The 224,545-nt window shown below is 67.0% G+C and carries 231 protein-coding genes and 1 pseudogene (2 of these 232 only partly in view); 116 read left to right on the top strand and 116 right to left on the bottom strand.

Annotated features, from left to right (window positions below; translation table 11 throughout):
• Positions 1-99, bottom strand: the 5' end (the start) of a protein-coding gene (gene flgB / locus K8P63_RS08155) for a flagellar basal body rod protein FlgB (protein ID WP_223799312.1). 255 nt of this gene lie to the left of the window's left edge; the window shows 99 of its 354 coding nt (coding positions 1-99); it begins with the start codon at positions 97-99; its stop codon lies off the left edge, out of view.
• A gap of 228 nt (positions 100-327) precedes the next feature.
• Here flgB and K8P63_RS08150 point away from each other — a divergent pair, with 228 nt between their 5' ends.
• From K8P63_RS08150 to K8P63_RS08115, 8 genes are all read left to right on the top strand, one after another.
• Positions 328-996, top strand: a complete 669-nt coding sequence (locus K8P63_RS08150; RefSeq protein ID WP_223799311.1) for a motility protein A — start codon at positions 328-330, stop codon at positions 994-996.
• Positions 993-1,433: a flagellar motor protein MotB gene (locus K8P63_RS08145; RefSeq protein WP_223799310.1), complete on the top strand. Its 441-nt coding sequence runs from the start codon at positions 993-995 to the stop codon at positions 1,431-1,433. Before K8P63_RS08150 ends, K8P63_RS08145 begins: the two co-directional genes overlap by 4 nt.
• Before the next feature lie 29 nt (positions 1,434-1,462).
• Positions 1,463-1,981, top strand: coding sequence for a flagella basal body P-ring formation protein FlgA (locus tag K8P63_RS08140; protein ID WP_223799309.1), 519 nt, complete (start codon positions 1,463-1,465; stop codon positions 1,979-1,981).
• Positions 1,982-2,052: 71 nt separating this feature from the next.
• On the top strand, positions 2,053-2,328 hold the full coding sequence (flgM, locus tag K8P63_RS08135; protein WP_223799308.1) for a flagellar biosynthesis anti-sigma factor FlgM: 276 nt from the start codon (positions 2,053-2,055) through the stop codon (positions 2,326-2,328).
• Positions 2,325-2,642, top strand: a complete 318-nt coding sequence (locus K8P63_RS08130) for a hypothetical protein (RefSeq protein WP_223799307.1) — start codon at positions 2,325-2,327, stop codon at positions 2,640-2,642. Before flgM ends, K8P63_RS08130 begins: the two co-directional genes overlap by 4 nt.
• A 275-nt stretch (positions 2,643-2,917) precedes the next feature.
• Entirely contained in the window at positions 2,918-5,053 is a 2,136-nt protein-coding gene (gene flhA / locus K8P63_RS08125) for a flagellar biosynthesis protein FlhA (protein WP_223799306.1), read from the top strand.
• Positions 5,050-5,793: a sigma-70 family RNA polymerase sigma factor gene (locus K8P63_RS08120; protein WP_223799305.1), complete on the top strand. Its 744-nt coding sequence runs from the start codon at positions 5,050-5,052 to the stop codon at positions 5,791-5,793. Before flhA ends, K8P63_RS08120 begins: the two co-directional genes overlap by 4 nt.
• Positions 5,794-5,851: 58 nt before the next feature.
• Positions 5,852-6,265, top strand: a complete 414-nt coding sequence (locus K8P63_RS08115; protein WP_223799304.1) for a GFA family protein — start codon at positions 5,852-5,854, stop codon at positions 6,263-6,265.
• A gap of 10 nt (positions 6,266-6,275) precedes the next feature.
• Here the strand turns inward: K8P63_RS08115 and K8P63_RS08110 are convergent, their stop codons facing one another.
• The 12 genes from K8P63_RS08110 to K8P63_RS08055 all read right to left on the bottom strand — a co-directional run bounded on the left by K8P63_RS08110 (position 6,276) and on the right by K8P63_RS08055 (position 18,380).
• The gene (locus K8P63_RS08110; RefSeq protein ID WP_223799303.1) at positions 6,276-6,632 is read right to left on the bottom strand and encodes a hypothetical protein; all 357 of its coding nucleotides are present in this window, start codon (positions 6,630-6,632) and stop codon (positions 6,276-6,278) included.
• On the bottom strand, positions 6,629-7,642 hold the full coding sequence (locus K8P63_RS08105) for a chemotaxis protein CheB (RefSeq protein WP_223799302.1): 1,014 nt from the start codon (positions 7,640-7,642) through the stop codon (positions 6,629-6,631). The genes K8P63_RS08110 and K8P63_RS08105 overlap by 4 nt, the downstream gene beginning before the upstream one ends.
• Before the next feature lie 30 nt (positions 7,643-7,672).
• Positions 7,673-8,116, bottom strand: coding sequence for a chemotaxis protein CheW (locus K8P63_RS08100; RefSeq protein WP_223799301.1), 444 nt, complete (start codon positions 8,114-8,116; stop codon positions 7,673-7,675).
• 22 nt (positions 8,117-8,138) lie between these two features.
• The gene (locus K8P63_RS08095) at positions 8,139-8,504 is read right to left on the bottom strand and encodes a response regulator (protein ID WP_223799777.1); all 366 of its coding nucleotides are present in this window, start codon (positions 8,502-8,504) and stop codon (positions 8,139-8,141) included.
• A gap of 72 nt (positions 8,505-8,576) precedes the next feature.
• Positions 8,577-9,131 (bottom strand): chemotaxis protein CheD, encoded by a 555-nt coding sequence (locus K8P63_RS08090; protein ID WP_223799300.1) that lies wholly within the window; start codon positions 9,129-9,131, stop codon positions 8,577-8,579.
• The gene (locus tag K8P63_RS08085; protein WP_223799299.1) at positions 9,128-10,150 is read right to left on the bottom strand and encodes a protein-glutamate methylesterase/protein-glutamine glutaminase; all 1,023 of its coding nucleotides are present in this window, start codon (positions 10,148-10,150) and stop codon (positions 9,128-9,130) included. Before K8P63_RS08085 ends, K8P63_RS08090 begins: the two co-directional genes overlap by 4 nt.
• Positions 10,147-11,007: a CheR family methyltransferase gene (locus tag K8P63_RS08080; RefSeq protein ID WP_223799298.1), complete on the bottom strand. Its 861-nt coding sequence runs from the start codon at positions 11,005-11,007 to the stop codon at positions 10,147-10,149. The genes K8P63_RS08085 and K8P63_RS08080 overlap by 4 nt, the downstream gene beginning before the upstream one ends.
• The gene (locus K8P63_RS08075) at positions 11,004-13,181 is read right to left on the bottom strand and encodes a chemotaxis protein CheA (RefSeq protein ID WP_223799297.1); all 2,178 of its coding nucleotides are present in this window, start codon (positions 13,179-13,181) and stop codon (positions 11,004-11,006) included. The genes K8P63_RS08080 and K8P63_RS08075 overlap by 4 nt, the downstream gene beginning before the upstream one ends.
• Before the next feature lie 16 nt (positions 13,182-13,197).
• Entirely contained in the window at positions 13,198-13,404 is a 207-nt protein-coding gene (locus K8P63_RS08070) for an STAS domain-containing protein (protein WP_263282704.1), read from the bottom strand.
• Positions 13,405-13,493: 89 nt separating this feature from the next.
• Positions 13,494-15,338, bottom strand: a complete 1,845-nt coding sequence (locus tag K8P63_RS08065; protein ID WP_223799295.1) for a methyl-accepting chemotaxis protein — start codon at positions 15,336-15,338, stop codon at positions 13,494-13,496.
• 179 nt (positions 15,339-15,517) lie between these two features.
• Entirely contained in the window at positions 15,518-16,489 is a 972-nt protein-coding gene (locus K8P63_RS08060) for a cation diffusion facilitator family transporter (RefSeq protein WP_223799294.1), read from the bottom strand.
• Between the two features lie 244 nt (positions 16,490-16,733).
• A complete protein-coding gene (locus K8P63_RS08055; protein WP_223799293.1) occupies positions 16,734-18,380 on the bottom strand; it encodes a flagellin N-terminal helical domain-containing protein in 1,647 nt (548 codons plus the stop codon).
• Positions 18,381-18,651: 271 nt separating this feature from the next.
• Between K8P63_RS08055 and K8P63_RS08050 the strand changes: the two genes are divergently transcribed.
• The 15 genes from K8P63_RS08050 to fliR all read left to right on the top strand — a co-directional run bounded on the left by K8P63_RS08050 (position 18,652) and on the right by fliR (position 31,519).
• Entirely contained in the window at positions 18,652-19,920 is a 1,269-nt protein-coding gene (locus K8P63_RS08050) for a sigma-54 interaction domain-containing protein (protein ID WP_223799292.1), read from the top strand.
• A 13-nt stretch (positions 19,921-19,933) separates the two neighbouring features.
• A complete protein-coding gene (gene fliE / locus K8P63_RS08045; RefSeq protein WP_223799291.1) occupies positions 19,934-20,287 on the top strand; it encodes a flagellar hook-basal body complex protein FliE in 354 nt (117 codons plus the stop codon).
• Position 20,288: 1 nt separating this feature from the next.
• Complete coding sequence (gene fliF, locus K8P63_RS08040; RefSeq protein WP_223799290.1) at positions 20,289-22,013, top strand: flagellar basal-body MS-ring/collar protein FliF; 1,725 nt, start codon at positions 20,289-20,291, stop codon at positions 22,011-22,013.
• A gap of 1 nt (position 22,014) precedes the next feature.
• On the top strand, positions 22,015-23,049 hold the full coding sequence (fliG, locus tag K8P63_RS08035; RefSeq protein ID WP_223799289.1) for a flagellar motor switch protein FliG: 1,035 nt from the start codon (positions 22,015-22,017) through the stop codon (positions 23,047-23,049).
• On the top strand, positions 23,042-23,695 hold the full coding sequence (locus tag K8P63_RS08030) for a FliH/SctL family protein (RefSeq protein ID WP_223799288.1): 654 nt from the start codon (positions 23,042-23,044) through the stop codon (positions 23,693-23,695). The genes fliG and K8P63_RS08030 overlap by 8 nt, the downstream gene beginning before the upstream one ends.
• A gap of 26 nt (positions 23,696-23,721) precedes the next feature.
• Entirely contained in the window at positions 23,722-25,017 is a 1,296-nt protein-coding gene (locus K8P63_RS08025) for a FliI/YscN family ATPase (RefSeq protein WP_223799776.1), read from the top strand.
• The gene (locus K8P63_RS08020; protein WP_223799287.1) at positions 25,014-25,439 is read left to right on the top strand and encodes a hypothetical protein; all 426 of its coding nucleotides are present in this window, start codon (positions 25,014-25,016) and stop codon (positions 25,437-25,439) included. The genes K8P63_RS08025 and K8P63_RS08020 overlap by 4 nt, the downstream gene beginning before the upstream one ends.
• Positions 25,432-27,378 (top strand): flagellar hook-length control protein FliK, encoded by a 1,947-nt coding sequence (locus K8P63_RS08015; protein ID WP_223799286.1) that lies wholly within the window; start codon positions 25,432-25,434, stop codon positions 27,376-27,378. The genes K8P63_RS08020 and K8P63_RS08015 overlap by 8 nt, the downstream gene beginning before the upstream one ends.
• A gap of 12 nt (positions 27,379-27,390) precedes the next feature.
• A complete protein-coding gene (locus tag K8P63_RS08010) occupies positions 27,391-27,975 on the top strand; it encodes a flagellar basal body-associated FliL family protein (RefSeq protein WP_223799285.1) in 585 nt (194 codons plus the stop codon).
• A complete protein-coding gene (locus tag K8P63_RS08005; protein WP_223799284.1) occupies positions 27,972-28,955 on the top strand; it encodes a flagellar motor switch protein FliM in 984 nt (327 codons plus the stop codon). The genes K8P63_RS08010 and K8P63_RS08005 overlap by 4 nt, the downstream gene beginning before the upstream one ends.
• Positions 28,952-29,266 carry a flagellar motor switch protein FliN gene (fliN, locus tag K8P63_RS08000; protein ID WP_223799283.1) on the top strand — a complete coding sequence of 105 codons (315 nt, stop codon included), beginning with the start codon at positions 28,952-28,954 and terminating at the stop codon, positions 29,264-29,266. The genes K8P63_RS08005 and fliN overlap by 4 nt, the downstream gene beginning before the upstream one ends.
• Before the next feature lie 2 nt (positions 29,267-29,268).
• Entirely contained in the window at positions 29,269-29,544 is a 276-nt protein-coding gene (locus K8P63_RS07995) for a FliO/MopB family protein (protein WP_223799282.1), read from the top strand.
• A 127-nt stretch (positions 29,545-29,671) separates the two neighbouring features.
• Positions 29,672-30,439 (top strand): flagellar type III secretion system pore protein FliP, encoded by a 768-nt coding sequence (fliP, locus tag K8P63_RS07990; protein WP_223799281.1) that lies wholly within the window; start codon positions 29,672-29,674, stop codon positions 30,437-30,439.
• 10 nt (positions 30,440-30,449) lie between these two features.
• Positions 30,450-30,737, top strand: a complete 288-nt coding sequence (gene fliQ, locus K8P63_RS07985) for a flagellar biosynthesis protein FliQ (protein ID WP_223799280.1) — start codon at positions 30,450-30,452, stop codon at positions 30,735-30,737.
• Positions 30,738-30,784: 47 nt separating this feature from the next.
• Positions 30,785-31,519, top strand: coding sequence for a flagellar biosynthetic protein FliR (fliR, locus tag K8P63_RS07980; RefSeq protein ID WP_223799775.1), 735 nt, complete (start codon positions 30,785-30,787; stop codon positions 31,517-31,519).
• A gap of 2 nt (positions 31,520-31,521) precedes the next feature.
• On the opposite strand, the gene K8P63_RS07975 is transcribed toward fliR, so the two are convergent.
• Entirely contained in the window at positions 31,522-32,445 is a 924-nt protein-coding gene (locus K8P63_RS07975; protein WP_223799279.1) for a diguanylate cyclase domain-containing protein, read from the bottom strand.
• Between the two features lie 127 nt (positions 32,446-32,572).
• Here K8P63_RS07975 and K8P63_RS07970 point away from each other — a divergent pair, with 127 nt between their 5' ends.
• Genes K8P63_RS07970 through K8P63_RS07945 form a run of 6 tightly spaced genes read left to right on the top strand, consistent with a single transcriptional unit; the run spans position 32,573 to position 36,860 of the window.
• Positions 32,573-33,280: a response regulator transcription factor gene (locus K8P63_RS07970; RefSeq protein WP_223799278.1), complete on the top strand. Its 708-nt coding sequence runs from the start codon at positions 32,573-32,575 to the stop codon at positions 33,278-33,280.
• Positions 33,249-34,817 carry a sensor histidine kinase gene (locus tag K8P63_RS07965; RefSeq protein WP_223799277.1) on the top strand — a complete coding sequence of 523 codons (1,569 nt, stop codon included), beginning with the start codon at positions 33,249-33,251 and terminating at the stop codon, positions 34,815-34,817. The genes K8P63_RS07970 and K8P63_RS07965 overlap by 32 nt, the downstream gene beginning before the upstream one ends.
• A gap of 10 nt (positions 34,818-34,827) precedes the next feature.
• On the top strand, positions 34,828-35,265 hold the full coding sequence (locus tag K8P63_RS07960; protein WP_223799276.1) for an HPr kinase/phosphorylase: 438 nt from the start codon (positions 34,828-34,830) through the stop codon (positions 35,263-35,265).
• Positions 35,252-36,190, top strand: coding sequence for an RNase adapter RapZ (rapZ, locus tag K8P63_RS07955; RefSeq protein WP_223799275.1), 939 nt, complete (start codon positions 35,252-35,254; stop codon positions 36,188-36,190). The genes K8P63_RS07960 and rapZ overlap by 14 nt, the downstream gene beginning before the upstream one ends.
• Positions 36,187-36,594, top strand: coding sequence for a PTS sugar transporter subunit IIA (locus K8P63_RS07950; protein ID WP_223799274.1), 408 nt, complete (start codon positions 36,187-36,189; stop codon positions 36,592-36,594). The genes rapZ and K8P63_RS07950 overlap by 4 nt, the downstream gene beginning before the upstream one ends.
• Positions 36,591-36,860: an HPr family phosphocarrier protein gene (locus K8P63_RS07945; protein WP_223799273.1), complete on the top strand. Its 270-nt coding sequence runs from the start codon at positions 36,591-36,593 to the stop codon at positions 36,858-36,860. Before K8P63_RS07950 ends, K8P63_RS07945 begins: the two co-directional genes overlap by 4 nt.
• 36 nt (positions 36,861-36,896) lie before the next feature.
• Here the strand turns inward: K8P63_RS07945 and pspF are convergent, their stop codons facing one another.
• Entirely contained in the window at positions 36,897-37,919 is a 1,023-nt protein-coding gene (pspF, locus tag K8P63_RS07940; protein ID WP_223799272.1) for a phage shock protein operon transcriptional activator, read from the bottom strand.
• A 173-nt stretch (positions 37,920-38,092) separates the two neighbouring features.
• Between pspF and K8P63_RS07935 the strand changes: the two genes are divergently transcribed.
• The 7 genes from K8P63_RS07935 (at position 38,093) to K8P63_RS07905 (ending at position 40,892) form a co-directional block, all read left to right on the top strand.
• Positions 38,093-38,584: an energy transducer TonB family protein gene (locus K8P63_RS07935; protein ID WP_223799271.1), complete on the top strand. Its 492-nt coding sequence runs from the start codon at positions 38,093-38,095 to the stop codon at positions 38,582-38,584.
• Positions 38,585-38,676: 92 nt separating this feature from the next.
• Positions 38,677-39,345, top strand: coding sequence for a phage shock protein PspA (pspA, locus tag K8P63_RS07930; protein ID WP_223799270.1), 669 nt, complete (start codon positions 38,677-38,679; stop codon positions 39,343-39,345).
• 4 nt (positions 39,346-39,349) lie between these two features.
• Complete coding sequence (pspB, locus tag K8P63_RS07925; protein ID WP_223799269.1) at positions 39,350-39,652, top strand: envelope stress response membrane protein PspB; 303 nt, start codon at positions 39,350-39,352, stop codon at positions 39,650-39,652.
• A 31-nt stretch (positions 39,653-39,683) separates the two neighbouring features.
• Complete coding sequence (pspC, locus tag K8P63_RS07920) at positions 39,684-40,073, top strand: envelope stress response membrane protein PspC (protein WP_223799268.1); 390 nt, start codon at positions 39,684-39,686, stop codon at positions 40,071-40,073.
• 27 nt (positions 40,074-40,100) lie between these two features.
• Positions 40,101-40,364 (top strand): hypothetical protein, encoded by a 264-nt coding sequence (locus K8P63_RS07915; RefSeq protein ID WP_223799267.1) that lies wholly within the window; start codon positions 40,101-40,103, stop codon positions 40,362-40,364.
• Between the two features lie 25 nt (positions 40,365-40,389).
• Complete coding sequence (locus K8P63_RS07910) at positions 40,390-40,647, top strand: hypothetical protein (RefSeq protein WP_223799266.1); 258 nt, start codon at positions 40,390-40,392, stop codon at positions 40,645-40,647.
• A 5-nt stretch (positions 40,648-40,652) separates the two neighbouring features.
• Positions 40,653-40,892 (top strand): hypothetical protein, encoded by a 240-nt coding sequence (locus K8P63_RS07905; protein ID WP_223799265.1) that lies wholly within the window; start codon positions 40,653-40,655, stop codon positions 40,890-40,892.
• Between the two features lie 127 nt (positions 40,893-41,019).
• On the opposite strand, the gene K8P63_RS07900 is transcribed toward K8P63_RS07905, so the two are convergent.
• The 3 genes from K8P63_RS07900 to K8P63_RS07890 are packed head-to-tail and all read right to left on the bottom strand — an operon-like array spanning position 41,020 to position 42,271.
• Complete coding sequence (locus K8P63_RS07900) at positions 41,020-41,580, bottom strand: YdeI/OmpD-associated family protein (protein ID WP_223799264.1); 561 nt, start codon at positions 41,578-41,580, stop codon at positions 41,020-41,022.
• Positions 41,581-41,630: 50 nt separating this feature from the next.
• Positions 41,631-42,050, bottom strand: coding sequence for a hypothetical protein (locus tag K8P63_RS07895; protein ID WP_223799263.1), 420 nt, complete (start codon positions 42,048-42,050; stop codon positions 41,631-41,633).
• Positions 42,050-42,271, bottom strand: coding sequence for a hypothetical protein (locus K8P63_RS07890; RefSeq protein ID WP_223799262.1), 222 nt, complete (start codon positions 42,269-42,271; stop codon positions 42,050-42,052). The genes K8P63_RS07895 and K8P63_RS07890 overlap by 1 nt, the downstream gene beginning before the upstream one ends.
• 143 nt (positions 42,272-42,414) lie before the next feature.
• Between K8P63_RS07890 and K8P63_RS07885 the strand changes: the two genes are divergently transcribed.
• The 7 genes from K8P63_RS07885 to K8P63_RS07855 are packed head-to-tail and all read left to right on the top strand — an operon-like array spanning position 42,415 to position 47,418.
• The gene (locus tag K8P63_RS07885) at positions 42,415-42,810 is read left to right on the top strand and encodes an MAPEG family protein (RefSeq protein WP_223799261.1); all 396 of its coding nucleotides are present in this window, start codon (positions 42,415-42,417) and stop codon (positions 42,808-42,810) included.
• Positions 42,811-42,852: 42 nt separating this feature from the next.
• Complete coding sequence (gene crcB, locus K8P63_RS07880; protein WP_223799260.1) at positions 42,853-43,233, top strand: fluoride efflux transporter CrcB; 381 nt, start codon at positions 42,853-42,855, stop codon at positions 43,231-43,233.
• Positions 43,230-44,327 carry an RluA family pseudouridine synthase gene (locus K8P63_RS07875; RefSeq protein WP_223799259.1) on the top strand — a complete coding sequence of 366 codons (1,098 nt, stop codon included), beginning with the start codon at positions 43,230-43,232 and terminating at the stop codon, positions 44,325-44,327. Before crcB ends, K8P63_RS07875 begins: the two co-directional genes overlap by 4 nt.
• Positions 44,324-44,926 carry an FMN-binding negative transcriptional regulator gene (locus tag K8P63_RS07870; protein ID WP_223799258.1) on the top strand — a complete coding sequence of 201 codons (603 nt, stop codon included), beginning with the start codon at positions 44,324-44,326 and terminating at the stop codon, positions 44,924-44,926. The genes K8P63_RS07875 and K8P63_RS07870 overlap by 4 nt, the downstream gene beginning before the upstream one ends.
• Entirely contained in the window at positions 44,923-45,582 is a 660-nt protein-coding gene (locus tag K8P63_RS07865; protein ID WP_223799257.1) for an HAD-IA family hydrolase, read from the top strand. Before K8P63_RS07870 ends, K8P63_RS07865 begins: the two co-directional genes overlap by 4 nt.
• Complete coding sequence (locus tag K8P63_RS07860; RefSeq protein ID WP_223799256.1) at positions 45,579-46,259, top strand: ATP12 family chaperone protein; 681 nt, start codon at positions 45,579-45,581, stop codon at positions 46,257-46,259. The genes K8P63_RS07865 and K8P63_RS07860 overlap by 4 nt, the downstream gene beginning before the upstream one ends.
• Before the next feature lie 49 nt (positions 46,260-46,308).
• A complete protein-coding gene (locus K8P63_RS07855; protein ID WP_223799255.1) occupies positions 46,309-47,418 on the top strand; it encodes an AI-2E family transporter in 1,110 nt (369 codons plus the stop codon).
• Positions 47,419-47,533: 115 nt separating this feature from the next.
• Here K8P63_RS07855 and K8P63_RS07850 read toward each other — a convergent pair whose 3' ends face one another.
• From K8P63_RS07850 to K8P63_RS07830, 5 genes are all read right to left on the bottom strand, one after another.
• Positions 47,534-47,995, bottom strand: coding sequence for a hypothetical protein (locus tag K8P63_RS07850; protein WP_223799254.1), 462 nt, complete (start codon positions 47,993-47,995; stop codon positions 47,534-47,536).
• The gene (locus tag K8P63_RS07845) at positions 47,992-48,942 is read right to left on the bottom strand and encodes an isopenicillin N synthase family dioxygenase (protein WP_223799253.1); all 951 of its coding nucleotides are present in this window, start codon (positions 48,940-48,942) and stop codon (positions 47,992-47,994) included. Before K8P63_RS07845 ends, K8P63_RS07850 begins: the two co-directional genes overlap by 4 nt.
• Positions 48,943-49,032: 90 nt before the next feature.
• Positions 49,033-49,938 carry a glucokinase gene (locus K8P63_RS07840; protein ID WP_223799252.1) on the bottom strand — a complete coding sequence of 302 codons (906 nt, stop codon included), beginning with the start codon at positions 49,936-49,938 and terminating at the stop codon, positions 49,033-49,035.
• A 106-nt stretch (positions 49,939-50,044) separates the two neighbouring features.
• Positions 50,045-51,679 carry a helicase HerA-like domain-containing protein gene (locus tag K8P63_RS07835; RefSeq protein WP_223799251.1) on the bottom strand — a complete coding sequence of 545 codons (1,635 nt, stop codon included), beginning with the start codon at positions 51,677-51,679 and terminating at the stop codon, positions 50,045-50,047.
• 10 nt (positions 51,680-51,689) lie between these two features.
• Positions 51,690-52,931: a PQQ-dependent sugar dehydrogenase gene (locus K8P63_RS07830; RefSeq protein ID WP_449618976.1), complete on the bottom strand. Its 1,242-nt coding sequence runs from the start codon at positions 52,929-52,931 to the stop codon at positions 51,690-51,692.
• A gap of 136 nt (positions 52,932-53,067) precedes the next feature.
• On the opposite strand from K8P63_RS07830, the gene rimP reads away from it, so the two are divergent.
• The 11 genes from rimP to pnp all read left to right on the top strand — a co-directional run bounded on the left by rimP (position 53,068) and on the right by pnp (position 64,924).
• Positions 53,068-53,592, top strand: coding sequence for a ribosome maturation protein RimP (gene rimP, locus K8P63_RS07825; protein WP_223799249.1), 525 nt, complete (start codon positions 53,068-53,070; stop codon positions 53,590-53,592).
• 7 nt (positions 53,593-53,599) lie between these two features.
• Positions 53,600-55,219, top strand: a complete 1,620-nt coding sequence (nusA, locus tag K8P63_RS07820) for a transcription termination factor NusA (RefSeq protein ID WP_223799248.1) — start codon at positions 53,600-53,602, stop codon at positions 55,217-55,219.
• Positions 55,219-55,449, top strand: a complete 231-nt coding sequence (locus tag K8P63_RS07815) for a tautomerase family protein (protein WP_223799247.1) — start codon at positions 55,219-55,221, stop codon at positions 55,447-55,449. Before nusA ends, K8P63_RS07815 begins: the two co-directional genes overlap by 1 nt.
• Positions 55,436-56,113, top strand: coding sequence for an RNA-binding protein (locus K8P63_RS07810; protein WP_223799246.1), 678 nt, complete (start codon positions 55,436-55,438; stop codon positions 56,111-56,113). Before K8P63_RS07815 ends, K8P63_RS07810 begins: the two co-directional genes overlap by 14 nt.
• A 65-nt stretch (positions 56,114-56,178) precedes the next feature.
• The gene (infB, locus tag K8P63_RS07805) at positions 56,179-58,758 is read left to right on the top strand and encodes a translation initiation factor IF-2 (RefSeq protein WP_223799245.1); all 2,580 of its coding nucleotides are present in this window, start codon (positions 56,179-56,181) and stop codon (positions 58,756-58,758) included.
• Positions 58,759-58,869: 111 nt separating this feature from the next.
• The gene (gene rbfA / locus K8P63_RS07800; protein WP_223799244.1) at positions 58,870-59,271 is read left to right on the top strand and encodes a 30S ribosome-binding factor RbfA; all 402 of its coding nucleotides are present in this window, start codon (positions 58,870-58,872) and stop codon (positions 59,269-59,271) included.
• On the top strand, positions 59,261-59,794 hold the full coding sequence (locus tag K8P63_RS07795; RefSeq protein WP_223799243.1) for a GNAT family N-acetyltransferase: 534 nt from the start codon (positions 59,261-59,263) through the stop codon (positions 59,792-59,794). Before rbfA ends, K8P63_RS07795 begins: the two co-directional genes overlap by 11 nt.
• The gene (locus K8P63_RS07790; protein WP_223799242.1) at positions 59,791-61,131 is read left to right on the top strand and encodes an alpha/beta fold hydrolase; all 1,341 of its coding nucleotides are present in this window, start codon (positions 59,791-59,793) and stop codon (positions 61,129-61,131) included. The genes K8P63_RS07795 and K8P63_RS07790 overlap by 4 nt, the downstream gene beginning before the upstream one ends.
• A gap of 20 nt (positions 61,132-61,151) precedes the next feature.
• On the top strand, positions 61,152-62,135 hold the full coding sequence (gene truB, locus K8P63_RS07785) for a tRNA pseudouridine(55) synthase TruB (RefSeq protein WP_223799774.1): 984 nt from the start codon (positions 61,152-61,154) through the stop codon (positions 62,133-62,135).
• Positions 62,136-62,139: 4 nt separating this feature from the next.
• The gene (gene rpsO / locus K8P63_RS07780) at positions 62,140-62,409 is read left to right on the top strand and encodes a 30S ribosomal protein S15 (protein ID WP_223799241.1); all 270 of its coding nucleotides are present in this window, start codon (positions 62,140-62,142) and stop codon (positions 62,407-62,409) included.
• Between the two features lie 193 nt (positions 62,410-62,602).
• A complete protein-coding gene (gene pnp / locus K8P63_RS07775; protein WP_223799240.1) occupies positions 62,603-64,924 on the top strand; it encodes a polyribonucleotide nucleotidyltransferase in 2,322 nt (773 codons plus the stop codon).
• Between the two features lie 77 nt (positions 64,925-65,001).
• On the opposite strand, the gene K8P63_RS07770 is transcribed toward pnp, so the two are convergent.
• On the bottom strand, positions 65,002-66,060 hold the full coding sequence (locus K8P63_RS07770) for a winged helix-turn-helix domain-containing protein (protein WP_263282703.1): 1,059 nt from the start codon (positions 66,058-66,060) through the stop codon (positions 65,002-65,004).
• A 341-nt stretch (positions 66,061-66,401) separates the two neighbouring features.
• On the opposite strand from K8P63_RS07770, the gene K8P63_RS07765 reads away from it, so the two are divergent.
• Complete coding sequence (locus K8P63_RS07765) at positions 66,402-67,130, top strand: DUF4136 domain-containing protein (RefSeq protein WP_223799239.1); 729 nt, start codon at positions 66,402-66,404, stop codon at positions 67,128-67,130.
• Positions 67,131-67,206: 76 nt separating this feature from the next.
• Positions 67,207-68,007, top strand: coding sequence for a TrmH family RNA methyltransferase (locus tag K8P63_RS07760; protein WP_223799238.1), 801 nt, complete (start codon positions 67,207-67,209; stop codon positions 68,005-68,007).
• A 107-nt stretch (positions 68,008-68,114) separates the two neighbouring features.
• Here the strand turns inward: K8P63_RS07760 and K8P63_RS07755 are convergent, their stop codons facing one another.
• From K8P63_RS07755 to sdhC, 17 genes and pseudogenes are all read right to left on the bottom strand, one after another.
• Positions 68,115-68,765, bottom strand: a complete 651-nt coding sequence (locus K8P63_RS07755) for a hypothetical protein (RefSeq protein WP_223799237.1) — start codon at positions 68,763-68,765, stop codon at positions 68,115-68,117.
• A 37-nt stretch (positions 68,766-68,802) separates the two neighbouring features.
• A complete protein-coding gene (gene lpdA, locus K8P63_RS07750) occupies positions 68,803-70,197 on the bottom strand; it encodes a dihydrolipoyl dehydrogenase (protein WP_223799236.1) in 1,395 nt (464 codons plus the stop codon).
• A gap of 99 nt (positions 70,198-70,296) precedes the next feature.
• Positions 70,297-70,560: pseudogene (locus tag K8P63_RS07745) on the bottom strand (GIY-YIG nuclease family protein).
• Positions 70,561-70,688: 128 nt separating this feature from the next.
• The gene (gene odhB / locus K8P63_RS07740; RefSeq protein ID WP_223799235.1) at positions 70,689-71,990 is read right to left on the bottom strand and encodes a 2-oxoglutarate dehydrogenase complex dihydrolipoyllysine-residue succinyltransferase; all 1,302 of its coding nucleotides are present in this window, start codon (positions 71,988-71,990) and stop codon (positions 70,689-70,691) included.
• 12 nt (positions 71,991-72,002) lie between these two features.
• Complete coding sequence (locus tag K8P63_RS07735; protein ID WP_223799234.1) at positions 72,003-74,906, bottom strand: 2-oxoglutarate dehydrogenase E1 component; 2,904 nt, start codon at positions 74,904-74,906, stop codon at positions 72,003-72,005.
• 88 nt (positions 74,907-74,994) lie between these two features.
• Positions 74,995-75,879: a succinate--CoA ligase subunit alpha gene (sucD, locus tag K8P63_RS07730; protein WP_223799233.1), complete on the bottom strand. Its 885-nt coding sequence runs from the start codon at positions 75,877-75,879 to the stop codon at positions 74,995-74,997.
• A 53-nt stretch (positions 75,880-75,932) separates the two neighbouring features.
• Complete coding sequence (locus tag K8P63_RS07725; protein ID WP_223799232.1) at positions 75,933-76,223, bottom strand: GIY-YIG nuclease family protein; 291 nt, start codon at positions 76,221-76,223, stop codon at positions 75,933-75,935.
• An 87-nt stretch (positions 76,224-76,310) separates the two neighbouring features.
• Positions 76,311-77,273: a malate dehydrogenase gene (mdh, locus tag K8P63_RS07720; RefSeq protein WP_223799231.1), complete on the bottom strand. Its 963-nt coding sequence runs from the start codon at positions 77,271-77,273 to the stop codon at positions 76,311-76,313.
• 148 nt (positions 77,274-77,421) lie between these two features.
• Complete coding sequence (locus tag K8P63_RS07715) at positions 77,422-78,549, bottom strand: glycosyltransferase family 2 protein (protein WP_223799772.1); 1,128 nt, start codon at positions 78,547-78,549, stop codon at positions 77,422-77,424.
• Between the two features lie 117 nt (positions 78,550-78,666).
• On the bottom strand, positions 78,667-79,782 hold the full coding sequence (locus K8P63_RS07710) for an acyltransferase family protein (protein ID WP_223799771.1): 1,116 nt from the start codon (positions 79,780-79,782) through the stop codon (positions 78,667-78,669).
• Positions 79,783-79,816: 34 nt separating this feature from the next.
• Positions 79,817-80,959, bottom strand: coding sequence for a cell division protein ZapE (zapE, locus tag K8P63_RS07705; protein ID WP_223799230.1), 1,143 nt, complete (start codon positions 80,957-80,959; stop codon positions 79,817-79,819).
• A gap of 10 nt (positions 80,960-80,969) precedes the next feature.
• Complete coding sequence (locus tag K8P63_RS20860; RefSeq protein ID WP_317629363.1) at positions 80,970-81,446, bottom strand: serine O-acetyltransferase; 477 nt, start codon at positions 81,444-81,446, stop codon at positions 80,970-80,972.
• Positions 81,447-81,493: 47 nt separating this feature from the next.
• On the bottom strand, positions 81,494-82,282 hold the full coding sequence (locus K8P63_RS07695) for a succinate dehydrogenase iron-sulfur subunit (protein ID WP_223799229.1): 789 nt from the start codon (positions 82,280-82,282) through the stop codon (positions 81,494-81,496).
• Between the two features lie 164 nt (positions 82,283-82,446).
• On the bottom strand, positions 82,447-83,775 hold the full coding sequence (locus tag K8P63_RS07690; RefSeq protein WP_223799228.1) for a M24 family metallopeptidase: 1,329 nt from the start codon (positions 83,773-83,775) through the stop codon (positions 82,447-82,449).
• 178 nt (positions 83,776-83,953) lie between these two features.
• Positions 83,954-85,741 (bottom strand): succinate dehydrogenase flavoprotein subunit, encoded by a 1,788-nt coding sequence (sdhA, locus tag K8P63_RS07685; RefSeq protein ID WP_223799227.1) that lies wholly within the window; start codon positions 85,739-85,741, stop codon positions 83,954-83,956.
• A complete protein-coding gene (gene sdhD, locus K8P63_RS07680; protein WP_223799226.1) occupies positions 85,741-86,127 on the bottom strand; it encodes a succinate dehydrogenase, hydrophobic membrane anchor protein in 387 nt (128 codons plus the stop codon). The genes sdhA and sdhD overlap by 1 nt, the downstream gene beginning before the upstream one ends.
• Positions 86,127-86,546 (bottom strand): succinate dehydrogenase, cytochrome b556 subunit, encoded by a 420-nt coding sequence (gene sdhC, locus K8P63_RS07675; protein ID WP_223799225.1) that lies wholly within the window; start codon positions 86,544-86,546, stop codon positions 86,127-86,129. Before sdhC ends, sdhD begins: the two co-directional genes overlap by 1 nt.
• A 155-nt stretch (positions 86,547-86,701) precedes the next feature.
• On the opposite strand from sdhC, the gene K8P63_RS07670 reads away from it, so the two are divergent.
• The 6 genes from K8P63_RS07670 to K8P63_RS07645 all read left to right on the top strand — a co-directional run bounded on the left by K8P63_RS07670 (position 86,702) and on the right by K8P63_RS07645 (position 95,423).
• Positions 86,702-88,084, top strand: coding sequence for a methyl-accepting chemotaxis protein (locus tag K8P63_RS07670; protein WP_223799224.1), 1,383 nt, complete (start codon positions 86,702-86,704; stop codon positions 88,082-88,084).
• A 47-nt stretch (positions 88,085-88,131) separates the two neighbouring features.
• Positions 88,132-88,827: an SDR family NAD(P)-dependent oxidoreductase gene (locus K8P63_RS07665; RefSeq protein ID WP_223799223.1), complete on the top strand. Its 696-nt coding sequence runs from the start codon at positions 88,132-88,134 to the stop codon at positions 88,825-88,827.
• Positions 88,817-89,737 (top strand): 50S ribosomal protein L11 methyltransferase, encoded by a 921-nt coding sequence (locus K8P63_RS07660; protein ID WP_223799222.1) that lies wholly within the window; start codon positions 88,817-88,819, stop codon positions 89,735-89,737. Before K8P63_RS07665 ends, K8P63_RS07660 begins: the two co-directional genes overlap by 11 nt.
• 85 nt (positions 89,738-89,822) lie before the next feature.
• Complete coding sequence (locus tag K8P63_RS07655; RefSeq protein WP_223799221.1) at positions 89,823-90,992, top strand: efflux RND transporter periplasmic adaptor subunit; 1,170 nt, start codon at positions 89,823-89,825, stop codon at positions 90,990-90,992.
• Between the two features lie 10 nt (positions 90,993-91,002).
• Positions 91,003-94,122, top strand: a complete 3,120-nt coding sequence (locus tag K8P63_RS07650) for an efflux RND transporter permease subunit (RefSeq protein ID WP_223799220.1) — start codon at positions 91,003-91,005, stop codon at positions 94,120-94,122.
• A 56-nt stretch (positions 94,123-94,178) separates the two neighbouring features.
• Positions 94,179-95,423: a DUF445 domain-containing protein gene (locus K8P63_RS07645; protein ID WP_398288644.1), complete on the top strand. Its 1,245-nt coding sequence runs from the start codon at positions 94,179-94,181 to the stop codon at positions 95,421-95,423.
• A gap of 12 nt (positions 95,424-95,435) precedes the next feature.
• Here the strand turns inward: K8P63_RS07645 and hemN are convergent, their stop codons facing one another.
• Positions 95,436-96,824: an oxygen-independent coproporphyrinogen III oxidase gene (gene hemN / locus K8P63_RS07640; RefSeq protein ID WP_317629362.1), complete on the bottom strand. Its 1,389-nt coding sequence runs from the start codon at positions 96,822-96,824 to the stop codon at positions 95,436-95,438.
• 57 nt (positions 96,825-96,881) lie between these two features.
• Between hemN and K8P63_RS07635 the strand changes: the two genes are divergently transcribed.
• Both K8P63_RS07635 and K8P63_RS07630 read left to right on the top strand, forming a co-directional pair.
• Positions 96,882-97,535 (top strand): OmpW/AlkL family protein, encoded by a 654-nt coding sequence (locus K8P63_RS07635; RefSeq protein WP_223799219.1) that lies wholly within the window; start codon positions 96,882-96,884, stop codon positions 97,533-97,535.
• Between the two features lie 76 nt (positions 97,536-97,611).
• Complete coding sequence (locus tag K8P63_RS07630; RefSeq protein WP_223799218.1) at positions 97,612-98,157, top strand: hemerythrin domain-containing protein; 546 nt, start codon at positions 97,612-97,614, stop codon at positions 98,155-98,157.
• Positions 98,158-98,161: 4 nt separating this feature from the next.
• Here K8P63_RS07630 and K8P63_RS07625 read toward each other — a convergent pair whose 3' ends face one another.
• Positions 98,162-99,085 carry a Crp/Fnr family transcriptional regulator gene (locus K8P63_RS07625; RefSeq protein WP_317629361.1) on the bottom strand — a complete coding sequence of 308 codons (924 nt, stop codon included), beginning with the start codon at positions 99,083-99,085 and terminating at the stop codon, positions 98,162-98,164.
• The gene (locus K8P63_RS07620; protein ID WP_223799217.1) at positions 98,980-99,795 is read right to left on the bottom strand and encodes a deoxynucleoside kinase; all 816 of its coding nucleotides are present in this window, start codon (positions 99,793-99,795) and stop codon (positions 98,980-98,982) included. The genes K8P63_RS07625 and K8P63_RS07620 overlap by 106 nt, the downstream gene beginning before the upstream one ends.
• On the opposite strand from K8P63_RS07620, the gene K8P63_RS07615 reads away from it, so the two are divergent.
• The 3 genes from K8P63_RS07615 (at position 99,715) to K8P63_RS07605 (ending at position 103,263) form a co-directional block, all read left to right on the top strand.
• Positions 99,715-100,656 (top strand): NADP-dependent oxidoreductase, encoded by a 942-nt coding sequence (locus K8P63_RS07615; protein ID WP_223799216.1) that lies wholly within the window; start codon positions 99,715-99,717, stop codon positions 100,654-100,656. The two genes, K8P63_RS07620 and K8P63_RS07615, sit on opposite strands and share 81 nt — an antisense overlap.
• 46 nt (positions 100,657-100,702) lie before the next feature.
• Positions 100,703-102,331 (top strand): alpha-D-glucose phosphate-specific phosphoglucomutase, encoded by a 1,629-nt coding sequence (locus tag K8P63_RS07610; RefSeq protein ID WP_223799215.1) that lies wholly within the window; start codon positions 100,703-100,705, stop codon positions 102,329-102,331.
• Between the two features lie 182 nt (positions 102,332-102,513).
• The gene (locus K8P63_RS07605) at positions 102,514-103,263 is read left to right on the top strand and encodes a Crp/Fnr family transcriptional regulator (RefSeq protein ID WP_223799214.1); all 750 of its coding nucleotides are present in this window, start codon (positions 102,514-102,516) and stop codon (positions 103,261-103,263) included.
• Positions 103,264-103,295: 32 nt separating this feature from the next.
• Here the strand turns inward: K8P63_RS07605 and K8P63_RS07600 are convergent, their stop codons facing one another.
• A complete protein-coding gene (locus tag K8P63_RS07600; RefSeq protein WP_223799213.1) occupies positions 103,296-103,823 on the bottom strand; it encodes a hypothetical protein in 528 nt (175 codons plus the stop codon).
• A 220-nt stretch (positions 103,824-104,043) separates the two neighbouring features.
• Here K8P63_RS07600 and K8P63_RS07595 point away from each other — a divergent pair, with 220 nt between their 5' ends.
• Positions 104,044-105,072 (top strand): trans-3-hydroxy-L-proline dehydratase, encoded by a 1,029-nt coding sequence (locus K8P63_RS07595; RefSeq protein WP_223799212.1) that lies wholly within the window; start codon positions 104,044-104,046, stop codon positions 105,070-105,072.
• Between the two features lie 15 nt (positions 105,073-105,087).
• Here K8P63_RS07595 and K8P63_RS07590 read toward each other — a convergent pair whose 3' ends face one another.
• A complete protein-coding gene (locus K8P63_RS07590; protein WP_223799211.1) occupies positions 105,088-105,549 on the bottom strand; it encodes a hypothetical protein in 462 nt (153 codons plus the stop codon).
• 123 nt (positions 105,550-105,672) lie between these two features.
• Here K8P63_RS07590 and K8P63_RS07585 point away from each other — a divergent pair, with 123 nt between their 5' ends.
• Together K8P63_RS07585 and K8P63_RS07580 are read left to right on the top strand one after the other, a co-directional pair.
• Positions 105,673-106,338, top strand: coding sequence for a response regulator (locus K8P63_RS07585; RefSeq protein ID WP_223799767.1), 666 nt, complete (start codon positions 105,673-105,675; stop codon positions 106,336-106,338).
• Positions 106,335-107,687, top strand: a complete 1,353-nt coding sequence (locus K8P63_RS07580) for a sensor histidine kinase (protein WP_223799210.1) — start codon at positions 106,335-106,337, stop codon at positions 107,685-107,687. The genes K8P63_RS07585 and K8P63_RS07580 overlap by 4 nt, the downstream gene beginning before the upstream one ends.
• A gap of 7 nt (positions 107,688-107,694) precedes the next feature.
• On the opposite strand, the gene K8P63_RS07575 is transcribed toward K8P63_RS07580, so the two are convergent.
• Genes K8P63_RS07575 through K8P63_RS07555 form a run of 5 tightly spaced genes read right to left on the bottom strand, consistent with a single transcriptional unit; the run spans position 107,695 to position 115,550 of the window.
• A complete protein-coding gene (locus tag K8P63_RS07575; protein WP_223799209.1) occupies positions 107,695-109,116 on the bottom strand; it encodes an efflux transporter outer membrane subunit in 1,422 nt (473 codons plus the stop codon).
• A 1-nt stretch (position 109,117) separates the two neighbouring features.
• Positions 109,118-110,275 (bottom strand): efflux RND transporter periplasmic adaptor subunit, encoded by a 1,158-nt coding sequence (locus tag K8P63_RS07570; protein WP_223799208.1) that lies wholly within the window; start codon positions 110,273-110,275, stop codon positions 109,118-109,120.
• Positions 110,265-113,492 carry an efflux RND transporter permease subunit gene (locus K8P63_RS07565; RefSeq protein WP_223799207.1) on the bottom strand — a complete coding sequence of 1,076 codons (3,228 nt, stop codon included), beginning with the start codon at positions 113,490-113,492 and terminating at the stop codon, positions 110,265-110,267. Before K8P63_RS07565 ends, K8P63_RS07570 begins: the two co-directional genes overlap by 11 nt.
• Positions 113,493-113,551: 59 nt before the next feature.
• Positions 113,552-114,889: a sensor histidine kinase gene (locus K8P63_RS07560; RefSeq protein ID WP_223799206.1), complete on the bottom strand. Its 1,338-nt coding sequence runs from the start codon at positions 114,887-114,889 to the stop codon at positions 113,552-113,554.
• Positions 114,879-115,550, bottom strand: a complete 672-nt coding sequence (locus K8P63_RS07555) for a response regulator transcription factor (protein ID WP_223799205.1) — start codon at positions 115,548-115,550, stop codon at positions 114,879-114,881. Before K8P63_RS07555 ends, K8P63_RS07560 begins: the two co-directional genes overlap by 11 nt.
• 283 nt (positions 115,551-115,833) lie before the next feature.
• Between K8P63_RS07555 and K8P63_RS07550 the strand changes: the two genes are divergently transcribed.
• Positions 115,834-115,998, top strand: a complete 165-nt coding sequence (locus tag K8P63_RS07550; protein ID WP_223799204.1) for a hypothetical protein — start codon at positions 115,834-115,836, stop codon at positions 115,996-115,998.
• 6 nt (positions 115,999-116,004) lie between these two features.
• Here K8P63_RS07550 and K8P63_RS07545 read toward each other — a convergent pair whose 3' ends face one another.
• Positions 116,005-116,310 carry a winged helix DNA-binding protein gene (locus tag K8P63_RS07545; protein ID WP_223799203.1) on the bottom strand — a complete coding sequence of 102 codons (306 nt, stop codon included), beginning with the start codon at positions 116,308-116,310 and terminating at the stop codon, positions 116,005-116,007.
• Positions 116,311-116,484: 174 nt separating this feature from the next.
• Positions 116,485-118,092, bottom strand: coding sequence for an alpha,alpha-trehalase TreF (treF, locus tag K8P63_RS07540; protein WP_223799202.1), 1,608 nt, complete (start codon positions 118,090-118,092; stop codon positions 116,485-116,487).
• Between the two features lie 338 nt (positions 118,093-118,430).
• Here treF and K8P63_RS07535 point away from each other — a divergent pair, with 338 nt between their 5' ends.
• Genes K8P63_RS07535 through K8P63_RS07525 form a run of 3 tightly spaced genes read left to right on the top strand, consistent with a single transcriptional unit; the run spans position 118,431 to position 122,303 of the window.
• The gene (locus K8P63_RS07535) at positions 118,431-119,870 is read left to right on the top strand and encodes a hypothetical protein (protein WP_223799201.1); all 1,440 of its coding nucleotides are present in this window, start codon (positions 118,431-118,433) and stop codon (positions 119,868-119,870) included.
• Positions 119,852-121,459 (top strand): Dyp-type peroxidase, encoded by a 1,608-nt coding sequence (locus tag K8P63_RS07530; protein ID WP_223799200.1) that lies wholly within the window; start codon positions 119,852-119,854, stop codon positions 121,457-121,459. The genes K8P63_RS07535 and K8P63_RS07530 overlap by 19 nt, the downstream gene beginning before the upstream one ends.
• A gap of 16 nt (positions 121,460-121,475) precedes the next feature.
• Positions 121,476-122,303 (top strand): alpha/beta fold hydrolase, encoded by an 828-nt coding sequence (locus K8P63_RS07525; protein ID WP_223799199.1) that lies wholly within the window; start codon positions 121,476-121,478, stop codon positions 122,301-122,303.
• Positions 122,304-122,327: 24 nt separating this feature from the next.
• On the opposite strand, the gene K8P63_RS07520 is transcribed toward K8P63_RS07525, so the two are convergent.
• The 3 genes from K8P63_RS07520 to K8P63_RS07510 all read right to left on the bottom strand — a co-directional run bounded on the left by K8P63_RS07520 (position 122,328) and on the right by K8P63_RS07510 (position 124,407).
• Positions 122,328-122,519 (bottom strand): hypothetical protein, encoded by a 192-nt coding sequence (locus K8P63_RS07520; RefSeq protein ID WP_223799198.1) that lies wholly within the window; start codon positions 122,517-122,519, stop codon positions 122,328-122,330.
• Positions 122,512-123,279 (bottom strand): Crp/Fnr family transcriptional regulator, encoded by a 768-nt coding sequence (locus K8P63_RS07515; RefSeq protein WP_317629359.1) that lies wholly within the window; start codon positions 123,277-123,279, stop codon positions 122,512-122,514. The genes K8P63_RS07520 and K8P63_RS07515 overlap by 8 nt, the downstream gene beginning before the upstream one ends.
• Positions 123,280-123,342: 63 nt before the next feature.
• Positions 123,343-124,407 carry an SDR family oxidoreductase gene (locus K8P63_RS07510; RefSeq protein ID WP_223799197.1) on the bottom strand — a complete coding sequence of 355 codons (1,065 nt, stop codon included), beginning with the start codon at positions 124,405-124,407 and terminating at the stop codon, positions 123,343-123,345.
• Positions 124,408-124,506: 99 nt separating this feature from the next.
• On the opposite strand from K8P63_RS07510, the gene K8P63_RS07505 reads away from it, so the two are divergent.
• Positions 124,507-124,905, top strand: a complete 399-nt coding sequence (locus K8P63_RS07505; RefSeq protein WP_223799196.1) for a winged helix-turn-helix transcriptional regulator — start codon at positions 124,507-124,509, stop codon at positions 124,903-124,905.
• On the opposite strand, the gene K8P63_RS07500 is transcribed toward K8P63_RS07505, so the two are convergent.
• On the bottom strand, positions 124,886-125,449 hold the full coding sequence (locus K8P63_RS07500; RefSeq protein ID WP_223799195.1) for a TetR/AcrR family transcriptional regulator: 564 nt from the start codon (positions 125,447-125,449) through the stop codon (positions 124,886-124,888). The genes K8P63_RS07505 and K8P63_RS07500 overlap by 20 nt on opposite strands.
• Before the next feature lie 58 nt (positions 125,450-125,507).
• Between K8P63_RS07500 and K8P63_RS07495 the strand changes: the two genes are divergently transcribed.
• On the top strand, positions 125,508-125,981 hold the full coding sequence (locus K8P63_RS07495; RefSeq protein ID WP_223799194.1) for a monooxygenase family protein: 474 nt from the start codon (positions 125,508-125,510) through the stop codon (positions 125,979-125,981).
• A 22-nt stretch (positions 125,982-126,003) separates the two neighbouring features.
• Here the strand turns inward: K8P63_RS07495 and K8P63_RS07490 are convergent, their stop codons facing one another.
• Positions 126,004-126,426: a winged helix-turn-helix transcriptional regulator gene (locus tag K8P63_RS07490; protein WP_223799193.1), complete on the bottom strand. Its 423-nt coding sequence runs from the start codon at positions 126,424-126,426 to the stop codon at positions 126,004-126,006.
• A gap of 101 nt (positions 126,427-126,527) precedes the next feature.
• Here K8P63_RS07490 and K8P63_RS07485 point away from each other — a divergent pair, with 101 nt between their 5' ends.
• From K8P63_RS07485 to K8P63_RS07450, 8 genes are all read left to right on the top strand, one after another.
• Complete coding sequence (locus K8P63_RS07485; protein ID WP_223799192.1) at positions 126,528-127,292, top strand: SDR family oxidoreductase; 765 nt, start codon at positions 126,528-126,530, stop codon at positions 127,290-127,292.
• A 98-nt stretch (positions 127,293-127,390) separates the two neighbouring features.
• Complete coding sequence (locus K8P63_RS07480) at positions 127,391-129,841, top strand: CehA/McbA family metallohydrolase (protein ID WP_223799191.1); 2,451 nt, start codon at positions 127,391-127,393, stop codon at positions 129,839-129,841.
• A gap of 35 nt (positions 129,842-129,876) precedes the next feature.
• On the top strand, positions 129,877-131,211 hold the full coding sequence (locus K8P63_RS07475) for an amidohydrolase family protein (protein WP_223799765.1): 1,335 nt from the start codon (positions 129,877-129,879) through the stop codon (positions 131,209-131,211).
• Positions 131,198-132,328 (top strand): dipeptidase, encoded by a 1,131-nt coding sequence (locus K8P63_RS07470; RefSeq protein WP_223799190.1) that lies wholly within the window; start codon positions 131,198-131,200, stop codon positions 132,326-132,328. Before K8P63_RS07475 ends, K8P63_RS07470 begins: the two co-directional genes overlap by 14 nt.
• A 4-nt stretch (positions 132,329-132,332) precedes the next feature.
• Positions 132,333-133,277: an ornithine cyclodeaminase family protein gene (locus K8P63_RS07465; protein ID WP_223799189.1), complete on the top strand. Its 945-nt coding sequence runs from the start codon at positions 132,333-132,335 to the stop codon at positions 133,275-133,277.
• Between the two features lie 126 nt (positions 133,278-133,403).
• Complete coding sequence (locus K8P63_RS07460; protein WP_223799188.1) at positions 133,404-136,124, top strand: PAS domain-containing protein; 2,721 nt, start codon at positions 133,404-133,406, stop codon at positions 136,122-136,124.
• Positions 136,102-136,317 carry a hypothetical protein gene (locus K8P63_RS07455; RefSeq protein ID WP_223799187.1) on the top strand — a complete coding sequence of 72 codons (216 nt, stop codon included), beginning with the start codon at positions 136,102-136,104 and terminating at the stop codon, positions 136,315-136,317. Before K8P63_RS07460 ends, K8P63_RS07455 begins: the two co-directional genes overlap by 23 nt.
• A gap of 12 nt (positions 136,318-136,329) precedes the next feature.
• Positions 136,330-137,133 (top strand): hypothetical protein, encoded by an 804-nt coding sequence (locus K8P63_RS07450; protein WP_223799186.1) that lies wholly within the window; start codon positions 136,330-136,332, stop codon positions 137,131-137,133.
• Positions 137,134-137,202: 69 nt separating this feature from the next.
• On the opposite strand, the gene K8P63_RS07445 is transcribed toward K8P63_RS07450, so the two are convergent.
• Positions 137,203-137,955, bottom strand: a complete 753-nt coding sequence (locus K8P63_RS07445) for an SDR family NAD(P)-dependent oxidoreductase (RefSeq protein ID WP_223799185.1) — start codon at positions 137,953-137,955, stop codon at positions 137,203-137,205.
• Between the two features lie 107 nt (positions 137,956-138,062).
• Between K8P63_RS07445 and K8P63_RS07440 the strand changes: the two genes are divergently transcribed.
• Positions 138,063-138,968 (top strand): LysR family transcriptional regulator, encoded by a 906-nt coding sequence (locus K8P63_RS07440; protein WP_223799184.1) that lies wholly within the window; start codon positions 138,063-138,065, stop codon positions 138,966-138,968.
• A gap of 16 nt (positions 138,969-138,984) precedes the next feature.
• Here K8P63_RS07440 and K8P63_RS07435 read toward each other — a convergent pair whose 3' ends face one another.
• The 5 genes from K8P63_RS07435 to K8P63_RS07415 all read right to left on the bottom strand — a co-directional run bounded on the left by K8P63_RS07435 (position 138,985) and on the right by K8P63_RS07415 (position 141,353).
• Entirely contained in the window at positions 138,985-139,401 is a 417-nt protein-coding gene (locus tag K8P63_RS07435) for a CopD family protein (protein ID WP_223799183.1), read from the bottom strand.
• A 26-nt stretch (positions 139,402-139,427) separates the two neighbouring features.
• Positions 139,428-140,162 (bottom strand): spermidine synthase family protein, encoded by a 735-nt coding sequence (locus tag K8P63_RS07430; protein WP_223799182.1) that lies wholly within the window; start codon positions 140,160-140,162, stop codon positions 139,428-139,430.
• A 144-nt stretch (positions 140,163-140,306) separates the two neighbouring features.
• Complete coding sequence (locus tag K8P63_RS07425) at positions 140,307-140,708, bottom strand: DUF6481 family protein (protein WP_223799181.1); 402 nt, start codon at positions 140,706-140,708, stop codon at positions 140,307-140,309.
• Positions 140,709-140,728: 20 nt separating this feature from the next.
• Positions 140,729-140,947, bottom strand: a complete 219-nt coding sequence (locus tag K8P63_RS07420) for a hypothetical protein (protein WP_223799180.1) — start codon at positions 140,945-140,947, stop codon at positions 140,729-140,731.
• A gap of 199 nt (positions 140,948-141,146) precedes the next feature.
• A complete protein-coding gene (locus K8P63_RS07415) occupies positions 141,147-141,353 on the bottom strand; it encodes a cold-shock protein (protein WP_223799179.1) in 207 nt (68 codons plus the stop codon).
• Between the two features lie 267 nt (positions 141,354-141,620).
• Between K8P63_RS07415 and K8P63_RS07410 the strand changes: the two genes are divergently transcribed.
• Positions 141,621-143,048 (top strand): M20/M25/M40 family metallo-hydrolase, encoded by a 1,428-nt coding sequence (locus K8P63_RS07410; protein ID WP_223799178.1) that lies wholly within the window; start codon positions 141,621-141,623, stop codon positions 143,046-143,048.
• Positions 143,049-143,091: 43 nt separating this feature from the next.
• Here the strand turns inward: K8P63_RS07410 and K8P63_RS07405 are convergent, their stop codons facing one another.
• The 5 genes from K8P63_RS07405 to K8P63_RS07385 are packed head-to-tail and all read right to left on the bottom strand — an operon-like array spanning position 143,092 to position 150,459.
• A complete protein-coding gene (locus tag K8P63_RS07405) occupies positions 143,092-146,121 on the bottom strand; it encodes an efflux RND transporter permease subunit (protein WP_223799177.1) in 3,030 nt (1,009 codons plus the stop codon).
• Positions 146,121-147,134: an efflux RND transporter periplasmic adaptor subunit gene (locus K8P63_RS07400; protein ID WP_223799176.1), complete on the bottom strand. Its 1,014-nt coding sequence runs from the start codon at positions 147,132-147,134 to the stop codon at positions 146,121-146,123. Before K8P63_RS07400 ends, K8P63_RS07405 begins: the two co-directional genes overlap by 1 nt.
• A complete protein-coding gene (locus tag K8P63_RS07395) occupies positions 147,131-148,459 on the bottom strand; it encodes a TolC family protein (RefSeq protein WP_223799175.1) in 1,329 nt (442 codons plus the stop codon). The genes K8P63_RS07400 and K8P63_RS07395 overlap by 4 nt, the downstream gene beginning before the upstream one ends.
• A complete protein-coding gene (locus tag K8P63_RS07390) occupies positions 148,456-149,778 on the bottom strand; it encodes a HAMP domain-containing sensor histidine kinase (RefSeq protein WP_223799174.1) in 1,323 nt (440 codons plus the stop codon). The genes K8P63_RS07395 and K8P63_RS07390 overlap by 4 nt, the downstream gene beginning before the upstream one ends.
• Positions 149,779-150,459 carry a response regulator transcription factor gene (locus tag K8P63_RS07385; RefSeq protein WP_223799173.1) on the bottom strand — a complete coding sequence of 227 codons (681 nt, stop codon included), beginning with the start codon at positions 150,457-150,459 and terminating at the stop codon, positions 149,779-149,781.
• Positions 150,460-150,672: 213 nt separating this feature from the next.
• Here K8P63_RS07385 and K8P63_RS07380 point away from each other — a divergent pair, with 213 nt between their 5' ends.
• The 10 genes from K8P63_RS07380 (at position 150,673) to K8P63_RS07335 (ending at position 163,194) form a co-directional block, all read left to right on the top strand.
• Positions 150,673-151,215 carry a hypothetical protein gene (locus tag K8P63_RS07380; RefSeq protein WP_223799172.1) on the top strand — a complete coding sequence of 181 codons (543 nt, stop codon included), beginning with the start codon at positions 150,673-150,675 and terminating at the stop codon, positions 151,213-151,215.
• Between the two features lie 64 nt (positions 151,216-151,279).
• Entirely contained in the window at positions 151,280-152,281 is a 1,002-nt protein-coding gene (locus K8P63_RS07375) for a YncE family protein (RefSeq protein ID WP_223799171.1), read from the top strand.
• Between the two features lie 90 nt (positions 152,282-152,371).
• Entirely contained in the window at positions 152,372-152,611 is a 240-nt protein-coding gene (locus K8P63_RS07370) for an acyl carrier protein (protein ID WP_223799170.1), read from the top strand.
• Positions 152,608-153,828: a beta-ketoacyl-[acyl-carrier-protein] synthase family protein gene (locus K8P63_RS07365; protein WP_223799169.1), complete on the top strand. Its 1,221-nt coding sequence runs from the start codon at positions 152,608-152,610 to the stop codon at positions 153,826-153,828. Before K8P63_RS07370 ends, K8P63_RS07365 begins: the two co-directional genes overlap by 4 nt.
• Positions 153,825-154,925 (top strand): type III polyketide synthase, encoded by a 1,101-nt coding sequence (locus K8P63_RS07360; RefSeq protein ID WP_223799168.1) that lies wholly within the window; start codon positions 153,825-153,827, stop codon positions 154,923-154,925. The genes K8P63_RS07365 and K8P63_RS07360 overlap by 4 nt, the downstream gene beginning before the upstream one ends.
• The gene (locus K8P63_RS07355; protein WP_223799167.1) at positions 154,922-155,629 is read left to right on the top strand and encodes a methyltransferase domain-containing protein; all 708 of its coding nucleotides are present in this window, start codon (positions 154,922-154,924) and stop codon (positions 155,627-155,629) included. Before K8P63_RS07360 ends, K8P63_RS07355 begins: the two co-directional genes overlap by 4 nt.
• Positions 155,626-156,750, top strand: a complete 1,125-nt coding sequence (locus K8P63_RS07350) for an NAD(P)/FAD-dependent oxidoreductase (protein WP_223799166.1) — start codon at positions 155,626-155,628, stop codon at positions 156,748-156,750. Before K8P63_RS07355 ends, K8P63_RS07350 begins: the two co-directional genes overlap by 4 nt.
• Positions 156,751-157,020: 270 nt before the next feature.
• Entirely contained in the window at positions 157,021-159,609 is a 2,589-nt protein-coding gene (locus K8P63_RS07345) for a TonB-dependent receptor (protein WP_223799165.1), read from the top strand.
• 55 nt (positions 159,610-159,664) lie between these two features.
• The gene (locus K8P63_RS07340) at positions 159,665-161,698 is read left to right on the top strand and encodes a glucosidase family protein (protein WP_223799164.1); all 2,034 of its coding nucleotides are present in this window, start codon (positions 159,665-159,667) and stop codon (positions 161,696-161,698) included.
• Entirely contained in the window at positions 161,695-163,194 is a 1,500-nt protein-coding gene (locus K8P63_RS07335) for a tryptophan halogenase family protein (RefSeq protein ID WP_223799163.1), read from the top strand. The genes K8P63_RS07340 and K8P63_RS07335 overlap by 4 nt, the downstream gene beginning before the upstream one ends.
• 57 nt (positions 163,195-163,251) lie before the next feature.
• On the opposite strand, the gene K8P63_RS07330 is transcribed toward K8P63_RS07335, so the two are convergent.
• From K8P63_RS07330 to K8P63_RS07320, 3 genes are all read right to left on the bottom strand, one after another.
• Entirely contained in the window at positions 163,252-165,351 is a 2,100-nt protein-coding gene (locus tag K8P63_RS07330; RefSeq protein WP_223799162.1) for an alpha-amylase family protein, read from the bottom strand.
• Positions 165,352-165,442: 91 nt separating this feature from the next.
• On the bottom strand, positions 165,443-168,298 hold the full coding sequence (locus tag K8P63_RS07325; RefSeq protein ID WP_223799161.1) for a TonB-dependent receptor plug domain-containing protein: 2,856 nt from the start codon (positions 168,296-168,298) through the stop codon (positions 165,443-165,445).
• A gap of 299 nt (positions 168,299-168,597) precedes the next feature.
• Positions 168,598-169,389 (bottom strand): IclR family transcriptional regulator, encoded by a 792-nt coding sequence (locus K8P63_RS07320; protein ID WP_223799160.1) that lies wholly within the window; start codon positions 169,387-169,389, stop codon positions 168,598-168,600.
• Positions 169,390-169,556: 167 nt separating this feature from the next.
• Here K8P63_RS07320 and K8P63_RS07315 point away from each other — a divergent pair, with 167 nt between their 5' ends.
• On the top strand, positions 169,557-170,639 hold the full coding sequence (locus K8P63_RS07315) for an NHL repeat-containing protein (protein WP_223799159.1): 1,083 nt from the start codon (positions 169,557-169,559) through the stop codon (positions 170,637-170,639).
• Between the two features lie 14 nt (positions 170,640-170,653).
• Here the strand turns inward: K8P63_RS07315 and K8P63_RS07310 are convergent, their stop codons facing one another.
• Positions 170,654-172,270, bottom strand: a complete 1,617-nt coding sequence (locus tag K8P63_RS07310; protein ID WP_223799158.1) for an L-lactate permease — start codon at positions 172,268-172,270, stop codon at positions 170,654-170,656.
• 115 nt (positions 172,271-172,385) lie between these two features.
• Positions 172,386-173,177: an FCD domain-containing protein gene (locus K8P63_RS07305; RefSeq protein WP_223799157.1), complete on the bottom strand. Its 792-nt coding sequence runs from the start codon at positions 173,175-173,177 to the stop codon at positions 172,386-172,388.
• Between K8P63_RS07305 and K8P63_RS07300 the strand changes: the two genes are divergently transcribed.
• The 6 genes from K8P63_RS07300 (at position 173,158) to K8P63_RS07275 (ending at position 179,743) form a co-directional block, all read left to right on the top strand.
• The gene (locus K8P63_RS07300; protein ID WP_223799156.1) at positions 173,158-173,442 is read left to right on the top strand and encodes a hypothetical protein; all 285 of its coding nucleotides are present in this window, start codon (positions 173,158-173,160) and stop codon (positions 173,440-173,442) included. The genes K8P63_RS07305 and K8P63_RS07300 overlap by 20 nt on opposite strands.
• A gap of 46 nt (positions 173,443-173,488) precedes the next feature.
• Positions 173,489-175,717 carry a ThuA domain-containing protein gene (locus tag K8P63_RS07295; protein ID WP_223799155.1) on the top strand — a complete coding sequence of 743 codons (2,229 nt, stop codon included), beginning with the start codon at positions 173,489-173,491 and terminating at the stop codon, positions 175,715-175,717.
• Entirely contained in the window at positions 175,714-177,003 is a 1,290-nt protein-coding gene (locus K8P63_RS07290; RefSeq protein WP_223799154.1) for a glycerate kinase type-2 family protein, read from the top strand. The genes K8P63_RS07295 and K8P63_RS07290 overlap by 4 nt, the downstream gene beginning before the upstream one ends.
• On the top strand, positions 177,000-177,806 hold the full coding sequence (otnI, locus tag K8P63_RS07285) for a 2-oxo-tetronate isomerase (protein ID WP_223799153.1): 807 nt from the start codon (positions 177,000-177,002) through the stop codon (positions 177,804-177,806). The genes K8P63_RS07290 and otnI overlap by 4 nt, the downstream gene beginning before the upstream one ends.
• Positions 177,803-178,702: a 2-hydroxy-3-oxopropionate reductase gene (locus K8P63_RS07280; RefSeq protein ID WP_223799152.1), complete on the top strand. Its 900-nt coding sequence runs from the start codon at positions 177,803-177,805 to the stop codon at positions 178,700-178,702. The genes otnI and K8P63_RS07280 overlap by 4 nt, the downstream gene beginning before the upstream one ends.
• Positions 178,703-178,777: 75 nt before the next feature.
• The gene (locus K8P63_RS07275) at positions 178,778-179,743 is read left to right on the top strand and encodes a cupin domain-containing protein (RefSeq protein WP_223799151.1); all 966 of its coding nucleotides are present in this window, start codon (positions 178,778-178,780) and stop codon (positions 179,741-179,743) included.
• 20 nt (positions 179,744-179,763) lie between these two features.
• Here K8P63_RS07275 and K8P63_RS07270 read toward each other — a convergent pair whose 3' ends face one another.
• Together K8P63_RS07270 and K8P63_RS07265 are read right to left on the bottom strand one after the other, a co-directional pair.
• Entirely contained in the window at positions 179,764-181,911 is a 2,148-nt protein-coding gene (locus tag K8P63_RS07270) for a malate synthase G (protein WP_223799150.1), read from the bottom strand.
• Between the two features lie 341 nt (positions 181,912-182,252).
• Positions 182,253-182,429 carry a hypothetical protein gene (locus K8P63_RS07265; RefSeq protein WP_223799149.1) on the bottom strand — a complete coding sequence of 59 codons (177 nt, stop codon included), beginning with the start codon at positions 182,427-182,429 and terminating at the stop codon, positions 182,253-182,255.
• 250 nt (positions 182,430-182,679) lie between these two features.
• Here K8P63_RS07265 and K8P63_RS07260 point away from each other — a divergent pair, with 250 nt between their 5' ends.
• On the top strand, positions 182,680-184,002 hold the full coding sequence (locus K8P63_RS07260) for a hypothetical protein (RefSeq protein WP_223799148.1): 1,323 nt from the start codon (positions 182,680-182,682) through the stop codon (positions 184,000-184,002).
• Positions 184,003-184,018: 16 nt separating this feature from the next.
• On the opposite strand, the gene K8P63_RS07255 is transcribed toward K8P63_RS07260, so the two are convergent.
• The 5 genes from K8P63_RS07255 to K8P63_RS07235 form a co-directional block, all read right to left on the bottom strand.
• Entirely contained in the window at positions 184,019-184,267 is a 249-nt protein-coding gene (locus K8P63_RS07255) for a hypothetical protein (protein WP_223799147.1), read from the bottom strand.
• A gap of 146 nt (positions 184,268-184,413) precedes the next feature.
• Positions 184,414-186,726, bottom strand: a complete 2,313-nt coding sequence (locus K8P63_RS07250; protein ID WP_223799146.1) for an FdhF/YdeP family oxidoreductase — start codon at positions 186,724-186,726, stop codon at positions 184,414-184,416.
• A gap of 102 nt (positions 186,727-186,828) precedes the next feature.
• Complete coding sequence (locus K8P63_RS07245; RefSeq protein WP_223799145.1) at positions 186,829-187,734, bottom strand: LysR family transcriptional regulator; 906 nt, start codon at positions 187,732-187,734, stop codon at positions 186,829-186,831.
• Between the two features lie 57 nt (positions 187,735-187,791).
• Positions 187,792-188,586 carry a formate/nitrite transporter family protein gene (locus K8P63_RS07240; RefSeq protein ID WP_223799144.1) on the bottom strand — a complete coding sequence of 265 codons (795 nt, stop codon included), beginning with the start codon at positions 188,584-188,586 and terminating at the stop codon, positions 187,792-187,794.
• 358 nt (positions 188,587-188,944) lie between these two features.
• Positions 188,945-189,487: a GNAT family N-acetyltransferase gene (locus K8P63_RS07235; protein ID WP_223799143.1), complete on the bottom strand. Its 543-nt coding sequence runs from the start codon at positions 189,485-189,487 to the stop codon at positions 188,945-188,947.
• Between the two features lie 150 nt (positions 189,488-189,637).
• Between K8P63_RS07235 and K8P63_RS07230 the strand changes: the two genes are divergently transcribed.
• From K8P63_RS07230 to K8P63_RS07175, 12 genes are all read left to right on the top strand, one after another.
• Positions 189,638-190,147: a MucR family transcriptional regulator gene (locus K8P63_RS07230; protein WP_223799142.1), complete on the top strand. Its 510-nt coding sequence runs from the start codon at positions 189,638-189,640 to the stop codon at positions 190,145-190,147.
• A gap of 56 nt (positions 190,148-190,203) precedes the next feature.
• Positions 190,204-190,353, top strand: a complete 150-nt coding sequence (locus K8P63_RS07225) for a lmo0937 family membrane protein (protein ID WP_223799141.1) — start codon at positions 190,204-190,206, stop codon at positions 190,351-190,353.
• A 441-nt stretch (positions 190,354-190,794) separates the two neighbouring features.
• Positions 190,795-191,016: a hypothetical protein gene (locus K8P63_RS07220; protein WP_223799140.1), complete on the top strand. Its 222-nt coding sequence runs from the start codon at positions 190,795-190,797 to the stop codon at positions 191,014-191,016.
• Positions 191,013-191,282, top strand: a complete 270-nt coding sequence (locus K8P63_RS07215) for a hypothetical protein (protein ID WP_223799139.1) — start codon at positions 191,013-191,015, stop codon at positions 191,280-191,282. Before K8P63_RS07220 ends, K8P63_RS07215 begins: the two co-directional genes overlap by 4 nt.
• Entirely contained in the window at positions 191,279-191,461 is a 183-nt protein-coding gene (locus K8P63_RS07210) for a hypothetical protein (protein ID WP_223799138.1), read from the top strand. The genes K8P63_RS07215 and K8P63_RS07210 overlap by 4 nt, the downstream gene beginning before the upstream one ends.
• Positions 191,462-191,616: 155 nt before the next feature.
• Positions 191,617-191,922: a hypothetical protein gene (locus tag K8P63_RS07205; protein ID WP_223799137.1), complete on the top strand. Its 306-nt coding sequence runs from the start codon at positions 191,617-191,619 to the stop codon at positions 191,920-191,922.
• A gap of 48 nt (positions 191,923-191,970) precedes the next feature.
• Entirely contained in the window at positions 191,971-192,597 is a 627-nt protein-coding gene (locus tag K8P63_RS07200; RefSeq protein ID WP_223799136.1) for a helix-turn-helix domain-containing protein, read from the top strand.
• Between the two features lie 710 nt (positions 192,598-193,307).
• Positions 193,308-193,811: a PEPxxWA-CTERM sorting domain-containing protein gene (locus tag K8P63_RS07195; protein ID WP_223799135.1), complete on the top strand. Its 504-nt coding sequence runs from the start codon at positions 193,308-193,310 to the stop codon at positions 193,809-193,811.
• Between the two features lie 119 nt (positions 193,812-193,930).
• The gene (locus tag K8P63_RS07190) at positions 193,931-194,176 is read left to right on the top strand and encodes a hypothetical protein (protein WP_223799134.1); all 246 of its coding nucleotides are present in this window, start codon (positions 193,931-193,933) and stop codon (positions 194,174-194,176) included.
• 210 nt (positions 194,177-194,386) lie between these two features.
• Entirely contained in the window at positions 194,387-194,572 is a 186-nt protein-coding gene (locus K8P63_RS07185; protein WP_223799133.1) for a type II toxin-antitoxin system HicA family toxin, read from the top strand.
• 63 nt (positions 194,573-194,635) lie between these two features.
• Positions 194,636-195,163, top strand: a complete 528-nt coding sequence (locus K8P63_RS07180) for a type II toxin-antitoxin system HicB family antitoxin (protein ID WP_223799132.1) — start codon at positions 194,636-194,638, stop codon at positions 195,161-195,163.
• A complete protein-coding gene (locus K8P63_RS07175; RefSeq protein WP_223799131.1) occupies positions 195,160-195,462 on the top strand; it encodes a hypothetical protein in 303 nt (100 codons plus the stop codon). The genes K8P63_RS07180 and K8P63_RS07175 overlap by 4 nt, the downstream gene beginning before the upstream one ends.
• Before the next feature lie 18 nt (positions 195,463-195,480).
• Here the strand turns inward: K8P63_RS07175 and K8P63_RS07170 are convergent, their stop codons facing one another.
• The 35 genes from K8P63_RS07170 to K8P63_RS07000 form a co-directional block, all read right to left on the bottom strand.
• The gene (locus K8P63_RS07170) at positions 195,481-195,837 is read right to left on the bottom strand and encodes a hypothetical protein (RefSeq protein ID WP_223799130.1); all 357 of its coding nucleotides are present in this window, start codon (positions 195,835-195,837) and stop codon (positions 195,481-195,483) included.
• A gap of 19 nt (positions 195,838-195,856) precedes the next feature.
• Positions 195,857-196,177 (bottom strand): Pam3-gp28 family putative phage holin, encoded by a 321-nt coding sequence (locus K8P63_RS07165; protein ID WP_223799129.1) that lies wholly within the window; start codon positions 196,175-196,177, stop codon positions 195,857-195,859.
• A gap of 11 nt (positions 196,178-196,188) precedes the next feature.
• On the bottom strand, positions 196,189-196,701 hold the full coding sequence (locus tag K8P63_RS07160) for a TIGR02594 family protein (RefSeq protein ID WP_223799128.1): 513 nt from the start codon (positions 196,699-196,701) through the stop codon (positions 196,189-196,191).
• Between the two features lie 189 nt (positions 196,702-196,890).
• Positions 196,891-197,397, bottom strand: a complete 507-nt coding sequence (locus tag K8P63_RS07155) for a hypothetical protein (protein WP_223799127.1) — start codon at positions 197,395-197,397, stop codon at positions 196,891-196,893.
• On the bottom strand, positions 197,387-197,647 hold the full coding sequence (locus K8P63_RS07150; protein WP_223799126.1) for a hypothetical protein: 261 nt from the start codon (positions 197,645-197,647) through the stop codon (positions 197,387-197,389). The genes K8P63_RS07155 and K8P63_RS07150 overlap by 11 nt, the downstream gene beginning before the upstream one ends.
• Before the next feature lie 266 nt (positions 197,648-197,913).
• Positions 197,914-199,590 (bottom strand): putative Ig domain-containing protein, encoded by a 1,677-nt coding sequence (locus K8P63_RS07145; protein WP_223799125.1) that lies wholly within the window; start codon positions 199,588-199,590, stop codon positions 197,914-197,916.
• A 35-nt stretch (positions 199,591-199,625) separates the two neighbouring features.
• Entirely contained in the window at positions 199,626-200,405 is a 780-nt protein-coding gene (locus K8P63_RS07140) for a hypothetical protein (RefSeq protein WP_223799124.1), read from the bottom strand.
• A gap of 13 nt (positions 200,406-200,418) precedes the next feature.
• The gene (locus K8P63_RS07135) at positions 200,419-200,835 is read right to left on the bottom strand and encodes a putative Ig domain-containing protein (protein ID WP_223799123.1); all 417 of its coding nucleotides are present in this window, start codon (positions 200,833-200,835) and stop codon (positions 200,419-200,421) included.
• A 41-nt stretch (positions 200,836-200,876) separates the two neighbouring features.
• Positions 200,877-201,140, bottom strand: a complete 264-nt coding sequence (locus K8P63_RS07130; RefSeq protein ID WP_223799122.1) for a hypothetical protein — start codon at positions 201,138-201,140, stop codon at positions 200,877-200,879.
• On the bottom strand, positions 201,133-201,648 hold the full coding sequence (locus K8P63_RS07125; RefSeq protein WP_223799121.1) for a hypothetical protein: 516 nt from the start codon (positions 201,646-201,648) through the stop codon (positions 201,133-201,135). Before K8P63_RS07125 ends, K8P63_RS07130 begins: the two co-directional genes overlap by 8 nt.
• On the bottom strand, positions 201,645-202,355 hold the full coding sequence (locus tag K8P63_RS07120; protein WP_223799120.1) for a hypothetical protein: 711 nt from the start codon (positions 202,353-202,355) through the stop codon (positions 201,645-201,647). Before K8P63_RS07120 ends, K8P63_RS07125 begins: the two co-directional genes overlap by 4 nt.
• Positions 202,355-202,660 (bottom strand): hypothetical protein, encoded by a 306-nt coding sequence (locus K8P63_RS07115; protein ID WP_223799119.1) that lies wholly within the window; start codon positions 202,658-202,660, stop codon positions 202,355-202,357. Before K8P63_RS07115 ends, K8P63_RS07120 begins: the two co-directional genes overlap by 1 nt.
• Positions 202,660-206,796, bottom strand: coding sequence for a fibronectin type III domain-containing protein (locus K8P63_RS07110; RefSeq protein ID WP_223799118.1), 4,137 nt, complete (start codon positions 206,794-206,796; stop codon positions 202,660-202,662). Before K8P63_RS07110 ends, K8P63_RS07115 begins: the two co-directional genes overlap by 1 nt.
• Positions 206,793-211,406, bottom strand: coding sequence for a coiled-coil domain-containing protein (locus K8P63_RS07105; protein ID WP_223799117.1), 4,614 nt, complete (start codon positions 211,404-211,406; stop codon positions 206,793-206,795). The genes K8P63_RS07110 and K8P63_RS07105 overlap by 4 nt, the downstream gene beginning before the upstream one ends.
• Positions 211,407-211,912: 506 nt before the next feature.
• Positions 211,913-212,326 carry a hypothetical protein gene (locus K8P63_RS07100; protein ID WP_223799116.1) on the bottom strand — a complete coding sequence of 138 codons (414 nt, stop codon included), beginning with the start codon at positions 212,324-212,326 and terminating at the stop codon, positions 211,913-211,915.
• Between the two features lie 17 nt (positions 212,327-212,343).
• On the bottom strand, positions 212,344-212,760 hold the full coding sequence (locus K8P63_RS07095; RefSeq protein ID WP_223799115.1) for a hypothetical protein: 417 nt from the start codon (positions 212,758-212,760) through the stop codon (positions 212,344-212,346).
• Positions 212,761-212,868: 108 nt separating this feature from the next.
• On the bottom strand, positions 212,869-213,309 hold the full coding sequence (locus K8P63_RS07090; RefSeq protein ID WP_223799114.1) for a hypothetical protein: 441 nt from the start codon (positions 213,307-213,309) through the stop codon (positions 212,869-212,871).
• A gap of 94 nt (positions 213,310-213,403) precedes the next feature.
• Complete coding sequence (locus K8P63_RS07085; RefSeq protein ID WP_223799113.1) at positions 213,404-213,625, bottom strand: hypothetical protein; 222 nt, start codon at positions 213,623-213,625, stop codon at positions 213,404-213,406.
• Between the two features lie 19 nt (positions 213,626-213,644).
• Entirely contained in the window at positions 213,645-214,046 is a 402-nt protein-coding gene (gp17, locus tag K8P63_RS07080) for a tail completion protein gp17 (RefSeq protein WP_223799112.1), read from the bottom strand.
• Positions 214,043-214,570 (bottom strand): HK97 gp10 family phage protein, encoded by a 528-nt coding sequence (locus tag K8P63_RS07075; RefSeq protein WP_223799111.1) that lies wholly within the window; start codon positions 214,568-214,570, stop codon positions 214,043-214,045. The genes gp17 and K8P63_RS07075 overlap by 4 nt, the downstream gene beginning before the upstream one ends.
• Positions 214,570-214,959 (bottom strand): phage head completion protein, encoded by a 390-nt coding sequence (locus K8P63_RS07070; protein WP_223799110.1) that lies wholly within the window; start codon positions 214,957-214,959, stop codon positions 214,570-214,572. The genes K8P63_RS07075 and K8P63_RS07070 overlap by 1 nt, the downstream gene beginning before the upstream one ends.
• Complete coding sequence (locus K8P63_RS07065) at positions 214,959-215,531, bottom strand: head-tail connector protein (RefSeq protein ID WP_223799109.1); 573 nt, start codon at positions 215,529-215,531, stop codon at positions 214,959-214,961. Before K8P63_RS07065 ends, K8P63_RS07070 begins: the two co-directional genes overlap by 1 nt.
• 2 nt (positions 215,532-215,533) lie before the next feature.
• Positions 215,534-215,797, bottom strand: a complete 264-nt coding sequence (locus K8P63_RS07060; protein ID WP_223799108.1) for a hypothetical protein — start codon at positions 215,795-215,797, stop codon at positions 215,534-215,536.
• A gap of 12 nt (positions 215,798-215,809) precedes the next feature.
• Positions 215,810-217,009: a phage major capsid protein gene (locus K8P63_RS07055; protein ID WP_223799107.1), complete on the bottom strand. Its 1,200-nt coding sequence runs from the start codon at positions 217,007-217,009 to the stop codon at positions 215,810-215,812.
• 29 nt (positions 217,010-217,038) lie between these two features.
• On the bottom strand, positions 217,039-217,695 hold the full coding sequence (locus tag K8P63_RS07050) for an HK97 family phage prohead protease (protein WP_223799106.1): 657 nt from the start codon (positions 217,693-217,695) through the stop codon (positions 217,039-217,041).
• Position 217,696: 1 nt separating this feature from the next.
• A complete protein-coding gene (locus K8P63_RS07045; protein ID WP_223799105.1) occupies positions 217,697-219,061 on the bottom strand; it encodes a phage portal protein in 1,365 nt (454 codons plus the stop codon).
• The gene (locus K8P63_RS07040) at positions 219,058-220,761 is read right to left on the bottom strand and encodes a terminase TerL endonuclease subunit (protein ID WP_223799104.1); all 1,704 of its coding nucleotides are present in this window, start codon (positions 220,759-220,761) and stop codon (positions 219,058-219,060) included. Before K8P63_RS07040 ends, K8P63_RS07045 begins: the two co-directional genes overlap by 4 nt.
• Complete coding sequence (locus K8P63_RS07035; RefSeq protein WP_223799103.1) at positions 220,761-221,315, bottom strand: hypothetical protein; 555 nt, start codon at positions 221,313-221,315, stop codon at positions 220,761-220,763. Before K8P63_RS07035 ends, K8P63_RS07040 begins: the two co-directional genes overlap by 1 nt.
• 223 nt (positions 221,316-221,538) lie before the next feature.
• A complete protein-coding gene (locus K8P63_RS07030) occupies positions 221,539-221,799 on the bottom strand; it encodes an HNH endonuclease (protein ID WP_223799102.1) in 261 nt (86 codons plus the stop codon).
• Between the two features lie 110 nt (positions 221,800-221,909).
• On the bottom strand, positions 221,910-222,059 hold the full coding sequence (locus K8P63_RS07025) for a hypothetical protein (RefSeq protein WP_223799101.1): 150 nt from the start codon (positions 222,057-222,059) through the stop codon (positions 221,910-221,912).
• Positions 222,056-222,199, bottom strand: coding sequence for a hypothetical protein (locus K8P63_RS07020; RefSeq protein ID WP_223799100.1), 144 nt, complete (start codon positions 222,197-222,199; stop codon positions 222,056-222,058). The genes K8P63_RS07025 and K8P63_RS07020 overlap by 4 nt, the downstream gene beginning before the upstream one ends.
• 91 nt (positions 222,200-222,290) lie before the next feature.
• Entirely contained in the window at positions 222,291-223,253 is a 963-nt protein-coding gene (locus tag K8P63_RS07015) for a hypothetical protein (protein ID WP_223799099.1), read from the bottom strand.
• Positions 223,250-223,510: a hypothetical protein gene (locus K8P63_RS07010; RefSeq protein ID WP_223799098.1), complete on the bottom strand. Its 261-nt coding sequence runs from the start codon at positions 223,508-223,510 to the stop codon at positions 223,250-223,252. Before K8P63_RS07010 ends, K8P63_RS07015 begins: the two co-directional genes overlap by 4 nt.
• Positions 223,507-223,842, bottom strand: coding sequence for a hypothetical protein (locus K8P63_RS07005; protein WP_223799097.1), 336 nt, complete (start codon positions 223,840-223,842; stop codon positions 223,507-223,509). The genes K8P63_RS07010 and K8P63_RS07005 overlap by 4 nt, the downstream gene beginning before the upstream one ends.
• Positions 223,826-224,545: the 3' portion of a toprim domain-containing protein gene (locus K8P63_RS07000; protein WP_223799096.1), read on the bottom strand. 1,044 nt of this gene lie beyond the right edge of the window; the window shows 720 of its 1,764 coding nt (coding positions 1,045-1,764); its start codon lies off the right edge, out of view; its stop codon occupies positions 223,826-223,828. Before K8P63_RS07000 ends, K8P63_RS07005 begins: the two co-directional genes overlap by 17 nt.

Genomic DNA, 224,545 nt, shown 5'->3' with positions numbered 1-224,545 from the left:
GGCGGCGTTGGCGATGTTCGACGCCAGCAACGCCATGCGCTGCGAACGCAGCGCCAGCGCATTGCCGTCGATCCCGAAGAGCGGATCGGTGCCTGCCATGTTCGCTCCTCCTTTCGTGCCTAAAGCTCGGGTCGTGCCGGCCGTTACTGGGATCGGACGGCGGTTCGGGATCATGTTCTGCAAGGGGTGTGCCAAACTGGCGCGAGACGGCATTTGCCGCCCGCTGCCGGCGGCATGCGGAGGCGACCGGCAATGCTTTGCCGGGAGCGGCAATTTCTTGCCGGTGCGGCAAACGGGGTAAGCGTAAGAGTGGAGAGCATCGCTCAGATGGCGCGGTTGTTCGATCCGCTCGCGCTCGCAATCGTCTTCGGCGGCGCGGCACTGGCGGCGCTGCTGCGCGGCGGCTTCTCCACCCTGTCGGCCGCGCTGGCGAGCCTCAAGCCACTCGTCGCCGCCGATCCCGAGGCGGACGCGCTCGCCGCGATCGTCGCCGTCGGCCAGGTCGAAGCGGTCGCCGCGGCGCGTAGCGTCGTCTGCGCCGATCGTGTCGCCACCGCCGGCCGCTTCATGCGCGAAGCGCTCCGGCATCTCGCCGACGCGCCCTCCTCCGAAGTCTTCATGCGCTGGGCCGAGGACAGCCTTGGCGCGCGACGGCTGCGCCACGCCGCCGTGACGGCCTTCTGGCGCGACGCGGCCGATGCCGCGCCCGCCATGGGCATGGTCGCCACCGTGCTGGGCCTGATCGCGATGTTCGCCAACATGGAGGATCCGGCCAAGCTGGGCCCGCCAATGGCGTCCGCGCTCGTCGCCACCCTGTGGGGCATCCTTGTCGCCAACCTGATCGCCGGGCCGATCGCCGACCGGCTGGAGCGCCTCTCGACCGCGGAATTGGCGTGGCAGGAGCGGACGCTGGCGCAGCTCGCCGCGCTCGCCCGCGCCGAACTCGATCAGGCGCATGGCCTGCAGCGCCATCTCGCGCGCCGGTTCGGGACATGAAGGCGCGCAGCAACGCCCGCTGGGCACTGAGTTTCGCAGACCTATGCCTGCTGCTGCTCGGCTTCTTCGTCCTGCTCCAGGCCCATCCCGATCCGCAGGCGCTGACGCAAAGCGTACGCGCCGCGCTCGGCACACCGACCGCAGCGCCGCTGACCGTGCCCGCCCGCCTCTGGTTCGATCCGGGGGAGGCCGTGCTGCGGTCGCAGGCGCGTGCATCCCTGCTGGCTTATGCGCGTGGCGGCGGGGCGATAACGATCTCCAGTCGCGGCACCGAGCCGAACGCAGCGCGCTTCGACGGGTGGGAACTCGCCGCTGCGCGGAGTGCAGCCGTAGCGCGCGCGCTGGTGGCGTCGGGCATGCCCGCGGGCCAGATCGCGCTGGCCATCGACCCGGCCACGGGTGGCGGCCAGGTCATCCGCGTCAGCCGTCGTCGCTAGACTGGCATGGCTTTTGCAGAAATGCGGGCATGAAAATGATTCTCAGCCTCGCCGCCCTCGCTGCCACGCCGGCAGCGGCCGAGCCGTTCCAGAATATTCCAGCGCTCGAGGCGCGCCTGATCGGCGCGCTCGGCGCCGGGATCGGCGAGACGGGCGGCCCGATGGCGCAGATCGACCGGCGACTGAAGCTCGCCCCCTGCCCGACGACGGTGCAGATCGATCCGCCGGTGATGGGCGCGATCGCGCTGCGTTGCCCCGCCGCCAACTGGCGGATCCGCGTGCCGCTCACCCGCCTCGGCGGCGCTGCAACGCCCGCGACGGCTGGGGGTGCGATGCTCGTGCCTGTGAAGCAGGAGATGGTGATCCGCCGCGGCGACCCGATCGATCTGGTCGCGGAGTCGGATGGCTTCAGCGTGTCGGTCGCCGGCATCGCGCAGGAAGATGGCGCGGCGGGCAACCGCATCCGGGTGAAGGCCGATGGCAAAAATGCGCCGATTTTCGCCGAAGTGATCGAAGCTGGGCGCGCCAGATTAGCAGGATTTAAATAATTTCGGCACGGGTCGTTAATCTGGATGTGCAGCAGGTACATTCGGATCAGGCAATGCGAAGGGCAGCTCGGATGATTACGGGAATTGGATCGGTCGGCACCACGCGTGCCGTCGACTTACAGGGCGCCACTCCGCGCAGCAGCGAGGCGGTTCAGGCCGCTGCATCGCAGGCCGAAGCGGTCGAAACCCCGCGCAGCCCGGCAGCGGCGCTCGCCGCGCAGGGCGCGCCGGTGGATACCGACAAGGTCGCGGCGATCCGTGCCAGCATCGCCGCCGGCACCTACAAGATCGACCCGAAGGCGATCGCAGGCGCGATGGTCGCGCAGGACCTGGCCGTCCGCGCATGAGCGAGAGCGCGCTCCTTCGTGTCGTCAACGCGCAGGCCGCGCTGATCGCGGCGCTCGACGCGCACGACCTGGAGACGCTCGACGCCGCCAATGTCGAACTCGCCGAGGCGCTCGGCGAACTGCAGGCGCATGGCGCATGGCGCGAGCGGCCGGAGCTTCGCGATACCCTGATCCACGCGCTCAAGAGCGCCGACGCCGCTCGCGGCCGCATCAACTTCCTCGCCGACAGCAACCAGCGTCGGCTCGAGCGGCTGGTGTCGCTCACCCGCGGCCAGACGCCGCAGGCCTATCGGCGCAACGGCCGCTTCGGCTGAGGCCGGAGCCTAGTCACCACCGGCGCACAGCGCCTGACCCGTGCGCCTCCCTCCCTTGGCCCTGTGGCCGAGCATGGGAATACCCCTCCGAAGACAAATGATCGTCATTCCCGCACAGGCGGGAATCTATCGCGGCGACGTAGCTGCCCATCGAGCCGCCGCTCGGCTTATGGATCCCGGCCTGCGCCGGGATGACGACTTCCCGAAGCGACCCTCCAAACACCTCATTCTGGCACGCCTCTTGCTTATTTCCCTGTCGTAAGACGAGGATACGCATGGCGACCAAGGCGATAAATCGGAAGCTCTGGATCGGATCGACCAAAGGCGCGATCCTTCCGATGGCGACATTGATGCTGGTCGGCCTGATGATCGTGCCGGTGCCCAGCATCGTGCTCGATATCGGCTTCATCACGAACATCATGATCTCGCTCGCCGTGTTGATGGTTTCGCTCAACGCCGAGAAGCCGCTCGACTTTTCCGCCTTCCCGACAGTGCTGCTGTTCGCGACCCTGCTGCGCCTCGCGCTCAACGTCGCCTCGACCCGCGTCGTGCTGGTCAACGGCCATAATGGCGCCGCGGCGGCCGGGCATGTGATCGAGGCGTTCGGCCACTTCCTGATCGGCGGCGACTATGCCGTCGGCCTGTTCGTGTTCGGCATCCTGATGATCATCAACATGGTGGTCATCACCAAGGGCGCGGGCCGCGTCTCGGAAGTGTCCGCCCGCTTCACCCTCGACGCGATGCCCGGCAAGCAGATGGCGATCGATGCCGACCTCAACGCCGGCCTCGTCACCCCGGAAGAAGCCAAGCAGCGCCGCCAGGACGTCGCGACCGAGGCCGATTTCTACGGCTCGATGGACGGTGCGTCCAAGTTCGTGAAGGGCGACGCCACCGCCGGCGTGCTGATCCTCGCGATCAACATCCTCGGCGGCCTCGTCCTCGGCGTCGTCAACCACAAGCTTTCCGTCGGCGAGGCGGCATCGACCTATATCCAGCTGGCGATCGGCGACGCGCTGGTCGCGCAGGTGCCGGCGCTCCTGCTGTCGATCGCGGCGGCAGCGATCGTCACGCGCGTGTCGAGCCCGCTCGACCTTTCCAACCAGATCACCAGCCAGTTCGGCTCGGCCAAGGCATGGACCCCGGTCGCCGGCATCCTCGGCTTCCTCGGCTTTCTGCCGGGCATGCCGCATTTCATCATCCTGCCCGCCGCCGGCCTGGCCGGCACGGTAGCGTGGAAGCTGCGCGGCGCGAAAGCCAAGGCAATCGAAGCCGCCAAGGCGGTAGAGGCCGCGCCGCCCCCGCCCCCCAACCCCACCCAGATCGGCTGGGACGAGGTTTCGGGCACCGCCGCCCTGTCGCTGGAGCTGGGCTACGGGCTGATCCAGCTGGTCGACGAGCGCAAGGGCGCGCCGCTTATGGCACGCATCACCGGCATCCGCCGCCAGCTCTCGCGCGAACTCGGCTTCGTCGTGCCGCTGGTGCGCGTGCGCGACAATCTCGCGCTCGGCCCCAACAGTTATCGCATCTCGGTCGCCGGCGTTGTCGTCGGCGAGGACGAATGCTGGCCGGAAGATCTGCTCGCGCTGGATTCGGGCGAACTGATCGGCAAGGTCGAAGGCCGCCAGGTGAAGGATCCGAGCTTCGGCCTCGATGCCGTATGGATCCGTCCCGAAAAGCGCGGTGACGCGGTCGTCGCCGGTTACACGGTGGTGGATGGTGCGACCGTGGTCGCGACCCACCTCAACCAGCTCGTCGCCCAGTCCGCCGCCGATTTGTTCGGCATGGACGAGATGCAGAAGCTGCTCGACGCGCTCAAGGACGGCGCACCGCAGCTGGTGGCCGGCCTCACGCCGGCACCGTTCAGCCTGTCCCAGCTGTCGGCAGCCTGCCGCGCCCTGCTGTCCGAGGGCATCCCGCTCAAGGATTTCCGCCGCATCGCCGAGGCACTGATCGACAGCTCGCGCGAGACGCAGGATCCCAACGCGCTGATCGAGGCGGTGCGCTCGCGCATCGGTGCGCTGATCGTGCAGACGGTCGTGCCGGTGAAGATGCCGCTGCCAGTCATCACCTTCGATGCCGAGTTGGAGGGAATGCTCTCCCAGGCGGTTCGCGTCGGGCCGACCGCGCAGCACCCGTTCGAGCCCGCGCTGGCGCAGCGCATCATCACCGCCGTCACCCAGGCGTCGGCACCCTTGGTCAACAACGCGACCCGCTTCGCGCTCGTCACCTCGCCGCTCGCGCGGCGCGCGGTGGCGCGACTGCTGAAGCCCCATCTGCCCGAGACGCCGATCCTGTCCTTCCTCGAAATCCCCGACGGCAAGGGGATCGAGGTCATGGCGATCGTCGGCTCCAATAGTCAGCCGGCCCCCGCGCCGGCTCTGTCCAACCGCGTACCGGAGATGGCGCGATGAGTTTCGCCGCCCCAAACATGGCTTACGACGACGTGCCCGCCACCTATGGCCGCAAGCCGGCGCGCAGCGATCCCGCCGCGCTTGCGCGACAACATATGGGGCTGGTGCGCAAGATTGCGTGGCACGTCCACGGCCGCGTCTCGTCCGCGATCGATATCGAGGATCTGGTGCAGATCGGCATGGTCGCGCTGGTCGAGGCGGCGAACGGCTACGAGGATCGCGGCCATGCTTTCTCCACCTATGCGTCGATGCGCATCCGCGGCCACATGATCGACCATCTGCGCCGCCATGCGACACTCTGTCGTTCGGCGATGACGAAGCGCAAGGCGATGGGCGAGATCGCGGCGAAGCTGCAATCGCGGCTGGGTCGCGCGCCATCCGAGTCAGAAATGGCACGCGAGATGGAGATGGAGCCCGCCGCCTTCCGCGAACTGGCCGATGCAACGATGTCGGTCCGGCAGGAGTCGCTCGACGAGGTCTATTCGGATCAGTCGATGTGGTTCGCCGACGTCGAGGAACGGATCGACACCGCGCTGGAGCGCGAGCAGCTCGTCGGCGCCCTGTCCGCGCATATCTCGGAATTGCCCGAACGCGAGGCGATGGTGCTGCAGCTCTATTTCGTCGAGGAGATGAACCTCGACGAGATCGGGCAGGTGCTCGGCGTCGGCGCCGCGCGCATCTGCCAGATCAAGAAGGCCGCGCTCGATCGCCTGCGCAAGAGCCTCGCCGATTGGAGCTGACCGCTCGGTCGCGCGCTTTTCGGTTGCAGCCCGGCGCCCGTCGCGGCACCCTTCGGCCATGACCGACGTCACGCCTGCCATCACCGGCGGCTGCCTGTGCGGCGCATTGCGCTACGAAGCGACGACCGCGCCCGACTTTTCGGGTTATTGCCTGTGCGTGGATTGCCGCCGGGCGTCTGGATCGGGCTTCATCCCCTTCATGGGGTTCGCCGCAGCGGCGCTGACCGTCACCGGCGCCGCGCACGCCTTCCATTCGCCGTGCCTGCGCGGGACGGCGGTGCGCAATTTCTGCCCGACCTGCGGGGCATTGGTGTTCGGAGGAGAGTTGGGCGTGGACGACAGCCACACCATCTATGCCGGCACGCTCGACGACCCGGCGCACTTCCGGCCGCGCGCGGCGATCTTCGTCCGCGACAAGCCCGATTGGGTGCTGCTGCCGCCGGGCCTGCGCCTGTTCGAGGCAATGCCCTGAGCGCGGTTCTCTATTCGAAGGGAAGGTAGGCTTCGGCCACCGACGCCTGGTCATAGTCCGCCGGCAGCCCGGCGAGGCGGGCGCGCAGACGCGCGGCGAGCGCTTCCACGCCCACGCCCGCGACGCGCTTCTCCATCGGCTCGTCCGAGCGCAGGATATCGGCCAGCGACATCTGGATCTGCGTGATCAGGTCGATCGCCTGCAGGCTGGCCATATGCTTGCGCAGCGTATCGGGATCGTCGCCCAGATCGTAGGCGAGATTGGACAGGATCGCGGTCAGTTCGACCAGTTCGTCGGCGATCGCATTCGCGGCGATCGGATCGAGGCCGGCATCGGCGGCCGAGGTGACCACGGACAGCGCGCTCACTTGGCGCACAGCTTGAGCACGCGCGCGGCGACGTCGCCCCAGGCGAGCGGCTCGCGCGCATTGCCCTTCATCAGCATATAATCGGACGTGCCGCCTTCGCCCAGCGCTGCCGGCGGCGCCACGACGTAGCCGCCGATCTTCTGCACTGCCTTGAGGCCCATGCCGCCGTCCTCGCCGGCATCGGTCAGCAGCAAGGCCACCGTCTGATCCGACGCTGCCTTCGCCTGCGCGGCGAACAGCAGCGAGATAGAGGGGCGCTCGCCGCCGATCGGATCGCGCGGCATCTGGCGGATGCGGCCGCCCGGCCATTGATCGACCCCGACATGGGCGGCACCGGGGCGGGTGATGTAGACCTTGCCCTGCTCCGGCACGGTCAGGTCGTCGGCCTTCGTCACGGTCGGCGCGACATGCCTGTCGAGCTCGACGATCAGGCCGTCGATCAGCTCCGGCGCCAGATGCGCAACGATCAGGGTCGGCGGGCAATTGGCCGGGAACCTGCCCAGCAGATCGAACAGTTTCTGCGTGCCGCTGGCATCGGTTCCCATCACCAGCATGCGCCCGTTCCAGACGAAGCTCGCCACCGGGGCACTGGCCTTGACGGGCTTGATCGCCGTGACCTTGGCGCCGCGTATCCGCGTGCCGAGCTTGCCGAGGATCTCGTCGAACTCGCTCTGCGACGCGACCTTGGGCTTCGGAAAGCAGTCGATCGCGCCGAGACGCAGCGCCTCGATCGACGAGGACGCCCCGGCCTCGGTACGGGTCGAGAACATCACGACCGGCATGGGCTTCTTTTCCATCAGCTCGGCGAGATATTCGATCCCGCTCATACCGGGCATCTCGACGTCGAGCGTCATCACGTCGGGCTTCAGCCGATCGACTTCGACGCGTGCTTCCTCAGCACCGTTGGCGCTGCCGACGACACGGATGCCGGGCTGCGCATCGAGCACGCGCGTGATGAGCGCGCGCATCGTCAGCGAATCGTCGACGACGAGAACCTTGGTGTCGGCCATGGGCGGGTGTCCGAGCGAAAAAGAGTGAGATCAGGCGGCGATGGCGGCTGGCGTGGCGGCGAGATCGACCAGCCGGTCGAGCGACACCACGGTGATCATGCGATCCTCGACCGTGACGATCCCCTCCAGGAACGAGGCACCGCCGTCGCCGATGTCGGGCAACGGCTGGATCTCGTCGGGATTGATCGCGACGATGTCGTTGACCGCGTCGACGATCAGGCCCTGCAGCTGCTCCGCCGCGCGCACGACGATGATGACGTGGCGGCTGGTCGGATCGGTCGCGCCCCAGCCGATGCGGTGGCGCAGGTCGAGCACCGGCAGCACCACGCCGCGCAGATTGACGACGCCGCGCACGTAGGGCGGCACGTTCGGCAGCGGCGTCGCCGGCGACCATGCACGGATCTCGCGAATCGCCATGATATCGATGCCGAGCACCTGCTCGCCGAGTTGGAAGGTAATCAGTTGACGGTGCATGGGTCCGCCCTCCTGGCCGGGATCAGTGCAGCACGCGGCGAATGGCCGCCGCGAGCTTTTCGGGATTGAACGGCTTGACGATCCAGCCGGTTGCGCCAGCCGCCCGCGCGCGCTGCTTCTTCTCGTCCGAACTTTCGGTGGTCAGCACCAGGATCGGCATCGACTGCAGGTGCGTGCGTCCGCGCAGCGCCTCGATCAGCCCGAAACCGTCCATGCGCGGCATGTTGATGTCGGTGATGAGCAGGTCGGGCATTTCGCGCTCGAACTTCTCGAGCGCGGCCTGCCCGTCCTCGGCCTCCGACACGGTATAGCCAAGGTCGGTCAGCGCGGCACGCAGCAGCATGCGCATGCTGGGTGAATCATCGACCATCATGATCGTCTTGTTTATGTCCGTGCTCAAGGTCTGCCCCCAATGATCTGAAATGGATAAGCCAAGAAGTTGAACAGTCGGTAAGCGTCCTCAGAAGAACTCGACATCGCCGTCATCCTGCGGTGCGGGTGGCCGCACCACCTCCTGCGGCGGCGGCACGTGCGTATCGGTGACGCTGCGCGAGCGGGAGAGGCCCAGCCCGGCGCGGAACTCGACGCGGCGCGCGCAAAAGCCGCCGACATCCTCCGCCACCAGCATGATATTCTCGTCGCGCAGGAATTGGCGTGCGAACCGCGCATTGCTGCCGCCGATGTCGCGGAAGGTGCGATGCATGGTGGCACCGCCATAGAGGCGCGCGCGCAGGCGATGCCGTTGCGCGCCCTTCGCCAGCATCGCGTTGATCAGCACTTCCATCGCGTAGACGCCGTAGCGTTGCATGCTGCGCGCGTCGGGCTCCATGCCGCCCGGTTCGGCCAGCAGAAAATGATTGATCCCGCCGACCTTCGCTTCCGGATCGAAGAGGCATGCAGCGATGCAGCTGCCCAGAACGGTGGTGAACACCACCTGCGGGTCGCCGGTAACGCGGCTTTCGCCCTGGATCACATTGATGCGACGGAACTGATCCCTCGGCGCCGGAGCGTTCATGCCTGGCACTCCTGGAGCAAACGAGGTCCGATCGCTCGAAGCGGCAATTGAGTCGTCACCGCACCCGCCGCGAAGGCAGCCTGCGGCATGCCGTAGACGACGCAGCTCTGCTCGTCCTGGCCGATGGTGAAGGCGCCCGCGTCGCGCATCGCCTTCATGCCGACGGCGCCGTCGCGACCCATGCCGGTCAGGATCGCGCCGACCGCCGAACCGCCCATCGCCTTGGCGACCGAATGGAACAGCCGGTCGACCGACGGCCGATGCCCGCTGGTGAGTTCGTCCACCACCAGCCGGCACCGCGGCGCCGAGCCGCCCTGCACCTCAAGATGCGCCTCGCCGCCCGGGGCAAGGTAGACGTGCCCCGGCGTCAACGGCGCGCCGGAACGCGCCTCCTGAACGGTGGCGGCGCACAATCGATCGAGCCGCGCGGCAAAGCTCTTGGTGAAGAGCGCGGGCATATGCTGCGTGATCACCGTCGGCGGGCAATTGGCCGGCCAGCAGGCGAGCAATTGCACCAGTGCCTCGACCCCGCCGGTCGACGAGCCGATCGCGATCAGCGCGTCGGGGCGCGGCGTATAATCCTCGACCGCGCGCGCCACCGAGGTCGTCCTCGGCTGGACGCGAATGCCGGCGGCCTGCTTGACCAGCGACACCAGCCGGCCGCCATCCGCCAGTGCGGCCGAAGCGAGACTGCCCGAAGGCTTGGCATAGCAATCGAACGCGCCGATCTCCAGCGCGCGCACCGTCGCGTCGGCTCCACGCTCGGTGAGGGTCGATACCATCACCACCGGCATCGGCCGAAGGCGCATGATCTTGTCGAGAAAGTCGAGCCCGTTCATGCCCGGCATCTCGACATCGAGAGTGATGACGTCGGGCGAGAGATCCTTGATCTTCTGGCGCGCCGCCGCCGGGCAATCGGCGGTGCCCACCACCTCGATATCCGGATCGGCATCGAGCAGGCGCGCGATCATGACGCGCATCGTCGGCGAGTCATCGACTACCATCGCACGCACGGTCATGGCGCCACCTTCCGGTACATAGTGTGGCCGACGGGTGTCAGCATCTTCTCCGCAGCGCCCAGCAGCCGCTCCGAATGACCGATGTAGAGGAAGCCGCCGGGGGCAAGCGCCGCCGCCAGCCGCTCCTGCAGCCGCGCCTTCGTGGGATCGTCGAAATAGATCATCACGTTGCGACAGAAGATCGCGTCGAACCGGCCGCGGATCGGCCAGTCGCCGAGCAGGTTGAGCTGGCGGAAGGCGATCAAGGCGCGCAGGTCCGGATCGATCTCGCCCGTATCGCCGCGGCGCTGCACCCAGGTCGAGCGCAAGTCGCCCGGTACGCTGGCGAGCGTGTCGACCGGATAACGGCCCTCGCGCGCGATCTTCAGCACGTCCAGCGACAGATCGGTCGCGAGGATGCGCAGGTCGCGGCGCAGCAGGCTGGCGGCGACGTCGCGCCGCGCGCCCATGGCGACCATCGCCAGCGTATAGGGCTCCTCGCCACTGGAACAGGCTGCAGACCACAAACGGACCTTGCCACCGTCGTTCAGCCGCGCCGCCAGCGGCGGCCACGTCTCGCGCACGAAATGATCGAAATGATGATCTTCGCGGAAGAATTTGGTGTGGTTGGTGGTCAGGCCATAGACCGCCGCCGCCCGTTCCTCACTGTCGGTCTCGATCAGTTTGCGATAGGCAGCGAAACTGGCGCAGCCGCTAGCTCGCAGCCGCTTGGCCCAACGCGAATAGACGAGCTGGGCCTTGCCCTCGCCCAGGACGATGCCGGCCTCGCGATAGATGAATTCGCTGATCCAGCGAAAATCGTCGGGCGAAAAGGCGAACTCGCGCCCGGGAGCGCGTTCGACTGCAAGCGCACTCATGCCGCGAGCGCCTCGGGTGCGCGCCCCTCCTGCCGCCAACGCGATACCAAGGTATCGACGTCGAGGATCAGCGCCACGCGCCCGTCGCCGAGGATGGTCGCGCCGGCAAGGCCGGGCACCGCGCAATAATTGGCCTCAAGGCTCTTCACGACGACCTGGCGCTGGTCCTGGATCGCGTCGACCATCAGGACGGCCTGGCCTGCATCGGATTCGACCACGATCAGCACCGCCTCGCTCGGCTTGTGGCCGGAGCCGTTGACGCCGAGCTGGCGACCCACATTCTGGATCGGCACGTAGCTTCCGCGCACGTTGATGAGCGAGGCCGTACCGATCTGGCGGACCTCCGTCTCAGCCGGACGCAGGCTTTCGACGATGTGCGCAAGCGGAACGACGAAGGTTTCGTCACCCACGCGCACGATCATGCCGTCGAGCACCGCGAGCGTCAGCGGCAGGCTGAGGCTGAAGGTGGAGCCCTGGCCGGGTGTCGAGACGATGCCGATGCGGCCACCGAGCGCCTGCACATTCTTGCGCACGACGTCCATGCCGACGCCGCGGCCGGAAATGTTGGACACCTGCTCGGCGGTCGAGAAGCCGGGAGCGAAGATCAGATTGTCGATCTCCTCGGTCGTCAGCACCGCGTCGGCGGGGATGATGCCGCGCTCGATCGCCTTGGAGCGCACGCGCTCGCGATTGATGCCGCGCCCGTCGTCGGTGATCGAGATGACGATCCGGCCCGAGCGATGCTCGGCCGACAGACACACCACGCCCTCGGCGGGCTTGCCCACCGCCTCGCGCTCCGCTGGCGTCTCGATGCCATGATCGACCGCATTGCGGATCAGGTGGGTCAGCGGCTCGCCGATGCGCTCGACGACCGTCTTGTCGATCTCGGTCATCTCGCCTTCCATCTCGAGGCGGACGCGCTTGCCGGTATGCGCTTCCAGCTCGCGGATGATGCGCGGCACGCGGCTGAACACGGTCTTCACCGGCTGCGCGCGGATCGACATCGCGCTGTCCTGCAGCTCGCGCGTCAGATGATCGAGATCGGTGAGCTCGGTCACGTTGGACATGCCGTGGACCGACAGGCGCTGCGCCAGCATCGCCTGCGTGATGACGAGCTCGCCCACCAGATTGACCAGCCGGTCGAGCTTGTCGAGATCGACGCGGATCGTCTGGTTGGCGGCCGCTGCGGCACCGCGCGCGGGACCATCGCCGGCCGGAGCCGATGCCTCGATCGGTTCGGGCGCAGCGACGACCGCCGCTGCCGCCGGCACGACAGCGAGAGCTGGCGGCTCTGGAGCCGCCACTGCCGCCACCGATGAAGGCGCCTCTGGCGGCTGGGTATCGATGACGGGGGCCCAGTCCGCCTCCGCAGTCGAAATCGGCTCGATCGCGGCAGCGGGCGCCTGGGCAACGATCAGGTCGACGGCGCAACTGCCGCCGATGAAGTCGAAGATGCCGCGAATCTCGTCCTCGGCGACCGTCTCGGGCAGCGTGATCGTCCAGGCGAGGCACGGCTGGGTGGGGTCGAGCGCGTCGAGCAAGGGCAGCGCGTCGAGGTCACCCTCCGCGACGGTGCCGCCCAGGCGCTGAAGCTCGCGCAGCAGCAGCAACGGCTCGCCGCCATGGTCGAACGCGCCGGCGCCGGGACGATACTTCACCCACCAGCAGCGCGTGGGTGCGGCATCGCCGCCATCGAGCATGCCGAAGATGTCGTCAAAATCGTCCGGCGCCTCCGCCGGAGCGGTCGGCTCGACCGTTGCCGCCGAAGCCTCGGCCGCGGGTGCCTCGACGGCAGCGCCGCCCTCCCCCGCCTTCGCCAGCATGACGAGAACATGGGCATCGGCCGGAACCGCACCATCGCCGCGCGCCGCCGCGATATGATCGGTCAAGACGTCGAACGCCGCCAGCAGCGTGTCGAGCAAGGCCGGCGTCAGCGCCACCTCGTCATTGCGCAGCTTGTCGAGCAGCGTCTCGTAATGATGGGTGAAGCCCTGCAGCGCGTCGTGGCCGAAGGCGCCTGCCCCGCCCTTGATCGAGTGCACGCCGCGGAAGATCGTGTTGATCGTTTCCCGATCATAGTCGCCGCTGCGGCAGAGCCCGAAGCTGCTCTCGATCGCCAGCAATGCCTCTTCGCATTCCTGAAAGAAGATCTGCTGGATCTCGTCGAGGTCCATTCGCTCGTTCCCTTGATCAGGCGGCCGCCAGCAGGCGATCGAAGCCCACGAGCGTGCACATTTCGGAGAGCGCGTGGCTTGGGCCGCGCACGACAAACGTCAGCCCGCGCGCCTCGGCCGTGCGGCAGGCGCTCGCCAGCACCTGCAGGCAGGCTTGGCCGAGCATTTCGACCGCGCTGCCATCGAGCGCGATCGGCTCGCCGGCAGCAATGCGCGCGGACAAGACTGTAGCCAGTGCGGGGGCAGCTGCCGTATCCAGGCGCGCGGGTAGCGGGTGCGGAGTCATCGCGACCTTCTCTCCGTCATTATTGGTTAAAAATTCGACCAGTCGTCGTCCGCAATCGCAACCGCTGCATTGCCACGCGCGGGCTTGGCCGGCCGACGGATTGCCTGATCGGCCCGCTGTTGCAGTGCGTGGACCGGCGAGCGCGCGACTGCGGCAGAGGCCCCGTCGCCGAGATTGAAGCGCGCCACCTGGCGGGTGAACTCGGCCGCCTCGCCCGCAAGGCTGCGCGCCGCGGCGGTGGCCTGCTCGACCATCGCTGCATTCTGCTGGGTGACGCTGTCCATCTCGCCCACCGCGGTGTTGACCTCGTGCAGCCCGGTCGACTGCTGTTGCGCGGCCCCGGCGATTTCCGACACCAGCTGACTGATGTCGCCCACGCGCACGATAATGCGCTCGAGCGATCGGCCCGTCTCGCTGACGAGCTGGACGCCGGTGTTCACCTGGTCGCTACTCGACAGGACGCGGGCCTTCACGTCCTTCGCCGCGTCGGCGGAGCGCTGTGCCAGCGCACGTACCTCCGAGGCGACCACGGCGAAGCCCCGTCCCGCATCGCCCGCGCGCGCCGCCTCGACGCCTGCATTCAGCGCGAGCAGGTTGGTCTGGAAGGCGATACCGTCGATGACGCTGATGATCTCGGAAATCTCGTTCGATCCGCGCTCGATCCCGCTCATCGCCTCGATCGCGCGACGCACCACCTGACCGCCTTGTTCGGCATCGGCGCGCGCTTCGCCGACCAGCGCGTTGGCGCGGTCCGCGCCTTCCGCGGTCTGGCGCACGGCGGCAGTGAGCTGGTCGATCGCCGCAGCGGTCTCCTCAAGACTGGCAGCCTGCTGTTCGGTACGATGCGACAGGTCGTCCGACGCCTGCCGGATCTCGCCGGCACCGGTGTTGATGCCGCCCGCGCCCTCGGCGATGGAGCGCATCGTCGCCTGCAGCGTGCCGACCGCGTGGTTGAAATTCTCCTTCAGCTTCGCGAACGGTCCGGTCAGATCGGCGTCGATGCGGGTCGTCAGATTGCCGTCGGCAAGTTGGCCGAGCCCGGTGCCGACGCTCGACACCAGCATGTCGGTCTGGCGCTGCTTCGAGCGCTCGGCTTCGGCCAGCTGATCGCGGAACATCGCCATCGCCTTGGCGAGATCGCCGACCTCGTCGGCGCGCGGATCGACCGGAACCTCGGCGCTCATATTGCCCGCGGCCAGCTCACCCATCGCCTTGGTCATGCCGACCAGCGGCTTGGCGATGGCGCGGATCAGCAGGACGAGGATGCCGGCGATCAGGCCGAACGCCACCGCCAGCGCCGCCATCGCCACCTTGAGCGTGTTCTTATAGACTTCGTTGGCATCGGTGCCGGCGCCCTTCGCCAGGCCGACCTCGAACTCGGACAGCTTCGCCATCTCGGTCTGCAGATCATCGAAGCGCGCGTCCGCGCTACGTAGTTCCGCCAGCGCTTCATCGTTCTTGGCGTCGCGGGACAGCTGCCGAACCTGAATGGCTTTCGCTTCATAATCGCGCCACGCCGCCTGGCCGGCGGACAGGTGCGCGCGCGCGGCCGGCACGGCGATGATCGCGTCGAGCGTTTTGAGGTGATCGTGGATGACCGCGCCCAGCTGCTGCAGGCGTTCTTCCAGCATCGCCCGTCGGGCCGGCTCCGGCGAAAGGATGTGGGCGCGTTGGAACGTGCCGTAATTCGCCACCGCGATGCCCAGTTCGTCCGCCAGGACGACCTTGGGCAAACGATTGGAAATCACCGTGTCGCTTAAGGTGTTCATCCGCGACATATCGAACATCAACATGCCGGCAAGCGCCGCCAGAACGATTGCCACTCCGCCGAAGCAGACAAGCAGCTTCGTCGCGATCCGCATATTCTTCATGAAGTCCCCCCGAACGATCGGTAAGAGCGCGCTCAGTCCAATGGACGAGCCCACCCTGTCGCCCGACGACCTCAACGAGGTCATACAAGGGACGTCTATGCCAACCGGATACTAAAAAAGACTGAGCGAACTGCAGATTTTACATAGTTTTATGCCGGGTCCAACCGGCCGCGTCGCGTCTAACGATGCGGCCGCGCATCCGCCGCGCAGGGCTGACGCTCGACCTGGATGGTCGCGTGCCCGATCGCGAAACGCCGTTCCAGCAGGTCGGCGACGGCGAGCCGGACATCCTCGCCATCGGCGTCGTCCTCGACCGCGATATGAACCGAACCGTTAATGTCGCTGGTCGACATCGACCAGACATGCAGATCGTGCACGTCGCGAACGCCCGGCTCATCGCCGATCGCCCGGCGGATATCGGCGAGATCGATGCCGCGCGGCGTGCCTTCGAGCAGGATGTTGACCGTATCGCGCAACAGCGACCATGTGCGCGGCAGAATCCAGAGCGAGAGCCCGATCGCGACGATCGGATCGATCCAGGTCGCGCCCGTCAGCCGGATCGCCAGCGCCGCGATAATGACGCCAAGTGCCCCGACCGCATCGGCCCACACCTCCAGATAGGCGCCCCTCACCGCCATGCTCTCGCCGCGGCCAGCCATCAGGACGCGCATCGAAATAAGATTGGCGACCAGCGCGATGCCGGCCACGATCATCATCCCGGTTGCGGCGACGGGCTCGGGCTCACGAAAGCGGCCGATCGCCTCGACGAGCACGTAAGCGGCGGCGGCGAACAGCAGCAGGGCGTTGAACGCCGCGGCGAGGATCTCGAGCCGCTTGTAGCCGAAGCTGCGCTTGTCGTCGGGCGCCTTCTCGCCGATCCGGACCGCGAGAAGCGCGATCGCCAGCGCGGCGACGTCGGTCATCATGTGCGCCGCGTCGGAGAGCAGGGCGAGGCTGTTGAAGGCGAAGGCTCCGACCAACTCGACCGCCAGCACGCTGCCGCTCAGGCCAAGCGCGATCAACAGCGAGCGCGCGGTCGCGCCGGACGTGTGATCATGATGGCCTGATCCATGATCGTGACCGTGGCCATGATGATGGTGGTGGTCATGATCGTGATGATCGTGGTGATGGCTGTGCACGGCGTTGGTCATTGTCGGTGTCCGGGCGGCACGCGCCGCAGGGGTCGCTTACCGAAGATGGCCGCGCTTTTGAACGCCGGATCCGATATTTGCCATGACTATACGGTAGATAAGCAGCCACCGTGGCCGGATGGACGCGGCGGGCGCCTGAGCGCCGCCTCAAGGCATCGACCGATACGCCTGAAAAGAAAGGCCCCCGGCGCGAAGGGGAAGAGCGCCGGGGGCCTAGATCGCCCGAAGTTTGAGCGGGATGCTCTTACTTGAGCAGGCTCAGGACGGACTGCTTGCTCTGGTTGGCCTGCGCCAGCATGGCGTTCGCCGCCTGGCTCAGGATCTGCGCCTTGGCGAGGTTGGTCGTCTCGGCCGAGAAATCGGCGTCCTCGATCCGCGACTTCGCGTCGGTCAGGTTGTTGGAGGTGGTCGTCAGGTTGTTGACGGTCACCTGCAGGCGGTTCTCGACCGCACCCAGCGTGCCGCGCTGCGACGACACCTTGTCGAGCGCCTTGTCGATGATCGACAGCGAGTTGCTCGCGGCGTTCTGGGTCGAGATGTCGAGCGTCTGCTGGATCTTGTCCGAACCACCCTGATCGTTGAAGCCGATGCCCGAAGCACCGGTGCCGTCGACCCGCACCGCGCCGCCGTTCGTCGACGACAGCGAGATCTTGCCGGTGGCATCAGCCGTCGCCTGCACGCCGGTCTGCGCCGAGTAGCTGTTGAGCTTCAACGCGATCGCGGCTGCCGTATCGGCGGCCGAGGCCGAGGCCGGCACGCCCGTGGCGCCCGAGACATCGACACCATTGATGGTGATGTTGCTCAGCGTCACGGCCGTTGCCGAACCGGTGACCGCCGCGCCGGTGAAGGACACGCCGTTGGACGCGTTCAGCTTGGCGTTGCTCAGGCCGCTGGTCGTACCGCCGACCGTGGTATAGCCATCGGTGTTGCTGGTCATCGTGACGTAGCCGGAGACCGACGACGCCGAGGTGACGACGTTGGTGGAGTCCGAGCCGGTCAGATCGATGTTCGCGCCATCCTGGTTGGCGAGGGTGATCGTGTTGTCGCTGTTCAGCGTCGCGGTCACACCACCATAGGTGCTGCTGTTGTTGTTGATGTTGTTGACGAGGTCGGTCGCGGAGGCCGCGGCGGCGACGCCCTTGCCGTTGATCGTCAGGGCCGAAGCGGCGACGGCGCCGGTGATCGCCTTGGTCGTGACCGTGTTGACGGCGGTCGCGGTGATCCCGGTGGCGGAGCTGTTCGCGTTGAGGGCAGCAGCCAGATCCTTGGCGCTGGCGACGACCGTCGAGGCGGCGAGTGCGTTGACGCCGTTGATGGTCAGGTCGCTTGCGGCATAGGTGCCGGCGGTGACGCGGCCGGTCGAGACGCCATTGGCGCCGGTCAGGCCGAGTGCGCTGGTCTTCACCGACTGCGTGCTGATCGAGACGGTGTCGCCCGCGGTGACGCCGGTCTGCAGCGTCAGCGTCTTGTTGGAGCCGTCCAGCAGCTTGATGCCGTTGAAATCGGTGTTCTTGGCGATGTCGTTGATCTGCGAGACCAGCTGGCTGGTCTCGTTCTGCAGGCTGCTACGGTCGCTGTCGCTGAGCGTGCCGTTGGCCGACTGAACCGCCAGCTCCTTCATGCGCTGCAGCATGCTGGTCACCTGGCCCAGCGCGCCTTCGGCGGTCTGCGCGAGGCTGACGCCGTCGTTGGCGTTGCGGATGGCGACTGCCAGACCGTTGACCGTGCTGGTCATGCGGCTGGAGATGGCGAGGCCGGCGGCGTCGTCCTTCGCCGAGTTGATGCGCTTGCCGGTCGACAGGCGCTGCATGGCCGTCTGCATGTCCGACGAAGCCGCGTTCGAACCGTTCTGGGCGATCAGCGCCGAGATATTGGTGTTGATGACAGTCACGAGGTGTTCCTTTCCCGCTCAAATCAGGCAGCCCGGACACCGTCCTGTTCCCGCCTCGTCAGGGATAACGGCAGACGGGAGCCCGGCTTTAACCAGGAAAAATCACGGCTGCCGAAACGGACCAATTTTACCGTCGGGCCAAGGGGCTGGCCTACGCGTGCCCTCGCGTAGCCCCCGCATACGGGGGCGATGCGCGCGCGTTCCATTAATACTTTTTAAGTTAATGGCCGGGTAAGAACGTCCTCGACGAAGGGCGAATGGAGACGTGGCGATGGGTCAGGTTGGCATCAGCGAGAAGGCGGCAGCAGCCAATCCCGCGCTTGCCGCCTGGCTGGCCGGCGTCGGCCTGCCCACCATCCGCATCGCCGCCGAGACCCCCGCCCCGCGCGACCTGATCCGCATCATCGACGAGAGCGAGCGCGCGCATGCCCGCCACACCGACATCCTGCTCGCGCTGCGCGACGGTGCGCCGAGCCTGGTGCGCGCTGCGAAGGGCCAGCCGGCCGCGATCGCCTTCGGCTTCTCCGACATGGCATTCGGCCACGCGCTGATCGCCGAACTGATCCGCCCTGCAAGCCGCCCCGCCTGCGGCGAGCCGGAGAGCGCGGGCTTCCTCACGCTGGCCGGTCGCATCGCCAAGGCGGACGCGACCGTGCTGGTGCTGGGCGAGACCGGCACCGGCAAGGAAGGCCTCGCCCGCTTCATCCACGCCGCCAGCAGCCGCGCCGGCGGCCCGTTCGTCGCGGTCAATTGCGCCGCGCTGCCCGAGACGATGCTGGAAGCGATGCTGTTCGGCCACCAGAAGGGCGCGTTCACCGGCGCCGCCGGTTCGGGCGAGGGCCTGTTCCGCGCAGCCGACGGCGGCACGCTCCTGCTGGACGAGATCGCCGAGCTGCCGCTCGCGCTCCAGTCGAAGCTGCTGCGCGCCATCCAGGAACGCGAGGTTCTGCCGATCGGCGCGACCAAGCCCGTGCCGATCAACGTCCGCATCGTCGCTGCGGCCAACCGCGATCTGGCGACCGAAGTCGCCGAAGGCCGGTTCCGCGCCGATCTCTACTGGCGGCTCAACGTGATGCCGCTGATGCTCAAGCCGCTCGCCGAGCGTCGGCTGGACGTGCGTGCGATCACCGCGACGCTGATGCTGCGCCATCTCGGCGCGGACGAGAGCTTCCCCTGGCCGACCGGCGCCGCGATCGACCGGCTGATGAGCCACGGCTGGCCCGGCAACGTGCGCGAGCTGGAGAATGTGCTTCAGCGCGCGCTGCTGCTTCGCGCCGGCGACCGGATCGACGCCGAGGACATCACGCTCGAAGCCGGCACGCTCGCCGCGGCGCAAAGCGTGCGTTACGCCCCCACCCCTGCTCAGCCGGCGGCCGTTAGCCCGCTGCGCCTGTCCGACGCCGCGCGCTCGTCAGAGATGCGCGCGATCGAGGAGGCGCTGGAGGCAACCGGCGGCCATCGTCTGCGCGCCGCCCAGCGGCTCGGCATCAGCGAGCGCACGTTGCGCTATCGCCTCGCCGACATGCGCGCGGCGGCTTGAGGAAGCCTGAGCCATGACCTCGATCACCCCCGCCAGCCTGCTGCAGATGCGCACCGCCATCCTGCAGCAGAACAGCGCGCTGCAGAAGGCCGCGCAGGACGCCGCCCAGCCGATCGCCGGCGTGGCGGGCACCGCGGGCGCGGGCGATGCAAGCTTCACCGGCGCGATGAAGAACGCGCTGCAGTCGGTCAATTCGCTGCAGTCGAATGCCGAGACCCAAACGAAGGCCTACGAAACCGGCCAGACGACCGACATCGCCGCGGTGATGTTGTCGCGCGAGCAGGCCTCGGTCGGCTTCCAGGCGACCCTGCAAGTCCGCAACAAACTCCTGTCCGCCTACAAGGACATCATGAGCATGCCGGTCTGATATGAGCGACACGACCCTCCCCGTCCCCGTGGCCGCTACGGCCGGCGCCACCCCCAATGCGATGCTGGAGCGCGTGAGGGGCTTCGCCCGCCAGCCGGCGGTGGCGAAGAGCCTGCCGTTCGTCGGCATCGCCGGCGCGATCTTGATCGCGCTGCTCGCGTGGACGTCCTTCGCCAAGGGGCCGCAGCGCGACCTGTTCGCCGGCCTGTCGGACCAAGACAAGGCTTCGGTCGCCGACACGCTCAAGTCGTCGGGCGTCGCCTACACGCTCGACCGCGACAGCGGCACGCTGACGGTCAACGAAAACGACTATTACCGCGCCAAGATGGTGCTGGCCCAGGCCGGGCTGCCCAAGAGCGCGCCCGACGGCGACGCGATGATCTCGTCGCTGCCGATGGGCGCGTCGCGTGCGGTCGAGGGCGAGCGGCTGCGCGGTGCGCGCGAACTCGACCTCGCCCGCACGATCGAGCAGATCGATGCCGTCGCCGCCGCCAAGGTCCACCTCGCCGCCGAGCAGCCGAGCGTGTTCGTGCGCGATCAGGCACCGGCCTCGGCATCGGTGATGCTCACGCTGCGCCAGGGCCGGGCGCTGTCCGACGGACAGGTTTCCGCGATCGTCAATCTCGTCGGCTCGTCGGTGCCGGGCCTTTCGCCCGACAACGTCTCCGTCGTCGATCAGGCCGGCCATCTGCTCAGCCGCAAGGGCGGCGACAGCACCACCGATCGCCAGATCGATCTGCAGTCGCAGACCGAGCAGCGCTACATGGACGCGATCGCCAAGCTGCTGACCCCGCTGGTCGGCGCCGACGGCTTCACCACCGAGGTCCATGCCGATCTCGACTTCGCCGAGACCCAGGCGACCCGCGAGAGCTTCCCGAAGGACTCGGGCGTGGTCGCTGCGGAAAAGGGCGGTTGGGAGAATAACGGCGCGAACGGCAATCCCGCCCCCGGCGGCATCCCCGGCGCCATCGCCAACTCCCCGCCGACCGCCGCGCAGGTTTCGACCATGCCGAACCAGACGACCACCCCGGCCGTCCCCGGCGCGACCGCTCCTGCCACCGCTCAGGCCGGCACAACCGCCGCGGCGGCCCAGGGCAAGACCAGCGAGCAATATGACCGCACCTTCCAGCTCGGCCACGAAGTATCGGTGACCAAGAACCCGGTCGGCTCGCTCAAGCGCCTGTCGGTCGCGGTCGCACTGAAGCAGGGCGCGAAGCCGCGCGGCGTCGCCGAGATGCAGCAGATCGAGCAGTTGCTGAAGGGCGCGGTCGGCTTCGACCAGCAGCGCGGCGACCAGTTCGCGCTTTCCTCGCGCGCCTTCGCCGATGCCGCACCCGAGCTGAAGGCGAAATGGTACGAGGCGTCGTGGACGCCGGTCGCGGCGCGCAACGGCACGGCGCTCATCATCGCCTCGCTCGCCTTTTTCGGCATCGCCCGGCCGCTGCTGACGCGCAAGGCGAAGGCCGATGCTTCGGCCGCAGCGGCGCCCGCCGCGATCGAGAATGCGCCGGCCAAGGCGTTCCTCGGCAACCAGATCGCCGCGGCACTGGCTGACGAGGCGGTCAACAATCCCGAAAAGCGCGTCACGCTCGACATGATCGAGGCCGCGCCCGGCTATGCCGACCGCGCCGCCCTGATCCGCAACTTCGTGCGCCAGGATCCCGACCGTGCCGCTCTGGTGGTGCGCGACCTGATCCGCGCCGACATGCCGGGCGGAGCCGAATAGAATGGCCGAGGCCGATCCTGAAATCGTCGCCGGCGAAAGCGCCTCCGAGCCGCTTGGCAGCGAGGCCGCCGCGATCCTGCTGATGCTCCTGGGCGAGGACGAGGCGGCGCAGCTCCTCGGCCGGCTGGACCCGCAGGAAGTACAGCATCTGGGCGGCGCGATGTTCAACGTCGCCGACGTGTCGGAAGTCCAGGTCAACAAGGTGCTCGACCAGTTCGTCGATCGCGCCAAGAAGCGCACGACGCTGGGCTTCAGTTCGGATCGCCAGATCCGCGGCATGATGGAAAAGGCACTCGGCAGCGAGCGCGCCGAAAACATGCTCCAGCGCATCACCCCGCCGGCGCGCGCCGCCAACCTCGACGCGCTCAAGTGGATGGACACGCGCACCATCGCCGCTTTGGTCGAGCATGAGCATCCGCAGATCATCGCGCTGGTGCTCGCCCATCTCGATCCGGCGGTCGCGGCCGACGTGCTGCAGCTCCTGCCCGAAGAGATCCAGGCCGACCTGATCCAGCGCGTCGCGACGATGGGCCCGGTCACCGCCGAGGCGCTGGAGGATCTGGAGGCACTGCTGATGCGCCCGATCGCACCCGCCAAATCGGGCGGCGCCACGCGGCGCGGCGGGACCGGCGAAGCGGCGCAGATCGTCAACAACACGCGCAAGACGGCCGAGCAGCGCATCATCAAGGCGCTGCAGAAGCTCGACAAGAACCTCGCCCGTTCGATCGAGGACGAGATGTTCGTGTTCGACAACCTGATGGCGCTCGACGACAAGAGCATGGGCACGCTGATGCGCTCGGTCGACAGCGAGATCCTGGTCGTGGCGCTGAAGGGCGTCGACGAGCGGATGACGACCAAGATCTACGGCTGCATGTCCAGCCGAGCGGCGCAGTCGATCCAGGACGCGATCATCGAGAAGGGCCCGATGCGCCTCGCCGAGGTGCAGGAGGCGCAGAAGGAAGTCCTCTCCATCGCCCGCCGCTTGGCGGCCGAAGGCACGATCAACCTCGGCGGCAAGGGCGACGATTATGTTTGAGCCGAACCATGAAGCGTTCAGCACGGCCGAGCGCGTACCGGCGTGGACCCGCCCGTCCGAGCGCCGCTTCACCGCGGCGCCGGCGAGCACTATCGGCGGTTTCTCGGCCTGGACCTCGCCGCGCGGCCCCGAGCCGGAACCTGCGCCGGTCGAGGAGATCGTGCCGGTTGCAGAAGCCGAGACGCTGATCGCGCAAGGATTTGCCCAGGGGCTGGAAGAAGGCCGCCGCATCGCCGAAGCCGAGCTGGACGAAGATCGTCGCGCGCTCGCACACCTCGCCCAATCGCTCGACGTGTTGCAGCCCGAGCCACCGGCAGCGCTCGCCGCATTGCTGGCGGAGACGGTGCGCCGCTTGGTCGCGCAGGTGGTCGGCGAAGTCGAGATCTGCGCCGCCACGCTCGAAGCGCGCACGACTGCCATTGCCGCGCTGATCGTCGAGGAAACCGGCCCGTCGCGGCTGCGCCTCAACCCGGACGATGCGGCGCAGCTCGCAGGCGCGCAGCTCGACGTCGCGATCATCGCCGATCCGGCGCTGGCGCGCGGCGCGATCCTGCTGGAGACGGGCGCGGGCTGGGTCGAGGACGGCCCCGCCGTACGGCTCGACAAATTGCGTACCGCGCTCGACCGCATGGGCGCCCCGCGTTGAGCCTGATCGCGGATCGCGCTGCCGCGATGCTCGAGGAAATCACGATCGGCGGCGCGGGTCCGCGTCGGATCGGTCGCCTCGCGTCCTACGACGGGCTGATGCTGGAGGCGACGGGCTTTCGCGAGCCCGTCGGCTCGAACGCGCGCGTGATCGACGCCGACGGGCATGCGGCGCTGGCCGAGGTAGTCGGCTTCCGTGGCGATCGCACCCTCTTGATGGCGCTCGACGCCGATGCCCCCCATGCGTGCGGCGCGCGGGTCGAGCCCGACCGGCGCGGCACCACCGTCGATGTGGGCGAAGCACTGCTCGGCCGCGTGGTCGACGCGCTGGGCAATCCGATCGACGGCCAGGGCCCGATCGCCACGCGCGCGCGCTGGCCCCTCGCCGGCCGCCGCTCCAACCCGCTCGACCGCGACCGGGTGACCGAACCGTTCGACTTCGGCGTGCGCGCGATCAACGCGCTGCTGACCGCGGGCGTCGGCCAGCGCATCGCCATCGCCGCCGGCTCGGGCGTCGGCAAGTCGGTGCTGATGGGGCAGATGCTGCAGGGCGCCAAGGCCGACGTGATCGTTGTCGGCCTGGTCGGCGAGCGCAGCCGCGAAGTCTCCGATTTTCTCGCCACCAAGCTCGACGGCGTGCGCCACAAGACCGCCGTGGTCGCGGTGCCGGCGGATCACCCGCCGATCCTGCGCCTGCGCGCGGCGATGCGTGCCACCGCGATCGCCGAATATTTTCGCGATCAGGGCAAACGCGTGCTGCTGCTGATCGACTCGCTCACCCGCGTCGCGCACGCCCAGCGTGAGATCGGCCTTTCGCTCGGCGAGCCGCCGACGATGAAGGGCTATCCCCCCTCCGCGCTCGGCCTGATCCCGCGCCTGTGCGAACGCGCCGGCGTCGACGTGCGCACCGGCGGCTCGATCACCGCGCTCTACACCGTGCTGGCCGACGGCGACGACAATTCCGACCCGATCGTCGACACCGCACGCGCGATCGTCGACGGGCACATCATTCTCTCGCGCGCACTCGCCGAGCAGGGCGTGTTCCCCGCGATCGACGTGGGTAAATCGCTCAGCCGCGTGATGACCGACATCGTCTCGCCCGAACACGCCGTCGCCGCGCGCACGCTGCGCCGCCTGTGGTCGACCTACGAAGAGAATCGCGATCTCATCCTGATGGGCGCCTACAAGGAAGGCAGCGATCCGATGACCGATGCCGCGATCGCCCATCATCCGCTGATCCTGGAATTTTTGCGCCAGGATCAGAAGGAATTGTTCGACCTTAACGCCTCGATAACTGTGTTGGTCGATAACTTCGGGGCATGAAAGCCCTTGCCGATCGCCGCGCCCGCATTGCCCGTGTCCGTCAGGTCCAGCACCTGCACGCGGTAAGTGCGGCGGCGCAGGCGGAAGGCAAGGTCGTCCAGCTCGAGGGCAATGCCGAACGGTTGCGCGGCCTGCGCGACAGCCTGTCTGCCACGGCCGGACCGATCAGCGCGGCTTCGCTGGCAAGTTCCGCCGAACTCGGCTCCCGGCTCGACCAGGTGCGCAGCGGCCTGAGCGACTCGATCGTCAGCGCGCGCCTCATCGCCGCCGCCAAGGCCGGCGAGCGGCGCGACGCCCATATCGCGCGCGAAAGCGCCGAACGGCTGGAGGGTCGCGCGGTGGCGCAGCTCCAGCAGATGATCGAGGATCGCATGCTGGCAGGACTGCGCCCGCGCAACGATAAAGGATCGCGCCGTGGCTGAACTCGCCCTCGCACTCGGCGCGTCGAGCGCGATCAAGACCGGTAAGGTCGAGAAGGCCGGGAAGACCGACCCGACCGCCGGGACGACCACATTTCCGACCGATGGCAGCGCCGCCAACCCCTTCGCCGACCTGATGGCCAAGGCCGCCCCGCCCCAGCCGGATCGCACGGCCGCCACCAACCCCACCCTCATGCCCGCAATTGCCGCCGGCAAGACGAAGACGACCGAAGACGGCGCGTCGAACGACGACGATGCCACCAAGGCGTCGGAGTCGCAGGATCCGCTCGGCGATGCGATCAGCGCGGGCCTGTCGGCGATCCTCGCGCTGGCGCCGACTGTCGCCAGTCAGGCGGCGGGCGCCGCGTCGGTCGCGACGGCCAAGCCGCAGGCGAAGCTGTCGACCGCCTCCACCAGCATGATGGCGATGGCCCGCGCGGCAGTGACCCCATCGGCCATCGGCCAGTCGACGCTCCCGACCGCCGCCACGCCCGGCCAGCCATCCGGAACCGCCGACACGACCACACCGGCAGCCGATCCGGCGAGTACGCCGGCGGGGCCGCTGGGCGACCTGATCCGGACGATGCAGAATGCGGGCAATATGGCATCCGCCGCGGCGCCGACCGTTTCGCCATCGACCGCGCTGCCTATTCCTGTTCCCATGCAGAAACCCGGCGCCGCCACCAACGTCGCCCTGCCCTCGCCCGGCTCCGCACTGGCATCCGCTCCGACCGATACGACCATCCAGGCCCGCTCCGACGACGCGCCCAAGGCCATCGTGGTGCCGCTCGCAGCGCCTTCGACCGGAACGCCCTCGGCGCCGACCGCCGCCATGGCAACGTCGACCGCCGCGACGACCGTCCCGGCCCAGACCGACAGTGCTGCCGCGACGGTGCCGACGCCTTCGCCGGTAACGGCTACAAATGCGGCTCCGGCAGCGGCGACCGTCGCTGTGACTCCACCCTCCGACACCTCGGCTGCATTGCAGCCGTCAGCAGACGGAACGGGGGCGCCCACCGCACCGACCGCCGCGGGACAGACACCTGCCCAGGCCCCCGCCGCCGACACCGGCGCAGCATCGGTCGCTCCTCCATCCCCACCCAGCGACCTGACGGGGATTGCAGGGATCGCGTCCGCCGCGACATCGCCCGCGACCGGCACCGCCGCTCCAAGTCCCGTTGCCGCCAAGGGTCCGCAGCCGGCGCGCGTCGATCAGCGAACCGCCTCGCCCGCCGCAATCCGCGACGCCGGCTCCGGCACGCCTGCCGCCGCCCCGAACCGCGCCGACGCGCGCTCTGCGAACGATCGCTCCAAGGATCGTGACGACCGGGCCGGTACGCAGCGCGACACGTCGGGCGGCACTGCAGCCGCGCCGGTCGCCGCAGCTGCAGCCACCGGCACCGATCGCCGAACCGATATCGCCGCCTCCAACGCCAATGGCACGCCGAGCGTCGCCGACGTGGCGCTGCAGCAGCAGCTCAACGTCGCGCACGATGGCCAGTGGCTCGACCAGCTGACCAAGGACATCGTGGGCAGCGCCGGCACCGGCAAGGATCTCAATTTCAAGCTCTCGCCCGCCCATCTCGGCGCGCTCGCGGTGACGATCTCGCAAGGGTCTGACGGCGCGGCGGTGCGGATGACGACCGACAGCGCCGATACACGCAACCTGCTGGTCGACGCGCAGCCAAAATTGGTCGCCGAGGCGCGCGCGCAGGGCCTGAAGATCAGCGAGACACATGTCGATCTCAACCGCCCACAGCAGCAGCAGAGCGGTTCGTCCAACTCCTCCTGGAATGGCAGCGGCGGCGCCTCGCCCCAGCAGCAGCAAGCGAGCGGACAGCAGCGCCAGCCCTTACCGGATCGTCAACCATTTTCCCGTAACACCGGCACAGCCGACAACGAGACCGGATCGACCAGCGATTCGGACGCGCTTTACGCTTGATGGTGATCGACGATGAGTGACGACAAGAAAGCAGACTCCGCGCCCAAGAAGAAGGGCGGCCTGATCAAGAAGCTCGTCATGTTCGCCGTGCTGCCGCTCGTGCTGATCGGCGGCGGCATCGGTGCCGGCGTATTCGCGGCCGGCAAAGGGCTGGTGGGCGGCGGCGACAAGGCCAAGACCCATCGCCACGTCGATCCCAATGCCCCCAAGCTGGTGTTGAAAGAGGGCGAGGATGCCCCGATCGACCTGCCCGAGACCGTCAAGGTCGATCCGGAGGTCTACAAATCGAGCTATTACACCGTCGAGCAGCCGTTCACCTCGAACCTGTCCGACACGGAGGGATTCCTCCAGCTCGGCATCGGCGTATCGACCTATTACGACGCCAAGGTGATCGACCACCTGAAGGACAGCGAGATGCCGGTGCGCTCCGCCGTGCTGGAGGTGCTGGCTCAGCAGACCGCCGACAAGCTCAACACCCCCGAGGGCAAGCTGGCCTTGCGTCGCCAGCTCAAGGGCGTCATCAACGGCGTGCTGCGCGAACGCGAAGGCTTCGGCGGCATCGACGATGTCTATTTCACGAGCTTCATCATTCAATGAGCGGTGTCGGCCTGTCGGACTTCGATGCTTCGGGCATCCTCGACGAACTGGCCGAGGCTGCGCCGGAGGTGTCGTTCGCGCCGGTGACCGAGGCGCTCCCCTACCGGCTCGGCGAAGACAAGAGCCGCCCGGTCGAGCGCGTGACCTGCCTGGAACGGATGGCCGACAAGCTCGCACGCGGCTTCCGCGCGGTCATCGAGCCGTTCGCGCGCACCTATGTGGGCGTGACCGCGGCCAAGCCGCTGCTCACAACCTATGGCGAATGGCAGGCGGAACTGCCCTTCTTCGCGCAGCATTCGTTCGGGCTCTATCGTGTGCGACCGCTCAAGGGCGGCATGATGCTGGCGATCGAGGCCGACATGATCGTGGCTTTGGTCGAGAGCTTCTACGGCGGTACGCCCGGCGCCACGGCCAAGCCGAAGAGCGGCGATTTCACCACCAGCGAAGAGATGTTGCTGAAGCGGCTGGTCGACCGCCTGCTGACCCACATCGCCGATCAGTGGCGCGAGCATGCGCCGATCGAGCCGCAGCTCGTGCAACGCGAGACCAGCCTCGAGCATCTCGCCTTCCTGCGCGCCGACGATCAGGTCGTCGTCCAGGCCTTCACGATCGCGCCTGCCGGCAGCCAGCCGAGCACGATCAGCTTCGTCTATCCGCTTGCCGCACTGCGCCCGATCGAGGCGCGCATGACGAGCAAAATCTGCGACGATGACGACGACCATGGCGGCAACGAAGGCTGGCGCGCCCGCATGGGCGAAGCGCTCGCGCATGTCAGCCTGCCCGTCCGCTCGGTGCTCGCCCGCCCCGAAATCTCGGTTGCCCAGTTGCTGGCGCTCAAGGCCGGCGACGTGATCCCGATCACGCTCGCCCCGCAAACGCCTTTGCTCGCTGGCAAATTTCGGATTGCCGAAGGCGTGATCGGCGAGCAGGAGGGCCGTGCCGCCCTGATGATCGCGAAGATGGGGGATGATTTAGGATGAGCGACATGAGCGAAGCGCCCGCGCGCGATCCGTTGACCGCCGGGCGCAATTATCGCCTGCTGGCCGATATCCCGCTCCGCCTCTCGGTCGAGGTCGGCTCGACCAGCCTCAAGCTCGCCGAGCTGATGGACCTGTCCGAGGGCAGCGTCGTCGAGCTCGACCGTCAGGCCAACGAGCTGCTCGACATTCTCGTCAACGGCACGCTCGTCGCGCGCGGCGAGGTGGTGACTGTCGGCGGCAAGTTCGGCATAAGGGTGATCGACGTCGTTGCCACCGAGGCGCGGCTGTCCGGGATCGAACGCCGAACATGAACATGACCGCCTATCTCCTCCAGCTCGTTTTGATGATCGCGCTGGTGGGAGGATTGGCGGTGCTCGCGCTGTGGCTCTACCGAAGGCTGCAGCCCGGAATGGCATTCGGCAGCCGCGAGCGCGCGCTGCGCATCATCGACGCGCAACCGATGGGGCCGATGAGCCGACTGGCGGTGGTCGAGTTTGCCGGAAAGCGTTACCTGATCGCCGTCTCGCGCGGACGCGTCGACCGCATCGCCGAGGCCGACGCGCCCAATTTCGTGGTGCCGGATGCGTGACGGCGTGACGATGGGCGCGCACGATCCCGACACACTGCCCCGTCATCCCGGCGAACGCCGGGATCCAGGTCGGCGGTCCGGTCGAACCTTCAACATATCCGCATCCTGGATCCCGACCTTCAGCGGGATGACGGTTGCGCTCATCGTGACCCTCCTCCTCGCGCACCCCGCTTTCGCGCAGGCATTGCCCTCGGCCGCGCCGGTGACGGCGCCGCCCGCGGGCGGGATCGATCGCGCGATGCGCACCATCGGCGGCACCGGCCAGCCCTTGTCGCTGTCGCTGCAGATCCTGCTGCTGATGAGCCTGCTGACGGTGCTGCCGTCGCTGGTGCTGATGATGACCAGCTTCACCCGCATCATCATCGTGCTGTCGATCCTGCGGCAGGCGCTGGGCCTGCAGCAGACGCCGCCCAACCAGGTACTGGTCGGCCTCGCATTGTTTCTGTCGCTGTTCGTGATGCGGCCGGCGATCGACCAGATCAACCAGACCGCTTACCGCCCCTATGGCGCGGGCCAGATCCCGATCGAGGAGGCGATCTCGCGCTCGGGAACCGTGCTGCACGGCTTCATGATCCGCCAGACCCGCCAGACCGACCTGAAACTGTTCGCCGACATGGCCAAGGCACCGAAATTCGCCTCGCCCGCCGATGTCCCCTTCACGATCCTGCTGCCGGCGTTCGTCACGTCCGAGCTCAAGACCGCGTTCCAGATCGGCTTCCTGATCTTCCTGCCGTTCCTCGTCATCGATCTGGTCGTGGCCTCGACCCTGATGGCGCTCGGCATGATGATGCTGTCGCCGTCGATCATCTCGATGCCGTTCAAGCTCCTGCTGTTCGTGCTGGTGGACGGCTGGGCGCTGACAATGGGCAGCCTTGCGGGAAGCTTCCAGACATGAGCATTGCAGCATGATCGCACAGACCGCCGCCTCCCCCGATTATTTCATCGGCGTGGCGCAGCAGGCTCTGTGGGTGCTGGCGCTGACCTGCGCGCCGATCCTGATCCCGGCGCTGGTCGCGGGGCTCATCATCGGCATGGTGCAGGCCGCCACCTCGATCAACGAGCAGACCGTGTCGTTCGTGCCGAAGCTGCTGGTCATCGCCGCCTGCCTCGCTTTGTTCGGCGGCTCGATGCTGACCCTGATCGGCGATTTCGCAAAGGACATGTTCGCGCGCATTCCCGATCTGGTGCGGTGAACCTGCCATCGGCCTTCGTCGGGCTGGAGGCGCAGCTGTGGATCTGGATGGTCGCGATGATCCGGCCGGGCGCCGCCTTCTTCGCAGCGCCCCTGTTCGGCATGGCTTCGGTGCCGGCGCAGCTCCGCCTCGTCATCGCGCTGGCCATCGGCATGGCCGGGCTGAACGCCGCGCCGTTCACGCTGCCGCCCGAAGGGATCGCCTCCTTCGCCGGCGTGGCGCTGGTCATTGGCGAAGTGCTTGCCGGCATGGCGCTGGGCTTTGCGGTGCAGATCGGTTTCTCGGCAGCGGCGCTGGGCGGGGAGACGATCAGCAATACGATGGGGCTGGGCTTCGCATCCCTGGTCGATCCGACGTCGCGGGCCGCGACCCCGGCGCTCGGCCAGTTCATGCAGCTGCTCGCGACCTTCCTGTTCCTGTCGATCAACGGCCATCTGACGCTCGCGACGATCGTGGTCGACAGCTACCGCGCGCTGCCGGTCGGCGCGGCGTGGCTGGCGCCGGAAAGCGTGCGCGGCCTGCTGATGTTCGGCGGCGACATGCTGGCGGCCGGCGTCGCGATCGCGCTCCCGGTCGCCTTCGCCCTGGTGCTGGTGCAGATCGTCATGGGAATGCTCGCGCGATCGGCACCGGCGATGAACCTGTTTTCGGTCGGCCTGCCGGCCACGTTGCTGGCGGGAATCATCCTTCTGGCGGTCGCGGCGCCGCTGATGGGCGAAGGCATTGCCGATGCGATCGCGCGCGGCCTCGATACCGCGCACCGCATCGCGCTGGGGCATTGATTTCACTCGCCCGCGTCGATCACCACTTCGTTGCCGCCGTTGCGGCGCGCGCGATGCATGGCCTGATCGGCGCGACCGATCAAATCGACGCTGGTCTCGAAGGCGAGGTGGCTGGCGACGCCCGCCGAGAAGGTGACGGTGCCGATCGGCATGCCATCCGCGCGCGATCGCAGCGTACGGCCGGCCAGCGCGCCGCGAACCGCATCGACCCGCGCCGCCGCCTCGATCGAGCAGGCGCCCTCGAACAGCAGCACGAATTCTTCCCGGCCATACCGACCGACGATGCCGTTTTCACCGGCGCCGTCGGCGAGATTGTCGGCGACCAGCCGAAGGATGCGATCACCCACCTGATTGCCATGAATCTCGTTGAGACGATCGAAGGCGTCGATATCGCAGAAGGCGACGGAGAGCGCGCTGTCGGTCGCCTCGGCCGTATCGATGGCGTGACGCAGCGCATATTCGATGCCGCGCCGGTTCAGCAGCCCGGTCAGCGGATCGCGTTCGGCGGTTTCCTGCGCCTCGTCCAGATCGCGCTGGAGCGTACGGAGCTCGCTCTTGGCAGCGCGCAGCCGCGTCTCGCACGCCTGTGTCCGCTCGATCATGGTGCGGGTGAGGCCAAGCAGGGACTCGACGGCCGCCACCGGCAAGGGCGCGCGCGCAATAACGGCGACATCGGCCTCCAGCGCGCGGCCGTAATCGGCGGCGTCATCTGCGGATCGTTCGACCAGCTGCGCCGCCCCGTCGAGCCGCCCCTTGGCCTGTTCGATCAGGCCGGCGAGTTGCTCGGCGAGTGCGGACAGATCGCTCAGGGCCGCGCCGTCGTCGACGGTGCGCGGAGGCGAAGCAGGAATGCGGAGCGGAGCAGACGCGGGCGCATCGCTCCCCTCATCGGCGAAGAGCCGGCTCAGCCAGGTGCGCTTGGTCACGCGCGTGCCCTTGGAGTCGTGGTACACAAATTGCGTAACGACGATCTGCCGCAAAGCTTAAGCCGCGGATGTTGAGCGCGCGCGCATTCCCCGCTAACCCCGCTGTCGACACGCGCGGAAGGCGGCAATGACGGCATCCATCGCGCTCGTCGACGACGATCGCAACATCCTCACTTCGGTCTCGATCGCGCTGCAGGCGGAAGGCTTCGCCGTGCGCATGTACACCGACGGCGACAGCGCGCTGAAAGCGCTGACGGAGAACCCGCCCGATCTGGCGGTGCTCGACATCAAGATGCCGCGCATGGACGGCATGGAGTTGCTGCGCCGCCTGCGCGAGAAGAGCGCGGTGCCCGCCATCTTCCTGACGAGCAAGGATGACGAGCTGGACGAGGCGCTGGGCCTCGCACTCGGCGCCGACGATTATATCACCAAGCCGTTCAGCCAGCGGCTGCTGATCGCGCGCATCCGCGCCATCCTGCGGCGCGTCGACATGCGCTCGAAGCCCGAGGGCGAGGAAGGCCAGCCCATCCTCGAAAAGATCGTGCGCGGGCGGCTGGAGATGGATCCGGCGCGCCATCGCGTGACGTGGGATGGCCGCGACGTGACGCTGACCGTGACCGAGTTCATGATCCTGGAGGCGCTGGCACAGCGCCCGGGCTTCGTGAAATCGCGCGATCAGCTGATGGACACCGCCTATCACGACGATGTCTATGTCGACGACCGTACGATCGACAGCCATATCAAGCGGCTGCGTCGCAAGTTCAGGCAGGTGGATTCCGAATTTAAGGCGATCGAGACGCTCTATGGCGTTGGCTACCGTTTTTCGGAGGATTGACGATAACGATCCCGGCTGGACCGCGCGGCTGTCGCTCACCGCGCGGATCCTGGCCGTCAACATCTTTGCGCTGCTCGTGCTGGCGGGCGGCTTCTTCTATCTCGACAGCTATCGCAGCCAGCTGATCGCGGAGCGGACCGATCAGGCGACGACCGAAGCCAAGATGGCAGGCCGCGCGCTGGCCGACGCACCACCGGCCACATGGCCGCGGCTGCTGGCGGATATCGGCCGGATCAACGAAAGCAGGCTGCGTTTGTATCGCGGCGACGCGGCCCCGCTCGACGCATGGCGTTATTCCACGCCGACCTACGTGCTGCGCAATCCGGCGCAGGATCCGTGGCGGCGGCGGGTGGCGCGCTTCATCGATCGGGCGATCGACCATATCGTCGGCGCCGACACGCCCGAGCCGTTCACCGAACCCGCGATCGACCGGCTCGACGCGTGGCCGGAGGCCGTGCGAGCGCGGCGTACCAACCAGACCCAGGCCGCGCTCCGTCGGGCACCCGAACGAACGCCGGTCATCTCGGTCGCGGTGCCGGTCGACAACGGCCGGCTCGGCATCCTGCTGCTGACAAGCAACCAGCGCGATGTGGTGCGTACCATCCGTGCCGAGCGCTTCTGGCTGGCGATCGTCGTGGTCGGCACCACCCTGCTTTCGATCATGCTGTCGGTCTATCTCGCGCGCACGATCGCGCGACCGCTGCGGCGGCTCGCGCTGGCGGCGCATCGCGTGCGGCTCGGCCGTTCGCGCGAGGTCCAGGTGCCACGCTTGCCCGCGCGCCGCGACGAAATCGGCACGCTCGCGCGCGCTCTGTCCGACATGAGCCAGGCGCTGCGTCAGCGCATCGACGCAACCGAAGCGTTCGCGGCCGACGTCGCGCACGAGATCAAGAACCCGCTGGCATCTTTGCGCAGCGCGGTCGACAGCCTCGATCTCGTCACCGATCCCAACCTGCGCGAGCAACTGGTGGCGGTGATCCGGGACGACGTCGCGCGGCTCGACCGGCTGATCACCGACATCTCCGAAGCATCGCGGCTCGACGCCGAGCTGTCGCGCGCCCGGTTCGAGACGATCGACATCGGCCACATGATCGAGCAGCTCGTCGGCGCGCGCGAAGCGCGCGGATTGCCGAACGGCGTCCACCTTGCCTTCGGCCGCCCCAATCGCGGCTCGACCCTGGTGTTCGGCGACGGATCGCGGCTGGCCCGCGTTGTCGAGAACCTGATCGACAATGCCGTCTCCTTTTCGCCGCCGGGCGGTCTCATCCAGATCGCCGCGATGCGCGACGAAGACATGGTGGTACTGCGGGTCGAGGATGAAGGGCCGGGCGTACCGTTTGCGGAACGCGAGGCGATCTTCAATCGCTTCCACTCGATCCGGCCGGAGGGCGAGGTGTTCGGCCGGCATTCGGGGCTTGGGCTCGCCATCGCCAAGGCGATCGTCGAAGGCCATGGCGGCACGATCGGCGTCACCGACCGTGTCGACGCCGCACGGGGCGCCAGGTTCGTCGTCCGCCTGCCGGCGGCGCAGAAGTGAAGGAACGAGAATGAGCGAGACGATCCATGCCACCTGCGTCGCGATCGACGGGTGCGGCGTGCTGCTGCTGGGTGCGCCGGGCAGCGGCAAGTCGGATCTCGCGCTGCGCCTGATCGATCGCGGTGCCGAGCTGGTGGCGGACGATTCCACGATCATCGAGGAACGCGACGGCAGGCTCTACGCGCGCTGCCCGCAGACCATCGCGGGAAAGCTGGAGGTGCGCGGCGTCGGCATCCTCGAACTGCCGGCGCGCGATGGCGTGCCGCTCGTGCTCGCGATCGCGGTGGACGGCAATCCCGAGCGGTTGCCCGACGCGCACCATTTGCCGGTGCGCCATTTCGGCGGGCTCGATCTGCCGGTGCTGGCGATGCCGCCGTTCGACGCCTCGGCGCCGCTCAAGGTCGAGAAAGCATTGGCGCTCTATGGACGTGCTCATGAGTCGTCCTGAACGCATCCTGCTGGTCACCGGCCTGTCGGGCGCCGGCCGCACGACCGCGCTCAAGACGCTGGAGGATATCGGCTGGGAAACGGTCGATAACCTGCCGCTGAGCCTGGTCGATCGGCTGCTCTCCAGCCCGCTTGCCGAGGGCGCGGCCGAGGAGCGGCCGCTGGCGGTTGGAATCGATACGCGCACCCGCGGCTTCGACGCGACCGGCATCCTCGCCCGGGTGGCGCGATTGCGCGCAGGGCAGGACATGCCGGTCGAGATTTTGTTCCTCGATTCGTCCGGGGCGACGCTGGCCCGGCGTTTCTCCGCGACGCGCCGCCGTCATCCCTTGGCGCTGGATCGCACCGTCGAGGACGGCATCGCGCAGGAGCGCGAGCTGCTGGAGCCGTTGCGCGCCGCCGCCGACACGCTGATCGACACGAGCGACACCTCGTCCAACGCGCTGCAGCAGGATCTGCGTCGACGCTTCGGGCGCGGCGATTCGGCGACGCCGACGCTGGCGGTGATGTCGTTCGGCTATTCGCGCGGGCTGCCGCGTCATGCCGATCTGGTGTTCGACATGCGCTTTCTGCGCAATCCGCACTGGGTGCCCGATCTGCGCCCGGGCACGGGGCTGGACGCCGATGTCGCCGCTTATGTCGCCGGCGATCCTGCGTACGACTCGGCGCTCGAACACATCGAAGACCTGCTGCTGCTGTTGCTTCCGCGCTACCAACGCGAAGGAAAATCATACGTCACGGTCGCTTTCGGCTGCACCGGCGGCCGGCACCGCTCGGTGCATGTCGCCGATCGCGTGGCGAAAAGGTTGCACGCCGCGGGCTTTTCGCCCACGATTGCCCATCGCGATCTGGCGCAGAGACCGTCGGACGCCAATGAGAGGAAGCCGGGAGAGAGCGATGATTCAATCGTAACGGTGAGCGTATGATCGGTCTGGTGCTGGTAACGCATGGCCAGCTTGCGGCGGAGTTCGTGCGGGCAATGGAACATGTGGTCGGACCACAGCCGGCTATCGAGGCGATCTGCATCGGGCCGGAGGACGATATGGAGGCGCGGCGCGCCGACATCGCGCGCGCGGTCGCTGCGGTGGATGCGGGCGCGGGCGTGATCCTGCTGACCGATCTGTTCGGCGGCACCCCGTCCAACCTCGCCATTTCGCTGATGGAACCCGGCCGGGTCGAGGTGATCGCCGGCGTCAACCTGCCGATGCTGATCCGCCTGGGCGGCGCGCGCAAGATGATGAAGGTTCAGGCCGCCGTCGCTGCCGCGCGCGAAGCGGGCCGCAAATATATTTCCGTCGCATCCGAAGTGTTGGGAGCTGCCGCCGCGTGACGATCGAACGGACGGTTTTGATCTCCAACCGACGCGGTCTCCATGCGCGCGCGAGCGCCAAGTTCGTGACGCTCGCCAGCGGCCAATCGGCGACGGTGGAGGTCGAGAAGGACGGATCGCGCGTTGCCGGCACATCGATCATGGGGCTGATGATGCTCGGCGCGGCGATGGGCGACACCGTCACGATCACCGCCTCGGGTGACGGCGCGGACAAGGCGCTCGAGGCATTGTGCGGGCTGGTCGAGGCTAAATTCGGCGAGGAGTGAACGCTCCGGCCGAAACCGTTTCGCGGAAGCGAGCCCTCAGCCTTTATCCAACAGGTCATGACGTCGGAGCGCGTGGCGCAATTGATCGTAGCTGAGCTTCAGCGCCGTCGCGGTCGCGCGCTGGTTGAAGCGATTTCCGGCCAGCGCGCTTTCCAGCAATTGCCGCTCGAACGCGTGGGTCGCGGCACGGAAATCGTCGCAATCGATCACGATCGGCGATGACGTCGCGACCGGCTGCTCGCTTGCGGGGGTCGCGGCGACGCTCGGCTGCGGCGCCGCCAGCCGCCATGGCGAGGCGAACGGATCGAACTGGATGGCGTCGACCGGCTTTTCCGGCGTGTCCCAGCGATAGACCGCACGTTCGACGACATTCCGCAACTCGCGCACGTTGCCGGGCCAGTCGTGCGCGTCCAGCGCCGCGGCTGCGCGCGCGCTGAAGCCCGGCCATCGCGCCCAGCCGAGTTCCGCCGCCATCCGCCGTGCGAAATGGTCCGCCAGCACCGGCACGTCGCCCTCGCGCGCGCGCAGCGGCGGCAGGGTGATGACCTCGAACGACAGGCGGTCGAGCAGATCCGCGCGGAACCGCCCCTCCTCGACCAGCTCGGGCAGATGCTCGTTGGTCGCAGCGACGATCCGCACGTCGACGCGCAACGGCCGCGATGCACCGATCCGCGTCACCTCGCCATATTCGGTCGCGCGCAACAGCCGCTCCTGCGCGCCCGAGCTGAGCGTGGCCAGTTCGTCGAGAAACAATGTCCCGCCGTCCGCCTCCTCGAACCGGCCTACCCGCGCCTTGGTCGCGCCGGTGAACGCCCCCGCCTCGTGGCCGAACAGCTCCGCCTCGATCAACGTCTCCGGCAGCGCGGCGCAATTCATGGTCACCAGCGGGCCAGCCCAACGCGCCGACAGACGGTGCAGGCGCTCGGCGACCAACTCCTTGCCGGTGCCGCGCTCGCCGATCACGAGCACTGGCCGGTTGAGCGCGGCAGCGCGGCTCGCGCGCTCGACGGCATCGAGAAAGGCGACCGACTGGCCGATGAAATTGGCTTCGCGCGGCATGGCGATATGTTGGCGCAATTCGCCACATATTGGCAACGAAGAAATGGTGCAGGCCACTGCACCGCAACCGAGAATCGGCCGATTTCTGTCATTTATTTGACTTGGCACACCTCCTGCAATGCTTGGTTCGTCACCGGATTGACGGTGAGAAATCAAGGTCAGGAGATTTTGCCATGTTCAATTTCGATAAAACCGACGCGCAACGGATTGCGGTTTCCGCCGCCGGCGCACTCGCTCTCTCCGCCGTCAGCGTCGTCGCCGCGGCCGCGCCGGTTCGCGCCGAGACGCCTGCCCTCACCGCCACCGCGTGGCAGGCGAACGTGCAGCATCAGCTCGACGGGTCGCAGAACGTTCGCCTCGGCGTCAACGATGGCCCGCAGGTCGGCACCACGGTGCTGACCGCGAGCTTCGACGCCAGCGGTCGCTTCCAGGATGCAACGATCGCGCGCTCCAGCGGCGATGCCGCGATCGACCGCGACGCGCTGCGCGCCGCTCGTGCGATCGACTATCCGGCGCTGCCCGCCACCGCCGCGCGCACCGTCAATCTGCGCGTCTATTTCGCGGCGACCGACCGTGACGCCGCCCGCGAGATGCTCCGCGATCAGGCGAAGGTCCGCGTGGCCAGCAACGACGCCGGCGGCCGCGTGACAGCGGCGGCGCGATGATCCCCCTCGACCGGATCGGGCTACCCCCCTCGCCCGGTCCGGCCTACACCGTGGCCGAGGTCTGGCCGAACACGTCCTACAGGAGTCCATCGATGGGAATCTTCTCCCGCACCCGCGACATCATCGCTGCCAACATGACCGATCTGCTCGATCGGGCTGAGGATCCGGCGAAGATGATCCGCATGATCATCCTCGAAATGGAGGAGACGCTCGTCGAGGTCCGCGCATCGGCCGCCCGGCACATCGCCGACCAGAAGGAGATGCGCCGCCAGATCGCCAAGCTGGATCAGGTGCAGACCGGCTGGGTCGAGAAGGCCGAGCTCGCTTTGTCCAAGGGCCGCGAGGATCTCGCCAAGGCCGCCCTGGTCGAGAAGCAGAAGGCGGCCGGCCTGGCCGACCAGCTGCAGGACGAGATCGTCGCGATCGACGACGCGCTGTCGGCCTGTGAGGCGGACATCGCCAAGCTGCAGAGCAAGCTGCGCGAGGCACGCGCCCGCCAGAACTCGATCACCACCCGGCTGGAAAGCGCGCAGAACCGCACGCGCCTGCGCGAAATGTATGCCGGTCAGAAGGTCGAGGACGCCTTCAGCCGCTTCGAGGTGCTCGAACGCCGCGTCGACATGGCCGAGGGCCGCGCCGATGCCGCCGGACTGGGCGAGCAGAAGACGCTCGAGGAAGAGATCGCCGAGCTGCGCACGGCAGACGCGGTCGATGCCGAACTCGCCGCGCTGAAGGCACGGGTCGCAGGCCGGGAGGGTTGATCCGATGGAACACGTTGTGGTTCCTATCTTCGTCTGCGGCTCCATCTTCATCGGGCTGCCGTGGGTCGTCTTCCACTACATCACGCAGTGGAAGAAGAGCGGCAGCCTGAGCATCGAGGACGAGAACCTCCTCGACGAGCTGCACGACCTCGCCCGGCGGCTCGACGATCGGATGAACACGATCGAGCGCATCATCGCCGCCGACAATCCGGGCTGGCGCCCGCGCGTCGTCGAGGCCGAGCCGATCGAGGATCGCGAGATCGAACGCCGCGCCGATCGCAGCCGCGATCGCCGCCGCGACCACTAGAAACATCTCATCCAAGGGAAGGAATGGAACGATGGAACCGCGTCGCACCCGCTTCTATCTCGACAAGCGCAACAGCATGGTCATGGGCGTCTGCGCCGGGATCGCCGACTATACCGGCATCGACCTGTTGCTGGTGCGCGTCGGCTTCGTGCTTATCAACTGTGCCACCGGCTTCTTCGGCGGCTTCGGCATCCTCGCTTATTTCCTCGTCGGCTGGCTCGCGAACGACAAGCCGCACGAGTTCGACTATGAGGATCGCGAGGATCGCAAATTCTGGCAGAAGGTCCGCGCGCGGCCCGGCAATTCGGTGCGCGACGTGCGCGCCCGCTTCCGCGACATCGATCGCCGCATCGCCGACGTCGAGCTGCACCTCACCAGCCACAACCGCCGTCTGGCGGACGAGATCGAGGCGCTGCGCTGAAGCGCGCGCCCAAATAGGGGAACGATCATGGACTTTGGTATTCTGGTGCCGATCATCGGCGTTTCCATCCCGGTGGTCGCGCTGCTTCGCCGGCCCTTCTGCAGCTGGCTGGCGCTCAAGGAGCGCCGCATGGAGATGGAAGCCGGCATGGCCGCCGAAAAGGCCGCGCAATATGCCGCCAAGACCGAACGGCTGGAACAGCGCGTCGCGGTGCTGGAGCGCATCCTGACCGACCGATCGCTCCATCTGGGCGACGAGATCGAGCGGTTGCGCGACCGCCCGGTCAACTGATCCGCCGCGCGAAAGGAGAGACTTCATGGTCGAGTTCGCACCCTTCCTGATGGTCGTCCTGATCGTGGCGATCGTCTGCTACACCCGGCTGCAGCGCGCGAAACTGAACGCGGCGCCGCTCAACGAGGCACGCGACGATAGCGAGCCGGAGCGGCTGCGCGCCGAATTGCGCCAGCTCAAGGATCGCATCGCCGTGCTCGAACGCATCGTCACCGACGGCGATCACACCCGATCGATCGCATTGGAGCGCGAGATCGAAGCTTTACGCCAGCATAAGGAGTAGTGATCATGTCGGATCCGCTCGTCACCGAACTGATCGTCGCCGCCGCATTGCTCGGCCTGGTGGTGGTCACCTTCGCCCTGCTCAGGGGCTGGCGCGAATGGATCGCGCTCCAGCGCCTGTCGATCGAGGGGCCCCGCGCCGCCGATGGCCCACCGCCCGGCACCACCGGCGCGCGCATCGAACTCGCCGACCTGCGCGAGCGGGTACGCAAGCTGGAGGCGATCGCGGCAGGGATTGACCTGTAGGGCGACGCGCCGCCGCCTGCCGGTCTTCCGTCACCCCGGACTTGTTCCGGGGTCCACCGCCCAGCAAACCGATCGTCGCTCATGAAGCAGGGTGGATGCCGGAACGATCCCGGCATGACGGGATCGGTTACCGATATTGCCAGTTGAGCGACTTGCCCTCAGCCACCTGCGCCAGTGTCGTGGCCAGCCGCTTGGCCCGCGTTTCGGGACGCTTCGCCTCCTCGATCCACTCGATATACTCGCGGCGCTGGCCGGGCGTGAGCGCATCGAACGCTGCGCCCGCGCCTCCGGCCGCCAGCATCTCGATCAGATCGGCCGACATCGGCAGCGGTGGCTTCGGCGCGCTCCGAGGTCGCGGGGCCGGGCGAGGCGTGTCGGCGGCGGCGCGGATCGTCTCCTCCAACGCCGCATCGTCGGGCAGGTCGGCGAGCGACGTCAGGCTGCGAAACTCCTCCGCGCGCTCGGGGCCATCGTTGGCGCGCCAGAAGCGGAAGGTCGCATGCGCCTTGAATGCCGACATCGCCGCGAATGGCCGGCCTTCGCGCAGGAAGAAGGGGCGGCTCCATTTGATCGCCTCCTCGACATCCGGGCACGCGCGATGAACCAGACCACGCAGGTGGGTGAGGATCGGCTGCGCGAACGGCGCCGCCCCGGCGATATAAGCGTCGACCCTGGGATCCTGCGGCATCGGCCCCTCCCCCCAACCAACGTATCGCGGTTCGGCGCGCGTGCAAGGCGTCAGCGCGGCACTTCCGCCAGCGTCGCCGACGTGATGTGCCAGCGCCGTTGCGCCGCGGTCGAGCCGTCGACGTCGTTGACCCGCGTCAGCCGATAGCTGCCGGCATAGACATGCCGGCTTCCGTCGCGGTGGAGCGCCGTCACCCGCACACGGATGTCGGTCCAGACATGGCTCATGCCCGCGTCGCTTTCGAACGGCGGCAAGGGTTCGACCGTCACGGATCGGGTGTCGGCATAGCCGCGCCGCAAAGCCGCAACGCTATGGCCGTTGGCAAACATGGCGTGGACCGTGCGCCAGTCGTGCCGGCCGATCGCGCCATAATAATCGCGCACAACCTGCACCGCCGCGCTGACGGCCGCCGCGGCCGGCGGCGTCGGCGGCACGGGATCGGCGACCGCCAGCGCGAATGCTGCCAGCATCAGAAGATGCCGTGGCCCAGCATCAGCCGCAGCACCGCCACGATCAGCACCACCAGATTGAGGTTGCGCCCCGAATTGTAGCGCGAGAGCGTGCCGATCGCGAGGCCGACCACGGGGAGCGGCAGGATGAACCAATTCGCCCAGCCCAGCAGCGGCAGCAATGCGAACAGGACCGGCACGATCGCGACGACCCCGATTCCGAGCGACAACAGGTTGAGCATGGATGCAGGCGCTCCTCGATTGGGCCGTGGCCGTATTGTACGACCAATACACCAGATCGACGCATCCGTCATCACTCGTTCGGCGTTGGCAGCGGATCGACGATCGGGCATTCCGCCGCCTTTGTCGAAGGGAACGACGCGCAATGCCGATTGAACTGACGCTGCTGGGCGGATGCCTGATCCTCGCGCTGGTCAACATCTTCGCCGCCGCGCAGATCCGCACCAAGCAATATGGCACCACCTGGAACATGGGCGCGCGCGACGACGACATGCCGCCGCTCGATCCGCTAGCGGGCCGGTTGCTGCGCGCGCAGGCCAATCTGTTCGAGACCCTGCCTTTGTTCGCGGCCGCCATTCTCGGCGCGGTCGTCGCCGGCCGGCTGGGGTGGAAGACGACGCTCGGCGCGCATCTCTATTTCTGGGGCCGCGTAATCTACCTGCCGCTCTACGCTGCCGGCGTGCCGGTGGTGCGGACGATCGTGTGGATGGCGGCGACGCTCGGCCTCGTCCTCGTCATCGCCGGATTGATGCTTGGCTGAGGCGGCTCTGGCCCCCGGCGGCGGCCGCCGCTACAGAGGGGGATGCCCCCTCTCCTCCTCGTCATGTTCGGCGGCGCGATCGGCGCCGGCTTTCGCTATCACATCGGCGCGATCGCACTGCGTAATCTCGGCCCCGCTTTCCCGTGGGGCACGTGGATCATCAACCTGCTCGGCGGCCTCCTGATGGGCATCCTCGCCGGCACGCTGGCGAAGATGCAAGGGGTGGATGGCGAGCCGCTGCGGCTGTTCCTCGGCATCGGGGTGCTCGGCGGCTTCACCACCTTCTCCGCCTTCAGCCTGGAGACGACCGACATGCTGATCCGCGGCGACGCCGTCATGGCCGCATGCTATGCGGTGTCCTCGGTCGCCGGATCCGTGATGCTTCTGCTTGCCGGCCTCTTTCTCGTGCGGACATTCGGATGAGCGACGACGCACGCAATTTCACCGTCGCCGAGGACGATCACGGCATCCGGCTCGATCGCTGGTTCCGCCGCCACATGCCCGACGCCAGCTTCAACATCGTGTCGCGCTGGGCGCGGACCGGGCAGCTCCGCGTCGACGGCAAGCGCGTCACCCCCGGCGATCGGGTCGAGCTTGGGCAGGTCATCCGCGTCCCGCCGCTCGACGTGGCGGCGGTGGCGCCGACCGCAAAGCCGAAGCGCGAGCGCGCACCGATCTCGCCCGAGGATGAGGAGTTCATCCAGAGCATCGTGCTGCACCGCGACCGCGCCGCGATCGTGATCGACAAGCCGCCGGGCCTCGCCACCCAGGGCGGCACCAAGACCGAGCGCCACGTCGACGGGCTGCTCGACGGCCTGTATTTCGAGGCAGAGGGGCGGCCCAAGCTCGTCCACCGGCTCGACAAGGATACGTCGGGCGTGCTGCTGCTGGCGCGCTCGGCCGGCGCGGCCGCTTTCTTCGCCAAATCCTTCTCCAGCCGCTCCGCGCGCAAGCTCTATTGGGCGTTGGTGGTGGGCGTGCCCTCGATCGAGGACGGGATGATCGAGCTGCCGATCGGCAAGCAGCCCGGCACCGGCGGCGAAAAGATGCACGTCGACGAGAAGGAGGGCAGCCCCGCCCGCACGCGGTATCGCGTGATCGAGCGCGCCGGCAACGCCACCGCCTGGGTCGAACTTCAGCCCTATACCGGCCGCACCCACCAGTTGCGCGTGCACATGGCGGCGATCGGCCACCCGATCGTCGGCGACGGCAAATATGGCGGGCAGGACGCGTTCCTGACTGGCGGGATCAGCCGCAAGATGCATCTCCATGCCCGTCGCCTGCGCGTCGACCATCCCGACGGCAGCAAGCTGGATATTTCGGCCGAGCCGCCGCGCCACTTCACCGAGAGCCTTGAGACATTGGGCTTCGATCGGTCGCTCGGCGACGCATTGCCGTTCGACGAGCCCAAGTTCAGCGAAACGCCCGAAGGCAAGAAGAAGGCGGAGAGCGCTGCCGCCAAGGCCCGCCGCAAGGAACGCAAGGGCGAGCGGCGGTCGCGGGGCAGCGCCAAGTGACCCATCCCAACCCCGCCTTCGGGTGGGCGGATGCGGACGAGCTCAAGGCGTTCGCATCGAAGGTGGCATTCGGCCAGATCGCGGTGGTGGTCGATGGCCGCCCACTGCTGGCGCAGGCGCCAATCACGGTGGCGGACGACGGCGCGGTCCAGTTCCACCTCGCCCGCTCCAATGCCGTGACCAACCATATCGATGGCGCACCGATCGTGATCGGCCTGCTGGCGGACGATTTCTACGTAAGCCCCGATTGGTATGGTTCGGCGGATCAGGTGCCGACCTGGAATTATCGCCTCGTGGAGATGCACGGCGTCGCGCGCCGTCTGTCCGATGCCGAGCTCGAGGCGCAGGTCGCGCGGCTGAGCGTCGAGCAGGAGGAACGGCTTCTGCCGAAGCCGGTGTGGACGATCGACAAATTGCCGCCTGCTAAACGCGCGGCGATGCTGCGCGCGATCGTCGGCTTCGCGATCGACTCGCCGGCATGGACCGGCACCGCCAAGCTGGGACAGAACAAGCCGGCAGCCGATCGGGCCGCAGTCGCGCAGGCGCTGTCGGGCATTGGCCGCTCCGATCTCGCCCGCCTGATGGAGCCGCGCGTTTGAACCGGCTAGCGGTATTCGATTGCGACGGCACCCTGGTCGATTCGCAGGCGACGATCTGCGCGGCAGTGGAGAAGGGCTTTGCCGCATGCGGGATCGCCCCGCCCGGCGATGCGGCGGCACGCGCGATCATCGGCCTGTCGTTGCCCGAGGCGATGGCGATATTGCACCCGAACGGCTCGGCGGCGGAGTTCGCGGCGCTGACCGACGCCTATAAGCGAGCCTTCTTCGACATGCGCGCCGCCGGCCTCGCGCACGAGCCGCTGTATGACGGGATCGCCGCGGCCGTGGCCGAGCTGGATGCAAAGGGCTGGCTGCTCGGCGTCGCCACCGGCAAGTCGGATCGCGGGCTAAAGCTGATCCTCGAGCATCACGGCCTCCATCCCCGCTTCGTCACGCTCCAGACCGCCGATCGCCACCCGTCCAAGCCGCATCCGTCGATGATCGAGCAGGCGATGGCCGACGCCGGCGCCGCACCCGAAACGACGGTGATGATCGGCGACACCAGCTTCGACATGGCGATGGCCAAGGCGGCCGGTGCGACGGCGATCGGCGTCACCTGGGGCTATCACGAAGCCGACATGTTGCGCGCCGCCGGAGCGGACGCCGTCGCGACGCATCCCGACGAGCTGGTCGCGATGATCGAAGCAGTGGCGTGAGGCGCTTCTACACCGACGTCGCGACCAATGACGGCGCGATCCTGCTCGACGGCCGGCCGGTGCGCACGCCCGCGCGCGCGCCGCTCGTCCTGCCCACGACGATGCTCGCTGAGGCGGTGGCGGCGGAATGGCGCGCGCAGGGCGAGACGATCGATCCGCGCGCGATGCCGCTGACGGGTCTCGCCAACGCCGCGATCGACCGAGTCGCGCCCGATCCGGCCGCCTTCGCCCGCCCGCTCGCCGCTTATGGCGAGACCGATCTGCTCTGCTACCGCGCCGACGCGCCCGACGATCTGGTGGCGACGCAGGCGGAGGCATGGGATCCGCTGCTCGCCTGGGCACGCCGCCGCTACGACGTGGATTTCGTCGTGACCGTCGGCATCGTCCACGTCGCGCAGCCGCCGGAAACGGTCCTGCGGCTGGCAGCGGCGCTGGGCACCTGCGACGCTTTCGCGCTGGCGGCACTGTCCCCGCTGGTGACGATCGGCGGCTCGCTGGTCGCGGCGCTCGCTTTGACCGAAGGCGCCATCGCGGCGGACGCGGCGTTCGACCTGACCCATCTCGACGAGCTTTGGCAGGTCGAGCATTGGGGCGAGGATGCGCTCGCCCGCGACACGCGCGAGCATCATCGCGCCGACTTCCTTGCCGCCGCGCATTTCCTGACGCTGCTCCACTGACCGCCGCCGGCCCTTGCGCGCACCCGCGCGACGCCGCACACAGGGGCGGATGACCGACACCGCGGATTTCTTCGCCTCGCGCCGTGCCAACCGCATCGCCAAGGCGGCACTGGCGATCGGCCTTACCCTCTTCGGTCTGTGGATCAGCTCGACCTTCCTGCCGTCGCTCTTGTGGGCAGCCGTGATCGCGATCGCGATCGATCCGCTCTACACCCGCGCCGAATGCCGCTGGCCGGCCGCGCGGCGCGCGGTGCTGCCGAGCATCGCGACCGTGCTGATCGCCCTGCTCGTCCTGACCCCACTCGCGCTGGGCGTGGTGGAGGCGGCGCGCGAGGCGCAGGCGCTGCTGCAATGGCTCGCCAGTGCGCGCGAAAATGGGCTGCCCGTCCCGCAATGGGTCGCGCACATGCCCTATTCGAACGAGATTGCGGGCTGGTGGACGCAGAATCTCGCGACGCCCGAGGCGGCGAGCCACCAGTTCCACACCATCCGCCAGTCATTGCTGTTCGAGCAGTCGCGCCTGCTCGGCAAGGGCCTGATCCATCGTTCGGTGGTGTTCGCCTTCACGTTGATCGCCTTGTTCTTCCTGTTGCGCGAGCGCGACGCGTTCGTCGCGCAGATCCGCGTCGCGAGCACGCGCCTGCTCGGTCCCTCGGCCGAGCGGATCGGCGCACAGGTGGTGAAATCGGTGCGCGGCACGATCGACGGATTGGTGCTGGTCGGCATCGGCGAAGGCGCGGTGATGGCGGTGGTCTATCTGATCGCGCACGTGCCGCATCCGCTGCTGCTAGGCCTGCTGACGGCAGTAGCGGCGATGATCCCGTTCGGTGCGGCGGTGCTGTTCGGCATCGCGTCGGCGCTGCTGGTCGGCCAGGGCGCGGTCGGCTGGGCGGTCGGCGTCTTCGCACTCGGCATGGTGGTGGTCGGCATCGCCGACCATTTCGTGCGCCCGATCCTGATCGGCGGGGCGACGCGGCTGCCCTTCCTGTGGGTGCTGGTCGGCATCCTCGGCGGGGTCGAGAGCCTTGGGCTGCTCGGGCTGTTCGTCGGCCCGGCGACGATGGCGGCGCTGATGATGCTGTGGCGCGACCTGATCGCCGGCGCGGGCGGCGCGATGCCGGCGCCCGACCGCCCCTGCCCGCCCGACGCCGCGTCTTAGGGTTTAAGCCAACACACCGTCATGCCGGACTTGTTCCGGCATCCACGCTTACCCGTGGCGGCACGCTGGTGGTGGGGTGGACCCCGGAACAGGTCCGGGGTGACGGGTTAAACGCTCAGCCCTTCACGACCATCACGTCGATCGTCGCCGCCTTCGCTTCGGACAGCTGGATGTAGCTGCGGCCGGCGGGCAACTCGAACGCCACGATCTTGGCGATGCCCGAGCAGGCGGCACCATGCCCATGCGCGACCGACTTGAGCCGGTCGCCGCGATGCACCGCGTCGATCCAAGCGCCCTGCGACAATGCGAAGCGATAGGTGCCCGCGGCCGGGACGGTGATCGCGAAAAAGCCGCCGAAGCTGCCCGGCTTGGGCGCGCGGGCGAGCTTGGGCTCGAACGTCACCTCGGTGGCGGGCTTGAGCGCCAGCGTCGCCGCCTTGCCAGGCGCGAGCGTGTCGCCGGCCGGCTTGCCCCAGCCGTCGAAGCCAGGCTCGACGGCGGCGTGCGTACAGGTCGCGTCCTGCGCGATGGCAGGCGCGGACAGGATGGCGAAAATGGCGGCGGCGAACAGCTTCATATCAGCTTGATCTCCCTCAGGCGCTGCAACAGATAATCGTGCGCGGTGATCGGCTCCGGATACAGATTCGGCCGCTCCGCCGACAGGCAGCCGGGCAGCGTCTCGATCAGATAATCGGGGCGGAAATGCAGGAAGAACGGCATCGAATAGCGTGCGTGGCCGCGCCGCTCCGGCGCCGGGTTCATCACCCGGTGCGTGGTCGAACGGAGCACGTTGTTGGTCAGCCGCTGCAGCATGTCCCCCACATTCACCGCCAGTTCGCCCGCGCGCGGCTGCACCGGCAGCCAGTTGCCGTCGCGATCGAGCAATTCCAGCCCGGCTTCCTCCGCGCCGAGCAGCAGGGTGATCGTGTTGATATCCTCATGCGCGCCGGCACGGATCGAGGGGCCATCCATGCCCATCGCCGGATAATGGAGCAGGCGCAGCACGCTGTTGCCGTCGGCCACGGTATCGTCGAAGAAATCGGGCGACAGCGTCAGGTAGCGCGCGATCGCGGCGAGCAGTCGCCGCCCGGCTGCGTCGAGCGCATCGAACAATGCCAGTTCCGCCGCGCGGAAGCCGGCCACTTCGTCGGGCCACAGGTTTGGCGACATCAGATCGGTGAAACGGTGGCCGGACGGCAGCTCGCGTCCGACATGCCAGAATTCCTTGAGATCGTGCGCCTTGGCATCTTTGGCGGTCTCGATCCCGAACGGCGTATAGCCGCGCGCGCCGCCGGTGCCGGGCATGTGATAACGGCGCTTCACCTCCTCGGGCAGCGCGAAGAACGCCTTGGCCTTCGCCTCGGCCTCTGCGATCACCTCGGCCGGCACGCCATGATCGGAAACGATCGCGAAGCCGTAGCGCTCGAACGATCCGCCGAGCGCAGCGGCGAAGCCGACCGGATCAGACGCCTCCTGCGCGAGGCTGACGGTAGGGACGGCAGGGCGATCGAGCGTGGTGGCCATGCCGCCTCTTTATCAGTGCGCACCCCGTCGCAGAAGCCCCGCGGCGCGGCACGACATGGCAGCCTGTTCTGTCCGACATGCCGCCGCTTCTTAGGCCGGGCTGACCGGATGCGGCGCGTTTGGATCACCTAGGCTGCACGCGCGCAGGAAACCGAGGCATCCATTCAGCGGCTCACGGGCGGGTAGCAGACCGATCGCCGCCTGCTCGATGAAGCGCCCATGCGCCGACTTGGCCGCACCGCGCGCGACGAAGGCGGCATAGGCATCGGCGTTCCGCAACGCCGGGGCGCGGTGGCCGCACAGGATCAGGCCGCTCCACGCTGCGGTCGCCAGCAGCACGTCGCCGGCAAAGGCCCCAGCCAGCCCCGCCCACTGCACCGGATCGACGGCGGCGCCGGTAAGCGTAAGCATCTGCTCCCACGAAACCGCTGCACGATAACCGCGCAGCGGCCGCATGATCGCGAATTCGCGATCATCTGCCGGCGAGAAGCCGATATGCCCCGCCTCGCTGTCCGCCACTGAGATCTGCCCGTTCGGCGCAAGCGTCAGGGTCGCTGCGCCGACACCGTCGTCCAGCAGGATTATCGCCCAGCGTCCGGGCCGCGACATATCGGGCAACGGCGCACTGCCGAGCGGCTGCAGGGTATTCGCCGGAGCATTTGGCAGCGACCAGGCGGTCGCGACCATGTCGTTGAGGATCAACAGCGGACCGCCGATCATGCCACCCAGCCCCGAGCGAGAGAGGGTCCAGCGGGATCGCGCGACGCGGATCGTGTTGCCGACCGTGGGCCCGGGCAACGAAAGGACGCATCCCGCCGTGCGCAGATCGATGCCGGCCTGGCGCGCATACGCCATCAGCGCATCGGAGAATGTGATGAATGTGCCGGGCGAGATGGTGAGCGCATCGTCGAATCGTCCGGCGCCGGGATCGGCGCGGGCGAAGCGGACGGTTCCCGCCGTCGACAGGTCAGCCAGAATCCAGCTCTGTGTCGACACCACGGCCGCCCCCCCCCCAAGATCGCGCCCGCTTATTTTATGTACGGACGGCGGCGCCTAGCACGGACATGCTCTAAAAAGTCTTAACGCGGCCGGATCGAGCCTATCACCGTTTGAACAGGCCGCCGAGCAGGCCGCGCACGAGTTGGCCGCCGAGCTGCCCCGCCACCTGCCGGCCGAGCGAGGAGGCGACCGAGCGCGCGGCGGACTGGAGCATCTTGTCGGTCAGCGTGGGCTTGGCCGCTTCGCGCGCGGCGGCGGCGCGGGCGCGATCCTCGGCACGTGCCTGCGCGTCGGCCGCACGCTGCGCCTCGCGATCGCGGCGCGCCTGCTCGTCGGCGTCGAGCTTCGCCTGTTGCGCCGCGGCCTTGGCCTGCTCGGCCTGAACCTTCGCGGCAGCGGCTTCGGCGGTGGCCTTCTCCGTCGCGGCCTTGGCGTCGCCGGCCTTCGCCGCGAGCATCTCCGCCGCGCTCTCGCGATTGACGGCCGTGTCGTATTTGCCGGCGAGCGGCGAGGTCGAGACGATGATCGCGCGCTCCTTGTCGCTCAGCGGGCCGACGCGCGAGCAAGGCGGCCGGATCAGGGTGCGCGCGACCGGGCTCGGGCTGCCGTCCGGCTGGAGCAGCGAGACGAGCGCCTCGCCCACCTTCAGCTCAGTGATCGCGGTGGCGACGTCGACGCCAGGCGACGCGCGGAAGGTCTGCGCCGCGGCCTGCACCGCCTTCTGCTCGCGCGGGGTGAAGGCGTTCAACTTGTGCTGGACGCGGTTGCCGAGCTGGCCGGCGACGTCGTCGGGCACGTCGATCGGGTTCTGCGTGACGAAATAGACGCCGACGCCCTTCGACCGGATCAGCCGCACGACCTGTTCGATCTTGTCGAGCAAGGCTGGTGCCGCATCGTCGAACATCAGATGCGCTTCGTCGAAGAAGAAGACGAGCTTCGGCTTGTCGGGATCGCCCACCTCGGGCAGCGTCTCGAACAGCTCGGATAGCAGCCACAGCAGGAAGGTGGCGTAGAGCTTCGGCGCCGCCATCAGTTTGTCCGCCGCCAGCACGCTGATCGTGCCGCGCCCATTTTCGTCCACGATCATCATGTCGTGAATGTCGAGCGCGGGCTCGCCGAAGAATTGGTCGCCGCCCTGCGCCTCCAGCCCGAGCAGCTGGCGCTGGATCGTGCCGACGCTGGCGCGGGTGACGTTGCCGTAATGCGCCGAGAGATCGGCGGCATTCTCGGCCGCCCAGGCGAGCATCGCCTGAAGATCGGCCATGTCGAGCAGCAGCAGGCCCTGCTCGTCGGCGGCCTTGAACACGACCTGTAGCACGCCTTCCTGCGTGTCGTTGAGACCCATCAACCGGGCGAGCAGCAGCGGCCCCATCTCGCTCACGGTGGTGCGCACCGGGTGGCCCGCCTGGCCGAACAGATCCCAGAAGATCACCGGATTGTCGGCATAGGCCCAGTCGGTCATGCCGATCTCGGCCGCGCGCGCGGCAAAGGCGGCGTGGGCCGGCGCCATCGGCGAACCCGCCATGGCGAGCCCGGCGAGATCGCCCTTCACATCGGCCACGAACACCGGCACGCCCGCCTTGGAGAAGCCCTCGGCGATGCCCTGCAGCGTCACGGTCTTGCCCGTACCGGTCGCGCCCGCGATCAGTCCGTGACGGTTGGCGCGCTTCAGGCTGAGCGTCTGCGGCGCGACGCCAGCCTCGCCGGCGCCGACGAAGAGGCCGTTCGGATCGGTCATGGCGCTGTCCTTACGATTTCGGCGTCAGGCGCTCGAGCCCGCCCTGCCCGCCGCGTTCGCCGTCGGTCAGCAGCCACAATGCGCCGTCGGGCCCGGTGGTCACGAAGCGGATGCGCGCGCCCATATCCCAGCGCTCCGCCTCGCGCGCGTTGGTGCCGTCGAACGCGACGCGCACCAGCGCCTTCGAGGCGAGCCCGCCGATAAAGGCCGATCCCTTCCACTGCGGGAACAGGCCGGCATAATAGAAAGTGAGCCCGCCGGGCGCGATCACCGGATTCCAGTAGAGCTTGGGCTTCTCGAACTCGGGATGCGTGTCGGGATTGGCGATCTCCGGCCCGTCATAGTTGCGACCGTAGGAGACGACCGGCCAGCCATAATTCTTGCCGGGCAGGATCAGGTTGAGCTCGTCGCCGCCGCGCGGGCCATGCTCGACCTCCCACAGATGGCCGGCGGCATCGAAGGCGAGGCCGTAGGGATTGCGGTGGCCGCTGCTCCACGTCTCGGCCGGCGTCAGATTCGGACCGGGCAGCGTCACCTTGTGCACCGGCGCATCGGGGGCGGTGATGCTGTTCTTGGGCGGATCGATCATGTTGATCGTCTGCGATCCCTGCTTGCCCGCCATCGGGTTGCCCGGCCACGGCTTGCCGTCGAGCGTCAGGTGCAGGATCTTGCCGATCGCCTGATCGGGATCCTGGGCGGGGGTGAAGCGCATCCGCTCGCCCGAGGCGAGGAACAGGCTCTTTCCATCGGGCGCGAAGGCGACATAGGCGCCGAACTGGCCACCCTTGCCGCGCGGCAGCTGGCGCCAGATCACCTTGAGCTTGTCGAGCTTCGCCGTCCCCTGCCCGATCGTCAGCGTCGCATGCGCCAGCGCGAGCCCCGAGCCCTCCTCGCCCGGCTCCGAATAGGTGATGTAGACGCCGTGATCGCGCGCGTAGGTCGGTGCGGTGGCGACGAACAGCAGGCCGCCCTGTCCTTCATATTTGACCGCCGGCACGCCCGACACCTCGACCTTGCCGCCCTTCGGATCGACCAGCTGGATATGCCCGGTCTTCTCGGTGACGAGCATCCGGCCGTCGGAAATGAAGGCGAGCGCCCACGGATGATCAAGCGCGACGATCGGCGTGACGACGAACGGCTTGTCCGGATTCGGCTGGCTGTTGCCTGCATTCATCTGCGCGACGGCGGGTGCGGCGACCAGCAGCAGGGCCGCGGGAAAAAGGGCAGCGGAACGGGTGGAGCGCGGCATCATCATCCTTTCGCATCGGCCGGCTTGTCGCACGGTCGGGTCGCGGCTATATGGCCCATGTCCCTCGACATTGGAAACACTGGCGAGGCCGGACCGAACGGTTCCGGCTCGGACAGTCGCATATTCCAGTCGGAGCAGCATGACGGACATCGCGCGCATCGCCCAGTTGATCGAGCCGGAGGCCAAGGCACTCGGCTTCGAGCTCGTGCGCGTGGCGATGTTCGGCGGCAAATCGGACCCGCGGCTGCAGGTGATGGCGGAGCGGCCGGACACGCGCCAGCTCGACCTGTCGGATTGCGAGGCGCTGTCGCGGCGCATCTCCGACGTGCTGGATGCCGAGGATCCGATCGAGGAGGCATATCGGCTTGAGGTCTCCTCGCCGGGCATCGATCGGCCGCTCACCCGGCTGCAGGATTATGCCGATTGGGCCGGCTTCGAGGCGCGCATCAAGCTCACTGCGCCGCTCGATGGCCGCAAGCAGTTCGATGCGCGGCTCGACGGACTCGAAGGCGACACCGTCAAGGTATATGCTGACCGCGTCGGCGAGATGCTTATTCCGTTCGGCCAGATCGTCAGCGCCAAGCTGTTGCTGACCGACGCATTGATCAAGGCGACCGCGCCGCTCTCCGCAGAGGGCGCGGACAAGATTTCAGAGGAAGGGTAAGACCATCATGGCCACCGCCATCTCCGCCAACAAGGCCGAGCTGCTCGCCATCGCCGACTCGGTCGCGCGCGAAAAGCTGATCGACCGCACCATCGTCATCGAGGCGATGGAAGACGCGATCCAGCGCGCCGCCAAGGCTCGCTACGGCGCCGAGAACGACATCCGCGCGAAGATCGACCCCAAGTCGGGCGACCTGCGGCTGTGGCGCGTCGTCGAGGTGGTCGAGGAGGTCGACAATTACTTCACGCAGGTGAACGTCGCCGAGGCGCAGAAGCTTCAGCCGGGCGCGGTCGTCGGCGACTATATCGTCGACCCGCTGCCGCCGATCGAGTTCGGCCGCATCGCGGCGCAGGCGGCCAAGCAGGTGATCTTCCAGAAGGTCCGCGACGCCGAGCGCGAGCGCCAGTATGACGAGTTCAAGGATCGCGCGGGCGAGATCATCGTCGGTACGGTCAAATCGGTCGAATTCGGCCACGTCGTCGTCAATCTCGGCCGCGCTGAGGGCGTGATCCGCCGCGACGCGCAGATCCCGCGCGAGGTGCTGCGCAAGGACGATCGCGTCCGCGCGATCATCCTGAAGGTGGTGCGCGAAAATCGCGGGCCGCAGATCTTCCTCAGCCGCGCGCACCCGGACTTCATGAAGAAGCTGTTCGCGCAGGAAGTGCCCGAAATCTACGACGGCATCATCGAGATCAAGGCGGCCGCGCGCGATCCCGGCAGCCGCGCCAAGATCGGCGTCATCAGCCGCGACAGTTCGATCGATCCGGTCGGCGCGTGCGTCGGCATGAAGGGCAGCCGCGTGCAGGCGGTGGTGCAGGAGCTGCAGGGCGAGAAGATCGACATCATCCCCTGGTCGCCCGACACCGCCACCTTCGTCGTCAACGCGCTGCAGCCGGCGCAGGTCGCGCGCGTGCTGATCGACGAGGAAGAGAGCCGCATCGAGGTCGTCGTTCCCGACGATCAGCTGTCGCTCGCGATCGGCCGCCGCGGCCAGAACGTGCGGCTGGCGAGCCAGCTCACCGGCTCGGCGATCGACATCCTGACCGAGGCGGACGCGAGCGAGAAGCGCCAGCGCGAGTTCGTCAAGAACAGCGAGACCTTCCAGACCGAGCTCGACGTCGACGAGACGCTCGCGCAGTTGCTGGTCGCCGAGGGCTTCTCGACGCTGGACGAGGTCGCCTATGTCGAAGTCGAGGAGCTCGCCCAGATCGAGGGTCTCGACGAAGAGATCGCCGGCGAACTGCAGAACCGCGCCGCCGAGGCGCTGGAGCGGCAGGAGACCGCCAATCGCGAGGCGCGCCAGGCACTGGGCGTCGAGGATGCGGTGGGCGAACTGCCGTTCATCACCGAGGCGATGATGGTGACGCTCGGCAAAGCCGGCATCAAGACGCTCGACGACGTGGGCGATCTTTCGACCGACGAACTGGTCGAGAAGCCGCGCGCCGAGCCGCGCCGCCGCAAGGAAGGCGCGCCCGCACCGAAGCCCGACAAGGGCGGTGTGCTCGCCGGCTACGGCCTGTCGATGGAGCAGGGCCAGGAGATCATCATGGCCGCCCGCCATGCCGCCGGCTGGTTCGGCGACGAGGAGGAGGCTCCGGCCGCCGAGGGCGAGGGGGTGCAGGGCTGATGCCGTTCATCGCCATCGAACTCGCCGGCTCGGCCACCAAGGAGCAGAAGGCCGCGATCGTCGCGGACGTGACGCGCTCGATGGTCGAGCGGCTGGGCAAGCCCGCCGCCGCCGTGCAGATCGTCATCAACGAGCATTCGACCGGGAATTACGGTGCCGCCGGCATCCTGATTGCCGATCGCCCCGCCCCTCCCCCCAAGGAGGTCGCGCCCGCGAATGTCGGACAATGAGACGCCAGCGGACCTGACGGTCGCCCCGCCCTTTGTGCCCAAGGCCAAGGGGGAGAGCGAACGTACCTGCATCCTTTCGGGCAAGAAGGCGCCGCCCGAGGCATTGATCCGGCTCGCGCTCGGCCCGGACGGCAGCGTCGCGCCCGACGTGCGCGCCAAGGCGCCGGGGCGCGGCGCGTGGATCGGGGTCGATCGCGCCACGCTGCAGGAGGCGATCGGCAAAGGCCGGCTCGCCAAGGCGTTGGCGCGCGCGTTCAAGACCGCCGTCACCGTTCCGGCTGACCTTGCCGAGCAGATCGAGCGCGCGCTGGAACGCGCCACGCTCGATCGGCTCGGGCTGGAGGCCCGCGCCGGCCAGATCGTCACCGGCACCGAACGGATCGCCGATGCGGCACGTGGCGGCACGGTCGCGCTGCTGCTCCACGCCCGCGACGCCGCCGCCGACGGCACGCGCAAGCTGGATCAGGCGCTGCGCGTCGGCCTCGACATGGAGGGTTCGTCGCTCCGCGGACTCGCAATCCCGGCGACACGCGCCATATTGTCGATGGCGCTGGGTCGCGAGAATGTGGTACATCTTGCGCTTGTCGCGCCGGCAGCCGCTGCGCGCGTGTCGGAAGCGCTCGGCCGGTGGCGCGGCTACATAGGCCCTGATGACGAGCCATGAGCCTGCGGGTTTCCCGCGAGGTGAGCATCGGCACGAATGATTGAGATGAGGGTTCGGGTTACCAGATGAGCGATAACGACAAGCCTAAACTTGGAATGCGCGCCCCGCTCGGCGTGCGCCGCACGGTCGAGACCGGCAAAGTGAAGCAGAGCTTCAGCCACGGCCGATCGAACACCGTGATCGTCGAAACCAAGAAGGCCCGCACCTTCCGCAAGCCGGGCGATCCCGCCCCGGCGCATGAGCCCGAGGTCGAGGCAGCGACGCCCGCCGTCGTCGCAGCGCCCGAGCCTGCGCCGATTGCGCAGCCCGCACCCGTGCGTCCGCCGGTCCAGCAGCGCCCGATGACGCCGCTGGAGCGCCGCGAGCAGCAGGAGCGTCTGCTGCGCGAGGCCGACGAAGCGCGCATGAACTCGCTGGAGGAAGCCCGCCGCCGCGAGGAGCGCAACGCCCGCGACGCATCGGAAGAAGAGCGCCGTCGTGCCGACGAGAGCCGCCGCGCCGCGGACGACGAGGCCCAGCGCCTCGTGGCCGAGCAGGCCGCCGTCGTGGCAGAGCCCGAAGCGCAGGCAGCCGAACCCGCTGCTGCACCCGTCCCAACCACCGTCGCCGCAGCGCCCGAAGCCGTGCCGACCGAGGAAGCGCCCCGCCCCGCCGGCAGCGTCGTGCCGCCGCCGCGTCGTTTCACGCCCGTCGTGGCACCCAAGCGGCCCGAGCCGCCGGTTCGCCCCGCGCGCGGCCGTGTCGGCGACGACCGGCGCCAGTCGGGCAAGCTCACCGTCACCCGCGCGCTCGACGAGGGCGATGGCGGGGCACGGGCACGCAGCCTCGCCGCGCTGAAGCGCTCGCGCGAGAAGGACAAGCGCGCGCACCAGTCCGGCCCCTCGGCCAAGCAGGTGCGCGACGTTCAGGTGCCCGAGGCGATCACCGTCGCCGAGCTTGCCAACCGCATGGCGGAGCGTACCTCCGACCTGGTCAAGGCATTGTTCAAGATGGGCACGCCCGTCACCTCGAACCAGACGATCGACCAGGACACGGCCGAGCTGCTGGTGTCCGAGTTCGGCCACAACATCCGTCGCGTCAGCGAGAGCGACATCGACATCCAGACCGAGACCGACGTCGACGAGACCGAGACGCTCAAGTCGCGGCCGCCGGTCGTGACGATCATGGGTCATGTCGATCACGGCAAGACCAGCCTGCTCGACGCGCTGCGCGGCACCGACATCGCCTCGGGCGAAGCCGGTGGCATCACGCAACATATCGGCGCCTATCAGGTGACGCAGAAGGACGGATCGAAGATCACCTTCCTCGACACGCCGGGCCACGAGGCGTTCAGCGAAATGCGCGCGCGCGGCGCCGACGTGACCGACATCGTCGTGATCGTGGTCGCGGGTGACGACGGCATCCGCCCGCAGACGATCGAGGCGATCAACCACACCAAGGCGGCCGGCAAGCCGATGATCGTGGCGATCAACAAGATGGACAAGCCCGGCTCCAACGCCCAGCGCGTCCGCGAGGCGCTCCTGCAATATGACGTGCAGGTGGAAAGCATGGGCGGCGACACGCAGGAAGTGCAGGTCTCCGCCACCGCCAAGACCGGCCTCGACGAGCTGATCGAGAAGATCCAGATCCAGGCCGAGCTGATGGAGCTGACTGCCAACCCCGATCGCGAGGCCGAGGGCGTCGTCATCGAGGCGCAGCTCGACAAGGGCCGCGGCCCGGTTGCGACGATCATCGTGCGGCGCGGCACGCTCAAGACCGGCGACATCTTCGTCGTCGGTGCCGAGAGCGGCAAGGTGCGCGCATTGCTCGACGACAAGGGCAAGCCGATCAAGTCGGCCGGCCCGTCCCTGCCGGTCGAGATCCTCGGCATGTCGGGCGTGCCGCAGGCAGCCGACCAGCTGACCGTGGTCGAGAACGAGGCGCGCGCCCGCGAGGTCGCGGCCTATCGCGCCAGCGTGATCCAGCAGCGTCGCACGACGCAGGCGCCGGCATCGCTCGAGAGCATGTTCTCGTCGTTGCGTGCCAAGCAGGCGCAGCAATATCCGGTGGTGGTCAAGGCCGATGCCCAGGGCTCGGTCGAGGCGATCGTCTCGTCGCTCAACAAGATCTCGACCGACGATATCCAGGTGCGCATCCTGCACTCGGGCGTCGGCGGCATCACCGAGAGCGACGTGACGCTGGCGGCGGCGAGCCGTGCGCCGATCATCGGCTTCAACGTGCGCGCCAATGCCAAGGCACGCGAGATCGCCACGCGCGACGGGGTCGCGCTCAAATATTATGACGTGATCTACGATTTGCTCGACGAGATCCGCGCGGCGATGGCCGGTCAGCTCGGTCCCGAATATTTCGAGACCGTCGTCGGCCGCGCCGAGGTCCGCGAGGTCTTCTCGGCGGGCAAGCACGGCAAGGCCGCGGGCCTGCTCGTCACCGAGGGCTACATCAAGAAGGATCTGCGTGCTCGCCTCACCCGCGAGGACGTCATCATCTACAACGGCAAGATTGCCTCGTTGCGTCGCTTCAAGGACGACGTGGCCGAGGTTCGCGCCGGCCTCGAGTGCGGCATCACCATCGAGGGTTCGACCGACGTCAAGCCGGGCGACTTCCTCGAGACGTTCGAGGTCGAGGAGCGCGCGCGCACGCTGTGACCTTTCGGTCCGGCGACGCAGCTTCCGCGTCATTCCAGCGCAAGCCGGGATCTCCTGCTATCGGGAGATCCCAGACTTCGCTGGGGTGACGGGCTTTGGTGAGGGAACCGCATGCGCCACAACGACATGAGCGAGGGCAAGTCGGTCCGCCTGCTGCGCGTGGGCGAGCAGGTGCGCCACAAACTGGCCGACATCCTGCTGCGCGGTGACGTGCATGACGAGGTGCTGGCCGCCATCCACGTCTCGGTCACCGAGGTCCGCATGTCGCCCGATCTGCGTCACGCGACCGTGTTCGTGAAGCCCTTGCTCGGCGCGGACGAGGCCAAGGTGCTGAAGGCGCTGCGCACCAACACCGCTTATTTCCAGGGCGAGGTCGCCAAGGCGGTGAACCTCAAATATGCCGCACGGCTGAAGTTCCTGCCCGACGAGAGCTTCGACGAGGGCGCGCGCATCGATGCGCTGTTGCGTGCGCCGACGGTCGCGCGCGATCTCGCCGAAGACGATGACGACTGATTTCGCGCGGCTCGCGCATCCGCCCGAGCCCGCGCTGGTCGCGCTCGCCGAACACCACCGGACAGCGCTCAAGGCGGCCTGCGCCGAAGATAGCGCGATCTGGCCGATCTATTCGGTCTCGTTCGACCCCGACCATTTCGACGCGCAGTTCGATCGGATCCTGGCCGATCCCAACCACATCGCCTTCGCGATCAAGGACGACGACGCGGTATGCGGAATGACCGCTTACCTGAACCTCAAGCCGGCGTTCGAGACGGTCGAGATCGGCAACACCTATCTGCGTCCTGCCGTGCGTGGCACCGGCCTCAATCGCCGGATCAAGGATGCAATGATCGGCCATGCCTTCGCCTGCGGCATTCGGCGCATCGAATTCCGCATCGACGATCGCAATGCCCGGTCGAAGGCGGCGGTCCGCAAGCTGAGCGCGATGCAGGACGGGCTGATCCGCGCCGAGCGTGTCACATGGACGGGACATGTGCGTGATACCGCCTTGTTCTCGATCCTGGCGGGGGAATGGGCATGAGAGCAGCTCTGACGTTGGCGGCGTGGGCGCTCCTGTCGGCAACGGCAATCGCCGCGCCACCCGAGATGCTGCCGCCCAACATGGATGCGGTCACAAGCGATACTGCCGTCGATACGGCGCATCCCGCCGCGATGGTCGCGTTCCGCCTGCCGAGCCATGGCGCCTTGCTCAACGCCGTCCTCTACACGCCGAGCGGCGGCGAGGCCCACGCGACGCTGCTGCTGCTGCATGGCCTGCCCGGCAACGAGCAGAATCTCGATCTCGCCCAAGCCGCCCGGCGTGCCGGGTGGAACGTTCTGACCTTCCACTATCGCGGTAGCTGGGGCAGCCCGGGCGTCTTCTCGTTCGCGAACTGCGCCGAGGATGCGGCTGCCGCGCTGGCGTGGTTGCGCGATCCGGCCAACGTGCAGAAATACCACCTCAAGGCCGACCGCATCGTCGTCGCCGGACACAGCATGGGCGGGGCGATGGCGGCGCGCGTGGCTGCGGCGGACAAGGATGTCGCCGGCGTGCTGCTGATCGATCCGTTCGATCTGGCCGGTACTGGGCGCGGCTTTGCCGATCCGGCCAAGCGGCAGGCGTTCGACGCCGGCGAACTGCACGACGACATGCCCCCGCTCGCCGGCACGAGCGAGGATACGCTACTCGACGAGATTGCCCGCGCCGACCCCGCCTTCGATCTTGCCGCCAACGCGCGCGCGCTGGCCGACCGGCCGCTGATGGTGATCGGCGCCGAGCGCGGGATCGCGGCGCAGGGCATCGCCGCCGCCGACGCGGCACGCGCCGCCGGCGCACCGTGGGTAACGTCGCTCACCATGCCGACCGACCACAGCTTCTCCGACCATCGCATCGCGCTGGAGACGGAGGTGCTGAAGTGGCTGTGGACCGTTCCCGGCCGCAGCGTGTCATTCACCGGCACGGCATGGCAGCCCGACAATATCTTCGCGAAGATGACGCGCGGCGAGGTCAAGGTCGCGACCGTCTACGAGGACAAGTACGTCCTCGCCTTCATGGGCAATCATCCGGAATCGATCGGCCACGTCCTCGTCATCTCCAAGGTCGCGCATGCGCGCAACATCATGGAGATCCCGCCGGTTGAGCTGAACCGGGTGATGGCGGTCGCGCGCCGCGTCGCCATTGCCGAGCGCGCGGTGCTGCATCCGCAGGGCGTAGTGATCCAGCAGAATAACGGCAATGCGCAGAGCATCCCGCACCTGCACGTCCACGTTTACCCGTCCTACGCCGTGTCGCCGTGGCTGACGACGCCGGCGCCGATGGCAGAGTTCACCGATCTGCAGGCGGTGGCGGCCAAGCTGCGCGCGGCGATGCCGCAGTGAGCGCAGCCGCCCGGCCGCCGCTGCACGGCTGGCTGGTCCTCGACAAGCCGGTCGGGCTCGGCTCGACCCAGGCGGTCAGCGCGGTCAAGCGCGCGCTGCGCGTCGGCGGCTATGCCAAGGCGCGCGTCGGCCATGGCGGAACGCTCGATCCGCTCGCCAGCGGCGTACTGCCGATCGCGATCGGCGAGGCGACCAAGCTGGCAGGCCGCATGCTCGACGCCGACAAGGCATATGACTTCACCCTCAGCTTCGGCGTCGAAACCACCACGCTGGATGCGGAGGGCGCAGTCGCGGCCGAAAGCCCGGTGCGGCCGACGCTCGCGCAGATAATCGCGGTGCTGCCTCGCTTCACCGGCCCGATCGCGCAGACGCCGCCCGCTTTCTCCGCGCTCAAGATCGACGGCAAGCGCGCCTACGATCTTGCACGCGCGGGCGAGGAGGTCGTGCTGGCGAGCCGGGACGTGACGATTCACAGCCTCTGTATCCTCCCCGGCACGGGGAGGGGGACCGCCGGCGAAGCCGGGGGTAGAGGGGGAGGCGCCCTACCCCTCCACCAGCCTGCGGCTGGTCCCCCTCCCCGTGCTGGGGAGGAGATGGGACAAATCACCCTCTCCGCCCGCGTGTCCAAGGGCACCTATATCCGCAGCCTCGCGCGCGACATCGCCTATGCGCTGGGCACGGTGGGGCACGTCACCATGCTCCGTCGCACCAAAGCGGGCCCGTTCACCCTTGAATCGGCGATTTCGCTCGACATATTGGATGAAGCCGCTAGGGACGCGCGGCTGCAGGAGCTGCTCCTGCCGCTTCAGGTTGGACTGGTCGACATCCCGGTCCTCTGCCTGACGCCCGATCAGGCCACAGCACTCCGCCAGGGGCGCCGGCTGACGGGATACGCAGTACCACCCGGTCCTACCCTCGCTATGCTGGGCGAAACGCCCGTCGCATTGGTCGATGTGGGGGACGAAATAAAGGTGGTGCGCGGCTTCAACCTGATGTCGGAGTGAAGACATGACGATTACCGCCGAGCGTAAGGCCGAAGTCATCAAGGACAATGCCCGGGCCGAGGGCGACACTGGCTCCCCCGAGGTGCAGATCGCGATCCTGACGGAGCGCATCACCAACCTGACCGAGCACTTCAAGGGCCACGCCAAGGACAACCATTCGCGTCGCGGCCTGCTGATGATGGTGAACAACCGCCGCAGCCTGCTCGACTATCTCAAGAAGAGCGACCAGGCCCGCTACAGCGCGCTGATCGCGAAGCTCGGCCTTCGCAAGTAACCGGAAGGGGCGGTCGCAAGGCCGCCCTTTTTCATATGGCTGTCACCTCAGCGTGCGCTGGGTGACGAAATCAATACGACGAGGCGGCAATCCGGCCGCCGGTCCAAGGGGCACGCAGTCCCGCACCGCCGCTGGCCGGATAGCCAGCACTAGAGGCCCCCGCCGCATAGGGCTGCGGGAGTAAGGAAACAGAATGTTCGATATCAAGAAGACGCAGATCGAATGGGGCGGCAAGACGCTGACCCTCGAGACGGGCCGCGTCGCTCGTCAGGCCGACGGCGCGGTGATCGCGACGCTCGGCGAAACCGTCGTGCTGTGCGCCGTCACCGCCGCGCGCTCGGTCAAGGAAGGGCAGGATTTCTTCCCGCTCACCGTCCATTATCAGGAAAAGTATAGCGCTGCCGGCCGTATCCCGGGTGGCTTCTTCAAGCGCGAGCGCGGCGCGACCGAGAAGGAGACGCTGACCAGCCGTCTCATCGATCGCCCGATCCGCCCCCTCTTCCCCGAGGGTTTCTACAACGAGATCAACGTCATCGCCCAGGTGCTGAGCTATGACGGCGAGAACGAGCCCGACATCCTCGCGATGGTCGCCGCGTCGGCCGCGCTTACCATCTCCGGCGTGCCCTTCATGGGCCCGATCGGCGGCGCACGCGTCGGCTATATCGATGGCGAGTACATCCTCAACCCGACCAACGAGCAGGTGAAGGCCGGCGAGCTCGACCTCGTCGTCGCCGCCACCGGCAATGCCGTGATGATGGTCGAATCCGAAGCCAAGGAGCTTTCGGAAGAGGTGATGCTGGGCGCCGTCGTGTTCGCGCACGATGCGTCGAAGAAGGTCATCAATGCGATCATCGACCTCGCCGAGAAGGCTGCGAAGGATCCGTGGGATCTGCCGCAGGAGGATGACAGCGCGCTGAAGAAGCAGGTCAAGGATCTGATCGGCAAGGACATCGCCAAGGCGTACAAGCTGACGGCCAAGGCCGAACGCGTCGCCGCCATCGCCGCCGCCAAGGCGCCGCTGAAGGCCGCCTTCGCCGATGCCGACAGCACGACCAAGCTGAAGGTCGGCAAGATCGGCAAGAAGGTGGAAGCGGAGATCGTCCGCACCGCCATCCTGAAGGACGGCCGCCGCATCGACGGCCGCGACACGAAGACCGTCCGCCCGATCGAGGCGATGGTGCACTTCCTGCCGCGCACCCACGGCTCGGCTTTGTTCACGCGCGGCGAGACGCAGGCGATCTGCTCGACCACGCTCGGCACCGCCGATGCGGAGCAGATGATCGACGGCCTGACCGGCCTGTCCTACGAGCGCTTCCTACTCCACTACAACTTTCCGCCTTATTCGGTGGGCGAGGTCGGCCGCTTCGGCGCGCCGGGCCGTCGTGAAGTGGGCCACGGCAAGCTCGCCTGGCGCGCGCTGCACCCGGTGCTGCCGTCGAAGGAGGAGTTTCCCTACACGATCCGCGTGCTGTCCGACATCACCGAGTCCAACGGCTCGTCGTCGATGGCGACGGTGTGCGGCGGCAGCCTTGCGATGATGGATGCGGGCGTTCCGCTGAAGCGCCCGGTTTCGGGCATTGCGATGGGCCTGATCCTCGAGGGCAAGAACTTTGCCGTCCTGTCCGACATCCTGGGCGACGAGGATCACCTCGGCGACATGGACTTCAAGGTGGCCGGCACCAGCGAGGGCATCACCTCGCTGCAGATGGACATCAAGATCGCCGGCATCACCGAGGAGATCATGAAGGTCGCGCTCGCGCAGGCGAATGAGGGCCGCGCCCACATTCTCGCCGAGATGAACAAGGCGCTCGGCGAGACCCGTGGCGAATTGTCCGCGCACGCGCCGCGCATCGAGACGATGCAGGTGCCCAAGGACAAGATCCGCGAAGTGATCGGCACCGGCGGCAAGGTGATCCGCGAGATCGTCGCCACCACCGGCGCCAAGGTCGACATCGAGGATGACGGCACGGTCAAGATCAGCTCGTCGGATCCGGCGCAGATCGAAGCCGCACGCAAGTGGATCGAAGGCATCACGCAGGAAGCCGAGGTCGGCAAGATCTATTCCGGCAAGGTCGTGAACATGGTCGATTTCGGCGCGTTCGTGAACTTCATGGGTGGCAAGGACGGCCTCGTCCACATCTCGGAGATCAAGAACGAGCGCGTCGCCAAGGTCTCCGACGTCCTGACCGAGGGTCAGGAGGTCAAGGTCAAGGTGCTCGAGATCGATCCGCGCGGGAAGGTCCGTCTGTCGATGCGCGTCGTCGATCAGGAAACCGGCGAAGCGCTGGAAGATACGCGTCCGGCGCGTGAGCCGCGCGAAGGCGGCGAAGGCCGCGGCGATCGCGGTCCGCGTGGCGAGGGTCGCGGCGAAGGCCGTGGCGACCGTCGCCGCGAGGGTGGCGATCGTGGCCCGCGCCGTGAGCGTGGCCCGCGTCGCGAGGGCGGCGAAGCCAGCCGTGACGAGGGCCCCGCGCCCGAGTTCGCGCCGGCTTTCCTGACCCGCGACGACGACTGATCGCAGCGATCAGTCACTGAACAGGAAAGGGCGTCCCGCGAGGGGCGCCCTTTTTCGTTGGCGGCGCCGGGTGGGGGTTATGACACCGCGCCGTGCAGGGCATCCAGCGGTGCCGCGCTCAGGCTCGGCAGCCCCAGCCAATCGGCCATCAGTTGCAGCTCCGTCCGGAGCGCATCGATCGTATCGCGCGGTGCAGCGGATTCGATGCTCGCCTGCTGCACGACCAGGCATCCCGACTTGCGGTCCGCCTTGAGATCGGCCCGCGCGACGATCGCGTCGTCGAGCAGGAATGGCAGCACGTAATAGCCATGCTCGCGCTTGTGCGCCGGGGTGTAGATTTCGAGCCGATAGCGGAAATCGAACAGCCGCTCGGTGCGCTCCCGACGCCAGATCAAAGGATCGAACGGCGACAGCAGCGCGCTGCCGCCGATCCGTCGCCCCGCCACTGCGTCGCGATGGAGATAGGCCTGCTGCCGCCAGCCACGGACCTGCACTGGCGAGATCGTCCCCTCCTCGACCAGCTGCGCGAGCGGAAGCGCCACGTCGGACGCGGGGATGCGATAATAATCGCGCAGGTCGCCCGACGTGGCGACGCCCAGCGCCAGCGCGGCACGGGCGAGCAATTCCCGCTGCGCGTCGACCGGAGACGGCGTCGGCGCATCGAGGATTGCGCGCGGCAGCACGCGCTCAGGCAGATCGTAGACCCGCTCGAAGCTGCCGCGCCGATGCGTCGCCGCGACCAGCCCTGCCCAGAACAGCCATTCGAGCGCATGCTTGGCCTCGCTCCACACCCACATGCCCTTGCGCGCCACCGCGCCCGCCAGATCGGACGCAGCGAGCGCGCCCTCGGCCGCGATGCGCGCGAGCAGCGCATCGGCCTCACCCCGACGTTCGGTCGCGAACGGTTCGAGCTGGCGCCATATCCCCTCGCCGCGCAGCGCCCGCTCCATGCGCCACCGCAACAAAGCATGGCAGTCGACCGGCAGCAGCGACGCCTCATGCCCCCAATATTCGAAGAAACGGCGCGGACGCTCGATCGAGACCCGATCAAGCAGCGCGCGGTCGTAAGCGCCGAGGCGCGAAAACAGGGGCATGTAATGCGCGCGCACCAGCACGTTGACGCTGTCGATCTGCAACAGGCCGAGCTGCGCGATCGTCTGACGCAGCTGCCGGGCACCCGCGATGCCGTTGCGATCGCGCGCGTTGAACCCTTGGGCCGTCAGCGCGATCCGACGCGCCTCCCGGGATGAAAGCTCGATTTTCAGGACGGGTCTCCAACTTTGGCGGCCGCGGAAGGGTACAGCGTGGCGAAGCGCCTTGCGACGAGCCGTTATCTTCCCGTAATGACGGCGTAAGGCGCGCGGTCCACTGTGCGACGAGCGGTGGCGGCGGCTGCAACTCAACCCGTTCGCAATACGTTCAATCGTGGTTCAGCCGTTCCGATCCAGATACGGGTCAGCCCTTCGGGATTTAACCTATGTCCTTGTCCAAGACCATATTTCGCATCGTCGCACCGGCATCTCTGCTGTTGGTCGGCGCGTGCGCGACCTCATTCAAAGCCGACGTCTCGCGCTTCCAGCGCATGCCGCCGCCGCAGGGCCAGACCTTCGCCATACAGGCGGCCAACCCGCAGATGCAGGGTGGGATCGAGTTCGGCATGTACGCACAGATGGTCGCCACGCGACTGGCACAGCTCGGCTACACGCCCTCGCCGGATGGTCGCGGTGCGAGCCTGGTGGTGAGCCTCGATTACGGTATCGACAACGGCCACGAGAAAGTCGTGACCACGCCCGGCCTTTACGGTGGCTATGGCGGTTGGGGTCGTGGCTGGGGCTATGGCGGTTTCGGAGGCTTCGGCGGTGGTTTCGGTCGCGGCTATTATGGGCGCGGTTGGGGCATGGGCTGGGGTGACCCCTATTGGGCCGGTGGCCCCGACGTCGAGAGCTACACCTTCTACGTCAGCCATCTCGACATGCGCATCCGCCGCGCCGCCGACGGCGTGACGCTGTTCGAGGGTCGCGCCAAGGCGCGTTCGGTCGACCATTCGCTCCAGCGGCTGGTGCCGAACCTGGTCGAGGCGATGTTCACCGGCTTCCCGGGTCGTTCGGGTGAAGACGTGCTCATCACCGTGCCCCCGCCACCCAAGGACGGCTCGGGCCCGGCCCCGGTCAACCGCGCGCCGATCAACAGCGGTCCGACCGCCTGATGCCGCTTCGTCGCCCCGGATTCGCTCCGGGGCGACGGCGGTAGCCCGCGCCGAGCCGCCGCGCTAAGGCGCGGCGATGCCGCGCGAGATCACCGCCTTTTCCAACCCGCTCATCAAGCGCGTGCGGTCGCTGCGCGAGAAGCGCCACCGCCGCGACGAGGGCCTGTTCCTGGCCGAGGGCCTCCGCATCCTCGCCGAGGCCGAGGAAGCCGGCTACTGGCCGCTCCACCTGTTCTTCGCCGCCGAGAGCGCCGATCATCCGATCGTGCGCCGCCTGACCGCCGGCGTGGAGGCACGCGGCGGCGAGGCCATCGAGACCACCCGCGACATCCTCCACAAGCTGTCGGGCAAGGACAATCCCCAGGTCGTGCTCGGCGTCTATCGCCAGTTCGCGACCGATCTCGCCACGATCGATCGCGCCGCCGCGCCGATCTGGATGGTGGCGCAATCGCTCCGCGATCCCGGCAATCTCGGCACGATCCTGCGGACCGGCGATGCGGTCGGCGCGGGCGGGCTGATCCTGATCGACGATTGCGTCGACCCCTTCTCGGTCGAGGCGGTGCGCGCCAGCATGGGCGCGATGTTTACCCAGCGGATCGCGCAGGCGCGCTGGGAGGAGTTCCTGCCGTGGCTGCGCGGCGGGCCCGGCCAGCTCGTCGGCACCAGCCTGCGCGCGAGCGTCGGCTTCCGCATGGCGCGCTACGCGGCACCCACCTTCCTGATGATCGGCAACGAGGCGCAGGGCCTGCCCCCGGCCTATGAGGATGCGTGCGACATCCGGGTGAAGATCCCGATGCGCGGCAAGGCCGACAGTCTCAACGCCGCCGTCGCCTGCGCGGTGATGGCCTACGAGGTGCTGCGGCAGATCGAGGGGTAGATACCTCTAGCGTCATCCCAGCGAACGCTGGGATCTCCGCTATCGGCCGCCCACCCAGCCGCGCGAGATGCCAGCTTACGCTGGCATGACGCGCGGAGAACGAATGCTCAACCGAACTTCGCCTCGCATGCATCGATCACCGCCGGCGGCGGCCCGAGCTTCGCGGCGGCGGCCAGGCCCTCAGCCCGCTTCGCCTGCAGCGCGTCGCCATTCTTCACGCCGATCTTCGCCAATGCCGGCGAGAGCTTCGCGTCGAGCTTCTCGCCCAGCACGCCATATTTGTTCGCCGCCTCCGCATAGGACGCGCCCTGCCCGCCCAGTGCCTTGCGCATGAAATCGACCAGCACATAGCATTGCAGCAGGCCGTCGAGCTTCGCGTCGGGCAGCGTCGGTGTCTTGATCTGCGTCGCCGGAAAGGCGGTCGCGCAGGTCGGCTGCAGCGTCTGCCACTTGCCCTTCACCACCGTGTCGAACAGCTTCGGCATGCGCTTGAACACGGCATCCGCCTTGGCGGCATCGAAGCTCGGGCCGGCGGAGCCCGCGAGCAGCGGATAATGGAAGATGCGCTCCTGCGCCGCGACCGGCAGGTCGCCCTTGATGCCGGCCGCCTGCCGCTCGGCCGCGGCGGCGATCACGCCGCAGCTCGCGGCCTGCTCGATCGGATCTTCGGAGAGGGTCGGCGTCTTCTCGCCGCACCCGCCGAGCAGCAGCGCGGCCGTCACCGGCAGCGCCGCCGCCCATCGATATACCTTGCTCATACACCCTCGGGATCGTTTCGGTCCCAGGGAGTACGCGTCAGATGTGGATCGGTTTCCCGAGCACCGCCATCGCCGCCTCCTTCATCGCCTCCGAATGGGTCGGATGGGCGTGGCAGGTGTAGGCGATATCCTCGCTGCTGGCGCCGAGCTCCATCGCCTGCGCGGCCTGCGCGATCATCGTGCCGGCGACCGATGCGATCGCCCACACGCCCAGCACGCGATCGCTCGCGGCATCGGCGATCACCTTCACGAAGCCGTCGGGCTCGTGATTGGTCTTGGCGCGGCTGTTGGCGAGCATCGGGAATTTGCCGACCTTGACCGCGCCGCGCTCCTTGGCCTGTTCCTCGGTCAGGCCAACGCCGGCGATCTCGGGGCTGGTATAGACCACGCTCGGAATGACGTCGTGGTTCACGATGCCGGTGAGGCCGGCGATATTCTCGGCGACCGCAATGCCCTCATCCTCGGCCTTGTGCGCCAGCATCGGGCCGGGGATGACGTCGCCGATCGCCCAGATGCCGGGCACCGAGGTCGCGAAATCATGATCGGTCTCGATCTGGCCACGCGCGTTGAGCGCCAGGCCAGCCTTGTCGAGGTCCAGCCCCTCGGTGTTCGCGCGGCGGCCGATCGCGACCAGCACGTGGCTCGCCTCGATCGTCTCGGCCGCGCCGCCGGCGGCGGGCTCCACCGTCAGCGTGACGCTGTCGCCGTTGCGCTCCGCCTTGGTGACCTTGGTGCCGAGCTTGAACTCCAGCCCCTGCTTCTTGAAGATCTTGTTGGCTTCCTTGCGGACCTCGCCGTCCATACCGGGCAGGATCTGGTCGAGATATTCGACCACGGTCACCTTCGCGCCGACGCGGCGCCACACCGAGCCAAGTTCCAGCCCGATCACGCCGCCGCCGATCACGACAAGGTGGCTCGGCACCTCGGGCAGTTCCAGCGCGCCGGTCGAGTCGACGATCCGCTCCTGATCGATCGCGACGCCCGGCAGCGGGGTCACCGACGATCCGGTGGCGACGATGATGTTCTTCGCGCGCACGCTGCGATCGCCCACCGTGACGGTGTCGGCGCCGGTGAAGGTGGCATGGCCCTTCAGCCACTCGATCTTGTTCTTCTTGAACAGATATTCGACGCCGCCGGTCAGCTGCTTGACCGCGTCCTTGCGCTGACCGTGCATCGTCTCGAGATCAAGGCTGAGCCCCTCGATCTTCACGCCGAGCTTGGCGAGCGCGCCGGTCTGCGCCTCGGAGAACAGCTCGGAGGCGTGGAGCAGGGCCTTGGACGGAATGCAGCCGACATTGAGGCAAGTGCCGCCCAGCGTCGCGCGGCTCTCCGCGCACGCCGTCTTGAGCCCGAGCTGCGCCGCGCGGATCGCCGCGACATAGCCGCCCGGCCCCGAACCGATCACCAGGACGTCGAAATCATAGTCAGCCATCACACACTCCGCTGTGCTCCTGCGCACGCAGGAGCCTAGGGTTTCGAGCGGCACCTCCCACGGCCCTGGGCTCCGGCATGCGCAGGAGCACCGACACCGTCAGAAGAGCGTCTCGTACAAATCCTTCCACTGCGGATTGTCACGCTCGATCAACTCAAGCTTCCAAGCCCGCTTCCACTTCTTCATCTGCAGTTCGCGTCGCCGCGCCTCCTGCAAATCGTCATGCGTTTCGAACCAGACAAGGCTCGTGCATCCGTGATCTTTTCAAAAGCCTTCGATCGAACCGTTGCGATGCTGATGCGCCCGGGCCGGCAAGTCGCTGGTCACGCCGAGATAAAGCGTGCCGTTGCGGCGATTGGCCATCAGGTAGACGTATCCGGCCTTCGTCAGTGCCTCCTCGTGTTCGTGTACCTGCGAGCGCAGAAACCCAGAGCTTCGAGCGACCGCTCACGACCCTGGGCTCCTGCGTCCGCAGGAGCACACGTTCTGGATCAAAGGTCGATCAGCAGCCGGGTCGGATCCTCGATCGCGTTCTTCAGCGCGACGAGGAAGGTCACCGCCTCGCGGCCGTCGATGATGCGGTGATCGTAGCTGAGCGCCAGATACATCATCGGGCGGGCTACGATCTGCCCGTCCTTCACCACCGGCCGCTCCTCGATGCGGTGCAGGCCCAGCACGGCGGACTGCGGCGGGTTGATGATCGGGGTCGACATCAGCGAGCCGAACACGCCGCCGTTGGAGATGGTGAAGGTGCCCCCCTTCATCTCGTCCATCTTGAGCGTGCCGTCCTTGGCGCGCTTGCCGAAATCGCCGATCGTCTTCTCGATGCCGGCGACCGACAGCGACTGCGCGTCGCGGATCACCGGAACGACAAGGCCGTTGGGCGCGGAGACCGCGACCGAGACGTCGGCATAATCGTGATAGACGATCTCGTCGCCCTCGATCGAGGCGTTGACCGACGGCACGTCGCGCAGCGCCTGGCAGGCAGCCTTCACGAAGAAGCCCATGAAGCCGAGGCGGACGCCGTGCTTCTTCTCGAACAGATCCTTATACTTGGCGCGCGCCGCGATCACCTCGGTCATGTCGACGTCGTTGAACGTCGTCAGCATGGCGGCGGTGTTCTGCGCTTCCTTCAGGCGCTTGGCGACCGTCTGGCGCAGGCGCGACATGCGCACGCGCTCTTCCTTGCGGCTCGGGCCGGCGGCCGCCGCGGGCACCGACGCGGACGTCGAAGGTTGCGGCGCTGCGCTCGCGGCCTTCGCGGTGCCGGCCTTGGCGGCGGCGACCACGTCGTCCTTGGTGATGCGGCCGTCGACGCCCGTGCCCTTCACGGCCGCGGGATCGACGCCATGCTCGAGCACCGCGCGGCGCGCCGACGGCGACAAAGCGGGGCTGTCACCGACCGCCGTCTCGCCATGATTGCCATAGCCTGCCGGCGTCGCCTCGACCGCGCCGCCGACCGGAGCGGCCGCAGGCGCCGGCGGCTCAGCCTTTTCGGCCTGCGCGACCGCGGTGCGATCCTCGGCCTTCGGCGTGGCGGCGGAGGCGGCCTGCGCGCCCGCTTCGATCCGCGCGATCACCGCGCCGACATTCACCGTGGCGCCCTCGCTCACCACCAGTTCGGCGATCACGCCGGCGGTCGGGGCATTGACCTCGACCGCGACCTTGTCGGTCTCGAGGCTGGCGATCGGCTCGTCGGCCTTCACCGCCTCGCCCGGCTGCTTCAGCCACTGGCCGAGCGTCGCTTCGGTGATCGATTCGCCCAGCGTGGGCACCACAACATCGGTCGGCATGTCCGGTCTTTCCTATCGTGCTTCGTGGCCCAGCGCCTCGGCGACGAGCGCCGCCTGCTCCTGGACGTGTTTCTTGGCGAGGCCGGTCGCGGTCGCGGGCGAGGCCTTGCGGCCCGCATAGACCGGCGCGATGCCGCTCTTGCCGGTGTCGGCGAGGACCGCCTCGATCAGCTCGCGAACGAAGAACCAGGCACCGGCGTTACGCGGCTCTTCCTGCGCCCACACCACCGTCTCGAGGTTCGGCATGCGCGCGATCCGGGCGACCAGCGCGTCGGACGGGAACGGATAGAGCTGCTCGACGCGGATGATCGAGGTGTTGGCGTCGCCCGCTTTCTCGCGCGCATCAGCCAGATCGTAGAAGACCTTGCCCGAGCACAGCACCAGCCGCTTGACCTGATCGTCGGCCGGCGGCGTCGGATCGGGCAGGATGCGGTGGAAGTGGCTGTCGCCCAGCAGGTCGTCGAGCGACGACACCGCCGCCTTGTGCCGCAGCAGCGACTTCGGCGTCATGATGATCAACGGCTTCCGGAACTTGCGCAGCATCTGGCGGCGCAGGATGTGGAAGTAGTTGGCCGGCGTCGTGCAATTGGCGACCTGGATATTGTCCTCGGCGCAGAGCTGCAGGTAACGCTCCAGCCGGGCCGAACTATGCTCCGCCCCCTGCCCTTCGTAACCGTGCGGCAGCAGCATGACGAGGCCGTTGGCGCGCAGCCACTTGTCTTCGCCGGCGACGATGAACTGATCGATCATCACCTGCGCGCCGTTGGCGAAATCGCCGAACTGCGCTTCCCACAGCACCAGCGTGTTCGGCGCCTGCCCCGAATAGCCATATTCGAAGCCGAGCACGCCGAATTCGGACAGCGGGCTGTCGAGCACCTGGAAGGAGCGGTCGATCGTCGAGAGCGGGATATATTTGTGCGCGTCGGTCTGGTCGACCCACACTGCGTGGCGCTGGCTGAACGTGCCGCGGCCGACATCCTGCCCGGAAAGACGGATGGCGTAGCCGTCCTTGAGCAGGGTTCCGAAGGCGAGCGCCTCGGCGGTCGCCCAGTCGATGCCTTCGCCGCTCGCGAACATCTGGCGCTTGGCATCCAGCACGCGGCCGAGCGTCTTATGGATGACAAGGCCTTCCGGCACCGTGGTCAGCGTCCTGGCGACATCGTCGGCCAGTTCGCGCGTCACGCCGCTGGCGGCGGCGCGCTTTTCGGTGATCGGCTCCTTCGGCGCGGCGAAGCCGGCCCACTCGCCCTCGAACCAGTCGGCCTTGTTCGCCTTGTAGCCCTTGGCCGCCTCGAACTCGTCGTCGAGGCGGGCGATGAAGGCGGCTTCCTCCTGATCAACCCATGCCTGATCGACCTGGCCCTGCGCGATCAGCCGATCGGCATAGACCTTCGACACCGGCGTGTGGGTGCGGATCTCGTCATACATCAGCGGCTGGGTGAAGCCGGGCTCGTCGCTCTCGTTGTGGCCGAAGCGGCGATAGCACCACATGTCGATCACGACGTCGCGCTTGAACGTCTGGCGATATTCGGTCGCGACCTTGCAGGCGAAGGTCACCGCCTCGGGATCGTCGCCGTTGACGTGAAGGATCGGTGCCGAGACCATCTTGGCGATGTCGCTGGGATAAGGCGACGAGCGCGCGAACTGCGGCGAGGTGGTGAAGCCCACCTGGTTGTTGATGACGAAGTGGATGCAGCCGCCGGTATTGTAGCCGACGAGGCCGGAGAAGCCGAAGCATTCCATGATCACGCCCTGACCCGCAAAGGCCGCGTCGCCGTGGATCAGGATCGGCAGCACCTTCTCGCGTGCATTGTCGCCGAGCTTGGTCTGCTTGGCGCGGCTCTTGCCCAGCACCACCGGATCGACGCACTCGAGATGCGACGGATTGGGCGCGAGGCTGAGGTGGATCTTGTGGCCGTCAAACTCGCGGTCGCTCGACGTGCCGAGATGGTATTTCACGTCGCCCGAGCCGCCCACGTCCTCGGGATTGGACGAGCCGCCCGCAAATTCGTGGAACAGGATGCGATAGGGCTTCGCCATCACGTTCACGAGCACGTTCAGGCGCCCGCGATGCGCCATGCCGAGCACGACCTCCTGCACGCCAGACGAGCCGGCATATTTCAGCACCGCTTCGAGCGCGGGGATCATCGACTCGCCGCCGTCGAGGCCGAAGCGCTTGGTGCCGACGAACTTGCGGGCGCAGAATTTCTCCCACTGCTCGCCCTCGATTACCTTGGTAAGAATCGCCTTCTTGCCCTCGAGCGTGAAGCTGATCTCCTTGTCCTTGCCCTCCATCCGCTCCTGCAGGAACTTGCGCTCCTCCACGTCCTGGATGTGCATATATTCGAGGCCGACCTTGCCGCAGTAATTGCGGCGGAGGACCGCGATCAGCTCGCGCACGGTCGCCTTCTCGAAGCCGAGCGCGCCGCCGACGAAGATCGGGCGATCCATGTCGGCCTCGGTGAAGCCATGATAGGCCGGGTCGAGATCCTCGGGCAGCTGCTCGCGCCGGGCGAGGCCGAGCGGATCGAGATCGGCAAGCAGGTGGCCGCGCACGCGATAGGTGCGGATCAGGGTCGCCGCGCGGATCGCGTCGAGCGCGGCGGCCGTCACGTCCGCGGCGGCCGGCGCGGCAGCGGGGGCCGCCGGCGCGGGCTTGGCGCCGCCCTTGGCCGGCTTCGGCTCGGGCTGCATCTGAGTGGGATCGAGCCCGGCGGTCAGCGCGTCGGTCTCGATCGGAGGCCAGTTCGGACGCGCCCAGCTGGGGGCGGCGACGGACGATTCAAGCGTCTCGAAATAAGCGCGCCAGCCCGCCTCCACCGACTGCGGATCGGCGCGGTATCGTCGGTACAGCGCCTCCGCGAATGAGGGGCTTACGCCCTCAAGCCCGTCGAAGCTCTGTCCCTCGAAACCCATGTCACGTCCTTCTTCGCTTCGTCGCCGGATCGAAACGTCCGGTCGCAGTCGCGGCGCTCCCGTCAGGTGAGCGCTATCATCGTCCAAATCAACCCTTGAGACGCTCGACCAGCGTCGTGCCGAGCTCCGACGGGCTCGCCGCGACGCGGATGCCGGCCGATTCCATCGCCGCGATCTTGTCCTCGGCGCCGCCCTGGCCGCCCGAGACGATCGCGCCGGCATGGCCCATGCGACGGCCCGGAGGCGCGGTACGGCCGGCGATGAAGCCGACCATCGGCTTGGAGCGGCCCTTCTTGGCCTCGTCCTTCAGGAACTGCGCGGCCTCTTCCTCGGCCGAGCCACCGATCTCGCCGATCATGATGATCGACTTGGTCGCCTCGTCCGCGAGGTACAGTTCCAGCACGTCGATGAAGTTGGTGCCGTTGACCGGATCGCCGCCGATGCCGACCGCGGTCGTCTGGCCGAGGCCCGCCGCCGTCGTCTGGAACACCGCCTCGTAGGTGAGCGTGCCCGAGCGCGACACGACGCCGACCGAGCCCTTTGAGAAGATATTGCCGGGCATGATGCCGATCTTGCACTCGCCCGGCGTCAGCACACCCGGGCAGTTCGGGCCGATCAGGCGCGACTTGGAGCCCGAGAGCGCCCGCTTGACGCGCACCATGTCGAGCACGGGAATGCCCTCGGTGATGCAGACGATCAGCGGCACTTCGGCGTCGATCGCCTCGAGGATCGAGTCGGCCGCGAATGGCGGCGGCACGTAGATCACGCTCGCATCCGCGCCGGTCTTCTCGACCGCCTCATGCACCGTGTCGAACACCGGCAGGCCGATGTGGGACTGGCCACCCTTGCCGGGCGTCACGCCGCCGACGACCTTGGTGCCGTAGGCGATCGCCTGCTCCGAATGGAAGGTACCCTGCTGGCCGGTGAAGCCCTGGGTGATCACCTTGGTGTTCGCGTCAACGAGGATGCTCATCGCCCTGTCGCATTCCCTTTTTCGTTATCCCGGCGAAGGCCGGGATCCAGTCCTCAGATCAGCGACGGGAACAGATCGTTCCAATCAGGATTGGTGGCCTCGATCTCGCGAAGCTTCCAGGCCCTGCGCCACTCCTTCATCTGCTTCTCGCGCACGATCGCACCGTCGATACGATCGTGAACTTCGAACCAGACCAACGTCTTGCAGCCATAACGGCTGGTGAAACCCTCGACGGCATCCGTACGATGCTCATGAACCCGTTTCACCAGATCGCTCGTCACACCAAGGTAAAGCGTACCGTTCCGTCCGCTTGCCATGATGTAGACGTAACCGCTTTTCTCCACATCCTTCCTCTACCCGTCATGCCGGCGTAGGCCGGCATCCAGTTCCAACGGCGGGACTGGACCCCGGCCTGCGCCGGGGTGACGGCTTTAAGCCAGGCTCTCGTCGATGCCCTTGCAGGCGACCAGCAGTTCCTTGACCGCGTCGACCGAGACCTGAAGGTTAGCCTTGGCTTCGTCGGACAGCTTGACCTCGACGATCTTCTCGACGCCGCCCGCGCCGATCACCACCGGAACGCCGACATAGAGATCGTCCACGCCATACTGGCCCGACAGATAGGCCGCCGCCGGCAGGACGCGCTTCTGATCGTAGAGATAGGCTTCGGCCATCGCGATGCCGCTGGTGGCGGGCGCGTAATAAGCCGAGCCGGTCTTGAGCAAAGCAACGATCTCGCCGCCGCCGCCGCGCGTGCGCTTGATGATCTCGTCGATCTTCTCCTTGGTGGAGAAGCCCATCTCGATCAGATCCGCGACGGGGATGCCCGAGACGGTCGAATATTCGAGCACCGGCACCATCGTGTCGCCATGGCCGCCGAGCACGAACGTGTTCACGTCCTTCACCGACACGCCGAACTCTTCCGCGAGGAAGTGGCTGAAGCGCGCCGAGTCGAGCACGCCTGCCATGCCGACCACCTTCTCCGGCGGCAGGCCGGAAAATTCGCGCAGCGCCCACACCATCGCGTCGAGCGGGTTGGTGATGCAGATCACGAACGCGTCGGGGGCGTTGGCCTTGATGCCCTCGCCGACCGCCTTCATTACCTTAAGGTTGATGCCGAGCAGATCGTCACGGCTCATGCCGGGCTTCCGCGCCACACCCGCCGTGACGATGATCACGTCGGCGCCGGCAATATCGGCATAATCGTTGGTGCCCTTGATCGAGGCATCGAAGCCTTCGACCGGTCCGCACTGCGACAGATCCAGCGCCTTGCCCTGCGGCACGCCCTCGACCACGTCGAACAACACGACGTCACCCAAACCCTTCAACGCCGCAAGATGGGCGAGCGTGCCGCCGATATTGCCAGCGCCGATAAGCGCAATCTTCTTCCGAGCCATGCGACCCCTTCCACCTTCGATACGGTGCCTAGAGAAAGCGGTCGCAAGAGGCGCGGCCGCGGATCAGCGGGGCTCGCTTAGACCCATCGTCCGGGGGGTTCAACCGCCCGAAATAGGTTTTTATGTTGCGCTGCGAGGATCGAAAGGCTCAGCCGCGCCGCCGCCACGTGAAGATCGACGACATTGCGTAATTCCACACCGTCGTGATCGCGATACCGGCGAGCGCCGACACGACCAGATAATTGCGCCGCTGATAGAGCCAGCTGGCGATGCCGACATTGGCGAGGAAGCCGATGCCGCAGACCAGGTTGAACGTCATCCAGCCCCACAGCAGCCGCATCCCCTTCAGCCGCTGGTCGCGATAGGTGAGCAGATTGTTGAGGAAGAAGTTGCTGGAGGTCGCGACGACCGTCGCCGCCCCCTGCGCGATCGCGAACCAGCGCTCCTCGTCAGCCGCGCCGTGCAGATGCAGCAAGGTTTCGAGGACCACGGTGAGCACGACGAAGTGCACCACCACGCCCGATCCGCCGACCAACGCGAAGCTGATGAAGCGCGCGGGCACGATGTGGCCGAACGCCTTGTCGAGCAGCAATTGGAGATATTCCCACAGCACGAGACTATCGAGCTTGCTCTCACCATGCTGGCGGGTGCGGAAGGTGTAGGGAACCTCGGCCACGCGCAGCGGCGCGGGCGCGCTCGCGGCGATGTCGAGCAGGATCTTGAAGCCGACCGACGACAGGCCCGGCAGCGACGCCATGAACGCCCCGCGCGTCAGCATGAAGAAGCCGCTCATCGGATCGCCGATCGCGGTTCCGGTCAGGCGATTGGCGAGCGCGGTCGCCAGCCGGCTCATGGCGATGCGGCGGCGGCTCCATTCGCCCATGCCGCCGCCCTCGACGTAGCGGCTGCCGACGACGAGATCGACGTCGCCCTGGCGGATGCGGCGGAACATCGCCCCGAGGATCGTCTCGTCATGCTGCAGGTCGGCGTCCATCACCGCCACGATCGGCGCCGAGGTCGCGAGGATGCCCTCGACGCAGGCGGAGGCCAGTCCGCGCCGGCCGTAGCGATGAACGACGCGCACGCGCGCATCGGCCTGCGCCAGCGCACGCACCTGCTGGGCGGTGCCGTCCGGCGAGTCGTCGTCGACGAACACGATCTCCCAGTGGACGTCGGGCAGCGCATGCGCGACCGCATCGACCAGCAGCGCCACGTTGCTGCGTTCGTTATAGGCGGGCACCACCACGGCCAATTCGGCGGGCAGCGACGCGCGCATCGAAAGGAAGGCCGGCGGATTCAGAACGGGATCGGAAGGCGAAGACACGGAAGGCGCAACTCTACTATGGTTCCGGCCCCATAGCAGGTCGCACCGGCGGGGCCACCGCCGACGCGATCAGACGCCTTGATCGGCGGCGACCGTGCCCGCAGGCGCAATCCGCTCGGGCGTCGGCCGGCGCGCATCCCATGCCGCATAGAGCCGCTTGAGCATCGGCTTTTCGACCACCGAGAAGAACAGGCCAGCGAAGGTCACCGCCACGGCGATGTCGATCGCGAACAGCAACCCGATCGGGATCGCTTCGCGCACGTGAAGATGCTTGAGCGCGCCGTTGAACGCCACCCCGACGGTGATGTGCGAGATATAGAGCGCGTAGGACATCGCGCCGAGGCGGACGCCCCATCCGGGCGCCTCCACCCCACGCCGCGACAGCAGCACCAGCAACCCGAGGATGCCGCAGAACAACGCCTTGTGCCCCAGCACGTTGACCAGAACGGCGTGCGGCAGCAACGTGGCGGACAGGCCGCACAGCACGATCCCGATCGCGCCGGCGATCGCCGTCAGCGCCGGCAGGATCGGCCGCCGCGCCGCCAGCGCGATCGCCATGCCGCACGCGAAATCCAGATTGTAATGGTGGAAGAAGATGCCCTCGGGCGTCCAAATCTGTCCCGGCGGCAGGCCGAAGATCACCAGATTGGCGAGGCAGGCGACCATCCACGCCGCGAATATGGCGAGCCCGAACCGCCGCGACACGATGATCAGCGCGAACATGGCGTAGAACAGCAGTTCGTGGCGCAACGTCCATGCCGGCCCGATCAGCAGATCGGTATTCGGTATGAGGAAGGTCTGGCGCAGCAGCTCGACGACGTTGAGGTGAATACGCGCGCTGGGATTCTGGATCGTCTGGTTGAACACCAACGCCGCCGCCAGCATGATCCAGTAGGTCGGCAGCACGCGACACAGGCGCCGCCAACCGTAGCGGCCGAGCGCCTCCGGCTGGCCGAGCTCGCGGCCATGGACGAAGAAGATGATGAAGCCGCTGAGCGTGAAGAAGAACTCGACGGCATAGGAGCCGAGATCGCGCCCCAGCACGAACAGGCCGCTGTTGGGCGTGGGATTGTAGTGGGCGATCACCACGCCGAGCGCGGCGAGCCCGCGTCCGACCTCGACCCAGTCGAGCCGGCGCGGGGTCGCCCGCACCGACGATGACGCACTTTTACCGTCTACCAACACGCTCAACGCTTTACCCCTGCCGCCCCCGGCGATCCTAGCGCACTATGGCGGCGCTGTCGCCCTGACCCTCGCTGCCGTGGCCGGCGGCGAGATAGTCGGCCGACTGCATCTCCATCAGGCGCGAGACGGTGCGCTCGAACTCGAACGCGCCGTCGCCCGCGGGATACAGCGCCTCGGGCACCGCCGCCGCCGCGACGATCAGCTTCACCTTATGCTCGTACAGCGCATCGATCAGCACCTTGAACCGCGCCGCCTCGTTGCGCAGCTCGGGCCCCATCACCGGGATGCCGACGAGGATCACGGTGTGGAAATTGCGCGCGATGGCGAGATAATCCGCGGCACCACGCGCATCACCGCACAACCGCTTGAACGAAAAGACGCCGACGCCCTTCAGCGACTTCGGCACATGCAGCGTGCGCCCCCCCGGCACGGCGAGCTCGCACGACGGCACGTGCGCGCGATCCTCGGGCGGATAATCGGTCAGGCGGAAGAAGGCGGCGCTCACCGCCTGCGTCGCCGCATCGCCCAGCGGCGCATACCAGGTCGGCGCGCCGCCCAGCCGCTCCAGCCGGTAATCGGTCGGCCCGTCGAGCGTCAGCACGTCCATGCGCGCCTCGATCAGCGCGATGAAGGGCAGGAACAGCTGGCGGTTGAGCCCATCCTTGTAGAGGTCGCCCGGCGGCCGGTTGGAGGTGGTGACGACGGTCGTGCCGTGATCAAGCACCGCAGTGAAGAGCCGGCTGAGGATGGCGGCGTCGGCGGTGTTGTTGACGACCATCTCGTCGAAGGCGAGCAATTTGGCGCCGGCCGCGATATCGGCCGCGACCGCCGGGATCGGGTCGCCCGTCTCCTTCACGCGCTCGGCGCGGAGGCGATCGTGAACCTCCAGCATGAATTCGTGGAAGTGGACGCGGCGCTTCGGGCGGACGGTGCTGGTATCGTACAGCAGGTCCATCAGCATCGACTTGCCCCGGCCGACCCCGCCCCACAGATAGACGCCGCGCACCGGCTCGGGCTTGCGGCCGAGCAGGCGCCACAGCACGCTGCCCTTGGGCGGGCTCGCCTCGAGATCGCGCTGGAGCTGGTCGAGCCGTTCGGCGACGCGGCGCTGGGCAGGATCGGCGCGCAACTCGCCGGCAGCCAGCAGGCGATCGTAGCGCGCGAGGACGGTCGTCATGGCCGGGCGGTCAGCGTTCGATCGGACGAGCGGGAATGCCGACGACCGTTGTTCCTGGCGCGACGTCGCGCGTGACCACCGCATTGGCGCCGATCACGGCATGATCGCCGACGACGATCCCGCCGAGCAGTTTGGCGCCCGCGCCGATATCGACATGGCCACCCAGCCGCGGCGCGCCGTCCGCACCCGCCGCCAGCGTCACCTGCTGCAGGATCAGGCAGTTCGGGCCAATCACGCTGTCCGGATGGATGACGATGCCGTTGGGGTGCGGCATCAGCAGGCCGCCACCGATGCGCGTACCCGGCGCGACATCGACCTGCGACACGATCCGCCAGAAGCGGTGGCACAGCAACGCCAGCCGCCGCCGGATCGGCGCGCGGCGGCCCGCCAGCCGATCGAGCCGGCGATGCGCGGCGAGCAGGCTGCGGCCGGGATCGAACCCGCCGTGCGACCGCTCGCGCGCCCAGTCGGGCACGCTGGCGGACACGCCGCCGACGATGTCGGGCGGCCCGGACGCCGGACCCGCCGCATCGCTCAGAGCTGGCGCTCCACTTCCATCTTCTTGATCTCGGCGATCGCGCGCGCGGGGCTCAGCCCCTTCGGGCAGACGTTCGCGCAGTTCATGATCGTGTGGCAGCGATACAGACGGAACGGATCCTCCAGCTCGTCGAGCCGCTCGCCGGTCATCTCGTCGCGGCTGTCGGCGAGCCAGCGATAGGCCTGCAACAGGATCGCCGGGCCGAGGAACTTGTCGCTGTTCCACCAATAGCTCGGGCACGAGGTCGAGCAGCAGGCACACAGGATGCACTCGTAGAGCCCGTCGAGCTTCGAACGATCCTCGGGCGACTGCAGCCGCTCCTTGGCCGACGGCTCGGGCGTGACGGTCTGCAGCCACGGCTTGATCGAGGCATATTGCGCGTAGAAGTGGGTGAAATCGGGGACGAGATCCTTGATCACGTCCATGTGCGGCAGGGGCGTGATGCGCACCTCCTTGCCCGCCAGATCCTCGATCGCGGTGGTGCAGGCGAGACCGTTCTTGCCGTTGAGGTTCATCGAGCACGAACCGCAAATCCCCTCGCGGCACGAACGGCGGAAGGTGAGCGTTGGATCGACCTCGTTCTTGATCTTGAGCAGCGCGTCGAGAACCATCGGGCCGGTCTGCGCCAGATCGAGCTCATACGTGTCGTAGCGCGGATTCTCGCCCGATTCCGGATCGTAGCGATAAACCTTGAAGCTGCGCACGTCCTTCGCGTCCGATGCCGCCTTGTGGACCTTGCCCCCGCTCTTGATCTTGGAGTTCTTCGGGAGCGCGAATTCGGCCATGGTCAGGGGGTTCCGTCAGGCTGGGGCGCTCGAACGAGCGCGTCGGCCAAGGCCGATACCGAAAGCCGCCGCATCCCGCAAATGCTTCGCGCGGTGCGGAGTGCGGTGCCCTGCCCTCGCCCGTCATCCCAGCGTTCGCTGGGATGACGGTTGGGAGCGGCAGATCACCCGATCAGGTGGAACCGCTTCTGCTGCCCGTCGAGCCAGTGGAAGCGCTGGCCGTCATACCAGCCGTCATCCTCCAGCCGGAACGGCACCTTCGCCCCGCCCCATTCGGGGACGGCGACGGTCGCGTTGAGCTCGATCGAGAAGCCGGTGTCGGGGTGGAGCGGCCAGTCGCCCATCGGCGTGGAGCCCTGATTGTCCCAGAAGCCGATCGGTGCGCCCGCGGCGTGGCCGGCATAGCCGATCGGGTGCGAATAGATTGACGGCACGATCCCCTCTGACAGCGCCTGCTTGCGCGCGGCGGCCAGCATCGAATTGCCGGTGGCGCCGGGGCGATATTGCGCGATCAGGATGTCCTGCAGCCGGTTGGCGGTGGCGAGGCCCTTCTTGAGCCCGGCCGGCGCATCGGTCTCGCCCGGCTTCAGCACATAAGCGAGCTGCTGCGTATCGGTATTGAGCCGCATGTAGGTGATGCCGAAATCGCACCATAGCATGTCGCCCGGCTGGATCACCGTATCGCCGTCGAGCCCGCCCGGCGCGCCGGGGCGGAAGGCGTCGATCGAGGGGTGGAACCATGTCGTCAGTCCCAAGGCGGCGATCTTCTGGCGCATCCACCACTGCACGTCGGCGGTGGTGGTGACGCCGGGCTTCACCACCGCGCTGGAGAATGCCTCGGTGATGATCGAGTGCGCGATGGCGAGGATGCCGGGATAGACCTTGAGTTGCGCGGCACTGCGCGTCTCCAGCCAGCCGATCGCCAGCGGCTCAGCCGAGACGATGCGCTGCTGATATTCGGGCGGCAGCGCGGCGGTCAGTTCCTCATACTGGCCATGCGTCAGCCCATCGGCGAAGGCGGTGAGCGGCGAGACGTCGAGCGCGATCTTCTTCGGATTACGCTGGAGGATGATGCCGGCGAGCGCCTTCCACTGGTCGGGCTGCTCCTCGGGCTTCCATGCCGGCGGGATCAGGCCGGCGAGGCCGTAGCGGCTGACCGTCAGCCGCTCGATCGGCTTGCCCGCGCCCGGATCGTAGAAGACGATGATCGTGCGCCGCCGCGCATGGAGCGAGCGAGCGTCGAGCATCGTGTCGACGACCGGATCCTCCATATATTCGCGTGCGACCAGCACCCACATGTCGATGCCGGCATCGCGCATCAGTTTCGGCACGATCGTGTCGAGCCGGTCCTTGAGATCGGCGTCGATCAGCGCCGCCTGCGCGCGCAGCGGTAGCACCGCCGGCGCGGGCTGCGCCCCGTCGAGCGCGCGCGGTGCGGGCGCGGCGCCCATCAGCATGGCAGCGGAAAGCAACAGCGGCAGCGTTCGGCGCATTCTTGTCCCCCTTGTCGTTGCGCAAGGGGTACGATGCGGTGGCCGGCTGCGCCAGCGTTGGTTACGCGACTGTTGTGCTCCGGCGGAAGCCGGAGCCCAGGGAAGCGGGCGTCGCGCGTGGAGCCTTAGGCTCCGGCCTGCGCCGGAGCACGGTGGATGCAATTACGCCCCCACGCCCTCAGTATACCCGTGCCTTGGGCTTGATATACTCGGCGTCGTCGGTGAGCGTATATTCGTGCACCGGGCGGTAATCGATCGTCACCCGGCCCTTCTCGAACCACGAGATGGTGTGCTTCATCCACTCGGCGTCGTTCCGGTCGGGGAAGTCCTCGTGCATGTGCGCGCCGCGGCTTTCGTGGCGGTTGGCGGCCGAGTGCATCGTCACCGCGGCCTGCGGCAGCATGTTGTCGAGTTCCAGCGTCTCGACCAGATCGGTGTTCCAGATCAGCGAGCGATCCTGAATGCCGACGTCCTGCAGGCCGGCGACGGTCTTGTCGATCAGCTCCTGGCCCTCGCGCAGCAGCGCGCTGTCGCGGAACACCGCGCAATGCTTCTGCATCGTGCGCTGCATCTCCAGCCGAATCTGCGCGGTCGAGCGCGAGCCGGCGGCGTTGCGGAAATGATCGAGCCGGCCGACCGCCTTGTCGTCGGCCTCGGTCACGATCGCGGCATGCTTGCTGTTCGGCTGGACCAGCTCCGCGATGCGGAAGCCGGTGGCGCGGCCGAACACGACGAGGTCGATCAGGCTGTTCGAGCCGAGCCGGTTGGCGCCGTGGACCGAGACGCACGCCGCCTCGCCCACCGCGAACAGGCCGGGCACGACGGCGTCGGGATTGCCGTCCTTCAGCGTGACCACTTCGCCATGATAATTACAGGGGACGCCGCCCATATTGTAGTGGACGGTCGGCGTCACCGGCAGCGGCTGGCGCGTGAGATCGACGCCGGCGAAGATCTTGCCGGTCTCGGTGATGCCGGGCAGCCGCTCGGCCAGCACCTTCGGATCGATATGATCGAGGTGCAGGAAGATGTGGTCCTTGTGCTCGCCCACGCCGCGGCCCTCGCGCATCTCCATCGCCATCGAGCGGGAGACGACGTCGCGGCTGGCCAGATCCTTAGCCGACGGGGCGTAGCGCTCCATGAAGCGCTCGCCCTCGGCATTGGTGAGGTAGCCGCCCTCGCCGCGCGCACCCTCGGTGATGAGCACGCCCGCGCCGTAGATGCCGGTCGGGTGGAACTGGACGAATTCCATGTCCTGCAGCGGCAGGCCGGCGCGCAGCACCATGCCGCCGCCGTCGCCGGTGCAAGTGTGCGCCGACGTCGCCGAGAAGTAGCAGCGGCCATAGCCGCCGGTCGCCAGCACCGTCGCGTGGCTGCGGAAACGATGGATCGAGCCATCCTCCATGCAGAGCGCGATCACGCCCTTGCAGACGCCGCCCTCCATGATGAGGTCGAGCGCAAAATATTCGACGAAGAAGTCGGCGTCGTAGCGCAAGCTCTGCTGGTAGAGCGCATGCAGCATGGCGTGGCCGGTGCGGTCGGCCGCGGCGCAGGTGCGCTGCACCGGCGGGCCCGCGCCCATATTCTGCATGTGGCCGCCGAACGGACGCTGGTAGATCGTGCCGTTGTCGTTGCGGCTGAACGGCACGCCGGCATGCTCCAGCTCGATCACCGCCGCCGGCGCCTCGCGCACCATATATTCGATCGCGTCCTGGTCGCCGAGCCAGTCCGATCCCTTGACGGTATCGTACATGTGCCACGTCCAGTGATCGGGCGTGTTGTTGCCGAGGCTCGCGGCGATGCCGCCCTGCGCGGCGACCGTGTGGCTGCGCGTCGGGAACACCTTGGTGATGCAGGCGGTCTTCAGCCCCTTCTCGGCGCAGCCCATCGTGGCGCGCAGGCCGGAACCGCCGGCGCCGACAACCACGGCGTCATAGACATGGTCGATGATCTGGTAGGCGGCGGGCATCAGGCGAGGGCTCCGGTGAAGGCGACCTTGAGAATGGCGAAAATGGCGAGCGCAGCGCCGCCGATCGCGTAGAAGTTGAGGGCGACCAGTGCGATCACGCGGGTGAAATCGTGCTGATAATCCTCGATCACGACCTGCAGGCCGAGGCGCAGGTGGTAGAAGATCGAGATGGTGACGAGGACGAGCGGCACGCTGACCCACGGGCTGCCGATCCACAGCGCCAGCGCACGATAGTTATACAGGGGCAGGCGCAGCAGCGAGACGAACAGCCACGTGACGAGCAGCAGGTTGCTCGCCGCCGTCAGCCGCTGATGCCACCAGTGATGCGAGCCGTGCTTGGCCGAGCCGAGGCCGCGGACGCGGCCGACGCTGGTTCCCGTACCCATCAGTAAGCCCCCCGGCCGAGGATCGCCGCCCAGATGACGAGGGTCAGCAGGATCGAGATAGCGAAGGTGGCGAGCGCGCCGACGCGGTTGATCTTGAGCTCGTAGCCCGCGCCCGTATCGAGCAGCAGGTGGCGCACGCCCGAGCAGAGATGCTGTAGGAACGACCAGGTGAGCCCGATCAAGATCACCGCGGGGATCAGGTTGAGCGTCCCCGTCCGGTCCGAGGTCATCAGATCGACGAAGCCGCCGTAGGAGGCTTCGCCGCCCGCAAGCGCGATCAGCCACCACACGAACAGCACACCCCCGCCGACGGCCAGCGCGCTGCCGGTCGCGCGGTGCACGATCGAGACCGCCATGTGCGGCCCCCACTTCCATATCGACAGATGCGGCGACAGCGGCCGAGCGGAATTGCGCGCCATGGTTCCTCGTGGATCCCGCGAGAGGGGGTGGACGGATGCCGCTTCCTTTAGCCCAAAGCGCCCGTCATGCAATCGCCGCACCGCAGCTAAGACGCTGTTTACCTTCTCGCGCTAGGTCGGGATCGAGCGATGCCTCGGGGGAGCCGAACACCGTCATGACGTCCGACCTCTATCTGATCGACCTTCCCGCCGAGGCAAAGGTGGCGATGCCCGTGGCTGCGATCGAGCAGCGGCTGGCCGTCTACAATGCCGACGGACGGCTCGGCGCCGACCTCACCTTCCTGTGGGAGCGGGCCGGCACGACCGTGGTCGCGTGCGTCGGGACCTTCTGGGGCCAGCACAGCGAGGCGATTCAGGCACTCCATCAGGCGGTAAGGGCCCACGGCGGCGCCATCGAGCCCGCCTCGTCGCTGCTGATCGCGCGTGCCCGCATGCGTTATACCAATCCGGTCGACGCCGCCTGGATTGATATGATCGGGCGCACCGGCCGCGAAGTGTTCGCAATGGGCCTCTCGTTGCCGTCGATCGTCGGCGCCTACAACGCGTTCAGCACTCTGGTGATGGGCCAGGTGCGCGCCAATCACGGCGTCGACGCCCCGGCGCTGCACCGGATGATCGATACCATCCACCGCATGGTCTGCATCGAGATCGAAGTGATCCTCGCTTATGTGGCCATGCTCGAGCGTCAACGCGCGGCGGCGGCACAGCTCGACGCCGGCGAGCGCTTCAAGCAGACCGTCGTCGAGATCGTTCAAACCACCGTCGCCGATGCCGGTGCGCTGCAGGGCCGCACCGCCACCACGGCGGGCTCGGCACGCGGCATGCTGGGCAAGGCATCCGAGGTCGCGGCAGCGTCCGAGCAGTCCGCGCTGGCGATGCGCGAGGCGGCGCAGACCGCCGCCGGCCTGATCCGGGCGATCGAGGAAGCCCGCGGCGAGGTCGAGGTCGCCGCCGGAGTGGCCACCCGCGCCGGCGAGCAATCCGACAAGGCGGTCGCGGTCAGCCGCGCGCTCTCCGATCACGCGCAGGCGATCGAATCGATCCTCAGCCTCATCCGCGACATTGCCGGCCAGACCAACCTGCTGGCGCTCAACGCCACGATCGAGGCGGCCCGCGCCGGCGAGGCGGGACGCGGCTTCGCGGTCGTGGCGCAGGAGGTGAAGAGCCTCGCCAACCAGACCGCGCGTGCTACCGACGATATCGCCAGCAAGATCGGCGCGATCCAGCTCGCCACCCGCGAGACGGTCGAGGCCAACGGCACGATCCGCACCACCATCGGGGATGTTCAGGCATCGGCGGAGCGTATCCGTCGCGCGATGGAGACGCAGGCGCAGACGGTGACGATGATCACCGCCGCCGTCGACGAGACCGCGCTCGCCGCCGATGCGATGTCGTCCACCATCGCCGCGATCCGCTCGGACACCGAGCAGGTGGCGCGCGACATCGACCAGCTCGAGACCGGCTTCCGCTCGGTCGATGCCCAGCTGGCACGGCTCGACTCGACCACCGGCGCCTTCATCGAGCGCTTCGCCGCCTGAAGCCCCTACTCTCGCGTGGCCGGTTCGGATCGGCTACGCGGCGGAACATGACGCTCCACATCCTCGCCACCGGCACCAGCCGTGGGATCGGCGCCGCGATTGCCGCCGCCTTTGGCAATGACGACGTGCGCCTGATCGGCCACGCCACGACGACAGCCGACGACCGCACCATTGCCGTCGATCTCGATCTGGCGGGCGCGGCCGATATGCTCTGGCGCGACGCGCTCGACCGGCTGGACGGACGGATCGACGTGCTGATCAACAATGCTGGCGTCTTCGAGGCGGCACCGATCGACCTGGCCGATGCCGAATGGGACGCGGCATGGGAACGCACGTTCCGCATCGATCTCACTGCCTCTGCCCAGCTCTGCCGCCATGCCGTGCGCCACTGGCGTGGAGCAGGCCGAGGCGGCAGGATCGTCAACGTTGCGAGCCGGGCTGCCTATCGCGGCGACAGCCCCGATCACTGGTCCTATGCCGCCGCCAAGGCCGGCATGGTCGGCCTGACCAAGACGATCGCGCGCGGTTACGCCCATGAAGGCATCCTCGCCTTCGCAGTCTGCCCCGGCTTCGTCGCCACCGCCATGGCCGACGCCGCTCTGGCGCCTGCCGCCGATATCCCGCTCGGCCGCGTCGCCACGCCACAGGAAGTGGCGGGCGCGGTCCGCTATCTCGCGCTCGACGCGCCGCCGTCGATGACCGGCGCCTCGATCGACATCAATGGAGCGAGCTTTGTCCGCTGATTATCCCACCTGGCAGACGCAGGCCGACGAAACCTGGAAGCTGAGCTTCCCCGTCGATCGCGCGACCGCCGATCGCATCGCCGCCGGGCTGCCGGAGATCGAGGCACTCGATCCCGCGCCGGTGCTGGTGGTGAGTGAGCCCGATCCGGTGCAGCCCGACGCATGGCAGCTCGACGCCTATTTCGAGGGCGCGCCCGAGGCCGAAGCGCTGGCGCTCGTGCAGACGCTGTCGTCGACCGGGTCAGCCACCCCCGAACGGCTGCCCGACAGCGACTGGGTGACGCTGAGCCAGGGCTTTCTCGCGCCGATCCGCGCCGGCCGCTTCTTCGTCCACACCGCGGCGCATGCCGATGCCGTGCCTGCCGACGCGGTCGCCTTCCGGATCGAGGCGAGCCGCGCCTTCGGCACGGGACACCACGAGACCACCGCCGGCTGCCTGGAGGCGCTCGACACGCTGGCGAACGAGGGCGCGCGCTTCGACCGCATCGCCGATGTCGGCACCGGCACCGGGCTGCTCGCCTTCGCCGCCCGCGCCTTATGGCCCGATGCGGCGGTGATCGCCTCCGACATCGATCCCGTCTCGATCGAGGTCGTGCGCGAGAATATGGGCGTCAACGGCATCGCCGAAGGATCCGTCGCACTGGCGGTCGCCGACGGCATGGACGCGCCCGCGCTCGCGGCGGCGGCCCCGTTCGATCTGATCCTCGCCAACATTCTCGCCGGACCACTGATCGCACTTGCACCAGAGTTCGCGCGTGCAGCACAGCCTGGCGCGATCGCCGTGCTCGCCGGACTGCTGGAAAGCCAGGCGCACGACGTGCTATACGCCTATCGCGAGCAAGGCTTTGCACCGCGCGCCCATTTGCAGCGCGGCGATTGGGCCATATTGGTCCTTGTTCAGGGATCGTAAACTTCGCTTGAGCGAAGTGACGTAGCAATATAATACAGTGTGGCCGTACGCGAAGGGGAAGTCGCGGGGCGAGGAGTGGGCACGCATGAACATGGAAGCGGGCATCGGCAGTGATCCGGCGGGGTATTCCTCCTTCGAGGACGAAGGCCGCGGCCGTCGTCGCATCGCGATCATCGCGGTCGCGGTCGCGCTGCTGGTGGTCGCCGGCGCGATCGCTTTGATGCGCTATCATGCCAAGCCCGCGCCCGCGACGGGCGACACCGCGCCGCGCGTGACCGTGACGGTGCCGGGTCGGCAGAACGTGACCGCCCAAATTCCCGCCGTGGGCAATATCACGGCTATCTACGACATGCCGGTTGGCATCCCCGGCGAAGGCGGGCTGGTGACGCGCGTGCTGGTGCAGCCGGGCGACTGGGTCGGCAAGGGGCAGGTGCTGGCGACGGTCGACCGCTCGGTGCAGGTGCAGCAGGCGGCCAATCTCTCCGCGTCGATCGCGCAGGCGCGGGCCAATGCCGAGCTCGCCCGCACCCAGCTCGAGCGCGCGAAGAAGCTCGTGAACAACGGTTTCATTTCCAAGGCCGACATCGACACGCGGCAAGCCGCCTATGACAGCGCCAATGCGCAGGTGTTGATGGCGCAGGCCCAGCTGAAGCAACAGCAGGCGCTGATCGGCCGGCTCGATATTCGCGCGCCCACCGGCGGCCGCGTGCTGACGCGCTCGGTCGAGGCGGGCCAGATCGTCGGCAGCGGCATGGGCGCGCTATTCCGCATCGCCGCCGACGGCGCGATGGAATTGCAGGCGCGCCTGTCCGAGGCGGATCTGGCGCGGCTGCACGTCGGTGCGCCGGCGACGGTGACGCCGGTCGGCACGACGCTGAAGGTGCCCGGCCAGATCTGGCAGATCTCGCCGATCATCGATCCCAACACCCGCCAAGGCGTCGTGCGGATCAAGCTGCCGGTGAACGACGCGCTGCGTCCGGGCGGCTTCGCGGCGGCCGAGATCGGCGGCGGCCAGGGCGACGTGCCGTTGCTGCCCGAATCGGCGGTGATGACCGATGCGCAGGGCAATTACGTCTACATCGTCGGACCGGACAATCATGTGCAACGGCGCGCGGTGAAGGTGGGCGAGGTCGACGATCGCGGCGTGACCGTGGTCAGCGGGTTGGCCGGGACCGAGCGCGTCGTCGCGGCAGCGGGCGCGTTCCTCAATTCGGGCGACAAGGTGCAGCCGCAGCGCACCACCACGGTTCGCTGACGGCCGGCCGATGCGCAACATCTCCTCCTGGTCGATCCGCAACCCGGTTCCGTCGATCGTGCTGTTCCTAGCGCTGACGCTCGCCGGAATGCTCTCGTTCATGCGGATGAGCGTGAACCAGCAGCCGGAGATCACCTTCCCGGCGGTCGTCATCATCGTCCAGCAGCCGGGCGCCGCCCCGACCGAGCTGGAGACGCAGATCACCCAGATCGTCGAATCCGCCGTCCGCAACCTCGAAGGTGTGGACGAGATCAACTCGACCATCAGCGAAGGCATGTCGGAAACCTTCGTCCAGTTCACGATCGAGACGCCGGTCGACCGTGCGACCACCGACGTGCGCGACGCGATCGCCCAGATCCGTGCGCAGCTGCCCGACGGCATCATCGAGCCGCAGGTCAAGCGCGTGAACGTCAACGGCGGCAACCTCGCCAATTTCTCGGTCGAGGCGACCGACATGACCATGAACCAGCTCTCCTGGTTCGTGAAGGACACCGTGTCCAAGCGGCTGCTGGCGGTCGACGGTATGCAGAGCGTGACCACGCATGGCGCGGTCGATCGCGAGATCCGCGTGATCCTCGATCCCGCGCGGATGCAGGCGCAGGGCGTCACCGCCACCCAGATCAACACGCAGCTTCGCGCGATGAACGTCAACGCCGCCGGCGGACGCGCCGAGATTGCGGGCGCCGAGCAGTCGGTGCGCGTGCTCGGCAACGCCACCGACGCCTTCACGCTCGGCCAGACGCAGATCCAGCTCGCCAACGGCCGCTCGACCCGACTGGCGGACATCGCGACGGTGCGCGACACCTATGCCGAACAGCGCTCGATCGCGAAGATGGAGGGCAAGCCGACGATCAGCTTCGGCATCGTCCGCTCGCGCGGCGCCTCCGACGTGGCGGTCTACGACGGCGCGCTCAAGGTGCTGACGCAGATCGAAAAGGAAAATCCGCGCGTCCACTTCATCCGGCGCGCGACCTCGGTCAGCTACACCCTTGCCAATTACAAGGCGGCGATGCGCTCGATGGTCGAAGGCGCGATCCTCGCCGTGGTGATCGTGTTCCTGTTCCTGCGTGACAAGCGCGCGACCGTGATCTCGGCGCTGGCGATCCCGCTCTCGGCGATCCCGACCTTCTGGGTGCTGAGCCTGATGGGGTTCACGCTCAACTTCATGACCCTGCTCGCGCTCAGCCTCGTCTCGGGCGTGCTGGTCGACGACGCGATCGTGGAGATCGAAAATATCGTCCGCCACATGCGCATGGGCAAGACCGCCTATCAGGCCGCGATCGACGCCGCCGACGAGATCGGGCTGGCCGTGGTCGGCACGACCTTCTCGATCGTCGCGGTGTTCCTGCCGGTCGGCCTGATGCCGGGCATCGCCGGCCAGTTCTTCAAGAATTTCGGCCTGACCGTCGTCATCGCGGTGCTGATGAGCCTTGCCGTCGCGCGCCTCATCACCCCGATGGTCGCAGCCTATTTCCTCAAATCGCACGGCGCCGAGGAACATGGCGGCGGACGCGCGATGGACTTCTACATGAAGGTGCTGGCGTGGACGCTGAACGAGCGGCATGGCACGCGCCGGTCGTGGAAGCGGCTGTTCGTTCGCGACAATCGCAAGCTGACGATGCTGATCGGCGTGGCCGCGTTCATCCTCACCATCGCCGCCTACGCGACGCTGCCCTTCACGTTCCAGCCGCCGAACAATGTCGACACCAGCTACCTCAACGTCACGATGGCGCCGGGCACCACGCTGGCGCAGACCGAGGCGGTGGCCGACGAGGCGACGCGCATCCTGCGCCAGCAGCAGGAGGTGAAGACCGCGGTCGAATATGTCGACGTCGGCTCGGCGCAGGTGGTGATGACGCTGCGCGACGATCGCAAGCGCAGCAGCATCGATTTCGAGCGCGAGATGTCGCCGATGCTCAACCGCATCCCCGATGCGCGCATCAGCTTCCAGTCGCAGAATGGCGGCGGCGGCAGCACGCGCGACGTGTCGGTGATGCTCGCCGGCACCGATCCGCTGCTGCTCACCAGCGCTGCGTCGAAGGTGGTCGACGGAATGAAGGCGCTCCCCGGCCTGCGCGCGCCACGCATCGAAGGCGATCTGCCGCGGCCCGAAATCGTCATCCGCCCGCGCCTCGATCTCGCCGCCGACCTCGGCGTGACCACCGCCGCGCTCAGCCAGACGATCCGCATCGCGACGCTGGGCGACATCGACCAGAATGTCGCGAAATTCTCGCTGTCGGACCGGCAGATCCCGATCCGGGTGATGCTGAACGAGGATAGCCGTCGCGATCTTTCGACCATCCAGGATCTGCCGGTGCAGACGTCGCGCGGCACGACCGTGCCGCTGAAGGTGGTCGCCGACATCGGCTTCGGTGCCGGGCCGTCGCAGATCCAGCGCTTCAACCAGGAACGCCGCGTCGTGATCTCGGCCGATCTCGCCCCCGGCGGGATTGCCGGCGAGCAGCGCGCGCTGGTGATGAAGCTGCCGCAGATGCAGTCGCTGCCCCCCGGCGTCCACTATGCTGCGGCGGGCGATGCCAAGTGGCAGGCGGAGATGCTGCAGAACTTCGTGATCGCGTTGATTGCCGGCGTGATGCTCGTCTTCGCGGTGCTGGTGCTGCTCTACCGCCGGGTGATGCCGCCCTTCGTCAACCTCGCATCGCTGCTGCTGGCGCCGCTGGGTGGCGCGGTGGCGCTGCATCTTGCCGGCATGGCGGTGTCGCTGCCGGTGCTGATCGGCATCCTGATGCTGTTCGGCATCGTCGCCAAGAACTCGATCCTGCTGATCGATTTCGCGATCGAGGAGATCCGCCACGGTCGCGCGATCTACGAATCGATCCTCGACGCGGGGCACAAACGCGCGCAGCCGATCGTGATGACGACGGTGGCGATGGTCGCCGGCATGATGCCCACGGCCTTGTCGATCGGCGGAGACGGATCGTGGAACCAGCCGATGGCGGTGACGGTGATCGGCGGCCTGATCCTGTCGACGTTGCTGACGCTGCTGATCGTGCCCGCGGGCTTCAGCCTGGCGGACGGGCTCGAGCGTTGGCTCGGGCCGCGCCTCGCGCGCACGCTCACCAACGGCGGCGAGGGCGATCCCACGCCGGTCGCACACCCCGCGGAGTGAACCAACGTCCGTTCCGGTGATTGTGTCTCCGACATGATTGCCGCATCGCCCGCCGGATGAACCCGGTGCTCCCCTCCCCCGGCCTTCGCGCCCCGGTCACCCGGATGCGGATGCTCGCGACCGGCCTGCTGGTGGCGATGGCGGCATTGTTCGCACTCGCCCGCGCGCTCGACCATGTGCATCCCGCCTGGGGCTTCGTCCGCGCATTTGCCGAAGCGGCGATGGTCGGCGGCCTCGCCGACTGGTTTGCGGTGACCGCGTTGTTCCGCCACCCGCTCGGCGTTCCGGTGCCGCACACCGCGATCATCCCGCGCAACAAGGATCGGATCGGCGACAGCCTGGCGGTGTTCCTGCGCACCAACTTCTTGGTGCCGAGCATCGTCGTACGGCGGATGGCGCGGCTCGACGTGGCCGCGGCGATCGGCCGCGTCCTCGCCGCCCCGCCGCGTGAGGGACCGCGGCGCGCAAGCAAGCTCGCCGTCACCTTGCTCGAAAGCCTCGGCGACGAGCGGCTCGGCGCGCTGTTCAAGAGTGCCGCTGCCCAGCGCCTGCGCGCGCTCAACATCGCGCCGCTCGCCGGCCAGGTTCTGTCGGCTGCGCTGGCCGAGGGTCGCCATCGCCCGGTGGTGAACGGCGCGATTCTGTGGGTCGGCCAGGCGCTCGCCGCCAACGAGGCGCTGTTCCGCCAGATGATCCACGATCGCGCGGGTTCGGTTTTGCGCTGGACGGGACTGGACGAGACCTTGTCGTCGAAGATCCTCGACGGGATCTTCAAGCTGTTGGGCGACATGGCGGAAGACCCCAATCATTCGCTCCGCACCAAGATCGAGGAGGGCCTGATCCTCTTCGCCGAACGGCTGCAGCATGACGCAGAGCTGCAGGCGAAGGTGGCGGCATGGCGCGACGCAGCGCTCGCCAATCCGGCAGTGGCGGCGTGGCTCGACGGCCTGTGGCAGAGCGCGCGTGCGACGATGTTGCGCACGGCACGCGATCCGCATGCGGTGGGCGGTGGTCGCCTCGGCGAGGCGCTGCGCCAGTTCGGCACCACCCTGCAGGAGGATGCGCGCGTGCGGTTCGCGGTCAACCGCTTCGCCCGGCGCGCGATCGGTGGGCTGGTCGCGACCTATGGCGATCAGATCGTGACTTTGGTGTCAGATACGATCCGCCGCTGGGACAGCGCCACAGTCACCGACCGGCTCGAAAATGCGGTCGGCCGGGATCTGCAATATATCCGCATCAACGGCACGCTGGTGGGCGGCCTGGTAGGCCTGCTCATCCACACGGTCGACCTGTTCGCCTGACGGTGCGCGCGATCAGACCGCACGACTGAAACGCCGCTCGCCGGCGGTGCGATAGCTGTCGAACGCCGCGGCCGCGATCCGCGCATAGGGCCACGCCCACGGCGCCAGCGCGACGCACCAGCCATCGGCGGTGACGACGCCGATGGCGACGAGCGCGCCGAGCGCATCGAATGCGGGCAACAACGGCTCGGGCGACATCGCCATGGATCGGGCAATGGCGGCGACATCGACGCGGCCGTCGCACAGCAAGCGTTCGATCACGGCGCCGCGCAGCCGCGCCTCGGCCGATCGCAGCACGCCGCGCACCCCCACCAGCCCGGTCCGTGTCCTGCCGCGATAGCGACCGACATGCTTCTCGTTCTGCACCAACAGCCCGTCATATTGGCTGATCGCCGAAGCCCCGAGCCCGATCACGGCGCGAACCGCCTCGTCGGTGAACCCCTGGAAATTGCGATGCAGCCGCCCCTCGGCTGCTGCCAGCGCCAAGCTGTCGGTCGGCACCGCGAAATGGTCGAAGCCGATTGCGCGATAGCCGGCGCTGGTGAGCATGGAGCGCGCAATCGCGCTCTGCTCCAGCCGCGCCTCGACGCCGGGCAGATCGGCCGCATCGATCATGCGCTGTCGCGGCAACAAGCGCGGCATGTGGGCATAGCCGAACATCGCGATCCGCTCTGGATGCAGGCGCAGCGACGCGGCGATCGTGTCGGCAACGTCGTCATTCCGCTGCCCGGGCAGGCCATAGAGCAGATCGAAGTTGATGTGCCTGACGCCCGCGTAACGCAGATCCCGCACCGCTTCCGCCGCCGTCCAATAGGGTTGCACGCGATTGATCCGCCGCTGGATCGCGGGCGCGAACGTCTGCACGCCGAGGCTCGCGCGCGTGACGCCGAGCCCACCCAACAGCGCGCAATAATCGGCGTCGAGCGTGCGGGGATCGAGCTCGACCGCGATCTCGACATCGTCGGCAACGGTGAAACGGTCGCGTAAGGCCGCCATCAGCCGCGTCATGTCTTCGGCGGCAAGCGCATTGGGGCTGCCCCCGCCGAGATGGATTGCGGTGACGCGGCCCGCCATGCGGCTGGCCACCGCGTCGATCTCGTCCACCAGCGCATCGACATAGGTCGCGAGCCGATCAGGCCGGCCGACGGCGCCAGTGGTGCAACCGCAATACCAGCATATCTCCCGGCAATATGGGATGTGCACGTAGAGCGACACGGCATCGTCCGCGCCGATCGCCGCCAGCGCCGCAGCCTGCTCCGCCGCGCCGACATCGTCGTTAAATTCGGCCGCGGTCGGATAGCTCGTATAGCGCGGCACGGCGCGCGCGGCCAGTTCGGGGAGGTAGCGGACCATGTGCCGTTGGTGCCGCGACGCCGCGATGCGATCCTTGACGCCGGTCAATGTTGCGCGCCGACCATGCTCCTAGCCGCCGCCTCGCTCACATCAGGGAGGCAGATCATGCAAGTTAGAACGATCCTCGCCAGCGCCGCAGCGGCTTTTCTCGTGGCCACGCCGGCGCTGGCCGAACAGGGCGACTGGTTGATCCGTGCGCGCGCGATCATGGTCGCGCCGCTGGAGAAATCCGGCCCGGTGGAGCCGTCATTTCCGGGCGCGCACGTCGCGGTCAACAACGGCTTCTCGCCCGAACTCGACTTCACCTACATGTGGACGAACCACATCGGCACCGAGCTCATCCTCGGCACGACGAAGCATGACGTATCGGGTCGCGGCAGCCTCGACGGCCTCGGCAAGCTGGCCCATGCGCGCGTGCTGCCGCCGACGCTGACTCTGCAATACCACCTGTTGCCGGCCGCGCACGTGCGTCCCTATGTCGGCGCCGGCGTCAATTATTCGATCTTCTATTCGGAGAAGGCGACCCAGGCGCTGGATCAGGCGATCGGCGCGACCAAGGTGGGCCTGTCGGATAGCGTCGGCTATGCGCTGCAGGCGGGCCTCGACGTCGACATCACCCGCAAAGTGTTCGCCAACATCGACTTCAAATATCTGGACATCAACACCAATGCGCGGCTGACGACCGGCAGCACGGTCAACCGCGTCCACGTCAACCTCGATCCGATCGTCGTCGGGTTCGGCTTCGGCATCCGGCTCTGACGCCGCGCGCGGCTTTGACTTCGGTCAAGGCCGCGCCCCGCCTTCTGCAGGACAATCGGCGCCAGAGGAGCGCCTGATGCCGGATCACGATCTTATCGCCAGCAAGGTGTCGTTCGCCCGGCGATGGCACGTCATCGCCGAGATCGATCTGATGCGGCTGATGGCCGATCATGCCGCCATCTCGCAGCTGTGCGACGCGCTCGAGATGGTTGCCGACCTGCTGCCCGAGCGGCCGTCAGCGGCGACCGCCGAGCAGATCGCCGAGGGACTGGAAACTCTGCTGCGCACACACAATCCGCAAGAAGAGCGGTTGATGGAGGCGATGTTCGCGCGCGATCTGAGCGAACCGCTGACGCACAGCCTGCTCGATCATATTCATGCGCGCCACGTCGCCTGCGCGGTCCAGGCGCAGGACCTCGCCGCCGCGCTCCGTGTCGGCGCGAGCGAGGAAGCTATCGCGCCCGATGCTCTCGGCTACATGCTGCGCTGCTTTTTCGAGGGCTGCCGCGACGCGATGGTGATCGAACAGCTCGCCATTTTCGCGCTGGGCCAGGACAGGCTCACCGCCGGCGCGCGCGCCCTGCTGACCGATCGGCTCGCGGCCATCTGCCAGGCTGCCTGAGATGCTAGCCCGCGGCGGCGCGGGCCTTGAGCGCATTGCGATCCCGCAGCGTCACGGCGCGCGCGCCGGGCAAGGCGATGATGCCTGCCACCTTGAGCTTGGTGAGCTGACGGCTGACCGTCTCGATCGTAAGGCCCAGTACGTCGGCGATCTGCCCGCGCGTCAGCGGCAGGTCGAACGTGATCGGGCCGCCGGCGACGGCGCGACTGCCGCTCGATTCGGCGCGGGAGGCCATGTCGAGCAGGAAGTCGGCGATCCGCTCCTCGGCCGATTGGCGCGCCAGCATCAGCATGCGGCCGCGCGCCTCGGCCAACGCCGCAAAGGTGCGCTGCAGCAGCAACCGCTCCATGCGCTGATGGTCTTCGAGCGCCCGCTCGAATGGAATGCGCGGGAAAACGCACAATTCGGCATCCGTAAGCGCCGTCACGGTGAAGTCAGCCGTATCAGCGTAAGGACGACCGACGAAATCCGCAGGGTAAAGGAGTCCGACGATCTGTTCGCGTCCATCGGGCGTCGCCGCGGTGAGCTTGAGCACGCCGGCGAGCAGGTTGCCGCAAACGATGCTTTCGTCGCCGGCCCAGACGAAGGTCTGGCCCTTGGCGATCTCGTGGCGGCGACCAAGCTGGTTCAGGGCGGTCAGCTCGACGTCGGTCAGGCTGCCGCACAGCGCCCGATCCCGGACGGCGCAATCGGCACAGGTGTCGTGTGCTGCCATGCAGCAAACATAGATCAAGGAATTTTGCTTGTCGCCCCCTTCTCGAAATTTCGGTCCGTCGGTCACTTCCCAGGCGTCGCAGCGGCCGCTTACCGTTTGAAACAGGCTCAGATAATGTCGGAAAACGACCGTGCGTCCGACCAGCGATCGATGACCGCCTGGATCGCCGGCTGCTCCAGCAGGCGCGACGGCGACCCCCGGCTCGTGTCCCATTCGATCACGCTTACCGTGTTCGGCAGCTTGTCGATCTGCTCGTCGATGGCCCGATCGAGTCGCTGGAGATAATCGGCGGTGATCTTTTGCTCCGGCGCGCGACCGCGCTTGCGGATGCGATCGAGCTGGATCGATGTGTCGCACCGCAGCAGGATAACGAGCGCCGGCTGGCCGAGGCGTACGGTCATTTGCCGATAGACCGCATCGACCGCGGCGGTATCGGCCGCGTCACCGACAATCGCCGAATAGGCGACGGTCTGGAACAACGCGAAATCGCACACGAGGTTCGGCGCGGCTGCCGCCCGCAGCGTGTCGACATGCGACAGCAGGAAGCTCAGATCCTTCTCCAACGCATAACGCGCGGGATCCTGATAATAGAGCTGCCAATAAGGGATGCTCTCGAAACGCTCGCCGACGAGCGGCAGCGACCAGCGTTCGGCGAGCAAAGCCGCGCAGGTGGACTTGCCCGCTCCGATGCCGCCGCAAAACTCGATCCGCTCCACAGCCGGACGGTAAAGCGACGAAACCGCTTCCGCCAGCCCGATGGCGCGAAAGCCTTGACCAAGCGGGGATCGGCGCGCCGTCCCGGCCGTTAAGACTGCCGCCACGAGATCGAGGAGATACCTGAGATGAAGACCAGCAAAGCAGTCCGCCTGAGCTGGTTCGGCGGCGCCGATGCGCTTCAGATCGATCCGGTCGCCATTCCGCAACCGCAGGATGACGAGGTGCTCGTCCGCGTCGTCGCCGCAAGCGTCAATCCGGTCGACTACAAGATCCGCGAGGGCCAGTTTCCACCGATCCGCGAGGACATGCTGCCGATCATCCTCGGCCGCGATCTCGCCGGCACGATCGAGGCGGCCGGCACGAGCGCCCATTACATGGTAGTCAAGGGCGATCCGGTCTTCGCGCATATCGGTTTCGATCGCGGTGCGCAGAGCGAGTTCGTCGTCGTCAAGGCGATCGAGCTGGTGGCCGCGCCGCGCTCGATCGACCTCGTCCATGCCGCTGCCGTGCCCCTGGCGGCCATGACCGCGTGGCAGGGTCTGTTCGATCAGGGAGAGCTTCAGCCGGGACAGACGGTGCTGATCCACGGTGGCGCCGGCGGGGTCGGCCATCTCGCGATCCAGTTCGCCAAGGCCAAGGGGGCTACGGTGCTCACCACCGTCGGCACCGACGATGTCGACTTCGTACGCGCGATCGGCGCCGACACGGTGATCGACTATAAGACGGAGCGGTTCGAGGACGTGGCCAAGGATGTCGACCTCGTCTTCGATCTGGTCGGCGGCGAGACGCAGGACCGCTCGTTCGCCGTGCTGCGCCAGGGTGGCACCTTGGTCTCGACGGTCGGGGTCGCCGATCCGGACAAGGGCAAGGCGCGCGACATCCGCGTGCCGGAGCGGTGGATGGCGACGCCCAACGCCGCGCAGCTCGGCGAGATCGCCGACCTGATCGATGCCGGCAGGGTAAAGGTCGAAGTTGCCGAGACCTTCCCGCTCGATCAGGTGCGCGAGGCCTATGCTCGGCTGGAGCAGGGCCACGTCCGCGGCAAGATCGTGCTGACTTTCGCATGAGCGATCGGCCTTTACGCGCGGCGTTGGTCTCTGCCACAAGCCCGGCATGACCCGCTCCATCGCCACCACCCCGTTCGACGATCAGAAGCCCGGCACGTCGGGGCTGCGCAAGAAGGTGCGCGTCTTCCAGCAGCCGGGCTATGCCAAGAATTTCATCCAGTCGGTCTTCGACGTGCTGGACGGATTCGCCGGGCAGACCTTGGTGCTCGGAGGTGACGGGCGCTTCCTCAACCGCGAGGTGATCCAGACCGCCATCCGGATGGCGGCGGCCAACGGCTTCGGCCGGGTGCTGGTCGGTAGCGGCGGCATCCTGTCGACCCCGGCGGCGAGCAACGTCATCCGCAAATATGGCGCGTTCGGCGGCCTCATTCTTTCCGCCAGCCACAATCCCGGCGGGCCGGACGAGGACTTCGGGATCAAGTACAACATCTCGAACGGCGGCCCCGCGCCGGAGAAGGTGACCGACGCCGTCTACGCGCGATCAAAGGTGATCGACCGCTACCTGACTGTCGACGTGCCCGACGTCGACCTCGATCGGCTGGGCAGCACGCAGGTCGGCGACATGACAATCGAGGTGATCGATCCGGTCGAAGATTATGCGGCATTGATGGAGGAACTGTTCGACTTCGGCGCGATCCGGTCGTTGATCGCCGGCGGCTTCCGCCTGAGCTTCGACGCGATGCACGCCGTGACCGGCCCCTACGCGCACGAAATCCTCGAGCGCCGTCTGGGCGCGCCCGAAGGAACGGTGGTCAACGGCACGCCCCTTCCCGATTTCGGCGGGCATCACCCCGATCCGAACGCTGTCCATGCAGCAGAACTGTTCGCGCGCATGTTCGGCGCCGACGCGCCCGATTTCGGCGCGGCGTCGGATGGCGATGGCGACCGCAATCTGATCGTCGGACGCAATATCTTCGTGACCCCCTCGGACTCGCTCGCGGTGCTCGCCGCGAATATGGGGCTCGCGCCGGGCTATGCCGGTGGGCTGACAGGCATCGCGCGTTCGATGCCGACCAGCGGCGCCGCCGATCGCGTGGCGCGCGCGCTCAATGTCCCGTTGTTCGAGACGCCGACCGGCTGGAAATTCTTCGGCAACCTGCTCGACGCGGGACTGGCCACCATCTGCGGTGAGGAGAGTGCCGGCACCGGCTCGAATCATGTCCGCGAGAAAGACGGGCTGTGGGCGGTTTTGCTCTGGCTGAACATCCTCGCCGTGCGTCGTGAGAGCGTCGCTGCGATCATGGCCGATCACTGGGCGCGTTACGGCCGCAATTACTATGCCCGCCACGATTATGAGGGGGTTGAAAGCGACGCCGCCGACCGACTGATGTCCGAGTTGCGCGGCGGCCTGGACAGCCTGGTCGGGCAATCGTTCGGATCCTCGATCGTCGCTGCGACCGACGATTTCGAATATACCGACCCGGTCGACGGTTCGGTCAGCAGGGCGCAGGGCGTGCGGATCCTGTTCGAAACGGGATCGCGGATCGTGTTCCGCCTTTCGGGCACCGGCACCAGCGGCGCCACGCTGCGCGTCTATCTGGAGCGCTTCGAAGGCCCGCAGGGCGTGCTGGATTACGACGTCGGCACGGCATTGGAGGATCTGGTTGAGGCGGCCGATGCAATTGCCGGGATCCGCCACCATACCGGCCGCGAACAGCCGACTGTCATCACCTGAACGATGCTCGAACGTCCGAGCTAATACAGGCGACGAAACCTCTATTCCACGGGTGAATGTAATTTCCACTGCTGCAACCGGTGTTAATTTAAGTTGATAAGTCCACAATGGGTTGATCCAGATTAAGGACGGATTGCGACGGATATGGGTTATGGGGCCAAACAGTGCCCAACCGATAAAACATGGCCGACCAAGACCCATTCCCCCCTCACCGGCTGTTCGAATTCGTCGAACTCACCGCGGCCGAACGCCAGGCGATCGATCGGCTCCACGGCCCTGTCGTGCGGGTGCCGAAGGGTCAGCAGCTTCGCAGGGCGGGCGAACCGGTGGTGGAGATCTTCTTCCTGATCGAGGGATGGGCCATCAGCAGCCTCGACCTCGCGGGAGGCGAGCGGCAGATCGTCAAGGTCCACCTTCCGGGCGATCTGCTCGGCACCCCCAGCATGGTGCTGGAAACCGCCGCGGAAACCCTGACAGCAATCACCCCGATCAAAGTATCGCGCGTGAGCCTCACCGCCTTCGGGCAACTCTTCCATGATGCCCCGCGGCTCTCCATCGCCATGTTCATGAGCGCCCAGCAGGAACGCATCATGTTGATGGATCGCGTGGCCTCGCTTGGGCGAAGCTCGGCCGTCCAGCGGGTCGCGAGCTTTGTGCTGCATGTCTACGATCGGCTGCGCGTGTGGAATCCCGAGCAGGGGCCCAAGCTGTACCTGCCGCTGACGCAGGAAAATATCGGCGACGTGACCGGACTGACGGCGGTTCACGTCAATCGTATCCTCCGGCAGATGAACGATGACGGCCTGCTCGTGCACGATCGGCAATGCCTGACGCTGCTCGACATACCGAAGCTGCGAACCGTCGGCGCATTGCCCGAGCGGCGGTGGTGCCAATGGCCCGAATGGCTCGACCGCAAGAATATCGAGGGCTGAAACCCGATTCCGCGTCGTTCGTCGCAAATGACCTATAGGGCGATGATGGTTCGCGTGACGGGGATCTTCCTTGCTTCCACGCGCTGGATGATATCCAGCTTGAGCTGCGCGCGTCGCAGCTGCGGGATAAGCTGAGCGCGAATCTCCGGAATATTCTCCATCAACGCTTTCTCAAGTCGCCGAACCTCGGCCTCGAGGATCCTCTTATACATGATACCGAGCCTCTCCCCGCGTACGAGATGATCGATACATTCGCGACAGATTTTATCTATAACATGTAACAATATCCGAAATCTTTTATCGATGTCGGTTGGATAGTCTATGTGATCGTTCAGGGGATCAACGCGCAGCCGAGCAATCAGGCCAAGATATCGCGCCATCAACAAGGCACCTCGCCGATCGAGATTTGCGATCGGCGAGGCGCAGAGCTTCGCTTGCGACGGGCGCAACAAGCGACGCACAAGGACGCGTTCCGACGCGCGGAGCGCAGCTTCCGAGATACGGGTCAAGCCAGCGGAAGCGATGCAGTTATACTCTTGCGATCGATTATCTTCCTTCACTTACATTATTTGTAAATGAAATCGGAGGCCCACCAAGGTCGGGTGGCCCGCCTACCCCGACGATCATCGAAACTCTTAGGCAGATCGCCTTCGATCAATTGCCCTCAACGGGACGCGTATTTTCGAGCGTCGCGCGGGCCGAACCAACCAGGTATCGATCATCAACAGGGTCGCGCTTCGCGTCGCATCGGCTATCGTCACGCGCCGATGGAGGAATGAAGTGCGCAGCTCGAAGGTTCTGCATGTCGTAAGCTGCCATGCCGGAGGCGAGGTTGGCGATGTAATCGTGGGTGGCGTGATGCCGCCGCCCGGCGATACGTTGTGGGAGCAATCGCGGTTTATCGCCCGCGACGAGCGCCTCCGCAACTTCGTCCTCAACGAGCCGCGCGGCGGCGTCTTCCGCCACGTCAATCTGCTGGTGCCACCCAAAAATCCGGCCGCCTGCGCTGGTTTCATCATCATGGAGCCGGCCGACACGCCGCCAATGTCCGGGTCGAACTCGATCTGCGTGGCCACGGTCCTGCTCGAGACCGGCATCGTGGCGATGGAGGAGCCGGTCACCCGCTTCGTGCTCGAAGCACCGGGCGGGCTGGTCGAGATCGTGGCCGATTGCCGCGACGGCAAGGCCGCGCGCATCAACGTCACCAATCTGCCCTCGTTCGCCGACAAGGTCGGCGTGGCGCTCGAGGTGCCGGGGCTGACGACGCTGACCGTCGATACCGCTTATGGCGGCGACAGCTTCGTGATCGTCGATGCGGCCGCGCTCGGCTTCGCGATCGCGCCCGACGAGGCGCGCGACCTTGCCGAGCTCGGCATGAAACTCACGCAGGCGGCGAACGAGCAGATCGGCTTCGCGCACCCCGAGAACGCGGATTGGACGCATGTGTCATTCTGCCTGTTCGCCAGGCCGCTCGCCGACGACGATGGCGCGACTACCATGGCGCATGCGGTCGCGATCCGTCCGGGCAAGATCGATCGATCGCCGACCGGCACCGCGGTCTCGGCCAACATGGCGGTGCTGCACGCCAAGCGACGGATGCGCGTCGGAGACCGGTATCGCGCGCGCTCGATCATCGGATCCGTCTTCGATGGACAGATAATGGGAGCGACGGACGCTGGCGGCCGGCCGGCGATCCATCCGCGCCTTTCGGGCAGCGCATGGATCACCGGCACGCACCAGTTGCTGCTCGACCCGGCCGACCCCTGGCCCGAAGGCTACCGCCTGTCGGATACGTGGCCAGGGGCCTGACGCGTTCCGCTCCGGTCAGGCGTGCGGTGCAGGCGGGCCGGCTTCGCCGGGCGGCGGCGGGGGTGGCCCGTCATGGCCGTGGCGCGGATGGCCCATCGGCCCGAGCGCGTGGACCTCGCCCGCCGCATCGACCAGGAACGAGGCCCGCAGCGTGTTCCGCTCGAACCGGCCCTGTACGGTAACCGTCTGGCCGCCCGTGACCAGAGCCTGCTCGTCGCCTCCGCGGCCGAGGTCCACCAGCGTCCGACCGCTGCCATCGTCGGCAATGAACTTGTTGCCATAGGCCTCGGCGACGCGCGCGCGGATCGCGACGATGCCGTCGTGCGCGGCCAGGGTACGGATCGCGACCGGGTGGAGCGGTGCCATCTCGATCGCCGGCCTGATCGCGTGGCCGGCCACGCCGCCGCCGATCGCGCCGACCGCAAGCAGCCCGGCTGCCATGGCGGCCTGTAGCGGAGTGGAGGTGGGTAGTTTCATGAGGTCGCTCCTTGCATTGGGGATGCCACCATCTAGGCCACGGCCGCCGACGCGCGCTGAACCGCGCGGTTCAGTTTCGGTTTAGGTCACGGGCCTAGCGGGCCGGAGAGGGAGATGCCGCCGATGCGCGTGCTGCTGGTCGAGGATGATGCTGCGCTGGGCGAAGCGATCGCACGGCAATTGCGCGCGGAGAACTTCGCCGTCGATCTCGCGACGAATGGCGAGGATGGCGGCCATCTCGGCGCGACCGAACGCTACGATGCCGCCATCCTCGATCTCGGCCTGCCCAAGCGCGACGGGCTCTCGATCCTGCAGGAGTGGCGCGCGGAGGGCGCGACGCTGCCCGTGCTGATCCTCACCGCGCGCGACGGCTGGTCGGACAAGGTGCAGGGCTTCAAGGCGGGCGCCGACGATTATCTCACCAAGCCGTTCCGGATCGACGAACTAGTGATGCGGCTGCGGGCGCTGGTGCGTCGCGCCAGCGGGCATGCGGCGAGCATCATCACCTGCGGCCCGCTCGCTTTCGACAGCTCGACCGGGCAATTCGAGCTCGATGGCCTTCCGTTGCGGTTGACCGCATTCGAATGGCGCGTGCTGTCGGCGCTCATGCTGCGCAAGGAGATCGTGGTCGAGCGAATGGACCTGCTGGAGCGCGTCTACGAGGGCGATGCCGACGTCGATTCGAACTCGCTCGAGGTGATTGTCGGCCGGCTGCGCCGCAAGATTGGCGCCGACCGGATCGAGACCGTGCGCGGCCGGGGCTATCGCCTCACGGCAGAGGCCGCGTGAGGCTGCTGCCACGCTCGCTGGCGGGGCGGCTGCTCGTCACCGCGGCCTTGGCCATCATGGTCGCATTGCTCGTCGCCGCGGTGGCGATCGGCCATGTGTTCGAGCGGTTCGTGATGGAGAATCTCGATCAGCGGCTCGACGCGCAGTTGGTGGTGGTGGCGCGCGCCGTCAGAGCTGACGGAAGCCTCGACCCGAACGCCGCGGTCGATGTGCCGCCGTTCGACCGGCCCGGCAGCGGCTGGGCATGGCAGGTGATCGCGCCCGGCGGCACGCTGCGCTCCGCATCGCTCGGCGGTACGAATCTGGTCGCGCTCACCGAGCAGGAGCGCGAACATCACCACCATGACGGACTGCGGCCCCGACCGTTCGAGGGGCTTGGATCGGATGGCCAGCCGGTCCATGGCCGGGCCGTCCTCATCGCCACCGCGGCCGGCCCCGCCGAACTGATGGCCGCCGGGCCGCGCCGCATGGTCGAGCGCCCGCTGCGCGCCGCCACGACGCCGCTGCTGCTGTCGATCGCATTGCTGGGCATCGTCCTGACGGTGGCGGTGCTGATCCAGCTTCGACTGGGATTGCGGCCGTTGAAGCGGCTGCAGGCGATGCTCGTCGAGGTACGCGAAGGCCGCCGCGACCGCGTCGAAGTGGACGAGCCGAGCGAATTGCTGCCGCTCGTCGCAGAACTCAATGCATTGCTCGATACCAACGAGGCACAACTTGCCCGTGCGCGCCTGCACGTCGCCAATCTCGCGCACGGCCTCAAGACCCCGCTCGCGACGCTTCGGCTGGATCTGGCCGAAGGCGCGCGCGACGCCGACGGACGGCTGGCGGCACAGGTCTGCCGGCTCGAGGACCAGATCCGGCACCATCTGGCCCGCGCCCGTTCGGAAGAGGGTCGCGCTGCGCTACGCTCTTCCACGCCGCTGGCGCCTGCGCTCGACGGGCTGGCCGTTGCCATGCACCGGCTCCACGCCGAACGGACGATCGAAGCCGTGGTGGATGTGCCGGACGCACTAGGGGTGCGTTGCGATCCGCAGGATCTCGACGAGGCGCTCGGCAACCTGATCGACAATGCCTGGCGCCATGCCCGGCAAACGGTGAACATTCGCGCGGATATGGAAGCCGGGCATGCGCGCATCGAGATCGCCGACGATGGCGCAGCGCTCAGCGACGCCAAACTCGCGGCACTGCAGGATGGAACGATGCGCGCCGACGAACGGGGCGGCGGCCATGGCCAGGGCGTTCGCATCGCCCGCGAGCTGATCGAGCTCCACGGCGGCCGGCTAAGGTTTGCGCGCGCGGCGTCCGGCGGGCTCGTGGCACGGATCGAACTGCCCGCAGGGCAGCGTTAGCGCTCGCTCAGCTCCCGCCGGTGACCGGCTGCCAATTGCCGCCGATCGCCGCGATCAGCCGCACCGTCGCCTGCAGCCGCCGGGTATGCAGGTCGATCGCGGTGCGGCGGATGCGCAACGCCGTCGTCTGCGCCGTGACCACATCGAGATAGTCGACCGCCCCCTTGGTGAAGCGATTGGTGGCGGTGCGCTCGGCCAGCGCCGCCTGCTGCATCGCGCGATCCTCCGCCACCTGCTCGTCGCCGAGATGGTGGAGCAAGGCGAGCTGGTCCTCGGTTTCCTGGAAGGCGCGCAGCACCTCCGCACGATAATTGGCGGTCGCCTGCTCCCACCCGGCGCGCGCGGCGGCGAGCTGGCCACGACGGCGCCCACCGTCGAACAGGGTCAGCACCGTGCTCGGCCCGATCGACCAGAACAGGTTGGGCGCGGTCAGCAGGCCGGGGATGCCGGTATTCTGGAAGCCCCCCTGCCCGCTGAGCGAGATCGCCGGGAAGAAGGCGGCCTTGGTCACGCCGATCGTGGCGTTGGCGGCGAACATGCGCCGTTCGGCAGCGGCGACGTCGGGGCGACGCTGGAGCAGGGTCGAGGGCAAGCCGACCGGGACGACCGGCTGGGTGAAATCGATCAATGCCGGCGCGATCGAGAAATTCGACGCGGGCTCGCCCACCAGGCTGGCGATCGCATGTTCGACCAGCGCGCGCGCCGCCTTGACGTCCTCGAGCTGCGCCTGCGCCTCGGCCAGCTGCGCGCCGGCGCGGCCGGTATCGAGCGCGTTGGCGATGCCGCCCTGAAAGCGGCGGTCGGTCATGGCGTTGGCCTGGGCGTAGGCGTCGACCGTGGCCGAGAGCAGTTTCATCTGCTGATCGTGCCCGCGCAACGTCAGGTAGGCGGCGGCGAGCTGCGCCTGCAGGCTGAGCTTCAGCGCGGCGGCATCGTCACCGCTGGCTTCGGCGGCCGCCCTGCCGGCGCGCACGCCGTTGCGCACGCGCCCCCACAGATCGAGCTCGTAGCCGAAGCTGCCGCCGACCTGATCGATCGGGTAGAGATCCGGCTGACCGGCGCCGCGCAGCGGCCGATTGTCCGATTGGCGATTGTCGGTCAGCGCGGCATCGACGCCGATGGTCGGAAACAGTCCGGAACGCGCCTGCGTCAGATAGGCGCGCGCCTGATCGTAGCGACCGAGCGCACCGGCCAGCGTGGGATTGTCGCCGGCGATCCGCTGCTCCAGCGCGTCGAGCGTGGGATCGCCGAACCCGGCCCACCAATTGGCGGCGTTCGTCGCCAACTGCGTGTCGGCAGGCGCCGCCGGCTGCCACGGCCCATTTTCCTTGAACGCAACGGGAGTGGCCACCGCCGGCGGCTTGTAGGCCGGCGCGAACGAGCAGCCGGCCAGCGCGGCGGCGCCCAGCAAGCCGGCAATGGCGCGCATCCTAGCCATTCGTCTTGGTGCCCACGCGCACGAGTTCGCCTTCCGCGATGGAGTCGGGCGGATTGTCGACGATCTGCATGCCAGCCTTGAGGCCGTCGTCGATCTCGACCGTGCCGCCCAGATCGCGGCCCACCGCGATCGAAAGCAGGTGGACATGGCCGTCGGGCCGGACGGTCGCGACCTGCGTGCCCTGCGCGCGGAAGATCAGGGTGCTCGACGGGATCGTCGCGCCGCCGGCGCGGTCGGGCACGTCGAAGCGGACGAGCGCATAGCCGCCGGGCTTCAGCGCTTCGCCGGGATTGTCGGTGACGAGCTGGACCTGGAAGGTGCCGGTCTGGCCGTTGATCGCGCCGGACGAGCCGATTACCTGTCCCTTCCAGCTTCGTCCCGGATAATCGGGCACGGTGACGGTCGCCCCGAGTCCCTGCTTCATCGAGGCGGAATAAGCCTGCGGCACGCTGACATAGATGCGCACGCGGTGCACGTCGGCGATCGAGAAGAGCGGTTGCTGATTGGTGGCGCCGGGGCCGACCAGATCGCCGATATCGGCGACACGCGCGGTGACCGTCCCGGCGAAAGGCGCCCGCAGCGTCGCGAAACTCTTCATCGCGACGAACCGGCCGAGATCCGCCTCGGCCGCCTGCACCGCTGCGTTGCGGGCGGCGAGCGCGCCGTTCTTCTCGTCGGCTTCCTGATGGCTGACCGAGTTGGTCGAGAGCAGGTCGTTCCAGCGCGCGGCGGTGCTGCGGGCAAGCGCGGCATCGGCCTTGGCGCGGGTGACCGCCGCGCGCGCCTGCACGATCTGCTGGTCGAGCTCGGGCGTGTCGATCACGCCGAGCACGGCGCCGGTGCCGACCTTCGCGCCGATATCCTTGTACCACGCCTTCAGATAGCCGCCGACGCGGGCATAGAGATGCGCGCCGTTCCACGCCTGCATCGTGCCGGGCAGGCTGAGCGCCGTGGAATCCGGCGCGGCCTTGACCGGGATCAGGTGGACCGTCGGGATCGAGCGCGCGTCCGACCAATCCTGCGCCTGATCCGCATCGTGGTGGCGGGCGACCGTGCCCGCTGCGACTACGCCGATCGCGACGACCACTGCGACGATGCCGGCGGTCTTGAGGCCTTTGGGCGCGCGCGGCGCCGCGGCGTCACTCTGCATGGACGAATTCTCCGGTGGCATGGGGCTCGTTTTCGGCGGCGGGATGGGGCCGCTCGCGACGGTGGGCGATACTGAAGACGACGGGGACGAAGACGAGCGTGGCGATGGTCGCGCAGATGAGGCCGCCGATCACGGCGCGGCCCAGCGGCGCATTCTGCTCGCCGCCCTCGCCCATGCCGAGCGCCATCGGCGCCATGCCGATGATCATCGCCAGCGCGGTCATCAGCACCGGGCGGAAGCGGGCGGCGCCGGCCTCGGTCGCGGCTGCCAACGCGTCGCCGGTCGCGGCCAGCCGCTCGCGGGCGAAGCTGATGACGAGGACCGAATTGGCGGTGGCGACGCCCATGCACATGATCGCGCCGGTCAGCGCCGGCACCGACAGCGGGGTGTGCGTGGCGAACAGCATCCAGACGATGCCGGCCAGTGCCGCCGGTAGCGCCGAGACGATCACCGCCGGATCGACCCACGACTGGAAATTGACGACGATCAGCAGGTAGATGAGCAGGATCGCGCCGGCGAGCCCGACGATCAGGCCGGTGAAGGCGGTGTTCATCGTCTGCACCTGCCCCATCAGCCGGACGGTCGAACCCTTGGGCTGATCCTTGACGGTCGCGTCCAGCAGCTTCTGGATGTCGCCCGCCACCGCGCCGAGATCACGGCCCTGCGTGGTCGCATAGATATCGTAGGAGGACTGGACCGCATAATGCGACACCACCGCCGGCGCGGGCTCGCGACGCAACGTGCCGAGCGCGCCCAGTATCTGTGCCGACTGGCCGGCGCCGGTAACAGGCAGATTGTCCATCTTGGCGAGGCTGTCGGTGCGATATTGGGGCGTCTGGACGACGATCGGGTAGGAGACGCCATTCTTGGGGTTCAGCCAGAAGGTAGGCGCGATCTGCAGGCTGCCGGCCAGATTGGTCGAGATGGCGCGGGTGACGTCGTTCTCGGTGATGCCGAGACGATCGGCCTGGCTGCGATCGACATCGAAGGCCAAGGCAGGATAATCATTAGCTTGCTGCACGCGCACGTCCGCCAGGCCGGCGATCTGCGCCATCTTCGCAGCGATCTCGTGGGCATAGGCATCGCCGGCCTTCACGTCGGGGCCCGAAATCTTCACGTCGATCGGGGCCGGCGCGCCGAAGTTCAGGATCTGGCTGATGATGTCGGCCGGCAGGAAGGCGAAGGACGAGCCGGGAAAGCTTTCCGGCAGGATGCGGCGCAGGTCGCGCACATAATCGGCGGTCGGGCGGTGATGCTCGGACAGGGTGACGAGGATGTCACCATCCTGCGGACCGATCGTGCCCGTATTGGAATAGGCATTGTTGATGCCGGAAACCGGCTGGCCGATATTGTCGACGATCGAGACGATCTGGTCGCGCGGGATCGCCGACCGGATGCGATCCTCGATCCGCCCGAACAAAGCCGAGCTCTCCTCGAGCCGCGTGCCGACCGGCGCGCGCACGTGCAGGCTGATCTGCCCGGCATCGACCGTCGGGAAGAAATTGCGGCCGAGCAGCGGGATCAGCGCGAACGAGATCAGCACGACCGCGAGGAAGGCGGGCACGAAGCCGGCCCGGCGCGCGAGCGCGAAGGCGAGGATCTGCTGGTAATATGTCGCGACCCGCTCGAACCCATGCTCGAACCCCTGCTGGAAGCGGCGAAGCGGATTGCGGCTCTTCGGCCGGCCCGCCATCGCATCGTGGGTCGCCATGATCTCGGCGGTGTGCTCCGTGGCATGCTCGCGCAGCAGGTAATTGCCCATCGTCGGCACCAGCGTCCGCGAGAGGATGAAGCTGGCGATCATCGCGAACACCACCGCTTCGGCCATCGGCGCGAACAGGAAGCCGGCGACGCCCGGCAGGAAGAACATCGGCACGAAGGCGATGCAGATGCACAGCAGCGACACGAGCGCGGGCCGCACGATCTGCTCCGCGCCGTCGAGGATCGACTGGCGAACGGTCTTGCCTTGTTCGAGGTGCCAGTTGATGTTCTCGATCGTCACCGTGGCGTCGTCGACGAGGATGCCAACCGCCAGCGCGAGGCCGCCGAGCGTCATCACGTTGAGCGTCTCGCCCGCCACCGCCAGCGCCGCGACGGCGGCGAGGATCGCGAGCGGGATCGAGGCGGCGATGATGACGGTCGAACGCCACGAGCCGAGGAACAGCAGAATCATCAGCGAGGTGAGCGTAGCGGCGATCGCGCCCTCGCGCACCACGCCCGACACCGCCGCCTTCACGAACAGCGACTGATCGGACAGGGCCTGGATGTTCAGGTCCGACGGCAGCGTTTCCTTGAGCTTCGGCAGCGTCGCCTTCACCCCGTCGACGATCGCGATGGTCGAGGATGAACCCGCCTTGAGGATGGTCATCAGCACCGAGCGTGCGCCGTCGACGTGCACCACATTCTGCTGCGGCGGCGAACCGTCGCGGACGTGCGCCACGTCGCGCATGAACACGGTGACGCCGTCGACCGTCTTGATCGGCAGATCGTTCAGGCGATCGATCACCGCCGGGCTGTTGTTGAGGCGGAAATAATATTCGTACTGGCCGATCTTGGTCGTACCGGCGGGCACGATCTGGTTCTGCGCGGCGAGCGCCAAGCCGACGTCGGTCGCCGAAAGATGCCGCGCCTGCAGCGCCGCCGGATCGAGATCGATCTGGATCTGGCGCACGCGGCCGCCGTAGGGCGTGGGAATGGCCGAGCCGGGCACGGCGGCCAGCGCCGGGCGGATGAAGTTCTGACCGGCGTCGAAGATGCTCTGCTCCGACAGCGTCTTGGACGACAAAGCCAGCTGCAGGATCGGCACGGTCGAGGCGGAATATTGCAGGATCTGCGGCGGCGTGATGCCCGGCGGAAGCTGCTTCAGCACCGTCTGCGAGGCAGCCGTCACCTGGGCCGAGGCGGTGCGGATGTCGACGTTCGGCTGGAAGAAGATCTTCACCACCGCGACGCCGTTCATCGACTGGCTCTCGATATGCTCGATATCGTTGACCGTGCTCGACAGTTGCTGCTCGTAATAACGGACGACGCGGCCCGACATGTCCTCTGGCGGCAGGCCGTTATAGGTCCATACCGCCGCGATTACCGGGATCTTGATGTCCGGAAAGATGTCGGTCGGCGTGCGCAACCATGCCGTGATTCCGGAGATCAGAATCAGGATCGCCAGCACGACGAACGTGTAGGGCTTGGAGAGCGCAAGTTTGACGAGCTGGAGCATGATCTGTCCGTCGAAGGAACGACGCCGGCCACATCCGCGCTTCTTGCTGCAGATGCGAATTAAATGATTTTCACCTGGCTCGCCGCATGAAGCCGGACGGCGAGTCCAGGCGCGGAATCCTCAAGCCGCAGCTCGAAGCCGTGGAGATGCCCGACCGCCGCAACGATGCTGAGGCCAAGGCCGTTGCCGGGAACGCCCGCAGCATTCGCGCCCCGATGGAAACGGCGCAGAACCGCCTGCCGCTCGCCCACCGGGATGCCGGCGCCGTCGTCGATCACCGACAGCGTGGCCCCGTTCGGGTCCGACGCCACCGATACGGTGATGGTCGCCTTTGCGAACTTGATCGCATTGTCGATCAGGTTGCTGAGGGCCTCCAGCAGCAACAGCCGATCGCCATGCACCGGGGCCGGCAGCGGCGCTTCGAGCCGCAGCACGATGCCCCCCTCCTCCGCCAGCGGCTCGTAGAGCTCCACCGCCTCGGCGGCGAGCAACGCGAGATCGATCGGTTCGAACCGCGCGCGGCGGGCGCCCGCCTCGATCTCGGCGATGCGCAGCAACGCTGCGAAGCGCTGGAGCACCGCATCGAGGTCGGCGAGCGCAGCCGCAGCGATCGGCGCTGCCTCGGGCAGGCGCGCAAGCGCGAGGAGATGGGCGCGAACATGCGCCAGCGGCGTGCGCAAATCGTGCGCGACCGCATCCGTCACCCCCTTCACCTGCGCGATGACGCGACCAATCTCGTCCACCATCAGGTTGACCGTGCCGGCGATCTGGTCGAGCTCGTCGCCGCGCCCGGCGATCGGCATGCGCACCTCCATGCGCCCGCCGGCGATTTCGCGCGCGGCCTGCTCCAGATCGCGCACGCGGCGAAGGGGGCCGATCGACAGAAGCACCGCCGCGGCGGTCAGGCCGACCAGGGTCACGATACCGCCTGTCACGAGGATCAGCAGAACACGCCCGCGCAGATAGTGGATCTGGGCAATGTCGCGCCCGACGAGGATCGTTTCGCCCCATCGCGTGCGGATCGCGATGATCCGGATCGGGCCGAGCGGCGAATTGAGCTCGACCGCGTGGCCGGGCCGGATCGGGCGATCGACCCGGATGTCGCCGGCGATATGCTCGCCGTCGGCGGCGAGCAACGCCATATGCGTGAAGCCCGTGCTGCGGGCGAGTTCGGCATTCAACTGACGCGGCAGATCGGCCGCCGCGATGGAGAGGAGCCGGGCCGCCTGCGCGTGGAGAATACGATCGTTACGCGCCGTCAGCTCGCGCGCCGTCAAAAAATACACCAGGCCGATCAGAACGGTCAGACCGATCGCGAACACTCCGCCCAGCAGCACGGTCAAACGGAAGGTGCTGGTGCCCCGGATATCGCGCAGGCGCAGGCGCTCAGACGGCATCGAGCCGATACCCCTCCCCCTTCACCGTCGCGATCGGCGACGGCAGGCCCTGTCGATCGAGCTTGCGCCGCAGCCGCGCGATATGGACGTTGATGACGTTGGCACCCGGATCGAAATAATAACCCCACACCTGCTCGAAGATCAGCTGCCGCCCGATCGTCTGCCCGGCGTGGCGGGCGAGGAATTCCAGCAACTTATACTCCATCGGCAGCAAGCGGACGACCACGCCGTCGATCGAGACATCGTGCCGGATCAGATCGATGCGGATCGCCCCGACCTGCAACATCGTCTCGATCGGCGCGGCACGGCGGAGCAGCACTTCAACCCGAGCGATCATCTCGGCAGGCGCGAACGGCTTGACCAGATAATCGTCGCCGCCGGCGCGCAGCCCCGCGACGCGCTCGTCAATGTCGGACAGCGCACTGATCATCAGCACCGGCGTATCGATGCGGTTCGCGCGAAGCCGCGCCACGACGGTCAGCCCGTCGAGGCCGGGCAGCATCCGATCCAACGTTATCGCGTCGAACCGACCCGTCCCTGCCAGATCCAGTCCCTCAAGCCCGTCTGTCGCCGTGGTGATCTGATGGCCCTGCGCCTCGAGCTCGCCCGCAAGTTGCAGCGCTGTCGTCGCATCGTCCTCGATCACCAGAATGTGCGTCATCAGCCTGCGGTTCGTTGCGATACGTCGGGCAGCCGCAATGCCATCGAATGCCGCACAACCGCAAATCGCGCCATGCGATGGCGATCCGGCGCGAAATGCCGACCCCTGCTCCGTTTTCTGGCGCCGGACCGATCTCGGCCGGTTCCGTCCTACTTTGGTAGAAGGCAGCCAAACAGCCCAGATCGCATGTGGGCGGGCGGGCCGCACGTGATAGAAGGTTACAACATGCGGTAGCCGACATCCGACAATGGCATGCGGTCGCATGGCGGCGCGGCGGGGTATTATGAGCGAGATCGAAGCGATTCTCGACCGGCTTCAGGCTGTTCTCGGCGACCTCGATGCGCTCGCCGTCGCCGATCTCCGCTCAGATTCGACGATCGAACTGGCTGCGATCCAGTTACAATTCGCAATCGACATCATTCAACGGCTGCGAATAACCGTGAACTGAGGACTTTTACCAGCCAATCGCAAGCGCTCGATCGAGCGCTTGCTCGATGCTGTGCATACCTTCCTCAGTCAAACGGACCAGCACCCGGCGACGGTCGAACGTATCGGCGACTCGGCCGAGAAATCCGCGGCCCTCCAGCACGGCGATACAGCGCAATCCGGTCGTCGCCGGCGCGCCCGAAGCAATGCATGCGTCGCCGACCGTGATCTGCTTCAATTCGCGATTGGCGATATACGTCTCCAGCAAGATGTTCCAAGCGGGATTCATGAACAACATCGGCTCCGAGAATGCCGCTCCCGGAAGCTGTTGCATGCGCCTCCATGCCCTTGCGGCCAAGAGACGTCGATCGGTCGTCTCGTCGAGGAGCATCGCGTTATCCCGTCCTGCCTGTCCGCCGAATGTAAGCGGCTTGGCAAGGCGCTGTCACCATGGATAAAGTTGATCTGGATCAGTCGGACGATGGTCGTCTCGCGAGGATATCGGCGATCAGCACGAGGATTTGATCGCGTCTCCAAGCGCGGGCCGATCAAGCAGCATGCGCGTGACACCATTGGTCCAGCCGAACCCATCCTGGACCGGATACTCGCCGCCCCCACCGGCCTGCCCGCGCTCGACGTCATACTTCTCCACCATACGCCCGGTGCAGGCATAGAAACCCGAGACCGTGCGCATCCACCGCCGCGCGAGATCGTCGGCCAGCGCGGTCTTGCCGTAGCGGTCGAGCCCCGACACCCCCATCCACAGCAACGGCGCCCAGCCATTCGGCTGGTCCCATTGCTGACCCGTCCGCAGCGTGGTCGTGCGCAGGCCGCCGGGGGCGACCAGCATGGCCTGCACCAGCTGCGCGGTGGCGTCGGCCTGGGCAGGCGTCGCCAGACCGACGAACAATGGCACCACCACCGCCGCGCTGATCGACGCCGTCGGGCGGCCAGTGACACGATCCCAATCGACGAAGCGCCGGTCGGACGCGGACCAGAGATATTTGGAGATCGCCGTGGCGCGCCTTGCCGCCTGCCGCTCGAAATCCGCAGCGCAGGCCGCGTCCCCGGCCGCGGCGCAGCGGCGCGCGATCGAGCGTTCGAGGCTCCACAGCAGGCTGTTCAGGTCGACCGGCACGATGTCGGTCGTGTGGATGGTGGCGAGCGTGTGTCCGTCGCGCAGCCAGCGCGACCCGAAATCCCACCCGCTCTCGCCGCCCGCGCGCAGATCGCGATCAACCTCGCCCGCCGGGCGCGGCGCGGCCGCGGCCGCCGTGGCGACATCCTCGGCATAGGATTCTTCCCGCGGCGTATCGCGCGCATCCCAATAGCGGTTGAGCAGGCTGCCGTCGGGCATGCGCACGACGTGCTGGCAGGCACCCGCACTGTCGATGCATGCGCCGCCCGCCATCCAATAAGCATGTTCGGCCTTCAACGCGTCCAGCCGCCGCCGTATCAGCGCGGGGTCATGCGCATCGGACAGGTCCATCATCAGCGACAGGAATGGCGGCTGCGAGCGCGACAGATAATAAGCGCGGGTGCCATTGGGGACGTGGCCGTAGCGCTCGACCATGTCGGTGAAATTGGCGAGCATCGATTCCACCAGCGGCGTCTCGCCGTCGGCCTTCAGGCCGAGCATGGTGAAGTAGCTGTCCCAGTAATACATCTCCTGATAGCGGCCGCCCGCCACGACATAGGCATAAGGCAGCTGCAGCGCGGACGAACCGGGCACCACCGCCAACGGCGGCTTGGCGAGGATCGGCCACAGCGCCTTGATATGCTCGCGCATCGTCAGCTTGCGCTCGGCCGTGCCCCCGGTCGTGCGGAAGTGGCGGGCGACGAACGCGGCAAGCGCCACGCGCCCGTCTGGCTTGTCGGTCGCATAGGCCGCCAAGATCACCTGCGGATTCTCCAGCGGCACCATGTCGGCGAAGGTCTTGCTGTCGGGGAAGACGCGCGCCAGCTCGACCGCGCGATAAAGCGGGCCGAACACGTCCTCGGGCGTGGCGGCGGCGCGCGACACCGCAATCGCGCGCTCGGCCGGCCGCTGCTCCGGCGCGGCCGCCACCGATGCGGAAGCGGCCAGCAAAAGTGCGATCGGGCGGAATGTCGTCATCGTCATACTCGTAAGGGTTCGGCCGGAATGCAAACGCGCGCTGGACGGCAAAGGATCAGAACGCGTGGGCTGAGGGACGCCGGCTACATCCGCTGATACGGTGCGGTGCCGGACAGCATCCCCATGAAAAGCATGATTAAACAGTGCCACATGACAGAACTAAATTGCTTCGCGCACGATATTCAATCCTAATGTAAATCAGGGCAAAACATCATCGCGAGACTGTAACTGTCACGGCCCATTGACAGGTTACGATTGCGGATGCGAAGCAGTTGCCAGCATCAGCGATATAAATAACTCGGCCTGATGCGAACGGTACGTTGCTCGGAGGGGAAGCAGTGCGCCAAACGGTCCTGTCCGTTACGCTGGAGGTGAAGCCGGAAAGCGCGGTCAGGCTATCCGGCCTGATCGATGCGCTGCACGATCGCGCTGGCAAAGGCGGCCCGACCCAATCCGATTATGGCTGGTTCATGCAGGCGGTGCCCGCCGTGCACTTCCTGTCGATGAACCTTTTCCCGAGCGCCGAATATGACCCGGTATTCGTGCTGGAGGCCAATTTCGATGGCGCCCCAAGCCCGTTCTGGCAGGATCTCGAAACGGCGATCGGCGCGGATCTGCGTGCGATGCTGAGCTGCTGCAAGCAGCCGCTCGACGAAACCGGCGCGCTGTTCGCCGCCGTGACAGCCCCAGGCTCGAACGCGGCCATCGCGCCCTATATGGAAGCCCGCACCGCGCAGCCGAGCGTGTTCCACATGGGCAATCGCGGAATGACGCGTGATCGCATCGTCGCCGAACGCGGGCTGTTCCTCGCGATCCGCGACGAACTGGCAACCGCGCAGGGCGGCAGCGCCAATCCTTATCGCGGCATCGAGGCCGATGCGGTTCATGCCCGCCTGCGCGACGCCATGATCGGCAGGTTCGCGTGGCTGGACGAAAAAGCGCCGGTTCGTGTCTCGCTCGGCGAGACGATCGTCGACTGGCTGCGACTGATCGGCTTCGTCGCCGCGGCGCTGCTGGTGCTGGCAGTACCCGGCCTGTGCGCAGCGCTGTTCGCCATCGCGATCCGCGCGTTCGGCACGGCCACGCCGCTGGCAAGCCCAAGCCACATCGCGCTTCTGTTCGTTTTGGCGGGCGTTGCGGGGGTGATCGTCTCGCTCGGGATCATCCTCTTCTGGGTCCGCTATCTCGAACGACGCGATTCCTCGCACGACGCACCGCCGATCGATCCCGAATTGCTGCGCCAGATGGTGCAGCGCGAGGACTGGATCCCGCAAAACCACATGGGCTCGATCGTATTGCTGAAGCCCGGCGCGCTGCGCACGCTGATCGTGCATGCCGGCCATCACGCACTGCATCTCGCGCTGCGCGCCATCCCCACGAGCGGGCGCGACGGCTATCTCGGCAGCATGCGCACCGTCCATTTCGCGCACTGGGCGTTCGTCAACAATGGCGGCCGGCTGATGTTCTTCAGTAATTTCGACCAGAGCTGGGAAAGCTATCTCGATGACTTCATCGAGAAGGCGCATGTCGGCCTGACGCTCGCGTGGGGCTGCGGCGTCGGCTTCCCCCCGACGCGCTATCTGATCGCGGATGGCGCGAGCTACGGGACGCGCTTCAAGAACTGGGCGCGCCATTCGATGACGGTGAGCCGCTTCTGGTACAGCGCCTATCCCGATCTCACGGTCGATCAGGTCGAGCGCAACAACCGCATCGCCAACGCCCTGCGCAAGCCGAAGCTCACGCCGAAGGAAGCCGCCGCATGGATCGACGACCTGTGACCGGCAGCTGGAAGCTTGCGCCGCCGCACGACGCCGCGACGCAGGGCCTGGTTGTCAGCGGCTTCGCGGACCTCCCCACGGGCCGGGCGCTGATGCTGGACTTTCAGTGGGAGGGAATCGGCAGCGGCGCGTGGCTGGCGGCGCTGGAGACGATCGCGCCGGTCACCAATGCGGGCGGCAAGGAGGCGCGCGCCACCGCACTCGCCTTCGCGCATGCCGGCCTTACGAAGATGGGGCTGGCGCATGCCGCGCTCGACAGCTTCGCCGCTCCGTTTCGCGAAGGCATGATGCAGGAGGATCGCCTCCGCCGCCTCGGCGACCGCCGCAACGGCGAATGGCAGGAAACCGTCATTCCCGATGGCCCGCGCTGGAGCGCCAACACAGCCCAGCGCGGGCCGATGAAAAGCGCCGCCGGTGTCGCGCACAAGGCCAAGACGGCGACCGGACATCAGGAGGAGCCGATCACGACGGCGCTGACCGTCCACGCGCTGCTGCTGCTCTACGACGCGACCGAGGACAAGGTGGAGCAATGGGCTGCCGAGGTCGAGGCGATGCTGACCGCGCACCAGATCGCGATCGTCCACACCCTGCCGCTGTTTCTGCGCCTCGACGAAAAAGGCATCGCCCGCGAGCATTTTGGCTTTGCCGACGGCGTTTCGCAGCCGGTGCCGTTCGATGCCGCGGCGGTCGTTCCGCCCGACAAAGACACGATGCACGGCATCCCGCTGGGCGACGTGCTGCTGGGCTTCGTCAACAGCCATCACGAACTGCCACCAACCCCGATGGCGCCCCCGCTCGAGAAAGCGGCCGATGCCGGCCTGCGCCCGCATCCGCTGGCAGACGGCTTTCTCGATCTGGGTTTCGAGGGCAGCTACATCGTCGTGCGCGAACTAAAGCAGAATGTCGCCGCCTTCTGGAATTCGCTGGATGCGGGCGCCGATCATATCCGCCAGCGCGATCCCACCAATTCCGCGCATGTCACCGCCGATTGGCTGGCCGAGCGCGCGGTCGGGCGCGATCAGGACGGTGCCTTGCTCTGCCCCAAGGGCACGCTGGTGGCGAGCGGCGACAATGCATTCGGCTTCTTCGATCGCGACCGGCACGGCCATGGCTGCCCGGTCGGCTCGCACGTCCGCCGCGCCAATCCGCGCGACGGCCTCGCACCCGACAAGAGCCAGAAGGAAACGCTGCTGCAGGCGGCGAACAACCACCGCATCCTGCGGCGCGGGCGCAAATATGGCACGACCATCGCCGATCCGCGCACCGACGACGGGGTCGATCGCGGCCTGCTGTTCATCTGCCTCAATACCGACATCGGGCGGCAGTTCGAGTTCGTGCAGCAGACGTGGCTGCTCAACCACAATTTCGCGACCCTGTACGACGAAACCGATCCCTTGCTCGGCCCGAAGGGTACGATGACGGTGCGCGACGGCGTGCTGCGCCGCCGGGTGGATGTGGAGACTTACATCCAGATGGTCGGCGGCGACTATTTCTTCCTGCCGAGCATGGCGGCGCTCCGTTACCTCGCCGCGCTGCCGTCGCCCGGCCACATCGACGATGAAGGGATGGAAGCCGTTCCTCCCGATTGATTGAGAGGCGCAGACGATGGCGACGATCACGACCGCCGACGGCACCGAAATCTTCTACAAGGATTGGGGGCCAAAGGAGGCCCAGCCCCTGTTCTTCCATCACGGCTGGCCGCTGAGCGCGGACGATTGGGACAGCCAGCTGATGTTCTTTCTCGCGCAGGGCTATCGCGTGATCGCGCATGATCGCCGCGGCCACGGCCGGTCGAGCCAGACGGCGGACGGGCATGACATGGACACCTACGCCGCCGACGCCTTCGCGGTGGTCGAGAAGCTGGGCCTGACCAATGCCATCCACATCGGCCATTCGACCGGCGGCGGCGAGGTGACACGCTATGTCGCGACCTACGGAAAGGGACGCGTCGCCAAGGCCGTCCTCATCAGCGCGATTCCGCCGACCTTCATGCAGTCCGAACGCAATCCCGATGGCGTCCCCAAATCGGTGGTCGACGGCATACGCGACGGCACCGCCTATCATCGCGCGCAATTCTATCAGGACATCACGATCCCGTTCTACGGCTTCAATCGCGAGGGCGCGGCCGTGTCGCAGGGCATCCGCGACAATTGGTGGCGACAGGGCATGATGGGCGCCGCCATCGCCCAATGGGAATGTGTGCGGGTGTTGTCCGAAACCGAATTCTACGACGATCTCGCGGCGATCGAGGTTCCGGTGCTGGTGATGCACGGCGAGGACGACCAGATCTGCCCGTTCCCCACCACCGGGGCGCGATCGGTCAAGCTGCTCAAGGGGGGCCGGCTGATCTCCTATCCCGGCCTGCCGCACGGAATGCCGACGACCCACGCCGACGTCATCAATCGCGATCTGCTCGACTTCATCCGCAGTTGAGGCACGCCTCGGCGCACCTCCCGTTCAGCGATCGGGCGTCGCCTGATCGCGTGCGGCCCGCGCGGCTTCGATCAGGCTGCTGCCCGTCTCCTCCGCCGCATCGGGGGTGAGCGAGATCGCGATGCCGTCGGGCCCGTCGAGGAGGACGATGCCTTCCTCGGCGACCGCCTTGCCGCCGGTGTCGAACGGGCCGTCATTGGGGTTATGGTCACTCATCAGCATGTTCCTTTCGAGTGGTCGGCATCGGTTCGAAGGGCGTGAGCGGATCCTTCAGATACAGATAGGCAGGATCGAACTGGCCGAGCCGTTCGAGACGCGAACGATCGAGAATGTCGACGCGCGATCCCCGAAAGACGCAAATCCCCTCTTCCCGCAGCATACGGAGCACGCGATTGACGTGAATGCTCGTCAGGCCGGTAATTTCGGAAAGGTCGTTCTGGGTGATGCGGAGATCGTAGGCCGTCCCATCGCTCAGTCCGATGGCACATAAGCGGGCGTTGGTCTCCGCGAAGAAATGCGCCACCCGACCCACCGCGCCGAGCCGACCCAGCCGGAACAGCCACTCGCGATGGATGGCGGCGTCGAGCAAGGTGGACGCCCACAGCTTGCGGGCGAACTCCGCGTCGCCTTCGGTCAACCGCTTCAGGGCATCGTGCGGAACGAGCGCGATCTCGACCTCGGTGAGCGTCGCCACCGCATGATCCAGCACCTGGAGCGGGTAGCCGTGCAGATCGACGAAATCGCCCGGCACGTGGAACGCCACCACCTGACGATGCCCGTCGAGATCGTCGATATAGCGGATCATGAAGCCCGAGATCAGCATCGTGCTGTACCGGAGCCGTTGGCCGCGATCGACCAACGTCACCCGCGCGGGCACGTGCCGCCGTTCGCTGATCGCCTGTTCCAGCCCGTCGCGTTCGGCATCGGTCAGTTCGGCGATCGAGCGATTGCGCAGGAACAGATGCATGCTTCTCATGCGCCGACAACCGTCGATCGGAGTGTCCGATCCCGTCGCGAAGGAAGATCAGATGGGCGGCCGCTAGGGAATGAGCCGCTCCGCGCGCAGCTGCTCGAACAGGCGGATGAAGGCATCGTCGGTCGGCTGGTAGGCGGTGAAGCCCATCCGGCGGCTTTTCCCCATGTCGGTCACGACCTCGATCGGCCGGCCGAGATCGGCGTCGGTGTGCCAGGGCGAGGCAAGACGCCCGAGATCGACCTCCGCCAGCCCGTCGCGTTCGGCGATACGCCGCCAGATCGGTGCGTCATCCGCCATCTGCTGCTCGAGCGGCACGATCGTGCCGTCGAACGGTGCGGGCTCCAGCCCGAACCAGTCGGCGATCCGCCCCCACATCCACTTCCAGCGGAAGACGTCGCCATTGACGACGTTGAACGCCTCGTTCGCGGCCGCCGGCGTCTCGGTCGCCCACAGCAGATGGCGGGCGAGCAATGCGGCGTCGGTCATGTCGGTCAGCCCGTCCCACTGCGCGGGCGAGCCCGGGAAACGGAAGGGGCGGCCGGTCTCGCGGCAGAGCGTGGCATAGACGGCGAGCGTCGTGCCCATATTCATCGCATTGCCGACCGCCTTGCCGATCACGGTGTGCGGGCGATGCACGCTCCAGGTGAAGCCGTCGCGCGCGGCGGCGGCGAAGACCTCATCCTCCTGCGCATAATAGAAATTGTCGACGTCGAGCCGGCCCTGCTCTTCGCGAAACGGGGTCTGCGGCAGCGCGCCCTTTCCATAGGCCTCGAACGGTCCGAGATAATGTTTCAGCCCCGTCACCAGCGCGACGTGGCGTGGCGGCGCGCCGGCGCTGCGCAGCCCGTCAAGCAGATTGCGGACCATCGCGGAATTGACGCGGATATTCTCCGCCTCGCTGTCCTGCCGCAGCCATGTGGTGATGAAGACGGCATCGGGCCGCAGCCCCGCCAACGCGGCCGCGGTCGCCTGTGCATCCTGAAGATCGGCAGCGACAGGCGCGACGCCGGCCTGCGCCACCGGACGCCGCGCGAGGCCGTGAACAGTCCAGCCTTCCTGCCGGAGCAACCTCGCGGTGGCACCGCCGACGATGCCGCTTGCACCCACTACCAATGCCGTACCGGCCATGCCGCTTCTTCCTTGCTGTCAGATGCCCCAACTAGTCAGCCGACGCGCGCGGTTCTAGACGGCACCGTTCAGGGACATAGGCACCTTCAGGTAACCAGCATGACCGCATTTTCTTCCGATGACGACTGGCGCGAGGATTGCGCGCCGCGGCGCGTACTCGAACTGTTCGCGACCAAGTGGACGAGCATGATCCTGCACGTCCTCCATGCCCGCCACGACGGCGCGGCGCGCACCGGCGTGCTGCATCGAAGCGTGCCGGGCATCTCCAAGAAGATGCTGACGCAGACCTTGCGCGAGATGGAGGCCAGCGGCCTCGTCACCCGCATTGTGCAGAACAGCGTCCCGCCCGCGGTCGAATATCGCCTGACGCCGCTCGGGGAGCGCTTCGTCGAGCCGATCGAACTGCTCTACGAATGGGGGCGCGGCAATGCCGAGGCGCTGGACCAGCTCGGCACCCGGCCGACATCGCGCCGTACCGTCACGGCGTCGGATCAATAAGGCACGCCGGACTGGCCAGCCCCGCGACGATCAGCTTGAGCGCGGTCCGTTCGTGCGGCGAGCCGCCGGCCGGAAGGCCGCCGTCGAGTGCGAGCGTCGCCATGCCATGAACCGCCGACCAGCAGGCGAGCGTCGCCGCCTCCAGATCGACCGGCGCGAGTTGTTTGATCCGCCGCACCATCACGCCATAGGCATTGTCCTCGACCGGCGGCGGTCCGCCATCGTGACCCGCGAACATCAGCCGGAACAAAGCCGGGCGCGCGCGCGCGAAAGCGAGATAGGCCTCGCCCTGTGCCAGCAGCGCATCGCGCGCATCCGGTGTGGCGTCGGCCGCGAGCAGGACGGTGCGAAGATCGTCGAAGCCGCGCATCGCCACCGCCGCCAGCAAGGCGGCCTTGTCGCGGAAATGGCGATAGGGCGCCATCGCCGACACGCCCGCATCGCGCGCCACCGCCCGTAATCCCACATCCTCGCCCCGCTCCAGCGCGGCCAGCGCCGCGGCCATCAGGCGCGCGCGCAGGTCGGGAATAATTTCGTCGGGCATGTTTACAGCGTACACTCACTTGACTATGTTTACATCGTAAGCAGCGTGGAGACCGAATATGCAAGCCGCCATCAACCGCCAGTCGGTCGACCTATCGGATTACCCCGATCTCGTCATGATCATGCTCGGCTTCCGGACCCGGGGATGGCGCGGCCTGCGCGCCTTGCGGCGGATCGGCCCAGGCCTGAACGGGATCTCGCGCGAACGGCCCGAAGGCCTGCTGGCGCACGAAGGCATGATGTTCAGCCTGTCGCATTTCGGCTTCCGCCAGTATTGGCGCGATCTCGACGCGCTGGAGCAGTTCACGCGCAGCGAGCCGCACGCCGATTGGTGGCGAAGCGTCCGCGAACTCTCGGCCGGCGCCGGCTTCTGGCACGAAACCTATCACGCGCGGGGCGGCATCGAAGCGCTGTACGTCGCCATGCCCGACCCGGTCGGCCTCCAGCTATTCGCGCCCGCACGACAGCCGGAGGGTCCGTTCATGTCGGCGCGCGCCCGGATCCAGGGCGGTGCAGCGCAGGCGCCCGCCTGAGCCGGCTACCTGCCGATAGCCATCACCCCGCGTCGAACGTCTTGCGCGAATCCTCCACCCGCGCGAGGTTCGCCTCCGCCCAGATCCAGACGCCGCAAAACGCAGCGCCGAGGCTCGCACCCAGTTCGGTCAGGCGGTAGTCGACGCGCGGCGGCACCACGGCGTGGACGGTGCGCGTCACCAATCCGTCCCGCTCCATTCGGCGCAACGTCTGCGTCAGCATCTTCTGGCTGATCCCGCTCACCTGTCGTGCAAGCTGGGTGAAACGCTGCTCGCCCTGCTCCTCCAGCACCTCGAGGATCAGCATCGTCCACTTGTCCGCGACCTGCCCGATCAGGTCGTTCACCAGCGCCTCCACCTTCGGATCGCAGTCGGTGGGCGGGATCGTCTCGGCAATACGGCGCGCCTTGCGGATCGTCGCTTCGCTGAACGGCAGGCTCGACATGGCGACGCTCTCTTTCAGGTAAGTATGGATATATTCGGTGCCTTCTTACCATCGGTGCGTGACGCGATAAATAGGCGGCCTCAACCTCTGGGAGCATTCAGATGAAGCAGACCGGCAACACCATCCTGATCACCGGCGGCGGCTCGGGCATCGGCGAGGCGCTCGCGCATCGCCTGCACGATCAGGGCAATGTCGTGATCGTCGCTGGCCGGCGGCAGGAGGCGCTGCAGCGCACGATCGCAGGCCGTCCGAACATGCATGCGATGGCGCTCGACGTGGAAAGCGCCGAGGCGATCGACGCCTTCGCCCAATGGCTGATCGCCGAACATCCCGGCCTCAACGTGCTGGTCAACAATGCCGGCATCATGCGCTTCGAGGCGCTCGACGCGCGCCGTGACCTCGCCGATGCCGAGGCGACGATCACCACCAACCTGCTCGGCCCGATCCGCCTGACCAACGCGCTGATCGACCATCTCGTCGGCCAGCCCGACGCGGCGATCGTCAACGTCACGTCGGGCCTCGCCTTCGTGCCGCTGACCAGCACGCCGACCTACAATGCGACCAAGGCCGCGATCCATTCCTATACGGTCGCGCTGCGCGAGGTTCTCAAGGATCGGGTCGAGGTGATCGAGCTTGCGCCGCCGGCAGTGCAGACCGGGCTCACGCCGGGGCAGGAAAGCCGCGAAGGCTATCTGCCGCTCGACGATTTCATCGACGAGGTGATGGGCCTGCTCGCGCAGCAGCCGACCCCGCGCGAAATCTTGGTGAAGCAGGTCCACTTCCTGCGCTTCGCCGAAGCCGAGGGCCGGTTCGAAGACACGTTGCTCAAGGTCAACGCATTCGCCGCCAAGGCGCGAGAGGGCTGACGACGGAACGCTCGTTCCTGATCCGTCACAAGCCGATGGACAGCACGTGCGGGGTCGTGAACAACGGAGGAAATCACTGATAAAGGGCTCCTCCGCCGATGCGCAGCACCTCCGTGCGCCTGCTCTCTCTGCTCGCCACCGGCGCGGCACTCGCCGCGCCGGCGCTGGCGCAATGGACGCACCGCTATCCGAAGATCGCGGGCATGGCGCACGACGTCTATCTGGAGGGCTACGAACTCCCCACCTTTTCGACCAGCCCGACCGATCCGGCGCCTTCGCCTGACGACCGCTTCGTCGCCGTGGCGGCGCGCGGCTGGCTGTGGCTGATCGACACGCGCACCGGCGAGGCGCGGCGGCTGACGAGCAGCGGCGACGTCGATTCACGCCCCGCATGGTCGCCCGATTCCCGCCAGATCGCGTTCGTTCGCGATAACGACCACGACACGCGCATCATGGCGATCGACGTGGCGAGCGGCCGCGAGCGGCTGTTGGTCGATACCCCCGCGCTCGATCTCGATCCGGCGTTCAGCCCCGACGGCAAGAGCCTGTTCTACAGCTCGGCGGCGGCGGGCGATCTCGATCTGTGGCGGCTCGATCTGGCGAGCAGCGCGACGACGCGGCTGACTACGATCGCCGGACAGGAGCTGAACCCGCAGCCGATCGATGGCGGCCGCGCGCTCGCCTTCGTCCAGAAGAGCCGCACCGGCGATGCGATCCGCACGCTGTCGCTGGTCGACGGATCGCTCCGCACATTGCGCACCGCCGGCCTCGCGCCGCAATTGCGCATCGCCGCGGCACCGGACGGGCGCAGCATCGCCGCGGTCGTTCCTCTCGGCGACAAGACCCAGTTGCTCGTGATGGATGCCGTCAGCGGCGAGCCGATCCGATTGGCGCCCGAAATTGCCTATCCGCTCACCCCCGCATGGAGCCGCGCGGGCGCGATCTGGTTCGTGCATCCCGACGACCGGCAGGATTTCCGCCTCGATCACGTGCCCGCCACCGGCGGCGTGGCCGAGGAATTGCGCCCGGTCAGCTGGAGCGGCAACGAGCGCACCGCGCACGTCACCATCCGCACGCGCGAGGGCGGGACGCTGGTGCCGGCGCGGCTGTCGGTGCTCGACGGCGCGGGCCACCCTGGCGCGCCCGACAGCGGCCTCACCCATTTCGACGGGCAGCAGGGCCGCGTCTATTTCTACACGCCCGGCGCGGTGACGCTGGAGGTGCCGGCAGGGACGGTCCACATCCTCGCCAGCCACGGCTTCGACGGCGCGGCGGAAATTGCGCGGCCGGTGCGCGCGGGCGAGGCGGTGACGATCAACGTCGACATCCCCACCACCGGCTTCGACGCGGCGGCACGCGGCTGGTATTCGGGCGATCTCCACAGCCATCTCAATTATGGCGGGCCGTTCCAGCTCAAGCCGGACGATCTCGTCCTGCCGATGCGGGCCGAGGCGCTCGACGTCGCGACGCCGCAGCTCGCCAATCTGCAGACCACCTTCGTCGACACCGATTATTGGGGCTGGCAGCGCAGCACCCCGCCGCTGATCCGCTTCTCGCAGGAGGTGCGCTCGCACTTCCTCGGGCATGTCGGTGTGCTGGCGGCCGACGCGCCTTATACGCCGTGGTATTACGGGCCGGGCTATCCGGTCTACGGCCAGCTCGATCTGGCCAACGCCGCGGCGCTGCGCTTCGCGCGCGATCATGGCGGGCTCAACACCTACGTCCATCCGACGATGACGCGCGATCCTTTCCCCGCCGGCGGCGAGCCCACCGGCCTGCCGCTGGAGCTGGTGCCCGATGCGGTGCTGGGCGACGTCGACGCGATCGAGGTCGCCTGCCTGTGGAGCGACGAACTGGGGTCGAGCGAGGCGTGGTATCGCCTGCTTGATCTCGGCCTGCCGATCACGCCGACCGCCGGCACCGATACGATGCACAATCTCCACCGCATGCTCGCGATCGGCACGACGCGTGTCTACGCCAAGCCCGAGGGCGCGCTGAGCATGGCGAGCTTCCTCGACGCGCTGCGCAAGGGGCGGAGCTTCGTCTCGACCGGGCCGATGATCGAGTTCAGCTCCGACGGCAAGGCGCCGGGCGAGGTGGTGCCGCAGGGCCACCAAGCGATCGACTGGACGCTCGATCTGTGGTCGCCGACCGCGGTCGAGAAGGCCGAATTGCTCGTGAACGGCAAGGTCGTGTGGCAGGCGCCCGGCCTCGTCGCACCGGGCCACAAGCATTATACCGGGCGGATCACCGTTCCCGCCGGCGGCTGGGTGGCGGCACGGGTGAGCGGCGGCGCATCGCGCTGGCCGACACAGGACAGCTATCCTTTCGCGCACACTGCGCCGGTGTGGCTCGGCCATGTCGGCAGCACCGATCCGGCGACGGCGCGCGCCGCGGCAGGCGACCTGCTGCGCTGGATGAACGTGGCCGATCGCAAGCTGGCCGAGGGCTATCCCGGCGAGGCGGGCGCGAGCATCAAGGCGCGCTTCGCCGAGGCGCGGCGCCGGTTGGAGGCGGTTGCCGCCGGCGGCACGCTCGGCGCGAAGTGACCGTGCGTTCGACGGCGCGCCGGGTCGCGCTGGCGATGGCCGGCGCGGCGACGCTCGCCGCCGCCGCTCCGCCGGACAGGCCGGCGCCACTGACACTTTACACCGACGCCACCATCATCGACGGCACCGGCGCGCCGGCACGCGCGCATCAGGATATGCTGGTGCGGGGGCAGCGGATCGTCGCGATCGGGCCGCGCGGCAGCCTCGGCGGGACGGCTGGCGCCGTGACGGTCAGCCTTGCGGGGCGCTTCGTGATTCCGGGCCTGATCGACTCGCACGTCCACCTCGCCACCCCGCCCGACCGCGCGCGCGCCGAGGCGGTGCTGCGGCGTGATCTGTACGGCGGGGTCACCACCGTGCGCGACATGGCCGACGATCTGCGCCCCGTGGCCGAGCTGGCGCGCGCCGCGCTGGCGGGCGACATCGCCGCGCCCGACATCGTCTACGCCGCGGTGATGGCCGGGCCGCCTTTCTTCAAGGATCCGCGCATCGGCGCGATCAGCCTGGGCGTCACGCCGGGCTCGGCGCCGTGGGCGCAGGCGATCGACGACGCCACCGATCTCCACACCGCGATCACGCTGGCGCGCGGAACCTCCGCCGCGGCGATCAAGATCTACGCCGATCTGCCGCCGCATCTGGTGGCGACGATCACCGCCGAGGCGCATCGCCAGCACATGCTGGTGTGGGCGCACAGCGCGGTGTTCCCGACCCGCCCGGCCGACGTGATCGCGGCGGGCGTCGATACGGTGAGTCACGTCTGCTACCTCGCTTATCAGGTCGAGCCGGTGATGCTCGCCGCCTACGAGGACCACACCCCGGTCCACGAGGCGCGGCTCGCACCGTCCGGCGACGATCCCGTGACCGCCGGCCTGTATCGCGCGATGATCGCGCACGGCACGATCCTCGATGCGACCGGTAGCCTGTTCGTGCGCGCCGACGCCGGGCGCCGCGCGCATCCCGAGCGGCGGCCGCTGCGCTGCACCGGCGCGGCGGTGATCCGCCTGACCCAGCAGGCGTGGCGCGCGGGCGTACCGATCGCGACCGGCACCGACAGCGTGGCCGCCCGCGACCATGCGTGGCCCGAGGTGGACGACGAGCTGGAGTTCCTCGCTCGCGACGTCGGCTTGCCGCCGCTGCAGGTGATCCACTCGGCCACGCTCGTCGGCGCGACGGCCGCCGGGCAGGCGCGCGACACGGGATCGCTGGAGCCGGGCAAGCTTGCCAATTTCGCAGTGCTGACCGCCGATCCTACCGCCGACATCGGCGCGATCCGGACGGTCGACCTCACCGTCAAGCGCGGCCGGCCCTATTGGCGGCGCGACTATCGACCAATCACGCGCGAGGAGATGAAGGCGGATGACGATAATTGACCGGCGCGGGATGATGGCGCTCACCGTCGGCGCGGGCGCCGTGGCCGCGGGCCGCGCGCTGGGCGCCACGCCCACCGACCCGATCGGCGACTGGATCGTCATCAATGCGCTTGGTGGGCTGGGCGACCCCAACGGCCATGCCGACGATCTCGTGCCCGAGCTTACGCCGCGCGTGCTGGCGGAGGCGCACGCCTCGGGGCTGACCGCGGTCAACGTCACGCTCGGCTATGTTTCCGGCCCCAAGGATCCGTTCGAGGCGACCGTGCGCGGCATCGCCGCGACCGACCGGATCGTGCGCGACCATGCCCGCGACGTCACCAAGATCCTGTCCGCCGCCGACCTGCGCCGCGCCAAGGCGGAGCGGCGCATCGGCCTGATCTACGGCGTGCAGAACGGCGCGATGCTGGGGCAGGACGTGTCGCGCGTCGACATCTTCGCCGATCTCGGCCTGCGCATCGTCCAGCTCACCTACAATCCGGCCAACCAGATTGGCGATGGCGCGATGGCGCCCGGCAATCGCGGGCTCACCCCATTCGGGCGCGAGGTCGTCGCCCGCCTCAACGACCGGCGGCTGATGGTCGACCTATCGCATAGCGGTGAGCAGACCTGCCTCGAGGCGGCACGAATCTCGCGCATGCCGATCTCGATCAACCACACCGGTTGCCGTGCGCTGGTCGACCTGCCGCGCAACAAGACCGACGCCGAATTGCGCCTCGTGGCGGAGCGCGGCGGCTTTGTCGGCATCTACTTCATGCCGTTCCTCAACCTGTCGGGCCACGCCCATGCCGCGGACGTGGTGGCGCATATCGATCATGCCGTGGCCGTGTGTGGCGAGGATCATGTCGGCATCGGCACCGACGGCACGGTGACGCAGATCGACGACCTGCACGTCTATGAAGCGGCGCTGGCGAAGGAGATCGCCGCGCGGCGGGCGGCGGGCATCAACGCGGCGGGCGAGCGGCCCGATACCTATCCGTTCGCGGTCGACCTGCGCGGGCCCGACCAGTTCCGCACGCTCGCACGCCTGCTCAAGGCCAAAGGCTATACGCCGCGCCGGATCGAGAAGATCATGGGCCTCAACTTCGTCCGCTACGCCGAAGCGATCTGGGGCGCCTGAGCCGATGCGCGTGATCGACGCAGACGAGGTCGCGCGCAGGCTGGATCACGCGACCTGCATCGCCCTGATGCGCGCGGCGATGATCGCGCTGGCGCAGGGGCGCACCCGCCAGCTGCTGCGCGGCATCGTCGATCTCGGCGGCGGCGACGCGTTCGGCGTGATGCCGGGGGCGATGGACGATGCCGGCTTCGGCGCAAAGGTGGTGAGCGTCTTTCCCGATGCGCCCGGCGGCCGCTCGCATCAGGGCGTGATCCTGCTGTTCGATCGCGCATCGGGCGCGCCGGTGTGCGTGGTCGATGCGGGCGAGGTGACGGCGATCCGCACTGCCTGCGCCTCGGCGGCGGCGACCGACGCGCTCGCGCGCACCGACGCGCACCGGCTGGCAATCCTCGGCACGGGCGAGCAGGCTTGGCAGCATGCTTTGGCGATCCGCCACGTCCGCACGCTGAGCAGCGTAACGATCTGGGGACGATCGGGCGAGAAGGCGCACAACCTCGCCGATCGATTGTCCGCTGCATTGGGCATTCGTGTCACCGTCGCCGCGACGGCAGCAGAGGCTGCTGGCGAAGCGGATATCATCTGCACGACGACCGCGTCGGCCGAGCCGATCCTGTTCGACCGGGACGTGCCCGACGGCGCGCACGTCAACGTCGTCGGCTCCAGCCGCGCCGGGCCGGTCGAGATCGACGGCGCGTTGGTCCGTCGCGCGCGCTTCTTCCCCGATCATCGCGACGGCGTGCTGGCGCAGGGCGCCGAGTTCCTGCGCGCGCGGGAAAACGGCCTCGTCGACGACAGCCACGTCCTGCCGGAGATCGGCACGGTCTATTCCGGCACTGCGGCAGGTCGCCGAACATCAGCCGAGGTGACGATCTACAAATCGCTCGGCTCTATCGTACAGGATCTCGCCTGCGCCGCTTTCCTGCATCGATCCGATGCCACGCCTCATTGAGACCGGCACTTTCGTCTAATGACCTGAGCAAGTTACAAAACATCAATGACAGTGTACCGTCGCGCGATGATCGACGGAATATCCTCGGAAGATCTTCAGCGCCGCCTGGATCGGGCCGAAAAGTCCTTGAGCGAGGCGCTGGCTTCACAGGCCATCAGCGAGGAACGATTGCAATTGGCGCTGAAGGCGGGCGGCTTGAACTTTTGGGTGTGGGATCCGGTCGCCGCCCGCATCACCGAATCGACGTCTCCAAACGAGCGTAGCGGGCTGAATGACAGCGAAGCCGATCGCGTCGCGCTGATCCATCCGGACGACCGGGCCCAGCATCAAGCGTTGGTCGAGGCTGCCGGTCGCAACGGCACCGGCTGGCATACCGAGCTTCGGGTGATCCGTCCGGACACGGGCGAAATCGGCTGGCGGGAGGAGCATGCGCTGCCGACGCGGCATCCCGCGTCGGGCGACCCGCAAATCATCTGCTTCGTCCGGGACATCACGGACCGCAAACGCATCGAGGCGGCGCTCCGCGAGCGGGACGCCGATCTTGCGCGCGTGCAGCGCATCGGTGATCTCGGCGGGCTCGACATCGATGTGCTCGACGGGCTGCGGGGCCGCCGTTCGCCCGAATATCTCCGCCTGCACGGCCTGCCACCGGATTATGGAGAGGAAACGCTCGAGCAATGGCGCGAGCGCGTCCATCCCGACGATCGGGTCCGGGCCGAGCAGGCCCTGATCGAGGCTCTGGAGGGACGAGGAACGATCTACGATAACGAATATCGGATCATCCGGCCCTCCGATGGCGCGACGCGGAATATCCGCGTCCGCGCGGAGATCGAGCGCGACGAGAACGGAACGGCGTTGCGCCTCGTTGGCGCGCATGCCGACGTCACCGAGCAGAAACGGTTCCAGGCCGCACTCCGGGAAAGCGAGGAGCGGCAGGCCTTCCTGCTGGAGTTCAGCGATGCGCTCCGCCCGCTGGTGGACCCCGTGGATATCGAGGGCACCGCCTGCCGCCTGCTGGCCGAGCATCTGCGCGTGGATCGAGCTTATTATTTCGAGGTCGACGAAGATGCAGGCGTAACCCGCGTCAAACGGGACTTCGTGCGTGCCGGCTCGCAATCGCTGGCTGGGGAACATCGTCTCGCGGATTATGGCTGGTTCATCGACGTGGTCCGGCGCGGCATATGCCAGGTCGTCGCCGACACGCAGACATCGCCGCTGGTTCCCGCCGCCGATCGGCCCGCATCCGCGGCGATCCAAGTGATCGCCTGCATGGGTGCGCCGCTCATCAAGGCCGACCGGCTGGTCGGCGCGTTGTGCGTGACGGAGGCGCGGCCCCGCGTCTGGACCGACGACGAGATCGAACTGTTACGCGAGGTGGCCGAGCGCATCTGGGCCGCGGTCGAGCGCGCCCATGCCGAGGCGGCGCTGCGCGCCAGCGAGGAGCGTTTCACGCAGTTCGCCAACGCTTCGTCGGGCGGCCTCTGGATCCGCGACGCCTCGACGCTCGTCATGGAATATGCCAGCTCGGCCATCGGCAAGATCTACGGGGTCGAGACCGGCGCGATCCTCGGCGATATCACGCGATGGGCCGCCATGATCGTGCCCGAGGATCGCGCCACCGCGCTGGAGCATATCGAACGGGCGCGACGCGGCGAGTCCGTGGTCTACGAGTTCCGCATCCAACGTCCGGCCGACGGGAGCTTCCGCTGGATCCGCAACACGGACTTCCCGCTGTATGGCGAGGGGCATGTGCAGCGGATCGGCGGCATCGCCGACGACGTCACCGGACAGAAGTTGCTGACCGAGCATCAGAGCGTCCTGCTCGCCGAACTGCAGCATCGCGTGCGCAACATCATGGCGATCATCCGCTCGATCGTCGTGCGCACCGCAAAGGGCGCCGACAGCATCGACGATTATGCGGAGATCCTGTCGGCCCGGCTGCTCACGCTCGCCCGTGTCCAGGCGTTGCTGACCCGGAACGCCAATGCCGGTGTCGGGATCGCCACGATCGTGCAGGAGGAATTGAGTGCGCAGGCAGCCCATGCCGACCAGTTCTTTGCGAGCGGCCCCGATATCGTGCTGGCACCCAAGGCCGCCGAGACGATGACGCTCGCCGTGCATGAGCTGGCGACCAACGCGCTGAAATATGGCGCGCTTTCGGACACGGACGGCAGAGTGACGGTGTGCTGGAAGGTCGTCGAAAAGGACGACAGGCCCTGGCTCAGCTTCGACTGGAATGAAACCGGCGCCCCGGCTCGTCCGTTTCAGCCCGGTCCACGGCGAAGCGGCTTCGGAAGCGAGCTTATCGAAAGTCGCATTCCCTACGAGTTGAGCGGGCGCGGCAGACTCACGATCGATCCAGGCGGCGCGCAATGCCACTTGGAATTCCCGCTCAAGGGCGGCGCGAGCATTCTAGAAACCGACGCGCCGCAGCCCGTCAACGTATTCGGAGGATCGATCGACATGTCCGGTGCAGTCGATCTGGACGGCCAGAGCATCCTGATCGTCGAGGACGATTACTATCTGGCGAACGACGCCGCTCGCGCGCTGCGCGGTGCGGGGGCCGATATCATCGGCCCGTGCCCGTGCGAAAGTGCGGCGCGCGCCATCATCGCCCACGTGCCGCTTACGGGCGCGGTGCTCGACATCAACCTGAACGGCGACCGATCGTTCGCGCTGGCGGGCGAACTCCGGGCACGCGGGGTGCCGTTCGTCTTCGTCACGGGCTACGATCAGGCAGCCGTTCCGGCGGCGTTCGCCGATGTTCCGCGCCTGCAGAAGCCGGTGGAGTTCCGGCAGCTCGTCGCTGCATTGGCAGAACGGCTTGCGGCTCTGCCCGCTGGCTGACGCGCCCTGCTCGACCGGGCATCGATCCCCCTGCTTGTTATGGATCAAGAACGATCTCGATCCGTTTAGCAGCCAGTTCGTGGAGCAAACCACGATCATGGCTATAAATGTGGAGGTGGACATGCCGATCCTGCTTTGGCTGCTGGGAATTCCGATTCCGATCATTCTGCTCCTGATCCTGCTCTGGCATTGAGAAGGACGGGCAATGGCAACCACTTTCAACGGTGATCCAAACCGCTCGTTGGGCGTGACGGAGGCGGCGCGCTCCGCCGTGAGCTGGCCTGCGATCTTCGCGGGTGCGGCCGTCGCGATCGGAACGACGCTGATCCTCGTCGCGCTGGGCTCGGGCCTCGGCTTCGCCGCCGCTTCGCCTTGGCCGGGCGGCGGGTCGACCGCGACGACGTTCGCGGTCGGTGCCGGGATCTGGCTGATCGTGACCCAGTGGCTCTCGTCCGCTTTGGCCGGCTACATCACCGGGCGACTGCGCACGCGATGGACCGGCGTCCACACGCACGAGGTGTTGTTTCGGGATACCGCACATGGCCTGCTCGCCTGGGCGATCGCGACGGCAATCGTCGCCGGCGTGGCGTTGAGCGTCGCGGCACAGGCGGTCGGCGCCGGTTCGACCGCGGCCGCGAGCACGGTCAATTACGCGACCGACACGCTGCTCCGCACCATCCGCCCGAATACCGATGCTTCGGCGGGCGCAGTTCGCGCGGAGATCGCCCGGCTGCTGACCCGCGGCAACGATCTGCAGGCTGGCGACAAGAGCTATCTGGCAAGCCAGGTGGCGGCACAAACCGGGCTTTCGGCACCCGAAGCGCAACAGCGCGTCGATGCCGCAGTCACCTCGATCCGCGAGGCTGCCGACAAGGCACGCAAGGCCTCGTCGGCATTGGGCTTCTTCACCGCGCTGTCGATGCTACTGGGTGCCTTCATCGCCAGCGCGGCGGCTGGCTATGGTGGGCATCTGCGCGACGAAAATGCGGACCTTGTCGATCGCCCCTGATCCGTAAACGTGGAATGCGAAAACCGCGCGCCGCTATGGATGCGGCGCGCGGTTTGTTTTTCGACGGCCTCAGATTTGCGCCTGGCCGCCGTCGGCGAAGAGCTCGACGCCGTTGACGAAGCTGGCTTCGTCCGATGCGAGGAACAGCACCGCCTTGGCGATCTCTTCGGGCTGGCCGACGCGGCCCGCGGGGATCAGGCTGGCCAGATAATCCTTGGTGCCCTGCGCCTGCTCGCCGCCACCGAACAGTTCGTTCAGGCCCGCCGTATCGGTGACGCCCGGGCTGATCGTGTTCACGCGGATGTGCCGATCCTTGAGATCGAGGATCCAGTTGCGCGCGAAGTTGCGCACCGCCGCCTTGGTCGCCGAATAAACGCTGAATGCCGGCGTGCCCGAGATGCTGGTGGTCGAGCCGGTGAGGATCACCGAGGCGCCGTCCTTCAGCAGCGGCAGCGCCTTCTGCACGGTGAACAGCACACCCTTCACATTGGTGTCGAAGATGCTCTGATAATGCGCTTCGGTGATCGCGCCGAGCGGCATCATCTCGCCGCCGCCGGCGTTGGCGAAGACGACGTCGATCTGGGCGTGCTGCTGCTGGACCGCGTCGTACAGCCGGTCGATGTCGGCCAGCTGTGCCATGTCGCCGCGCACGCCCGTCACTCGCCCGCCAATCTGCTTCAACGCCGCGTCGAGCGTTTCCTGCCGGCGCCCCGTGATGAATACCGACGCGCCTTCGGCCGCGAACGCCTTGGCGGTGGCGAGGCCGATGCCGCTCGTACCGCCGGTCACCACCACCACCTTGTTGCTGAACCTGTCCGTCATCGTCTGTCTCCAACCGGCGGAGCGCCGGTGCCACGCATAGATGCAGTGAGAACGATGATGCGTGTAGAAGGCAGATATGGCACTTAGCGTTCTACTGGAGGAACGCTGTGCGGATCGACCTCAACGATTATGCCTATTTCGCCGATGTGGTCGCGCACGGCGGCTTCGCGGCGGCCGGGCGCGCCCTGCGCGAGCCCAAGTCGAAGCTCAGCCGGCGCATCGCCGGTCTGGAGGAACGCTTGGGATTGCGGCTGATCGAGCGGTCGAGCCGGCGCTTCCGCGTGACCGACACCGGCCAGGCTTTCTACGATCGATGCCGTGCGATGTTGTCGGAGGCCGAGCAGGCCGAGGCGCTGGTCTTGCAGGCGCAGGCCGAACCCCATGGCCGCATCCGCTTCAGCTGTCCCACCGGAATGATCGAGCCGATCTCCGGGCTGATCGCGTCATTCCTCGATCGTTATTCCAAGGTGCGGCTGCAGCTCGTGGCGACCGATCGTGCGGTCGATCTGATCGAGGAGCGGATCGATCTCGCGCTACGGGTCCGCGGAAGCCTCACCAGCGATGCCGCGCTGACGATGCGCTCGCTCGGGCGATCGACCCGCATCCTCGTCGCCACCCCCAGGCTCGCCAGCCAGATCGCCAGCGTCGAGCAATTGGCGCAACACCCCGCCCTGGCGACCAACGATGCGGCAGACGATCTCGAATGGCATCTGGAGGCGGAGGACGGCCGCACCCATGTCGTGCGCGTCGCCCCACGGCTGGGCTGCGAGGATATGGCGGCTGTTCGCCATGCAGCGATCGACGGGCTCGGCGTGGCGATCCTGCCCGATCATGTGTGCATCGAGGCGCTGGAGGCGGGTCGGCTGGTGCGCGTGCTGCCGGCATGGCGCGGGCTGCAGGGAATCGTGCACCTGGTCTTCACGACACGGCGCGGCCTGCCACCGGCCGTCCGCGCGCTCATCGATCATCTCGCCGCCGGTTTTCCGCACGACGTATTGGGGAAGACGGGTTGAGACCCCGCCGCCGCACCTAGAACGGCTTGGTCACGACGAGGCCGACGACCGCAACGGCCAGCAGCAGCGAGACTGGCAGAAGGAACCTCGCGTCGCCACCGGCCGCGTGGCCTGCGGCCTGCCGACGAAGCGCCACCACTTGGTAGACGTGCATTGCGGATATCAGGAGCACCAGCGCGAGCTTGATCTGAAGCCAGCCCATCACGAACCATCCGCCCTGGATCGCCAGCGAAATGCCCGCGGCCCAGACACCGGCCAGCGCCGGCGTCGCGACGAACGCATTCAGCCTGCGAAGGCGTTGCAACTCCTGGGTATTCGGGGACGGTAGGGGTGCGTCGCTGGTGAGGCGCCGTAGAAACGCCGTCATGAAGAAGCAGGACAGGAAGAGCAGCACAGCCACGAGGTGGATCCCCAAGACTGCCGGATAGGACATGTTTGCTCCTGCCGTTTACTGCCCGCTCAGTTGTCTAAGTCCGACGGCGCCTGAGCGGTGGCAAGCCAGATCACATGCGGGGGCTCTTTCCCGGTTCCGTCCGAATCCACGTTGATTTCCTCGACCGAAAAGCCCGCAGTCCGCAGCCGATCCGAAAACGTGTCGTCGGCATAAGCAGACCATACCGCCAGCGTTCCGCCCGGGCGAAGCGCGGCCCTGGCAGCGCGCAATCCCCAATTGCAGTACAGACGTTCGTTGGCGGCGGTAACGAGCCCGTCGGGGCCGTTATCGACATCGAGCAGGATCGCATCGAACCCGGCACGCTCATCGACGATCACGTCGTGGACATCGCGCATCGCGATCGAGACGCGCGGGTCTTCGAGCGAGTCGCCGACGATGTGCGCCAATGGGCCGCGCGCCCAGCCGACGATCGCGGGCACGAGCTCCGCCACGACGATCGTCGCATCAGACGGCAGCGCGGAGCGTGCCGCGGCGAGCGTGAAGCCCATGCCGAGACCACCGATCAGGATGCGGGGTGCATGGCCGTCGAGACGGTCGCAGACCAACGTGGCCAGCGCCTCTTCCGATCGGCTTGCCCAGCTTCCCATGAGCTGCTCGTCGCCGAGCAGGATTTCGTAATCGTCGCCGTGTTGGACGAGGTAAAGCCGACCGCCGCCGGGAATATCGCCGCTGTCGACCAGAACGCCCGAGGACCGATCCTCCTCTTCGACCACGGCCGATGCGAGACCGGCGACGGTCAAGCCGCAGCTCCCGCAGGGCTGCGGCCCGACAAGCGAATACCGAAACGATCTGGCGCCTGCGCCTTTTTAGTCAGCCGGGCCATGCATCGTCCTATTTCGATCGGGAGGGGGCCGGGCACGACGCCCGGCGTTGTTCGGACCGCCTTATCTTCGCGTCTTGCGTGCCTTGCGCGCCGCATAGCGGGCGTCGCGGGCGGCCTTGCGGTCTTCTTCGGTCCAGTTCTTCTTCTCGTCGGCCTTCCGGGCAGCGGCTGCCGCCTTTGCCTGCGCAGCGGCCTCGGCCTCGGCCGCAGCGGCGGCTTCTGCCTCGGCGGCGGCCTGCAGCGCCTGTGCGCGCTTCGCCTCCGCGGCTTCTTCCTTCGCCCGCCGGGCAGCGGCGCGCTTCTCTTCTTCGGCTGCCTCGCGAGCCAGCCGCAGGGCGGTCCGTTCCGCCAGGATCGCCGGGTCTACCGGGGGCTTTGCACGAAGCTTGGCGAGCGCCGCTTCCTTTGCACGCGCAGCCGCCTCTTGCCGCTGCTGAAATCCAGGGTCCTTGAATTCTGGCATCTGTATCTTGCTATCCCTATTTATGATCGTCCCATGCGGGTCGGCGCGCGCGTCACCGGCCCGGTCAGAACCTTCGCCCCATAGGCCCGGCGAACCGTTGCTGCAGCATCGCCGTTCTTGAGCACGACGCGGGTACCACCAGAATACAGGGTTTCAATCCAGCTGATCTCCGCATTGTGCTTCGCGCACATGCGGGTGACCTGCGCCTCGGTTGCATCGAGGTTCAAGGCTCGTGACATAGCAGATGTTCCTCAAGAAAAGCGGGCGAGGCATTGCGCCTCGCCCCGCAGGCGCGTTCAGGCGGATACGATCAGCTCGATCTCCGACCGACGACATAGCGCGGCGCGCAGCCGTAACCGGCGCGCCGCCCATGGTCGAAAAACGCTCGCGGAACCCCCGGCCCGATCAGGGCCGAAGGCGTCCGCCAGCCAGCCTTCTTCAGGCCGACTGCAGGTTCACTGCCGAGGTCTTGCCGCGACGGTCGGTTTCCAGCTCGTACGAAACGCGCTGATCCTTATCCAGCGTGCGCATGCCGGCACGCTCGACGGCGCTGATGTGCACGAACGCATCGTCGCCGCCAGTCTCGGGCGCAATGAAGCCATAGCCCTTGTCGGCATTGAAAAACTTGACGGTTCCGGTGATCATATGGGTATCCTTTGTCCCATGTATGACGGGCATGCGCCAACCGCGGCGTATCCCGGCTTCGTGAGGCTAGAAAGGGACAAAGGGAGCCTTGCAGGCCCAATATCCGTCGCACGCGACGTAAGCCTTCCTGATATAGGCGCTCGGGCCCGAAAAGATAGAGTGAATGTCACAAGGCCTGAATCGCCGGGCCGCAAAGAGCATCGCGCCATTTCATTTTCCGGACGGATGCGCTCTACCTTCGCTGCGCTATACGGAGATACGAGGCCGATGAAATCACGCCTGTCCAGCTTTCTCGCGACCGCATCGCTGGCAATCGCCTGCTGCCCCTCGCTGGCGCCGGCGGCGCCGTTGCGCCCGGACCAGACCGCGTTCCGCGATCTCTACAAGGAACTGGTCGAGACGAACACGACGTCGTCGGTTGGAAGCTGCACGCAGGCGGCCGAGCAGATCGCCGGCCGGCTGCGCAAGGCCGGCTTCAGCGACGATCAACTGGTGCTCTACGTGCCGCCCGGCCGCCCCCGCGACGGCGGCCTGGTCGCGACGTGGAGCGGCAGCGACAAGGCTGAGCCGGTGATGCTGCTGCTCGCGCATATCGACGTCGTCGAAGCCAAGCGCGAGGATTGGGTGCGCGACCCGTTCAAGCTGATCGAGGAAGGTGGCTATTTCTACGGGCGCGGCACGAGCGACGACAAGGCGCAAGCGGCGATCTTCTCCGATCTGCTGATCCGCTGGAAGCAGACGGGGTTCCACCCGCGCCGGACGGTCAAGCTCGCATTGACCTGCGGCGAGGAAGGCAGCAACGCCAAGGTGCTGAACGGCGCCGGCTGGCTCGTCGCGAACCGCCCCGAGCTGCTGAAGGCGGGCTTCGCCTTCAACGAGGGCGGCGGCGGCAAGACCGCGCCGAATGGCGGCCCCGAGACGCTCGGCGTGGAAGTCGGCCAGAAATCGCCGCGCAACTTCGTGCTAGAGGTGACGAATCCGGGCGGCCACAGCTCGGTGCCGCGCCCCGACAACGCGATCTATCGCCTCGCGTCGGGCCTGACCAAGCTCAGCACGCTGCAATTCCCCATCCATTTCAACCCGGTCTCGCGAGCCTATTTCGCCAAGGTGGGCGCGATGCGAAAGGATGCGGTGGGCGACGCGATGGAGCGGCTGGCCGCGCAGCCCGACGATGCGAAGGCGCAAGCCGTGATCGCCGCGGATCCCAGCCTCAATTCGATCATCCGCACCACATGCGTCGCGACGCTGCTGGAGGCAGGCCACGCGATCAACGCCTTGCCGCAGCGCGCCACCGCCTCGGTCAACTGCCGGATCGTGCCGGGCGAGACCGCGGACGAGACCAAGGCAGCGATCGAGCGAGTGATCGTCGATCCCGAGATCAAGGTGCTGCGCAGCGATATCGCAGAACGTCCGGTCGCGGTGCCCCCGCCGCTCGATCCGGCGATCCTGAAGCCGATGGAGCAGATCGGGGCGAAGCATTTCCCCGGCGTGCCGGTCATGCCCATCCAGGCGACGGGCGCGACCGACGCCACGCATCTCGCGCGGATCGGCGTGCCGACCTACGGCATTCCCGGCCTGTGGAACGATCCCGCGACCGCAGGCACGCACGGCCTGAACGAGCGGATCTCGGCCGACGCGCTCTACCGCGGGCGCGACTATATGGACGACCTCATCGCTTACTACGCAGCGCACTGAACGAGGGCGGGCTGGCGGCGGTAGCGCCGCCAGCCTCGCGATCTTACCGCGCTAGCCGCACCATCGTCGGCATGCCGATCAGCACCAGCGGATATTGCAGGATCAGGCCGGCGATGATCGAGATCGCCAGCGGCTGCTGAATGCCCGACCCCTGCCCGATCGCCAGCGCGAGCGGCAGCAATGTAAGAATCGCGGCCAGCGTCGTCATCGTGATCGGCCGCAGCCGGTTGGCCGCAGCCGCTCGTGCCGCCTCGGCTACCGGGAGTGTGTGCCGCAGTTCCTCATATTCGGACATGTAGAAGATCGCCATCTCGGTGCCGATGCCGATGATCATCGTCATGCCCATCAGCGCCGTGATGTTCAGTTCGGTGCCGGTCAGCCAGAGCGCGGTGAACACCGCCGTCGTCGACAGCAGCGACGAGGCGATAATGATGAACGGTGTCGCAAACCGCCGATACAGGACGAGCAGCAGCACGAACTCCGCCACCAGCGCAGCCGCAAACACCTTGGCGAGGCCGGCGAACGCGATCTGCTGCTGCTGGTAGAGCCCGCCCAGTTCGTAGCGTATGCCCGACGCGAGGACGCCCGGCTGGTCGAGCGCCTTCTTCACGTCGGCCACCGCCGCGCCCATGCCCCTGCCTTCGATCCGGCCCGTCACCGCCACGAGCGGCTCCAGATTCTCGCGCGCGATCTGGGGCTGGCCGCGTACCGGCACGATATCGGCGACGCGCGACAGGGTGAAGATGTGGCCGTCGGTCGCACGGATCGGCAGGCGTGCAAGCTCGTCCTCGGTGATGCCGACCGCACCGGGCAGTCGCACACGCACGTCGACCACCTTGTCGGTGTGCGGCAGCGACGTGGCGACCGCGCCCGTCAGCGCATCGTTCAGCGCGCTCTGGATGTCGGCCGGGCTGCTGCCCTGAAAGCCGGCGCGGATCGGATCGATCCGAACATCGAGCGCGTCGCCCGCGAGCTGGAGCCCGCTCTTGACCTCGACCACCCCGTCGATCTTGCCGATCAATGCGGCGACTTTCTCGGCCTGTGCACGAAGTGGGGTGGGATCAGCCGAGAAGAGCTTGACCTCGATCGGCTGCGGCACCGCCGTCAGATCGCCGATCAGATCCTCCATCAGCTGGGCAAGCTCCACTTCCACCGCCGGCACCTGCGCCTGCACCTGGGCGAGCACGGTGCTCATCACCTCCTCGGTGGGCTTGGCATGGTCGCGCTTGAGGCGGACGAAATAGTCGCCGTGATAGCTCTGGCCGAGATCGCCGCCGAGCCCGGTGCCGAGCCGGCGCGAGAAGGTCAGGACGTCGGGATTGGCCTTCAGGATCGCGTCGACCTGCGCCATCTCGCGGCTGGTCTCGTCCAGCGAGGTGCCCGGCCGCGTATAATAATCCATGACGAAGCCGCTCTCGTCGACCTTGGGCATGAAGCCGGTCGGCACGCGGGCAGAGGCGACGTAGCCGATCGCGAGCAGCACGAGCAGCACCGGCACCAGCAGCCACGGCCGGCAATCGAGTCGATCGATCGCGCGCAGATGCAGATCGCCGAACCGCCCGCCCCCGTTCGCGCCGGGATCGTGCCATTTGGAGAAATCGATGAAACGGCGGGCGAGCAACGGCACGACGAACGCGGCCATCGCCCACGAAATCGCCAGCGCGGCGGCCATCGTCACCGACAATGCCTTGGAAAAGGCACCCGTCACGCCGGTCAGGAACGAGAGCGGGAGGAACACGATCAAAGTCGCGAGGCTGGAGCCGGTGAGCGGCGCCAGGAACTCGCGCGCAGCCGGCATCACCGCCGCCGCGCCGGGAACCGTGCCATCCGACTGGGTCGCACCAGCGCGCCGCGCGATATGCTCGACCATCACGATCACATCGTCGATCAGCAGGCCGACGGCGGCAGCGATGCCGCCCAGCGTCATGATGTTGAAGCTCATGCCAAAGATGGCGAGCACCAGCACCGTGCTCGCAAGCGTCGCGGGCACAACCAAAGCCGCGATCAGCGTGACGCGCAGGCTCTTCAGGAACAGCAGCAGCACGGCGGCGGCAAGCACCAGGCCGATCAGCACGGCATCGCGCACGCTGGCGACCGATTCCGTCACCAGCTCGCTCTGGTCGTACCAGTTCACCAGCCGCGTGCCGGGCGGCAGTTGCATCGCCGCTAGCCGCGCGGCGACCGTCCGCGCGATCTGCACCGCATTGCCGTCGGGCTGTTCGTAGATGTTGAACAGGACGGCAGGCTTGCCATCCTCCACCACGCGCCGCCACACCGGCAGCACGCCCGCCTGCACGTTGGCGACGTCGCGCACGCGGACGATGCCTTCCGGCGCGGTCTTGACGACGATGTCGGCCACGTCGGCCGGCTTGGTGATCGAGCGATCGGCGATCACCAGCGACAAGCGCCCACGATCCTGCACCTGGCCGACGGCGCTGAGCACGTTGGCGTTGCGGATCGCCGTCGCGAGATCGGCCATCGCCAGCCCGTGCGCGGCCAACCGGCCGGGATCGGCCAGCACCTCGACCTCGGCGGTGTCGCCACCCTGCACGTCGACGCGCGCGAGGCCGGTGATCGACGAGAGCAAGGGCGTGATCTGGTAGGTCGCGAAATCCTTGAGCGCGACCGGATCGCCATGATCCGACATCAGGGCGTAGGAGATGATCGGGAAGACCGTCGGATCCATCCGCCGCACATTGTAGGCGGTGCTGGCCGGAAGATCAGGCAAAGCGCGCGCGACCGCGGCATCGACCAGCAGGGTGCTGGCCACCATGTCGCGGCCCCAGCCGAAATCGACCGAGATCTGCGCCGATCCGCGCGTCGTTTCCGATCGCACGTCCGCCACGCCGGGAATGGTGCGCAGCACCTGCTCGATCGGGCGGGTGACGAGCATCGCCGTCTGGTCCGCCGGCCGGCTGCCGGCATCGAGATCGACCACGACGCGCGGGAACGAGACTTGCGGGAACAGGCCGATCGGCAGCGTCAAGGCGGCGGCGACGCCGGCCAGCGCCAGCGCGATCGCGACGACGATGATCGCGCGCGACTGGCGCTCGATGAACCCAAGCGCGCCCATCACTTGCTCCGGCGGACGGCCCCGCCCTCCTCGACCTGATAGGCACCATCGACGATCAGCGGCTGCGATGCGTCGATCTTGCCGGTCACCACGTCACGATCCGCGGCGGTCTGCACCACCGTCACCTCGACGGCGCGCGCCTTGCCGCCCGCCACCTGGAAGACATGCGCGCCGTTCTCGTCGGTGACGACCGCCGCATGCGGCACGATCCACCCTTTCATGCTGCCGGCGGCGATATCGGCCTTCAGCGCCTGGCCCGGCAGCAAGGCGCCTGCCGGGAAGGTGAGGTCGACGTCGATCAGATGCGTCGTCGCGTTGAGCTGGCCGTCGATCCGCAGCACATGGCCGTCGATCGGCGCGCCGCCATCCAGCGGCCGCAGCCGCGCCGGCTGGCCGACGCGGACGGCGCGTTCGGTCGGGTCGAGCCCGATCGTGACGATGATGCCGCCCTTGCGCGCCACCGTCGCCAGCAGTGCGCTCGGCTGGGTGCGATCGCCCTGCGCGACCGGAATGGTGGTGACGATGCCGTCGAACGGCGCACGCAGCGTCTGCATGGCCTGGCCGGCGCCTTCGCGCTGGGCCGCGGCCAGCGCCGCCTGCGCATCGGCCAGCGCCTTGTCCGCCTGCGCCAGCTGATCGCGCGTGGCGAGCTGCTGGTCGAGCAGCCGGGCGGTGGTCGCGCGCTGCGCCTTCGCCGTCGCGACGAGGGTCGATGCGCTTTCAAAGCTCGCCTGCGCCGACGGGGCGAGCGCGAATATCACGATCGGCTGTCCGGCATGGACCGTGTTGCCCGGCGAGACGGCCAGCTTCACGACCTGTCCGGCCTGCGGCACGCTGAGCGTGATCGTGCCGTTCGACGCGGGCGTTGCGGAGCCATAGGCGCTCACCCACCGCGTGACATCGCCCTGCTGCGGCGCGACGGTGGACACGGCGGTGCTGGGCGTGGCGACCGGGTCGCTCGCGCTGCCGCATGCTGCAAGCGCCAGAAAGAGTGCAGGCGAAAGACGCTTCATGGCCGCGCCCCCACCGGCAGCGTCATCGGCAGCACGTCCACCTGCGGCAGGCCGGCGCCGAGCAGGGTTTGCAGCGCGATCTGACGATCCAACAATGACAGCCGCAGCGTCATGACCTCCTGTTCCTTCGTGAAGCGGGTGTTGATGAGATCGATGAAAGCGAACTCTTCGATCGCGGACTGGCCGCGCGCCGCGGTGGCGCGATCGGCGGCAAGGCGCGCAGCGGGCAGGTCGCGTTCGGCGATGGCGAGTTGCTGGCGCAGCTGGTCCATCTCGGCGAGCTGGGCGCCCACCTCGCCGGCGGCGGTCGCCAGCCGGGCGGCATATTCGGCGGCGAGTTGCTCGCGCGTGGCGCGGGCGATCGCGATTGTGCCCTGGCCGCGATCGAAGATCGGCAGGCCGATCGAGCCCTCCGGCCCGACATTGACCACGCGGCTGGAGTCGCTGGTGGTCGAACCACCGAGGATCAGATCGGGGAACTGGCTGAGGATCGCCTGACGCATCGCTTCCTCCTGCGCGGCATAGCCCAGCCGCAGCGCGAGCAGATCGGGTCGCCGCGACGGCAGGGTGGCCAGTCCGGCCTGGATCGTCGCGGGATCGAACAGCGGCAATACCGGCTGCGGGACGAGATCGAGCACGATATCGGGTGACAACCCCAGCAAAGCGTCCAGCCGGTGCTGCAGATCCAGCAGCCGCTGATCGACCGCATCGCGGTTGGTTCGTGCCGCCTGCAGGGCCGCGACCGTGGGCGCCGCCGTGACCAAGGTGAGATCGCCCGACGCGAGAGCCTTCTGCGCGGCGGCGTTGCGCGCGGCGATGATCGTATAGAGGCGGTCCGCCACCGGCCGTTGCGCCCGCGCGCCGATCAGGTCGACGGCGAGTTGGCGCGCCTGGCCGGCGACCTGCCATTCCTGCCACAACAGATCCGCGGCAGCTTGGCCGGACACGTCCTTCGCGGCGCGCCGCTTGGACGAGTAGGTGATCAGCGACTTGAGATCCTGCGTGAGGCCGACGCTCCATGCCGGAGCCACGCCGACGCCCGACACCAACGGCAGGAAGGCCGCAGACAGCGACGGATTGGGCAGGATGCCCGCCTGGATCAGTCCGGCCGTCGCCAGCCCGCGCTTGGCACGCGCCGCCTTGAGATCCGGATTGTTGAGCAGCGCCAGCCGGACGACCGCGTCCAGATCGAGCGGTCCGTTGGTGTCGGCCCCGGCGAGTTGGGCGGGCGACGATGCCAGCGGCGGCACGACCGCCAGCGGCGCGGAGGCGTAATGCTGGCACCCGGCCAACGCGAGCGCGAGCGGCAGCGCGGCGCGCTTCATCGCGGAAACTCCAAAATCGCGGCAAGGCCGGGATGGTTGTCCTCAAACCGCAGCGATCCGCCATGGATCGTCGCGATGGCGGAAACGAGGCTGAGCCCCAGGCCGTGGCCGGGAACGTGCCGGCTCGCATCGAGCCGGGTAAAGCGGCCGACGATCCGCACGCGATCCTCGGGCGCGACGCCGGGTCCGTCGTCGCTCAGCGTGATGCGGATCCGGTCGGGAAGCGTCTCGACCTTCAGCCGGATCGCCGTGCCGGGCGGTGTATGGATCTGCGCATTGTCGAGCAGATTGATGAGCGCCTGCGACAACAGTTCGCGATCGCCGGCGAGGGGCGGCGTCTCCTCGACGTCGGCTACGAATGCCCGGCCGCCATCCTCGATCGCGGGACAATAACTTTCGCCGAGATCGGCAGCGAGTCGACCGAGATCGACGTTGCCGAAGGCCTGCCGCAGCTTGCCCGCCTCGATCTCCGACAAGCGCAGCAGCGACCCGAACAGGCCGAGCACCTGATCGGTCTGTTCGATCGCCCGTTCCAGCGAGCGTTCGCTCTGCCCCGATTCCAGCCCCTGCTCCAGCTGATTGCGCAACCGGGTGAGCGGCTGGCGCAGGTCGTGCGCCAGATCGCTCGACACCTGCTTCAGGTTTTCGAGCAAAGCGGTGATGCGATCGAGCATCGCGTTCAGCAGGGCCGCGAGCCGATCGAACTCATCGTTGCGCGGTCCGAGCGGAATGCGCTGGCTGAGATCGCCCGCCATGATGCCCTCGGCCGTCCCGGCGATGATCGCGAGGCGCCGACGGATGAAGTTGGCGAGCAGGATAGCGCCTCCTGTCCCGATCAGGATCGTCGCGGCAAGCGCAGCCGCCAGCAGCGACAGGATCAGATGGTCGGTGCGGTCGAGCGCATCCCAATCGGCCGCGACCACCAGCCGCCGCCCCGGCGCAATATCGACCGCGAGCGCACGCGCGGGATCGGCATCGTCCGAAAGATCGTGCATCGCCAGCGTCTGCCATCCCCGCGTCGGCGGGCCGGCGGGGATGGCGCCGGCGATGCGCCGCCCATCGCGGGCGAACAGACCATATCCCATGTCGTTGGTCGCCCGCGCGGTCTCGCGCCGGGCGATCACGTCGCGGAGGCCAGCCTCCCCCTCCTGCCGATATTCGCTGATGAGCGAACTCATCTCGGCGGAGATCCGATCGTCGAGTTGCCCGCGCAACGCGTGATGCGCCGTCCAATAGACGGTCACGCCCAGCAGCGCGATCGCCAGCGCGAACGCAAGCGAATAGGCCAGCGCGATCCGAAGAGCGGCACTGCGCGCCACTTATGCTTCGGCCTTCAGCCGGTAACCCGATCCGCGAACGGTCTCGATGAGATCCTTGACGCCGGCGAAGCCGAGCTTCGAGCGCAGCCGGCTCATATGCGTTTCGACGAGGTTGGTCTGCGGCTCGAAATGAAGCCCCCAGACCTTCTCCAGCAACATCGCGCGGGTCATCACGCGGCCCGGATTGCGCATCAGCTCCTCGAGCAGGCGCAGTTCACGCGGCTGGAGCGGGACGGCGCGACCGCCGATCGCGACTTCGCGGCGAAGGATGTCCATGTGGATCGGCCCGACCTGCAGCCGCGTCGGCACGCCCAGCCCGCCGGCCGCCCGGCGCTGCAGCGCGTTCACCCGTGCGATCAGTTCGGATATCGCGAACGGCTTGGTCAGATAATCGTCGGCGCCAGCCTCCAGCCCCTCGACCCGATTGGCGATGCTTCCCAGCGCGGTGAGCATCAGGATCGGCAGGGGCATGCCGGCTCCGCGGACTTCGGCAAGCACCGTCATCCCATCCTTGCCGGGGAGCATGCGATCGAGGATCGCCACGTCGAAGCTTTCGCACACCAGGCGCACCGCGGCGCCCTCGCCGGTGCGCGCGACCTCGACCTCATGGCCCTCGCCGACCAACACCCGACCGATCAGTTCGGCCGTGTCGTGGTCGTCTTCCGCAACAAATATCCGCATTGGCCTGCCGTTCGAGGTACGGACGCCTTTAGCAGCGCCCGCGATACGGTCGTCTTAAGTTTTCCCAATGTTGCAACCGATACGTCGCCGGCAACAAGTCCGCATCCACGGCCGCTCGAAATTACTTCTTCCCAATGTCTTTCGCAGGCGGCGACAGCCTGTCCGGCGGTCCCTACCTCAGCGCCGTCAGCATCCTGCACAAGGACAAATCGGATGATCTTTCGTCGCCTCGGCTTCGTCCCCGCAACGCCCGACACGGTCGCTGCCGCCCCGCGCGGCCGCTCCGCAGCCGTTCGCAGCAGGCTGATGATCGCAGCCGGCCTTGCCGGCTTTCTTGCCCTGCCGGCCGTCGCGCAGGCCGCCCCCTACCCGCATGCCCAGCACCTGGCCGATCAGGTCGCGCAGGCCAACCCGGATATGCTCGACGTGCTGATGCACGTCACCCCGCCCGACAATGCCAAGAACGTCGTCGTCGCCGCCAAGCTGCCAAAGGATCTCGGCGAAGTATCGGGCGATGACGATCTCGGCGTGATGAACACCGGCAAGCCGCTGGTCGAAGTGCAGAAGGATGGGGTGCGGATCGGCGTGCTGGTCCAGATGCGCGACGCCAAGGCGCATGCCATCGGCGCGCTGGGGCTGATGTATCCCTATCATCCCGGCGACGATCAGGCGGCGGTGCTGCGTCGCTCGATCAAGATCCGCGACCAGCTGGCGCATCGCATTCCTTCACGTGCGGCGCTGTTCGCCGGAGCATAATGCGTGATGCGCGCGGTTCGCGACCGCGCCGCGCGCATCCTCACCACACAAGCGCGGAGACCCCATGCTTTCTCGACCGGTTCTGATCGCTCTCGGCGCTGCGGCCTTCGCAATTTTCCCCGCCACGGCGTCGCCATACCATCCGGTGGCCGTCACGCCGCTGCCGGAAATGCCGGAAGGCGATTTCGACCAGCTTGCCGCCGACGTGCCGCATAACCGCCTCTATGTGTCGGCCGAGGCCGGCGCGGCGATGTACGTCTTCGATCTGCGATCGGGCGCGCTGGTGCGTCGCGGAGGCCCGGTCGGATCGCCGCACAAGGTCGCGATCGACATCGCACGACAGCATCTGTTCGTCGCCGACGGAGCCGACGGATCGGTGAAGATCCTCGACCCCGATCTCGGCCTCGTCGCGCGGGTCGAGGTCGGTCCCAAGCCCGATACCGGCCTGCTCGATCCGCGCCGTCACATCTTCTATGTCAGCAGCCGCGACCCGGCACCGGGCGCGACCGGATCGCTCGTCACGACGATCTCGACCGAAAACTTCGCGATCCTCGCGCGCTACGCCGTGCCGGCGACCACGCTCAAGGGGCTGATCCTCGACGAGCAATCGCGGCGGCTGTTCGTCAGCGCGCGGGACAAGGACGGTATTGCCACGATCAGCCTCGACGATGGCACCGTCTCGATCTCGTCGCCCGCGGGGCTGCATCGCAACGTGCCGCTGGCATTCGATCCGGCCAGCGGCCACCTGTTCGTCGGGTCGCGCGCTCCGGGCATGCTCAACGTCGTCGACACCCGTACCCAGACAGTGACGCAGACATTGCCCAGCACCGAGACGTCCGACAGTGTGTCGTTCGATCGCGGCGCCGGCATTCTCTACCTTTCGGGCGACACCGGCATGAGCCGCTACGCCGTGGACAAGCAGGGCCATGCGAGCCTGCTGGAAACCGATCCGTCGCTGTCGGGCAAGACCTCGCTCTACGTGCCGGCCAACCACCGCATCTATGTCATGCGGCGCAAGGACAAGGATGCGCCCGCGGCATTGCAGGTCTTCGATGTCCTGAAATAGCAGGACGATGGCAGCGCGCACGGCATAGGGATAATGCCCGTGAGCGTGTAATGGCGGCCCACAACCTGCCCGTGGGAGAGGGATTTGAGCATGCCGCCAGCACGCGACGAGATCGTTGCCATCATCGCGCAGGAGGCACGGATCGACGAGGCCAAGCTGGTTCCCGATGCGACGCTCGCCTCGCTCGACATCGCCTCGCTCGACGTGGTGAGCGTGCTGTTCGCGATCGAGGACCGTTATGGCGTCGAGATCCAGGCCGAGGACGTGGCGTCGGCCGAAACGCTCGGCCAGTTCGTCGACATCATCATGGCGAAGGTCGCGGCGGTTTGACCATCCGCGTCGCGATTACAGGGATGGGGTGCGTCAGCGGGCTGGGCCAGGGGGTCGACGCGACCTGGGCGCGCGCCGTCGATGGCGACGGAGCGATCGCCCCCTTCGCGCTGCCGCGCGGTGAAACGGCGCGGATGACGGGTCCGGCAGCGCCCGTCACCGCGCTCGATCCGTCCGCGATCGAAGCCCGGTTCGACCGCCGCGTGCTGGGCCAGCTCGATCCGCTTTCGCGCTTCGTCGTGGTCGCGGCGACCGAGGCGATAGACGCGGCCGGCCTGATCGGCGATCCGGTGCTCGATACGCGGACGGCGATCATGATCGGCTGCGGCAGCGGCGGCAACGAGACCTCCGACAGCGGCTATCGCCGGCTCTACGAGCGCGGCCAGACGAAGGTGCATCCGCAGACGATCCCGACCGCGATGATCTCGGCGCCCGCCAGCCAGCTCGCGATGCTGTTCGGCGTGCATGGCCCCGCGCTGACGATCGCCAGCGCCTGCGCCTCGTCCGCCCACGCGATCGGCGAGGCGATGCACATGATCCGCGCCGGTCGCGCCGATGTCGTGATCGCCGGCGGCGGAGAGGCCTGCCTGACGCTGGGATCGTGGGTCGCCTGGGCATCCTTGGGGGCAATGGCCAACGACAACTGCCGCCCCTTCTCGATCGACCGGCAGGGCCTCGTGCTGGGCGAAGGCGCGGCCGTTTTGGTGCTCGAGGCATGGGACCGGGCGGTCGCGCGCGGCGCCACGATCCATGGCGAATTGATCGGCTATGGTGCGACGAGCGACGCCGCGCACATCACGATGCCCGATCAGACGGGAATCGAGGCGGCGATCCGCGCCGCGCATGCCGATGCCGGGCTCGCGCTCGATGTGCCTGTGCTAATCTCCAGCCACGGCACCGGCACGAGACTCAACGACGCGACCGAGGCGGCCGCTCTGCGGGCGGTCTACGGCGAAGCGCTAGGCGAGAGCCTCGTCATCGCGACCAAGTCGGCGCACGGCCACCTGATCGGCGGATCGGGCGCGCTGGAATTCGTGCTCGGGCTGCGCGCGCTCGTGGCCGGCGTGGCGCCGCCGATCCTCAACCATCGCGGGGCGGATCCGGCGTGCGACATTCCGCTGGCGCTCGCCGCGACGCCGATCGGCTACGACCATCTCGTCTCGAACAGCTTCGCCTTTGGCGGGCTTAACGCGGTGCTGATCGGCGGCCGGGCATGACCGCCGTCGCGCACATCAACCGCATCGGCACGGCGGTGCCGCCGCATCAGGTGCACCAAGCATTCGTGGAGTATGTCGCCGGCACGATCGCCGATGCCAAGCGCCGCCAGGTGTTCGAGCGGATGGTCGCACGCGCCGGGATCGAGCGCCGCTTCTCGTTTCTCGAGCCGATCCGATTGCCCGACGGGCAATTCACCGATCGGGATGGCTTTTACGGCCTCGGCGACTGGCCGGGCACCGCCGACCGGATGACGCGCTACGAACGCTGGGCGCCCGAACTGGCATTCGAGGCGATCGGCACGCTCGCACTGAGCGACGCGGAACGCGCCGGGATCACGCACCTCGTCGTCGCCTCGTGCACCGGCTTCATGGCGCCGGGGCTGGACCAGATCATCATGGCGGGGATCGGGCTCGATCCCGGCGTCGAGCGGACGATGGTCGGCTTCATGGGCTGTTATGCGGCGGTCAACGCGCTGCGGGTCGCGCATCATATCGTCCGCTCGACGCCCGCGGCGCGCGTCCTCGTCGTCAATGTCGAGCTTTGCTCGCTGCACTTCCAGCGCACCGACGATCTCGAACGCATGCTGTCGATGCTGCTGTTCGGCGACGGCTGCGCCGCCACGCTGGTGACGGCCGAGCCGCACGGCATCGCGCTCCGCGATTTCCGCGCGGCGACAATAAAGGACACCGCCGGTTCGATCACGTGGCGGATCGCCGATCAGGGCTTCGACATGCATCTGGATGGCGAGGTTCCCGGCCATATCGGCCGCGCGATCGCCGCCGAGCTTGCCGATGGTGCCGCCGATGGGCTGCTGCGCGGGCAGGCGCCGGCCGATTACGACCTCTGGGCGGTCCATGCCGGCGGGCGATCGATCCTCGACGCGGTCGAACAGGGGTTCGCGCTCGCGCCCGACGCGCTCGCCTGGTCGCGCGACGTGCTGCGCACCTTCGGCAACATGTCGTCGGCGACCCTGATGTTCGTGCTGGCGGCGATGCTGCGCGCGGCCGACGATCGCGATCGATCGGGCTTCGCGCTCGCCTTCGGGCCGGGGCTGGCCGCCGAAAGCTTCCGCTTCACCCGGCTGGCCGCCCCGTGACGCGCCTCGCCGTCCGTTCGACCCAGCCTGAGCAGATGGATGCCGACGATCTGCCGGCGGAGACCTTCGCCGCCGTCATCGCCGATCTCGCGCAGGTCAACACGGTGACAATGGCGCGGCCGCCGACGCTGGCCTTCGTCGCACGCGCGCTCCGCGACGTGCCGCTCGACGCGCCCATCACCATTCTCGACGTCGGTTTCGGCGACGGCGACATGCTGCGCGCGCTGGCCCGCAAATTCCGGGGACGGACGGGACTGCGGCTGCTCGGCTGCGACATCAACCCGCGCAGCGCGCCGGCCGCCCGCGCCCGGACGCCGGATGATCTGCCGATCGACTATGTCACCGGCGACGCCTTCGCGATCGATCCCGCAACGCCGATCGATCTCGTCATCTCCTCGCTCGTCACCCACCATATGGCCGACGACGAGATCGTCCGCTTCCTCCGCTGGATGGAGGCGCGCGCGATCCGAGGCTGGTTCGTCAACGATCTCCACCGTAACCTGATCGCGCAGCAGGGGTTTCGACTGCTGGCATGGGTCGCGCGATGGCACCCGATCGTCCGTCACGACGGCGCGCTCTCGGTCGCGCGCAGCTTCACCCGCGCGGACTGGCAGCGGCTGATCGCGCAGGCGGGGCTCGACCGGGCCACCGTCCGGCTCCGCTGGCATCTGCCGTTCCGCTGGTGCCTCGGGCGGCTGCGGTGAAGGAGGCAATCATCGTCGGCGGCGGCCTCGCCGGGGGCGCCGCCGCGACGTTGCTCGCGCAGGCCGGGCGTCCCGTCCTCTTGTTAGAACGCGAGGCCGAGCCGGTCGACAAGGTCTGCGGCGAATTCCTGTCGATCGAGGCGCAGCACCATCTGGCGCGGCTGGGCCTCGACCTCGACCATCTCGGGGCGACGCGGATCGGCACATTGCGGGTCGCCTTCGGCCGGCGGACGGTCGAGACGCCGCTCCCCTTCGTCGCGCGCGGCCTGACGCGCAAACGGCTCGACAGCGCCCTGCTCGACCGGGCGGCCAACGCCGGCGCGCGGATCGAGCGCGGCTTCACGGTTCGCTCGATCGCACCGGGCCGCATCGACACGTCGCGAGGCGAGCTACGGTCGGACCTGTTGCTCCTCGCCAGCGGCAAGCACGAAGTGCGCGGTGCGGGCCGCGACGTCGCCGGTTGCGACGCCGGCTATGTCGGCTTCAAGACCTATTGGCGCCTGCCACGGCGCGCGCGGACGGGCCTCGACGGCCAGATCGACGTGATCCTGTTCGATGGCGGTTATGCCGGCCTGCAGATGGTCGAGGGCGAGGTCGCGAACCTCTGCCTGCTGATCGAGAAAAGCCGCCTGGCCGCGCTCGGCGGCAATTGGGCGGGCGTGCTGGACGCGCTGCTGCGCGAGCCGCACGCCGCCGCGCTCCTCGGCGATGCCGAGCAATGTTCGCCGAAGCCGCTGACGATCGCAGGCGTGCCCTACGGCTTCCTGCATCGCGCCGATCCGGCGGAGACGGCGTTCCGGCTGGGGGATCAGGCGGCGGTGATCCCGTCCTTCTGCGGCGAGGGCATGGCGATCGCGCTGCATAGCGCCGCTGTGGCTGCAGCCGTCATCGGAGAGGGCGCGCGCGCTGCCGATCATCATGCGATCCTGCGGCGCGACTTCCAGCGGCGGCTGCGCCTCTCGATCGCGCTGCAACGCGCCGGCCAGAAAACCTGGTCGCGCGAACTAGTGCTGAAAACGCTGCGGCTCTGGCCGGGCGTGGCGAAGCACATCATCGCCCTTACCCGGATACCGAGCGATCCGACCGACGGCCGACATCACGGCCTCTCGCCGCGCCGATAGGCCAGTCCCTGCGGCAAGCGCCGCGAATGCCCCCCAGTTGAACCTATGATCAGACGTGTTAGCGCCAACATCGCGCAAATGATCGGGGGTCGAGAACATGCCCTGCATTGATGCGTGAATTTGCAACGAAGTGTTGCTTCACTTCGTGTGTCAATCTTGCAACAGGGATATATCGTTTCGGTAGCGGGTTTGAACCTAGTCGACGACGGGAGTAGCAGCGCCACCTCAAAAGGAATCGTGGTCAACACGTTCCGAACGCGGGAGAGTGTGATGCCCTATATTCGATCGATGCGGTCGGCATTGCTGGCCGGCGGTGCGGCGCTCGTCTGCGCGCCCGCGGTCGCCCAGCAACCGGCCCCGACGACCGCCGCGCCGGCAGCCAGCGCGCCGGACGCCGCCGCCACGCCGCCCGCGGCCGGGAGCAGTTCGCTCGACGAGATCGTCGTCACCGGCAACACCTCCGGCCGCCGCACATTGTTCGACTCCTCGTCGAACGTCACCCTCGCCAGTCAGGCCGACATCAACCGCAAGGCGCCGCGCTCGACCGCCGAGACGCTCGAGCTGGTGCCCGGCATCTTCGTCGAGGCGACCGCCGGCCCGATCTCAAACAATTACTCGGTCCGTGGTCTGCGCGGCGGTGCGCAGACCTTCATCACGCTGGAAGAGGACGGCATGCCGATCCTGTACGGCGGCGGCGGCGCCGACTTCTACTTCCAGAACGACCTCACGATCGGCCGCATGGAGGCGGTGGAAGGCGGCACGTCGGGCGTGCTGGCGCCGAATGGCGCGGGCGCGACGATCAACTTCATCTCGCAGAAGCCCAGCTACGACAAGGCGACCGCTCAGGTCCGCTTCACCGGCGCGACCTATGGCGACCTGCGCACCGACGGTTATTTCTCGGCACCGATCACCGACAGCCTCGCGTTCAGCGTCGGCGGCTACGTCTGGTCGCAGAAGGGCGTCCGCTCTACGCCGAACAGCTTTCCCGGTTACAACGTCAAGGCGATCCTCGAGAAGCGCTTCGACGACGGGGGCACGATCCGCCTGACCTACAAGCGGCTCGACCAGCATAATCCTTATTATGCCGACATGCCGTTCGCGGTAAGCGCCAACGGCAACATCAGCAGCCTGCCCGGACTGGACCTGAAGACCGCCGATGTCGGCGGCTCATACTTCAACAGCTTCTCGGTGCCCGACAGCCCTGCCACCGGCAATTCGATCCGCCGGTTCAGCTCGACGGTCGGCGTCCATGTGCGCGCGAACACCTATCGCATCGACATCGACAAGCCCATCAACCAGAGCGTCAGCCTGTTCGCCCATGTCCGCTACCTGGACGGCATGTACGACTTTAACGGCATCTTCCCGGGATCCGGCTCGGGGACTGCCGGCCTGACGTCGGCGGTCAATTATCTGAATCCGACGACGTCGCCGCTGGCGAGCTATGCCGTCAATGGCGTGCCATACTTCACGGCGGCCGCCAATCGGTTCCCCGGCACCGTCCAGTATGGGCTGCGCGATATCCACACGCAGCAGGTGATCGCGGCCTCGAACGCCGGCGTGCTCAACGCGCTCAACGGCAACGGCCTGCTGCAGCAGACGGTGCTCAACCACCAGACGCTCAAGACGCGCGACTTCGGCAGCAATTTCGGCGCGAAGTGGAATTATTCCAGCGGCGCCATCGACAATTCGCTGACCGTGGGCGGCATGTATTACAATGTCCGCCGCGACAACGACCAGTCGGCGGTGGCGACCGTGGTCAACGACGTCACCAACGATTCGCACGTCTACGACGTGGTCGCGCTCGGCGCCGACGGCAACGTGCTTGGATCGCTGACCAATAACGGCATGGTCAATTACGGCAATTGGGGCCAGGGCGTCTTCAAGGACGAGATCAACTCGATCTCCGGCTATTTCAACGACGAGTTGAAGATCGGCGAGCGGCTCCACATCGACTTCGGCGCACGCTATGAAAGCGAGCATGTCCGCGTCGACATCGGCAACACCGCCACGAACAATGCGGCCGTTCTGCCGGGGACGCCGGGCCTGTATCAGGATGTCGGCAGCACCTTTGACGGCACCTATGCGCGCCAGAAGGCGACCTATAGCGACTGGGCCTATACGGGCGGCGTCAATTACACGCTCACCGATCACATCTCGCTCTACGGGCGCGGCGCGTTCGGCTTCCAGACCAATGGCGGTGATACCGGCGGCACGCATAAGCCGACCGGGCTGACATTGTACGAGGGCGGCGTGCGCTTCCAGTGGCCGGGCATCAGCGGATCGGTGATCGGCTTCCGCACGATCATCCGCAACCTGTCCTACCAGTTCATCAATCCGGACAACCCGACGCAGCAGACCAATGCGCTGGCGAACAGCAAGACCAACGGCGTTCAGGTCGATGCCGACATCCGGCCGGTCAGGTTCTTCAGCCTGAATGTGCAGGGCGTCTATCAGGATCCCAAGCTGACCAACCTGGTGTTCGATCAGGTGATCCCGGGCAGCTACGACGGCAACACGCCCGAACGTACCCCGAAGAAATTGCTGACGGTCACGCCGTCCTTCATCCTGCCGGGCGGGCTGGGCGAGATTTACGGGCGCTGGAAATATATCGGCAAGATCTTCGCCGATGCGGGCAACGGCATCTCGCTGCCGAGCTACAGCGTGTTCTCGGTCGGCGCGAGCGTCAACGCGACGAAGCGTCTCAACATCAATGTCAGCGTCGACAATCTGACCAACACAAAGGGTTTCACCGAAGGCAATCCACGCCAGGGCCAGACGCAGACGATCGTCAACGGCTTCTTCTACGGTCGCGCGATCTACGGACGGAATGCGGTCGTCAGCGCGACCCTGAAGCTGTGATGTCACGCGGTGGCGGCGCTCGCGTGCCGCCACCGCATCTTCTATGAGAGGGTTGATGGCTCTTCTGCCCCGCCTGGGCGCGTTCGCGCTGGCTATTTCGCTCGGCGCCGCGTCGGTTGCGCGCGTGGAGACGGATGCGATCCAGCGCGAGGGGCTGAACCTCAACAGCTTCGTCCAGTCGGGCCCGGTCGCAGCGCACGTGGTGCTGCGTTCGGGCACGAACCCGCGCCTGATCGTCGCCTTTCCCGCCGGCAATAGCGGGGTCGGCCTGTGGTTCGAGCCGACGGCCACGGCGGCCGAGTGGCGGATCGACCAGGCGCCGCAGCCCTTCACGGCCAAGGACGACAAAGGGCGCCCGCTGCACGGCGTGACGTTCCGCGCCGTCGTGCAGACGCCGCGTCTGGCGGTGAAGCGCGCGGTGCTGTCGAGCGTGCGCGTGCTGCGCGATTATCAGGCGCTCGGCACGGCCCCATCCGCGATCGACACGCCGATGCGGGGTGCCGGCAACCGGCTAAGCTGGACGCGCGATCGGCTGGACGGCGCGCCGGGCTATGCGCTGTCGCTGACGGTAAAGCATGGGGGGCTGGAGGGCGGCACGATCATGGCCGGCCCCGATGGCATGATCGCGCTCAGCTTCACGGCACTGACCGGCGAGACGCCGCTCACCCCCGTTCCCGCCGGAGCCTTGCTCGAGCCCGGCGCCGCCGTCGACCCCAAGGCGCGACGCGCGCTGACGTTCCTCAGCTATCGCGAGAAGTTCCTCGCCGGATCGTGGCGGTTCAACACCTATTTCGGGCGCGACACGCTGATGTCGGTGCGGCTGCTGATGCCGGCGCTGAAGCCGGCGGCGGTCGAGACCGGCTTGCGCTCGGTGCTGGCGCGGCTCGCGCCTGACGGCAACGTCGCGCACGAGGAGGATATCGGCGAATTCGCGATCCTCGACCATCGCAAGGCCCATGACGGCGCTTCGGCCGCGCCGGTCTACGACTATAAGATGATCGACAGCGCCTATCTGCTGGCGCCGGTGGCGGGCGCATGGCTGCTGGACGATCCGCGCGGACGCGCCCGCGCCGCTGCCTTCCTGGCGGAACATGACGGTGAGGCGCAGCTCGGCAGCCTGCTCATGCGCAACCTCCGCTTCGTGATCGCGCATGCGCAGCCGTTCGCGCGCGATCCGCAGTGGCGCAACCTGATCGCGCTGAAGGCGGGGATGGATGCCGGCGAATGGCGCGACAGCAATGACGGGCTCGGCGGCGGCCGCTACCCCTACGACGTCAACGCGGTGCTGGTGCCCGCCGCGCTGGAGGCCGCCGCAGCGCTCGATCGCGCAGGCCTGCTGGCGCCTTATGCGAGCGCGGACGATCGCGCGATGCTGGCGGCGCTCCCGGCAATCGTGCAGCAATGGCAGGCCCATGCCCCAGCCCTGTTCGCGGTGACCAAGCCAAGCGCCGAGGCCCGCCCGGCGATCGAGCATTACGCCGACAGCCTGGGTGTTCCCGCCGCGCCGGCGCTCGCATCGGTGGCGGAACTGCCGGTACGCTTCCACGCCATCGCGCTCGATGGCGAGGGGAAGCCTGTCCCCATCCTCAATTCCGACGAGGGGTTTGCGCTGCTATTCGCCCGCCCCGCCCCGGCGATGCTCGATCGTGCGACCGAAGCCGCGGCGCGGCCGTTTCCCGCCGGGCTGATGACCGGCGCCGGAATGCTCGTCGCCAATCCCGTCTTCGCGCCGCCCGCGCTGCAGGCACGCTTCGGGCCCGGCGCCTATCATGGCACGGTCATCTGGTCGTGGCAGCAGGCGCTGATGGCGGCGGGGCTCGCCCGCCAGATCGCGCGCACCGACCTGCCCGCCGCAACCTGCGCGCGGCTCCACGCCGCCCAATCCGCGCTGTGGCACGCGATCGACGCCACACGCAGCATGCAGAGCTCGGAACTCTGGTCATGGCGCCATGTGGACGGGCGTTACCAAATCGCCCCGTTCGGCGCGAGCGGCGCCGACGTCGACGAGTCCAACGCCGCGCAGCTGTGGAGCACCGTCTATCTCGCGGTCCAGCATCCGACCGCGCATGACGGGGCGTGCGGACGGTGACGAACGAGCCGGTGCGCCGGGTCGTCATCCTCGGTGGGGGCACCGCCGGCTGGATGACCGCCGCCGCGCTATCGCGCGCGCTCGCCAAGACCGGGATCGGCATCACGCTGGTCGAATCCGAGGAGATCGGCACGGTCGGCGTGGGCGAGTCCACCATCCCCACGATCCACTGGTTCAACAACCTCGTCGGGCTGGATGAAGCGCGCTTCATGGCCGAGACCCGCGCGACCGTAAAACTTGGCATCGAATTTCGCGGCTGGCAGGGCAGCGACAGCGCCTATTTCCATCCGTTCGGGACCTATGGCGGCCCCGGCGACGCCACGATGTTCCCGCATCGCCTGATCCGCGCTTGGCTGGACGGAGCCGCGGCCGAGATCGAGGACTATTCGCTCAACACGTGCATCGCCCGCGCGCGCCGCTTCACGCGACCGGTCGGCGACCCGCGCTCGTTGCTGTCGACGCTCGGCTACGCGTTTCACTTCGACGCCGGCCTCTACGCCCGCTTCCTGCGGACTATCGCGGAAGCGAACGGCATGGTCCGTGTCGAAGGCAAGGTCGGCCATGTCGAGCAGGATGCGGAGAGCGGCTTCGTTCGCGCGCTCACATTGGAGTGTGGCGCGTCGCTGGCGGGAGACCTCTTCATCGACTGCTCCGGCCTGCGCGGCCTGCTGATCGAGCAGACGCTGGGCGCAGGCTTCGAGGACTGGTCCGACTGGCTGCCGTGCGACGGCGCCTGGGCAGCGCCCTCCGCCCCCGAGCCGTCGATCACGCCTTATACGCAGGCGATCGCGCATGCGGCCGGCTGGCGCTGGCGCATCCCGCTACAGCACCGGGTCGGCAACGGTCACGTCTTCAGCAGCCGCTTCCAGTCGGCGGAGGATGCCCGCCAGGCGTTGATCGACGCGATGGACGGCCCGCCCACCGCCGAGCCGCGCCTGATCCGGTTCACGCCCGGCCGGCGTCGCCGCGCCTGGATCGGCAACGTCGTCGCGATCGGGCTGTCGAGCGGATTCCTCGAGCCGCTGGAATCGACAAGCATCCATCTGATCCAGACGGGCATCGGCAAATTGCTCTCGCTGTTCCCGCGCGCGAACTGCGATCCATTGCTGGCCGAGCAATATAATCGCGTGACGCAGCGCGAGATCGAGGACGTGCGGGACTTCCTGATCCTGCATTATCGCATGACGCAAGGGCGCGACGAACCCATGTGGCGTCATTGCCAGAGCACGCCGCTACCCGAGGCACTGGCCCAAAAGATCGAGCAGTATCGCGCATCCGGACGGCTGATGCTGCAGCCCGACGAGCTGTTTCGCGACGCGAGCTGGTTCGCGGTGCTGACTGGTCAGGGGGTCGCCGCGCGGGATTATAATCCGCTCCTGGACGCCGGGTCGGCAGACGAGAATCTGCAGCACCTCGCGTCCATCCGTGCAGCGATCCACGCGTCCTGCGATCGGATCCCGCCGATCCAGCCCGCACCCGCACGACGAAGCGCCTGAGCGGGCAGCCGACGAGCCCGGTCCCCGTCGTCAATCGCCTGCGGCCCGATCCAGTGCTCAGATTTCAAGCGCGACCACCTCGTGGAGATCAACACGCGGCACAGTGAGTTCGACGAGCCGCCCGTCCTGCCGGAATGCGGGTGCAGTACCGCCGCGCAGAAGCTTGGCGCTCCTGACGCGCGCGCCGTCCGCCAGCGTCACGCGCACGACCTGCTCGCCCAGCGGCACCGGCTTGCGCATGTGGCCGCGGAAGGCATTGGGGCCGTTATAGTTGAGCAGGTGGATGGCGTAGCCCGGCTTGGTCTGCCAGCCGATCACCTCCAGCAACCCGTCGCCCGAGACCGTCACCGCCATCTTGCCGTTCAGCAGCCAGCGGATCGTGTTGGTCAGCAAACGACCCAGATCCGGATTGTCGAGCCGCCAATAGGTCGCGTCCATGTCGCCGGCCAGATAAGCGAGGCGCGCGCCGCCCGCCTCGCGCGTCACGACCGAGGGGCGGTCGCTCGGCGGAACGCGCTGATACACCGATTCCGGCGGATAGACCGGATAGGGATCGATGAAGGTCAGCGGTACGTCGGCGGTCGCCGTCACCGGCTGGCTCCAGTACGGCCCGGCGATCCAGCTCGTCTCCTCGAAGCCCTCGGTGATCGGCCCGCGCCGCCGCACCGACTGGAGCGAGACCGGGGCGAACGAGCCGAGCACGCCCTCGCCGCCGCCACGCACTTCGCCCGCCTTGGCGATGCCGAACAGCCGGCCCAGCGCGAAATCGGGACGCGGCGATCCGTCCTCTTTGAACAGGCCGGTCTGGTAGGTGGCGAGCAACGCGCCGCCCCGCCGCGCATAGGCCTCCAGCGCCGCGGCCTGCGCATCGCTCATCATCGCGAAATTGGGCAGGATCAGCAGATCGTAAGGCGCGAGGCGCTGTGCGGTCAGCTCGTTCTCGTGGACGAAATCGACCGGGATGCGCGCGTCGATCAACGAGGTGTAGACGCCCTGCAGATAGTCGGTCGTCTTGCCCTTGGCCTCATGCCGGTGGCTCATGGTATTAGTGGGCAGCACGATCGCGACGTTGGCCAGCGAACGGACGTTATGGAAATGCGCGTCGTTGGCGGCGTGCCACGTCAGGAAATCGCGGCCCGGCCCCTGCCAGCGGCGATCCTGCCGAAAGCCCTGTTCCATGCCGAGATGATGATACCAGACGATGCCGCCAGCGGCGGTGGTCTGCGCCATGCGCGACACGGGCTCCCACGTCGTATCGGCCACCTGCCGCCACATCGTCGAGCCCGAGCGGGTATAGCTGCCGGTAACCGCGGCCACCGGCCGATCGCCCATCATCGCATGGGCATATTTGACCTGTTGTGCGTCCTGCCACACCGGCTCGTCCATGCCCGAGCGTGCCTGATTGTCGGACGTGTACCAATTGGCGTTGCGCGTCAGCTTCCATTGGTCGAGCCCCGAATCCTCCATGCCGCCGGCGACGTTGCAGCTGTAGAAATTGTCGGGGTTCTTGGCCGTCAGGATGCCGCGATAAAGGTCGGTCAGATGCGCCGCACTATCCATCAGCGCGGTCTTATATGCTTCCGACTTCGGGTCGCCGATCTTGCGGCAATTCTCGCAATAGCAGACCTGCATGGTCGGCCAGCCGTTCATGTAGACGCCATCGATGTCGTATCGCGCCACAAGCTCGCGCAGGATTGCCGGCTGCTGCTCGGAGAACTGTCCGCTGAACTGGCAGGTGAAGGCGATTTCCGGCGCCGGTTTCTGCAGATTGCCCGCCTGATCGCGGCGGAACCAGAGCGGATGCGCCTCCAGCAGCTTCGGATCGATATATTGGATGTCCGGGCTCATCCGGCCGAACACGCGCAGCCCGCGCTTCTTGGCGGCGGCGAGGCATTCGCCGAACAGGTCGCGGCCCTTCAGATAGGTGCTGACATGGAAGAAGGGCACCTTGGTCGGATAGAAAGCCACCGGGCCGGAGACCGAGAGCGCGACCGCCTGCACCTTTGCCGACGCCCAATAATCCGCCCACGCCTCGACGTCGCCGAATTCCGGATCGCGTTCGTTGAAGTTGGTCTGGCCGATGCGCTTGATCGTGCGATACCAGGGCAGGCCCGTATGCGCGGCGGCCACCGCGCGTCCCGGGAGGTCAGCGGCCACAGAGGCAGCCCCTGCGATCAAGGCGAACTCGCGCCGACTCACATCCATCGAAACATCTCCCTTGAAGTCGAGCGACCGGTACGCGCAACCGTCACCAGCGGAACCGGATGCCGGCGCCGTAGACGCGGCCGAGCGAGTCATAATATTGCGATGTATTGGCCAGCGCCTTCAGCGTGCCATTGTCGGCGATCGGCGGCGGATCGAGATTGAAGGCGTTGTTGATCTTGCCATAGACTTCGAAATGGCGGTTGATCCGATACTGGATGGTAAAGTCGGCGTAAGCGCGCGCATCGAAGTGGTAGAGATTGATCTGCTTGGCTGTCGGATACAGCGCGGAATAACCGCCGCCGCCGATCACGGTGACCAGCGCACGGAGCGTGATCGGGCCATAATCGAAGGTCGCGGTATTCGACGCGCGCCACTTCGGCGTCGCGTTCGTGCCGGTAAGGAAGCCGGCATTCTCCTGCACCGCGCCGTTGGCCACCGTCTTCACATGGGCGACGTAGGACACAAGCGAACCAAGCACCAGCGAGCCAGGCAGCCCGATCTGCTCCATCGGCACCGCATAGCGGCCCTCGAAGTCGACGCCGTTGACCTTCAAGACCTGCGCGTTGAACTGCAACGCCTGGACACGGACGATCTGGTCGGTCGTCGGATCGCGCGTGATCGCCGAGCAGAACGTCGTCGATCCGGCATAGCAATTGTTGACCACGTCCTGATTGCTGAACGCCGTGATCGCGTTGTTCATCTTGATCCGGTAGACGTCGACCGAGAAGCGGAAGCCGGGCAGGAAATTGGGCGACAGCACGACGCCATAGGTGAAGGTATTCGACTTTTCGGGCTTCAGATCGGGATTACCGCCGGTGATGGTCAGAACCGTCGTCGAGACACCGAAGGTGGAACCAGGGCGGCGATCGATCACGGTCTGCCCGTTATTGGCGACGGGCGAGCTGTACAGATCGTTCACGCTCGGCGCGCGGAAATCGTGTGAGTAGGTCGCGCGGAAACGCACCTGCTCGTCCACCTCGTAATTGGCGCCGACCTTCCACACCGCCGCGGTGCCGCTGCTCTCGTAATTGGCGACGCGCGCTGCGGTATCGATCTCGAACTTCCGCATGAACGCGAAGTTCGGGATGGTGAGCGGGATCACCGCCTCGACATAGCCTTCCTCGACATAGTTGCTGCCCTTGAACGGGGCCGCGCTCGCCTGTCGCCATCCGGTGATCTGCGAGATCGGGTCGGACGTCTGGTTGATCGAATCCCGACGATATTCGCCACCCGTCGCCAGCGAGATCGGCCCAGCCCAGGTGTGGAAAATATCGCCGCGCACGTTGAAGCCAGCATTCAGCTGATCCATCCGCGTGTGGACCCACGACGTGCCGAGATAATAAGCCCGTGCCGCGGCACTGATCGTGCCCGGTCCGAACAGATTGGCAGGAACGCAGCCGTTGGTCGGATCGGTCAGCGTCGATCGGCAGACGGGCGCACCCACGGCGACGCCCGCTACGCCGCCTGTCGCTGGATTGGCCACCGCGTCGACTACATTGAAGAAGCGGCTCTGCACGCGATTATTTGCTGCCGTGGAATCGAACGTGTCACGGGTGAAGGCAAGATGCGCGTCCCATTTCCAGCGATCGAAGAACGGCAGGGCGCCATCGGCGCCGACGATGCCGCGCGCATATTGCGTCTTGCCCATGTTGTAGGTCGACTTGTCTTCGAGGTTCTCGCGACCCAGCGTAAAGCTGGTGAGCCCCAGCGTCGCCATTTGCGCGCGGATCTGCGTGGGCAGATAGACATTGTCCGCGCGAATGACGAGATCGCCATTATTGTAGTTGGGAACGTTGGTCTGGATTTCCCGATCGTAGGAATACAGCACCGATCCCCAGATGTGGCCGCGATCGCCGATATCGTAGGTCAGCTTGCTGTAGCCGCTGTATCGATCGGCTTTCGGCCGCAAGACGCCGGCCGGCGTGTCGTAGCTCTTCACGCCGTCGCCATTCTGGCAGTAGCTGACACCGCCGCAATAATCGCCGCGATTATAGGGCGCCGTCACGCCGTTGCCGAGGAACTGCGTGTTGCGGAACCCGACCGGGCCGTTGGTGATGACGCCGCCATAGGTGATCTGGGCAACGGTGCCGCCCGGCCCGATGATCATCTGTGGCTGACCGGCAGCGATGTTGGCGGCGGTGTTGGTGAAGAGCGAATAGCCCAGCCGCCCCCACGGCCGCGCATTTTCGTAGATGATCGACGGCTGGCGGAAATAGGATCCTGCCGCGACCAGATGCAGGCGGCCGCTCAGGAAGTCGTGCCCGAACGCGATGCTCGCGCTCTTCTGGCGATCGTCGCCATGGTCGGAGATCACGCCCTGCAGGTCGATCTTGCCGCCATTCATGGTCGAGATCAGGCCGACGTTGACGACGCCGGTGATCGCGTCGGAACCGTAAGCCGACGACGCGCCGCCGGTGACGACCTCGACCCGGTTGATCAACAGGGCCGGTAGGATGTTGGCGTTGAAGCCACCCGTCGGGCTCGTATCCTCCAACCGCAGCCCGTCGAGCAGAACGAGCGTGCGATTGGCACCGATGCCGCGCAGGTTGAAGTTGGTCTGGCCGACGTTGGTCGAATTGTTGACGTTCTGGTTCGGGGTCAGCGACGGGATTTCGGCAACGATATCGGTGACGGTCACCGCCGCCTTCGCCTCCAATTGCTTGCTCGAGATCGCCGTCATCGGCGTCGGCGTCTCGAAGCCCTGCCGGCTGATGCGGCTGCCGGTGACGACGATGTCCTTGACCTCCTCCATTGGCGCCGCGCCAGCGGCCGGCGTAGAAGCCGGCTGGCCGACCGGCACGGCCGCCGGCGGGGTGGTGGTGTCCTGAGCCCACGCGGCGGTGGCGAACGGCAGCAGGCTGACGCCGATCAGGCGCCGCCGCATCCTACTTCCAGACATCGACCTCTCCTTTTCAATTCGCTTTTCGCGAATATTCTATAGTTCCGGCGAGATTTTACCGATCGACTCCACAATCACGTGACACGACAGATTGAGTCACGACGACATAAGTCTCATCAAACAGACTTACCGATGGACCGTCAGATTGGTAGGAAATCTCCTCCTATTCGTGACTTAGCGCCGTTGGCACAGATCATGTCAAGTCGATGTAATTTCATCGAAGACGTAAATGGTTACATTTTCACAATGCGGAACAGCGACGATCTCTCTCGCTTCTTATCTGTCGCCCGAGGAGCCGATCAGGCCGCCAATAGCCCCCCGATATCGTTGGTCATGCGCTGCGCCGCGAGCGACAGCGTCCGCCCGAGCATCATCAACCGCGGCTCCGCCAACCGCGCAACGCTCCCGGAAATGGACAGCGACGCGCGAACAAGTCCTTTGGAATCGAACACGGGCGCCGCAACGCAGCGAACACCGAGCTCGTTTTCCTGATCGTCGATCGCAAACCCGCGCGCGCGGATGTGCGCCAGTTCCGCATCGAGCGCGTCGGCCTCGACGATCGTAAGGTCGGTCCGCCGCTCGAATGCATGCGAGGCGAGAAAGCAATCGCGCGCCGCCTTCTCCCAAAAAGCCAGCAACGCCTTTCCGGAGGCGGTGGAGTGCATCGGCATATGCCGCCCCGGAGCGGTATTCTCGCCGTTCCCGTTGGCCGGACGAGCCTGGCCGACGAAGGCGACGTCGTCGACGTCGGCGATCGCGATATTCACCGTCTCGCCGGCATCGATCATCAGCGATCGCATGATCGGCCGCCCGATCCGGCCGAGATCGCGCGATTGAACGAAGGCGTTGCCCAGCGCGAACGCCTGAACCCCGATCATCCAATGGTTCGTGCTGGCATCGAAATCGACGTAGCGCAGCGTATTCATCGTGGTCAGCAGCCGGTGCGCGGTCGATCGCGGGAGGCTGGTCTCGCGCGCGAGATCGGTCAACGTCGCGCCGTTGTCGAAGCCGGTCAACGCGTCGAGGATGTTGAACGCCCGCACGAGCGACTGAACCTTCCCGAGCCGCTCCATGTCCGCATCGTCCGTCATGATCTGCGTCCGCTCCTCTGTTCGGGCCGCCGCGCGATCCGCGACGCTCGCCGCCGTCAACCGCGTCCCATTTCCCGCATCGTGGACAATTCGCCCGTGGCGCCCGCCGTGCCCTGCCTTATTCTTCCGCCCAGACGGAAGAGGAGCCGAAGATCATGGTTTCGCGCATGTTTTGGCTTCCGATCGTGCTGGCTGCAGCCGCTGTAACGAGCGGCCCCGCCGCCGAAGCGGCGCCGCCGGCGATGCCGGTCCTGGTGCCGGACGCGGGCTGGCTGAAGCTGCCCGCGGACATGATGCTCGGCGACGTCAGCGCGGTCGCAGTCGATGCCCACGACAATCTGTGGGTGCTCCATCGTCCCCGCTCTTTGCCCGAAACGGACCGGGCGAAAGCGGCGCCGCCAGTCGTGATGTTCGATGGCAACGGCCATTACCTGCGCGGCTTCGGCGGACCCGGCGCCGGCTACGACTGGCCGACGACCGAACACAGCATCGCAGTCGATCGCGAAGGCCGCGTCTGGATCGGCGGCAATTCGCGCGGCACCCCCGCCGACGACATGATCCTCGTCTTCACCACGGACGGACGCTTTCTCCGCCAGATCGGCAAGCCCGGCGCGAGCCAAGGCGATGCCGACACTGCCAACCTGCACGCCCCCGCCGACATCTTCGTCGACGATCATGCCCATGAAACCTACGTCGCCGACGGCTATGGCAATCGCCGGATCATCGTGTTCGACGCCGACACCGGCGCATTCAAGCGGATGTGGAGCGCATTCGGCGCGCCGCCGCCCGCCGACCCTGCCCCCAATCCGCGCGCGGTGGGAGCGCCGTTCGTTCCCGAGACCGGAGACGGGCCGCAGGGTTTCAATGGCGTCCATGCCGTCGAGTTGTCGCGCGACGGGCTGGTCTATGTCGCGGATCGCAACGACCAGCGCATCCAGGTCTTTACCCGCGCGGGCCGATATCTCCGCCAGACGTTCGTCGACCGCAACCAGCCGTCGCCGCAGACCGCATCGTCCATCGCCTTTTCGCCCGATGTCGGCCAGCGCATCATGTACGTGTCCGACTGGGGCAATTCGCGACTGCTTGCGTTCGACCGCAAAAAGCTGGCGCTGCTCGGCACGATCGGCGGCAAGGGCAGCGAACCCGGCCAATTTTCCGGCCCGCACCTGATCGCCACCGACAGCCGCGGCGTCCTCTACGTCGCCGAGGTGGCCGGCCGGCGCGTCCAGCGTCTCGTGCCGCGTCGCTAGGAAGCGCTTCGCGGTCATGACGGGATGATCCACGGCGTCACATATTGCTGAACGACGACCAGCAGGCCGAGCAGGCAGGTGAGCGCGATGCTGTGCTTGAAGGTGCGGGCGAGCACCTTGCCCTCATGACCGCGCAGATCGGTGACGACGGTGCCGGTCGAGATATTCTGCGGCGAGATCATCTTGCCCATGACGCCACCCGACGAATTGGTCGCCGCCATCAGGATCGGATTGAGGTTCAACTTGTGCGCGGCGACGACCTGCAAATTCCCGAACAGCGCGTTGCCCGACGTGTCGCTGCCCGACAGGAACACCGCCAGCCAGCCGAGGAAGGCCGAAAGGAACGGAAACAACAGCCCGCTCGAGGCGACCGCCACGCCCAACGTATAGGCCATGCCTGAATAGTTCATCAGATAGGCCAGCGCGACGATCAGCGTCGTGGTCAGCGCCGGCAGACGCACTTGGCGAAGCGAGCGCACAAACGCGGCGACGAAATCGCCCGGTGTCTGCCGGCACAGCGCCGCGGTAACGATCGAGGCGACAAGGATCGCGCTGCCGGTCGCCAGCGGCTGGAAATCCCAGACGGCGGCATAAGGCTTGCCATAAGCGGTGATGAAGACCGCATTGTGCAGGCCCGGCCACTGGATCAGGGTGCGACCCATCAGGTTGATCTTGAAGTGGATCCAGATCGTGACGGTGGCCGACAGGACCAGCCAGGGCAGCCATCCGGCAAGTGCGCCGCCCGCTCTGGCCTCGGCCGTCCGCGCGGAGGCGATCAGATCCGCAGGTATGGTCAGAGCGTAGGCCGGATCCGGCACCGGCTTCCACACCCTGCAGAACGACAAAGTGACGATCAGGCACGCCAGCGACGAAAGCACGTCGGTCAGCGCATAACCGAGAAAGTTGGCGCAAAGGAATTGCGTCAGCCCGAACGACGCTCCCGCGACCAACAATACCGGCCAGACGCCCCGCAAAGCCCTGACCCCGCCGTAGACGGCAGTCACGTAGAACGGGAGGAACAGCGCGATGATCGGCAGCTGGCGGCCGATCATCGCCCCCAGCACGTGATCGGGCAGTTGCGTTACCGCGGCGAGGGTCGTGACGGGCGCACCGAGCGCGCCGAATGCCACCGGCGCGGTGTTGAACATCAACGTGAAGACGAGTGCGTCGAGCGCCGGGAAGCCGAGGCCGATCAGCAGGGCGCTGGTGATGGCGATCGGCGCGCCGAAGCCGGCCACGCCCTCCAGCAGGCAGCCGAACGCGAAGCCGATGACGACGAGCACGACGCGGCGGTCGTCAGGCAGATGGCGCACCAGCCAGCAGCGTAGCGCCTCGAACTGTCCGGACGCGACCGAGAGATTGTACAGGACCAGCGCATTGAAGACGATCCACATGACCGGCCACAAGGCGAACACGCCGCCCGCCGCCGCGCAGTCGAGCGCCAGACCGATCGGCATCGTCCAGCAGGTGACGGCGAGGATCAGGGCGATCACGAGCCCCACGGCCGACGCCTGCCATGCGGGCCGCCGCACGACCCCGAGCAGCACGAGGACGGCGGCGATGGGCAGCGCGGCCACGGCCGACGAGGCCGCGATGCTGTTGCCGATCGGCGTCATCAGCTGATGAAGCACCAAGCCTCTCCCTCGGTTGCCGCGGTCTATTGGCGCCGCGATCACCTATCTGGCTATAATTAATTACCGCACTTCGCAAGCGGATAGTTTATTTTACCGGAGTGCCCCGCCTCGCTCAGTGGCGCGCACGTCCGCGCTGGGGCGCGACCAGATCCTTGTGCGCCAACCTGCGGATCGAGGCCGCCTGCCGACGCTCGGATTCCTGGATCAGGCGCTGCGTGCGCAGCGTCGACATCATGTGAGCCTGCGCGGCGGCGCGGGCCGCCTCGGCATCGCGCGCCATGATCGCATCATGGATCGCGCGATGCTCGTCCAGTTGCGACTCGGGTGAGGCGCGATGCTCGAACAAGTTCCTGCGGTTGAGGTAGACGTTGGATCGCAACATCGTCTCGAGGCTGCGCATGAAGTGCAGCATCAGCAGATTGTGGCTCGCCTCGTAGATCGCGAAGTGGAACTCGGCATCCCATCGCGCGATCGCTTCGACGTCGCCAAGCGCATGCGCCGCGATCATTGCCTGGAAATGCTCGCCGATGAGCGTCCGATCGACTTCCGACGCCCGCTCCGCTGCATAGCCGGCCGCGGCCGCTTCGACCACCGAGCGAAATTCCATGCAGTCGATCCGGGCATCCGGGTCGTCCATCAGCAGCATCAGCGGATCGCGCAGCGTGTGGCCGACCTGATCGCTGACATGGGCGACGCCCTGCGCATCGGTCGTCAGCAGGCCGCGCTGGACGAGCTTGGCGATCCCCTCGCGTAGTGACGGGCGCGAGACGTCGAGCTTGGTCGAGAGCTCGCGTTCGGGCAGCAGCCGCTCCCCGGCCTGCAATGTACCCTCGAGGATGAGCTGCTGAAGATGCTCGGCTATGGCGTCGGCCAGTTTGGCGGGCTTGATCGACGTCGCAGTCATCGCGGGACTCCGCACTTTCGTTCGCATCACCCGAGCATCACTGTCCAAGCTTGGGCCGGGCGTCAATGCGGAGCCAAATATATCATTGTCGTCGGTGGTAAAAAATATTATCCAGAACTCAGACGACGACGCTGATGGCACTCCGGCTCAAACCGGCCTGCCGGCGATCGGCGCATTTTCAGGAGAGATCGGCATGAACCATCCGTGCATCGGCTTCGCCATTTCAGCGATCGGCGCGGCGGTCGGATCGGGCGTGGGCGTATAAGCGCCGCTTCCCCCAGACTGCCAATCTAACGCGAAAGGAGATGAGAATGGCCGAGTTGGAGCTGGATCGCCGGGATATGCTTAAGGGCGTCAGCGTGATCGCCGGATTGGCCGGCGGCGTGCCGTTCACCGGCGCCGCCGCCGCAGCCATGCAAGGTGGCGGCAAAGGATGGGAATGGGAGCCGATGCGCTGGGTGCAGATTTGCGCCACCGACGACGATCCCGGCCGCTACGACAAGCAATTCTGGCTGGATTTCCTTCGCCGCACCAAGACGCAGGGGGTCTGCCTCAGCGCCGGCGGCGTCACCGCTTTCTACCCGACCAAGGTGCCGTTTCATCAGCGCAGCCCCTATCTGGGCAATACCGATATGTTCGGCGACCTCACCCATGCCTGCAAGGCGATGGGGATCCGCGTGTTGGGCCGAGTCGACCCCCATGCCGGCCATGCCGACATGCTCGCCGCGCATCCGGACTGGATCGCGCACAATGCAGACGGCACGCCCAAGCGCCACCCGACCGACCCCGAACTCTACCTCACCTGCCCGAATGGCCCGGTGACGTTCGAGTGGATGCCGCAGATCCTGACGGAGATCGTCAGCACCTATCCGGTCGATGCGATCTTCGGCAATCGCTGGGCGGGCAGCGCCGGCATCTGCTACTGCCCGGTCTGCACGCGTGAATTCAAGGCGGCGAGCGGCTTCGCGATTCCAACCGCTCTCGGCAACCCACGCGACCCGCAGGTGCGCGCCTACATGCTGTGGGATGATGAGAAGCGTTATGCCCAGCTGAAGCTGTGGGGCGACACCGTCACCCGCATCCGTCCGCAAGCATTCTTCACGCCGGGCACGTGGGGCAGGCTCGATCCCAAGCGGCTCCGCCAGACGATCCGGTCGATCTATGCCGACCGGCAGGGGCGGAGCGGGCAGAATGCGGCATGGCTCAACGGGCGCAGCGCCAAGGAAGCCTATTGCCTGATGCAGGATCGGCCGGTCAGCGGCATCTTCGCCGTCGGCGAGACCTCGACGCCCTATCGGCTGATGGATTCGACCCAGTCGAGCGCCGAGATCACCGCCTATCTCCACGACGGGCTCGCCCACGGCTTCCGTCCATGGATGACCAAGTTCAAGGCCGAGGTGTTCGACAAACGCTGGGTGCCTGCGGTCGAAAAGGCCTATGTCTGGCACGCGGCCAACGAGGCCTATTTCCGCAGCACCGCCAGCCTGGCGCGGGTGGCGCTGCTCCAATCCGCGCAGACCCAGACCTATTATGCGCCCAACGTGCCGCGCGACACCGGAGCGGCCGGCCCGATGGATCTGTCGAGCCTCCATGCCGGATCGGAGGATGCGTCGAACGGCTTCTACCAGGCGATGGTCGAATCGCGCATTCCGTTCGGGATCGTCGACGAGCGTCAGCTCGATCCGGAGTTCACCGGCCCCTACAAGGTGATCGCGCTCACCAACGCCGCGGCCCTCTCGGATGCGCAATGCCGGCAGTTGCGCGCGTTCGTCATGAATGGCGGCGGTCTCGTCGCCACGCATGAAAGCTCGCTCTACGACGAGTGGGGCACGCAGCGGAGCAATTTCGCGCTGGCCGATCTGTTCGGCTGCGACTTTGCCGGCAAGGTCGATCAGCGCGTCCAGAACAGCTATCTGACCGTCCATGGGCCCGATCCGTTGACCGTCGGCCTCGACGACACACCGCGGATCATCGCGGGCACCAAACTGGTCCACGTCACCCCGCGTCCGGGGATGGGCAAGGCGGCGCTGACCTCGGTTCCGAGCTATCCGGATCTGCCAATGGAACGCGTTTTCCCGAAGACGCGGACGACCGACGTGCCGATGGTTTATGCGCGGCAGGTCGGCAAGGGACGGGTCGTCTACTTTCCCTTCGATCTCGATCGCACCTTCTGGGAAGTGGCGAGCGTCGATCATCTCGCCTTGCTCCGCAACGCCGTGCTGTGGGCGGCGAACGAGCCGCAACCGATGGCGGTGTCGGGCGCTGGGCTGGTCGACGTCAGCTATTGGCGACAGGAGCGGTCGGTGGCGGCGCACATCGTCAATCTCAACAATCCCATGGCGATGAAGGGCTTCATGCACGAGATACTGCCTGCCGGGCCCTATGAAGTGACGTTACGCCTGCCGCAGGGCACCCGCCCCGGACGTGTCCGCTTGCTCGAAGCGGCAACCGACGCGCAATTCCGGACCGAGGGCGATGCGATCGTCGTGCAGGTGCCGCGTATCGCGATCCATGAGGTCGTCGCGGTGGACTTCGCGTGAGCGAGGTCGATGTCACCGCGTGGGACGACGCCCGCGCCCGGTCGTTCCTTCGCGAACTGTTCGATGTCGCGGTGGGCGCGGCCGACCCGGCCGGCGTGCTGGCGCCGCACCTTCCATCGTCGCCCGCCGGCCGATGCGTGGTCGTGGGCGCGGGCAAGGCCGCGGCGTCGATGGCGGCGGCGGTCGAAGCGGCATGGCCCGACGTGCCCCTCTCGGGCACGGTCGTGACTCCCTATGGCTACGGCATGGCGACACGGCGGATTGCCGTGCGCGAGGCGGCGCATCCCATTCCCGACGAGAACAGTCAGGCGGCGGCGCGCGAGATATTGGCGGCCGTGACCGGCCTGACGCCCGACGATCTCGTATTGGTCCTTATCTCCGGCGGCGGATCCTCGGTCATGGCGTTGCCGGTCGAGGGGGTGACGCTGGCGGACAAACAGCTCGTCAACCGCCGCCTGCTCGCCTCGGGCCTCGACATACGGACGATGAATGCGGTTCGTCGGCGGCTTTCGGCGATCAAGGGCGGCAAGCTCGCTTTGGCCGCCGCGCCAGCGCGGGTGGTCACGCTGGCGGTGAGCGACATTCCCGGCGACGATGTCTCGTCGATCGCCTCCGGCCCCTCAATTACGGATCGCGCGGCGGACATCGACCTCGCCGCCGTGATCGAGAAGCTCGGGCCCGGCCTGCCGGACAATGTCGTCGCGCGGCTGCTCCAGCGCGGATTGGCCGCCACGGCCGACACGATCGTGCCCGACGTGCGCCTCATCAGCACGCCGTACCGGTCGCTGGAGGATGCGGCCGATGCGGCGCGCGCGCAGGGCGTGGTGCCGGTCATCCTCGGTGACGATATCGAAGGCGAGTCCGCCGACGTCGCCGCCGAAATGGCGCGGATGGCGTTGCAGCCGGTGGATCGCCCGACCGTCTACATTTCCGGCGGCGAGACCACGGTGACGCTCGCCGGCGGCCCGGCCGGACGGGGCGGACGCAACACCGAATTCGCGCTGGCGGCGATCAATGCCGGCCGCGGCGATCCGCGCTTGTGGGTGCTGGCGGGGGACACCGATGGCGAAGACGGGTCGAGCGGGGGCGCCGCTGGCGCGATCGCCACGCCCGACACGATCGCGCGCGCTGCCGCCGAGGGGCTCGATGCCGGCGCCGCCCAGCGCGGGCACGACAGCGCGACCTTCTTCGCGGCGATCGGCGACCTGATCGTCACCGGGCCGACCCGGACCAACGTCAACGATTTCCGGGCGATCCTCGTCGTCCCCGAAGGATGCGCGCAATGACCCGACTGGCTGCCAACCTGACCATGATGTTCCAGGAATTGCCCTTCCTCGAGCGGATCGACGCCGCCGCAGCCGCCGGCTTCGCCGCCGTCGAATGCGTGATGCCCTATGTCGCGCCCGCGCAGTCGATCGCCGATCGGCTGGAAGCGAACGGCGTCGCGATGGCGTTGTTCAACATGCCGCCGGGCGACTGGGCGGCCGGCGACCGCGGCTATGCCGCCAACCCGGCACGGGTCGACGAGTTCGCAGTGAGCATCGACACGACGATCGACTATGCGGCGGCGACCGGATGCCGCACCGTCCACCTTATGGCCGGCAAGATCCCCGTCGATGCCGATCGCGCGCAATGGACCGCGACCCTGGTCGCCAACGTCCGCCGCGCCGCCGATACGCTCGAACCGCACGGCATCTCGATCGTGCTGGAGCCGATCAACACCCGCGTCGATATCCCCGGCTATTTCTACGACACCACTGCGGCGGCGCTGGCGGTGATCGACGAGGTCGGCCGGGATAGCGTGAAACTGCTCTACGACATCTATCACATGCAGATCATGGAGGGCGATCTCGCCCGCACGATCGAGCGGTTGCTGCCGCAGATCGGGCATGTCCAGCTCGCCGACAATCCCGGCCGCAACGAGCCGGGCTCGGGTGAGATCAACTACCCTTGGCTGCTCGCGCGGCTCGACGCGCTCGGTTACGACGGCTGGGTCGGGTGCGAATATAAACCGGCGGGCGACACCGTCGCCGGTCTCGGCTGGGCCACCCCCTATCTCCACCCCATCCGTGACGGAGCGACGGCATGAAGATCGGTTTCATCGGCGTAGGCATCATGGGGCGGCCGATGGCGGGCCACCTGCAGGCGGCGGGTCACGAGCTGCTTCTGGTGCAACACCGCTCGGCCCTGCCCGAGGAATTGATCGCCGGCGGCGCGATCACGTGCGCGTCCGCGCGCGAGGTCGCGGCGCAGGCGGAGATCGTGATCCTGATGCTGCCCGACACGCCCGACGTCGAGCGGGCGCTGTTCGGCGAAGACGGCGTCGCCGACGGGCTGCAACCCGGATCGACCGTGATCGACATGAGCTCGATCGATCCGATCGCGACCCGAGGATTTGCCGAACGGATCGCGGCCAAGGGCTGCGCCTATGTCGACGCCCCCGTCTCGGGCGGCGAGGTCGGCGCGCGCAACGCGGCCCTGACGATCATGTGCGGTGGCGACGACCAGGATTTCGAGCGCGTCAAGCCGCTGTTCGAGCTGATGGGCAAGAACATCACGCTGATCGGCGGCGTCGGCAGCGGCCAGGTCGCCAAGGTCGCCAACCAGATCATCGTCGCGCTCAACATCGAGGCCGTGGCGGAGGCTCTGGTCTTCGCCGCCAAGGCCGGGGCCGATCCCGCAAAGGTGCGGCAGGCGCTCATGGGCGGCTTCGCGGCGTCGCGCATCCTCGAAGTGCATGGCGAGCGCATGATCAAGCGCACGTTCGATCCCGGCTTCCGCATCGCCCTCCACCAGAAGGATCTGGCCCTGGCGCTGGGCAGCGCGAAGGCCTTGGGCATGGCGCTGCCGAACACGGCATCGACCCAGCAGATCTTCAGCACCTGCGTCGCGCAAGGCGGCGGCGGCTGGGATCATTCCGCGATGGTGCGCGCGATTGAGCTGACGGCCGGCCACAGCCTAGATCAGGCGCGCGCGGACGCCTGACGCGCACCGATTGGGCTCCTTCCCGGCCGCGAATGGTTTAAGCTTTGTCCGAACAGCGCATGCAGGAGAGCGACGATGGAGGTTCTGAACCACGCGGAGGCCGATCATTCCATGGTCAACACCGGGGACGCACCGGCAACCGGCCCCACCGATCGCGCCCAGTTCTTCGAATATAGCCAGGCCGCCGACCCGATCCGGCCGAGCCTGACGCCGCGCATTCCCTATCATGTGTTTTCGCCGTCGCTTTATGCCGACGGGCCGTCGCGCGTCGTCCCGCTCGATCTCAGCGCGGCGCTGAAGACCGAAGGGCCTGCGACCGGGCCGGGGCTGTGCGCGAACTTCATCAGGATCGGCGCAGGGGATCGCATCGATCTCGATCCGATCGCCACCTCGATGATCTTCTACGTGATCCGCGGGTCGGGCACGATGCGCCAAGTCGGCACGACGCTCGACTGGTCCGAGGGCGACTTCTTCAGCGCGCCAGCGCTGGACGCGCTGGACCTCGTCGTATCGGCGGATGCCGCTCTATATTATGTCAACGACGCGCCGCTGCTGCGCTATCTCGGCGTGCGCCCCGATCGTGCGCGCTTCGAGCCGACGATCTACAAGGCCGCACGCGCCAATGCCGAGCTCGCCAGGGTCGCGAACGAGCCGGGCGCCGCGCATCGCAGCCGCATCAGCGTCCTCCTCGCCAACGAGAATTTTCCGCAGACCCGCACGGTGACGCACACATTGTGGGCGATGTATGGCATGATCGGCGCGGGCACCGCGCAGAAGCCGCACCGCCACCAATCGATCGCGCTCGATTACATCGTCGATTGCGATCCGGGCGCCTACAGCCTCGTCGGTCGTGAACTGGATGCGGACGGCAACATCAAGGATCCGGAGCGGGTCGACTGGCAATCGGGCTGCGCCTTCGTGACGCCCCCCGGCTATTGGCATGCCCATTTCAACAGCTCGGGCCGCGACGCGCGGCTGATTCCGATCCAGGACGCGGGCCTGCAGACCTATCTGCGCGCGCTGGATATCCGGTTTACCTGACGGGCCGGCCCCGCGGGCCGCTACGCTGCCGAGGCGGCCGTGCGCGCCTTGGCCGCCGCGCGGTAGCGGTGCAGCAACGGCTCGGTATAGCCATTGGGCTGTGCCTCGCCCATGAACACCAAGGCGTGCGCCGCCTGATAGGCGAGGCTGTCCGCCTCGTGCCCGGTCATCGGTTGATAGGCGGGATCGCCCGCATTCTGCGCATCGACCTTGGCCGCCATCCGGCGCAGCGCCGTCTCGACCTCGTCGCGCGTGGCGACGCCGTGCCGCAGCCAGTTCGCCAGCAGCTGCGACGAAATCCGCAGGGTCGCGCGATCCTCCATCAGGCCGATGTCGTGGATGTCGGGCACCTTCGAGCACCCTACGCCCTGATCGATCCATCGCACGACGTAGCCGAGGATACCCTGCGCGTCATTTTCGAGTTCCTCGCGTATCTCGTCCGGCGCCCAATTGTGCCCCTGCGCGATCGGAACGGTCAGCAGTGCGTCCAGCGGCGCGACCGGTTCCGACCGGCGCTCCTCCTGACGCGCCGCCACGTCGACGAGGTGATAGTGGGTCGCGTGGAGCGTCGCCGCAGTCGGGCTCGGCACCCATGCGGTGCTCGCCCCGCTCAGCGGATGGGCGATCTTCTCGCGCAGCATGTCCGCCATGCGATCGGGCGCCGCCCACATGCCCTTGCCGATCTGCGCGCGCCCGGCCAGCCCGCAGGCAAGCCCGATCTGTACGTTGCGATCCTCGTAGGCCTTGATCCACGGGGCACCCTTCATCTCGCCCTTGCGGATCATCGGCCCTGCGGCCATCGACGTGTGGATCTCGTCGCCGGTGCGATCGAGGAAGCCGGTGTTGATGAAGACGAGGCGATCCTTCACCGCCGCGATGCACGCGGCGAGGTTGGCGCTGGTGCGCCGCTCCTCGTCCATCACGCCCACCTTGATCGTGTGCCGTTCCAGCCCGATCAGATCCTCGATCGCATCGAACAGGCGGTTGGTGAATGCGACCTCGTCGGGGCCGTGCATCTTCGGTTTGACGATGTAGATCGATCCGGCACGACTGTTCGCGCGCGCGCCGTTGACGTCGCGGCTGGCGATGAGCGCCGTGACGATACCGTCGAGAATGCCTTCGGGCGCCTCCGATCCGTCGGGCAGCAGCACCGCGGGGGTCGTCATGAGATGGCCGACATTGCGCACGAACATCAAACTGCGCCCCGGAAGCGTAAAGGCCGAGCCATCCGGCGCGACATATTGCCGATCCTGCGCGAGCCGGCGCGTCTCCACCCGCCCGTTCTTCTCGAAGCGCGCTTCGAGCGTACCGTCGATCAGGCCGAGCCAATTGTCATAAACCGCGACCTTGTCCGCGGCGTCCACCGCGGCAATCGAATCCTCCAGATCGGCAATCGTCGTCAGGGCCGCCTCGAGCTCCACGTCGGCCAAGCCGGCAGGGTCGTCACGGCCAATCGGATGATCGCGATCGATGACGAGTTGGATGTGAAGCCCGTTGTGACGCAGCAGCAGCTGCTCTCCGGCCATGCCGACGAACTGGCCCGGATCGGCCAACGCAGGGACGCCGCCCGTCCAATCGGACCATGTGCCGGTCGCCAGCGGAACCACGCGATCGAGGAACGCTTTCGCCCATGCGATGACCTCGGCGCCCCGTGCAGGATCATAACCATGGCCGGCAGGCGCGTCCGATAAAGCGTTGGTTCCATAGAGGGCGTCATACAGGCTTCCCCAGCGCGCATTCGCCGCGTTCAGCAGGAAGCGCGCATTGAGGATCGGCACCACGAGCTGCGGCCCGGACAGGCTGGCGACCTCCGGATCGACGTTGCGCGGCGAGATCGCGAACGGCGCGGGTTCGTCGACGAGATAGCCGATCTCGCGCAGGAACGCCTGATAGTCGGCCTGATCGATCGGCTGGCCCGCGCGCTGTTCGAGCCACGTGTCGATCCTCGCCTGCAGCTCGTCACGAACGGCGAGCAGTCGCGCATTCTCTGGCGCCAGACGGTCGTAGATATCGGCGACGCCGTGCCAGAAATGATCCGAATCGATATCCGTGCCGGGCAGCGCCCGCTGTTCGATGAACGAAGCGAGGCAGGTCGCTACGTTCAGCCCCGCGCGATATTGATAATGACCGGCAGTCTGATCGACACTCGCGTGGTTGCCTTCAGCCATGATGACAGTTCCTTCGGTATCATTTGCGCTCGTCGTCATCGCACCGGCGGCCCAGGGCGATCCTCCCGACGCGCGAATAAGCCCTCGTTGCCCGTTGCACTAGCCGATCGCGGGGGTGCTTTTCCGCCAGGAGAAAAGACGATCTCGATTGTCGCGTCTTCACGCGCGCATGCCATGCTCGCCCGCGGCTCATAGCGGCCTGGGACGCGGATTTGCCCGCAAACCCTCTTGAAACGGGTTGGCGATCCGCAAGATCGCTCACACCAATATATTGACAATCACCAACCTATATTGGCATTATGTATAGTACATTCGATCATTCCGCGATTGAATAGGGCAATTCATGATTTGGATTGGATGATCTGCCCGCGAGAGAGCATTCGCCTTTCTCTCTCGACAGGATGAATCATTTTGATCCGACGTTTGTTTTCGGCAGGATTTAACGCCGAGGCTCGCCCTTTCACTCGCTGTCGAACTGCGCCGTTCGGCATCATGGCGATTGCCGCGGTCTCGGTCATGGCTCCTGAGCCGATCTCGGCCGCAGACCGCCATCATGTGCAGGAAAGCGGCCAAGATGCGGCCGCGGCGATCCGTGCGCTGATGGAGAGGGTCGACGGGCTCGAGGCGGAGCTAAGCGCCCTACGGTCGCAGATGGCGAAGCGCGACGGGCTGCAGCCCGTCGCCGCACAAACAGCCGCCCGATCGACCTCTGAGGCTCAGGCGACCCATGCCCCGATGGCAGACGCACCTTCGGTAACGCCCGCGCAAATGGACGCGAAGATCGCCTCGGCACTCGCCAAGGAGCATCATAGCGACAAATTCTATTACAAGGGAATCACGCTGACTCCGGGCGGATTCCTCGAACTTGCGGGGGTCTACCGCCAGCATTTCGAGGGGACCGACGTCGGTTCGAACCTGCTGATACCCTTCCCCAACGTGCGTCAAAGCCACGTTTCCGAAGGCCGGTTTTCGGCACGCCAGAGCCGGATATCTTTGCTCGCCGAGGGATCGGTCAACGCGAACACCAGGCTCAGCGCCTATGGCGAGATCGATTTCCTGGGGGCTGCCCAGACGGCAAACTCGGTCGAGAGCAACAGCTACAATCCGCGCGTCCGCAACCTCTACGTCACGATCGACTGGGATCGCGGCGACCATGGCTGGCACTTTCTCGCCGGCCAGAGCTGGTCGCTGGCAACGATGAACGCGAAGGGCATCACGCCGCGCAACGAGTCCCTCCCCCCGCAGATCGACGCGCAATTCATTCCCGGGTTCGTATGGACGCGCCAGCCGGGCGTGCGTCTCGCCGCCGATTTCCTCGATCACACATTGTGGGCGGCGATTTCGGTCGAAAACCCCCAGACATCGTTTGGCCGGAAGACACCGCCCACCGTCGTGGCGACGGCAAGCGGCGGGGCGTGGTTCAACGCCGCAAACAGATTGTCGCTGAACCACGTGCCGGATGTCATCGGCAAATTGGCCTATGAAGCCGATCTGGCCGGCCACGGCGTGCATGTCGAGACGTTCGGGATGATGCGCAGTTTCGATGCTCACCTACTCACCGGAAGCAATGCAAGCGCGCATGGCTATGGCATTGGCGGGGGCGTCGAGGCGCAACTGCTGCCCGGCCTGCTCGATGCGCGTCTGACCGGGCTGCATGGCACGGGTGTCGGCCGCTACGGCACCTCCGGCCTTCCCGATGTGACATTCTCGCCGGACGGGAAGATCCACCCAATCACCGAAACCGCGGTGCTGGCGGGGCTGACCCTGCACGCGACCAAAGGCCTTGATCTGTACGGTTTTGCCGGCGAGGAACGGCAGGATCGTCAGCCGTACGAACAGATCGGTCTGGGCAATATCGGTGCGGACAATAATGGCTGCTTCACGGCGGGCGGCATCTGCGCCGGCGACACGCATCAGGTGCGGCAGATCACCGGCGGCTTCTGGGACAAGATCTATCAGGGTTCGTTCGGCCAGGCAGAAGTGGGGATGCAATACAGCTATACGCAGCGCCAGCTTTTCGCAGGCGCGGGCGGCGCGCCGTGGGCCAGTCAGAATATGGGCTTCGTCAGCTTCCGCTATTATCCGTTCTGACGTCGCACTTTCGCGATCAGGATCGTGGATCGCGATCCTGATCAACCGAGGCGGCCGGCAGATGCTCGACCAGAATGGCGATTCCTTCACCGGCGAACGATTGCGTCACTGCGCCGTCTATCTGCACCGGATGCTCCACGGTCAGTATCGCCGCCGCGCGATGATCGGGGTCCAGCTTGGCCCACGCTCGGACGGCACCTTCGAGGCTGGTCACCTCGGCCACGTCGACATCGCCGCGCGGCACATTCTCGAGCGCGGCGCTCATGCGCCAGTCGATCGGCGGCGTCTTCGCGTCGTCGCCCCATGTCGCCTCTGTCATCGTCGCCGATCCTCCGCTGGGTCAAAGCCCCGGAGATCAAGCGACGGCCCCGCCGCCGGGTTCCATCGGCGGGATCGGGTCGTCCGCGCTCCTCAGGCCGCTACGGCGTGCGGAGTTGCGGCGGCGCGCATCGTCACCCGCACCGATTTGTACGACGGCGTGCCGCTCAGCGGATCATGATCCTCGAGCGGCACCAGACAATTTGCCTCGGGATAATAAGCGGCGAGCGACCCGCGCGAGATCGCGTGCGCCACGACGGTATAGCCGTCGAGCGTCCGCCCCGGCCCGGCATCGATGTCGACGCGATCGCCATGCGATAGGCCCAGTTCGGCGAGATCATCGGCATTGGCGAAGATCACGTCGCGGCGGCCGGTGACGCCGCGATAGCGATCGTTGAGGCCGTAGATGGTGGTGTTGTACTGGTCGTGGCTCCGCACGGTGGTGAGCAGCAGCGCCCCCTCCGCTCCCGACGCGCCGGCCAGCGGATGGACGATGAAATGCGCCTTCTTGTCGGGCGTGTTCCACACCCGCTCCGACGCGCCGACGGTCAGGCGGAAGCCACCCTTCTGGCGCACCCGGACGTTGAAATCGTAGAAATCGGGATAGACCGCCTCGATCCCGTCGCGGATCAGGTCGTAATCGGCGATCATCGCGTCCCACGCGATCGGCACATGCGGCAAGGTCGCCTTGGCGATGCCGGCGACGATCGCGGGTTCGGAATGGAGATCGGGCGACGCCGGCTTGAGCCTGCCACGCGAGGCATGGACCATCGACATCGAATCCTCGACCGTCACATATTGCGAGCCCCCCGCCTGGACGTCGAGTTCCGTCCGGCCGAGGCAGGGCAGCACGATCGTCTCGCGCGCCAGCAGCAGGCAGGTGCGGTTGAACTTGGTGATGATGCTGACCGACAGATCGAGCTTGCGGAACGCCGCAAAGCTCGCCTCGGGATCGGGCATCGCCACCGCGAGATTGCCGCCGAGCGAGATCAGCGCCTTGGCGTGGCCGTCGCGCATCGCCGCGAGCGCCTCGACCGCATTGTGGCCGTGCGCGCGCGGGCTCTTGATGCCGAAGCGCGCGTCGAGGCGCTGAAGCATCGCTTCGGTCGGAATCTCGGTGATGCCGACGGTGCGGTCGCCCTGGACGTTGCTATGGCCGCGCAAGGGGCAGATGCCCGCGCCCGGCTTGCCCATATTGCCGCGCAGCAGCAGCAGGTTGGCGAGCTGCTGGACGTTCGACGTGCCGTAGGAATGCTGGGTGATGCCCATACCGTAGCAGAGGATCACGCGCTCGGCCTGCCAATAGGTCCGCGCCATGCTCTCGATCGCGTCGCGGGTCAGCCCGGAGCGCGTGACGATCTCGTCCCACGCGACCGCCTCGACATCGGCGCGGAGTTCGTCGACGCCAACCGTGTGCTCGGCGATGAACGGGCGGTCGAGCAGCCCCTGCCCGCCGGCATCGAGATCCGCGGCATCCGCCTCGAACAGCGCCTTCATCATGCCCTTCAGCATCGCGCTGTCACCGCCGACACGGACCTGGTGATAAGCCGAGGCCAGTTCGGTCGAATGCGTCGTCAGCATCTCGGACGGATGCTGCGGCGACTTGAAGCGCTCGAGCCCGCGCTCGCGCATCGGGTTGGCGACGACGATCGGCACGCCGCGTTTGGCCGCGTCGCTCAGCGTCGAGAGCATGCGCGGATGGTTGGTGCCCGGATTGTGGCCGATGCAGAAGATCGCATCGGCCAGCTCGAAATCGTCGAGCGTGACGGTGCCCTTGCCGATGCCGATCGACTTCGGCAGCCCGACGCTCGTCGCCTCGTGGCACATGTTCGAACAATCGGGGAAATTGTTGGTCCCGAACGCGCGCGCGAACAGCTGGTAGAGAAAGGCGGCTTCGTTGGACGCGCGGCCCGAGCAGTAGAATTCGGCCTGATTAGGATCCGCCAGCGCGTTGAGGCCGGCGCCGATCCGCGCATAGGCCTCGTCATAGGTGATCGGCACGAAATGGTCGCTCGCCGCATCGTAGCGTAGCGGATGCGTCAGGCGCCCGGCATTTTCGAGATCATAGTCCGACCAGCCATACAATTCGGTCGCGCTGTGGCGCTTGAAGAAAGCGAGATCGACGCGCTTGGCGGTCGCCTCCCAGGTTACCGCCTTGGCGCCATTCTCGCAGAATTCGAAGGACGAGGTCTTTTTGGGATCGGGCCATGCGCAGCCGGGGCAGTCGAACCCGTCGGGCTGGTTCATCTGTAGCAGCGCGCGCGTGTCGGTCGAGGCGCCCATTTGCTCGCGCACCGCCAGCGCGACGGCTTTCAACGCGCCCCACCCGCCTGCCGGCCCGTCATAGGGCTCGACACCCGGAACGGTGCGATCGGTGTCGTCGGTCGATGGGGTGAGATCGGACATGGCAGCTTCCTGTGGTCTGCAGCATTGCTTCGCGAGCGTTCCAGCCTGCGCCCTCGCCGAGCGCCGATCAAATCGACTTCGCTAATCTATGATAGACGTCGGCTATAAATCGGCACTGTCGAACGGTGCGGGCAGCGACATTGCGCGCGCCGCCTTGAGCGCGGCCTCAGCGATCGGCGAAAGCGGCTGACGATCCGAGACGACGAGCCCGACGCGGGTCGGCGCCAGCGCCGGCATGATCGGCAATGCGCGGGCCCATGGCGGGACGAGCAGACCGTAGCTGTCGGGGATCAGGCTGTTGAACCCGCCGGATCCGACCATGGCGATCAACGCCTCGTAAGTGTCGGCCGTCGCCAGCGGCGCCGCGGTCAGGCCGTGTCGGGCGAAATGCTCGTCGAGGATGCGGCGGTTCTGCATGTCCTGATGGAGCAGGCACAAAGGCTGCGCGAGCGCTTCGGCCAATGTCACCGCATCGCCGAAGTCGCCCGCCCGATCGGCGGCGATCAGAAAGATCGGCCGCTCGCGATAGAGCGGGACGGCGATCACCCCGGTCGGCGCCTCATGATCGACATAAGTGAGACCGGCATCCAGCTCATGGGCTGCCAGCCCCCGCACGATATCGCGCGAACTCTGCGATCGAACGCTGACCTCCAGTCCGGGGTTGGCGGTGGTGATCGCGCTGGCAAGCAAACCGACGGCGGGCATCGCCGCGGGGATGGCCCCCAGCCGCAACATGCCCGCCAGCTGTCCCTGCGTCGCAGAAATGGCCGCCGACAGGCCGTCATGCGCGGCGACGATCTGCTGCGCCCAGGGCAGGATCGCCAACCCTTCGGGGGTCAGCCCCTGAAAGCGCCGATCGCGCTCGACCAGCCTTTTCCCGACCTGCTGCTCGAGCGCGGCGAGCCCCGAGGACAAGGTCGGCTGCGAGACGTTGCAGCGGCGAGCCGCGCGCGCGAAATGCCGCTCCTGCGCAAGCGCGAGCAGATATTCAAGAAACCGGATCTGCATCGCTGCCCCCGTCGGCGATGCGCGAGCGCGGTCGCGATCGGGGGCGCCATGCCATCGTCACGACCGGGCAGCGTCGCCTGCTGCCGGAGCATCGCCGCGGGCCATCAGCATATATGCCCCGCCGACGAACAGGCCGCCGCCGATGATGTTGCCGATCGTCACCCACAGCAGATTATAGCCGGCCGAGGCGAAGTCGACGAGCGGGGTCGGATCGAGCAGCGCCAGGGTGAACAGCGTCATGTTCGCCACCGAATGCTCGAAGCCGCAGGCGACGAATGCGAGCAGGCACCACGCCATCGCGAAGATCTTGGCGGTATCGTCCTTCAGCCGCGCCGGTGCCCAAATGGCGAGGCAGACGAGCCAATTGCAGAGGCTCGCCCGGGCGACGAGCGCAAACGGCGTGGGGCTGATCTTGTGGGCAACGTAATCGTGCAGGAACGGCGCCGGTGCGCCGAACACGGCACCGCCGCCCCCGGCCGCGAAGATCCAGCCGAGCAATGCGGCCCCCACCAGATTGCCAACCCGGACGACCACGGTCAGCACGATCGCACGGCCCAGGGAAAGTCGCCCCTTCCCCACGCCCAGTACAGCGTACATCACCGTCCCGGTGAACAGTTCGGCACCGGCAAACAGGACAAGCAGCAGTCCAAGCCCGAAGACCGCACCCGCGGCGAGCGGCCGGACGCCAGCGGGCAGCCCCGAGCTCACCGTCAACGCCAAAATGAGGGCGATCCCGATATAGGCGCCGCCGAGGAGCGCCCCGACCATGAACGCACCGGGCGCGCGCGCGAGCGCCTCGGCTTTGGTCTCTCCGAGCTTTGCGAAATGAAGGACGTTTTCGGTATAGGTCAAGGCTACTCTCTCTCGTTTACACGGGCAGCGACGCCCCGCCGCGGACCGTTAAAAAGGTCAGCACTATGGACGTTTCCGCCGGATCACGTCAAACCGACCAGGCCGGCGTGCCAAGCGAAGATCGCGCGGTCCGACTTTTCCGATCACTGGAGAGCGGCTAGCAAAACGCGGCCGGGCCGCCAATCCACGGGCCATGCTAATCGTGCATGGGGGCATGCGCGCTTCAGATGCTCCGAACCTGCAGGCGCGGCTCTTGCGGATCGGCACGCTCGCGCTGCGCGCGGCGCGTCGGTTCATCGCACCTCGCCGGTGTCCAAACGCCCGCCATCCGCCTTCGCGATACCCGGCGAGCAAGCCGCTAGACGGAGGCGCGGTCTGACGTGAGGTCTTTCTCCAGAACGACAAACGCCAGGTCGTCCCGCAGCGGCGTGCCGAAACGATCGTCATCATAAGGGAATGGCTCGGTCTCGCCGGTGAGCCGATAGCCGCGACGCAGATACCACGCGATCAAAGTGCTTCTGACGTTGACGACCGTCATGCGGATGCGTTTGCCCCCCTGCGCGCGAACAAGGGCTTCGGCGGCAGCCAGCAACGTGCGGCCAAGCCCTTCATTCTGCCGGCTCGGCTCGGCGGCAAGCGAGCCAAGATACCAGCTATCATGATCGAGCGACTGCAACCAAACGCAGCCAAGTACCGTCTCGTTCGGATGCTCGACCCATTTCAGGAACAACGCTTCCGGGTTTGCGAGGATGGCGGCGCGCAGGAGTGTCTCGTTGGTTCGATCGCCCGCAATATATGCCGCTTCCGAGTTCCAGCCTGCTTGTGCCGCAGAGCCACGATAGGCCCGATTCATGAGCGCCGCGACTGTAGCGATATCATCGTCTGTGATCGGCTCGAACATGTCGGCATCTACGAGGCCGGACGCGGAGGTGTAAAGGAACGGCGCCCGACGATCGCGATGACAAGCAAGTCATGCGCAAAATCGCTTGTTTTCTTGATTATTAATTCACGCTCTTTATGCCGTCGCCACCCCTCCGATAAGGTGACGAACATGGCAGAAGCAGACCCCATCAATTTGAAAGATCTGACTGCAGATATCGCCGTGGCGTTCGTCGCGAACAACAGCGTCCACACCAAGGATTTGCCCGCGCTCATCCATAGCGTTCATGCCGCGCTCGCCAGCCTTGGCGAAGCGGCATCGACCGTCGAAACGACGGACACGGTCAGGCCTGCGGTATCCGTCCGCGCATCGGTCAGGCCCGACTACATCGTCTGCCTCGAATGCGCTCAAAAGCAGACCATGCTGAAGCGTCACCTTAAAACCGCGCATGGCGAGACGCCGCAGGAATATCGCCTGAAATTCAAGCTTCCGGCCGACTATCCGATGGTGAGCGGAAACTATTCGGAGAAGCGCCGAAACCTCGCCCTCACCAGCGGCCTGGGCCGCAAGGTCGCCCCGAAGCCCGTCGAGACGGTCACCGCGCCAAAGCCCCGTCGCGGCCGCAAGCCCAAGACACTCGGCGATGCGCTTGCGTCGGCGAAAGCGCATTTGCTGGGCTGAGGGAACTGCGCAGGGGCGAGGCGGTTGATCGGCAGTTCCAACAGGGAGGAACTGCAATGCTCTACACCATCGTCGTGATCCTGCTCATATTGTGGCTGCTCGGGGCATTTGTCGTGCCTGTGGGCGGTGGGCTGATCCACCTGCTCCTGGTGCTCGCGCTCGTCGTGCTGGTCTACCAGCTCATCACCGGTCGCCGCGTCGTATAACACCATCGAGGGGTGGCCCCGGCCGCCCCTCTTTTCGCCTCCCGGTTTTCGCAATTCGGGTTGCCAGGTCACCGCAGTAGAAGGCGGGACACCATCCGTGCACGCGATCTTGCAGGCAGCCGCAGATCGCCCCCGCCTCGCTCCGCGAGCCAGGCGCCCGAAGGCAAAAGCACTCGATAAATCGCAAATCCGTGGCGGAGCGGGAGGCCATTGAATAATCCGCCTTCTGCCGTTGTAAAACAACGACTTTTCGTCGCTACGGTCGCATTATACCATGGAACGTACCATGGATTAGAAATCCGCCTTGTTCGATTTCCACCGCCTCCGTCGAACGGCGCGTCGCCGGCGGATAGCTCATCCGGAAACGCTCTTGCTCCTCTCTAGAACAAAAACGGAACAACGTGTAAAGGAGATCGGCAATGAGTCGCAAGGATGCTGGCTATGGCCACCGTTGAAGATCGCGAGCCGTTCGGGCGCTGGCTGCTGGCCCAGCAGGATCGCGGAGACTGGATCGATGAGCTGGCCAGGGCCGCGCGCGGCGACCGCGGCTTCCCGCGCAACGCCACCGTCGCCGATGCGCACGCTCGGCTGGTGCTGCTCGGCGCGGATCCAGATATGTTCGAGCAGCTCGAGGATGCCGAGCGCGCGTGGCTGGCGCTATGAACGCGCCGACCCGCCCTGCCCTATGGCGCCGCGTTGTCGTGCAGGCGACGCCCGAGCAAGCGCGTGGGCGCCTGCGCGATCTGATCGAGCAGCACGACGACGGCGACTATGCCGGCCTGAAGCAGCTGATGGGGCGCAGCGCGGGCTATCTGCGGCGCTATGTGCGCCAAGGCAGCCCAACACTGCTCGGCGGCCACGATCGTCGGATGCTGGCGAGCTATTTCCGGATCGATGAGCGCGAGCTTGGCGGCCCTGATCCGGAATGACCGACCACCGCTGCCGCCTGTGCACGGCCAACGACCGCGAGGCCGTGATCGAGAAGCTGGCGGCCGACATGTGGTGCAGCCGGATCGACATCCCTTGGGATGAAGCCGGGATCATGTGGCAGAAGGCGTTTCGCCAGATGGCCGAGGCCGCGGTGCGGTCGCTGCAGCAGATCGGCTGAGAGGTCCCGATCGCACCCGATCTGGACTATCGTTGCCGGCGGAGACGCCCGGACTGTCGAAGCTACAAGCGTTAACACTCGACCATCAATGGAGACTTGGCAAATTGCTGGGTTCCCTGTATGACGCGCTTCGTGAGCCAGTCAGGGAGCTAATCATGGCAGCAGACGAGCCTGCGATGGAGTTAGAGTTTCAGTTCGAAACCAGTTGCGTCAACCACATCGCTGAATGCCGCTATCGCCTGACCGTTCCGGTAACGGTCTCACGCAAATTGCAAAAATTGGAGGCTGATCTCACGGACGTCTATAATGTCATGATGAACGGACGCGTAATTTATAGCGGGATGCGCGACCGTGAGGGCCTCTGGATTGTTCGGGGCAATCTCGTTGATGGTGGACAGCTCGATGTTACGATGACCTTCAGGTTTAGCGATCTCCATGTTGAGTTGATCGATGTAGCCTGATTGGGCCCGACGCTCACTTCATTTAACTTCCACGAGGGATCAATAGCTATGGCGAACAAGCTGCACGAGGGAGGCGAGACCAGGATTGTGGACGCTTTTCACGCAGTCGACCTGGGCGCTCCATTCAAAGTTGTTTTGACGGATTGCGTGACTGCGCAGTTCGATCGAAACGGAGAGATGGTGAACTACACCATTCCGGATTTCGAGGGTCTAGTACGCTCGGTCGTTATGGCGCGTCTCGCACACGACCGGAAGCTGAATGGCGCGGAATTGAAGTTTTTGCGAAAGGCAGTTGGTGTCTCGCAAGCCGATCTTGCGCGCATTCTCGACTTCAAAACCGAGCACCTGTCGAAGGTTGAAAATGGGCACGTTCCCCTGACCACAATGGCAGAGCGCTGGGCGCGGGTTTTCCTGTTTGAAGAGGCTGCGAAGCTTCACAAGATGGAAGAAGGTGAACTCAAGTCCAAACTGCATGATCTGCTGAGGAAGATGTTTGACGGCATGAAGCCGGTCGCAGCTTTCTCGCCAGAGGAATTGGAGTTTATATTCCATCGCGAGTCCGCCGCGCTTGATGAGGCTGCTGCTGCAAACGACGATTGGCAAGAGGCTGGGAGTGGGATCTCGGGGCTCGGCAAATGGTCAGCGGTAGATGAACTGGAGGCGGCCTGCGGCTAAAACCAAAAAAGGCCCCGAGCGCAAACTCGGGGCCTTTCCAGATTTCTTGCCATGAGCACGACCAAAACTGGCAGGTGCGACGGCGCAGACCTCTGCTGTGAGAAGCCGTGCTTTAGCACGTTGAGTTTGCGTCGCCAAGATCATCCGGTCGCATCGTTGGAGGTGCAGCGTGTACCCTCCCGTTCCCAAAGGGAAACGGTTGGTGTTCCGCCCGTACATCACGGTGAAGGGCGTGCGCGTCTATGCCAAGCAGTATGGCAAGCGCGTGTTCCCCATCCTGGTGGACGCGTAACATTGATCAGCCGGCCGCAGCGACCCTGTGGCCGGCACCCGACAGGACCGGCAGATGCGCTGACCTCATCACCAAGTGATGGAGATGAGAATGAAGATTGGACGCAACGCGAGCACCGGGCGCTTTATTCCGGTGAAGCAGGCCCAGGCTAATAAAAAGGGCGCGGTGGTCGAAACGATCAAACGCCCGAAATAATAGACGAGGGCGCCCGGCAAGCCGGGCGCCCTTTCTTTATGTTACCAATAGCGCCGCGTGATGCAAAGCCTCACCCCCGCGCATACGGGTGCAGGGCGCGGAGGGGAGCGGTATTAACCATCTTTGCGGTTCTTACCCCGCCGGCCTTATTTACCGTTCGTTTACCGCCTGTTAGGCGCTGCGCGCTCGCGCGGTCCTCGCCCGAGTCGGGGTAGGGGGTAACATGAAGAAGATTTTGGCTGCGGCTGCGCTTGTGAGCGCATTTGCGATTGGCTCTGCGGCATCCGCCGCCACGCTGCTGGTGAGCGTTGTAGGACCTGACGCTGGCACCTTCGAGATCGACAGTAATCCAACACCGTATGGTGTGTATGTCGACCCCTATTATCATCAGGATCATTTCTTCGTCCACGTCTCAAACCAGACCGGTTTCTTCGACGAGATATTGGGAGTCTCTTTTTTTAGCTCCGGTGGAGCTATTATTCAATATTCCAATGCCGACTATACGCCGCTCACCGGAGCTAAATTGTTCACTGGCAGTGTAAACAATCCTTTCATAACCATCGGCTCGTTCATGGCGGAAGACGCCGACGGGTTTAAGTATTCGATTACTATCTCGAACGCCCCAGCTGTTCCAGAGCCAGCCTCTTGGGCGATGATGGTCGGTGGTTTCGGGGTCGTCGGCGGTGCAATGCGCCGTCGCCAGCGGGTGAGTGTCAGCTTCGGCTGATCACCACACCGTCCGAGAATACGAGGACGCTCCCGGTAACGGCGAGCGCCCTTTCTTTATGCGTTGATGATCAGCTCGCCCGTCCGCTGGGCGCGGCCGTTCGCCGACCGATCGTATAGGTGACCGGCACCTCCTCGATCTGGAAGCGACCAAAAAACCGCGCGCGCAGGCGATTAAGACTGATTGGCTATTTCGGCAGCACACCAGTCCTCGTGCAAGTCACAGGATTGGCGACGTTTTGGGCCGAGCACATCGCCACCTCGTTCGTGTTAGATGAGAAAAAGTACGCCGCGTTGTTAGACGATCCGGCGGGTATCCAGTTTCGTGTCTGCCCCGCCGGCTGCGCTCTCGTCTCCGCAGCATAAGTCAGCGTGCCAAGTATAACAGCAGCGCAAATTGCAAAACCCATCTTCCGCATGGCCATTCCCCCGTGCGGCCGAGTCGGCCGACGAGGAATTAGGCCGCACACCGACAGCAAGCGCAAGAATGAGGAAATATATACGCGATATATCATTTGCTCTTGCATCCGTCCGCTCGAATGCATATACGGCGTATATCGGAAGGGACGAGCGATGTTGAGCAGCCGGGAAATCATGAAGACGCTGAAGGCCAACGGTTGGGAGCATGTCGCGACGCGCGGCGATCACTGGCAGTTCAAGAAGGGCGGCGTGAAGATCACGCTTCAGCACCCGGTCAAAGACCTGTCCCTCCGCAACATCATCTCGATCGAGAAGGCGACAGGGTTGAGACTGCGGCCCTGACAAGGCCCAATCTTCCTATGCGCCTTCTGATCTGATATACTGCGTATCTCACGGAGAAAACCTATGCCCGCCACCTATTACCCTGCCATCATCGACCGCAGCGCGAGCGGGCTCGGCGTTACCTTCCCCGACTTTCCCGGCTGCGTAGCAAACGGTGCGACCGTCAACGAGGCGGCGCTGAACGCCGAGGGCGCGCTTGCGCTGCACGTCGCCGCCATGGTGAAGGACAAGGACAATCTGCCTGCGCCGTCTGCATTGGACGATATCGAGGCGGTCGACGGCGCCGACGACGTCGCTTACCTCCTAATCCGCGTGGATGCGCCATTGAAGGTAGAGCGCGTACTGGTCTCCCTTGACGGCAACCTGCTTCGCGCCATTGACGCCGTCGCCCCGAACCGCTCGGCGTGGATCGCCGACGCTGCTCGCGCGGCGCTGGCACGGCAGGGCTATGGCACGTTTCTCGGGCCGTCCGAGAAAGGAGCGTTTGGAGGCCATCCCATGGCGCAGGCGCTGGAGGAAGTGGAGCGCGGCATCGCCGAAGTGGTCGCTCTTGCGATGGGCAATAAGCAACAGAAAGACATCATCGCATGACCGAAACGACCATGATCGAGCGGGTGGCTCGATCCCTGTGCGGGCTGGCGAGCAATCCTCCGGGAGGGCATGACGCGTCGCCATCCATGCGAGTGCCTGAAGGAGACGTCGACTGGCGATCTTTCATCACGCCAGCCCGTGCCGTTATTGCCGCCATGCGCGAGCCGGAGGACAGCATCCTCCGCAGCACGGCGGCAGACGAAGTGATGAATGCCAAAGCAAACGTTGACCCTTGGATCGTCTTCTACGCTGATCTCTGGCGGCACATGATCGACGCCGCGCTGGCGGAGGAGCGCTAAGCCCCTCCGCCGCTCGGATCAGGCGGCAGCGGACGGCTTCAGCGCCGACGCGACGTCATTGTAGAGCGACTGCACCAGCTCGCGCGCGACGTCAGCCGCGTCCGATGCCAGCGAGGCGAGGCCGCCGCCGGTGACATAGGACAGGACGAGCGGTGCGGTGTTCGTCACCACCTGCTCGAACTTCTCGGCGCCGGTCAGCGTCGAGTCCTTCAGCGCCTTGATATCGGCAGTGACGGTGGCGCCGATCGAGGTCGTCTTGAGGGTGGCGACGACCTTCTGCGTCTCGGACAGGGCGAACTGCTCGACCGCATGGCCGGCGGCGTGGAGCGCGGTCAGCTGCGCGGAGCTGAGGAAGCCGACGAAAAGCTTGGACATGGTGTTCTCCGATTGAAGGTCAGGCGACTGGACCAGCGCTGCCGGCCTGACCGGCGGCAGCGACGGGAAGAGATGTGGGCTCGGCGTTGAGCGCCGCCCATGCGGCCGCCCAGCGGGTATGGGAGAGGAAGGCGCGCGCCTGCGCCCAGCCGGTGGCGCCGGCGACCATGAGCGTGCCGACGATCGTCTCGACCATGGTGGCGACGAAGCCGTCGACCGCGCCCTGGTCGACGATCCCGCGCGTCACCAGCGCGGAGCCGGCGGCGACGAGGGCGTGACGGACGAACGATGCGAGCAGGGCATGTACGGCCGTGGCGGCCGGCGCGGGAAGGTCGGACATGTGTGGTCCTTTCAGGCTTCGTTGGTCGAGGCGGGCACGCCGGCGGCCGTCATCAGGATCGGATGGCCGAGCAGCGGCTGATCGGACGGCCAGCGGGCGGCGATGCAGCGCGCTTTCTCGATCCGGACGATCGACACGCGGTCGCCCTGATTGCCGCCCAGCACGTGGAAGGCCGTCAGATCCTCGCCGACGTAGAAGCCGACGTGGCCACCGCCGGGGCGCTGGAACACTAGCACCGCGCCGGGCGCGAGCATGTCGCGCGCGACAGGCTTGCCCCACGTCGCCCAGCTCGTCGCACGCACGCCGATCTTCATGCTCGACAGGTCGACGCCCGCCTCGCGGAAGCTTTCGGCGACGAACACGCCGCACCACGGCACGCTGTCGGCATTGTAGAGGACGCCCAGCACCTTGATCGTGAGCGCGCGCGCCCAGCCGATGATGGTCGGATTGTTGGCGACGCCGGGCGCTTCACGCGTGCCGACGAGCGCCCGCGCGCGGACGAGCCACGCGGGATCGATGCTCATGGTTAACCAGCCTTTAGGAGGCCCGCCGCTACAAACGAGCGCACAGGCAGGGGGATGACGATGTCCAAATATCTGTTCGCGAGCGCGCTTCTCGCCGGGGTCACCGGCATCCTATCGGCGGCGCCTCTGGCGGCGTACGTGATCGGGATCGCTTAGCAGCGGAAAGGCACACGGGCCGGCTGGGCGAGATCAGACTGCGCCGGTGACAGCCGTCGCCGCCGCCATCTTGGCGCCGGTCATCGCGCCCTTCTCCAGGGCCTGCGCGGTGCGCTGCCGGTCGCGCATCTCCTTGATCGAGATAACCGCGCGCTTGACCTTGTCGGGCACGTCGTCGGCATTCTCGAGGACGAGGATCAGCGCATCGATGCACTGGTCGGAATTATTGGCACGATGGCGCAGCAGGGAAGCCTCGGCCTCATGCCGCTGACGCTCCGCGTCGAGCTTCTGGTCGAATGCCTGCCGGTCGGCGTCCATGCGCTTTTCCAGCGTCTCGACGCGCGCGCTCAGGGTCTCGATCAGCTTGGCGTCGGCGCTCTGATCCAGCTCGCGCATCTTCGGCCGCAGCTTGATCCACGCGACGAGCGCGCTGCCGACGAGCAGGTTGAGGATCGTCAGCAGGGTTGCCGACCATGAGAAGCCGGTGACCGCGACGTGCTGCACCGCCTGCTTGGCGTTCTCGACGTGGTCAGGCGTCATGACGCTGATACCAGGTCGAGAGATAGGCCATCGTCAGGGCGAGGACGATGGCGGTCGCCAGCGATGCCTCGGCCGAGATGTGGGTCAGGAAGGCGAGCCGGTTGACCGCCAATAGGAACACGGTGCCCCACAGGCCGTCGAGATAGCGGCCGCGGAAGCGCACGAGGCGAAGCACCGCCGGCAAAAGGCAGGCGATGCAGATGATCCACGCGGCGACGCTCCCGCCGCGCAGCAGGTGTTCAATCGACATGGAAGGATCTCCAGCCGGCTAAAGGCGCGGCGAGCGAGGTCGTTAAAGGGATGCCGGCACCCGTTCGCTGGCAATAAAGAGCGGGGTGGAGCGCGCCGCAGATTGACCTGCAGCGCGCTCCACTTCGTCGCGACATTAACTTTTAGGTAACCGAGGCAGCTTAGACCTCGATCCGACCAGTGTCCGCGACGGTCGCGCAACTGAGCACGTCGCTGGTTCCGCCCCACCCCCGGCGGCGTGCTCCATTTCGTCGTATGTGATCCGGATCAGCTCACGACGATCGAGAATGGCACGTCGACGTTCGACGCGCCGTCGCTGATGGTGATGACACCGGCGTAGGTGCCCGCGGTGGTGGGCGTACCGGTCAACGTCATCTGCAGCGAACCCAAGGTGACCCCCGGTGGCAAGGCGCCGCTCTTGAGCGAGGACGTGCGGATCAACCCGCCGCCGGTCGACATGATCGCGAGCAGATACGGATTGCCGACCGTGCCGGCAGGCGCCGCCCCGCCGGCGATCCTGGCTGCGAGCGGCCATTTCGGCACCTGCACCCCGCCGGGATTATAGGTGGCACCGAACCCGTTCACGCCGGCGATCATCGCATCGCGATACTTGCTCGCCACGAACCACTGGCCGTTCGCGTTGTCATAGCCGTCCATCAGATGGATGCCGTCCGAGAACACGATGTAATCGTTGATCCCGTTATAGGCAGGCGTGCCCACCCGGCCGGTGCCGAGCATCCACGCCGACTGCGACCCGCCGGTCGGATTGGCGGATTTGATGAACAGCGAGAACGGATCGCCCCACAGATCGAACTGCGCCTTCAGCTGCGTCTCGCGGTTCTGAAGGGTGACCAGGGTCTGGCTGCCCTGCGACGTCCACACGCCGCCGATGACGATCAGCGCACGCGGGAAGTCCGCACGCACCTGCTGCCACATGGCATAGGCCGCCGTCACCGTCGGCCCGACGCTGCCAGAGTCGTTGTACCCGTCGTTGATCTTGATGACGTCGGGATCGAGCCCGCCGAGCATGGGCCTGACGAAGTCGGTGTAGAAGTTGGGCGCGGTCTTGCGGCCGGCCGACGTGACGTAGCCCGAACCGACAAGCCCGGAAGAGATGACGTTCTTGAAGCCGAGATAGCGGCCCATGATGCTGACGAGGTTCTCGCCGCGCGTCGTGCCGTTGTTGATGGGACCGGCGGTATAGCTGTCGCCGATATTGATCTCGACGACCGTGTCCGCGCGGGTCGGCTTGGCAAGCGTCGCCCCGGCCTCGATACGAACGCCGTTGAAGCGGAAGTCGCCGGTCACCTCGATACCGAGCTCGTACGTGCCGGTCGCGCCGAGGTCGTAGGTCGTCCAGTTGAGGCCGGTCCCGGCATTCGGCTGGTAGGCGACACGCCCCGCCTGGGCGAGCACGCCGTTCACCCAAAGCCGCAGCACCGGACCGGAGCCCTCCTCGCGGCTGCCGATCTCGATATAGCGGCCGTTGATGAGCTTCGTGTTCCACTGAACCGAATGCTCCCAATAGGCCTTTGCCTGCGGCATGAGCGCCGACAGCGACGTGTTGGTGAGCAGGGCGTCGTCGCTATCAACGATGACGTAGTAATTGGGGTCCTTTGTCACCAACGGCGTGCCGCCGAGAGCCTCGAACTTATCCGGGTTCGCGGAGTAAGTGATCAGCTGGGGCTGAACCGGCGTGAGCGACGTGGTCGGCGTGATGCCGAGGGGCGCCACGTCCTGCCCATTGGCCGTCTGCGCCGCCGTCATCACCCGCTGGATCTTCGCGAGGGTGGCGGTGCGCTGCATGTCTAACGCGCGCCCGCGCAGGCCCGCCTGCGCAGAGCGGATCGAGCCGGGGATCATGTCGGCCGCCGCCGGCGGCGCTGCCATGAAGGCAGCGACCGCCAGCAGCGCGCTCATGAGCGTGCTGAAGAGCTTCGTCATCGTAATCTCCTGTCCGGGACGGTTCAGGCTGCCGCTCACCACTCGCGAACGTACATGTTGACCGGCCCGGACGTGCACTGGTCGCCGATCGCACCGGTGCCGACGTGGCTGTCCTTGCTCTCATAGTAGGTGCGGTACGGGATCAGAAGGCTGTCGGGGCCGACGGTCACGCTGCCGAGGCCGTTCTGATAGCAATCGGTGGTCCCGTTCTGGTTCTGCTGCGAGAAGCCGCGGCGGCTCAGGTTGGCGGCCGCGACCAGCTGCGGGCCGCCGCTCGTGACGATCGTGCCCGAGGCGACGGTCGCCGCTGCAGACAGCGTCAGCGCGAAGCTGTTCGAGCCGTTGTCGGTGATCGCCGTGATCGTGGTGCCGGCCGTGATGCCGGTTCCGGAGACGAGCTGGCCAACCATCGGGATGCCCGAGCGGACGCTGTTCTGGTTGACGAAGTTGGAGGTCACCGCGAGCGTCAGCGCGGTCGACGCGGAGGTTGCGGCCGACGCGGTGCCCGAGAAGCCGATGACCGCCGAGCGGTTGGTCGAGCTGCTCTGGATCACCGTGTCGATCTTGCCACCCGCCTGGGCGGGCGTGCCCAGCTGGGTGACGATGGCGGCGACGCCTTCCTTGGTGGCGGGGTTGATCGTGGCGCCGGTCGAGTCCTTGACCTGATGGCAGGGCACCTGGGTCGACGAGACCGCGGTCGAGCACGTGGCGATCGTGGCGCCGGTGGCGTCCTTGACCTGGATGTCGGCGAGAGCCGGAGCGGACGCGAAAAGGGCCGCCGCGGCGAGCGCCGCGACGCGAAAGAGCATCTTCATGGTGGTGTCTCCCTTAGAGGACGGTGATGAGGCCGGAGTTGGCGGGGTCGGAGAAGTCGAGCGTTCCGCCGGCACTGCCGGCAGCGGTCACCACGGCGGTGACGGCGAGGTCGCCGGTTTTGCCGGCGGCGTCGGTGACGCGCAGGACGTAACTGTACGTGCCGGCGGTCGTGTAGGTGCCGACCTCGGACAGGCCGGAAAGGTTGCGGCCGGGAGGCATCGTACCCGAGAGCAGGGTCAGACCGTAGGGTGCAGTGCCCCCGGCCACGGATAACGTGAAGGCGGCATTGCCGCCGACGACCGGCGACATGCTCGAGCCGGTCACGGTGATCGTCTGGCCGGACTTCAGCACATAGCTGTAGGCCGCCCGAGATTGCGCCTTCGCCGCGGCGCTCCCGAAGACGCGCGGATAGCGGCTGCCACGAGCCATATGCATTCCTTTCTGGTGGTGCCGGCTTGCCGGCGGGTGGATCAGGCCGCGCTGGTGGTCGGCGAGTAGGTCTTAATGAGCTGCGGCAGCTGGGTGGCGACCGCGAAGCTCAGGTTGCTCAGCACGCCCTGCGCGATCTGCTTGGGCTGCGAGACGTAGCCCGGCGCGTAATCGAGCCCGGCGATGATCGTGCCGAGGTCGACCTGCAGCGCGGTCAGCTTGTCCAGCACCGCCTGCGCCGCGGCGCGCTCCGTCTCGATGAGCGTGGCGGATGCCTGATAGGTGGCGGAAGTGTCGTCAGCCATGATGGTTCTCCAAGGGTGGTTGCTCCAGCGAGGCGCAGACGATCGCGACCATCTTTGCCCGGTAGATCTCGGCGAGGCGCCAATGCGCCGGTGTCAGCAGGCCTCGATCCCGCACCATGCGGTCGTAGTGAGCGAGGTCGCGGAACGATTTTTCCCAGGCGCGCGCGACGCAGCCGGCGGTCGGATAGAGCGTCGCCCAGACCACCTCGACCGGGGCGACCTGCACCGGCCCGAGCGGCGCGAAGTCGACCACGGGGCCGGACAGATCCTCCATCAGCGTCGCCGCGGCGTCGCTCACCCAGAGGTCGATCGCGTGCCGCCCGTCGTAGAGCAGCCATTCGCCCCCGGTTCGGCAGTGCGCGCGCGTCGCGAGCCGGCGCTCGATCTCGGCCAGTTCTACCTCGCGGCAGACGACGTCGATGTCGCCCGTGCCGGCAAAGCCTCGCTCGCCGCGCCATGGTGGCAGGAAGCCGCCCAGCCGGGCAGCCTCCGACCCGATGACGATCACAGGCCGGCGAGGTTCACGACGAAGCTCGATCCGCCGCCGCCGCCGTCGAGATCGCCATAGATGTATTCGTTCCGGCCCTGACCGCCGGTCTGATAGGCGTTGCTGTAAATGCCGTCGGGCGCGCAGAAGCATCCGCCGATCGTGCCGCGCCAGACGTCGACGAAGTTGGTCCCACCGGACGAGCTGGTGATCTCGACGCTGTCGTTCACGATCTCGATGTTCGAGTTGAAGGCGAAGCCCCATTTACCGCTGGGCAGGCCCATGATCTGGCCCGAGCCGACGATCTTCATCGGGCGCCAGATCGACGAGAAGACGATCCCGCCATCCGGGCCGTACACCTCGACGCCGGCCCCGCTGCTCACCACCGGCGGCCGATCGAACACGTACCAGCTGAAGCTGTAGTCGATGCCGCCGACGACGGACGGGCTGCCGAAGCAGGCCACCCGGAAGGTCCAGCTGCCGTCCCCGTTACGGCGCGCGCCCATGATGCACGCGCCTTCGTCGCCCCGCCCGTTCCGCTGGGGCTTGTAAATCACCAGCAGCGGCACGTCGGCCCCGGCATAGCCGATGTCGACATATTGGATCGTGCCGATGCCGGTGCCGATATTGGCGGTGGCCGCGCCCTGCGCGCGCAGCGCCAGGCAGACATAATGCTCGTCGACGATCTGAACGCCGCGGTCGTTCACGACCTCGAATCCTGCGGTCATCACGCCCATCCATAGATGATGTGCACTTGCCCGTTCGGGGGCCAGCTGCCCGAGGCCGGATAGCCCAGCACATAGGTCACGCTTGCGGTGTTAGCGTCGGGCCGGCCGACATAGGCCTGGGCGTTCAGGCCGTTGCTGGCGAAGGCATAGGCCCACGGATTGGTGCCGGCCGGCGCCGGATAGTTGATCGTCGTCTCGGTCTGGATCGACGTGAAGGTCAGCACGCCGACGACCCGGCTGGTATTCTCGTTCGTGTCGAACCAGAGCGCTCCGTCAGGCCCCCAGACCTGCATGCCCGAGGGCATCACCAGACTCCGGCGCGGAAACGCAGCACGTTGTTGCCGTCGTAGGAGCGGATATTGTTGCCATCGAGCTCCATCCGCTGGCCGCTGGTCGCGGTGCGCAGCAGCCCGATGTTGGCGGTAATGGCCGACAACTCGCCGACGCCGATCTTGTCGGCGGTGACGATGCGCGCGCCGAGCAGGTCGGTGGTGATGGTGCCGTGCACGATGACGCGCTGCGCATCGAGCGTGCCGGTCTTGAGGTAGTCGCCGTCGATGATCGTGCGGCCGTAGCTTGCGTCGAGGTTCGTGCCGTTTCGGTAAAGCGCGAGGATTACGTTGTTCGTGTTGCCCACGATCTCGGCCACGCCGCCGGCGGGCATCCCCGCCCACAAGTGCCCCGATCCGTCGCCGAAAGCATTGGGCGAGGCAGCCCGGTCAAACCAGACGAGCAGCACGGCGACCGGATTGTTGACGTCGAAGGTCTGACTGCCAGCTCGCATGTAATCGACACGACGATTGCCAGCGTCGTCCTGCCATTCGACATATCCGGCAGACCAATAGACGGTGCTTACCCGGTCGGTATCAAAGGTGATGTCGATCAGCTGGACCCCGCGAAGGCCGATGACGGCCTTATTCAACGTGATCGTGTTTGCCGCGATCGCGCCGCCGTTCAGTGAGGCGCTGTCGCCGCCGAACACCCAATTGGAGATCGGGTTGCCGCCCTGCGTCAGGACGTTGCCCACGCCGATATAGGTGCCCTGCGCGCGGATAACGCCGGCGGGATCAGCTGCGTTGTTATAGGCCGTCTGCGCGGTCTGCGTGAGCGTGCCGAGGTTGAAGCCGGTGCCGCTGATCGTCAGGTAGCCGGGCAGGTTGTCGACGCTCTGGATCAGTTTCGCCGCGAATGTGCTGCTGACGGTCAGCGTGTTGGCGAAAAACGCATCTGCGAAGCCTTGGTTGAAGATGATCTTCTGCGCGGAGATCGTGCCATCCACGACAAGCTCGGCACCGTTGGCCTTACGAAGGTCCGTCTCGCCGAGACGCACATAGCCATTGAACGGGCTGCCATTGTGGATCACGTAAAAGGCGAAGCGGTAGCCGATGACCGGGGTAGACGGTGCGGTCACCTGCTTCTTGACGATCTGCGCTCCGGTCCCGGGGGCCATCGACACGATGTTGGTGCCGATGGTTATAGAGCCATCAGCGTTGATCCATTGCAGGTCGACATTCGCCTGAACGTTGCTGAAGTTCTCCATGCCGATGGCGACGGCATAGGTCTGAGCTGCCGAGACCCCAGCGATGCCAGGCGTACAGAAGGTGTAGTTGCTGGTGCTGCTCGTGTTGCCCAGCTGGGAGTAGAGCAGCCAGTGCCGTGGCGCGCCCAGCGTGGCGGAGAAGCCAGTATCGGGGTTGACGATCCACGCGCCGGGATTGTCCTGATAGCCGGGCGTCGCGAACGGAGCGACGGCCGCAGGAGAAGGCCCGAACCACCACGTGGGATCGTTGATCTGGCTGTCCGGAAACAGGTTCTCGGCTACGACCGCGACCTTCGAGGCGATGACGGCCTGGGCCTGTATCGCGCCCGTGTAGACCGACAGCGGTCCCAGCTTCGCCTGCGTGATGATGTTGTCGGCAAGGTCTGACGTGTTGTTGACGATCGTTGCCGCATAGACCGGGCCGGTGAGCACGCTGGCATTGCCCGACGTGTCGATCGCCGACACCCACCAATAGCCGGCGAAGCCCGTGTCGAGGCCGGAGACAGTGCGCCGGCCGACGGTGCCGGGAACGCCGGTCGCCTCCGTGCCATAGCCTGTCGCCGTCGCGGGATCAGGCGAGGCCGAATAGAGAAGCCGGATCGCCGCGAGATCGCTGTCGCCGGGGTTGGTCCAGGTGAACGAGATCGCCTTGAAGCTGCCGATCGCGGTGAAGTTGGTCGGCGGCGCGGGCGGCAGCGTGTCCTTGATCGTGTTGCCGCTGATCGCCGCGCTGAACGTCGATTTGTTGGTACTCTTGTCGACCGCGGCGACCTTCGCGACGAACGCTGCGTTGGGTTGGATCCCATGGAAGACCGTGCTGTTCGCCGGCGCGACAGACTGGACCGCGCCGCCACCGTTCAGCGCGAGGCTGAAGATGTAATATGCGATGTCGGTTTCCGGGTTGGCGTCCCACGTGAAGCCGAGGTCGACCGTCCCGTCGGCGAGCAGCGTCGACGTCGCCACCAGGCCGGTCGGCGCACCGGGCGGGGTGGCGTCGCCGCCGCCAGTCTGCTGCTGGAGCGCGCGGACCTGCGCGACGACGTCTTCCGCCAAGGTGTCGCCGATGTAGGTGCCTGCGGGCGCGCCGACGGTGGCGTTGTTGGCCGGCTTCGTCCCGTCAGGATCCGGCAGCGTCGGCCATGTCACGTCGCTCACCGTCGCCAGCGGCTGGACCGGCGCCGCCGTGCTCAGGCCTTCGACCGTGAGGGCGAACGTGCTCGCATTCTCGGCCAGCTGGATCGAGAAGTCGCGGAAGAAGCCGTAGATCGTCAGCGCCGACAGATCGTCGGAGGCGATCCAGAGTGAGGGCATTCCCCGGATCGAGGCGATCCGCCGCAGCACGCTGTCCGCCGCGTCGGTCGAGATGAGCGCGCTCACCTCCATCCGCTTCGCCCAAGCGCGCTCGACGACGGTCGTCAGCCCGAAATCGTCGGTGTCCTTCTTGCTATAGTCGGTGATGCCGACCTTCGGCGAAATCGCCGGGGCGCCGAGCGGGCTGAGCGCGCCCATCAGCAGCGTTCCGGCCTCGACAGCAGCGGCCCCGCCGGTCGCGGCGATCGTGACCGTGAACTGCCCGCCCGCGACGACGTCGAGATCGAGGAAGACCGCGCGCTCCTCCGCGACGGCAACGGTTCGATCGTAGCCAGGCGCTTGCACGCGGACGCTCGCCGCATTGGTGTCCAGCACCGCCAGCGCGGTTATGGTAGTCGCCGGGTTCAGCGTGAGGACGATCGCGCCAGTCGCGGTCGTGACCGAGCCCAGCGCCTGATCGAACATTGCCCAGCGGTTGGTCGGGCCGACGTCGGTCCATTTCGTATTCGTCGGGCTGACCGGGTCGTTGCCGACATTGCCGCCGACGACGCTTTCGTAAACCCGATGCATCGACGCCTTGATGACCCGCGCGCCGTTGCCATAGGTCGCGCCGGCATCCCATTCCGGATAGTCGTTCTCGGGCACGTTGATGCTGATGAGCCGCGCCTGCGACACCACCTCGGGCCGGATCACCTTCAGGCTGCCGGCCGTGTCTGACGGGCTCGGGTCGACGTCATGGAGCGTGGTCGGCGCGCTGGGCAGCCCCTGAATGGTAAGCGAGCAGATGCTGTAATCGTTCAGCTGCAGGTCGAGCGAGAAGTCGGAGAAGAAGCCGAACAGCGTCAGGACGGCATAGGACTGCTCCGCGATCCAGAGCACCGGCTCCGCGCGAACGGCGGCGATCGTGCGCTGAAGCAGGTCGACGCGCGAGGTTGCGACCTGAACGTTGGTCGACAGGGTCTTCGCCCACGCTCGCTCGACGACGGTGGTGACGCCGTAATCGTCGGTCGTGCGCTTGCTGTAGTCGGTGATGCCGATCGTCGGGTTGGTCTCGGTGACACCGAGGTCGACCGCGGTGCCGAGCAGCAGTGCGCCGACCGAATTGGTGGCGAAGCCATCGGCGGTGACCGTGATCTGCGCGCCGGCCGGAGCCGGCAGACCCTCCAAGGTGACGACCGCGTCGACCACCGGATAGGTCTGGTCGAACGCGACCGCGCCGCCGACACTCACCTGCACGCGCGCTGTCGCGGCGACGGTGTCGAGCAACGCCAGCGTGTCGATGGCAGCGCCGGGCGCGACGGTGACCGACAGCGCGCCGGCGGCGATCGAGGCCATGCCCGCCGTCGGCACGAACATCGCCCAGCGGTTGGTCGGCCCCATGTCCGTCCACGCGGCGCTGCCGACGGCGGCGGGATCGTTGCCCTTGTTCGCGCCGGCGGCGCTCTCATAGACGCGATGCGTCGCCGCCTTGATGACACGGTCGCCCGCGGCATAGGTCGCGGCCGCCGACCACTCCGCATAGTCGGTTTCGGGGAGGCTGGACGCGACGAGCGCCGCATCCGCGATCTGGACCGGAGGAACGAATTTCACGCGGCAGCCCCCGCTACGGTGATCGCGTCGCCGCCGTTGGGCGCCGTCACATTGTCGAGGATCTTGGCCACCTTGTTGATCGGCGCGGCAAGCGACGCATTGCCCGCGTTGGTGTCGGCGCGCAGCTGGGCCACTTCGTCACGAAGTGCCGTGATCTCGCTGATGAGATCGTCGTTGGCGGACGTAGGGCTTGTGCCGGTTGATGCGGCCGCGGCGGCGGCCAGATCGGTCGAGCTGCCGGTAGTGGTGGCGGTGCCGGTCATCGCATTGATCGCGGCATAGGTCGCCTCGAGACTGGCGGCGGTCTGCGCCTGAACCCGGTTCAGCTCCTGCTGGCTGGTGGCGGCGGCGGCGGCGGCCGTGAGCAGCGACTGCGAGAGGGTTGGGAGCGACTTCGCGGCATCCTGATCGCCGCCGCGCGCCGCAGCGGTTGCCGCGTTGAACTGGCCCAGCAGGGAGGCGAAGCTGCCGCCCGTGCTGGTATCGGTCAGCCCGCGGATGCGCTTAACCTCGTCCATGATGCTGGTCCCGACGCTGGTCCACGCGTCTTTCAGATCCTGCGCCGCCTTGGCCGCGTCCTGGGCGTCCTGCAGCGCATAGATCTGCTCCTGCAGGGCCCGGTTGCTGACATCGAGCTTCGCCAGCGCTGCCGCGCGAATGGCCGCGGTATCGCCCTGCAGCTGGAGCAGCTGCGACTGCAGGTCTTCCCGTTCCGACAAGATGTCCGCCGCCGACTTGGCGCCTTCGAGGCTGGTCTTCAGGTCGGAGAAGGCCGGCGCAAGCTGGAGCAGCGTCACGTAGGTCTGACGACCGGCGTCGGTGGTGAGATCCTGCGCCTCAACGAGCGCGCGGAACCCGTCGAGCGTGTCCGGCATGGACAGGCCGAGGCTGTCGAACGCCTTGGAGATTTGCGCGGTCGTCGCCGCGGCCTGCTCGGCCTTGGTGTAATAATCCGCGAAATAGGTGTCGGTGGCGCTGGTGAAGTCGCTCACGCTGTCGAACATCCCGGCGATCGCCATGTCGACATCGACGCCCAGCGACTTGGACGTAACGCCCAGCTTCTGGAAGGCGGCGTCGACCTGCTCGACGGTCGAGGACACCCGCACCAGCGTCTCGAAATAGCCTTCGCCGACCTTCTGGAACTTCTCCAGCCCCGGCGCCGCGGCCTGTGCCATGTTGTCGGCTGCGGCGCCGAAAACGGCCTCGAGCTTCGTCTCGATCTCGTCGCCGGTCAGGCCCTGCAGGTCGATCTTGCCGATGTCGATGGTGAACCCCTGCAGCTTGCTCTGGACGGAGTCGAGGGACTGCCCGAGCGGCCCCGCTGCCTGACCGATGGTCGTATAAAACTGCTTGATCAGCAGCGTGAACTGGTTCTCGATGTCGGGATCGGCAGCGGTATAGTTCGTCGAGTATTTCGTCGACGTGGTGAGACCGAGGAACTTCTTCTGCTTCTCGATATCCGAATAATACGAAGCGTCGAACCCGCCGCTCAAGATGTCGCCGACGCTCTGCGCGCGGCCGGACAAGCCCGACCCGATGACGGTCGTCTTCGTGCCGAACAGGCTCGACAGGAAGCCGCCGATCAGCGGAATGTTGCTCAGGATCGAGCCGATCCCGCTCGTCTTGAACCCCTGTGCGACGGTGCTGTCGGCATTGATATTCCCGTTGCGGACGAGCAGCGTCGCGAGGCCGGAAATGTTGCTCTCGATCGAGCGAAGCGAGGCCAGCATGTTGCGGCTGACGGTCAGGGTCGCGTCGTTCACATCCTTCAGCGCGGACAGCGCGTTCTTGATCGACGCACTCTGCGCTGACGTGTCGCCGAGCACTGTGCCGGTGCCGGTGTTGCCCTTCGAATAGTCGGCCGCGCTGGTGCTGCTGCCGCCGATGCCGCCCAGCACCGCGACGCCGATCCCGACCAGCGCCGCGGCGGTCGCGGCCATGGCGACGATGTTCGCAGGGAACGGAAGCTGGCTGTGCTTGGCGATGCCGGCCGTGCCGTCGGCCGTGGCGCGCGCACCGGCGTTCACGACAGCGCCAGCCGTCTCGGCTCCGTTCTGGATCATGGCGGCGATCGACATGGCGAGTTGGACCGCACGGAACGCAGTCTCGGCCGCCTGCAGTCCCTTGTAGATGCGGCTGTGCTCGCTGAAGAAATCCTTCGCCGCGCCGGTGATGCTGGCATAGGCGTCGATCTGGTTGCGTGCGGATGCCTGTGCGGCCTGACCTTCGGTCTTTTTGCCGCTGGTGACATCAGCCGAAAGGATGCGTTGCTGCTTGACGTATTCCGCGAGCGCTTCCGTGGCCGCAGAGATCGACTTTCCCGCTCGGCCGAACGGCTCCGCAATGTCGGCCGCGTACTTCTTGGCCTGCTCGGCGGCGTCCTTGAACGCGTCCTGCTGATCCTTGAGCGCTTTCTTTTGCTGCTCCACGCTGTCGTTGAAGGTGTTGTGCGTCGAGGTTTCCCGCTCCTTCTGCGCGTCGTTCAGCATGTCGCGCACGGTGCGGGTGTCGTCGGGGCTCGCAAAGTCCTTCGCAGGATCGATGCCGAGGCTCTTCAGCGTCGTCTTACGGATATACTCGTCGAGCGCCGCGGACACGTTGCGGATCGTCTTCTCCACCGACGCCCATGCCGCCTCGTGCTGCTTCAGATCCTTGGCGGCCTCGCGATCGGCGGCGCGCTGGGACTTCTGCGCTTCCTCGGCCGCATGAACCGCATTGGTCGCTGCCGTCAGCTTCGATCGGTACTCGTCGAGCGCGGCGCCGCCCGCCTTGTCGGCGGCGGCCGCACCTTCCTTCACCAGCGCCAGCTGCGCCTGGGCGCGCGCCAGCGGGGTCGTCGCGGTGGCGAGGGCCACCTGCTTTTCGATCAGGCCGGTCGTCGAATGCGCCAGCGCGGTGGTGTCGCCACCCAGCGCACGCAGCTCTTTGCCCAGCCGGTCATTCTCGCGCTGCGCCATGATGGCCTGGCCGCCGATGCCCGAAACATCCAGAGCGACCTTCGCCAGATCGGGGCGGGTCTTGGCCAGGGCCGCCAAGCCGTCGGCGAGCTTCGCGACATCCCCGCCAGCGGCCTTGATGACGCCCTGAACGGCCGTGTTGTCGGTGAAGCCGACGCCGCTGATCGTCGTGCCGGGCGCGGCCGGGGTCGCGCTGAATGCGGCCGACGACGCCCGGTCGAACGCTGCGCCGCGCGACTCCGCGATCGCCTTGTTGTTGGCGGCGATCTCAGCCTGGCGGGTCAGGGTCGCGTTCAGGACGAGCACGCGGTTCTGCTCGGTGAGCCGGCCGGTGGTCTCGTCGATGAAATTCTTGATGTCGCTCTGGCGGTTCTGGAAGTCTTTGAGCGACTTCTCCGCCTCCTTGGCGTTCTCGCTGGTGTCGAACAGCTCGGTGACGAGCGGCGCCAGCGCGCCGACCGCGAGCATGATCATCAGGCCCCAGCCGCTGCCCATAAAGGCCGCCAGCCGGCCGACGACGCCCTCGGTGGCGTTGGACTGCATTGCCCAGAAGCTCATGGCCTCCGTGATCCGGCCGAACTCCATCGTGAGCGCGCGAACCGGGCTTTGGCCGGCAGCGATGCTGTCGCTCAGAGCGCGGACAATGTGCTGCGCCTCCATTCCGGCGAGGCTCATGCGCCCATGCGATTCCGCGAGCTCGTTGCCGCGCATCGCCAGCATCTCTTCGACCTTCGCCATCTCCTCGGCGCTGAAGCCGGCGTCGGTCATGACGCGGCGGGCTTCGCTGATCGCCTGCGAGACGCGCGCCTGCGCGGCGGCAGCCGGATCGAGCATGTCGCGCAGCCGCTGGACGGCCACGGCATCGCGCTCCGCTGCAGCGTCGGCGTCCTTCATCGCCGCGGCGCCGGCACGGGCCCGCGCCTCGAACATGGCGTAAGCAAGCCCCGCCTCGCGGAGCGCCGTAGCCTCATCCTCGGCAGCCTTGGCGCTCAAGGCGCTGAACGTGGCCCCCGCGTTGGTCGCGCTGATGCGGCCCGTCCCGGTATTCCGCTCGATCGCGGCCGATAGCGCGGCGCGCTCATAGGCTTGCGACAGCGCGGCCATTTCCCTGGCCGTGGCCTGGGCGACCAGCTCCTGCTCGCGCAGCGCCGCGGCACCCTCACGCACGCGGTTCTCGAAAAGCTGGTGGGCGATCGTGCTCTCGCGCACGCGCTCGGCTTCGGCGGCTTCGGCCGTCGCCAGCTGCTCCTGCTGCGCGCGGAGCCGATCGGCCAGTTCGGTCAGTCCTTGCTGCTCGGCCGCCAAGGCTGCCGTCTCGACCTTCAGGGCGCGCAGCTCGGCGGTGGATTTGCCGAAGCTGGTCGTCTGTCGATCAAGCTGACGAGACATGCTCTCGCCCGCTTTTTCGACCTGGGCAAGCGCGCGAGCCGCGTTCTGGCTTTCGCGGGTCGCGGCAGCGCCGAACGCCGTAAGCGATGCCGTCGCGCCGCCCAGATCGAGGATGTGGCCGGAGGCCGCTTCGACCTTGGCGAACTCGCGCACGGCGTCCGCGGCGGCCTTACCGATCAGATCGTCGAGCTGGGAAAGGCTCTCGATCGAGCCGCCCGGATTGATCGCAAAGCCGACCTCAAGCGTCGGTGCGCCATCGCCCATGAGCGGACTCCCACAGAAAAGGGCCGCTCATCAAGCGGCCCTTATGGAAAAATGAAGTCGGGAGCCGCAGCGGTCCGCGGCGGTTCGCTAGAACTTTGCGGCTGGAAACCCGCTAAATTCTTGCGGTGTACAAAGTCCACGAGTTACATCCGGCACGGAATACGGCCCCGGCTCGTAGCTTAGCCAATACCACTCACCCGTTGCACGGTTTATTGTATTAATAAGTCGAGGCCCATCGGAAGATGATGGCTCTTCCCGCGCGAGTGTTATTGTGCCTGACGTCAGCTCCGCGAGCTTCTGCACGGTCTTACATTGGCCAAAGCACCATTCTCGACTCGCGAGGTCTACCCGATAACGCATAGATGCGTGCTTGGATGTGCACATCAGATCGAATTGGTCAGCAGCCACCGCGGGGGTGGCGATCAGTCCCAAACCAAGCACCAGCGCGCGCATACAGCCTCCGTCGATGAGGCTCTTCTACGCGCGCCGGGTGGTGTTCGCCAATATCAGCCGAGGACTGTCATGAGCTGGGCCTGCTCAACCTCGCGCTCCCGTGCGGTCACCGGCGCTCGCCATGGCGGCGGGCAATTCTCGCTCTCCGCGCGACGTCCTTCGGCGAGATATTCGCTCGACAGACGTCGCAGGAGACGCGCCTCCCACGCGGACAGGTCGACACCCGTTGCCCGTTGCCAATCGTTGATCTCGCGCCAGCTCATCGGCGAGGCGCCCATGCCGGCCGCTTCCACCAGCCCGACCTCGATCAGCCGGTTGATGATGTGCGGCGCTGGGTTGACGGGCATCTCTGGCTCGACGCCGTGCCGCTTCATCGCGTCGAGCCGGCTGATGCCGGGGCGATCCTTCTCGCGTTTCGCGCGCCTGGTGCGCTCGTCGGGCTTGGGCGTGGCAGCGAGCCACGCCATCGCCCGAACGTAGACGATCAGTTCCCGGCAGAGCCGGGCATGAAGTTTCCCCAGTCGGCCACGAACTTGGTGACCTGTTTCGGGATGAAGCCGAGCTTCGGATCGCGGTACAGCGCCTCGAACAGTTCTGCGCCGTCGGCCTTGCCAGCCGGCGGATAGGACAGGTTCTCGAACCGCACGGTGATGGCGGCCAGATCCTCGGCCTCCTCGCTCGCGCGCTGTTCCGGCGAGGCGATGCTGATCTTGTTGTCGTTGTCCTGCATGCGCTTCAGCGCGCGCGCGGACTGCCGCGCCTCGACGGCAGAAAACGCTTTGCTGCCGGGGCCGTAGACCACGATCCGCACCGGCTTGTCGCCGTCGTACAGGAACGCGCCATTGGCGCCCTTGATGTGGATCGAGGCGGTGTCAGCGACGGCCTGGGTGGTGATGTCCATGATAGTCCTTTCGCGGGCGATTGGTGCACCCGGCCCGCCCGCAGCCCGCGACAAGCGGGGCGGACCGGGTGCATGATGGCCGGCGTCGCGGGCGCCGGATTTGGAGGGTTAGGCCGGCACCTTGACGATGTCGGTGTTGATCTCGACGGTCGGGTTGGCCATCAGCACCGTATCGGCGCCGTCGGTCGTCTCGGGATATCCGAACACGCGCCCCTGGAAGTAGCGCTTCGCGCCATCCGCATAGGTCACCATGAACGAATAGTTCGCGTTGCTGTCCGCAGCGGTGCGGAGCAGCGTCTGGCCGGCGTCGGTGGAGTCATGGGCGAGCGACGGCGCGAGGGTGCCGTTGTCTTTGCTGCCCTTGAACTTCTGCTTCGCGCCCTTGAGCGGCTGAAACTCGACCTTCGCATAGACCGCGCCGATCGCGCCGATCTTCTCGACCTGGCCGATCTCGGTATAAGTCAGGGCAGCGTAGCCGGTAGCGTCGAAGGTTGCGGGAGCAGCGGCCGAAATGGCAATCGCCGAGCCCGCCGCGGTGGTGGAACCCATGTCGTTTCTCCAATTAAAAGCCCGCCGGGAATGGCGGGCGGGTCATTGCCCGGCGGGCAATCGGGGAACCGAGCGGTCGCGGGCCGCTTCGATATCAGACGGCGTGTTCGTCGGTCGCCGCTTCGCCGGCGGTGGCCGACAGCTCCGTCTGGGTGGGCTCGCGGACGAGGCCGGCATGCTCGTAATTGGCGAAGACGCCCTCGGGCAGCTGCTCGACCTTGCCGGCGGTGAAATGCCGCTCGACATCGGTGTGGTCGAAGTTCGTGTCCTTGAAGCTGGTGACGATGAACGCGGACTTGGTCTTCTTGTCGGCCATTGGTGGTCTCCTCGGGTGTTCAGGCGTCCGCGTCGAAGCTGACCCGGAAGTCCTGGGATTGCTCAAAGCTGTTGGCGGGCCCGGCCAGATCGGGGCCGGTGCCGGCGGTGAGGATTGAGACACGCCTGCCACCGCCGACGTCGCCGATCCGGCCGGCGCACGCGGTGCGGATCAGCTCGATGATCGCCGTCTGATCGCGATAGCTTGCGGCGCGGACGGTGACCGAGACGCGATCCGTGACGCGCACCGAAGCACCTCGCTTGAGCGGCTGACGGTCGACGCTGCTGATGGTGCGGATCACCACGGCTGGGAGCGGCACGCCATCAGGCAGCAGGCCCAACTTGATCCGCTCGATCGGCACAGCTGCCACCATGGCGGCGCTCGCGCGAAGCAACGTGCCGACGATGATCGCGCCGGTCATTCGGTGTCCTCCGGCTCGTCTGGCCCGGTGATGCCCTCGCGGGTGATGCGGGCATTGATGTAAGTCTGTGCCGCGGCGATCGCCTCGGCCTCCTTCGCGTCCAGCGCTGGCCGCAGGAATGGGTTCGGACGCGCGCCGGGGTGGTGGACGGTATTGCCGACGAATTGCCCGTTGATGACGAGCGAACCTTCGGCATGCGAGCGGTTGATCTTGCCGACGCTCATGCCGCGGCGCTGGCTTTCATCGACCGTGATGAAGTGCGGGTCGGTGCCGTACTCGAGCCACGGCGCGATATACGCGCCAGGGCCCTTGACCTGCACCTTAGCGACGACGCGGCCCTCTTCCCGACGAGCGGCGACCTTGATCGCGTCGGTCACCTCGGAAGAAATCGAACGCTGCCGAGCCTCTGCCGCGACGATATTCGCTGCGGCGCGCGCCGCCCCGAGCAGCACCTTGCGCCCAAGCTCAGCTGGCAGCTGCTGAAAGAACCGAGCCACGTCGGCGCGACCCTTGATCGTCGCCATCAGGCGCTGTTGCCGGCGGAGCTGTAATCCTCGACCATGAACTCGAGCCCGACACGCCGGCCGAGCTCAGCAGGCTCCGAAATGATCTGCATGGTGCGAACGACCCGATCGGTGCCGTCGCCCTGTCGCTCGAGCAGGCCAAAGCGCATTGCCGAAGTGATGCCCGGACGAAAGCGGATCCTCACGCGAGCCGGGCGAGTGGCGAGGTTGACGCCGTCGGCGAGCCGTTCGCCCCGGCTGGGCAGCATATCCTGGACCTGAGCCGGGACGCTCAGCACGACGACGGCCCAAGCGCCCGACCCGGCGCCGTCCAGCGCGGGATCTTCGACCGGCCCCTCGATGCGAATGCGACGATCGAGGTCACCGCTGCGGAGCTTAAACCCGGACATCAGGCGAAAACCCGATAGGTCGAGAGCAATGCCTCGACGGTCGTCGACATCGGTACGGCAACGGCGTGCGCGCTGGGCACGGTCGTATCGCGATTTTCGTACAGATCCGCGACCATCATGAGGATCGCCGCGCGGATCGGCTTCGGGATCGCCGTGTAACCGGCGGTGTAGCGGATGCGGATCGCCTCTGCGCGCAGCGAAGCTCCGTCCCATGCCCAGCTGCCGCTGCTGGGGTAGAGATCAGAGCCGGCGAGGTAAAAGTCGGCCAGATCAGCAGTTTGCTCGACATTCATTGCGTCGAGATATTTGACGCCGAGCAGCGCAGTCTGCGGCGGAAATGGCAACCGCACGCTGGATCCGCAGCACAGGAAGGCGCCGAAGCGCGCCTCGAGCGTCTGCTCGCCCAGCGCGCGGCCGAGCCAGCCTTCCGGCCCGTCGATGTGCGCGGTTGCCGCAGCAATCATCCCCTCGACCATCGCCTGCTGGGTGGTGTCGCCGCCGAGATTGAGATGCGCATCCGCATCGGCCCATGCCACCACGGGCTGAGGCGGTTCCACGACGACGACACGCACGATCAGGCGGCCTTGGTCTTTTCGGCCTTGCCCTCGGCCTTGTTCTTGAAGGCCGTCTCGGCCTTGGCGTCGTACTCGCCCAGCACCTTGGTATCGACCAGGTGCTTGACCATGTTGTCGTCGTCGACCTCGCGAGTTTCGCCGGGCTGATACGGATCGTGGGGCCGGTCGCCGATATGGGCTTCCAGCGTCGTGAATTTCGACATGGTGGGTTCTCCAGAAAGAACGGGCGGCCGTCGCCAGCCGCCCGCCAGGGTCATCCGCAAGGGGTCAGCGGATTAGAAGGTGCCCTTGATGAGCGCTGCGGAGCGCTTCACGGCGAGCGCCAGGCGCTCCTCCGCGCGCATCGTCAGCAGGTTCTTCTCGAAGTCGTCCGCATTCTCGGACGAGATGAGCACCTCGACGGTCTCGCGATCGTAGAGGGTCGCGGCCAGCTTGAACGCGCCGGTGAGGAACGCGCCGACCGTCATCGAGACGGTCTGCGCGACCGGCTTGCCCCACAGCACCGGACCCGCGACACCCTGCGGGTTCGCGAAGATGTAGCCGCCGGCCGCATCCTTCGTGATCTCGATGTTGTACCAGTCGATCGGGTTCAGCACGATGCCGTCGGGCGGGAAGTAGGCCAGGATGGCCTGCAGCACCGCCGCGCGCAGCTTGTCGATCTGGTTGGCCGGCGCGGTGGCGCCCGCCGGCAGCGCGTAGGCGGTGGCCTGCGGCATCAGGCCGTACAGGTTCTCGCCGGTGCCGTCGCCGAGCAGGATCTGCGCATCCTCCGCCAGCGCGAGGCCGTAACGCATCTCGGCGTCGACCTCGGCCTGCAGGCGGGGCGCGTCGTCCAGCGCCTGCTTGGTCAGCTTGGCCAGGTGGGCGAGCGTGCGCACGTTCGCGGTCACACGGGACCAGCCGTAGTTGCTGTACGGCTTGGTCGTGCCCTCGGGGACCGGCGCGGCGGCATTGGTCCGCGTGGTCTGCTTGGGATAGTCGACCGAGCCGGTGGCGATCGGCACGACCGTCAGCAGATCGCGCAGGATGATGTCGGGCCGCTTCGGAATGCCGACGATCTCCGTCTCGCGCTGGCTGACGATCATGCCACCGGCGGAGCCCGCCGAGGTGGTGATCGCTTTCAGCTCGATGCGGGTCGAGCCCTGTGCGCCGCGCTCGACGAAGGACTTCAGCTTCTCCGATTCGGCCAGCTGCTGGCCATAACCCTTGATCTCGGGCGCGCCGCCGCCGCCCGGACGGGTGGCCTTCTGCTCCAGATCCGCGATGCGGGTCTTGATCTCGTCGAGCGCCGACTTGGCGGTGTTCATGCCGGTGATCGCCTCGTCGGCGAGCTCCTTGGCCTTCTTCGACAGTTCCTCGCCGCCGGCGAGCTTACCGAGCGCCTGCTCGGCAATGCCCTTCACCTTGTCGAGCTTGCCGTCGAAGTCCTTCTTGATGTCCTCGGCCAGTTCGGTGACCGTCTTGTGTTCGCTCATGGGGAATCCCTTCGGGATGGGGTGGATGGTCAGCCGCGCAGCGTCTTGAGAAACTGCAGGGCGTCGTCGTCCGCCTTCGCCTCGGGCTCCCCCCGAAGGTGCGGCAGGCAGGCCGTGGCGAGCGCCTCGGCCTTGGATCGAGTGAAGCCCAGCTCCCGCAGGGCGTCCTCGAACTCGCGAACGGTCGGCATGCCGCCGGCCGCAATCTGATGCTTGACGCTGTCGACCCGCGCGCGATCGTTCGCGGCGAACGTCACGAGGCTGACCTCCTTGAGGTCGAGCTTCTTCAGCGACAGGATGCCCTGCTTGTCGGCATGCGGCGCGGCCTCGACGACGCGATAGCCGATCGACAGGCCGTCGAGCGCGCCGCCCTTGAGCAGCGCATAGGCCGATGCCGCTTGCGGCACCGTGTCCTTCAGGAGCCGGCCCTTGACGTAGAGGCCCTTGCTGTCCTCGGCGAGGTCGTCCCAGGTGCCGATCGGCTGGGCCGGATCGTGCTGCCACAGCAGCTTGATCGAGCGGCCCTTGCGGCGCGCATCGACGAGGCTGGCGGTGAACGCGCCGGGCTCGACGACCTCGCCGTAGCTGTCGACGTTCCCGAATACCGAGCCGTAGCCCTCGAAGGTGCCGTCGTCGTTCAGCGCCTTGATGTCGAGCAGCGCGCCGCTGTTCTTGGTCAGCAGCATATCAATCCTCCAACCTGGGGCCGCCATTGTGGCCCATCATCGCCGCCTTCACGCGGGCATCGACCAGCGCGTCGATGTCGCCGCCGAAGAGCAAATTCATGAGGCCCGAGCGGACCTGGTCGCTCGCTGCCGCCGGCACATGGCCGAGCTGATCGACCGGGATGAGGTTCGACTGGACCGTGAGCATGTCGGCACCGGGGCTCGGATCGCGCGGCAGGTTTTCCTTCGCGCGCATCTCGTTGCGCTTCATCACGCCGTTCTGGCCGAGCGACGAATAGAGCGCGGCGCGCGCGGCGCTGTCGGCGCGCAGCAGCCCCTCGACGATATGCTCTGCGTAATAGGTCTTCCGGTCGACCGGACGGAGCAGCTGGCGGCGAATTTGCCCCTCGATCCGCGTCAGTTCCGGCCCGAGGCCGAGGGTGAGCCACGACAGGACCAGCTGCTCGATGCCGCTGCCCCACATGGTCTGGCCCTGCGAGGCATGGCCGATGAGGATCGGGAACACCCCGAACCAGCGGCAGATGTCCTCGACCGAGAAACGCCGCGTATCGAGCAGCTGGGCATCCTCCGGGCTCATGCCGAGCGCCGAAAACCTCATGCCCGGCGGGAGCGGCATCACCTTGCCGGTCTGGGTGGAGCCCGCGAATTTCTTGAACAGCTCGACGAGCTGCTCGCGCTGCTCCTGCGTGGTGCGCGCGCCTTGCTGATCCTCGACGAAGCCCGACAGCTGAAGGCCGTTCGCGAACGTCGTACCGGCCACCTCTTCCGCCGCCAGCGCGGTGCCGAGCGTCTGCCGGCCGAAACTGATCGGCGACAGACCCATATCGCCGCCCGCGCCAAAGCCGCGGAGGTGGAAAATCTCGCTCTCGGGCAGATCGTCGTTCGATCGGCCGTTCCACACGCGGTAGCGCCGCTCGTTGTTCGCGTCCCGATAGACGGTCACCGCGTCGGGATAGATCGGCCAGAGCGCGACCACGTTGCCGTCGCCGCGGCGCCCGATGCGGGCATAGGCGTTGCCGCGCAGGTTCAGCGCCGTGATCTGGCCTTCCCAGAACTCCATGGCGTCCTGGTCAGGGTTCGGCGCGTTGGCCAGCACGTCGTAAAGCGGGTGATCTTCAGCCGGCGCGCGCTCCAGCGCGCTGGTCCGACGAAACAACTTCAGCGGAAGAGACCCGATAGTGCGGGCGTTCAACCGGGTGCAGGCCCACGCGGCGGAGAGCGTCAGCGTGGTTTCGGGCGTCACCGGCTTCGCGGCGTATGTTCCGCCATCGCCCCGCAAGATCTTCTTCGGGCCGTCCAGCTTTGCCGGCTGCCCCTCCGCCGTGCCGGTCCGAAGCCAGCCGGTGACGACCTGAAAGATGCTCATGCGTGCATCGCCCCGGCCGCGAGAAAGGCGTCCATATCGACGGCATTCGCCACCGGATTGCGCGACATGAGAATGACGGCATCGAACAGCGCGATCAGCGGGTCGATCTTCGCCTTGCCGGCGATCTGCTTTGTGATCAGCACGGCGTTACCTCGCTGCTCGACCTTCGCGTTGCCGACGCACCAAGCCATGAGGCGCTGGCCGGCGTGGAGAAGGGTCTTGTCCTTGAGCTTGCGCTCGCTGCCGATCACGGCGCTGTTCAGCCGGAAGCCCTGCGCAACCGCCTTCAGGTGATCGGACGTGAATCCTCGCGCGGACAGTTCGTCGATGAGTGCGGCGACGCCTTGGGGGTCGAGCCCGACCGCATATTCATCCGGAAACAGCCCCGCATCGAGCACGCGCTGCAGCACGTCGGCGACGCCGCGGATGTCGTCAGTCGGATCCTCGCATTTCGTCAGGTCGCGGTCGGCAATGAAGCCTTCCAGCGCGCTGACGATGTCCTTGCGGCGTTCCCAGACGTCGGGCTGCGCCCAGGCGTGACACCATGCGAGCCACTGCTTCGTGACCTTGTGCCGGCCGAGCAGGCAGAGGCCGAGAAGATCGTCGAGGCCGCCGCCATCGATGCCACCGACGACCACCTCGCAAATCTCGAGGAAATGCTCGAGCGTGCCGTTCCAAATCTCCGCTGGCGCGGCCGCCGCCGCCCAATAGGTGGCCCCCGCCCATGCATCGTGGAGCAGGCCGACGCCCATCTCGACGTTGAGGTGCTTCGCGAAGAAGACCTGCCGCTCGGACATCTCCGCGCGCATAGCTTCGTCGAATTTCGTCTGCAGCCAGGTCTGGCTGACCGATCGGCCGAGGTTCGGGTTGGTGACGTAAAAGTTGGCCGGGTCGATGTGCTCGTTCGCCGCGATCATCTCGGGCGGAAACTCGTAAAGGACCGGCAGCTTGGTCGGCGCGATCACCTTGCCGTCGCGGATCTGGCGATATTCGGTCAGCTTGGTCTTGAACACGCCCTGCGGCGGCTGGTCCGACTGCGTCGTCAGGTAGATCGTATAGCCCTCGGGGCGTGATGCCTGCCCGCCGGTGGCTTCCTGAAACATCGAATCGGCCGTCGCGACCTTTCCAAACAGCCACAGTTCGTCGACCAGCACGCGGCTGGCCTTCTTGCCCGACACGGTGGCGCTGTCCGCGGCCACCACCTTCAACGTCGCCTTGGTCGAGCGGTTGGTGATGAGCTTGATATGATCCTGGATGTGCAGGAGCGCCGACAGATCCTCGTCGGCTCGGATCATCGCCGCGGCGGGCTTGAACGAGTTGTCGGCGACCTCCTTCGTTGGGGCCAAGATCAGGTTTTCGTCTTCGTGGCGCCATCCCAGCGCCAGCTCCGTGAGCATCAGGCCGGCGGCGATGGTCGACTTGGTGTTCTTCTTCGAGACGAGGAGCAGCGTCTCCTTGATCATCTGCTCGCCCAGCTCGGGATCGTATGCCCCGAACAGCGCGGCGGCATAGTCCAGCAGCCATTGGTCGCACGCCTGACCGATCGTCGGCTGGCCGGTGACGTCCATCAGCCGCAACGAGGTGAACAGCGCCATCTTGGCGTCTGCCACGTCCGGGAACAGCGGATCGAACGGGATGAGCGAGCGGCGGTGCGTGATGCGCTCCCGCCAGTCCGGGCACGCCGTCGTCCAGACGGGCATCAGCTCACAGCTTTGAGCGTCGGCGGACCAATGGGGCGGAAGCGGCTGGCGATCTCATTCGCCTTGTCCTGCTGCTGCGCCTTCTTGCCCTGCGGCGCGGCGGCCTCGTTCAGCGTTTTCAGGGCCAGAGCGAGCGTCTTCATGGTGTTCGCGCGGCCGGCCAAGCCGACAGCGCGCATCATGCCATCCCGGCGGGCGGCGTCGTCATCATCTTCGGTGGCCTGAAGGATCATATCCTCCAGTTCGCCGCGGTGGCTGGTGACGACGTCCAGCTCGTCGAGCATCCGCGCGACCAGTGCGCGCCCGCCATCGGCTATCGCAGCGGCGTCGACCGGCGTTTCCGGGTCGATTGGCGCGGGCGGCGGTGGCTGGCGCTCAGGTTCGCGCCTGTTCGCGGTGCGAACCTTGCGAACCCACTTTTCCACCTTTGCCCGCTTCCGAATAGCCGTGTCGGAAATATCGTGCCGATCGGCTATTTCTCTGATCGAGTCTTCGCCCGAACAGTATTCGATTTCGATGCGCTGCCAGTCGACAGTCGTTTTGCGGGTTGCCATCAAATATCGCTTTCCCGCTCAGGTTCGCACCCCCAACCGTCCACCGGAATTTTTTCTGTGCGTGGGGCGAGGGGCGGTCTACGGCGTCGAGGGTCGCCGGACTTTTGACCCGCCCCTGGGGTCTCAATCGCCGCGCCAATGGGCGACCAAGGGGCGCTGAGCGTCGTTTCGCACACCAGATGGCGCAGGCAGCGCGTGACGCCGTCGGCTTCCCAGCAAGCCGTTATCGGTAAGCCGCAGCCTGCTCCTCGCGCTGCTTCGCGCCGTCGTGGCACGGCTTGCAGAGGCACTGGATGTTGGTGTCATCCCAGAACAGGACGAGGTCGCCGCGGTGCGGCTTGCGATGGTCGGCCACCAGCTTCGAGCTATCGCCCTCGATGCGGCCGCAGCGCTGGCAGGTGAAAGCATCCCGGACCAGCGTCGCCCAACGCAGGCGCCGCCATTCGGCGGTCTTGTAGAGGTGGCGCAGCGGGTTGAACGCCATGCGCTCGCGCTCTTTGCCGGCGCCGTCCACAGGCACTGATGCCAAGCGTGAGGGCACAGAGCCGAGGCGGGACGGCATGGTGCGCAGCCGAGGCGCGCCTCGGCGCATCGTCAGCGCTTCCAGCCGCGCATCTCGCGCACCAGGTCCAGCTTCTCATGGCTGAACCGCTCGGGATCGCTGTTGCTGTATAACAGGCGCGAGAGGCGGCTGATGGCGTCGTCGAGTTGGGCGGGCGTCACCACGACGCGCCGCTGGGTCACTTGCAGGGCGTGCCGTCGGTGGTCGAGCACGGCGCATTGTCCACCACGTTCGCCGGGTTGCGATCAAAGGTGGACGTGGTCTCACAGGCGGCCAGCAGGAGCGCAGCCGACAGGGCAGCGAGACGCAGGGCGTTCGACATCGGATGTTCCTTCGGCTCGTGGAAAGCAGATACGAAAAAGCCCGCTTGCGGCGGGCTTGATCTGCGCTGGGCGCAATCTCTGATGTGGTCCTTATGCCACTTCCGTTGCCCCGGCGCAACTCTCTTCCTCCGCGACGCAGAGCAGCCAGCCCCAAATCCAGTCGGGCCGGACCATGAGCGGCACGCCGTGCAATTCCGCCAGATCCTCCGGTTCGGCGCCATGCTCGCGGGCAACGTCGCCCAGCGTTGCTTCGGCAACCCAGATGCCGGCTGGCGCCGGCGTGCGCATGATCGCCGCAGCGATGGCCGACGATACAGGGTTGCGGGCGATGCTCATCACGGGGCGCTCGCTGACATTGCCGGTGCCGGCGGTGCCACGATAGCCGCTAACCAGCGCCGTCAGTCCGCGCAGGCTGGACATGAACTCGTCGGCGACGATCTGGCGGTGCCGACCGGATATCGGCACCAGCTTCTCGCGGAACACCTTGCGAGCTGGCGGTATGCCATTCGGCCCCGCAGGCGTTTCATCGACAAGCCATGACTGCTTGCGGCTGCCGAACCGATCCATCGCGATGTTGCTGAACGATCGGTCGAACACCGCGACGGCCCGGAACGTGCCGACGTGCCGGCCGATCGCTGTCTCGCATCGGTCCACGATGAGCCGCGCCGACAGCCCGCGCTCGATCGCGGCCATTGCCCGGCTTTCCGTCCCGTTTCCGCCGCCGCCGCCGGCGCCGACGTCGAGGCAGGACTTGGTCGGCGAACTATCTGCCCGCTCGTAGGCGTTGCGGTAGTAGCGGAGCGCGATCAGATCGGTGGTCGACAGGCCGATCTTCTTGGCCAGGCTTTCGACCAACGGCACCCGACGATAGGCGAAGCCGATTTTGATGCCCTCGTCGCGGATCTGGCCGCGCGAGAAGCTGTAACGCGCCTGCTGCTCGTCCGTGGGTTCCTGCATCGGCTCGTCGGCTGGTGTCTCCACCCGCTCGACGGCCTTGCCGCCGCGCGGCTTCGTCTGCCCCTTGAGAGCGCCCCTAATGCCTTTCGTGTTCAATGCATTCGCTCCCAATCGACATCGAGGTCGATCTCCTCGCCGTTTTCACCATTCAGCGTCAGCACCCCGCCGGCAGCCGACCAGTTCGGCTCGACGACGCCGGCGTCGGCATATTCGCCGCGCGCCTCTGCAGCCGCTTGGTCGCGGCCCTCCTGCTCGGTCATCCCCGAGACGACCGTGGCCGACGCCAGATCAGCGCCCGCGCGCAACTCCCCGAGGAAGACTGCCAAGCGCGTACGGTTTTCGTCCGCGCTCACCAGTAAGGCTCGAAGAGACCGATATCGTTCAGAGCGATCATCAGATCACCGATATCGACGCGCCGAACCCAGCTCTTATGCCGAAGATCGTCGATGAGGCGCAGCAGATCTCGACCGGAGGCAACGGAAGAAAGCGAGAAATCCCATGCGCTATCGCCGGGATCGGTGGATTGGACCGCGTGCGCCGGCATCGCACCGAGGAATGGCCCGGCATGCTCGCCGTATATCCATATCCCCCATCGCCGCCCAATTTGCACTGGGGGCGCGGGGCGCTCGATGCCGAGCCGAGAGTCGGGCAACCCGCCGCCCATAATGCTATCGTCCGTTCCCACTTGCCCCTCCTTCGAGACTGGTCTCACCTAGGTCGGAATATCGTCCGGTGACGCGATCATATCCGAGCGTTGCGCGGCCCCGCTGGCCCACCCACTTCGCGCGCACCTTCCGCACGAACACGTCTGTGGTGCCGTCCCGTTCGCCGCGGTGTATCGTGAGACCGTTGTCGGTCTTGTTGACGAAGTTGGCCGAGCCGCTGATGTCGTAGAGGCTTGGGGGTGAGACCTTGCCTCGATCATCAGGTTTCATTTTCGCTGGGTGGGCGATAAACCAGACGTGGACGCCGTGCAGCTTTGCAAAGCGCGTCACTTCCGCCAGCATCAGCGAGACGTATTCAGTCTCGGTCATGTTCCCCGGGCGCCGGTGTTCAATTTCGTTGTACGGGTCGATGACCAGCCCAAGAATGCCGTAACGCTTCACGAGCTGCCGGGCCATGTCCAGGATCCACTTGATCGTTGGACCGTCCTGCCCCTCGTTGCGGATAAAGCGGAAGTGATCCTCGATCTTTTCTATTGCCGCTTCTAGGTTGAACGAGGTCATTCGTGCCGTTGGACCATCCCAGAACGGCATCCCGATCCACTTTTCGACGAGTTTGCTGATATGCTCTGGTGGCTCGTTCTCGAATGAGCAGATGCCGAACGTCCACCCCTCGCGCTTGGCAAGGTTCACCATGAACTGATCGATGATCTCGGACTTGCCATT

It is taken from the genome of Sphingomonas nostoxanthinifaciens (assembly GCF_019930585.1).
GTDB classification, from domain to species: Bacteria; Pseudomonadota; Alphaproteobacteria; order Sphingomonadales; family Sphingomonadaceae; genus Sphingomonas_I; species Sphingomonas_I nostoxanthinifaciens.
Note: the sequence above shows the minus strand (reverse complement) of the source record. Positions and strands in the feature narration are given on the sequence as shown.

What these genes read in the sequence shown, in the direction of transcription:
- K8P63_RS08150 (WP_223799311.1), top strand. Translation starts at nt 328, where the DNA reads ATGGCGCGGTTGTTCGATCCGCTCGCGCTCGCAATCGTCTTCGGCGGC.
- K8P63_RS08145 (WP_223799310.1), top strand. Translation starts at nt 993, where the DNA reads ATGAAGGCGCGCAGCAACGCCCGCTGGGCACTGAGTTTCGCAGACCTA.
- K8P63_RS08140 (WP_223799309.1), top strand. Translation starts at nt 1,463, where the DNA reads ATGAAAATGATTCTCAGCCTCGCCGCCCTCGCTGCCACGCCGGCAGCG.
- flgM (WP_223799308.1), top strand. Translation starts at nt 2,053, where the DNA reads ATGATTACGGGAATTGGATCGGTCGGCACCACGCGTGCCGTCGACTTA.
- K8P63_RS08130 (WP_223799307.1), top strand. Translation starts at nt 2,325, where the DNA reads ATGAGCGAGAGCGCGCTCCTTCGTGTCGTCAACGCGCAGGCCGCGCTG.
- flhA (WP_223799306.1), top strand. Translation starts at nt 2,918, where the DNA reads ATGGCGACCAAGGCGATAAATCGGAAGCTCTGGATCGGATCGACCAAA.
- K8P63_RS08120 (WP_223799305.1), top strand. Translation starts at nt 5,050, where the DNA reads ATGAGTTTCGCCGCCCCAAACATGGCTTACGACGACGTGCCCGCCACC.
- K8P63_RS08115 (WP_223799304.1), top strand. Translation starts at nt 5,852, where the DNA reads ATGACCGACGTCACGCCTGCCATCACCGGCGGCTGCCTGTGCGGCGCA.
- K8P63_RS08105 (WP_223799302.1), bottom strand. Translation starts at nt 7,642, where the DNA reads ATGGCCGACACCAAGGTTCTCGTCGTCGACGATTCGCTGACGATGCGC.
- K8P63_RS08100 (WP_223799301.1), bottom strand. Translation starts at nt 8,116, where the DNA reads ATGCACCGTCAACTGATTACCTTCCAACTCGGCGAGCAGGTGCTCGGC.
- K8P63_RS08090 (WP_223799300.1), bottom strand. Translation starts at nt 9,131, where the DNA reads ATGAACGCTCCGGCGCCGAGGGATCAGTTCCGTCGCATCAATGTGATC.
- K8P63_RS08085 (WP_223799299.1), bottom strand. Translation starts at nt 10,150, where the DNA reads ATGACCGTGCGTGCGATGGTAGTCGATGACTCGCCGACGATGCGCGTC.
- K8P63_RS08080 (WP_223799298.1), bottom strand. Translation starts at nt 11,007, where the DNA reads ATGAGTGCGCTTGCAGTCGAACGCGCTCCCGGGCGCGAGTTCGCCTTT.
- K8P63_RS08075 (WP_223799297.1), bottom strand. Translation starts at nt 13,181, where the DNA reads ATGGACCTCGACGAGATCCAGCAGATCTTCTTTCAGGAATGCGAAGAG.
- K8P63_RS08065 (WP_223799295.1), bottom strand. Translation starts at nt 15,338, where the DNA reads ATGAAGAATATGCGGATCGCGACGAAGCTGCTTGTCTGCTTCGGCGGA.
- K8P63_RS08060 (WP_223799294.1), bottom strand. Translation starts at nt 16,489, where the DNA reads ATGACCAACGCCGTGCACAGCCATCACCACGATCATCACGATCATGAC.
- K8P63_RS08050 (WP_223799292.1), top strand. Translation starts at nt 18,652, where the DNA reads ATGGGTCAGGTTGGCATCAGCGAGAAGGCGGCAGCAGCCAATCCCGCG.
- fliE (WP_223799291.1), top strand. Translation starts at nt 19,934, where the DNA reads ATGACCTCGATCACCCCCGCCAGCCTGCTGCAGATGCGCACCGCCATC.
- fliF (WP_223799290.1), top strand. Translation starts at nt 20,289, where the DNA reads ATGAGCGACACGACCCTCCCCGTCCCCGTGGCCGCTACGGCCGGCGCC.
- fliG (WP_223799289.1), top strand. Translation starts at nt 22,015, where the DNA reads ATGGCCGAGGCCGATCCTGAAATCGTCGCCGGCGAAAGCGCCTCCGAG.
- K8P63_RS08030 (WP_223799288.1), top strand. Translation starts at nt 23,042, where the DNA reads ATGTTTGAGCCGAACCATGAAGCGTTCAGCACGGCCGAGCGCGTACCG.
- K8P63_RS08025 (WP_223799776.1), top strand. Translation starts at nt 23,722, where the DNA reads ATGCTCGAGGAAATCACGATCGGCGGCGCGGGTCCGCGTCGGATCGGT.
- K8P63_RS08020 (WP_223799287.1), top strand. Translation starts at nt 25,014, where the DNA reads ATGAAAGCCCTTGCCGATCGCCGCGCCCGCATTGCCCGTGTCCGTCAG.
- K8P63_RS08010 (WP_223799285.1), top strand. Translation starts at nt 27,391, where the DNA reads ATGAGTGACGACAAGAAAGCAGACTCCGCGCCCAAGAAGAAGGGCGGC.
- K8P63_RS08005 (WP_223799284.1), top strand. Translation starts at nt 27,972, where the DNA reads ATGAGCGGTGTCGGCCTGTCGGACTTCGATGCTTCGGGCATCCTCGAC.
- fliN (WP_223799283.1), top strand. Translation starts at nt 28,952, where the DNA reads ATGAGCGACATGAGCGAAGCGCCCGCGCGCGATCCGTTGACCGCCGGG.
- K8P63_RS07995 (WP_223799282.1), top strand. Translation starts at nt 29,269, where the DNA reads ATGACCGCCTATCTCCTCCAGCTCGTTTTGATGATCGCGCTGGTGGGA.
- fliP (WP_223799281.1), top strand. Translation starts at nt 29,672, where the DNA reads ATGACGGTTGCGCTCATCGTGACCCTCCTCCTCGCGCACCCCGCTTTC.
- fliQ (WP_223799280.1), top strand. Translation starts at nt 30,450, where the DNA reads ATGATCGCACAGACCGCCGCCTCCCCCGATTATTTCATCGGCGTGGCG.
- fliR (WP_223799775.1), top strand. Translation starts at nt 30,785, where the DNA reads ATGGTCGCGATGATCCGGCCGGGCGCCGCCTTCTTCGCAGCGCCCCTG.
- K8P63_RS07970 (WP_223799278.1), top strand. Translation starts at nt 32,573, where the DNA reads ATGACGGCATCCATCGCGCTCGTCGACGACGATCGCAACATCCTCACT.
- K8P63_RS07965 (WP_223799277.1), top strand. Translation starts at nt 33,249, where the DNA reads ATGGCGTTGGCTACCGTTTTTCGGAGGATTGACGATAACGATCCCGGC.
- K8P63_RS07960 (WP_223799276.1), top strand. Translation starts at nt 34,828, where the DNA reads ATGAGCGAGACGATCCATGCCACCTGCGTCGCGATCGACGGGTGCGGC.
- rapZ (WP_223799275.1), top strand. Translation starts at nt 35,252, where the DNA reads ATGAGTCGTCCTGAACGCATCCTGCTGGTCACCGGCCTGTCGGGCGCC.
- K8P63_RS07950 (WP_223799274.1), top strand. Translation starts at nt 36,187, where the DNA reads ATGATCGGTCTGGTGCTGGTAACGCATGGCCAGCTTGCGGCGGAGTTC.
- pspF (WP_223799272.1), bottom strand. Translation starts at nt 37,919, where the DNA reads ATGCCGCGCGAAGCCAATTTCATCGGCCAGTCGGTCGCCTTTCTCGAT.
- K8P63_RS07935 (WP_223799271.1), top strand. Translation starts at nt 38,093, where the DNA reads ATGTTCAATTTCGATAAAACCGACGCGCAACGGATTGCGGTTTCCGCC.
- pspA (WP_223799270.1), top strand. Translation starts at nt 38,677, where the DNA reads ATGGGAATCTTCTCCCGCACCCGCGACATCATCGCTGCCAACATGACC.
- pspB (WP_223799269.1), top strand. Translation starts at nt 39,350, where the DNA reads ATGGAACACGTTGTGGTTCCTATCTTCGTCTGCGGCTCCATCTTCATC.
- pspC (WP_223799268.1), top strand. Translation starts at nt 39,684, where the DNA reads ATGGAACCGCGTCGCACCCGCTTCTATCTCGACAAGCGCAACAGCATG.
- K8P63_RS07915 (WP_223799267.1), top strand. Translation starts at nt 40,101, where the DNA reads ATGGACTTTGGTATTCTGGTGCCGATCATCGGCGTTTCCATCCCGGTG.
- K8P63_RS07910 (WP_223799266.1), top strand. Translation starts at nt 40,390, where the DNA reads ATGGTCGAGTTCGCACCCTTCCTGATGGTCGTCCTGATCGTGGCGATC.
- K8P63_RS07905 (WP_223799265.1), top strand. Translation starts at nt 40,653, where the DNA reads ATGTCGGATCCGCTCGTCACCGAACTGATCGTCGCCGCCGCATTGCTC.
- K8P63_RS07900 (WP_223799264.1), bottom strand. Translation starts at nt 41,580, where the DNA reads ATGCCGCAGGATCCCAGGGTCGACGCTTATATCGCCGGGGCGGCGCCG.
- K8P63_RS07895 (WP_223799263.1), bottom strand. Translation starts at nt 42,050, where the DNA reads ATGCTGGCAGCATTCGCGCTGGCGGTCGCCGATCCCGTGCCGCCGACG.
- K8P63_RS07890 (WP_223799262.1), bottom strand. Translation starts at nt 42,271, where the DNA reads ATGCTCAACCTGTTGTCGCTCGGAATCGGGGTCGTCGCGATCGTGCCG.
- K8P63_RS07885 (WP_223799261.1), top strand. Translation starts at nt 42,415, where the DNA reads ATGCCGATTGAACTGACGCTGCTGGGCGGATGCCTGATCCTCGCGCTG.
- crcB (WP_223799260.1), top strand. Translation starts at nt 42,853, where the DNA reads ATGCCCCCTCTCCTCCTCGTCATGTTCGGCGGCGCGATCGGCGCCGGC.
- K8P63_RS07875 (WP_223799259.1), top strand. Translation starts at nt 43,230, where the DNA reads ATGAGCGACGACGCACGCAATTTCACCGTCGCCGAGGACGATCACGGC.
- K8P63_RS07855 (WP_223799255.1), top strand. Translation starts at nt 46,309, where the DNA reads ATGACCGACACCGCGGATTTCTTCGCCTCGCGCCGTGCCAACCGCATC.
- K8P63_RS07850 (WP_223799254.1), bottom strand. Translation starts at nt 47,995, where the DNA reads ATGAAGCTGTTCGCCGCCGCCATTTTCGCCATCCTGTCCGCGCCTGCC.
- K8P63_RS07845 (WP_223799253.1), bottom strand. Translation starts at nt 48,942, where the DNA reads ATGGCCACCACGCTCGATCGCCCTGCCGTCCCTACCGTCAGCCTCGCG.
- K8P63_RS07835 (WP_223799251.1), bottom strand. Translation starts at nt 51,679, where the DNA reads ATGACCGATCCGAACGGCCTCTTCGTCGGCGCCGGCGAGGCTGGCGTC.
- K8P63_RS07830 (WP_449618976.1), bottom strand. Translation starts at nt 52,931, where the DNA reads ATGATGCCGCGCTCCACCCGTTCCGCTGCCCTTTTTCCCGCGGCCCTG.
- rimP (WP_223799249.1), top strand. Translation starts at nt 53,068, where the DNA reads ATGACGGACATCGCGCGCATCGCCCAGTTGATCGAGCCGGAGGCCAAG.
- nusA (WP_223799248.1), top strand. Translation starts at nt 53,600, where the DNA reads ATGGCCACCGCCATCTCCGCCAACAAGGCCGAGCTGCTCGCCATCGCC.
- K8P63_RS07815 (WP_223799247.1), top strand. Translation starts at nt 55,219, where the DNA reads ATGCCGTTCATCGCCATCGAACTCGCCGGCTCGGCCACCAAGGAGCAG.
- K8P63_RS07810 (WP_223799246.1), top strand. Translation starts at nt 55,436, where the DNA reads ATGTCGGACAATGAGACGCCAGCGGACCTGACGGTCGCCCCGCCCTTT.
- infB (WP_223799245.1), top strand. Translation starts at nt 56,179, where the DNA reads ATGAGCGATAACGACAAGCCTAAACTTGGAATGCGCGCCCCGCTCGGC.
- rbfA (WP_223799244.1), top strand. Translation starts at nt 58,870, where the DNA reads ATGCGCCACAACGACATGAGCGAGGGCAAGTCGGTCCGCCTGCTGCGC.
- K8P63_RS07795 (WP_223799243.1), top strand. Translation starts at nt 59,261, where the DNA reads ATGACGACTGATTTCGCGCGGCTCGCGCATCCGCCCGAGCCCGCGCTG.
- K8P63_RS07790 (WP_223799242.1), top strand. Translation starts at nt 59,791, where the DNA reads ATGAGAGCAGCTCTGACGTTGGCGGCGTGGGCGCTCCTGTCGGCAACG.
- rpsO (WP_223799241.1), top strand. Translation starts at nt 62,140, where the DNA reads ATGACGATTACCGCCGAGCGTAAGGCCGAAGTCATCAAGGACAATGCC.
- pnp (WP_223799240.1), top strand. Translation starts at nt 62,603, where the DNA reads ATGTTCGATATCAAGAAGACGCAGATCGAATGGGGCGGCAAGACGCTG.
- K8P63_RS07765 (WP_223799239.1), top strand. Translation starts at nt 66,402, where the DNA reads ATGTCCTTGTCCAAGACCATATTTCGCATCGTCGCACCGGCATCTCTG.
- K8P63_RS07760 (WP_223799238.1), top strand. Translation starts at nt 67,207, where the DNA reads ATGCCGCGCGAGATCACCGCCTTTTCCAACCCGCTCATCAAGCGCGTG.
- K8P63_RS07755 (WP_223799237.1), bottom strand. Translation starts at nt 68,765, where the DNA reads ATGAGCAAGGTATATCGATGGGCGGCGGCGCTGCCGGTGACGGCCGCG.
- lpdA (WP_223799236.1), bottom strand. Translation starts at nt 70,197, where the DNA reads ATGGCTGACTATGATTTCGACGTCCTGGTGATCGGTTCGGGGCCGGGC.
- odhB (WP_223799235.1), bottom strand. Translation starts at nt 71,990, where the DNA reads ATGCCGACCGATGTTGTGGTGCCCACGCTGGGCGAATCGATCACCGAA.
- K8P63_RS07735 (WP_223799234.1), bottom strand. Translation starts at nt 74,906, where the DNA reads ATGGGTTTCGAGGGACAGAGCTTCGACGGGCTTGAGGGCGTAAGCCCC.
- sucD (WP_223799233.1), bottom strand. Translation starts at nt 75,879, where the DNA reads ATGAGCATCCTCGTTGACGCGAACACCAAGGTGATCACCCAGGGCTTC.
- mdh (WP_223799231.1), bottom strand. Translation starts at nt 77,273, where the DNA reads ATGGCTCGGAAGAAGATTGCGCTTATCGGCGCTGGCAATATCGGCGGC.
- K8P63_RS07715 (WP_223799772.1), bottom strand. Translation starts at nt 78,549, where the DNA reads ATGCGCGCGTCGCTGCCCGCCGAATTGGCCGTGGTGGTGCCCGCCTAT.
- zapE (WP_223799230.1), bottom strand. Translation starts at nt 80,959, where the DNA reads ATGACGACCGTCCTCGCGCGCTACGATCGCCTGCTGGCTGCCGGCGAG.
- K8P63_RS07695 (WP_223799229.1), bottom strand. Translation starts at nt 82,282, where the DNA reads ATGGCCGAATTCGCGCTCCCGAAGAACTCCAAGATCAAGAGCGGGGGC.
- K8P63_RS07690 (WP_223799228.1), bottom strand. Translation starts at nt 83,775, where the DNA reads ATGCGCCGAACGCTGCCGCTGTTGCTTTCCGCTGCCATGCTGATGGGC.
- sdhA (WP_223799227.1), bottom strand. Translation starts at nt 85,741, where the DNA reads ATGCCCGCCGCCTACCAGATCATCGACCATGTCTATGACGCCGTGGTT.
- sdhD (WP_223799226.1), bottom strand. Translation starts at nt 86,127, where the DNA reads ATGGGTACGGGAACCAGCGTCGGCCGCGTCCGCGGCCTCGGCTCGGCC.
- sdhC (WP_223799225.1), bottom strand. Translation starts at nt 86,546, where the DNA reads ATGGCGCGCAATTCCGCTCGGCCGCTGTCGCCGCATCTGTCGATATGG.
- K8P63_RS07670 (WP_223799224.1), top strand. Translation starts at nt 86,702, where the DNA reads ATGACGTCCGACCTCTATCTGATCGACCTTCCCGCCGAGGCAAAGGTG.
- K8P63_RS07665 (WP_223799223.1), top strand. Translation starts at nt 88,132, where the DNA reads ATGACGCTCCACATCCTCGCCACCGGCACCAGCCGTGGGATCGGCGCC.
- K8P63_RS07655 (WP_223799221.1), top strand. Translation starts at nt 89,823, where the DNA reads ATGAACATGGAAGCGGGCATCGGCAGTGATCCGGCGGGGTATTCCTCC.
- K8P63_RS07650 (WP_223799220.1), top strand. Translation starts at nt 91,003, where the DNA reads ATGCGCAACATCTCCTCCTGGTCGATCCGCAACCCGGTTCCGTCGATC.
- K8P63_RS07645 (WP_398288644.1), top strand. Translation starts at nt 94,179, where the DNA reads ATGAACCCGGTGCTCCCCTCCCCCGGCCTTCGCGCCCCGGTCACCCGG.
- K8P63_RS07635 (WP_223799219.1), top strand. Translation starts at nt 96,882, where the DNA reads ATGCAAGTTAGAACGATCCTCGCCAGCGCCGCAGCGGCTTTTCTCGTG.
- K8P63_RS07630 (WP_223799218.1), top strand. Translation starts at nt 97,612, where the DNA reads ATGCCGGATCACGATCTTATCGCCAGCAAGGTGTCGTTCGCCCGGCGA.
- K8P63_RS07625 (WP_317629361.1), bottom strand. Translation starts at nt 99,085, where the DNA reads ATGGGACACGAGCCGGGGGTCGCCGTCGCGCCTGCTGGAGCAGCCGGC.
- K8P63_RS07615 (WP_223799216.1), top strand. Translation starts at nt 99,715, where the DNA reads ATGAAGACCAGCAAAGCAGTCCGCCTGAGCTGGTTCGGCGGCGCCGAT.
- K8P63_RS07610 (WP_223799215.1), top strand. Translation starts at nt 100,703, where the DNA reads ATGACCCGCTCCATCGCCACCACCCCGTTCGACGATCAGAAGCCCGGC.
- K8P63_RS07605 (WP_223799214.1), top strand. Translation starts at nt 102,514, where the DNA reads ATGGCCGACCAAGACCCATTCCCCCCTCACCGGCTGTTCGAATTCGTC.
- K8P63_RS07590 (WP_223799211.1), bottom strand. Translation starts at nt 105,549, where the DNA reads ATGAAACTACCCACCTCCACTCCGCTACAGGCCGCCATGGCAGCCGGG.
- K8P63_RS07585 (WP_223799767.1), top strand. Translation starts at nt 105,673, where the DNA reads ATGCGCGTGCTGCTGGTCGAGGATGATGCTGCGCTGGGCGAAGCGATC.
- K8P63_RS07575 (WP_223799209.1), bottom strand. Translation starts at nt 109,116, where the DNA reads ATGCGCGCCATTGCCGGCTTGCTGGGCGCCGCCGCGCTGGCCGGCTGC.
- K8P63_RS07570 (WP_223799208.1), bottom strand. Translation starts at nt 110,275, where the DNA reads ATGCAGAGTGACGCCGCGGCGCCGCGCGCGCCCAAAGGCCTCAAGACC.
- K8P63_RS07565 (WP_223799207.1), bottom strand. Translation starts at nt 113,492, where the DNA reads ATGCTCCAGCTCGTCAAACTTGCGCTCTCCAAGCCCTACACGTTCGTC.
- K8P63_RS07560 (WP_223799206.1), bottom strand. Translation starts at nt 114,889, where the DNA reads ATGCCGTCTGAGCGCCTGCGCCTGCGCGATATCCGGGGCACCAGCACC.
- K8P63_RS07555 (WP_223799205.1), bottom strand. Translation starts at nt 115,550, where the DNA reads ATGACGCACATTCTGGTGATCGAGGACGATGCGACGACAGCGCTGCAA.
- K8P63_RS07550 (WP_223799204.1), top strand. Translation starts at nt 115,834, where the DNA reads ATGAGCGAGATCGAAGCGATTCTCGACCGGCTTCAGGCTGTTCTCGGC.
- K8P63_RS07545 (WP_223799203.1), bottom strand. Translation starts at nt 116,310, where the DNA reads ATGCAACAGCTTCCGGGAGCGGCATTCTCGGAGCCGATGTTGTTCATG.
- treF (WP_223799202.1), bottom strand. Translation starts at nt 118,092, where the DNA reads ATGACGACATTCCGCCCGATCGCACTTTTGCTGGCCGCTTCCGCATCG.
- K8P63_RS07530 (WP_223799200.1), top strand. Translation starts at nt 119,852, where the DNA reads ATGGATCGACGACCTGTGACCGGCAGCTGGAAGCTTGCGCCGCCGCAC.
- K8P63_RS07525 (WP_223799199.1), top strand. Translation starts at nt 121,476, where the DNA reads ATGGCGACGATCACGACCGCCGACGGCACCGAAATCTTCTACAAGGAT.
- K8P63_RS07520 (WP_223799198.1), bottom strand. Translation starts at nt 122,519, where the DNA reads ATGAGTGACCATAACCCCAATGACGGCCCGTTCGACACCGGCGGCAAG.
- K8P63_RS07515 (WP_317629359.1), bottom strand. Translation starts at nt 123,279, where the DNA reads ATGAGAAGCATGCATCTGTTCCTGCGCAATCGCTCGATCGCCGAACTG.
- K8P63_RS07510 (WP_223799197.1), bottom strand. Translation starts at nt 124,407, where the DNA reads ATGGCCGGTACGGCATTGGTAGTGGGTGCAAGCGGCATCGTCGGCGGT.
- K8P63_RS07505 (WP_223799196.1), top strand. Translation starts at nt 124,507, where the DNA reads ATGACCGCATTTTCTTCCGATGACGACTGGCGCGAGGATTGCGCGCCG.
- K8P63_RS07500 (WP_223799195.1), bottom strand. Translation starts at nt 125,449, where the DNA reads ATGCCCGACGAAATTATTCCCGACCTGCGCGCGCGCCTGATGGCCGCG.
- K8P63_RS07495 (WP_223799194.1), top strand. Translation starts at nt 125,508, where the DNA reads ATGCAAGCCGCCATCAACCGCCAGTCGGTCGACCTATCGGATTACCCC.
- K8P63_RS07490 (WP_223799193.1), bottom strand. Translation starts at nt 126,426, where the DNA reads ATGTCGAGCCTGCCGTTCAGCGAAGCGACGATCCGCAAGGCGCGCCGT.
- K8P63_RS07485 (WP_223799192.1), top strand. Translation starts at nt 126,528, where the DNA reads ATGAAGCAGACCGGCAACACCATCCTGATCACCGGCGGCGGCTCGGGC.
- K8P63_RS07480 (WP_223799191.1), top strand. Translation starts at nt 127,391, where the DNA reads ATGCGCAGCACCTCCGTGCGCCTGCTCTCTCTGCTCGCCACCGGCGCG.
- K8P63_RS07475 (WP_223799765.1), top strand. Translation starts at nt 129,877, where the DNA reads ATGGCCGGCGCGGCGACGCTCGCCGCCGCCGCTCCGCCGGACAGGCCG.
- K8P63_RS07470 (WP_223799190.1), top strand. Translation starts at nt 131,198, where the DNA reads ATGACGATAATTGACCGGCGCGGGATGATGGCGCTCACCGTCGGCGCG.
- K8P63_RS07465 (WP_223799189.1), top strand. Translation starts at nt 132,333, where the DNA reads ATGCGCGTGATCGACGCAGACGAGGTCGCGCGCAGGCTGGATCACGCG.
- K8P63_RS07450 (WP_223799186.1), top strand. Translation starts at nt 136,330, where the DNA reads ATGGCAACCACTTTCAACGGTGATCCAAACCGCTCGTTGGGCGTGACG.
- K8P63_RS07445 (WP_223799185.1), bottom strand. Translation starts at nt 137,955, where the DNA reads ATGACGGACAGGTTCAGCAACAAGGTGGTGGTGGTGACCGGCGGTACG.
- K8P63_RS07435 (WP_223799183.1), bottom strand. Translation starts at nt 139,401, where the DNA reads ATGTCCTATCCGGCAGTCTTGGGGATCCACCTCGTGGCTGTGCTGCTC.
- K8P63_RS07425 (WP_223799181.1), bottom strand. Translation starts at nt 140,708, where the DNA reads ATGCCAGAATTCAAGGACCCTGGATTTCAGCAGCGGCAAGAGGCGGCT.
- K8P63_RS07420 (WP_223799180.1), bottom strand. Translation starts at nt 140,947, where the DNA reads ATGTCACGAGCCTTGAACCTCGATGCAACCGAGGCGCAGGTCACCCGC.
- K8P63_RS07415 (WP_223799179.1), bottom strand. Translation starts at nt 141,353, where the DNA reads ATGATCACCGGAACCGTCAAGTTTTTCAATGCCGACAAGGGCTATGGC.
- K8P63_RS07410 (WP_223799178.1), top strand. Translation starts at nt 141,621, where the DNA reads ATGAAATCACGCCTGTCCAGCTTTCTCGCGACCGCATCGCTGGCAATC.
- K8P63_RS07405 (WP_223799177.1), bottom strand. Translation starts at nt 146,121, where the DNA reads ATGGGCGCGCTTGGGTTCATCGAGCGCCAGTCGCGCGCGATCATCGTC.
- K8P63_RS07400 (WP_223799176.1), bottom strand. Translation starts at nt 147,134, where the DNA reads ATGAAGCGTCTTTCGCCTGCACTCTTTCTGGCGCTTGCAGCATGCGGC.
- K8P63_RS07395 (WP_223799175.1), bottom strand. Translation starts at nt 148,459, where the DNA reads ATGAAGCGCGCCGCGCTGCCGCTCGCGCTCGCGTTGGCCGGGTGCCAG.
- K8P63_RS07385 (WP_223799173.1), bottom strand. Translation starts at nt 150,459, where the DNA reads ATGCGGATATTTGTTGCGGAAGACGACCACGACACGGCCGAACTGATC.
- K8P63_RS07380 (WP_223799172.1), top strand. Translation starts at nt 150,673, where the DNA reads ATGATCTTTCGTCGCCTCGGCTTCGTCCCCGCAACGCCCGACACGGTC.
- K8P63_RS07375 (WP_223799171.1), top strand. Translation starts at nt 151,280, where the DNA reads ATGCTTTCTCGACCGGTTCTGATCGCTCTCGGCGCTGCGGCCTTCGCA.
- K8P63_RS07370 (WP_223799170.1), top strand. Translation starts at nt 152,372, where the DNA reads ATGCCGCCAGCACGCGACGAGATCGTTGCCATCATCGCGCAGGAGGCA.
- K8P63_RS07360 (WP_223799168.1), top strand. Translation starts at nt 153,825, where the DNA reads ATGACCGCCGTCGCGCACATCAACCGCATCGGCACGGCGGTGCCGCCG.
- K8P63_RS07345 (WP_223799165.1), top strand. Translation starts at nt 157,021, where the DNA reads ATGCCCTATATTCGATCGATGCGGTCGGCATTGCTGGCCGGCGGTGCG.
- K8P63_RS07340 (WP_223799164.1), top strand. Translation starts at nt 159,665, where the DNA reads ATGGCTCTTCTGCCCCGCCTGGGCGCGTTCGCGCTGGCTATTTCGCTC.
- K8P63_RS07325 (WP_223799161.1), bottom strand. Translation starts at nt 168,298, where the DNA reads ATGTCTGGAAGTAGGATGCGGCGGCGCCTGATCGGCGTCAGCCTGCTG.
- K8P63_RS07320 (WP_223799160.1), bottom strand. Translation starts at nt 169,389, where the DNA reads ATGACGGACGATGCGGACATGGAGCGGCTCGGGAAGGTTCAGTCGCTC.
- K8P63_RS07315 (WP_223799159.1), top strand. Translation starts at nt 169,557, where the DNA reads ATGTTTTGGCTTCCGATCGTGCTGGCTGCAGCCGCTGTAACGAGCGGC.
- K8P63_RS07305 (WP_223799157.1), bottom strand. Translation starts at nt 173,177, where the DNA reads ATGACTGCGACGTCGATCAAGCCCGCCAAACTGGCCGACGCCATAGCC.
- K8P63_RS07295 (WP_223799155.1), top strand. Translation starts at nt 173,489, where the DNA reads ATGGCCGAGTTGGAGCTGGATCGCCGGGATATGCTTAAGGGCGTCAGC.
- otnI (WP_223799153.1), top strand. Translation starts at nt 177,000, where the DNA reads ATGACCCGACTGGCTGCCAACCTGACCATGATGTTCCAGGAATTGCCC.
- K8P63_RS07280 (WP_223799152.1), top strand. Translation starts at nt 177,803, where the DNA reads ATGAAGATCGGTTTCATCGGCGTAGGCATCATGGGGCGGCCGATGGCG.
- K8P63_RS07275 (WP_223799151.1), top strand. Translation starts at nt 178,778, where the DNA reads ATGGAGGTTCTGAACCACGCGGAGGCCGATCATTCCATGGTCAACACC.
- K8P63_RS07270 (WP_223799150.1), bottom strand. Translation starts at nt 181,911, where the DNA reads ATGGCTGAAGGCAACCACGCGAGTGTCGATCAGACTGCCGGTCATTAT.
- K8P63_RS07265 (WP_223799149.1), bottom strand. Translation starts at nt 182,429, where the DNA reads ATGACCGAGACCGCGGCAATCGCCATGATGCCGAACGGCGCAGTTCGA.
- K8P63_RS07260 (WP_223799148.1), top strand. Translation starts at nt 182,680, where the DNA reads ATGGACGCGAAGATCGCCTCGGCACTCGCCAAGGAGCATCATAGCGAC.
- K8P63_RS07255 (WP_223799147.1), bottom strand. Translation starts at nt 184,267, where the DNA reads ATGAGCGCCGCGCTCGAGAATGTGCCGCGCGGCGATGTCGACGTGGCC.
- K8P63_RS07250 (WP_223799146.1), bottom strand. Translation starts at nt 186,726, where the DNA reads ATGTCCGATCTCACCCCATCGACCGACGACACCGATCGCACCGTTCCG.
- K8P63_RS07245 (WP_223799145.1), bottom strand. Translation starts at nt 187,734, where the DNA reads ATGCAGATCCGGTTTCTTGAATATCTGCTCGCGCTTGCGCAGGAGCGG.
- K8P63_RS07235 (WP_223799143.1), bottom strand. Translation starts at nt 189,487, where the DNA reads ATGTTCGAGCCGATCACAGACGATGATATCGCTACAGTCGCGGCGCTC.
- K8P63_RS07230 (WP_223799142.1), top strand. Translation starts at nt 189,638, where the DNA reads ATGGCAGAAGCAGACCCCATCAATTTGAAAGATCTGACTGCAGATATC.
- K8P63_RS07225 (WP_223799141.1), top strand. Translation starts at nt 190,204, where the DNA reads ATGCTCTACACCATCGTCGTGATCCTGCTCATATTGTGGCTGCTCGGG.
- K8P63_RS07220 (WP_223799140.1), top strand. Translation starts at nt 190,795, where the DNA reads ATGGCCACCGTTGAAGATCGCGAGCCGTTCGGGCGCTGGCTGCTGGCC.
- K8P63_RS07215 (WP_223799139.1), top strand. Translation starts at nt 191,013, where the DNA reads ATGAACGCGCCGACCCGCCCTGCCCTATGGCGCCGCGTTGTCGTGCAG.
- K8P63_RS07210 (WP_223799138.1), top strand. Translation starts at nt 191,279, where the DNA reads ATGACCGACCACCGCTGCCGCCTGTGCACGGCCAACGACCGCGAGGCC.
- K8P63_RS07205 (WP_223799137.1), top strand. Translation starts at nt 191,617, where the DNA reads ATGGCAGCAGACGAGCCTGCGATGGAGTTAGAGTTTCAGTTCGAAACC.
- K8P63_RS07200 (WP_223799136.1), top strand. Translation starts at nt 191,971, where the DNA reads ATGGCGAACAAGCTGCACGAGGGAGGCGAGACCAGGATTGTGGACGCT.
- K8P63_RS07195 (WP_223799135.1), top strand. Translation starts at nt 193,308, where the DNA reads ATGAAGAAGATTTTGGCTGCGGCTGCGCTTGTGAGCGCATTTGCGATT.
- K8P63_RS07180 (WP_223799132.1), top strand. Translation starts at nt 194,636, where the DNA reads ATGCCCGCCACCTATTACCCTGCCATCATCGACCGCAGCGCGAGCGGG.
- K8P63_RS07175 (WP_223799131.1), top strand. Translation starts at nt 195,160, where the DNA reads ATGACCGAAACGACCATGATCGAGCGGGTGGCTCGATCCCTGTGCGGG.
- K8P63_RS07170 (WP_223799130.1), bottom strand. Translation starts at nt 195,837, where the DNA reads ATGTCCAAGCTTTTCGTCGGCTTCCTCAGCTCCGCGCAGCTGACCGCG.
- K8P63_RS07165 (WP_223799129.1), bottom strand. Translation starts at nt 196,177, where the DNA reads ATGTCCGACCTTCCCGCGCCGGCCGCCACGGCCGTACATGCCCTGCTC.
- K8P63_RS07160 (WP_223799128.1), bottom strand. Translation starts at nt 196,701, where the DNA reads ATGAGCATCGATCCCGCGTGGCTCGTCCGCGCGCGGGCGCTCGTCGGC.
- K8P63_RS07155 (WP_223799127.1), bottom strand. Translation starts at nt 197,397, where the DNA reads ATGACGCCTGACCACGTCGAGAACGCCAAGCAGGCGGTGCAGCACGTC.
- K8P63_RS07150 (WP_223799126.1), bottom strand. Translation starts at nt 197,647, where the DNA reads ATGTCGATTGAACACCTGCTGCGCGGCGGGAGCGTCGCCGCGTGGATC.
- K8P63_RS07145 (WP_223799125.1), bottom strand. Translation starts at nt 199,590, where the DNA reads ATGACGAAGCTCTTCAGCACGCTCATGAGCGCGCTGCTGGCGGTCGCT.
- K8P63_RS07140 (WP_223799124.1), bottom strand. Translation starts at nt 200,405, where the DNA reads ATGAAGATGCTCTTTCGCGTCGCGGCGCTCGCCGCGGCGGCCCTTTTC.
- K8P63_RS07135 (WP_223799123.1), bottom strand. Translation starts at nt 200,835, where the DNA reads ATGGCTCGTGGCAGCCGCTATCCGCGCGTCTTCGGGAGCGCCGCGGCG.
- K8P63_RS07130 (WP_223799122.1), bottom strand. Translation starts at nt 201,140, where the DNA reads ATGGCTGACGACACTTCCGCCACCTATCAGGCATCCGCCACGCTCATC.
- K8P63_RS07120 (WP_223799120.1), bottom strand. Translation starts at nt 202,355, where the DNA reads ATGACCGCAGGATTCGAGGTCGTGAACGACCGCGGCGTTCAGATCGTC.
- K8P63_RS07115 (WP_223799119.1), bottom strand. Translation starts at nt 202,660, where the DNA reads ATGCCCTCGGGCATGCAGGTCTGGGGGCCTGACGGAGCGCTCTGGTTC.
- K8P63_RS07105 (WP_223799117.1), bottom strand. Translation starts at nt 211,406, where the DNA reads ATGGGCGATGGCGCACCGACGCTTGAGGTCGGCTTTGCGATCAATCCG.
- K8P63_RS07100 (WP_223799116.1), bottom strand. Translation starts at nt 212,326, where the DNA reads ATGGCGTGGCTCGCTGCCACGCCCAAGCCCGACGAGCGCACCAGGCGC.
- K8P63_RS07095 (WP_223799115.1), bottom strand. Translation starts at nt 212,760, where the DNA reads ATGGACATCACCACCCAGGCCGTCGCTGACACCGCCTCGATCCACATC.
- K8P63_RS07090 (WP_223799114.1), bottom strand. Translation starts at nt 213,309, where the DNA reads ATGGGTTCCACCACCGCGGCGGGCTCGGCGATTGCCATTTCGGCCGCT.
- K8P63_RS07085 (WP_223799113.1), bottom strand. Translation starts at nt 213,625, where the DNA reads ATGGCCGACAAGAAGACCAAGTCCGCGTTCATCGTCACCAGCTTCAAG.
- gp17 (WP_223799112.1), bottom strand. Translation starts at nt 214,046, where the DNA reads ATGACCGGCGCGATCATCGTCGGCACGTTGCTTCGCGCGAGCGCCGCC.
- K8P63_RS07075 (WP_223799111.1), bottom strand. Translation starts at nt 214,570, where the DNA reads ATGGCGACGATCAAGGGTCGCGCCGACGTGGCTCGGTTCTTTCAGCAG.
- K8P63_RS07070 (WP_223799110.1), bottom strand. Translation starts at nt 214,959, where the DNA reads ATGTCCGGGTTTAAGCTCCGCAGCGGTGACCTCGATCGTCGCATTCGC.
- K8P63_RS07055 (WP_223799107.1), bottom strand. Translation starts at nt 217,009, where the DNA reads ATGAGCGAACACAAGACGGTCACCGAACTGGCCGAGGACATCAAGAAG.
- K8P63_RS07050 (WP_223799106.1), bottom strand. Translation starts at nt 217,695, where the DNA reads ATGCTGCTGACCAAGAACAGCGGCGCGCTGCTCGACATCAAGGCGCTG.
- K8P63_RS07045 (WP_223799105.1), bottom strand. Translation starts at nt 219,061, where the DNA reads ATGAGCATCTTTCAGGTCGTCACCGGCTGGCTTCGGACCGGCACGGCG.
- K8P63_RS07040 (WP_223799104.1), bottom strand. Translation starts at nt 220,761, where the DNA reads ATGCCCGTCTGGACGACGGCGTGCCCGGACTGGCGGGAGCGCATCACG.
- K8P63_RS07035 (WP_223799103.1), bottom strand. Translation starts at nt 221,315, where the DNA reads ATGGCAACCCGCAAAACGACTGTCGACTGGCAGCGCATCGAAATCGAA.
- K8P63_RS07030 (WP_223799102.1), bottom strand. Translation starts at nt 221,799, where the DNA reads ATGGCGTTCAACCCGCTGCGCCACCTCTACAAGACCGCCGAATGGCGG.
- K8P63_RS07020 (WP_223799100.1), bottom strand. Translation starts at nt 222,199, where the DNA reads ATGTCGAACGCCCTGCGTCTCGCTGCCCTGTCGGCTGCGCTCCTGCTG.